This is a genomic window from Gracilibacillus caseinilyticus (genome assembly GCF_022919115.1).
GTDB classification, from domain to species: Bacteria; Bacillota; Bacilli; order Bacillales; family Amphibacillaceae; genus Gracilibacillus; species Gracilibacillus caseinilyticus.
The window spans coordinates 288,358-519,043 of the sequence record NZ_CP095072.1; the positions used below are offsets into that span (position 1 = coordinate 288,358).

At 39.2% G+C, this 230,686-nt stretch carries 227 protein-coding genes, 1 tRNA gene, 4 pseudogenes and 3 riboswitches (2 of these 235 running past the window's edge); of the genes and pseudogenes, 77 read left to right on the forward strand and 155 right to left on the reverse strand.

Features of this window, described 5'->3' with window-relative positions:
* The 3 genes from MUN88_RS01330 to MUN88_RS01340 form a co-directional block, all read right to left on the reverse strand.
* On the reverse strand, window positions 1-2 hold a 2-nt sliver of the coding sequence (locus MUN88_RS01330; RefSeq protein WP_244724266.1) for a cob(I)yrinic acid a,c-diamide adenosyltransferase. It extends 556 nt beyond the left edge of the window; just 2 of its 558 coding nucleotides fall inside the window; only part of the start codon is in view: it crosses the left edge, with 2 bases visible at window positions 1-2; the stop codon falls past the left edge of the window.
* Window positions 3-194: 192 nt separating this feature from the next.
* The gene (gene bcp, locus MUN88_RS01335; RefSeq protein WP_244719922.1) at window positions 195-662 is read right to left on the reverse strand and encodes a thioredoxin-dependent thiol peroxidase; all 468 of its coding nucleotides are present in this window, start codon (window positions 660-662) and stop codon (window positions 195-197) included.
* A gap of 60 nt (window positions 663-722) precedes the next feature.
* A complete protein-coding gene (locus tag MUN88_RS01340; RefSeq protein ID WP_244719924.1) occupies window positions 723-1,136 on the reverse strand; it encodes a potassium channel family protein in 414 nt (137 codons plus the stop codon).
* Window positions 1,137-1,203: 67 nt separating this feature from the next.
* Between MUN88_RS01340 and MUN88_RS01345 the strand changes: the two genes are divergently transcribed.
* The 5 genes and pseudogenes from MUN88_RS01345 (at window position 1,204) to MUN88_RS01365 (ending at window position 7,287) form a co-directional block, all read left to right on the forward strand.
* Entirely contained in the window at window positions 1,204-1,905 is a 702-nt protein-coding gene (locus MUN88_RS01345) for a response regulator transcription factor (RefSeq protein WP_244719926.1), read from the forward strand.
* Window positions 1,902-2,906: a sensor histidine kinase gene (locus MUN88_RS01350; protein WP_244719928.1), complete on the forward strand. Its 1,005-nt coding sequence runs from the start codon at window positions 1,902-1,904 to the stop codon at window positions 2,904-2,906. Before MUN88_RS01345 ends, MUN88_RS01350 begins: the two co-directional genes overlap by 4 nt.
* Before the next feature lie 362 nt (window positions 2,907-3,268).
* The gene (locus MUN88_RS01355) at window positions 3,269-4,045 is read left to right on the forward strand and encodes an ABC transporter ATP-binding protein (protein ID WP_244719930.1); all 777 of its coding nucleotides are present in this window, start codon (window positions 3,269-3,271) and stop codon (window positions 4,043-4,045) included.
* Complete coding sequence (locus MUN88_RS01360; protein ID WP_244719932.1) at window positions 4,020-5,927, forward strand: FtsX-like permease family protein; 1,908 nt, start codon at window positions 4,020-4,022, stop codon at window positions 5,925-5,927. Before MUN88_RS01355 ends, MUN88_RS01360 begins: the two co-directional genes overlap by 26 nt.
* A 68-nt stretch (window positions 5,928-5,995) precedes the next feature.
* A pseudogene (locus MUN88_RS01365) lies at window positions 5,996-7,287 on the forward strand (glutamate-1-semialdehyde 2,1-aminomutase).
* Window positions 7,288-7,469: 182 nt separating this feature from the next.
* Here the strand turns inward: MUN88_RS01365 and MUN88_RS01370 are convergent.
* Together MUN88_RS01370 and bcbE are read right to left on the reverse strand one after the other, a co-directional pair.
* Window positions 7,470-8,708, reverse strand: a complete 1,239-nt coding sequence (locus tag MUN88_RS01370) for an IS256 family transposase (RefSeq protein ID WP_369809927.1) — start codon at window positions 8,706-8,708, stop codon at window positions 7,470-7,472.
* Window positions 8,709-9,455: 747 nt separating this feature from the next.
* Complete coding sequence (bcbE, locus tag MUN88_RS01375) at window positions 9,456-10,661, reverse strand: bacillibactin exporter BcbE (RefSeq protein ID WP_305852487.1); 1,206 nt, start codon at window positions 10,659-10,661, stop codon at window positions 9,456-9,458.
* Between the two features lie 160 nt (window positions 10,662-10,821).
* On the opposite strand from bcbE, the gene MUN88_RS01380 reads away from it, so the two are divergent.
* Window positions 10,822-11,919, forward strand: coding sequence for an FUSC family protein (locus MUN88_RS01380; RefSeq protein WP_244719941.1), 1,098 nt, complete (start codon window positions 10,822-10,824; stop codon window positions 11,917-11,919).
* A 242-nt stretch (window positions 11,920-12,161) separates the two neighbouring features.
* Here MUN88_RS01380 and MUN88_RS01385 read toward each other — a convergent pair whose 3' ends face one another.
* The 4 genes from MUN88_RS01385 to mutY form a co-directional block, all read right to left on the reverse strand.
* Window positions 12,162-13,910, reverse strand: coding sequence for an ABC transporter ATP-binding protein (locus MUN88_RS01385; protein WP_305852488.1), 1,749 nt, complete (start codon window positions 13,908-13,910; stop codon window positions 12,162-12,164).
* Between the two features lie 28 nt (window positions 13,911-13,938).
* On the reverse strand, window positions 13,939-14,469 hold the full coding sequence (ntdP, locus tag MUN88_RS01390; RefSeq protein ID WP_244719944.1) for a nucleoside tri-diphosphate phosphatase: 531 nt from the start codon (window positions 14,467-14,469) through the stop codon (window positions 13,939-13,941).
* A 710-nt stretch (window positions 14,470-15,179) separates the two neighbouring features.
* Entirely contained in the window at window positions 15,180-15,353 is a 174-nt protein-coding gene (locus MUN88_RS01395) for a gamma-type small acid-soluble spore protein (protein WP_244719947.1), read from the reverse strand.
* A gap of 112 nt (window positions 15,354-15,465) precedes the next feature.
* A complete protein-coding gene (mutY, locus tag MUN88_RS01400; protein ID WP_244719950.1) occupies window positions 15,466-16,533 on the reverse strand; it encodes an A/G-specific adenine glycosylase in 1,068 nt (355 codons plus the stop codon).
* A 57-nt stretch (window positions 16,534-16,590) separates the two neighbouring features.
* Between mutY and MUN88_RS01405 the strand changes: the two genes are divergently transcribed.
* A complete protein-coding gene (locus tag MUN88_RS01405; RefSeq protein WP_244719953.1) occupies window positions 16,591-17,574 on the forward strand; it encodes a metal-dependent hydrolase in 984 nt (327 codons plus the stop codon).
* Between the two features lie 39 nt (window positions 17,575-17,613).
* Here the strand turns inward: MUN88_RS01405 and MUN88_RS01410 are convergent, their stop codons facing one another.
* Window positions 17,614-17,883, reverse strand: a complete 270-nt coding sequence (locus MUN88_RS01410) for a YfhJ family protein (RefSeq protein ID WP_244719955.1) — start codon at window positions 17,881-17,883, stop codon at window positions 17,614-17,616.
* A gap of 18 nt (window positions 17,884-17,901) precedes the next feature.
* Window positions 17,902-18,231, reverse strand: coding sequence for a YfhH family protein (locus MUN88_RS01415; RefSeq protein ID WP_244719958.1), 330 nt, complete (start codon window positions 18,229-18,231; stop codon window positions 17,902-17,904).
* Between the two features lie 145 nt (window positions 18,232-18,376).
* Between MUN88_RS01415 and MUN88_RS01420 the strand changes: the two genes are divergently transcribed.
* Window positions 18,377-19,171, forward strand: coding sequence for an HAD family hydrolase (locus MUN88_RS01420; protein ID WP_244719960.1), 795 nt, complete (start codon window positions 18,377-18,379; stop codon window positions 19,169-19,171).
* Here MUN88_RS01420 and recX read toward each other — a convergent pair whose 3' ends face one another.
* The gene (gene recX / locus MUN88_RS01425) at window positions 19,172-19,990 is read right to left on the reverse strand and encodes a recombination regulator RecX (protein WP_244719962.1); all 819 of its coding nucleotides are present in this window, start codon (window positions 19,988-19,990) and stop codon (window positions 19,172-19,174) included.
* 69 nt (window positions 19,991-20,059) lie between these two features.
* On the opposite strand from recX, the gene MUN88_RS01430 reads away from it, so the two are divergent.
* From MUN88_RS01430 to MUN88_RS01450, 5 genes are all read left to right on the forward strand, one after another.
* Window positions 20,060-20,959 carry a TIGR01777 family oxidoreductase gene (locus tag MUN88_RS01430; RefSeq protein WP_244719965.1) on the forward strand — a complete coding sequence of 300 codons (900 nt, stop codon included), beginning with the start codon at window positions 20,060-20,062 and terminating at the stop codon, window positions 20,957-20,959.
* A gap of 360 nt (window positions 20,960-21,319) precedes the next feature.
* Window positions 21,320-21,868 (forward strand): GNAT family N-acetyltransferase, encoded by a 549-nt coding sequence (locus tag MUN88_RS01435; protein ID WP_244719968.1) that lies wholly within the window; start codon window positions 21,320-21,322, stop codon window positions 21,866-21,868.
* Between the two features lie 226 nt (window positions 21,869-22,094).
* Complete coding sequence (locus MUN88_RS01440; protein ID WP_244719971.1) at window positions 22,095-22,463, forward strand: CidA/LrgA family protein; 369 nt, start codon at window positions 22,095-22,097, stop codon at window positions 22,461-22,463.
* Complete coding sequence (locus MUN88_RS01445; protein WP_244719974.1) at window positions 22,456-23,142, forward strand: LrgB family protein; 687 nt, start codon at window positions 22,456-22,458, stop codon at window positions 23,140-23,142. The genes MUN88_RS01440 and MUN88_RS01445 overlap by 8 nt, the downstream gene beginning before the upstream one ends.
* A 119-nt stretch (window positions 23,143-23,261) precedes the next feature.
* Window positions 23,262-23,507 (forward strand): YuzB family protein, encoded by a 246-nt coding sequence (locus MUN88_RS01450; RefSeq protein WP_244719977.1) that lies wholly within the window; start codon window positions 23,262-23,264, stop codon window positions 23,505-23,507.
* Between the two features lie 203 nt (window positions 23,508-23,710).
* On the opposite strand, the gene ald is transcribed toward MUN88_RS01450, so the two are convergent.
* Entirely contained in the window at window positions 23,711-24,820 is a 1,110-nt protein-coding gene (gene ald / locus MUN88_RS01455) for an alanine dehydrogenase (protein WP_244719980.1), read from the reverse strand.
* Between the two features lie 207 nt (window positions 24,821-25,027).
* On the opposite strand from ald, the gene MUN88_RS01460 reads away from it, so the two are divergent.
* The 3 genes from MUN88_RS01460 to MUN88_RS01470 all read left to right on the forward strand — a co-directional run bounded on the left by MUN88_RS01460 (window position 25,028) and on the right by MUN88_RS01470 (window position 26,549).
* The gene (locus MUN88_RS01460) at window positions 25,028-25,180 is read left to right on the forward strand and encodes a GapA-binding peptide SR1P (protein WP_244719983.1); all 153 of its coding nucleotides are present in this window, start codon (window positions 25,028-25,030) and stop codon (window positions 25,178-25,180) included.
* A 152-nt stretch (window positions 25,181-25,332) separates the two neighbouring features.
* A complete protein-coding gene (locus MUN88_RS01465) occupies window positions 25,333-25,680 on the forward strand; it encodes an ArsR/SmtB family transcription factor (RefSeq protein WP_244719985.1) in 348 nt (115 codons plus the stop codon).
* An 89-nt stretch (window positions 25,681-25,769) separates the two neighbouring features.
* The gene (locus MUN88_RS01470; RefSeq protein ID WP_244719988.1) at window positions 25,770-26,549 is read left to right on the forward strand and encodes an SDR family NAD(P)-dependent oxidoreductase; all 780 of its coding nucleotides are present in this window, start codon (window positions 25,770-25,772) and stop codon (window positions 26,547-26,549) included.
* 220 nt (window positions 26,550-26,769) lie between these two features.
* On the opposite strand, the gene MUN88_RS01475 is transcribed toward MUN88_RS01470, so the two are convergent.
* Together MUN88_RS01475 and MUN88_RS01480 are read right to left on the reverse strand one after the other, a co-directional pair.
* Window positions 26,770-29,358, reverse strand: coding sequence for a TrlF family AAA-like ATPase (locus tag MUN88_RS01475; RefSeq protein ID WP_244719991.1), 2,589 nt, complete (start codon window positions 29,356-29,358; stop codon window positions 26,770-26,772).
* A 225-nt stretch (window positions 29,359-29,583) separates the two neighbouring features.
* Window positions 29,584-30,261, reverse strand: coding sequence for a hypothetical protein (locus MUN88_RS01480; RefSeq protein WP_075037432.1), 678 nt, complete (start codon window positions 30,259-30,261; stop codon window positions 29,584-29,586).
* Between the two features lie 205 nt (window positions 30,262-30,466).
* Between MUN88_RS01480 and MUN88_RS01485 the strand changes: the two genes are divergently transcribed.
* The 7 genes from MUN88_RS01485 to MUN88_RS01515 all read left to right on the forward strand — a co-directional run bounded on the left by MUN88_RS01485 (window position 30,467) and on the right by MUN88_RS01515 (window position 35,472).
* Window positions 30,467-30,817, forward strand: a complete 351-nt coding sequence (locus MUN88_RS01485) for a hypothetical protein (RefSeq protein ID WP_244719994.1) — start codon at window positions 30,467-30,469, stop codon at window positions 30,815-30,817.
* A 113-nt stretch (window positions 30,818-30,930) separates the two neighbouring features.
* Complete coding sequence (locus tag MUN88_RS01490; protein WP_244719997.1) at window positions 30,931-32,235, forward strand: FtsK/SpoIIIE domain-containing protein; 1,305 nt, start codon at window positions 30,931-30,933, stop codon at window positions 32,233-32,235.
* Between the two features lie 227 nt (window positions 32,236-32,462).
* The gene (locus MUN88_RS01495; RefSeq protein WP_075037434.1) at window positions 32,463-32,954 is read left to right on the forward strand and encodes a hypothetical protein; all 492 of its coding nucleotides are present in this window, start codon (window positions 32,463-32,465) and stop codon (window positions 32,952-32,954) included.
* A complete protein-coding gene (locus MUN88_RS01500; RefSeq protein WP_075037435.1) occupies window positions 32,941-33,135 on the forward strand; it encodes a hypothetical protein in 195 nt (64 codons plus the stop codon). The genes MUN88_RS01495 and MUN88_RS01500 overlap by 14 nt, the downstream gene beginning before the upstream one ends.
* The gene (locus tag MUN88_RS01505) at window positions 33,132-33,638 is read left to right on the forward strand and encodes a hypothetical protein (RefSeq protein WP_075037436.1); all 507 of its coding nucleotides are present in this window, start codon (window positions 33,132-33,134) and stop codon (window positions 33,636-33,638) included. Before MUN88_RS01500 ends, MUN88_RS01505 begins: the two co-directional genes overlap by 4 nt.
* A gap of 354 nt (window positions 33,639-33,992) precedes the next feature.
* On the forward strand, window positions 33,993-34,232 hold the full coding sequence (locus tag MUN88_RS01510) for a helix-turn-helix domain-containing protein (protein WP_075037438.1): 240 nt from the start codon (window positions 33,993-33,995) through the stop codon (window positions 34,230-34,232).
* Window positions 34,233-34,329: 97 nt separating this feature from the next.
* Window positions 34,330-35,472, forward strand: a complete 1,143-nt coding sequence (locus MUN88_RS01515) for a site-specific integrase (protein ID WP_244720000.1) — start codon at window positions 34,330-34,332, stop codon at window positions 35,470-35,472.
* A 136-nt stretch (window positions 35,473-35,608) separates the two neighbouring features.
* Here the strand turns inward: MUN88_RS01515 and MUN88_RS01520 are convergent.
* The 6 genes from MUN88_RS01520 to MUN88_RS01545 all read right to left on the reverse strand — a co-directional run bounded on the left by MUN88_RS01520 (window position 35,609) and on the right by MUN88_RS01545 (window position 41,344).
* Window positions 35,609-35,681, reverse strand: a tRNA-Ala gene (locus MUN88_RS01520).
* A gap of 52 nt (window positions 35,682-35,733) precedes the next feature.
* Entirely contained in the window at window positions 35,734-36,510 is a 777-nt protein-coding gene (locus MUN88_RS01525) for an ABC transporter permease (protein WP_244724272.1), read from the reverse strand.
* A complete protein-coding gene (locus MUN88_RS01530; protein ID WP_244720002.1) occupies window positions 36,510-37,415 on the reverse strand; it encodes an ABC transporter ATP-binding protein in 906 nt (301 codons plus the stop codon). The genes MUN88_RS01525 and MUN88_RS01530 overlap by 1 nt, the downstream gene beginning before the upstream one ends.
* Entirely contained in the window at window positions 37,416-37,601 is a 186-nt protein-coding gene (locus MUN88_RS01535) for a PLDc N-terminal domain-containing protein (protein WP_244720005.1), read from the reverse strand.
* 160 nt (window positions 37,602-37,761) lie between these two features.
* The gene (locus MUN88_RS01540) at window positions 37,762-38,589 is read right to left on the reverse strand and encodes a dimethylarginine dimethylaminohydrolase family protein (RefSeq protein WP_244720008.1); all 828 of its coding nucleotides are present in this window, start codon (window positions 38,587-38,589) and stop codon (window positions 37,762-37,764) included.
* A gap of 628 nt (window positions 38,590-39,217) precedes the next feature.
* Window positions 39,218-41,344: an ATP-dependent Clp protease ATP-binding subunit gene (locus MUN88_RS01545; protein WP_244720011.1), complete on the reverse strand. Its 2,127-nt coding sequence runs from the start codon at window positions 41,342-41,344 to the stop codon at window positions 39,218-39,220.
* Window positions 41,345-42,215: 871 nt separating this feature from the next.
* Between MUN88_RS01545 and MUN88_RS01550 the strand changes: the two genes are divergently transcribed.
* The gene (locus MUN88_RS01550) at window positions 42,216-43,556 is read left to right on the forward strand and encodes a tetratricopeptide repeat protein (RefSeq protein ID WP_244720014.1); all 1,341 of its coding nucleotides are present in this window, start codon (window positions 42,216-42,218) and stop codon (window positions 43,554-43,556) included.
* Here MUN88_RS01550 and MUN88_RS01555 read toward each other — a convergent pair.
* The gene (locus tag MUN88_RS01555; RefSeq protein WP_244720017.1) at window positions 43,553-44,425 is read right to left on the reverse strand and encodes a DNA-3-methyladenine glycosylase family protein; all 873 of its coding nucleotides are present in this window, start codon (window positions 44,423-44,425) and stop codon (window positions 43,553-43,555) included. The two genes, MUN88_RS01550 and MUN88_RS01555, sit on opposite strands and share 4 nt — an antisense overlap.
* Window positions 44,426-44,514: 89 nt before the next feature.
* On the opposite strand from MUN88_RS01555, the gene MUN88_RS01560 reads away from it, so the two are divergent.
* Both MUN88_RS01560 and MUN88_RS01565 read left to right on the forward strand, forming a co-directional pair.
* Window positions 44,515-46,041 (forward strand): Ppx/GppA family phosphatase, encoded by a 1,527-nt coding sequence (locus MUN88_RS01560; protein ID WP_244720020.1) that lies wholly within the window; start codon window positions 44,515-44,517, stop codon window positions 46,039-46,041.
* Between the two features lie 95 nt (window positions 46,042-46,136).
* Window positions 46,137-48,233: an RNA degradosome polyphosphate kinase gene (locus MUN88_RS01565; RefSeq protein ID WP_244720023.1), complete on the forward strand. Its 2,097-nt coding sequence runs from the start codon at window positions 46,137-46,139 to the stop codon at window positions 48,231-48,233.
* A gap of 32 nt (window positions 48,234-48,265) precedes the next feature.
* On the opposite strand, the gene MUN88_RS01570 is transcribed toward MUN88_RS01565, so the two are convergent.
* The 7 genes and pseudogenes from MUN88_RS01570 to MUN88_RS01600 form a co-directional block, all read right to left on the reverse strand.
* Entirely contained in the window at window positions 48,266-48,589 is a 324-nt protein-coding gene (locus MUN88_RS01570; protein WP_244720026.1) for an ArsR/SmtB family transcription factor, read from the reverse strand.
* Window positions 48,590-49,009: an SRPBCC family protein gene (locus MUN88_RS01575; RefSeq protein ID WP_244720029.1), complete on the reverse strand. Its 420-nt coding sequence runs from the start codon at window positions 49,007-49,009 to the stop codon at window positions 48,590-48,592. It lies immediately after the preceding gene.
* Window positions 49,010-49,478: 469 nt separating this feature from the next.
* A complete protein-coding gene (locus MUN88_RS01580; RefSeq protein ID WP_244724276.1) occupies window positions 49,479-50,087 on the reverse strand; it encodes a pectate lyase in 609 nt (202 codons plus the stop codon).
* Between the two features lie 33 nt (window positions 50,088-50,120).
* Window positions 50,121-50,600: pseudogene (locus MUN88_RS01585) on the reverse strand (RICIN domain-containing protein); the annotation flags it as partial.
* A 506-nt stretch (window positions 50,601-51,106) separates the two neighbouring features.
* The gene (gene pdaA / locus MUN88_RS01590; protein WP_244720032.1) at window positions 51,107-51,898 is read right to left on the reverse strand and encodes a delta-lactam-biosynthetic de-N-acetylase; all 792 of its coding nucleotides are present in this window, start codon (window positions 51,896-51,898) and stop codon (window positions 51,107-51,109) included.
* A gap of 56 nt (window positions 51,899-51,954) precedes the next feature.
* Window positions 51,955-53,265: a Na+/H+ antiporter family protein gene (locus MUN88_RS01595; protein ID WP_244720035.1), complete on the reverse strand. Its 1,311-nt coding sequence runs from the start codon at window positions 53,263-53,265 to the stop codon at window positions 51,955-51,957.
* A gap of 21 nt (window positions 53,266-53,286) precedes the next feature.
* Complete coding sequence (locus MUN88_RS01600; protein WP_244720038.1) at window positions 53,287-53,436, reverse strand: SE1561 family protein; 150 nt, start codon at window positions 53,434-53,436, stop codon at window positions 53,287-53,289.
* A gap of 406 nt (window positions 53,437-53,842) precedes the next feature.
* On the opposite strand from MUN88_RS01600, the gene MUN88_RS01605 reads away from it, so the two are divergent.
* The gene (locus MUN88_RS01605) at window positions 53,843-55,303 is read left to right on the forward strand and encodes an NAD(P)/FAD-dependent oxidoreductase (RefSeq protein ID WP_244720040.1); all 1,461 of its coding nucleotides are present in this window, start codon (window positions 53,843-53,845) and stop codon (window positions 55,301-55,303) included.
* Between the two features lie 704 nt (window positions 55,304-56,007).
* On the opposite strand, the gene MUN88_RS01610 is transcribed toward MUN88_RS01605, so the two are convergent.
* The 7 genes from MUN88_RS01610 to MUN88_RS01640 all read right to left on the reverse strand — a co-directional run bounded on the left by MUN88_RS01610 (window position 56,008) and on the right by MUN88_RS01640 (window position 62,572).
* The gene (locus MUN88_RS01610) at window positions 56,008-56,775 is read right to left on the reverse strand and encodes a YfkD family protein (RefSeq protein WP_244720043.1); all 768 of its coding nucleotides are present in this window, start codon (window positions 56,773-56,775) and stop codon (window positions 56,008-56,010) included.
* A gap of 61 nt (window positions 56,776-56,836) precedes the next feature.
* Window positions 56,837-57,229 (reverse strand): OsmC family protein, encoded by a 393-nt coding sequence (locus MUN88_RS01615; protein ID WP_244720046.1) that lies wholly within the window; start codon window positions 57,227-57,229, stop codon window positions 56,837-56,839.
* A gap of 30 nt (window positions 57,230-57,259) precedes the next feature.
* On the reverse strand, window positions 57,260-57,700 hold the full coding sequence (locus tag MUN88_RS01620) for a GtrA family protein (RefSeq protein WP_244720048.1): 441 nt from the start codon (window positions 57,698-57,700) through the stop codon (window positions 57,260-57,262).
* Window positions 57,701-57,712: 12 nt separating this feature from the next.
* Entirely contained in the window at window positions 57,713-58,840 is a 1,128-nt protein-coding gene (locus MUN88_RS01625; RefSeq protein WP_244720050.1) for a glycosyltransferase family 4 protein, read from the reverse strand.
* A gap of 30 nt (window positions 58,841-58,870) precedes the next feature.
* Window positions 58,871-60,019, reverse strand: coding sequence for an NAD-dependent epimerase/dehydratase family protein (locus MUN88_RS01630; protein ID WP_244720052.1), 1,149 nt, complete (start codon window positions 60,017-60,019; stop codon window positions 58,871-58,873).
* A gap of 1,027 nt (window positions 60,020-61,046) precedes the next feature.
* Entirely contained in the window at window positions 61,047-61,712 is a 666-nt protein-coding gene (locus MUN88_RS01635; RefSeq protein WP_244720054.1) for an amino acid ABC transporter permease, read from the reverse strand.
* 2 nt (window positions 61,713-61,714) lie between these two features.
* Complete coding sequence (locus MUN88_RS01640) at window positions 61,715-62,572, reverse strand: transporter substrate-binding domain-containing protein (protein WP_244720056.1); 858 nt, start codon at window positions 62,570-62,572, stop codon at window positions 61,715-61,717.
* 246 nt (window positions 62,573-62,818) lie between these two features.
* Between MUN88_RS01640 and MUN88_RS01645 the strand changes: the two genes are divergently transcribed.
* Window positions 62,819-64,750: a heavy metal translocating P-type ATPase gene (locus MUN88_RS01645; RefSeq protein WP_244720058.1), complete on the forward strand. Its 1,932-nt coding sequence runs from the start codon at window positions 62,819-62,821 to the stop codon at window positions 64,748-64,750.
* A 259-nt stretch (window positions 64,751-65,009) separates the two neighbouring features.
* Here MUN88_RS01645 and MUN88_RS01650 read toward each other — a convergent pair whose 3' ends face one another.
* The 7 genes from MUN88_RS01650 to MUN88_RS01680 all read right to left on the reverse strand — a co-directional run bounded on the left by MUN88_RS01650 (window position 65,010) and on the right by MUN88_RS01680 (window position 68,435).
* Window positions 65,010-65,831 (reverse strand): YihY/virulence factor BrkB family protein, encoded by an 822-nt coding sequence (locus MUN88_RS01650; protein ID WP_244724279.1) that lies wholly within the window; start codon window positions 65,829-65,831, stop codon window positions 65,010-65,012.
* Window positions 65,832-65,848: 17 nt separating this feature from the next.
* Window positions 65,849-66,139 (reverse strand): hypothetical protein, encoded by a 291-nt coding sequence (locus tag MUN88_RS01655; protein WP_244720060.1) that lies wholly within the window; start codon window positions 66,137-66,139, stop codon window positions 65,849-65,851.
* Window positions 66,140-66,161: 22 nt separating this feature from the next.
* Window positions 66,162-66,638 carry a low molecular weight protein-tyrosine-phosphatase gene (locus MUN88_RS01660; protein ID WP_244720063.1) on the reverse strand — a complete coding sequence of 159 codons (477 nt, stop codon included), beginning with the start codon at window positions 66,636-66,638 and terminating at the stop codon, window positions 66,162-66,164.
* 48 nt (window positions 66,639-66,686) lie between these two features.
* Complete coding sequence (locus MUN88_RS01665; protein ID WP_244720065.1) at window positions 66,687-66,899, reverse strand: hypothetical protein; 213 nt, start codon at window positions 66,897-66,899, stop codon at window positions 66,687-66,689.
* Window positions 66,900-66,927: 28 nt separating this feature from the next.
* Window positions 66,928-67,329: a hypothetical protein gene (locus tag MUN88_RS01670; protein ID WP_244720068.1), complete on the reverse strand. Its 402-nt coding sequence runs from the start codon at window positions 67,327-67,329 to the stop codon at window positions 66,928-66,930.
* Window positions 67,330-67,409: 80 nt separating this feature from the next.
* Window positions 67,410-67,781 (reverse strand): DnaJ family domain-containing protein, encoded by a 372-nt coding sequence (locus MUN88_RS01675; protein ID WP_244720070.1) that lies wholly within the window; start codon window positions 67,779-67,781, stop codon window positions 67,410-67,412.
* Window positions 67,782-67,787: 6 nt separating this feature from the next.
* A complete protein-coding gene (locus MUN88_RS01680) occupies window positions 67,788-68,435 on the reverse strand; it encodes an MOSC domain-containing protein (protein WP_244720072.1) in 648 nt (215 codons plus the stop codon).
* A gap of 136 nt (window positions 68,436-68,571) precedes the next feature.
* Here MUN88_RS01680 and MUN88_RS01685 point away from each other — a divergent pair, with 136 nt between their 5' ends.
* The 3 genes from MUN88_RS01685 to MUN88_RS01695 all read left to right on the forward strand — a co-directional run bounded on the left by MUN88_RS01685 (window position 68,572) and on the right by MUN88_RS01695 (window position 70,266).
* Window positions 68,572-68,703: a YflJ family protein gene (locus tag MUN88_RS01685; RefSeq protein WP_244720074.1), complete on the forward strand. Its 132-nt coding sequence runs from the start codon at window positions 68,572-68,574 to the stop codon at window positions 68,701-68,703.
* 289 nt (window positions 68,704-68,992) lie between these two features.
* Window positions 68,993-70,000, forward strand: a complete 1,008-nt coding sequence (gene mreBH, locus MUN88_RS01690; RefSeq protein ID WP_244720076.1) for a rod-share determining protein MreBH — start codon at window positions 68,993-68,995, stop codon at window positions 69,998-70,000.
* 35 nt (window positions 70,001-70,035) lie between these two features.
* Window positions 70,036-70,266, forward strand: a complete 231-nt coding sequence (locus tag MUN88_RS01695) for a DUF2164 domain-containing protein (protein ID WP_244720078.1) — start codon at window positions 70,036-70,038, stop codon at window positions 70,264-70,266.
* 63 nt (window positions 70,267-70,329) lie between these two features.
* Here MUN88_RS01695 and MUN88_RS01700 read toward each other — a convergent pair whose 3' ends face one another.
* Window positions 70,330-71,100, reverse strand: coding sequence for a TIGR01457 family HAD-type hydrolase (locus MUN88_RS01700; protein WP_244720080.1), 771 nt, complete (start codon window positions 71,098-71,100; stop codon window positions 70,330-70,332).
* A 254-nt stretch (window positions 71,101-71,354) separates the two neighbouring features.
* Between MUN88_RS01700 and zwf the strand changes: the two genes are divergently transcribed.
* Window positions 71,355-72,836, forward strand: coding sequence for a glucose-6-phosphate dehydrogenase (gene zwf / locus MUN88_RS01705; protein WP_244720082.1), 1,482 nt, complete (start codon window positions 71,355-71,357; stop codon window positions 72,834-72,836).
* Window positions 72,837-73,169: 333 nt separating this feature from the next.
* Window positions 73,170-73,799: a cyclase family protein gene (locus MUN88_RS01710; RefSeq protein WP_369809928.1), complete on the forward strand. Its 630-nt coding sequence runs from the start codon at window positions 73,170-73,172 to the stop codon at window positions 73,797-73,799.
* 97 nt (window positions 73,800-73,896) lie between these two features.
* Here MUN88_RS01710 and gnd read toward each other — a convergent pair whose 3' ends face one another.
* Together gnd and MUN88_RS01720 are read right to left on the reverse strand one after the other, a co-directional pair.
* Window positions 73,897-75,318 (reverse strand): NADP-dependent phosphogluconate dehydrogenase, encoded by a 1,422-nt coding sequence (gnd, locus tag MUN88_RS01715; RefSeq protein WP_244720084.1) that lies wholly within the window; start codon window positions 75,316-75,318, stop codon window positions 73,897-73,899.
* 171 nt (window positions 75,319-75,489) lie between these two features.
* Window positions 75,490-76,221 (reverse strand): Cof-type HAD-IIB family hydrolase, encoded by a 732-nt coding sequence (locus MUN88_RS01720; RefSeq protein ID WP_244720087.1) that lies wholly within the window; start codon window positions 76,219-76,221, stop codon window positions 75,490-75,492.
* A gap of 115 nt (window positions 76,222-76,336) precedes the next feature.
* Between MUN88_RS01720 and MUN88_RS01725 the strand changes: the two genes are divergently transcribed.
* The 5 genes from MUN88_RS01725 (at window position 76,337) to MUN88_RS01745 (ending at window position 81,125) form a co-directional block, all read left to right on the forward strand.
* Entirely contained in the window at window positions 76,337-76,609 is a 273-nt protein-coding gene (locus MUN88_RS01725; RefSeq protein ID WP_244720090.1) for an ACT domain-containing protein, read from the forward strand.
* A 12-nt stretch (window positions 76,610-76,621) separates the two neighbouring features.
* The gene (locus tag MUN88_RS01730) at window positions 76,622-77,983 is read left to right on the forward strand and encodes a PFL family protein (protein WP_244720092.1); all 1,362 of its coding nucleotides are present in this window, start codon (window positions 76,622-76,624) and stop codon (window positions 77,981-77,983) included.
* A 386-nt stretch (window positions 77,984-78,369) separates the two neighbouring features.
* Window positions 78,370-78,476: riboswitch (SAM riboswitch) on the forward strand.
* A gap of 111 nt (window positions 78,477-78,587) precedes the next feature.
* Entirely contained in the window at window positions 78,588-79,613 is a 1,026-nt protein-coding gene (locus MUN88_RS01735; protein WP_244720095.1) for a methionine ABC transporter ATP-binding protein, read from the forward strand.
* A complete protein-coding gene (locus MUN88_RS01740) occupies window positions 79,606-80,274 on the forward strand; it encodes a methionine ABC transporter permease (protein ID WP_244720097.1) in 669 nt (222 codons plus the stop codon). The genes MUN88_RS01735 and MUN88_RS01740 overlap by 8 nt, the downstream gene beginning before the upstream one ends.
* Window positions 80,275-80,297: 23 nt before the next feature.
* Window positions 80,298-81,125 carry a MetQ/NlpA family ABC transporter substrate-binding protein gene (locus tag MUN88_RS01745; RefSeq protein ID WP_244720100.1) on the forward strand — a complete coding sequence of 276 codons (828 nt, stop codon included), beginning with the start codon at window positions 80,298-80,300 and terminating at the stop codon, window positions 81,123-81,125.
* Window positions 81,126-81,321: 196 nt separating this feature from the next.
* On the opposite strand, the gene MUN88_RS01750 is transcribed toward MUN88_RS01745, so the two are convergent.
* Window positions 81,322-83,037: a methyl-accepting chemotaxis protein gene (locus MUN88_RS01750; RefSeq protein ID WP_244720104.1), complete on the reverse strand. Its 1,716-nt coding sequence runs from the start codon at window positions 83,035-83,037 to the stop codon at window positions 81,322-81,324.
* Between the two features lie 90 nt (window positions 83,038-83,127).
* Here MUN88_RS01750 and MUN88_RS01755 point away from each other — a divergent pair, with 90 nt between their 5' ends.
* Window positions 83,128-83,526 carry an SLAP domain-containing protein gene (locus MUN88_RS01755; protein ID WP_244720106.1) on the forward strand — a complete coding sequence of 133 codons (399 nt, stop codon included), beginning with the start codon at window positions 83,128-83,130 and terminating at the stop codon, window positions 83,524-83,526.
* A gap of 395 nt (window positions 83,527-83,921) precedes the next feature.
* Here MUN88_RS01755 and MUN88_RS01760 read toward each other — a convergent pair whose 3' ends face one another.
* Window positions 83,922-85,511, reverse strand: a complete 1,590-nt coding sequence (locus MUN88_RS01760) for an ABC transporter permease (RefSeq protein WP_244720109.1) — start codon at window positions 85,509-85,511, stop codon at window positions 83,922-83,924.
* Between the two features lie 4 nt (window positions 85,512-85,515).
* Window positions 85,516-86,415, reverse strand: coding sequence for an ABC transporter ATP-binding protein (locus tag MUN88_RS01765; protein WP_244720112.1), 900 nt, complete (start codon window positions 86,413-86,415; stop codon window positions 85,516-85,518).
* Between the two features lie 144 nt (window positions 86,416-86,559).
* Here MUN88_RS01765 and MUN88_RS01770 point away from each other — a divergent pair, with 144 nt between their 5' ends.
* Window positions 86,560-87,129, forward strand: coding sequence for a TetR/AcrR family transcriptional regulator (locus MUN88_RS01770; RefSeq protein WP_244720115.1), 570 nt, complete (start codon window positions 86,560-86,562; stop codon window positions 87,127-87,129).
* Window positions 87,130-87,133: 4 nt separating this feature from the next.
* On the opposite strand, the gene MUN88_RS01775 is transcribed toward MUN88_RS01770, so the two are convergent.
* The 8 genes from MUN88_RS01775 to MUN88_RS01810 all read right to left on the reverse strand — a co-directional run bounded on the left by MUN88_RS01775 (window position 87,134) and on the right by MUN88_RS01810 (window position 94,797).
* On the reverse strand, window positions 87,134-87,982 hold the full coding sequence (locus MUN88_RS01775; RefSeq protein WP_244720117.1) for an aminoglycoside 6-adenylyltransferase: 849 nt from the start codon (window positions 87,980-87,982) through the stop codon (window positions 87,134-87,136).
* Window positions 87,983-88,905: 923 nt separating this feature from the next.
* On the reverse strand, window positions 88,906-89,571 hold the full coding sequence (locus MUN88_RS01780) for a P-II family nitrogen regulator (RefSeq protein WP_244720120.1): 666 nt from the start codon (window positions 89,569-89,571) through the stop codon (window positions 88,906-88,908).
* On the reverse strand, window positions 89,568-91,055 hold the full coding sequence (locus MUN88_RS01785) for a DUF1538 domain-containing protein (protein WP_244720122.1): 1,488 nt from the start codon (window positions 91,053-91,055) through the stop codon (window positions 89,568-89,570). Before MUN88_RS01785 ends, MUN88_RS01780 begins: the two co-directional genes overlap by 4 nt.
* 294 nt (window positions 91,056-91,349) lie before the next feature.
* The gene (locus tag MUN88_RS01790) at window positions 91,350-92,174 is read right to left on the reverse strand and encodes an ATP-grasp domain-containing protein (RefSeq protein ID WP_244720125.1); all 825 of its coding nucleotides are present in this window, start codon (window positions 92,172-92,174) and stop codon (window positions 91,350-91,352) included.
* On the reverse strand, window positions 92,171-93,052 hold the full coding sequence (locus MUN88_RS01795; RefSeq protein ID WP_244720128.1) for an ATP-grasp domain-containing protein: 882 nt from the start codon (window positions 93,050-93,052) through the stop codon (window positions 92,171-92,173). The genes MUN88_RS01790 and MUN88_RS01795 overlap by 4 nt, the downstream gene beginning before the upstream one ends.
* Before the next feature lie 14 nt (window positions 93,053-93,066).
* On the reverse strand, window positions 93,067-93,927 hold the full coding sequence (locus MUN88_RS01800) for a DUF4097 family beta strand repeat-containing protein (protein ID WP_244720130.1): 861 nt from the start codon (window positions 93,925-93,927) through the stop codon (window positions 93,067-93,069).
* Entirely contained in the window at window positions 93,927-94,481 is a 555-nt protein-coding gene (locus MUN88_RS01805) for an HAAS signaling domain-containing protein (protein ID WP_244720133.1), read from the reverse strand. Before MUN88_RS01805 ends, MUN88_RS01800 begins: the two co-directional genes overlap by 1 nt.
* Window positions 94,474-94,797, reverse strand: coding sequence for a PadR family transcriptional regulator (locus MUN88_RS01810; protein ID WP_244720136.1), 324 nt, complete (start codon window positions 94,795-94,797; stop codon window positions 94,474-94,476). Before MUN88_RS01810 ends, MUN88_RS01805 begins: the two co-directional genes overlap by 8 nt.
* 177 nt (window positions 94,798-94,974) lie before the next feature.
* On the opposite strand from MUN88_RS01810, the gene MUN88_RS01815 reads away from it, so the two are divergent.
* The gene (locus MUN88_RS01815) at window positions 94,975-95,307 is read left to right on the forward strand and encodes a hypothetical protein (protein ID WP_244720139.1); all 333 of its coding nucleotides are present in this window, start codon (window positions 94,975-94,977) and stop codon (window positions 95,305-95,307) included.
* Window positions 95,308-95,349: 42 nt separating this feature from the next.
* On the opposite strand, the gene MUN88_RS01820 is transcribed toward MUN88_RS01815, so the two are convergent.
* Together MUN88_RS01820 and fabI are read right to left on the reverse strand one after the other, a co-directional pair.
* Window positions 95,350-96,348, reverse strand: coding sequence for a D-alanyl-D-alanine carboxypeptidase family protein (locus tag MUN88_RS01820; protein ID WP_244720142.1), 999 nt, complete (start codon window positions 96,346-96,348; stop codon window positions 95,350-95,352).
* A 205-nt stretch (window positions 96,349-96,553) separates the two neighbouring features.
* On the reverse strand, window positions 96,554-97,333 hold the full coding sequence (fabI, locus tag MUN88_RS01825; RefSeq protein ID WP_244720144.1) for an enoyl-ACP reductase FabI: 780 nt from the start codon (window positions 97,331-97,333) through the stop codon (window positions 96,554-96,556).
* 145 nt (window positions 97,334-97,478) lie between these two features.
* Between fabI and MUN88_RS01830 the strand changes: the two genes are divergently transcribed.
* Together MUN88_RS01830 and MUN88_RS01835 are read left to right on the forward strand one after the other, a co-directional pair.
* Window positions 97,479-97,703 (forward strand): hypothetical protein, encoded by a 225-nt coding sequence (locus tag MUN88_RS01830; protein ID WP_244720146.1) that lies wholly within the window; start codon window positions 97,479-97,481, stop codon window positions 97,701-97,703.
* A gap of 111 nt (window positions 97,704-97,814) precedes the next feature.
* A complete protein-coding gene (locus MUN88_RS01835; protein WP_244720148.1) occupies window positions 97,815-99,188 on the forward strand; it encodes an alanine/glycine:cation symporter family protein in 1,374 nt (457 codons plus the stop codon).
* A 260-nt stretch (window positions 99,189-99,448) separates the two neighbouring features.
* Here MUN88_RS01835 and MUN88_RS01840 read toward each other — a convergent pair whose 3' ends face one another.
* From MUN88_RS01840 to MUN88_RS01895, 12 genes are all read right to left on the reverse strand, one after another.
* Window positions 99,449-100,969, reverse strand: coding sequence for a glycoside hydrolase family 43 protein (locus tag MUN88_RS01840; RefSeq protein WP_244720150.1), 1,521 nt, complete (start codon window positions 100,967-100,969; stop codon window positions 99,449-99,451).
* Window positions 100,970-101,443: 474 nt separating this feature from the next.
* Entirely contained in the window at window positions 101,444-102,904 is a 1,461-nt protein-coding gene (locus MUN88_RS01845) for a protein adenylyltransferase SelO (protein ID WP_244720152.1), read from the reverse strand.
* A 168-nt stretch (window positions 102,905-103,072) separates the two neighbouring features.
* Entirely contained in the window at window positions 103,073-103,738 is a 666-nt protein-coding gene (locus MUN88_RS01850) for a TetR/AcrR family transcriptional regulator (protein WP_244720154.1), read from the reverse strand.
* A 17-nt stretch (window positions 103,739-103,755) separates the two neighbouring features.
* On the reverse strand, window positions 103,756-104,781 hold the full coding sequence (locus MUN88_RS01855; protein WP_244720156.1) for an ABC transporter permease: 1,026 nt from the start codon (window positions 104,779-104,781) through the stop codon (window positions 103,756-103,758).
* Window positions 104,781-105,500, reverse strand: coding sequence for an ABC transporter ATP-binding protein (locus tag MUN88_RS01860; RefSeq protein ID WP_244720158.1), 720 nt, complete (start codon window positions 105,498-105,500; stop codon window positions 104,781-104,783). Before MUN88_RS01860 ends, MUN88_RS01855 begins: the two co-directional genes overlap by 1 nt.
* 1,020 nt (window positions 105,501-106,520) lie before the next feature.
* Window positions 106,521-107,021: an SRPBCC family protein gene (locus tag MUN88_RS01865; protein ID WP_244720161.1), complete on the reverse strand. Its 501-nt coding sequence runs from the start codon at window positions 107,019-107,021 to the stop codon at window positions 106,521-106,523.
* A 201-nt stretch (window positions 107,022-107,222) separates the two neighbouring features.
* On the reverse strand, window positions 107,223-108,719 hold the full coding sequence (locus MUN88_RS01870) for a sodium:solute symporter family protein (RefSeq protein WP_244720164.1): 1,497 nt from the start codon (window positions 108,717-108,719) through the stop codon (window positions 107,223-107,225).
* 245 nt (window positions 108,720-108,964) lie between these two features.
* Window positions 108,965-109,375, reverse strand: coding sequence for a Zn-ribbon domain-containing OB-fold protein (locus tag MUN88_RS01875; protein WP_244720167.1), 411 nt, complete (start codon window positions 109,373-109,375; stop codon window positions 108,965-108,967).
* Window positions 109,372-110,535 carry a thiolase family protein gene (locus tag MUN88_RS01880; protein WP_244720170.1) on the reverse strand — a complete coding sequence of 388 codons (1,164 nt, stop codon included), beginning with the start codon at window positions 110,533-110,535 and terminating at the stop codon, window positions 109,372-109,374. Before MUN88_RS01880 ends, MUN88_RS01875 begins: the two co-directional genes overlap by 4 nt.
* The gene (locus MUN88_RS01885) at window positions 110,535-112,463 is read right to left on the reverse strand and encodes an acetoacetate--CoA ligase (RefSeq protein WP_244720173.1); all 1,929 of its coding nucleotides are present in this window, start codon (window positions 112,461-112,463) and stop codon (window positions 110,535-110,537) included. Before MUN88_RS01885 ends, MUN88_RS01880 begins: the two co-directional genes overlap by 1 nt.
* Before the next feature lie 2 nt (window positions 112,464-112,465).
* Window positions 112,466-113,623 (reverse strand): thiolase family protein, encoded by a 1,158-nt coding sequence (locus tag MUN88_RS01890; RefSeq protein ID WP_244720175.1) that lies wholly within the window; start codon window positions 113,621-113,623, stop codon window positions 112,466-112,468.
* Between the two features lie 162 nt (window positions 113,624-113,785).
* Window positions 113,786-113,898, reverse strand: a riboswitch (SAM riboswitch).
* Between the two features lie 81 nt (window positions 113,899-113,979).
* A complete protein-coding gene (locus tag MUN88_RS01895; protein WP_244720178.1) occupies window positions 113,980-114,327 on the reverse strand; it encodes an ASCH domain-containing protein in 348 nt (115 codons plus the stop codon).
* Between the two features lie 560 nt (window positions 114,328-114,887).
* Here MUN88_RS01895 and MUN88_RS01900 point away from each other — a divergent pair.
* Window positions 114,888-116,360 carry a glycoside hydrolase family 5 protein gene (locus MUN88_RS01900; protein WP_244720181.1) on the forward strand — a complete coding sequence of 491 codons (1,473 nt, stop codon included), beginning with the start codon at window positions 114,888-114,890 and terminating at the stop codon, window positions 116,358-116,360.
* Window positions 116,361-116,468: 108 nt separating this feature from the next.
* On the opposite strand, the gene MUN88_RS01905 is transcribed toward MUN88_RS01900, so the two are convergent.
* The 6 genes from MUN88_RS01905 to MUN88_RS01925 all read right to left on the reverse strand — a co-directional run bounded on the left by MUN88_RS01905 (window position 116,469) and on the right by MUN88_RS01925 (window position 123,173).
* Window positions 116,469-116,933 (reverse strand): cupin domain-containing protein, encoded by a 465-nt coding sequence (locus tag MUN88_RS01905; RefSeq protein ID WP_244720184.1) that lies wholly within the window; start codon window positions 116,931-116,933, stop codon window positions 116,469-116,471.
* A gap of 91 nt (window positions 116,934-117,024) precedes the next feature.
* Window positions 117,025-117,123, reverse strand: coding sequence for a cytochrome bd oxidase small subunit CydS family protein (gene cydS, locus MUN88_RS21935; RefSeq protein WP_440136856.1), 99 nt, complete (start codon window positions 117,121-117,123; stop codon window positions 117,025-117,027).
* Window positions 117,124-117,134: 11 nt separating this feature from the next.
* Window positions 117,135-118,160, reverse strand: a complete 1,026-nt coding sequence (locus tag MUN88_RS01910; RefSeq protein WP_244720187.1) for a cytochrome d ubiquinol oxidase subunit II — start codon at window positions 118,158-118,160, stop codon at window positions 117,135-117,137.
* Window positions 118,157-119,503 carry a cytochrome ubiquinol oxidase subunit I gene (locus tag MUN88_RS01915; protein WP_244720190.1) on the reverse strand — a complete coding sequence of 449 codons (1,347 nt, stop codon included), beginning with the start codon at window positions 119,501-119,503 and terminating at the stop codon, window positions 118,157-118,159. The genes MUN88_RS01910 and MUN88_RS01915 overlap by 4 nt, the downstream gene beginning before the upstream one ends.
* A 489-nt stretch (window positions 119,504-119,992) precedes the next feature.
* The gene (locus MUN88_RS01920) at window positions 119,993-120,991 is read right to left on the reverse strand and encodes a pectate lyase family protein (RefSeq protein ID WP_369809929.1); all 999 of its coding nucleotides are present in this window, start codon (window positions 120,989-120,991) and stop codon (window positions 119,993-119,995) included.
* 583 nt (window positions 120,992-121,574) lie between these two features.
* Window positions 121,575-123,173, reverse strand: a complete 1,599-nt coding sequence (locus MUN88_RS01925) for a xylulokinase (RefSeq protein ID WP_244720193.1) — start codon at window positions 123,171-123,173, stop codon at window positions 121,575-121,577.
* Window positions 123,174-123,658: 485 nt separating this feature from the next.
* Here MUN88_RS01925 and MUN88_RS01930 point away from each other — a divergent pair, with 485 nt between their 5' ends.
* Complete coding sequence (locus tag MUN88_RS01930) at window positions 123,659-124,816, forward strand: AI-2E family transporter (RefSeq protein ID WP_244720196.1); 1,158 nt, start codon at window positions 123,659-123,661, stop codon at window positions 124,814-124,816.
* 78 nt (window positions 124,817-124,894) lie between these two features.
* Here the strand turns inward: MUN88_RS01930 and MUN88_RS01935 are convergent, their stop codons facing one another.
* The 10 genes from MUN88_RS01935 to MUN88_RS01980 all read right to left on the reverse strand — a co-directional run bounded on the left by MUN88_RS01935 (window position 124,895) and on the right by MUN88_RS01980 (window position 136,055).
* Window positions 124,895-126,181: a CapA family protein gene (locus MUN88_RS01935; RefSeq protein ID WP_305852489.1), complete on the reverse strand. Its 1,287-nt coding sequence runs from the start codon at window positions 126,179-126,181 to the stop codon at window positions 124,895-124,897.
* A gap of 68 nt (window positions 126,182-126,249) precedes the next feature.
* A complete protein-coding gene (nfsA, locus tag MUN88_RS01940) occupies window positions 126,250-126,996 on the reverse strand; it encodes an oxygen-insensitive NADPH nitroreductase (protein ID WP_244720199.1) in 747 nt (248 codons plus the stop codon).
* The gene (gene allB, locus MUN88_RS01945) at window positions 126,996-128,408 is read right to left on the reverse strand and encodes an allantoinase AllB (protein WP_244720202.1); all 1,413 of its coding nucleotides are present in this window, start codon (window positions 128,406-128,408) and stop codon (window positions 126,996-126,998) included. Before allB ends, nfsA begins: the two co-directional genes overlap by 1 nt.
* Window positions 128,409-128,423: 15 nt before the next feature.
* Window positions 128,424-129,338: a dihydroorotate dehydrogenase gene (locus MUN88_RS01950; RefSeq protein WP_244720205.1), complete on the reverse strand. Its 915-nt coding sequence runs from the start codon at window positions 129,336-129,338 to the stop codon at window positions 128,424-128,426.
* Window positions 129,335-130,117, reverse strand: coding sequence for a dihydroorotate dehydrogenase electron transfer subunit (locus tag MUN88_RS01955; protein WP_244720207.1), 783 nt, complete (start codon window positions 130,115-130,117; stop codon window positions 129,335-129,337). Before MUN88_RS01955 ends, MUN88_RS01950 begins: the two co-directional genes overlap by 4 nt.
* On the reverse strand, window positions 130,098-131,363 hold the full coding sequence (locus tag MUN88_RS01960) for a M20 family metallo-hydrolase (protein ID WP_244720209.1): 1,266 nt from the start codon (window positions 131,361-131,363) through the stop codon (window positions 130,098-130,100). The genes MUN88_RS01955 and MUN88_RS01960 overlap by 20 nt, the downstream gene beginning before the upstream one ends.
* A 100-nt stretch (window positions 131,364-131,463) precedes the next feature.
* Window positions 131,464-133,071 carry a PucR family transcriptional regulator gene (locus MUN88_RS01965; protein WP_244720211.1) on the reverse strand — a complete coding sequence of 536 codons (1,608 nt, stop codon included), beginning with the start codon at window positions 133,069-133,071 and terminating at the stop codon, window positions 131,464-131,466.
* A gap of 14 nt (window positions 133,072-133,085) precedes the next feature.
* A complete protein-coding gene (locus MUN88_RS01970; protein WP_244720213.1) occupies window positions 133,086-134,363 on the reverse strand; it encodes a TRAP transporter large permease in 1,278 nt (425 codons plus the stop codon).
* Window positions 134,364-134,372: 9 nt separating this feature from the next.
* Entirely contained in the window at window positions 134,373-134,879 is a 507-nt protein-coding gene (locus MUN88_RS01975) for a TRAP transporter small permease (RefSeq protein ID WP_244720215.1), read from the reverse strand.
* Window positions 134,880-134,996: 117 nt separating this feature from the next.
* Window positions 134,997-136,055 (reverse strand): TRAP transporter substrate-binding protein, encoded by a 1,059-nt coding sequence (locus MUN88_RS01980; protein ID WP_244720217.1) that lies wholly within the window; start codon window positions 136,053-136,055, stop codon window positions 134,997-134,999.
* Between the two features lie 401 nt (window positions 136,056-136,456).
* Between MUN88_RS01980 and MUN88_RS01985 the strand changes: the two genes are divergently transcribed.
* Complete coding sequence (locus MUN88_RS01985) at window positions 136,457-136,645, forward strand: hypothetical protein (protein WP_244720219.1); 189 nt, start codon at window positions 136,457-136,459, stop codon at window positions 136,643-136,645.
* A 412-nt stretch (window positions 136,646-137,057) separates the two neighbouring features.
* Here the strand turns inward: MUN88_RS01985 and MUN88_RS01990 are convergent, their stop codons facing one another.
* From MUN88_RS01990 to MUN88_RS02000, 3 genes are all read right to left on the reverse strand, one after another.
* On the reverse strand, window positions 137,058-138,527 hold the full coding sequence (locus MUN88_RS01990; RefSeq protein ID WP_244724287.1) for a glycoside hydrolase family 1 protein: 1,470 nt from the start codon (window positions 138,525-138,527) through the stop codon (window positions 137,058-137,060).
* Window positions 138,528-138,585: 58 nt separating this feature from the next.
* The gene (locus tag MUN88_RS01995; RefSeq protein WP_244720221.1) at window positions 138,586-140,523 is read right to left on the reverse strand and encodes a beta-glucoside-specific PTS transporter subunit IIABC; all 1,938 of its coding nucleotides are present in this window, start codon (window positions 140,521-140,523) and stop codon (window positions 138,586-138,588) included.
* Window positions 140,524-140,684: 161 nt separating this feature from the next.
* The gene (locus MUN88_RS02000) at window positions 140,685-141,539 is read right to left on the reverse strand and encodes a PRD domain-containing protein (RefSeq protein ID WP_244720224.1); all 855 of its coding nucleotides are present in this window, start codon (window positions 141,537-141,539) and stop codon (window positions 140,685-140,687) included.
* 271 nt (window positions 141,540-141,810) lie between these two features.
* Between MUN88_RS02000 and MUN88_RS02005 the strand changes: the two genes are divergently transcribed.
* Complete coding sequence (locus tag MUN88_RS02005) at window positions 141,811-142,128, forward strand: phospholipase (protein ID WP_369809930.1); 318 nt, start codon at window positions 141,811-141,813, stop codon at window positions 142,126-142,128.
* A gap of 68 nt (window positions 142,129-142,196) precedes the next feature.
* Here MUN88_RS02005 and MUN88_RS02010 read toward each other — a convergent pair whose 3' ends face one another.
* The 3 genes from MUN88_RS02010 to MUN88_RS02020 form a co-directional block, all read right to left on the reverse strand.
* Window positions 142,197-144,665 (reverse strand): heavy metal translocating P-type ATPase, encoded by a 2,469-nt coding sequence (locus tag MUN88_RS02010; protein WP_244720227.1) that lies wholly within the window; start codon window positions 144,663-144,665, stop codon window positions 142,197-142,199.
* Entirely contained in the window at window positions 144,665-144,997 is a 333-nt protein-coding gene (locus MUN88_RS02015; protein WP_244720230.1) for an ArsR/SmtB family transcription factor, read from the reverse strand. The genes MUN88_RS02010 and MUN88_RS02015 overlap by 1 nt, the downstream gene beginning before the upstream one ends.
* 655 nt (window positions 144,998-145,652) lie before the next feature.
* Complete coding sequence (locus tag MUN88_RS02020) at window positions 145,653-146,066, reverse strand: LCP family protein (protein ID WP_244720233.1); 414 nt, start codon at window positions 146,064-146,066, stop codon at window positions 145,653-145,655.
* Between the two features lie 219 nt (window positions 146,067-146,285).
* On the opposite strand from MUN88_RS02020, the gene MUN88_RS02025 reads away from it, so the two are divergent.
* From MUN88_RS02025 to MUN88_RS02060, 8 genes are all read left to right on the forward strand, one after another.
* Entirely contained in the window at window positions 146,286-146,756 is a 471-nt protein-coding gene (locus MUN88_RS02025; protein ID WP_244720235.1) for a GNAT family N-acetyltransferase, read from the forward strand.
* A 322-nt stretch (window positions 146,757-147,078) separates the two neighbouring features.
* Window positions 147,079-148,731, forward strand: a complete 1,653-nt coding sequence (locus tag MUN88_RS02030; protein ID WP_244720238.1) for a thiamine pyrophosphate-binding protein — start codon at window positions 147,079-147,081, stop codon at window positions 148,729-148,731.
* A gap of 22 nt (window positions 148,732-148,753) precedes the next feature.
* Window positions 148,754-149,131 (forward strand): carboxymuconolactone decarboxylase family protein, encoded by a 378-nt coding sequence (locus MUN88_RS02035; RefSeq protein ID WP_244720240.1) that lies wholly within the window; start codon window positions 148,754-148,756, stop codon window positions 149,129-149,131.
* A gap of 12 nt (window positions 149,132-149,143) precedes the next feature.
* On the forward strand, window positions 149,144-149,524 hold the full coding sequence (locus MUN88_RS02040; protein WP_244720242.1) for a hypothetical protein: 381 nt from the start codon (window positions 149,144-149,146) through the stop codon (window positions 149,522-149,524).
* A 33-nt stretch (window positions 149,525-149,557) separates the two neighbouring features.
* On the forward strand, window positions 149,558-150,709 hold the full coding sequence (locus tag MUN88_RS02045) for a methyl-accepting chemotaxis protein (protein ID WP_244720244.1): 1,152 nt from the start codon (window positions 149,558-149,560) through the stop codon (window positions 150,707-150,709).
* 230 nt (window positions 150,710-150,939) lie between these two features.
* Window positions 150,940-151,266, forward strand: a complete 327-nt coding sequence (locus MUN88_RS02050) for a PadR family transcriptional regulator (RefSeq protein ID WP_244720246.1) — start codon at window positions 150,940-150,942, stop codon at window positions 151,264-151,266.
* 8 nt (window positions 151,267-151,274) lie between these two features.
* Entirely contained in the window at window positions 151,275-152,018 is a 744-nt protein-coding gene (locus tag MUN88_RS02055; RefSeq protein WP_244720248.1) for an HAAS domain-containing protein, read from the forward strand.
* On the forward strand, window positions 152,015-152,224 hold the full coding sequence (locus MUN88_RS02060) for a hypothetical protein (protein ID WP_244720250.1): 210 nt from the start codon (window positions 152,015-152,017) through the stop codon (window positions 152,222-152,224). The genes MUN88_RS02055 and MUN88_RS02060 overlap by 4 nt, the downstream gene beginning before the upstream one ends.
* A gap of 218 nt (window positions 152,225-152,442) precedes the next feature.
* On the opposite strand, the gene MUN88_RS02065 is transcribed toward MUN88_RS02060, so the two are convergent.
* The 6 genes from MUN88_RS02065 to MUN88_RS02090 all read right to left on the reverse strand — a co-directional run bounded on the left by MUN88_RS02065 (window position 152,443) and on the right by MUN88_RS02090 (window position 157,510).
* Entirely contained in the window at window positions 152,443-153,480 is a 1,038-nt protein-coding gene (locus MUN88_RS02065) for a DUF2332 domain-containing protein (protein ID WP_244720252.1), read from the reverse strand.
* Window positions 153,481-153,539: 59 nt separating this feature from the next.
* Window positions 153,540-153,935, reverse strand: a complete 396-nt coding sequence (locus tag MUN88_RS02070) for a VOC family protein (protein WP_244720254.1) — start codon at window positions 153,933-153,935, stop codon at window positions 153,540-153,542.
* A gap of 315 nt (window positions 153,936-154,250) precedes the next feature.
* Window positions 154,251-155,693: a DEAD/DEAH box helicase gene (locus MUN88_RS02075; RefSeq protein ID WP_244720256.1), complete on the reverse strand. Its 1,443-nt coding sequence runs from the start codon at window positions 155,691-155,693 to the stop codon at window positions 154,251-154,253.
* Between the two features lie 507 nt (window positions 155,694-156,200).
* A complete protein-coding gene (locus MUN88_RS02080; RefSeq protein ID WP_244720258.1) occupies window positions 156,201-156,737 on the reverse strand; it encodes a dihydrofolate reductase family protein in 537 nt (178 codons plus the stop codon).
* A 79-nt stretch (window positions 156,738-156,816) separates the two neighbouring features.
* On the reverse strand, window positions 156,817-157,017 hold the full coding sequence (locus MUN88_RS02085) for a cold-shock protein (protein WP_244720260.1): 201 nt from the start codon (window positions 157,015-157,017) through the stop codon (window positions 156,817-156,819).
* Between the two features lie 403 nt (window positions 157,018-157,420).
* Window positions 157,421-157,510 (reverse strand): putative holin-like toxin, encoded by a 90-nt coding sequence (locus tag MUN88_RS02090; RefSeq protein ID WP_369809973.1) that lies wholly within the window; start codon window positions 157,508-157,510, stop codon window positions 157,421-157,423.
* A gap of 188 nt (window positions 157,511-157,698) precedes the next feature.
* On the opposite strand from MUN88_RS02090, the gene MUN88_RS02095 reads away from it, so the two are divergent.
* A complete protein-coding gene (locus MUN88_RS02095; RefSeq protein ID WP_244724290.1) occupies window positions 157,699-158,082 on the forward strand; it encodes an SET domain-containing protein in 384 nt (127 codons plus the stop codon).
* 260 nt (window positions 158,083-158,342) lie between these two features.
* On the opposite strand, the gene MUN88_RS02100 is transcribed toward MUN88_RS02095, so the two are convergent.
* The gene (locus MUN88_RS02100) at window positions 158,343-158,717 is read right to left on the reverse strand and encodes a CotD family spore coat protein (RefSeq protein ID WP_244720262.1); all 375 of its coding nucleotides are present in this window, start codon (window positions 158,715-158,717) and stop codon (window positions 158,343-158,345) included.
* A 562-nt stretch (window positions 158,718-159,279) separates the two neighbouring features.
* Between MUN88_RS02100 and MUN88_RS02110 the strand changes: the two genes are divergently transcribed.
* From MUN88_RS02110 to MUN88_RS02120, 3 genes are all read left to right on the forward strand, one after another.
* The gene (locus MUN88_RS02110) at window positions 159,280-159,441 is read left to right on the forward strand and encodes a hypothetical protein (RefSeq protein ID WP_244720264.1); all 162 of its coding nucleotides are present in this window, start codon (window positions 159,280-159,282) and stop codon (window positions 159,439-159,441) included.
* Between the two features lie 14 nt (window positions 159,442-159,455).
* A complete protein-coding gene (locus MUN88_RS02115; protein ID WP_244720266.1) occupies window positions 159,456-159,575 on the forward strand; it encodes a pyridoxine 5'-phosphate oxidase C-terminal domain-containing protein in 120 nt (39 codons plus the stop codon).
* A gap of 256 nt (window positions 159,576-159,831) precedes the next feature.
* The gene (locus tag MUN88_RS02120; RefSeq protein WP_244720268.1) at window positions 159,832-160,746 is read left to right on the forward strand and encodes a class I SAM-dependent methyltransferase; all 915 of its coding nucleotides are present in this window, start codon (window positions 159,832-159,834) and stop codon (window positions 160,744-160,746) included.
* A 605-nt stretch (window positions 160,747-161,351) separates the two neighbouring features.
* On the opposite strand, the gene MUN88_RS02125 is transcribed toward MUN88_RS02120, so the two are convergent.
* Entirely contained in the window at window positions 161,352-164,096 is a 2,745-nt protein-coding gene (locus MUN88_RS02125) for a GTPase domain-containing protein (RefSeq protein WP_244720271.1), read from the reverse strand.
* 297 nt (window positions 164,097-164,393) lie between these two features.
* On the opposite strand from MUN88_RS02125, the gene MUN88_RS02130 reads away from it, so the two are divergent.
* Window positions 164,394-165,917 carry a peptide MFS transporter gene (locus tag MUN88_RS02130; RefSeq protein WP_369809931.1) on the forward strand — a complete coding sequence of 508 codons (1,524 nt, stop codon included), beginning with the start codon at window positions 164,394-164,396 and terminating at the stop codon, window positions 165,915-165,917.
* A 330-nt stretch (window positions 165,918-166,247) separates the two neighbouring features.
* A complete protein-coding gene (locus MUN88_RS02135; RefSeq protein WP_244720276.1) occupies window positions 166,248-167,429 on the forward strand; it encodes a cytochrome P450 family protein in 1,182 nt (393 codons plus the stop codon).
* A 623-nt stretch (window positions 167,430-168,052) separates the two neighbouring features.
* Here MUN88_RS02135 and rlmD read toward each other — a convergent pair.
* From rlmD to pcrB, 10 genes are all read right to left on the reverse strand, one after another.
* On the reverse strand, window positions 168,053-169,438 hold the full coding sequence (gene rlmD, locus MUN88_RS02140) for a 23S rRNA (uracil(1939)-C(5))-methyltransferase RlmD (protein ID WP_244720279.1): 1,386 nt from the start codon (window positions 169,436-169,438) through the stop codon (window positions 168,053-168,055).
* Between the two features lie 185 nt (window positions 169,439-169,623).
* Window positions 169,624-170,544 carry a diacylglycerol kinase gene (locus MUN88_RS02145; protein ID WP_244720282.1) on the reverse strand — a complete coding sequence of 307 codons (921 nt, stop codon included), beginning with the start codon at window positions 170,542-170,544 and terminating at the stop codon, window positions 169,624-169,626.
* Between the two features lie 339 nt (window positions 170,545-170,883).
* Window positions 170,884-171,030 carry a hypothetical protein gene (locus tag MUN88_RS02150; protein WP_244720285.1) on the reverse strand — a complete coding sequence of 49 codons (147 nt, stop codon included), beginning with the start codon at window positions 171,028-171,030 and terminating at the stop codon, window positions 170,884-170,886.
* A 346-nt stretch (window positions 171,031-171,376) separates the two neighbouring features.
* The gene (gene gatB / locus MUN88_RS02155; RefSeq protein WP_244720288.1) at window positions 171,377-172,810 is read right to left on the reverse strand and encodes an Asp-tRNA(Asn)/Glu-tRNA(Gln) amidotransferase subunit GatB; all 1,434 of its coding nucleotides are present in this window, start codon (window positions 172,808-172,810) and stop codon (window positions 171,377-171,379) included.
* Window positions 172,810-174,279, reverse strand: coding sequence for an Asp-tRNA(Asn)/Glu-tRNA(Gln) amidotransferase subunit GatA (gene gatA, locus MUN88_RS02160; RefSeq protein ID WP_244720291.1), 1,470 nt, complete (start codon window positions 174,277-174,279; stop codon window positions 172,810-172,812). The genes gatB and gatA overlap by 1 nt, the downstream gene beginning before the upstream one ends.
* Before the next feature lie 12 nt (window positions 174,280-174,291).
* On the reverse strand, window positions 174,292-174,582 hold the full coding sequence (gene gatC / locus MUN88_RS02165) for an Asp-tRNA(Asn)/Glu-tRNA(Gln) amidotransferase subunit GatC (RefSeq protein WP_244720294.1): 291 nt from the start codon (window positions 174,580-174,582) through the stop codon (window positions 174,292-174,294).
* Window positions 174,583-174,789: 207 nt separating this feature from the next.
* Entirely contained in the window at window positions 174,790-175,962 is a 1,173-nt protein-coding gene (locus tag MUN88_RS02170; RefSeq protein WP_369809932.1) for a CamS family sex pheromone protein, read from the reverse strand.
* A complete protein-coding gene (gene ligA / locus MUN88_RS02175) occupies window positions 175,959-177,971 on the reverse strand; it encodes an NAD-dependent DNA ligase LigA (RefSeq protein ID WP_244720297.1) in 2,013 nt (670 codons plus the stop codon). Before ligA ends, MUN88_RS02170 begins: the two co-directional genes overlap by 4 nt.
* 21 nt (window positions 177,972-177,992) lie before the next feature.
* On the reverse strand, window positions 177,993-180,242 hold the full coding sequence (pcrA, locus tag MUN88_RS02180; protein ID WP_244720300.1) for a DNA helicase PcrA: 2,250 nt from the start codon (window positions 180,240-180,242) through the stop codon (window positions 177,993-177,995).
* Window positions 180,243-180,258: 16 nt separating this feature from the next.
* Complete coding sequence (gene pcrB / locus MUN88_RS02185) at window positions 180,259-180,939, reverse strand: heptaprenylglyceryl phosphate synthase (RefSeq protein ID WP_244720303.1); 681 nt, start codon at window positions 180,937-180,939, stop codon at window positions 180,259-180,261.
* A 722-nt stretch (window positions 180,940-181,661) separates the two neighbouring features.
* Here pcrB and ahpC point away from each other — a divergent pair.
* Both ahpC and ahpF read left to right on the forward strand, forming a co-directional pair.
* Window positions 181,662-182,225 (forward strand): alkyl hydroperoxide reductase subunit C, encoded by a 564-nt coding sequence (gene ahpC, locus MUN88_RS02190; protein WP_244720306.1) that lies wholly within the window; start codon window positions 181,662-181,664, stop codon window positions 182,223-182,225.
* Window positions 182,226-182,240: 15 nt separating this feature from the next.
* A pseudogene (ahpF, locus tag MUN88_RS02195) lies at window positions 182,241-183,714 on the forward strand (alkyl hydroperoxide reductase subunit F).
* Window positions 183,715-184,230: 516 nt separating this feature from the next.
* Here ahpF and MUN88_RS02200 read toward each other — a convergent pair.
* The 6 genes from MUN88_RS02200 to modA form a co-directional block, all read right to left on the reverse strand.
* Entirely contained in the window at window positions 184,231-185,217 is a 987-nt protein-coding gene (locus tag MUN88_RS02200; RefSeq protein ID WP_244720308.1) for a Gfo/Idh/MocA family protein, read from the reverse strand.
* A 146-nt stretch (window positions 185,218-185,363) separates the two neighbouring features.
* Window positions 185,364-185,660, reverse strand: a complete 297-nt coding sequence (locus MUN88_RS02205) for a YerC/YecD family TrpR-related protein (RefSeq protein ID WP_244720311.1) — start codon at window positions 185,658-185,660, stop codon at window positions 185,364-185,366.
* Window positions 185,661-185,764: 104 nt separating this feature from the next.
* Complete coding sequence (locus tag MUN88_RS02210; protein ID WP_244720314.1) at window positions 185,765-186,808, reverse strand: DUF3048 domain-containing protein; 1,044 nt, start codon at window positions 186,806-186,808, stop codon at window positions 185,765-185,767.
* A gap of 112 nt (window positions 186,809-186,920) precedes the next feature.
* Window positions 186,921-188,663 carry an adenine deaminase C-terminal domain-containing protein gene (locus MUN88_RS02215; RefSeq protein WP_244720316.1) on the reverse strand — a complete coding sequence of 581 codons (1,743 nt, stop codon included), beginning with the start codon at window positions 188,661-188,663 and terminating at the stop codon, window positions 186,921-186,923.
* 93 nt (window positions 188,664-188,756) lie between these two features.
* The gene (modB, locus tag MUN88_RS02220; RefSeq protein WP_244720318.1) at window positions 188,757-189,407 is read right to left on the reverse strand and encodes a molybdate ABC transporter permease subunit; all 651 of its coding nucleotides are present in this window, start codon (window positions 189,405-189,407) and stop codon (window positions 188,757-188,759) included.
* A complete protein-coding gene (gene modA / locus MUN88_RS02225) occupies window positions 189,382-190,149 on the reverse strand; it encodes a molybdate ABC transporter substrate-binding protein (RefSeq protein ID WP_244720320.1) in 768 nt (255 codons plus the stop codon). The genes modB and modA overlap by 26 nt, the downstream gene beginning before the upstream one ends.
* A gap of 332 nt (window positions 190,150-190,481) precedes the next feature.
* Between modA and moaC the strand changes: the two genes are divergently transcribed.
* Both moaC and MUN88_RS02235 read left to right on the forward strand, forming a co-directional pair.
* The gene (gene moaC, locus MUN88_RS02230) at window positions 190,482-190,967 is read left to right on the forward strand and encodes a cyclic pyranopterin monophosphate synthase MoaC (RefSeq protein WP_244720322.1); all 486 of its coding nucleotides are present in this window, start codon (window positions 190,482-190,484) and stop codon (window positions 190,965-190,967) included.
* 87 nt (window positions 190,968-191,054) lie between these two features.
* Window positions 191,055-191,264 (forward strand): hypothetical protein, encoded by a 210-nt coding sequence (locus MUN88_RS02235; RefSeq protein ID WP_244720324.1) that lies wholly within the window; start codon window positions 191,055-191,057, stop codon window positions 191,262-191,264.
* 302 nt (window positions 191,265-191,566) lie between these two features.
* Here MUN88_RS02235 and MUN88_RS02240 read toward each other — a convergent pair whose 3' ends face one another.
* The 5 genes from MUN88_RS02240 to MUN88_RS02260 form a co-directional block, all read right to left on the reverse strand.
* Entirely contained in the window at window positions 191,567-192,076 is a 510-nt protein-coding gene (locus MUN88_RS02240; RefSeq protein WP_244720326.1) for a MogA/MoaB family molybdenum cofactor biosynthesis protein, read from the reverse strand.
* Window positions 192,045-193,439: a DUF2252 domain-containing protein gene (locus MUN88_RS02245; RefSeq protein WP_244720328.1), complete on the reverse strand. Its 1,395-nt coding sequence runs from the start codon at window positions 193,437-193,439 to the stop codon at window positions 192,045-192,047. Before MUN88_RS02245 ends, MUN88_RS02240 begins: the two co-directional genes overlap by 32 nt.
* Window positions 193,440-193,485: 46 nt before the next feature.
* Window positions 193,486-194,346: a hypothetical protein gene (locus MUN88_RS02250; RefSeq protein ID WP_244720330.1), complete on the reverse strand. Its 861-nt coding sequence runs from the start codon at window positions 194,344-194,346 to the stop codon at window positions 193,486-193,488.
* Window positions 194,327-195,256 (reverse strand): WD40/YVTN/BNR-like repeat-containing protein, encoded by a 930-nt coding sequence (locus MUN88_RS02255; RefSeq protein ID WP_244720333.1) that lies wholly within the window; start codon window positions 195,254-195,256, stop codon window positions 194,327-194,329. The genes MUN88_RS02250 and MUN88_RS02255 overlap by 20 nt, the downstream gene beginning before the upstream one ends.
* Window positions 195,257-195,337: 81 nt before the next feature.
* A complete protein-coding gene (locus MUN88_RS02260; RefSeq protein ID WP_244720336.1) occupies window positions 195,338-196,183 on the reverse strand; it encodes a VOC family protein in 846 nt (281 codons plus the stop codon).
* A gap of 114 nt (window positions 196,184-196,297) precedes the next feature.
* Between MUN88_RS02260 and MUN88_RS02265 the strand changes: the two genes are divergently transcribed.
* The gene (locus tag MUN88_RS02265) at window positions 196,298-196,891 is read left to right on the forward strand and encodes a glycine betaine ABC transporter substrate-binding protein (protein WP_244720339.1); all 594 of its coding nucleotides are present in this window, start codon (window positions 196,298-196,300) and stop codon (window positions 196,889-196,891) included.
* A gap of 87 nt (window positions 196,892-196,978) precedes the next feature.
* On the opposite strand, the pseudogene MUN88_RS21690 reads toward MUN88_RS02265, so the two are convergent.
* The 4 genes and pseudogenes from MUN88_RS21690 to MUN88_RS02285 form a co-directional block, all read right to left on the reverse strand.
* Window positions 196,979-197,351 (reverse strand): annotated as a pseudogene (locus MUN88_RS21690) (DUF2441 domain-containing protein); the annotation flags it as partial.
* On the reverse strand, window positions 197,338-197,895 hold the full coding sequence (locus MUN88_RS02275; protein WP_244720345.1) for a GrpB family protein: 558 nt from the start codon (window positions 197,893-197,895) through the stop codon (window positions 197,338-197,340). The gene MUN88_RS02275 and the pseudogene MUN88_RS21690, both read right to left, overlap by 14 nt.
* Window positions 197,892-198,944 (reverse strand): serine hydrolase domain-containing protein, encoded by a 1,053-nt coding sequence (locus tag MUN88_RS02280; RefSeq protein ID WP_244720348.1) that lies wholly within the window; start codon window positions 198,942-198,944, stop codon window positions 197,892-197,894. The genes MUN88_RS02275 and MUN88_RS02280 overlap by 4 nt, the downstream gene beginning before the upstream one ends.
* A gap of 33 nt (window positions 198,945-198,977) precedes the next feature.
* Complete coding sequence (locus MUN88_RS02285) at window positions 198,978-199,544, reverse strand: nucleotidyltransferase family protein (RefSeq protein WP_244720351.1); 567 nt, start codon at window positions 199,542-199,544, stop codon at window positions 198,978-198,980.
* A gap of 239 nt (window positions 199,545-199,783) precedes the next feature.
* Between MUN88_RS02285 and MUN88_RS02290 the strand changes: the two genes are divergently transcribed.
* From MUN88_RS02290 to MUN88_RS02305, 4 genes are all read left to right on the forward strand, one after another.
* Complete coding sequence (locus MUN88_RS02290; protein WP_244720353.1) at window positions 199,784-200,002, forward strand: hypothetical protein; 219 nt, start codon at window positions 199,784-199,786, stop codon at window positions 200,000-200,002.
* Between the two features lie 2 nt (window positions 200,003-200,004).
* Window positions 200,005-200,229 (forward strand): hypothetical protein, encoded by a 225-nt coding sequence (locus tag MUN88_RS02295; RefSeq protein WP_244720356.1) that lies wholly within the window; start codon window positions 200,005-200,007, stop codon window positions 200,227-200,229.
* Window positions 200,230-200,346: 117 nt separating this feature from the next.
* Window positions 200,347-200,685 (forward strand): immunoglobulin-like domain-containing protein, encoded by a 339-nt coding sequence (locus MUN88_RS02300; protein ID WP_244720358.1) that lies wholly within the window; start codon window positions 200,347-200,349, stop codon window positions 200,683-200,685.
* Between the two features lie 99 nt (window positions 200,686-200,784).
* The gene (locus tag MUN88_RS02305) at window positions 200,785-201,675 is read left to right on the forward strand and encodes a VanW family protein (protein ID WP_244720361.1); all 891 of its coding nucleotides are present in this window, start codon (window positions 200,785-200,787) and stop codon (window positions 201,673-201,675) included.
* A gap of 14 nt (window positions 201,676-201,689) precedes the next feature.
* On the opposite strand, the gene MUN88_RS02310 is transcribed toward MUN88_RS02305, so the two are convergent.
* The gene (locus MUN88_RS02310) at window positions 201,690-202,256 is read right to left on the reverse strand and encodes a hypothetical protein (RefSeq protein WP_244720364.1); all 567 of its coding nucleotides are present in this window, start codon (window positions 202,254-202,256) and stop codon (window positions 201,690-201,692) included.
* Window positions 202,257-202,288: 32 nt separating this feature from the next.
* Entirely contained in the window at window positions 202,289-202,654 is a 366-nt protein-coding gene (locus MUN88_RS02315; protein WP_244720367.1) for a hypothetical protein, read from the reverse strand.
* Window positions 202,655-202,924: 270 nt separating this feature from the next.
* Between MUN88_RS02315 and MUN88_RS02320 the strand changes: the two genes are divergently transcribed.
* Window positions 202,925-203,116 carry a hypothetical protein gene (locus tag MUN88_RS02320; protein ID WP_244720370.1) on the forward strand — a complete coding sequence of 64 codons (192 nt, stop codon included), beginning with the start codon at window positions 202,925-202,927 and terminating at the stop codon, window positions 203,114-203,116.
* On the opposite strand, the gene MUN88_RS02325 is transcribed toward MUN88_RS02320, so the two are convergent.
* Together MUN88_RS02325 and MUN88_RS02330 are read right to left on the reverse strand one after the other, a co-directional pair.
* Entirely contained in the window at window positions 203,088-203,594 is a 507-nt protein-coding gene (locus MUN88_RS02325; RefSeq protein ID WP_244720372.1) for a GNAT family N-acetyltransferase, read from the reverse strand. The two genes, MUN88_RS02320 and MUN88_RS02325, sit on opposite strands and share 29 nt — an antisense overlap.
* A 79-nt stretch (window positions 203,595-203,673) precedes the next feature.
* A complete protein-coding gene (locus MUN88_RS02330) occupies window positions 203,674-204,201 on the reverse strand; it encodes a GNAT family N-acetyltransferase (RefSeq protein WP_244720374.1) in 528 nt (175 codons plus the stop codon).
* Between the two features lie 139 nt (window positions 204,202-204,340).
* Between MUN88_RS02330 and MUN88_RS02335 the strand changes: the two genes are divergently transcribed.
* Genes MUN88_RS02335 through MUN88_RS02345 form a run of 3 tightly spaced genes read left to right on the forward strand, consistent with a single transcriptional unit; the run spans window position 204,341 to window position 205,796 of the window.
* Entirely contained in the window at window positions 204,341-204,820 is a 480-nt protein-coding gene (locus MUN88_RS02335) for a GNAT family N-acetyltransferase (protein ID WP_244720376.1), read from the forward strand.
* Between the two features lie 14 nt (window positions 204,821-204,834).
* Window positions 204,835-205,539, forward strand: coding sequence for a DUF5694 domain-containing protein (locus tag MUN88_RS02340; RefSeq protein WP_244720378.1), 705 nt, complete (start codon window positions 204,835-204,837; stop codon window positions 205,537-205,539).
* A gap of 53 nt (window positions 205,540-205,592) precedes the next feature.
* Window positions 205,593-205,796 (forward strand): hypothetical protein, encoded by a 204-nt coding sequence (locus MUN88_RS02345; protein ID WP_244720380.1) that lies wholly within the window; start codon window positions 205,593-205,595, stop codon window positions 205,794-205,796.
* 62 nt (window positions 205,797-205,858) lie between these two features.
* Here the strand turns inward: MUN88_RS02345 and MUN88_RS02350 are convergent, their stop codons facing one another.
* Window positions 205,859-206,461, reverse strand: coding sequence for a TetR/AcrR family transcriptional regulator (locus MUN88_RS02350; protein ID WP_244720382.1), 603 nt, complete (start codon window positions 206,459-206,461; stop codon window positions 205,859-205,861).
* A gap of 169 nt (window positions 206,462-206,630) precedes the next feature.
* Between MUN88_RS02350 and MUN88_RS02355 the strand changes: the two genes are divergently transcribed.
* Window positions 206,631-207,809 carry a YhgE/Pip domain-containing protein gene (locus MUN88_RS02355; protein WP_244720384.1) on the forward strand — a complete coding sequence of 393 codons (1,179 nt, stop codon included), beginning with the start codon at window positions 206,631-206,633 and terminating at the stop codon, window positions 207,807-207,809.
* Window positions 207,810-208,040: 231 nt separating this feature from the next.
* Here the strand turns inward: MUN88_RS02355 and purD are convergent, their stop codons facing one another.
* The 14 genes from purD to MUN88_RS02425 all read right to left on the reverse strand — a co-directional run bounded on the left by purD (window position 208,041) and on the right by MUN88_RS02425 (window position 221,865).
* Window positions 208,041-209,297: a phosphoribosylamine--glycine ligase gene (purD, locus tag MUN88_RS02360; protein WP_244720386.1), complete on the reverse strand. Its 1,257-nt coding sequence runs from the start codon at window positions 209,295-209,297 to the stop codon at window positions 208,041-208,043.
* Window positions 209,298-209,358: 61 nt separating this feature from the next.
* Window positions 209,359-210,894 (reverse strand): bifunctional phosphoribosylaminoimidazolecarboxamide formyltransferase/IMP cyclohydrolase, encoded by a 1,536-nt coding sequence (gene purH, locus MUN88_RS02365; protein WP_244720388.1) that lies wholly within the window; start codon window positions 210,892-210,894, stop codon window positions 209,359-209,361.
* A gap of 2 nt (window positions 210,895-210,896) precedes the next feature.
* On the reverse strand, window positions 210,897-211,469 hold the full coding sequence (gene purN, locus MUN88_RS02370) for a phosphoribosylglycinamide formyltransferase (RefSeq protein ID WP_244720390.1): 573 nt from the start codon (window positions 211,467-211,469) through the stop codon (window positions 210,897-210,899).
* The gene (gene purM, locus MUN88_RS02375; RefSeq protein ID WP_244720392.1) at window positions 211,462-212,490 is read right to left on the reverse strand and encodes a phosphoribosylformylglycinamidine cyclo-ligase; all 1,029 of its coding nucleotides are present in this window, start codon (window positions 212,488-212,490) and stop codon (window positions 211,462-211,464) included. Before purM ends, purN begins: the two co-directional genes overlap by 8 nt.
* 125 nt (window positions 212,491-212,615) lie before the next feature.
* On the reverse strand, window positions 212,616-214,028 hold the full coding sequence (gene purF / locus MUN88_RS02380) for an amidophosphoribosyltransferase (protein ID WP_244720395.1): 1,413 nt from the start codon (window positions 214,026-214,028) through the stop codon (window positions 212,616-212,618).
* Window positions 214,004-216,232 (reverse strand): phosphoribosylformylglycinamidine synthase subunit PurL, encoded by a 2,229-nt coding sequence (gene purL, locus MUN88_RS02385; protein ID WP_244720398.1) that lies wholly within the window; start codon window positions 216,230-216,232, stop codon window positions 214,004-214,006. The genes purF and purL overlap by 25 nt, the downstream gene beginning before the upstream one ends.
* Window positions 216,216-216,899: a phosphoribosylformylglycinamidine synthase subunit PurQ gene (gene purQ / locus MUN88_RS02390; protein WP_244720401.1), complete on the reverse strand. Its 684-nt coding sequence runs from the start codon at window positions 216,897-216,899 to the stop codon at window positions 216,216-216,218. Before purQ ends, purL begins: the two co-directional genes overlap by 17 nt.
* Window positions 216,896-217,147, reverse strand: a complete 252-nt coding sequence (gene purS / locus MUN88_RS02395; RefSeq protein WP_244720404.1) for a phosphoribosylformylglycinamidine synthase subunit PurS — start codon at window positions 217,145-217,147, stop codon at window positions 216,896-216,898. The genes purQ and purS overlap by 4 nt, the downstream gene beginning before the upstream one ends.
* The gene (gene purC / locus MUN88_RS02400) at window positions 217,144-217,857 is read right to left on the reverse strand and encodes a phosphoribosylaminoimidazolesuccinocarboxamide synthase (RefSeq protein WP_244720407.1); all 714 of its coding nucleotides are present in this window, start codon (window positions 217,855-217,857) and stop codon (window positions 217,144-217,146) included. Before purC ends, purS begins: the two co-directional genes overlap by 4 nt.
* Before the next feature lie 12 nt (window positions 217,858-217,869).
* Window positions 217,870-219,165 carry an adenylosuccinate lyase gene (gene purB, locus MUN88_RS02405; protein WP_244720409.1) on the reverse strand — a complete coding sequence of 432 codons (1,296 nt, stop codon included), beginning with the start codon at window positions 219,163-219,165 and terminating at the stop codon, window positions 217,870-217,872.
* A gap of 12 nt (window positions 219,166-219,177) precedes the next feature.
* Window positions 219,178-220,308, reverse strand: a complete 1,131-nt coding sequence (gene purK, locus MUN88_RS02410; RefSeq protein WP_244720412.1) for a 5-(carboxyamino)imidazole ribonucleotide synthase — start codon at window positions 220,306-220,308, stop codon at window positions 219,178-219,180.
* The gene (gene purE, locus MUN88_RS02415; protein ID WP_244720415.1) at window positions 220,295-220,789 is read right to left on the reverse strand and encodes a 5-(carboxyamino)imidazole ribonucleotide mutase; all 495 of its coding nucleotides are present in this window, start codon (window positions 220,787-220,789) and stop codon (window positions 220,295-220,297) included. Before purE ends, purK begins: the two co-directional genes overlap by 14 nt.
* A gap of 140 nt (window positions 220,790-220,929) precedes the next feature.
* Window positions 220,930-221,028: riboswitch (purine riboswitch) on the reverse strand.
* 77 nt (window positions 221,029-221,105) lie between these two features.
* Window positions 221,106-221,285: an NETI motif-containing protein gene (locus MUN88_RS02420; RefSeq protein WP_244720418.1), complete on the reverse strand. Its 180-nt coding sequence runs from the start codon at window positions 221,283-221,285 to the stop codon at window positions 221,106-221,108.
* On the reverse strand, window positions 221,275-221,865 hold the full coding sequence (locus MUN88_RS02425; RefSeq protein ID WP_244720420.1) for a DUF2179 domain-containing protein: 591 nt from the start codon (window positions 221,863-221,865) through the stop codon (window positions 221,275-221,277). The genes MUN88_RS02420 and MUN88_RS02425 overlap by 11 nt, the downstream gene beginning before the upstream one ends.
* Window positions 221,866-221,969: 104 nt before the next feature.
* Between MUN88_RS02425 and MUN88_RS02430 the strand changes: the two genes are divergently transcribed.
* Together MUN88_RS02430 and MUN88_RS02435 are read left to right on the forward strand one after the other, a co-directional pair.
* Window positions 221,970-222,401, forward strand: a complete 432-nt coding sequence (locus MUN88_RS02430) for an Hsp20/alpha crystallin family protein (RefSeq protein ID WP_244720422.1) — start codon at window positions 221,970-221,972, stop codon at window positions 222,399-222,401.
* A 6-nt stretch (window positions 222,402-222,407) separates the two neighbouring features.
* Complete coding sequence (locus MUN88_RS02435; RefSeq protein WP_244720425.1) at window positions 222,408-223,130, forward strand: class I SAM-dependent methyltransferase; 723 nt, start codon at window positions 222,408-222,410, stop codon at window positions 223,128-223,130.
* Between the two features lie 149 nt (window positions 223,131-223,279).
* On the opposite strand, the gene MUN88_RS02440 is transcribed toward MUN88_RS02435, so the two are convergent.
* From MUN88_RS02440 to MUN88_RS02485, 10 genes are all read right to left on the reverse strand, one after another.
* Complete coding sequence (locus tag MUN88_RS02440) at window positions 223,280-224,140, reverse strand: AraC family transcriptional regulator (RefSeq protein WP_244720428.1); 861 nt, start codon at window positions 224,138-224,140, stop codon at window positions 223,280-223,282.
* A gap of 84 nt (window positions 224,141-224,224) precedes the next feature.
* The gene (locus MUN88_RS02445) at window positions 224,225-225,007 is read right to left on the reverse strand and encodes a class I SAM-dependent methyltransferase (RefSeq protein WP_244720431.1); all 783 of its coding nucleotides are present in this window, start codon (window positions 225,005-225,007) and stop codon (window positions 224,225-224,227) included.
* Window positions 225,008-225,042: 35 nt separating this feature from the next.
* Window positions 225,043-225,324 carry a hypothetical protein gene (locus MUN88_RS02450; protein ID WP_244720434.1) on the reverse strand — a complete coding sequence of 94 codons (282 nt, stop codon included), beginning with the start codon at window positions 225,322-225,324 and terminating at the stop codon, window positions 225,043-225,045.
* Between the two features lie 65 nt (window positions 225,325-225,389).
* On the reverse strand, window positions 225,390-225,518 hold the full coding sequence (locus tag MUN88_RS21615; RefSeq protein WP_256463974.1) for a hypothetical protein: 129 nt from the start codon (window positions 225,516-225,518) through the stop codon (window positions 225,390-225,392).
* Window positions 225,519-225,530: 12 nt separating this feature from the next.
* On the reverse strand, window positions 225,531-225,950 hold the full coding sequence (locus MUN88_RS02455; protein ID WP_244720436.1) for a GNAT family N-acetyltransferase: 420 nt from the start codon (window positions 225,948-225,950) through the stop codon (window positions 225,531-225,533).
* A 42-nt stretch (window positions 225,951-225,992) separates the two neighbouring features.
* Window positions 225,993-226,793 (reverse strand): alpha/beta hydrolase, encoded by an 801-nt coding sequence (locus MUN88_RS02460; RefSeq protein WP_244720439.1) that lies wholly within the window; start codon window positions 226,791-226,793, stop codon window positions 225,993-225,995.
* 161 nt (window positions 226,794-226,954) lie between these two features.
* Entirely contained in the window at window positions 226,955-227,239 is a 285-nt protein-coding gene (locus MUN88_RS02465; RefSeq protein WP_244720441.1) for a GNAT family N-acetyltransferase, read from the reverse strand.
* A 257-nt stretch (window positions 227,240-227,496) separates the two neighbouring features.
* On the reverse strand, window positions 227,497-228,339 hold the full coding sequence (locus MUN88_RS02475) for a nucleotidyltransferase (RefSeq protein WP_244720444.1): 843 nt from the start codon (window positions 228,337-228,339) through the stop codon (window positions 227,497-227,499).
* A 19-nt stretch (window positions 228,340-228,358) separates the two neighbouring features.
* Window positions 228,359-228,598, reverse strand: coding sequence for a hypothetical protein (locus MUN88_RS02480; protein WP_244720446.1), 240 nt, complete (start codon window positions 228,596-228,598; stop codon window positions 228,359-228,361).
* A gap of 843 nt (window positions 228,599-229,441) precedes the next feature.
* Window positions 229,442-230,686, reverse strand: partial view of an NCS2 family permease gene (locus MUN88_RS02485; protein WP_244720449.1) — the 3' portion only. It continues 57 nt past the right edge of the window; 1,245 of the gene's 1,302 nt are visible here — the last part of the coding sequence; the start codon falls outside the window, past its right edge; it ends in the stop codon at window positions 229,442-229,444.

Below are 230,686 nucleotides of genomic sequence, written 5' to 3' on the forward strand. Positions count from 1 at the left end.
ATCATTTCTCCACCTCTTACAGTGTTAGAAAAACTCTGCATTTGCCTCGCTTTATAGCGAGTGCCAAAGTTTTTCTTATACTTGGTACACTTTAAATTTTCACTACGTTGAACTGCTTCTTGGCTAAAATTTTATACTTATCTAACGTGTAAAAAAGTGTAAGCACTGAACATGCTTACACTTCCTTTTCTACCTTATAATTCTTCACGAATATAATTTAACGCTTTTTCCACATGTCCTTTTACCTGTACATTGCGGAATTCTTTTCGAAGGACACCTTCTTTATCAATGATGAAAGTCGAACGAACAATTCCCATATATTCATTGCCGAATTTCTTCTTCAATTGCCATACGCCAAATTGCTCGGCAACTTCCTTGTCCTCATCGACTAACAATTCAAACGGTAATTCATGTTTATCAATGAATTTCTTGTGACTTTCTTCAGAATCCGGACTAATACCAAGAATGACTGCGTCTAAGTCTTGGAAGCTTTCGTAATTATCGCGAAAATCGCAAGCTTCTGTCGTACATCCTGGTGTATCGTCTTTTGGATAGAAATAAAGTACAACATGTTTGCCCTTGTAATCAGACAGGTTTACTTTTTCACCTTTATTATTTGTTAGTGCAAAATTCTCTACTACTTGTCCTACTTCAACTGTCATGTAAACACCTCCACAATCATTTCTTACTGCTAGCGTATCTGAAAAAAGCGTAACACTCAACTAATACACATCTCTTTTATCATTTCCTTGCCAGATCTTCAGAAAAAATGCCGGAGGTAAGATATAACCGATGAGCGATTCAACCAGTGCTAATAACCTTCCCCATCCGATCGGCGTAATATCACCGTAACCGACTGTCATTAACGTCACCCCGCTAAAATAGAACGAATGTGCCAGTGTTTCAATTGGTGGTAATTGATGCAGCCTGCCATCATCGAGTAACAGTACCCCCTGAAATGATAGGACAAAATATAAACACGCGAACGAACTCAACACGGTAAAATAAACGGCAAGCAACGTATAAAACATTTCATAGGAAAAATAACTGCGCTGATGGGCTTTTCCAAATATAAACGCATATAAGCTGCCCATTAATAAAAACACGATCAGCAAAACCGACACTAAACCGATCATCGAACTCCCCCTCCTATTTATTTTTCCCTTTTTTTAGTATACGATGGAAAAATAGGAGTGATGACGAATGCGGCGAATTTATATAGTCGAGGATGATCCGAAGATTTGCGATATTCTCGCTGACTTTTTACATAAATACGATTATGATGTTACAACCGTTCAAGACTTTGATCGAATTGATCAGGAATTTAAAGATGATGATCCTCAGCTTGTCTTATTAGATATTAACCTGCCACGGTTTGATGGTTTTTACTGGTGCAGGAAACTTCGTGCGTTGAGTAACTGTCCGATCATCTTCATCTCGGCTCGAGACAGCGGCATGGATCAGGTAATGGCAATCGAAAATGGCGCCGATGATTACATTACGAAGCCCTTCCAGCTCGAAGTAGTATTGGCCAAAATCAAAAGTTTGATGCGCCGTGTGTATGGTGAATACCGCAACCAGAAAGAAAATCCAATTATGGACATCAGCGACCTCCAGCTTGATACGTCTTCCTTTGTACTTACCTTTCAATCCCGACACGTCCAATTAACAAAAAAGGAATTTCTACTGGCCCAAGCATTACTTTCCAATATCGAAAAAGTGCTGTCGCGCGAATATTTGTTAGAGCGCCTTTGGGATGATCAGGACTTTGTCGATGATAATACACTTAGTGTCAATATTACGAGGGTGCGGAAGAAGCTAGCGGATATCGGTATTGAAGGTGCCTTAATCACGATCCGCAGCGCTGGTTATAAATTAGTAAACGTATGGGAGACATTGCAATGATCGCCTATATAAAAGATCAAATCGGAGCTATTATCTTTTTTTATAGTCAAATTGGAATTATCATGGTGATCGCAGAACTCGGCAGCTCTTTATCTGGTGGAGAAATTGGGGCGAGCACATACGGTTATATGCTGTTGATTGTGACATTTTTTCAAATCGTCTATCATGTGTACCGCTACTTTAAGTTTCGCGACATTTATCGTTATGCAGTCATCAATGCTTCGGAAACCGCCTGGCTGCCGGATACACCAGATCAGCTGACCACTCAATTAAAAGAGCATTACGAGAAACAATATGATTATTACAAGCAAGAGCTTGAAAGACTCCATCATGAGAAAAAGCAGGAAACCTTTTTTATGCAACAATGGATTCATCAAATGAAGACGCCTTTATCGGTGATGCGGTTAACAATCGACAAGGAAGAGCCCCATTTGCCACCTGCCATGAAGCAGGATCTCGATGAAGAATTGGACCGGATCAAGCACGGTCTCCAGCTTGCCTTATACCAGTCACGGCTCCAACAGTTTGAACGCGATTTTCATGTTGAAAAAATCGTGTTAGCCGATCTGGTACGGAGCATCATACAGGAGTACAAGTCTAGTTTTATCCGTCATCGTGTCTATCCAAAGGTTGATATGGACACGTCACTTACTATCTATTCGGATCAGAAGTGGCTCGGCTTTGTCATCGAACAGATCACGAGTAATGCAATTAAATATTCGCAGCATACCAATGACACGGTTCTTTTTCGGGCGAGTATAGAGAATGACGGGATTGTGTTAGCGATTCAGGATCATGGCATCGGGATTGCCAGGCAGGATCTCACACGCGTTTTCGATCCTTTTTTTACAGGGAAAAACGGCAGACAAGTCCAGGAATCGACCGGGATGGGATTATATTTGGCGAAACAGATTTGTGACGCTTTAGATCATAAGCTTCTGGTTCAATCAGAGGTTCAGCAAGGGACTATTCTTTCGGTTGTGTTTGATGTGGAGCAGTAAAGGTGTTTTTAGCATTGGGCACGGATTTGGTCGGTTATTTGTGGGTTTTGGCTGGTTGTGAGGGCTATCGGACATTTGGTACTTTGATTCTGGGCTATTGTCTGATTAAACGCTTCTTTCGGACAATTCACGCTTCGTGACATGAGTTATTGTCCGAGTGAGCACCTCTTTCGGACAGTTCTCACTCCATAACACGCGAATTTGTCCGAGTGAAGCATTCTCTCATACTTCATCCTCTCCCACCCCTAAAAAATCTTACAAAATTGTAAGATTTCTTTTTTATTTTGAAAGAATAATCAATAGGTCTTTCACCCCAGAATCGATATAATGAAGCTACAGCAAAAAAAGAAAGGATGCGTACGATGAATGTATTAGAGGCTAGTAATATATCAAAAGTATACGGCAGTAAGCGTGGAGTTGAGCACAAAGCGATCGATAATCTATCACTTGCGATTGAAAAAGGAGAATTTGTCGGCGTGATGGGCCCATCCGGAAGCGGAAAGACGACATTGCTTAATATGCTGTCAACGATTGACCGGTTGTCGGCCGGAAAACTGACCATCAACGGTGAGGAAATCAACCGCTTAAATAAATCAAAGCTGGCAAAATTCAGACGAAGAGAAATGGGCTTTATTTTTCAAGATTTTAATTTACTAGATACATTAACAATAGAAGAAAATATCATGCTCCCTCTTACACTGGACGGCTGGAAAGTGAAGGAGATGGAGAAGAAGCTTGCGGAAGTGGCCAAACAATTGGGGATTGATTCGATTTTGCGTAATCGCAGTTTTGAAGTTTCCGGAGGGCAAATGCAGCGGGCAGCGATTGCGCGAGCGATTATTCATGAGCCTGCGATTATTTTTGCCGATGAGCCAACCGGGAATCTTGATTCGAAATCATCGAAGCAAGTGATGAACGCCTTATCCCAGTTGCATCAGCATAAAGAAGCAACCACTCTGATGGTGACGCACGATCCATATGCCGCAAGCTTCTGCCAGCGTATTCTGTTTATTAAGGATGGCCGCATCTATAATGAACTGGTTAAAGGAGATAGTCGGCAAGCCTTTTTCCAGGAAATCTTAAATGTGCAGTCGATGCTAGGGGGAGATACGGATGACCTTCAGACAATTCGCGTTTAATAATGTGAAGCGAAACTTCCGTCAGTATCTCAGCTACTTTTTCAGCTGTATGTTTTCGGTGGCTGTCTTCTTCATTTATGCAGTCATTATGTTTCACCCAGAAATGGAAGGACATACTTTCCGCCAAACGGTCCAGCGTGGCATAACTGCAGTGGAGATCATCATTTTCGTCTTTTCATTTTTGTTCATCCTCTATTCGACTGGGGCATTTGTTAAATCACGCAAGCATGAGTATGCGATCTTAATGACATTAGGCATCGGCAAAGGGCAACTGAACCGTTTATTAATTTTAGAAAATACGATTATCGGTCTGGTTTCAATCATCGCCGGTCTTCTTGTCGGGACACTGTTTGCCAATATTTTTATCATGGGTTTTTCGAATTTGCTTGATTTAGAGGAATCGCTTGGGTTCGTGATCGCCTGGAAGGCACTCGCTCTGACAGTTGCTGGTTATTTTGTCATGTTCGAGATCAATTCGATCCTCGTCGTTTGGACATTAAGATTAAATTCGATTGTCAGTCTTTTTAAAGGAGCTCGCGGTCCGAAAAAGACACCAAAATTCTCTTGGATTCTGTCTATCATCGGTTTGGCATTAGTGATCGCCGCTTATTATTTAGCCGCTACCGCCAACTTGATCACAATTTTCGAACGAATGTTTATCATTCTTGCACTGATCGTTCCGGGAACTTATCTGCTGTACACTCAGTTCTCGGTATTATTGATCCACCTTTTGAAGAAAAACAAAACACTGTATCTGAAGAAAACGAACCTGTTAACGATTTCTGATCTCGGCTATAAATTAAAGGATCATGCTCGTCTCTTATTTTTTGTCACGATATTAAGCGCAGTGGCATTTACAGCGAGTGGTGTGATCTATGGAATATACCAAAGTGCAGAAACAGAAGCATCGGCCTATATACCACAGGATGCTTCCTTCCTTAGTAAAGGGGAAGAAAATATTGCCCAGATGGATCAAGAAGTTAAAAAAATAACCGATGGGCTGAAGCAGGAGGATATTTCTTTTCAAACGCTAATCGTCGATCGGACCCAGGCGCAAACAATGATTGATGGAGAACAAGTCTGGATTGATTTACTTGCCTATTCCGATTACCGCGCATTAGCAGAACTGCAAGGAGAATCTGTCATACAGTTGGGAAACGATGAAGCCATGCTGCTACAGTATCATTACATGACGGCGGTCGCTCCATTTAATCAAGATCAGCTCACCATCGAATCGGAAGAGGCAAAGGTGACGTTACAGGCGAGAGCAGCAGCTAAATCAATCCTTAATCCAAACTTTCAAACGACCTATACGGTTGTCGTACCGGATCGTACGTTTAGTGAGTTTGCAGCTGTTGCACAGCCAAACGAACATTACCGTTACGTGGCGTTATTCATCGACAATTGGACAAGTAACGCCGAGATGATAACGGAAAAACTGGCGCTAGCGGACACCGATATTACGGTTACACATTCTACTGCAGATCAGTACTTGATGTTTAGAGACTCTTTCTCCTATGCCTTATTTTTCGGATTATTCGTCAGTGTCTTATTCTTCTTAGCGGCAGGCTCGATCCTTTACTTTAAGCTGTACCAGGATCTTGACAAGGATATCCAGCGGTATCAATCCTTATACCGGATCGGCTTAACCGTCAAAGAGATGAAACAATCAGCAACTCGCCAGATAGGCTATTTATTTTTCACGCCGTTCGTATTCGCTGTAGTCCATGCCGGCTTTGCCTTTTGGGCGCTGCAAAATATGCTCGAGTCATCGATTCTTTTGCCGAGTATCCTGTTAATCTCATGCTATTTGGCGATCTACGTGATTTACTTTTTCTTTGTCAGAGGCCTGTATATTAACAAAATAAAACAAGTGATGTAAGCTGTTTTCCCCTCCATGTGAGAAAATGCTATAATAGAGAGTGCATTTTCTTACTTGGAGGTTTTTTCATGCAAATTACTCAGTCAGAAGCTTTACATAAAGAAGCACAACAGCACATTGTCGGTGGAGTCAATTCACCATCACGCGCGTATAAAGGCGTAGGCGGCGGTACACCGGTATATATGGAACGAGGTGAAGGCGCGTATTTCTGGGATGTTGATGGCAATAAGTACATCGATTTTCTCGGCGCTTATGGACCGATCATCACTGGCCATGCTCATCCTCATATTACCGAAGCGATTAAAAAAGCCGCGGAAAAAGGCGTGCTCTACGGTACACCAACAAAGCTGGAAAATATTTTTGCCCAAAAACTAAAAGCAACCATTCCTTCTATGGAAAAAGTCCGTTTTGTTAATTCCGGTACAGAGGCGGTCATGACTACCGTTCGTGTCGCCCGTGCTTATACCAACCGCGAAAAAGTGATCAAATTCGCCGGTTGTTATCATGGCCATTTTGACACAGTATTGGTACAGGCAGGTTCTGGCCCATCCACTTTAGGAAATCCTGATTCTGCTGGAGTGACGAAAGCAACTGCGCAGGAAGTAATCACCGTTCCGTTCAATGATATCGAGGCATTTCAAGTAGCACTTGATCATTGGGGCGATCAGGTTGCCGCCATTCTTGTTGAGCCGATTGTCGGTAACTTCGGTATCGTCGAGCCTGCGGAAGGATTTTTGCAACAGGTCAATGATCTCGCGCATGACGCTGGCGCACTCGTCATCTATGATGAAGTGATTACCGCTTTCCGTTTTACGTACGGCTCCGCTCAAAAAATCGTCGGTGTCGAACCAGACATGACCGCCCTTGGCAAAATTATCGGAGGCGGCCTGCCAATCGGAGCATATGGCGGTAAACAGGAAATCATGGAAACCGTCGCCCCACTTGGGCCAGCCTATCAAGCCGGCACCATGGCAGGTAACCCTGCATCCATGTCCGCCGGGATTGCGTGTCTCGAGGTATTAGAAGAAGCTGGGCTCTATGATCGATTAGACCACCTTGGTGCAATGTTGGAAAAAGGAATGCTGGACGCTGCCGAAAAACACGGCATCAAGATTACTGTGAACCGTTTAAAGGGGCACTAACGCTCTATTTTGGTTCAGAAACAATCACAAATTATGCCCAGGCAGAAGCATCTGATGGCGAAAAATTTGGACAGTTCTTCAAATTAATGCTGCAACAAGGTATTAACTTGGCACCATCCAAATATGAAGCATGGTTCCTGACCATTGCTCATACCGAGGATGATATTAAAGAGACGATCGCTTGTATTGATAAAGTCTTTGCTGAGATGGCTTCTTAAAGATGAAAAGGTTCCGATTACGATAATCGGAACCTTTTTTGGGGTGGGAGTCTTTTGGGAATTAGGGGTTGAGTGGTGAAATTGGGGGAGCATTTTCAGGTGTAAGGCTTCTTGCAAATTGGCAAACGCCTGAAGTTTGTATATCTTCAGGCGGAAAGGGCTTGTCAAGAAAAGTGTGTAAGTCATTCCAAATACTTTAATACACGATCCTTGAGGTGGTCATGAATTAATAACTGGTTCATCACCATGGCCCATTGCTGAATATGGCCACCTTCCCATTTATTTTCAAGTTCTTTTGTTCGTAAATATAAGACTTTTAATAGGGCATTCTCGTGTGGGAATGCTCCTTTTTGGGTAACTTTACGATAGCTGGAGTGAACACTTTCTACGGCATTTGTTGTATACATGATTTTGCGAATCGCACTACCGTAATCAAAAAGCTGTTCCACATGAGAAAAATGACGTTTCCACACATCAATGGCTCCAGGATAAGAAGACCATTGTTGTTGAAAGGTTTCAAAGGCGCTGCGACAAGCTTTTAGACTAGATGCTCCATATACTTTTCGTAAAGCAGCTGTGAAAGGTTTATAGTCTTTACTTGGTACATATTTAAGTGAATTTCGAATAAGGTGAACGATACAACGTTGGACTGTTAATGCCGGGAATATGGCACGAGCACCTTCTTCTAAGCCACTCACGCCATCGATAGATAGAAAGAAAATATCTTCTACCCCTCTTGTTTTAATCTCATCAAAGATTTGCATCCATTTATGCTTACTTTCGGTTTCATTAAGCCATAAGCCAAGTATCTCCTTTTTGCCTTCCATGGTGTAGCCTAACATCGTATAAACCGCATATTTCTTCGTTTCATAGTCATTGCGAATAGTGGCATAAAGGCAGTCTACAAAAACAAAAGGATAACACGGTTGTAAGGGTCTGGTTTGCCATTCTTCTAATTCTGTTAACACGTGATCCGTAATGTTAGACACCATTTCATGAGACACAGAAAACCCGTAAATATCTTCAATAGTCGAAGAGATATCTCTTTGAGACATACCACGGGCGTACATGGAAATTACTTTGTTTTCAATAGCTGAGACATCTCGTTGGCGTTTGGGAATGACTTGTGGTTCGAAGGAGCCGTCACGATCTCTTGGCACTTCTAGTTCCACTTCTCCAGTTGATGTTTTGACCGTTTTCTTTCCGTATCCATTACGTCGGTTTTCCGTATTTTTTTGGCCCTTTTCATTGGAGGAGTATCCTAGGTGATGGTCCATTTCGCCTTTTAGCATCGTCTCAAACATTGGTCCGAAAATGTCTTTTAATGCATTTTGCATGTCTTCTACTGTTTCAGGTTGATACTGTTCGATAATCTTGTTCGCTAAATCTACGGAGTTAGGATCTCTTTTTGGTTTCCCCATTTCAAACACTCCTTTAGCTTTATACTTTTATTCTAACAAATAAAAAAACTGTGTGAGTAAGAAACCGTACGCATTTCTTACTTACACAGTTAATATTACACTCCCGGCGGAAACACCATCTCAAACTGAATTAACGCTTGAACTTTCCTCTCCTTAAGGCGAAAGCACCATTCCAAACTCAGCTAACGCTTGAACTTTCCTCTCCTTAAGGCGAAAGCACCACCCCAAACTCAGCTAACGCTTGAACTTTCCTCTCCTTCAGCTGAAAGCACCATTCCAAACTCAGCTAACGCTTGAACTTTCCTCTCCTTTAGGCGAAAGCACCATTCCAAACTCAGCTAACGCTTGAACTTTCCTCTCCTTCAGCCGAAAGCACCACCCCAAACTCAGTTAACGCTTGAACTTTCCTCTCCTTTAGCCGAAAGCACCATTCCAAACTCAGCTAACGCTTGAACTTTCCTCTCCTTAAGGCGAAAGCACCACCCCAAACTCAGCTAACGCTTGAACTTTCCTCTCCTTCAGCTGAAAGCACCATTCCAAACTCAGCTAACGCTTGAACTTTCCTCTCCTTTAGCCGAAAGCACCATTCCAAACTCAGCTAACGCTTGAACTTTCCTCTCCTTCAGCCGAAAGCACCACCCCAAACTCAGTTAACGCTTGAACTTTCCTCTCCTTTAGCCGAAAGCACCATTCCAAACTGAGCTATAGCCTGAAGCTTCACTTACCATCTCCTCCAGGCTCAAAAAGTTATTTCGCTTCTTCTTTTCCCGGTTTAATCGCAAAGAAACAAATCAATAAGGCGATGGCACTTAATCCCGCCAAGAAATAATACATCCAGTCGATTTTGTTTTCGATAAAAATAGCAATAATTGGTGGACCTGCTGCTACACCGAGAAATCGCATACTGCTGTAAAGTGAAGTTACGGTTCCTCGGATATCTTTTTCAATACCTTCCGTAATTAAAGCATCCAGTGTTGGCAATGAAATACCGATACCGATTCCTGCAACAGAAAGCAGAAAAGATAGAAAAAACAACGAGCCATCTGTTTGAATGAAGATCAGTGGAATTCCACCTACTGCGTTTCCGGTCAATATCGCCCACTTCATCACGACTTTATTCTCCCCTATTTTCTTACCTGCTGCATAGGAAGCAATACATAAAAATAATAGTGGAATCGCCAGGACCATGCCTTTGATTACGCCTTCCAAATTAAATTGCTTTTCCAACAAGGAAGAAAAATGAAATAAAAAGCCAAACAAAATAAACATATTAATACAACCAATTAAAAAAGTGCTCACAAGCCATTTTCCATTATCGCGAAACACTTGCTTAATAAGCTGCAGAAATTTTTTAAACGACTGCTTCTTCTCTTGCTTTTGATCTTTTGGTGCTTTGACGAAGAATAGCACTAACACTATGGCAATTCCCGAAAAAATCGGGATGAATAAAAACGGCAGAAACCAAATAAACATAGCTAGTAGTGCGCCGATAATAGGGCTTAGCACTTTTCCGAATGTGTTGGATGTTTCAATTAAGCCCAGGCCCGCACTAACGTCTGATTCGTCATCAAACATATCGCCGACTGTTGGGATAACCACCGGAAAGGCACCGGAAGCACCGATACCTTGCAGAAACCGACCTATTAAAATCATCATAAACGGGTTATCCAATTTCCAGGCTGCAAACGCAGAGATCAAGCCACCTATCCCTGTAATGATCAAACTTGGAACGATTACTTTTTTTCTCCCAATTTTATCGGACAAGTATCCGGCAAATGGGATGAGAAGGATAGCCACAATCGAATACACCGTAATAATTAAACTGGATTGAAATGCACTGATACCGATTTCCTTCTCAATAATGGGAAGAATCGGGATCAGCATAGAATTTCCTAATGTCATAACTAATGGTATGGACGCAAGAGCCATCAGATCTAATTTTTTATCTTTCACGTTTTTCCCTTCCATTCAGCGGATATATATTACTATATTTATTGTTCTCGGATACTTCTTTTTCATGCTTGGTTTTTTTTGTTAGTTCACTACTACCACATGTATTCGACAAAACTGCTATACTGAAATTATTGATATTATTTTGTAAGGATGATTTATTATGAAGTTAGGCGCAAGAATGTTAAAAACTGGATTTTCCATCACAGTTGCACTATACATTGCCCAAATGCTCGGACTGGCAGCAGCTACTTACGCGGGAATCGCGGCAGCTTTTGCTGTACAGCCAAATATTCATCGTTCTTTTCAGACCATGCTGGAACAAATATATGCCAATTTATTCGGGGTAACGTTCGGGGTACTCGTCGTGTACGGCTTCGGAAATGACCCTATTGTGATCGGTTTAACCATTATCATCGTTATCGGACTATGCATGTATTTTAAATTAACAGAAAACACGATTACACTGGCTATATTAGCTGTTTTGGCAGTAATGGAAACAACAGAAATGATGCTATTTACATTTGCTGGTTTTCGTTTTTCCGCACTATTGATAGGGATCTTGTCCGCATCTTTAATTAACATGTTATTTTTACCACCGAAATATGAGCTTAGATTATTTAAATCGATTGATCGTGTCACGTCGGATATTCTGCAGTGGCTCCGTATTTCTACCCGTCATTTATCCGATGACCCGGCACTAAGAACCGAAATCGACCGAATCCAGGCAGAGGTAAGAATTATCGACAACACGTACCTGCTGTTTAGCGAAGAACGTATTTACCGAAAAAAACTACGCTTGCCAAAAATGCGTAAACTGATTATCTTTCGCCAAATGATTAATACATCAAAACGTTCACTCGCCACTTTGGAAGCTTTCCATCAATATGATGATAAAGTGGAAAACATTCCAAAGGAGTTCCAGGATGTACTCGTAGATGAACTAGATAAAATCATTTATTCTCACGAACGTCTGCTGCTAAGTGCGATGGGAAAAATTAAAAAAGATCCGACACGTTCCATTGAGGATATCACCGATCCGGATATCTCTCACCTCGTACAGACATTAATTAATGTATATGAAAAAGACGACAAGGATCGCCTGGCATTATTGCCATTGGCAGCAAGACTGATGGAATACCATAAAGAAACGTTACATCTGCAACGTATTTTAAATAGTTATCAAAAGTTTCACGATGACCTTGATTTCAATTTCAAAAAGAAACGAAAAAATAGAAGGATTATTCCTACGTTGTTCTAGTTCCTAGGAAAAACCGGAACCTACCTATAAAGTACTATGTAAATATACCAGGTATGTCAATGTAGTAATTTTGATATGTTTTATATGCTAAACAAAACTCCGGAAATATGCCCCACAGGACGCGAAGTGGTTGGCCAGAGCGATATTCTGGCACATGAATCATTTCAACATTACACATAAGCTAGTTTATAATTTCTTATCATAATAAAAAACGCTGTTCATCTAAACAGCGTTTTTTTCATTTATACATCCAATTCTTGTACTTGATAAAGATTGTAATAATGGCCTTGTTGTTGTATTAATTGTTGATGGGTGCCTTGTTCGACGATTTCACCGTTTTCGATCAGTACGATTCGGTCTGCGTGTGTAATTGTCGACAGACGGTGCGCAACGATGAAGGTGGTTCGATCTGATGCGAGTTTTTCCAATGCTTCCTGAATCAAGTGCTCACTTTCTAAGTCAAGCGCTGAAGTCGCCTCATCCAAGATTAGTAAAGGAGGATTTTTCAAGAAAACGCGTGCGATCGCGATTCTCTGTTTTTGACCGCCTGATAACTTCACACCCCGTTCTCCTACAAGCGTATTGTAACCATCTGCTAATTCGGTAATAAATCCGTGAGCATTTGCTGCCTTGGCCGCTGCTACAACTTCTGCATCGGTTGCTTCCGGATTTCCCATGCGGATGTTCATTTCAATCGATTCACTAAATAAAATATTATCTTGCAGAACCATTCCGATATTATCACGTAAGGATCGAGCCTGGACATCTCGAATATCCTGACCATCTACTAAAATCCGACCGCTCGTTACATCATAAAAGCGCGGAATTAAACTAATAATGGTTGACTTTCCACCACCACTCATCCCGACCAAAGCGATTGTCTCGCCTTGATTAACTTGTAGCGAAATATCATTCAAGACTAGCTCTCCATCCTTCTCATACTGGAAGGAAACACGGTCGAATTCAACGGTACCATCGACTGTTTGCAATTTCGTTGCATTTGGCTTATCTTTAATATCGTATTTTTCATCCATTAGTTCAAAAACACGGTCCATCGAAGCAATCGATTGAACTAATACGGTCGATGAACTAATCAACCTGCGCAGCGGGCTGTACACACGATCCATGTATCCAACAAAGGCAGCGATCGTACCTACCGTTAGATTGGCTGTAATTGCAAAGTACCCAGCAAAACCAATAACAAGTAATGGAGCGACATCCGTTATCGTGTTCATAACGGCAAATGTTTTAGCATTCCATGACGTATGATCAATGGCTCGTTGCAGGAAGTTTTGATTTTTTTTCTCAAATTCCTTCTCTTCATAATCTTCCAATGCAAAGCTACGCGTCACCGGAATCCCTTGAACACGTTCATGTAAATGGCCTTGCACCTGGGCAAGTGCCTGTGATCTGTTTCTGGTCAAGTCACGTAATTTCCCATAAAAAATTTTCACAGATATGGCGTATAGTGGGAATAACGCAATTGATACGATGGTTAACCAGACATCCATAAATAACATAATGATGATAGCAATAACAATTGTAACTAAATCCAGCCATATATTCATAAGCCCTGTCATGACAAAATTCTTTGTCTGTTCGACATCATTTATTACCCTGGAAATAATTTCGCCAGTTTTCGAGCGTGAATAGAATTGCAAGCTAAGCCGCTGAATGTGATCAAACAATTTTTCGCGAATATCAAACAATATTTTATTTCCTGTCCATTGTGCCAAATACTGTCGATAGTACTCAATCGGTGGCCTTAAAGCAATAAACAACACACCGGCTATTCCCATCAGCCAAAATAATTGTGTAAGTTTTTCGTCCGATGTCATGTTCTCTGCCCCGACGATATCATCGATAACATATTTGACAATTAAAGGCATTAAAAGAGGGATTCCGAATTTCACAATCCCTATCAGTATCGTTATTAATATCTTCCATTTATACGGAAAGACATATTGCATATATCTTTTTATACTATCCAATGATGCAGCCCCCAATCCGATGAATCCACTACGAACGATATGTTAAGTAGAATTCATACCATTGATCGACAAATTCTGGTGAAAATGGTCCTTTGCGTTGTCGTATCCAGTTCAGTAAATTGTCGACGTTGTTCCATAATATTTTGTCCAAAACTTTCGGATAATTCATTTGTTGTTTATGAATTTCATACTCATCTTCATCTAATAGCGTATAAGTCATATCTGGAAAAACTTTGACATCTAAATCATAATCAATATATTTGATTGCTCCGTCTTCAAAAACAAATGGAGAACTAATATTGCAATAATAATGGATGCCGTCGTCACGTAACATACCGATGACATTAAACCAATACTTAGCATGAAAGAAACATATTGCTGGTTCCCGAGTTATCCATGTTCGACCATCACTTTCGGTCACGAGTGTTTTATCATTAGCTCCTATTACCCGATTACTCGTCCCTTTTAATACAGTAGTGGTATCCCAGACACGATGGAGCTGACCGTTATGCTTATAGCTTTGAATTTGTATAATCTTTCCTGGTTCAAGGCCATCCATTCGTATCTTCCTTTCTTTTATTTCGTGGTACTAATCATTATAACGATATTTATAGGCAATTGAAAATAATACAATCGGTATTCACAAGTGCCAATTCGTCTTTAATCAATTATGAACGTAGGCAGGCGATCTTAAACCTGCTGAAGAGGAATCAAGTAGCATCTGCAAAAGCTCTCCTGACAATCAACATTATATATGCAACTACCTATAATACGGATTATGTAAAGTGGAAATGTATGTCATTGTGGTATTTTTGAAATGTTTAGTGTGCTAAGTCAAGCTCCGGAAATAGAAGTTGTACAATGTTTGCAACAGCTGTAATCAGCAGTGCTAGGCATTACGAAACACTAAAATGAGTTTAGCCTTGTAGATAGTGCTCTATATCCTTTCTGTCACATTAGTTGTAGAGCTAAACATGAGCGTAGGCCAAACATGTAGACTCCCGCGGGACGTGCAGGTGGTGGAAGATCCACTTTGTGAAGCCCTTTCTTCACAAAGTTAGCTTCAGCCGTGCCCCGCAGGACGCGAAGTGGTTGGCCGGAGCGGTAACCTAGCACACTAAACATTTCAAAATGGATGCAACGTTAGTTTACATAATCCGTATATAAGAACTCATATCAAACTCCACCAAAACAGTCATTCTCTTCTTTACCCATATATAAAAAAACCTGATTCCCCCATTGGGAATCAGGTTTTTATTATTACCATTGTTATTTCTTTTTGTTTTGAGACTTTTGGTTTTGTTTGCGTACTTCTTGTGCATTTGTTTCGCTTGCAAACTCAGTACCATATTGTCCTTGACCTTGTGCTGCCTGTTGATTTTGACGCTGTACTTCTTGTGCATTTGTTTTGCTTGGGTTGTTTGGATTGTTTTGTTTAGCCATCAATATCACCTCCACGACTATTAATTTACCCAGCATCATTTTTTTTATCCAAAAAAATAATACTTTTCGATGGAGATTAATTTTATGAAGTTTACTTAACAAACAGCATAAATCACGGCAATTGTTTATAAATATTTTGATGGGAAACGGGTAGTGGATATGGCGTCATTTCTTCTTTTGTCACCAGTACCATATTTTTATCCGCTGCATGCAATGTACCTTTGACCCGAATGTAGCGCACTTCTAAAAACCATGTTAAATGGGAAAAAACATGCTTTACAGTCTCTAACTTCTGCATATCAGACACTTTGACATCAAATTTCTCTTCCACATAAGCGGCTATGTAATGTTCTCCTACTTCAACAGGTTTCACCATAGGAAATTGCCAAAGCTGTGCCAGCAAGCCTTGATTCGGTCGCTGCTCTAAAATGAATTTTCCGGTATCATCTTCCACTACTAGCGCAAAATAAGTATGGACAGATTGCTTTGTTTTTTTCTTCTTAATAGGTAAAGACTGTTCCACCCCATCGCGGAAAGCAGTACAATGCTCTTGAACCGGACACAGTAAACAACTCGGACTTTTTGGTGTACAGATCAGCGCTCCTAATTCCATGAGACCTTGATTAAAAGCAGATGGATTTTCACTCGAAATCAGATCACGAACCGCCGCTTCAAATGTTTTTCTTGTTTTTGGTTTGGCAATGTCTTCTTCTATTCGCAAAATTCTTGATAATACTCGCATGACATTGCCATCAACGGCAGGCTCTGGAATTCCGTATGCTATACTTAAGATAGCACCCTTAGTATACGGACCAACACCTTTCAGATCGCCTAACTGCCTGGGATCGTCCGGCACTTTCGCGTCATATTGTTCGACTACTTCTTTAACCGCCGTTTGCAAATTACGAGCACGTGAATAATAGCCTAATCCTTCCCAGGCTTTTAAGACTTCTTGCTCATTTGCGTTTGCTAACGCCGATAACGTTGGAAAATGGTCGATAAAATTTTTAAAATAGGGAATAACGGTATCAACTTTTGTTTGTTGTAACATGATTTCAGATACCCATACTCGATAAGGATCACGATTCTCTCTCCATGGTAACGACCGCTGTTCTTTCTCAAACCATGTGATTAGATCCTCACGGAATTGGGGTATATTGATAGTAGATGTATAATTCAATGATTCCTCATCCTTCGTAATACAGTATTGATTAAGACTAGAAAGGGGCAGCTACAGATGGATACTGGCACACATATTGCAATGGGAATTGCTTTAGGCGGTTTTGCAACATTAGATCCGGCCGTACAACAAGATCCAACATTATTTACCGCAATTATGGTGGGAACCATCGTCGGTTCACATGCACCAGATTTCGATACCGTGCTGAAATTACGGAACAATGCCGCGTATATCCGTAACCATCGGGGTATTACGCATTCTATTCCTGCAGTTTGCTTCTGGGGGATTGCCATTGCATCCATTATCTATTTATTCGTTCCTGACGTTAATTTTCTTCATTTATGGTTATGGACATTTTTAGCTGTTATTCTCCATGTCTTTGTAGATATATTTAATGCGTATGGGACACAAGCATATCGCCCATTTACAAAAAGGTGGGTTGCATATGGCTTTATCAGCACATTTGACCCTTATATATTCAGCCTGCATGTAATCGGAATTGTGGCATGGATATTAAGTGCAAACCCTGGATATTTGTGGCCAATGATTTATATCATTATAGTATTGTATTACATTAAAAGGTATATCGACAAGCGCGAAATCGTCAAAATGATACATGAACATTATGATCATGTTAGTCAAATCGCTACTTCTCCAACAACGAAACAAAATATTTGGCGGATATGTTTTACGACTGATCAGCATTATTTTGTGGGACACATAAGGGAAGGCCACATTGAAATCGATGATAAATTTTATCAGATTCCAATTCCAGATGATCCATTAATGAATCTTGCATTAGAGGATAAAAATGTTTCAGCGTTTCTATCCTTTTCTCCGATTTACCGGTGGGAAATAAATATGTATGATGACTTTAATGAAGTACGGTTTGTAGATCTACGCTATCGATCAGACGGCCACTATCCATTCGTTGCCGTTGTACAGATCGATGAAAACATGAAGGTGATGAATTCTTACACCGGCTGGGTTTTTTCAGAAGAAAAATTACAAGACAAATTAAACCTCGGTGATATGGTGTGAAACATGATGGCTCTGTCTCTCGATGACAGAGCCATTTTTTTAATGCTTCGTATTATTTTCACCATAAATCATTTCCTGATATTTAGGATAGCGTGTCATAAAATCATCTAAACGATCACCGTATTGCTGGATCCAGTGTCTGACGATTTTCTGCGTCACTTCTACTCCTTCGTATTCTCGACCTGCTTTAGCTCTGGTTGATTCGAAATCCTCCCATAATAACTCCACCCAGCTGCGGGCTTCTAAAATGGTTAGCGATGGATTCACATCATTTAATTCAGCTGCAAGTCTTTTTATTCCTTCCTGCATCGAATTCCTCCTAGTATTTTACTGCTTATCTCCTAAAATAGATAATGGGACCGCTTCTTCTGTTTCAAACTTCTGACCGAGAAGATTGATGCGATGTCCCCAGGCAAATACTCCATTTATATACGTAATTTCAAAAGTTTGTCCAGGATCGCCTGCTAATTCATAACGCTCTCCCTTTTTGAAATCAGCTGGATTCACCAAATAGGCAGCGGCCATTTGCATTTTTCGCTGAAGAATCTCATACTCACTGACATTCCCCCACTGCTCTGCCTTTTGTAATTGTTCCTTTAATTGTGCCACTTCTGCTCGCAACTCTTCTACTGTGTATGTGCTATATCTGCGTTCCATAATTACACCACCATCTGTAATGATGCTTTAATTTTATCATTATTTGGCAAAATGTAAAAAGATCGTAAACTGATTTTATATCATTGTTGTTCTTCTGCATTAACTAGTATAATAAAAAGGAATCTTAGAAAAAGGATGATTCTGTTTGATAAAATTATTTGCAACTGATTTGGATGGCACTTTATTAAAACACGGTAATCGTATCAAAACGGAAGACATATCAGCAATTGAGCTCTTGAAAGACAGTAACATTGACTTTGCCATCGCTACAGGACGGATGGATCGAGATATTCTTCAAGTTTGTGAGAAAATCAATACACCTGCGCATCGTATAAGTCAGAATGGTGCATTTGTCGATACGAAGAGTAACGAAAGAATACTTGCCAACACATTTGATATCGAAACAAGCAGTGCCCTGCACCATGCGATCAGTCAATTTCCTAATCCATTCTGTGTCACGACTGCAGATGAAGCATATATTTCCGTCAAAACGCCTGAAATCGAGGCAATGGAAAAAATTCTCTACTTTCCTCTTGTCGAAGGTGTTGATTTTGCTGATGAATACCAGGAAAATTTCTTACCGAGTAAATATATGCTTTTAGGTGAACAAAAAGATATCGTAGCATTTCAAGCAGATATCCATGAGAAATTCCATGCGGTCTGTGAAAGTTATTTATCTGATCCACGTTGTGTAGATATCGTACCGAAGGGTGTTAGTAAAGCAGTAGGATTAATCGCATTAGCAGAATACCTAGCGATTAAACCTGATGAAATAGCGGTTATTGGAGATTCGTTTAATGACATTCCGATGTTTGAGATGACACCGAACAGCTTTGCAATGAGTACCGCTCCTGAAGCAGTACGAAAAAAAGCTGCAAATGTTGTCGACAATGTGCATGAGGCAATTGCATATGTTCAACAAAGTGTGAGCACTAACTAATTAGTGCTCTTCTGCATATTCATCTAGAAAACGCTCAATTAAATCCGCTGGGAATCCTTTTCGGAACAGGGCTGCTTTCACCTTAAGCTTCCATCCTTGGCCGGCTTCTTTCTTTTGAAATTTTGTCACCAACTTCTCACCTTGAAATACAATAGCATTATATTCTTCTTCTTCATCACGGGTTGAATTGATCTGGCCGATCACCTCTGAAATAACATCGAAGCCGAATCCTTTTTGGATAGCTGTTTGTTTAGCGCTGTCCAGTTGTTGTTGATATGATTTTTTACTTGATGCGGATAATTTCTTATGAATTAATTTCTCTACTTTTTTAAATTGCTTATCAAATGAGAAAAGTAATAATGCTTGTGCTGTAAAGTCTGCATTTACACCTTTGTCTGCCAATTCTTTCTTCACAAGGAGAGGACCTTTCGTCGAAGTTTCCATTCTTGTCCTGACCAAGGCTTCGGCGAAAACTAGATCATCAATTAGCCCTTCCCGTTTCAAACGAGCCGTTACCTCGTCGATATACTGTTCATCAACTTCTTTTCGTATTAAATAATCAACAATTTCTTGCTCAGATCGCATCCTGTAACTTAAATACCTAACAGAAAGGGTATATGCCTTATAGGAAGAATCCTTTTCCTGGATTTGTGCAATCATATCAGGGGTTAACATCTGACCTTTATGTAAATGAAACGTAATCAGCAGATCTTCATTCACGCTAAATCCGTAATATTCATTCTCATGTTCTTTCAGAAAAATATTATAACGATCCTTCGCTTTCTTTTGCGTTGTGATTTTAGCTATTTCGGGCAACATGATCACCTCTTTACACCATTCTATCACACAAACATTTGTTCTACAAATTATAACAGGGGGTTAGCACTTATGAATATCGTTATTGCAGGTGGAACAGGTTATGTAGGCAAAAATCTGACAACAGCTTTGACTAACAATGGACATAATGTTTATATATTAACAAGAAATCCAGATCAGCATCACAATCAAGAAAAGGTAACCTATATTGGCTGGCTGAATGAGGAATATCAACCTGAACAGCAGCTGCCTGACATTGATGCCATCGTCAATCTTGCAGGCGATTCCTTATTCGGATACTGGACAAAAACAAAGAAAGATAAAATTTTTCAAAGCAGAATTAATGCAACTTATGCGTTGATCGATTTAATCAAGAAGATGAATACAAAGCCAGAAGTACTTATTAACGCATCAGCAGTCGGCTATTTTGGCACATCACAGGACCAGACCTTTACTGAATTCTCTGAAGAAAAAGGGAATGATTTCTTAGCTGAAGTTACCCAAGCATGGGAGCAAACTGCTGTTGAAGCACGCTCATACGGTGTACGAACAGTGATCGCAAGACTTGGAGTAATCCTGGGCAAAGAAGGTGCACTTCCATTGATGGCAATGCCCTTCCGCTTATTTGTCGGAGGGAAAATCGGCTCCGGTAAGCAATGGGTTTCTTGGATTCATATTGATGATGTCGTTGGATTGATTCTGTTTGCCATTCACAATAAGGAAGTGAATAAAGCCTTTCATTTAACAAGTCCTCAGCCTGTTCAGAACAAAGCCTTAGCCCGAACACTCGGTATAGTATTACATCGGCCGAATTGGTTTCCGACGCCAACATTTTTACTGAAAACTGTTTTAGGAGATATGAGCATTTTAGTGGTTGATGGTCAGAAGGTACTTCCAGAGAAAGCAATGGATTTAGGCTATGAGTTCAACTTCCCAACTATTGAGATGGCGTTGAATAAAATCTACGAATAACAGCTTTTTTTCGTCATTTTCATCCATTTATGACGTTTTCATCAATTAATAATGAAGTTTTCTTAATATTCCTTCATTTTACTCAATATTTTTTCGTATTTTTTTTGCATTTACCTATTTACAATTACTAGCTTTATTGTGTAATATAAGGAGAGAAATGAGCAAGTATTATTGTTGCGACGTTTATATAGGGAAGGCAAATGGTGCGCCACCAGTTATAGCTGGTTCTAGTGGGTTCGATTCCCACCCCGAATTTTTGTTTAAATTTTGATAAAAATTCGAGGGTGGTAAAGACACTATCATGCACTACAATTCTGTCTTCTTTGTCCACCCTCCAAAGTAATTAAGGAGGGATTTTTTATGCTTAAAAAACGAGATGTTCAGGACGCACCGGTTTTATTCGAATTAATGTCACATCCTGAAGTTTTTCCGTATGTTAGACACAAAGCATATTCCAGTGATGAATTTTACTTTTTAACGAAACAAACCATAGAGGCCGAAGAAAACGGTGAATTGATTTCACGTACGATTATGGATGAATATTATAATCCAATTGGAACGATTAATTTATTTGATATCGAAAATAATGGCGGATTTCTGGCTACATGGATCGGCCAGCCCTATTTCGGCAAAGGCTATAACAAATTAGCAAAGGATGCTTTCTTTAATGAGATGTTTTGCCATCATCCGATTGATACTATTTTCATTAAGATCCGCCGTACTAATACACGTTCTTTAAAGGCGATCTTAAAGATTCCATATGTCATGCATGGAAATGAAGTATATGATGGGGTTTTTGCTAAAATAAACTGTGACCAGGAAGAACCTGTTTATGACTTATATGTGATCAAAAAAGAAACGTACTTCTCCCATTTAGAATCGGCCAAAGAAAACGAAGAAGCAATTTGAACTGTTATCCACAAACCTGTGCACAATGTGTATAAGGCTTGTGGATCTTGTTTTGATAAGGGCAGTTATACAGATGGTTTCAGCTACTTAATTTGTGGATAATGTTCATAAGTGTGTTTGCATTGTTAATTATAAGCTTTTTTATGTGGATAATCCTGTGTATATTCTATAAAGGGGTTGCGCATTTCTTTCGGTTAGGCGTATGATAAATAGCGGAGGATGTAACATGAAATATATTCGAATTGTTTTACAAATAAGTGTGTTATTTATTTTTTCTTATATTGGTGAATGGATCCAGGAAGTGTTCTCACTCTTTATCCCAGGTAGCATCATCGGCATGCTGCTCTTTTTTGTGCTCCTTACAACTAAAATAATAAAAGTAAAATGGATCGAGGACGGCATCGACTTCATTATGAAAGACATGCCGATCTTTTTTGTTCCTGTAACGGTTGGGGTTGTGGAACATCTTCACTTCTTTGCTGGAAAAGGAAGTCTGTTAATCCCCCTCACGATGCTGAGTACCTTTTTGGTCGTTTCGATCAGCAGTCTCTTCACCTCGTTACTTCTAAAGAAAGAAGCTGATAGCCATGAATGATATCATCACTGGTGCTTGCTTTTTCCTGGTCACCATACTTGTCTTCGCGATTGCCAAACAAGTATATAAGAGAATTCCGACTCCTTTTACATTGCCAATCTTTTTGACGTCTGTATTTTTTGTCATTGTATTATTGACTACAGATTTTTCTTACCCCGATTATTGGAATGGTGGCAAATGGATCGATCAATTTCTTGGACCCGTCGTAGTCGCATTGGCTTTACCATTGTATCGACAGCTCGATTTAATTAAGCGATATGCCCGGACGATTCTTACCGGTGTGTTTGCCGGATCGGTGATTGGTGTTTTAACCGGGATCATCGGTGCCAAACTGCTCGGATTTAAAAATTTCATTATTCAAACAGTGGCAGCTAAATCTGTTACCACTCCTGTTGCACTGAGTATTACAGACACCGCCCATGGCAATTTAGCGTTGGCGGCAGTGTTCGTCATGATTGCCGGTATTAGTGGTGCGATGTTCGGTCCTCTGATCTTGAGACTTTGCCGAATTACCCACCCTGTAGCAAGAGGAATAGGTATTGGTACTGCTTCTCATGCGATTGGTACATCGAAAGCATTGGAGTTAGGAGAACTTGAAGGATCTGTCAGTGCGTTGTCAATGACGATTAGTGCTGTTATTGTTTCTTTTTTGGTGCCATTGTTTTTAGTTTTCGTATAGTGCAGTCTCTTTTTGCCTAAGCTTAACTATTGACAAAGCATGTTTCAAGCGTTAATTTATAACATGATTCTCTGCAAATCTGTACAAGCAAAAGACGGATTTAGATGGAAGGTGATAGGATGGGAATCGTTGTCGTAGAAATTTGTGATAGCAATTTAATGAATACATTTGATATAGAAACACTGATCGAATCCGAATATCCTGAGGTGGCCGTTCTGATTAGTGACTGCTTAAGCTTCTGCGGGTTGTGCCGGCTCAAACCGTATTCGCTGGTAAACAATCGCAGAATCCATGGCAAAACACCTAAGGAAACGTTGGACAAGATCCGCACAGCAATTGAAGAAGAGCTTGCTGTTTTTGAATAACATCAATGAGGGCTGGGATATTAATTGTCTCAGCCTTTGCTGTGTCCAATTTGATTATCGTTGGGCTATGTAGTTGTTATTTTGTTTGAATGTAACCCGCTTTCGTACTTTTCTCTGCTCCGATCATCCACTTTTGCTTGAACTACCTTGTCCCTGCTAACCAAATAGAAAGGCGCTTGGAGGAATTTCCAAGCGCCGCAATTTTATAAACTGGATATTTCAGCGTATGGATATCCAAGCGCATCTGCCACAGCTTGGTGAACAACCTTGCCCTTGTAGGTATTAACTCCAAGAGCAAAATTCGGATCGCTTTTCATCGTTTTTTCAAATCCTTGATTAGCGAGACGCATCACATAAGGGGCAGTCATATTCGTCAGTGAGTAGGTCGCCGTACGGGAAACTGCTCCTGGAATATTCGCGACCGCGTAATGAAGGACATCATGCTTAACATAAACAGGATCCTGATGAGTAGTAACACGATCAATGGTTTCGATTGATCCACCTTGATCGACTGCTACATCAACGATAACAGAGCCTGGTTCCATCGATTGAACCATCTCCTCGGTTACAAGCTTAGGAGCTTTAGCACCAGGTATTAACACAGCACCGACTACTAAATCAGCTTTTTTTACTTTTTCGGTTAGGTTGTATTTATTAGAGGCAAGCGTACGAATTTTGCCCTGAAATAAATCCTCTAATTCCCGTAATCGTTGAATATTGATATCTAAAATTGTCACATTAGCACCTAAACCGATCGCCATCTTTGCTGCATTTGTTCCGACAATGCCACCACCAACAATCACAACATTTGCAGGTGATACTCCTGGTACACCACTTGTTAAGACCCCTTTACCGCCATGTGTTTTTTCGAGAAAATGAACCCCTGATTGGATGGACATTCGCCCCGCAATTTCACTCATTGGTGTTAGCAATGGCAAGTCGCCATATCTTCCCTGCACTGTTTCATATGCAATCCCGGTAGTTTCTGCTTTTATTAATGCATCTGCTACTTCTTTCTCGGCAGCTAAGTGCATATACGTAAATAGGAGCAGATCTTTACGAAAGAAAGAGAACTCAGATGGCTGCGGTTCTTTCACTTTGACTACTAACTCCTGCGCCCAGGCTTGATCAGGAGATGGAACAATGATTGCCCCAACATCTTGATAGGCTTGATCACTTATACCACTACCATTCCCTGCCCCACTCTCCACTTTCACTTCATGACCTGCCTGCGTCAGCATCATCACGCCTGCAGGAGTCATTGCGACACGATTTTCGTTACTTTTAATTTCCTTCGGTACACCTATTTTCATTCATCCACCTACTTTCTCTTTGCTAGTATGTTATGTTTCTATCTTGTTATTCGTTTTCCCATTTTTTCACTATTTTAATACAAAATCGTATTATTTCAGCTATTTAATTATTTAGTGCACATTATTTAATTTATATGTTGTGTTATATAAATAAATAATGTATATTATATATAAGAAATGATTGATCACCAAAAGGAGGACATTAAGATGAACTCTACAAAAAAAGGATTGGCAATGGGGATTGTGATTTGTTCAAATTGCGGAAGTTCGATTGATGCATTACCAACGCAGAAGGTGACGACTTATTATTCTTACTGTAATCATCCAGATTGTCAAAAGAAAAAAAGACAAAATAGATAAACTCTTAAAACGGTTTATTAAGGCTAAGCATACTTTCACTCAATGCTTAGCCTTAATAATTACTATAAACACTTGACATTTAGATTGATTTCCATTACTTTAAAATAAACAACTAAATAATTAGTTATTTAATCAAATAGGAGACGATTAAATTGAAACCTTCACATACTACTCAACTGGAACTAAAAGTACATCAACAATTAAGAAATTGCAGCGAAATCTTTCTTGCCTTGGCTGACCCAATTAGACAGGACATTATTATGATCCTTACGAAACACGAGAAACTAAACGTCAGTCAAATTCTAGAACATTCATCAATGTCACGCTCAGCCATCTCTCATCATTTAAAAATATTGCGTCAAGCTAATTTAGTGAACGCAAATAAAAAAGGCACAGAAATTTTCTATTCTCTTCATATCGAAGATGCCGTACCACAACTTAAAGCCTTTTTAAATACCACTGAAAAAATAATGGCAAGCAAAACTTCTAAAAATGAGTAAACTTTTCCAAACACTTTATAACTATATAATTAAATATTTAGTTGTTTGATTATAGTAGTTTTTTAAATTAAAATATGGAGGAGATAGGAATGAATACCGTTCTCATAACAGGTGGTTCAAGCGGGATTGGTTACGAATTTGCCAAGTTATTTGCACAGAAGCAGTATCGAATAATTCTAGCATCACGAAATGAGGAAAAGTTGCAAGAATCAGTCAATTATTTGCAGCAGACTTATGTGGTTGATACCTATTTTATAACCGTTGACTTAGCCACAAGTAATGGCCCTGATATGTTATACAATCATCTAAAAGAACGATCAATTGAAATTGATGTTTTAATCAATAATGCCGGACGAGGCTCATATGGGATGCTTCATGAACAATCTATCAAAAGTGAGCTTGACATGGTACAATTGAATGTTCATGCTGTTTCTCATCTCATGATGCTATTCCTCAAAGATATGGTTGACAAAGATAGCGGCCGCATTCTTAATATTGGCTCGACAACTTCCTTTTACCCCTGCCCACTAAGCGCAAATTACTCTGCATCTAAAGCATTCGTGCTATACTTAACAGAAGCAGTTGCCACTGAATTAGAAGGTACCAATGTTAGTGTAACAGCCTTATGCCCAGGTGCTACGACTACTGATTTCTTTAAAAATGCTAAAATGGATAAACAAAAAGTGTCTACAACAGAGGAAACGATGGACCCGCAAAAGGTAGCCGCAATTGGCTTCAAAGCTATGATGAAGCGAAAAAAATATGTTATTCCTGGCTTTCAAAATTGGTTATTATCACACTCCCCTAGACTATTCCCCAGAAGCACAGTTACAAGTATTACTCGACGTGTTCTGGAAAAGAAGAAATAATTTTATTCTGTTACCACAAAAAAAAGAGGCTAATCAACAACTTTAGCCTCTTCCTTTATTTTATGGAGCATAGCGGGCTCGAACTAAATCATCCGAAAACACTATACTATCAATATCTGCGGGGGCATTTGATATTTTTGACTACGCGTTTGACTACGTTTATGAAAAAATTAAGTAAATATTATGGATATGCTCTTATTTGAACCATTTTGATAAGGGACTATTCATTTTTCCACAAGTTATATATTTGGGTTCTTTTATTGAATGCTTCTTGCCCACCTTCCATAATATCGACAATTTTAGTTTGAATGTCTTTATTGTCAACACTCCCAGTTTCTGTACTTATTTGCTTTTCATCATAAGAAACAGCGATCACTTGCTCCGAGTCACCTAAAACCGGAATATTTGCATTATGTGTGGCAAAAATGAACTGAACCTCGGGTTTTCTTTCCTTTACCTTTCTAATTATTTCGTTATAAATCACTTGATTATCCAAATCATCCTCAGGTTGATCTATCATTATCAGATTATTATCTTTTTGAGATAAAATGAAAAGAACTAATGCTGAAGCTCTTTGTCCAATAGAGTGTTTGGCTATAGGTTTTCCATGATACTTTATTTCAATTTTGTTAGGAGTTCTAAGCTTTAATAGTTCATTATAGTTTTCTTTGATTATCTCTTTTACTTTTGATAATTGTGCTTCAGTAACTAAGTTAGAAGTTACTTTAGATTCTTCTAATAAGACATCGACTATAAGCGCTGCAAAATCAGAATGAGCTTCGCTTATAGATTGGTAAGTATTCTGATTTATTTTAGAACCTTTAAATGACTGTTTTAAATCATCCTGAAAAGATTTTTTATTACCTTTAAATTCGATACTCAACTCCAACGAGTTCTGATTTGTATTAATCTTTTCTATTTCATCTTTGTAAACTTGGAATTCTCTCAATAACAGTTGATTTCTATCGTCTAAAGTTGCTCGGATTTGAGATTCGATTACTCCTTTGTTTTCTTCTTGTTTAGTGACTTGATCAATTTCCTTTTTTAACTTATCCTCATTGACTTTCAGCTTCGCAAAGTCATCAGGATTTAGATTTGGTATATCAATTTCCCTTTTAATCTCAGCGAATTCTTCTTCAAGTGAACTTATAATTCCTCTGATCTCTTCTAAATACTCCTTAACTTGCTTGGAACTTGAATCAATTTTTCCTATAATATCTTGAAGTTCTTTTTTTACAGCAACTACCGAAGATACTTCTTTTGATAACTTAACAAATAGCTCTGGTACTTCTGAAGATTCTTGATCACTTAGTTCATTGAGGTCTCTAAGATTATTAGAGGTCAGTAAATTTTCCAACTCCACCTTAAATTTATCAACGAGTTCATAAACATTTTTTATGTTTCTTTCATCCTTCTGGAAATTAACTTGTTTAGAAAGCTTTTCAGATAATCCCTTTTCCTCAAATATTTTTATCTTATGCTTTACATCCCTTAAGTTTCCTCTAAGATCAGGAAGAGTTTCAACTTTATCTTTTAATTGAAACAATTCACTAATTTGTTTGCCCAATTGATCGTTTTTATTAATTAAATCCCCTTGAAAAGATTTTGTTTTCCTTCCAACTAATTTACTTAATAAATCTAGTTCAAAACCATTTTTCATATAAGATAAATCTTTCTGTCCAAAATATAATGGAGTTTGAAGAATAGAGTTAATTGTAACTCCAATCTCCTCACCGTCTTCATTAAGAATATGCGGGACTTCTCCTAAAATCCTTTTAATTTTATAGTTTTTTCCGTGATTATCCTGGAGTTCAATGATTACCTGCCCACCTGATTCAAGAAGATTCTTTACTACATCTGTTTTATACTCTTCATCAGCTGTTGACGGTAGCATATTTAAATTGTACCTAATAGCTTCAATTATGCTTGACTTACCACTACCTCGTATTCCGATTAAGCTATTTAACTCTGGTGATAAGTTGATTTTTTGGCTATGCATTTTCCCTCCAATCAACTCGACAGACTTTATGTATCCATGGTTATATTCTTTTTGAGATAGTGAAGTCCGATTTTGATGATCCTTTAATGCAAGTATGACTGAATCAAAGCTTCCATCCCCAATCTTTATATACGACTCTTTTCCTTTACCTATTTGCTCAATGGTTTTGCAATCTGAACCTTCAATGAAAGGTAGCTTGTACCCCATCCACTCTTCAAGCTGGTTCATCTTATCTCTAGTACGCCCTTTTTGAAATCCAAGTACTTTATCCTTAAACCAAGTTTGTTTACTGAGTGACTCTATTAGACCTCCATTACATTCTTTTAAAAAACCACTTTTTTGTTCAACGTGAGCCATTAAGATAAAGTAGTCCTTGTTATAAGAATCTAAAGTTTCAATTGTTCCTGCTAAATCTTTATTACAACGTGTATTTTCATTTTCTCTATTTTCAATACCCTTGAAGACTTCATCAAGAAATTGATTTATAGTTTCGCTTTTCCCATTAATCCAATCTTCGTCTTTAAAGACTATTAAGCAATGGATACCATTAGCACCTTCCTTAACCGATAGTTCCACTCCAGGTAATATGGTAATGTTTTCTTTCCTTGCTTTTCTCTTCAAACCTCTGTATTCGCTTAAATCAAACTTATTATGATTTGTAATGACCCCTAATTTAATGTTTTCTCTTTTTAGTTTTTCTACGTAATCACTTACGAAACGATCCTCTTCTCCAGAATAAGAAAACTCCTTATCTGCTTTTGTGTGAAGATGAAAATCCGCTCTTATCCACTCGGTACCAGATTGAAACATAGTAATTCCCCCATTAGTTTATTTACATCAATGTAACTTAAAAGTAACTTTCTAACAATATACCGTTTCTATTGTACTATATCTATTGTACCTTTATAAAAACAAATTATCTCCGAACACATTCTTTGAAATGCAATAAATTAGGGTGCGTGAAAAAGCAATTTAAGCTTTTTCACGCACCCATTTTATGCTTATATCAAATTAAATTGGCGTATATTATAACCTTCAGGTTAAATAATAGTCTGTTTTAGGCCTTTCCATAAAAGAATGTATGTTAACTAGTACACCTTGTTCGTCATATTCTGGTGTTCCATAATAATTATCTACTATTTTAAACGCTTCGTTTTCTATTTTTTCTGTATCAATAAAATCCTCAAGAATTTTTGCTCTATCTAAATAGAATGTCTGATTTATTTGAGTATCTCCGAAAGTTACTGTGAAGTATTTTTCAATTACTTCATCTATTAACTGATTCATTGTCATCTCAATTAATTCACCTAGAGATTCACTGTTACTTTTATTTCGGAGATCCTCTTGTACATTTTTATACTTCTTTGAAACTCTCTTACTTGATAAAGATGAAATACTTTCCCAATGTTCAAATAATGGAACAGTATTTCTTATATACGCCTTATGAAGGTTTTTTTGTACTCTATTATTCTTAATCAATTTTTGAATATCACTTTTGAACCACTCGTTTTGATATTGATTAACCTTCTTACTTTTAATTTGTCCAGAATGTGTTTCATTATATTCTCTAAGCCAATTATTAAATGTTTGTCGACTAATTACATCATCTCGTTCATCGGTGGTTTTATCTGTATTATCTAATCCCTTAAAACCCACTTCTTCATTAAACATCGTAAGTATATCAAATATATCTACTTTATCCTGATTGCTCATCCAAATCATTCCCTTCCATTAGATCCCATATTTATTATAACACTTTATTTGTACAGAACGTTGTGAATGTGAAATACAACCAAATCAAGCAATAAATCTATTGAATATCATTATTTATCATTGTCGCTGTGGTAAAGTTCAATCAAGGAAGAAAAGAAAAAAGCAGTTCTTCCATAAAATTTGTACAGAGGAGATGAGTTTGCGTATGAAGAAGCTGAGAGAGTTTAACAAGTTTGATTGTGAAGCGTTTTTCAAGGATAAGGATGTAAGGGTGATGGCGCACGAGCCTTGGTTTGGTTATGAAAATGGAGAAAGAACGGAACAGTTAGGAACAAAGTACAAGTGTGTGGTTGCAACAGACAGAACTGAATACAAAGGTAAAGACGTATCACCAGATTTAAATGCTGGAGAACAAATTGATGTAAAAGTATCACAACAGCCTAAGAAGTATAAGAAGTTTAGCAAGATCACTTTTGTAAATCCAACCGCTTCCGTTTATGGCACGTTCCAATCCGAATTAAGCGTACAAGCTGATGACGTTGACATTCAACCATAATTAATAGCTTAGGGGGCAATGAGCCCCCTTCATCTTATCAATTTACTCTTTAATAGCTGTGACCGCCGAAGCAGAGCGAAGGCGGAATAAAAGTATGCGGGGAGTGAAATTACATGAAAAAGAAAACATATAGGATGCAACGCGGCATTTTCTCGTTTTCAATCATAATCATTTCCCTAATCTTTTGGCTGTTTTTTAATAAATACTATCCATTATTGATTGAGCGAATTACAGTCATCCAATTGCCGAACATTGAATCGAAAATTTTCTTAGTACTTGCTGGATCAGTAACGTGCTGCTTATTTATTTGCTGGGGAATTCGTAATAAATGCTGGAAAGGTCTGTCTTTTGCCATCAGCTATTACTCAATAACTAAAAGGTTAAGAAGGCAAATAAAAGATGCACGTTTTGAGGATGAACGGGAATTTGACAACCGTTTAGTGAGATTACCAAAGATAAAGATTGTATTCGATGATAATCGAATTAGGACAACTGGAAAAGTGCTAATACAGAATTCTATTAACTTTGATAAAAAGCTTGAGGATATGCGAATTGATGCAGCATTAAAAGGATTCGTTAGTGAACGTCAATATTTATCACAAGATCGTGATTGGTATGTGTACGAGTTCTATTCTATTGGAGCGCAGAAACAACTTGAGATTAAGTCAGCAGAGAAATTGATTGAATGGTCAAACAAGACATCAGACGATTATGCCTTACGCTTAGATGAACGTGCAACTGTACCGTTTCATCATATGGGGTTAGTCGGGCAAACAGGTAGTGGTAAATCGTTTTTTATCCAAATGCTAGTTGAACAAGTACTTTCAAAAAAGGTAGATCATGAGTTATTCATTATTGATCCGAAGCGCACAGACGTTTACCAAATGGCTAAATTCACAATAGGTATTGATCGTACTGCCGATAAAACCAACTCTATTAATTTGATCAAACAATTTCATGACCGAATGAAAAAACGACAAAATGAGTTACAGGAGTATTTCAAATCAAACCGTAACAAAACTTACAAGGATGCTGGCTTACCCGCCTTATTCATGCTTATTGATGAGTTCGGTGCCTTAAGAGAGTCATGGAAGACTCTAGCAAAAAAGGAACGTGATGAAGTCGATAGCATACTGTCTGACGTTGCTTTCATGGGCCGTCAACTAGGGTGTATTCTATGGGTCGCTACGCAACAAATGAATGCACAGACGATGCCCACAGCGATTAGAGAACAGCTCGTTTTAAAGATTGCTTTAGGTGATAGTGATGAGCAAACATATAGAACTCTGTTTTCTTCTGGTGTAGAGATACCGCCAGTTCTGTTTACTGCTGGTCAAGGAATTTATAGCTATCCAGGATTAGCGGGCACGGAAAAACCACGGTTGTTGACAGTGCCATACTGTAGCTTTTTGAATTAGGGAACCTAGTTTTTCCTTAAGGAATGCCGGCACAGAGAGTGGAAGGGGACCCGCCGTTTAGGCGGGGAAGGTTCCGCTCCGTGCTTTACAACCTTTAGGAGAGCTGGGGTGCAGGTAATCACCCCAGCTCCAGTTAGGAGCAAAAACCATAACCAAGCCTGTCCTAATAGGCTATGAACCTTATAAAACTATTCCGAAAGTTTTATATATTAAGGAGTGAAAAGTACATGATAAAACCAGACATTGATCAATTTACACTCGTGCTACAAACAACGGATGTATTCGACTTTGATGAATGGCGTGAATGGGTTGCAAAAAACATAGTTAGTACATTCTTAATAAACTCTAAAATGCATATGCTATTCGACGAATTAGGTGAATCCGACACTAAACTGCCAGAAGGCTACACTGTAGGCTATTCACTAATTAATGCACCTTTTTACTTTTGCATCGCATACCATGAAGCATTTTCTAAAATGGGCGTGATTGTTAAATTCAGTGCATACGCATGGCACGAGTATCGAAAGCGATATGCGGAGAATTTTAATGAGCCAATTCATTTACACAACTTCTTCCAATTGATTGAATCAGATGACTATGAGTTTAGACTTTCACGAATCGACATGTACTGTGACTTTTTAAATGAGAACATTGACATTGCTAAATTAAAACGTTCCATAGAGGATGGAAGGACTGAATTGCGTTATGGGAAATATTAATAAAAGCTATCTCCAAAAAGTTATTGAAGATAACAAAGAAAAACCTTATAAGAAGAACAACTCAAAATTGTCCGATGTATCCAAAGACTTTCAAGCACAAACTTTGTATATAGGTGCAAAAGGGCGAAACACTAAAGTCCATTTACGTATTTATGATAAAAAAGAGGAACAACTATCATGAAGCATATGCGCCATATTGCCAAACAAGTAGATGACTGGACACGTGTCGAAGCAGAATTTTCTGGTGAATACGCACATCAATTAACAAATGTAATTAAAGAATGTAACTGCGATGAAGAATTGAAAAATATCATTATTAGTTCTCTAATTGATCGCTATATGTTCTTTTATACTAATTCTAATCGACCTCATAAGATAACTAGATTGATGCTTGATTTGCTAGATAAAAAGGATTTCCATTTTGAGTCACCATCTCCACGTAACAATCTGTTAGAACAATCAATAGACCATTTAATTAAAGGTTCTGGCCTTCTCCCCACATTGTGGAAAGTTCAACAAATATGGGGCAATAATACAGCGCAAGAATTAATAGAGTTTTTGTACACCCAATATTATGAGGGGTTTGAGCCTAACGATGATCATATCTCGTGGATAAATAAATATAAACCATATTATTTAACTCAAGGAATGCCTTGGGGAAAGGATGATACACATGCGAATTAACCATATTTCACACCATTTAAAAGAGCTTAAAGCAAACATGGACACTATTGAGGCATACATTTATGCGAATCTAGGACGAGTTGATAATTTCACACTGTCCGACGATGAGTTATTTAATAAGGTAAATTACCAGTTCAGGCTGTTCAAAGCCCGTTACACAAATCTACAGCTTGAATTAGATAACGAAAGGAAAAGGGGATCCAAATAAAGGAAACCTCTCTAATTTGACAGAGGTTCAAGAGCTTCCCCACCTTAAAAATAATGCATTATACATTCTGGAGTACCCAAAATTGATACCGCAATATATTCATCAATGAAAATATGGATGTATAAAACCAAGGAGTGAAATAGGCAATGCAACCAGGTGAGCATGATATTTTAAAAACGATCAAAGAACAATTCGAAAAATACTTCAATTATATAAACGAGCAACAGGAATGGCTTGACCTGAAATCTGCCGCAAAATACGCAAACGTATCCTATAACACATTTATTAAATTCCGCACATTGGGTTTGAAAGTTGCTGAAATTGACGGTATTAAAAGAGTGAAAAAATCGGAGATCGACCGTTTCTTACAAGAGCAAAGCTATTAGAAAATTGTGGGTTTACCTTACAACTTAGGTATAATAATTGTGAGGTAAACCCTCTTTTTATCATTTGCCCCCGCAATTGATTTTAGGAGGTTACTCAATGATCAAAAAATATACCTTAAAAAACGGGAAGGTAAGGTATCAATTTCAAATTTATATTGGTACAGATGATTCAACTCAAAAACAAATGCGGACGACAAGAAGGGGCTTTAAAACCAAAAAAGAAGCAGAGCTTGCATTGGCAAGACTTAAGTTGCAGGTTAACAATGGGGAATATCGTAAAGAGCGTGCTGACACATTTAAGGAAGTTTATGAGTTGTGGTTACCTCAATATGAGAATACCGTTGAACAAAGCACATTTGTAAAAACAGTTAGCTTATTTGAACACCATATACTTCCAAGTATTGGGGATTATAAAATCAAAAAAATTACCATTGATAGGTGTCAAAAAGCTGTCAACGATTGGGCGGAAAAAATCAAAAACATCAGCAAAGTTAAGGCATATACATCGCGAGTATTTAACTTCGCTATAAAACGTGATTATATTCAAAAAAACCCATTTGATATAGTTGAAGTCCCAAGAAAAAAGAATAAACAACCGGATGAAACAGACGAGAAGAACTTCTACACACGGGAACAGCTTATTGAATTTCTTTCATGCCTTGAAAACGAAACAAACGTCAAAGCACACGTATTTTTCCGTTTACTCGCATTTAGTGGAATGAGAAAAGGGGAGGCCTTTGCGCTTACCTGGAATGACATAAGATTTAATACTAATGAAATAAGGATAAATAAAGCCATTTCTCGGGGACAAGCCAATAAACTTTACGTTAAGACAACAAAAACGAATGAAGCGAGATCGATTAAGATGGATGAAAAAACAATGGACGTATTAAAGAAGTGGAAAAAGAAACAGAAAGATGAATATTTTAAACTAGGTTTCGATACCTCTGAGCCAACTCAACTTGTTTTCAGCAATAAAGAGAATGAACTACTACAACCTAACAAAACTCGTGATTGGATTATATACGTGCAAGAGAAGTACCATTTAATGAGAGTAACGACACATGGTTTACGGCATACGCATTGCTCACTGTTATTTGAAGCTGGTGCTACTTTAAAAGAAGTACAAGATCGACTTGGGCATAGTGACATAAAAACCACTATGAATATATACACACACGTTACTGACAAAGCCCAAGAACAGGCAATACAAAAATTTTCAAGCTATATAGATTTATAAAAAATGACATCAAATTGACTACGTTTTTGACTACGCTTAAATGAAATTTGATGAAATCCACTGAAATAAAAAAAGTGTCAAAAACTTGTTATACCAAGCTTTTTGACACTTCATGAAAATGATTGAACTTGCAAAGTGGAGCATAGCGGGCTCGAACCGCTGACCCTCGCGCTGCCAGCACGATGCTCTCCCAACTGAGCTAATGCCCCAAGATTCATTACTTCTATTATTAGAAAAATTTGTCCATTCGTCAACCCTTTTTTATTCGCCAATTTCTTTCCTTTGCAGCATAATGTTTGATACTAATATTAGCAGAACAGTGAGTAATAATGTAACGCTTGCTCCTCCCCACAATGCATCTGGTACTTTTCCTTCAGACAAAAACGTAGTAATGTGCTGACTGATACTATTTGGAAACCATGGTAATTGATGCGAGAAAATTTGATTAAACCCTGACATTAACATAATCGTACCTACTGTTAATGTTAATACCAAGCCAGGATTGATAACGACTGTATTGTAAAAAATCGTTAACGACACGACAAAAATCAGCCAAATAAAATAAAAGAAAAAGAGTCCGATAAATTCACTAACAGCAAGATCACCAAATAATAAATAGACATAATACCAGCTTGTAAGCATTCCTAATAAAAATGAGGTGAACACTAATAATAGCTTAGCGGCCCACTTCGCCGTTATATACGTTAGATAACGAACCGGTTTTACTAAGACCAGTTGTGCTACACCACTTTTTCGTTCACCTGCGATCACTGCCATCGAAATAGCCACCACAACCAATACACCCAGACTACTAAGTTCTGCTAAACTTAGCATAATCGCTTCTCCCGGTTGCAAGTCTGGTGCAGGAATAACCGTTCCTTCTGGCAAACCGCCTACAGAATCGAGGATAACCGGCATGTAATAAGTAGTCAGCGGATCCATTACACATAAAACGATAAAAACGAGAGGCACCCAAACCCATTTATAATTGCGCCAGTCTTCGATTAATTCTTTTTGAAAAATCATAATCCATTGCATCAATGCATCACCACTTTCACAAATAAATCTTCCAGCGTGGTTTTACTAAACGCGAGCTTCTCTATTGGCCAATCTTCTGCGACTACATAAGATAATATTTCTTTTCGTGCCAGTTCGACGTCGTTGGCAGTTAGATGAATCTCACCCTTCTGTTCCTGAATCAGCTCCACAACTGCTAATTGCTTGAGCTTCTCTATATATGCTGCATGATTGCCTTTAAACGCCAACTCTAATTTAGTGGTTTGATGTTCTGTTCGTAAGGAAGCAATTGAACCCGCCAAGACGATACCACCATCGTGCATCATCAACACATCATCACAGATTTCTTCCGCATCACCAAGAATATGCGTAGAGAACAGGATCGTTGTCTGCTCTTTTAACTCTTCCATCAACGTCAAAATTTCCCGACGTCCAAGTGGGTCTAAAGATGATACCGGCTCATCCAGCATCAGTATTTGTGGCTTGTGAATCATCGCTTGTGCAATGCCAAGCCGCTGCTTCATCCCACCAGAGTATTTGCCAATGCGATAATTGGCGGCTGCTTCAATCCCAACTTTGTCAAGCAGTTGCAGTGCTCTTTGTTCTGTTTCTTTTTTCGTTAAGTTGGCTAATCGTCCAACATATACTAAAAACTCCTTACCTGACATCCATGGATGAAAGACCGGATACTGTGGGAGATAGCCGATATAACTGCGAATATCATGCTGGTCCGAACCAGGGAATCGAATCGATCCTGCAGTTGGTTTCAACAAGCCTGACAGCATCTTCAATGTCGTCGTTTTTCCTGCACCATTTGGGCCGAGTAATGCAACACATTTGCCTGTATCAAGTTGGAAATCAATTCCTTTTACAACTTTCTTGCCTTTAAAGGATTTCGTGAGTTGCTGTACTTCCATCACAGCCATTTAATATTGTCTCCTTCCAATAATGAGATAAAGTACTGGTCCGATGATTCCTAACAAAATAATAATGACCGCCCACATTGCTTTCGGGCCATTGGTATGATCTGCTTTTACTAACGAAATAATAGCAATAATCATTAACAAAAATTGAATCAAGGCTATTGGTGCGATAACAGGTATAAAATCCATGCTACTCACCTCCTTCAATAGATACGTTTTAACATACAATTGGTTTCATAAGAAAAACTTGGTACTCTCTAAATTTTTACTACGTCGAGCTTCTTCATTGCTAAAATTTAATACTGAATACTTTCCTATCGTATAAAAAAGCACACCTGTTAAGGTATGCTTACGCTCGTTCTATCGGAAACGTGCAACAACGAAAAGAACCACCAGATTTAATTATTTCAGAAAAATCAACCTCGATTACATCAAAACCTTTATCTGTCAGGTTTTGATTGACCTGCTTGTTGACAGGTAGTGAGATTACCTTATAATCACCAATCGAGAATACATTCGTCCCTAACGAAAATTGTTCTTCCTCTGTTACTTCAATTAAATCGTAATGCTGACGAAGCTTCGCCAGATCCTCCTCGCTGAACGCTTGCGGATAGATAAGGCCAGTCGTTTCGCTGACAAGATTGAAGCAACAATCGAGATGAAGAATATCTTCACGAATTTGCAAAGGGTTCACTTTTCGGTCTGGTAAACTTTTTTGCAGTTCTACAATCGCACTCTCATCCGTCCGTTTACTTACACCTACCCAAACATGATCTCCCGCTACGACCACATCGCCACCTTCAATTGATCCACCCAGTGCCGGGCTGTACGGGATCTGGTGCTCGTCTAGCAATTGTTGGAGCGTGTTAACCTCCGCCTTGCGAATATCACGGCTCATTTCTGCGGTATACAAAGTATTTCCGATTGTAAATCCAATATCCCTTGTAAAAACCTGTTCGTTAAGATTCGGATCAGCGGGCAATTCCAACACGTTTACCTGATGCTTTCTTAACGTTTCGATAAAATGCTGATGCTGCTTCATCGCAATTGGAATGTCAATGTTCTCGTCCTCATAAAACTTCTGTGTCTCATTAATAACTTTTTTAATTTCCATGTATTGAGGCGGGCAGACAATGACCTGCTTTAATCGATCATATTCATTGTGCTGTTTAATCATGGATAAAGCCCCCCTAACGATATTTTTTTCTACGGACAACCGTTTTTGTTTTTGTTTAGTATACCATACCACATAAGAAATCATGTGAGCAGAAAGTCTGTTACTATATCTGACAATTCTATTTGATGCATTTGAAATACATGTTATTCTCTTATTAACTTAAATCAAACAAGAGGAGGGTATTCCATTGAATCGTAAACGGATGCAGAATCCGAATATCTTTACTTGTGTTGTCTTGACTTTTAAATTGATGTTCAGATAATTATTCGATTTGCTAAAACGCAAATGAAGGAGGATCATTCAATGAAAAACCCGAAAAGAAAAAACCCAAACCTGTTTACTTGCATCATTTTAACATTTCGTCTCATGTTTTAGTAATGAAATGGACAAATCTTTCATATGATAAAACAATATTCCAAGCAAGTACGAATGGTTCGTTAAAAAACTGCCATTCGTGCTTATTTATTTGCCCGGCAAATTTTTATGGCCACTTTTTGATGTTATATGGCCGCTTTTTATCATTTAATGGCCACTTTCGTTAGTTTTATGGTCACTTTTCATCTTTTTATGGCCACTTTCACTATTTTTATGGCCACTTCATCATTATATGTAAAAAAGCACTAGCTAATCAGCTAGTGCTTTTGCGAACAACGATATCTTCGTTTTCATATACAACCTCTACTTTTGTAACATCCTCTTCTTCTAAAACAACATCAGTAATGCCGTTTTCGACCTTGTCCTGGATCACCCGACGCAGTGGACGAGCACCGAATCGTGGATCATATCCTTTATCAGCTAGGAATTTCTTAGCATCTTCACTGACGGTAATTTCAAGCTCTGCTTCTTCTAATTGTTCCGTTAGTTCATTGATCATTAAGTCAACAATTTTCAGTAAGTTGTCCTGTGTCAATTCGTTGAATGGAATGATCGCATCAAAACGGTTCAAGAATTCTGGTTTGAAGTATGCCCCTAAGTTTTCCAACGTAGAAACTGCTTCATTATTGTCACTGTTAAAGCCAACAGTAATATTCTTTGTTCCCGTTCCAGCATTACTTGTCATGATAATGACTGCATCTTTAAAGCTGACGGTTCTGCCATGACTGTCAGTTAAATGACCATCTTCCATGATTTGCAGGAACATGTGCTGTACATCCGGATGAGCTTTTTCGATTTCATCTAATAAAATCAAGCTGTACGGATTGCGGCGAACTTTTTCCGTTAATTGTCCTGCTTCTTCATGACCGACATAACCTGGTGGTGAACCAATGATTTTAGAAACCGTGTGTTTCTCCATGTACTCACTCATATCAAGACGAATCATCGCCTCTTTCGTACCAAACAATTCTTCAGCAAGTGCTTTGGTCAATTCGGTTTTACCAACACCTGTAGGTCCTACAAAAAGGAAAGAACCAATCGGACGATGTTTGGATTTCAAGCCGGCACGACTACGACGAACAGCTTTGGCTACTTTTTCTACGGCTACTTCTTGTCCAATTACTTTTTCGCCTAAGTTAGTTGCTAAATGCTTCATTTTAGACTGTTCGTCTGATTGAATTTTTCGAACGGGGATACCCGTTTTTTCTTCAATGATTAATTGAATTTCTTCTACTGTTACTTCCGCTTTTGGAGCTTCTTTTGTTTCTGCTAACTTTTTCTCAAGCTTAATTTCCTGATGGCGCAGATTGGCTGCACGCTCATAGTCTTCTCTTTCGGCTGCTTCTGTTTTTTCCTTGGCAATTTCGTCTAAACGTTTTTGAATCGCCTCATCATCTGATTCACTGACATCAAGATTTAGTCTGGCACCAGCTTCATCAATTAAATCAATTGCCTTATCTGGAAGGAAACGATCTTGAATATATCGTTTCGATAAGTTAACTGCTGCCCGAAGCACGTCATCCGAATAGCTTACTTTATGAAACTTCTCATAACGATCTCTTAAGCCTTGCAAAATTTGTTCCGCTTCGGCTAAGGTTGGCTCCTTCACCATGATTGGCTGGAAACGTCGCTCTAATGCCGCGTCTTTTTCAATCTGACGATACTCTTTCAATGTGGTGGCACCGATTAATTGCAATTCACCTCGTGCTAGTGCGGGCTTCAGAATGTTTCCGGCATCCATCTGAGAGCCTTCAGCTGTTCCAGCACCAACGAGTAGATGAACTTCATCGACGAAAAGAATTACATTTTGGCGCTCTTGCAATTCTGAGACTAATTGTTTCATACGTTCCTCAAATTGACCACGAACTCCGGTATTTGCAACCAGTGATGCTACATCTAATATATAAATTTCTTTATCTAGCAATTTAGAAGGAACATTTCCTTCGGTTGCTTTCAACGCTAGTCCTTCTGCTATAGCCGTTTTACCAACACCAGGTTCCCCAATCAACACTGGATTGTTTTTATTACGGCGGTTTAGTGTTTCAATGACACGTTTCACTTCCTGATCACGACCGATAACGGGATCAATCAAGCCAGCTCTAGCTGCATCTGTTAAGTTTTTCCCTAACTGATCTAGTAAGCCGTTGCCTTTTCCACCTTGTTTCTTGTGGGTGTGTGTCTGTGCTTGGCCAGAACCATTTGCTGATCCGTTAAAGAAGTCACTTAAGTCCTGCCCACCGAACATTCCTGAAGGTTGTTTCATTTGATTTTTTATATCGTTAAAGCAAGTTTCGCATACATGTAGAGATTCTGTTTGATTATTAAATCGAAGGTTCACATTAATCGTTGCTTCGCGAGTTCCACAATGTTGACATTTCATTTGTCATTCCTCCTTCAATTAGTGAAAAGATCAAATTTGACTTTGACTATATTTGACCTTTCTTATTTTCTATTATAATCTGACCTTTTTTGACTTTCAAGATCTTTGCTCAAAATTTTTTTGAAGTATGCAAACTAGCTTAGTGGTAATTTTGAAATGATTCATGCGCTGGGAGATTGCTCGGGCCAATCATTTCGCGTACTGTGGGGCGCGGATGAAGCTATTGTTTAAGCTCTACAACTGATGTAACAGGGAGCATTTTGGCTGAACCATAAGTGCCCATACGTTATCCTAATTATGAATAATGCATAGAACCACTGCTATTAGCTGTATCTATCGTTGTAGAACTTCCATAAAGGGTAGAAAATATACGAAGACTCCCCTCATGACGCAGGTCGCATCCCGCAGGAAAGCGGGTTTTTCTTTCTGAGGAAGCAGATCGACGTCCCCCAGGAAGCCGGAGCTTTGCTACGAATATTAAACATTTCAAAATTTCCACTTCCACTTTATATAAACCGTAAACCATACTTTCAAATAACTGTGTTTATTTACTTCCCTTACTAACAACAAAAACCCTGGATACGCTTTACCAACAAGCATATCCAGGGTTTCAATCATCTATTCAGTTCTCTGTTACATCGCGACACTAAAAGGAATAAAAATCAACAACAATGCTAAAGCCAGTGACCACATTAATTCTTTTAGCACAGATATCCCCCTAGTAAACTTTTAATCTAGCATACCATACAACCTGCATTCTGCCCGTGATTCGCGAGAAACATTACAAAAACTTTACAAAATGATCAACTTTCCGTCTGGATGTATTTGTGCTACACTAAAGGTAATCAGGAAAAAAGGAGTTGTTTCGAATATGACAACTATCCAGCTTATGCATCACAAAAAAACAACACCCGCTACTGTATCGAATATGTGGGTCTATCGCCAAGCAAAACTCATAGAAGTCCAGGTGACGAATAACCAAACGTACTTCTTATTTTTCTATAAAGACCGCTATATTAACGCAAAAAAAACAACTGCTATACGTCTGACATCCTTTCTAAAATATGCACTCAGAAATGGCCACTCATTTGAAGATGATCATCCTCTTACCAAAGCATTGCTTTCCAAAGATGAAGTATACCGACTTACTTCCAACAATCATATGTTTCAAAAGCTTAATGACAAATATAGTGAAACAGAAATGCTCTATGTTCTTGCGATGTTTGATAATTATATCGATGAGAAAAAAATCCAGGCACAATGCAAAAAAGCCTTTTATCACCATCGACGCAACGGCTCACTCTTGAAAGCTTACCGTTTACTTGTCAATTATGTTCAGGTCCGCCCGAATGACACGTTCGCCAAGGATATGCTCCATCACTTTGACTTTCAGAAGTACAGCGAAATGTATAAAAACATTGACAGACTAACAGAACAGTGGTCTGATCCCCTCTACTTGGAATCCATGTTCTTTGACCAAAATTACCCTAAATCAGTCATAAATTCACTATTACGACAATACGATATAGATAATCGTCAATTTGATCAGTTGTACTTGTATTTTGTCACTCGTTCCGCCTTAACATCTATGACGTCGGTTGCGCCGCTGACTGAGAAATTGCTTAACAAGCCTGATCAGATTGTATTTTGGGAGAAAATGCTTGATCATTATCAGAAACCGGATGACATCATCGCAAAACTGGTGGAGCTGGGCGGATATCTCTCCATTTTACGATTTCACTTGAAAGAAGATAGCGAACCCGATCTGACACTTTTCGAAACAGCCATCGAGAAAATGTCATCACAGGAGCTTACCAGTCATTATCAACAAGTACTTGCTAAAATTTTGACAATGTACCGGGATGATACCGTTCAATTAGAAAAGGTATTACAGCATACCATCAAAAAGTTACTACCCGTTCTCTCACTTAATGAGATATTACATTACCTGGATACTACAGAGCTACCGATTATTAAGAAGCTGAAGAAAATGAGGCAATTATCGGATAACCCTGATCAGCAATTTGCCTTAGGTGAAATCTATTATGACTTGGAGCAATATGATAAAGCTATTGCCTGTTTTGAATGGGAAATGGAGTTATCTCCGAATGATCCAGCGCCTATCCAATATCTCTACAAGAGTTACGTGGCAAAAGGCGACAAAGAACAAGCTAACACGTATAAACAGCTGATGGTCAACATTCCATCTTAAGGCTCTTCAATACTCCGCCATAAAGTCATGGCAGCATAAGAGCGATATGGTTTCCATAACTGGTTCCATTCCTCTAATTGCTGTGCTGTCGGTTTCTTATCAAGTCCAAAGTATTGTTTGAGCGCATTCTGAACCCCGATGTCGCTTGACGGAAAGTGGTCCTGCCTTCCGAGTGAGAACATCAGCCAGTTTTGAGCAGTCCATGCACCAATGCCACGAATTTTCACTAATTCCTTCATAACTTCCTGATCTGTTTTGTCATAGAAGGAATATAGATCTAATTCGTCATCAACGATTTTCTTTGCCGTATCTATCACATATTCTGCCTTACGACGGCTAAATTGCATGTCCTGCAGCTCTTGATATGGAATCTTTGCCACTAGCTCTGGTGTAGGATAAAACCACACATCATCGACTTTTTCACCGTAAGTGGTGACAAATCGCAATGTCAAAACTTGCGCAAATGACATATTTAATTGCTGATGGATAATTGTTTTCACTAAGTTGCTAAAAGGATCAAACTCCCGAATCAATGGTGTAGCGGGATATTGATCGAACAAAACGGCCAAATCTGTTTCTTTAAAAAATTGACCAATTTTGTTTAAATCCTGATCCCAAGCAAAAATCGCAGCAATCCTTGCAATCAGATCATCTTTTCTCTGTACAAGCTGTCCTTCTATTAGAAAGCACGGGGCTTCTGTCGTACCAGTTGCCGTCACTGTGACCACATGTTTTTCATCTGAGATTCGGATCGGTACAAACACACGGCGTTTTTCCATATCAACATAATTGAGATTATCCATGTCCATCCGGAACAGCAGATAATCAAAATCATAAGGCATAGTCAATGCTATTTCTTCTTGCCACATAATAATATCCTCTCAATTTTTAATATTCAGATTTATTATTCTATTATGGTATAATGTAGCAAAATCTACAACCAATACAGGGTGATAAAATGAAGAAGCAGTACTATGCCATTATTGACATCGGATCCAATACGATGCGACTTGTCATATATTTAAGGGAAAAAGGCGGAAAGTTAAAAGAAGTGGAGAATGTAAAGGCTGTTGCCAGACTTCGAACTTTCTTAAATGATGATAATACACTGACACAATCCGGAATTGACCGTTTAGTATCGACATTACAAAGCTTTCAAGATGTATTAGCAACCTATCAGCTGCAGGAAGTTGTCTGTTTAGCAACCGCTACAATCAGACAAGCTGACAACAAAGAAGAAATCGTCCTGCAGGCGGAAGCCAACACGGGAATCACGATCCGAATTTTAACTGAAAAGGAAGAAGCCTATTATGGCTATTTAGCAGTGGTGAATTCAACATCCGTCACAACCGGTATTACAGTTGATATCGGTGGCGGAAGTACAGAGGTAACGTATTTTAAAGATCGCGAATTAATAGAAGCGCACAGTTTTTCTTTCGGTGCCTTGACATTAAAAGAGTTCTTCTCAAAACCGATACCATCAGAAGCAGAATTAAAAGAATTACGCCATTATTTGTCCGAGCAATTCTCAACACTTCCTTGGCTCTGCAATAAGGAAGTACCGTTAATTGCCATCGGCGGGAGTGCACGGAACTTAGTACAGATTGATCAAAACTTGAAAGAATATCCGTTAGCTGGCCAACACCAGTATAAGATGTACGATACAGATATTAAGCAAGTGAGTAATTACTTAACAACATTAAAGCCAGATAAACTCTCCAAGGTCGAGGGGCTGTCAAAAGACCGTGCCGACATTATTATACCTGCAATCGAAGTATTCCACAGCTTGTATCAGATTATTCAGGCGGACTGCTTTATATTAAGCAGAAAAGGGTTAAGAGACGGCGTGTTTTTTGAGCAGCTGTCAAAGGAAATCGGTTCTGTTCTTTTTCCTAATGTGTTAGAGGACAGTATTCAGGAATTGATTACCGATTATAGTCTGGACACAAAGCAAATTGTCCACGTGCAATATTTAACTCGCAAATTGTTTCAATATTTGAAGGAAAATAGTCTGATTCATTTGGACAAACAGGATTGGAAGCTGCTGAAAAGAGCCAGCTACTTGTGTAACTTAGGTGAATATATTGATGCTGAAGCCAGTGCGCAACACACCTTCTATTTACTCGCAAACCGAACGATTGACGGATTGATGCACAAGGATCGGTTACGAATCGCCTTAATTGCATCTTACAAAAACAAAACCATTTTCAAACAATTTATTCGGCCCTATAAAACTTGGTTTTTAAAGGAAGAACGCAAAAAACTCAGACATTTGGGGGCCATTCTTAAGTTCAGTTACTGCCTGGATGCTACAAGACGTCAAGTGGTGAGAGATATAACATTTGACCACCAGAAAGATACCTTAGTGATTGAACTTCACTGCAATGGTGATGCCGCACCAGAAGAGTATCAATCCGAAAAACAAAAAAAGCACTTGGAAAAAGCGATCAAAAAAGAAGTTATTTTACGTTTCATAACTTCGTAAATCTAATTTAACAAAAAATATACATTATCTTAACAAAACTCAAACCACTTTGCGTTATGATGAATAAGAAGATTGTCGAAAAAGGATGATGTCTGATGTCAACTGTCAAACAAGAAAAAAATCTAGAATTACCTGCTTACTATAATAACCGGGAGATCAGTTGGCTTTCCTTTAATAAACGAGTATTAGAGGAAGCAGATGATGAAACCAATCCGCTATTGGAACGTTTGCGTTTTTTATCTATATTCTCTTCAAATTTAGACGAGTTTTTTATGGTGAGAGTTGCTGGGTTGAAGGACCAGGTGAAAGCCGGTTTCAATCGTCCTGATAACAAATCAGGTTTGACACCCAAACAGCAATTATCGAAAATATCCAGTTTCAATCATGAACTGGTAGAGCAGCAATATGATTTATACAAGGATTTATTACCTCTCTTAATTAGGGAAGACATTAAAATATTGAACATGAGTGATTTAACATCTAAGGAAATCAATGAACTTGAGGAGTATTTTGATGAACAGATTTTCCCTGTTCTCACACCTATGGCAATCGATGCTTATCGTGCATTCCCCATGTTACTCAATAAATCATTGAATTTAGCGGTGCAGCTGGAAGATACCTATGAACTAAATCATGAGCATACAAAGACTGCTATTGTACAAGTTCCAGCCTTATTGGATCGATTCATTCAAATTGGTAGTCCACATCATTATATTTTGCTGGAAGATTTAATCCGCTACTTTATTAATAAATTCTTCAAAGGATATCATGTAATATCTTCCACAACATTCCGTATTACACGAAATGCCGATATGACGATCCATGAAGAAGGTGCACGTGACCTTCTAAAAGAGATTGAGAAGGAACTGAAGAAACGCAAATGGGGTGCAGCCGTCCGACTCGAAGTGGACGCTAGAGAAAACAACCCTGATATGGTCGAGTTTTTGCTACATGTTCTTGAAATTCACAAGAAAGACCTTTATATCATTAACGGTCCACTGGATCTTACATTTTTGAATGATTTCTATGGCCATGTTCGCAAAGAATATGAGCATCTAATTTATGAAACATTAATCCCTCAGCCTGCCCAGGATATACATGAAGATGAGAATGTCTTCGAGGCCGTTCGCAAGCGGGATTTATTTCTTCATCACCCATATGAATCATTTGAACCAGTTGTTGATTTAGTACGTGATGCCGCCGATGACCCAGAAGTATTAGCGATAAAACAAACACTCTATCGCGTTAGTGGTGGTTCGCCAATTATTGAAGGTTTAAAACGAGCTGCTGAAAATGGAAAACAAGTTACCGTACTAGTTGAATTAAAAGCAAGATTTGATGAGGAGAATAACGTACAGTGGGCGAAAGAATTAGAAAAAGCAGGCTGTCATGTTATTTATGGCATGATCTCATTAAAAACTCACAGCAAAATTACCTTAGTCGTTCGCAAGACGCATGGAAGAATAGAACGGATTGTCCACTTGGGAACAGGTAATTACAATGATCAAACAGCGAAATTCTATACTGATATGTCTTATTTAACGTCCAAGCGTAAATTTGGTATCGATGGGACCAACTTCTTTAATTATCTGAGTGGTTATACGGAAAAGCCTGGTTATCATCATTTATCGATGGCACCTTTTGATATCAGAAATGATATTATCGGCTACATCGACAGAGAAATCGATTTCCATAAACGTTATGGCAATGGCCGTATTATTGCGAAGATGAACTCGCTAACCGATAAACCGCTCATCCAGAAAATGTACGAAGCCTCTCAAGCAGGTGTGAAAATTGATTTAATCGTACGTGGCATTTGCTGTCTTCGCCCTGGCATTACAGGAGTCAGTGATAATATTAATGTCAAAAGCATTGTCGGACGCTTTCTCGAGCATAGCCGGATTTATTATTTTCATTATAATGGCGAAGAGAAATTATTGCTTTCGTCAGCTGATTTGATGACACGTAATATGGTCAAGCGGGTAGAATTAATGTTCCCTATTTTTGAAGGGCGTATTAAAGAGAGAATTAACACGATTTTAGAGTTGATGTTAAAGGATTCAGCCAAAGCAAGAATTCAGGAGCAAGATGGAAGCTACTATCATATCAGACACCTAACCACTGAATCATTATTTAACAGCCAACTGAATTTATTTGATATGGCCTATAATGTCCTTGAAGACGAGGAATAAAAAAAGAAGCTGAGGATGATCTCAGCTTCTTTTTATTCTTTGTTTTCATTCTCAACGATATGTTGTAACACACTTAATTTATTTTGCCAGAACTGATCAAAATAGGATAACCATTGACTAACTTCTTCCAGAGGTTCTGCATGTAGACGATATACTTTCTCTCGTCCTCTTTTTTCTCCACTTACGAGTTGTGCTTCTGTCAGGACATGCAGGTGTTTCACTACTGCTGTACGACTTACCGGAAAATGTGTCGTTATTTCGGAAATAGTCCGTTCTTTCTCCGCTAACAGTCGAAGCACCATTCTTCTGGTTGGATCAGCAATCGCCTGAAATACTTCTTGAGTAGCTGCAGCCATTTATTGCTCCACTACTTCTTTCAGTTTGTGTTGAACAATATTAACCCAGCCATTATTCATGCGTTCACGAATGACACTGCTTTTCTCATCAGGTTTAGTGTGGAGTTCGTCCGCTTGTTTCCATCCACCATGTATCAAGGTGAATTCTGTTATTCCTTCAATTCCTTTCAAGAAAAAGGTTATGATCCAGCCATCCACATCCCATGAAAAAGAAAGTTTATGAGGTTCGTCCACTTCTAATACTTTACATGGGGATGGCCCAAATGGAGACTGAATATGAAATTCATGTCCTTCTACTGGTTCAAAATCGTTTGGCATGAACCATTGTTCCAACCCTTCTGCAGAGGCAATTTTCTTCCACACTTTATCAATATCGGCATCAAGCAAAACTGTTTGTTGAATATCTTCTACTTTTTTCACAAATAACGCTCCTTTGTATTTAAACATAACCAAAAGGTGTTACTTTATAATATAACACCTTTTGGTTATAAGTCAATCGATTTTCTTTTTTTATGTGCTGTCCTATAAAAATTTCTATTTATGCAGCACTTGCTGATTGAAACTGCTTGCTACCCTTCTATATAAATCCTTAGAATACGGATTATGTCTAGCTTTGGGACTACTTTGATTTATTGTATGTGCTGGAAGAACGCTCCAGCCAACCACTTCGCGTCCTGCGGGCATATTTCCGGAGATTTTCAAAGCACGTAATACATTTCAAAATGGCCAAACTGTTATACAGTTCCACTTTACATAATCCGTATTCTAAGAACTTAACTTCATCTTACGCTTGATTTCTTATGTAATTTGCTTAATTACGGTAACTATATTCTTTCTTTGCGCGCAAAAAAGGCTCGAAGCTGCCTTCGAACCTTTTTTGTTATTTTATTTAATATTCGTAATTATCACTTTCTGAAACGTTATCGACGTTGTACCATTTTTCGCCGACATCAGAATATCTTGTGTTGGTCATGGTTACTTCGCTGGAGCTGGAGTCTGTACGGAAAATGGCTTCATCCATATTTGTGATGACACTGCCATCAATGATGATGCTTGTTTTGAACGTTGTACCACCATTTTGACGAATCATTTTACCAGCATTATCAGCGGTGAAGTTCAGAATTTCAAAAGTAGATGGTGCATTGACTTGGAACATCTTATCGTCACCATTTTGAGCCGAACCACCTCGAATTGTTACGTGGCCATCATCCTTAATCGTTAACGCATCTTCACCAATATCTTCCCAAACAACATTTTGTACTAATGCATCACCATAAGTATGAACGCCATCAGCTGCAGGATCACCGATCACAACATTTTTCAGTGTAGCGCCATCTTCTAGTCGGAATACTGGGTCCTGGCTTTCTGATTGACTGCCATCACCTAATGTATCAGGATTTGCTACGTATCGTTTTCCACCGCCATCAAATGTGTCTCCAGCTTCCACGACAATCGTTTGATCGACTGTAATCGTGTCACTAGGTGCTACTTCTACAATTCTCCATTGTTGGCTAGTTCCGCCCCAGTCATCCCACTGTATAATATTTCCACCATTTGCTGTGGACCAATCATACACTTCTAACGCTTTACCACTGTTACGGTTGATAATCTTCACATAGCCGTTACCTATATCTTGAATACTCCATTGCTGACTTGCAGCATTCCAATCATACCATTGCGCTACATTTGCACCATCTTCTGTCGACCATTCATACACTTCCATTGCTTTGATGCTGTTGGCGTTTAACAATTTATTGAATCCTTCTCCAACATCTACAATGCGCCATTGCTGATTTAGGCCGCCAAGGTCATCATATTGCACAATGTTGCCTCCATCGGCAGTCGACCATTCATATACTTCTAATGCTTTACCACTATACCTGTTAATAATTTTATAACTTTTACTCGCATCAAATGAAGCTGCTTGAGCTGAATCAACATAGAATACGCTCACTAGTAAAATTGAAAACGCTAACATTAATAGCAATCTTAATTTATTCACTAATACCATCCTTTAATTAAGTTTATTATAAAGCATTTTTATTAATTAAACACTAGTAATTATCGGCCGATTAATCACACTATCATTATAAACATTAACATTAATTTATTTCAATCATTATTACCAAACTAAACAATACATGCAGATTTTTTTAAACTATTTAACGAACAAAAAACGTTTATGTCATTGATATATAGTCATTCTTAGCTTTTTTGTTTTTTTACAATAATCACCAATAATATTCCTGTCCTCATAATATGTAAGATTGATTGTTTTGCGAAATCATTCTTATAGGTATATGCTTAGCAACGCTCCGGAAAAATGCTTCATCACGCATCCGTTGTAGAATCCATACATTACCGCAGGCCACCCATGTAGATGCCCTCGGGATTAAGCAATTACCAGTTAGCTATTTCTTTACATAATCCGTATTATAAGCATTAAAAATAAACGACACCTTTTCCAATTTTTTAACATAAACAAAAGGCTCTCGTATCATTACGAGAACCTTTTGTTTAGGATTGTTTAGTAAAGCCCATAATTTCTCTTGGCAGCAGTTGCTTGAGCATGAGATCATCTAAGCTTTTGAATTGATAGCCTTGCTTGCGGAGATCATCGATAAGATGCTCTAGTGCATCGGCATTATCCTTGGAGACGGTATGCATTAACACAATCGCACCAGGATGAATCTGATCCATTACTTGATCATATGCATGCTGCCAGCCTTTCTCGGATCCTTGATTCCAGTCAACAAAGGCTACAGACCAGAAAATATGTGTGTATCCGAGTTCATTTGCCCACGTTAATGACGTTTCATTAAACGTTCCTTTCGGTGGACGAATGTATTGAACTACGGCCTTTTTATCGACATTCTTGATCTTGTCGGTTAATTCGGTCACATCTTTTGTAAAAGCTTCTTTAGATATCGAAGTGAAATCACGGTGACCATCAGAATGATTACCGATGATATGTCCATCGTCTAACATTCGTTGGACAAGCTGTGGCTTATCTTCGACATAATGACCAGTTAAAAAGAACGTTGCGGGTACCTTCTTTTTCTTCAATACATCTAATATTTGCTCGGTGTAACCTGCTTCATAGCCATTATCAAATGTCAGGTATACATGCTTATCTCCTGAAGGGTCTAAGTAAAAGCCATTATGTTTCTCCAATATTCCTTTGTACTTCCCTACTTCAGGAGGCTGGTTATCGGTACCTTTTTTGTATCCCCAACCGTAACTTGTCGCACTAACCTCCATTGGGATGACACAAATCAATAACAAACATATAATAAAAAGTTTTTTCATTTCATCACCTTTTTTATTTTTAGTGTGTATGAAAAAAGGTGAGTTATCCTGTTATTTTATAAAATAATACTGGCAATCCAGCCAAATAAAAACAACGGAATATTAAAATGCAAAAAGGTCGGGACACATGTATCCCAAATATGATGGTGCTTGCCATCCGCACTTAAGCCCGATGTCGGTCCTAATGTACTGTCACTCGCTGGACTTCCCGCATCACCTAGTGCACCTGCTGTACCAATTAATACCGCAATGGCCATTGGCGAGAATCCAGCTGCTACACAAATCGGCACATAAAGAGCCGCAATAATGGGAATGGTACCGAAAGAAGAACCAATTCCTAATGTGATAAGAAGACCAACTAATAATAAAATAAAAGCAATAAGTGCCTGATTATTATCTAACATCTCAGATGAGGCTGAAACTAACGCATCCACTGCCCCTGTTTGTTTTAAAATATCTCCAAAGCCTGAAGCTACCAGCATTACAAACGCAATTGTCCCCATCATACCAACACCTTGTTGGACGAAGGTGTCCCCTTTACGTAATGGAACAGCAAAGAATACTACCATCAATACAATACCAGTTAATGCACCAATAACAAGACTTTCAGTAAGAATTTGCACAATTAGTGCTCCCACAATAGCCAGTATCGTTAAACCATGCTTCACTTCAAAGCGAGTATCTTTTGCGATTTCTTCATCATTATAGCCACTATCTACCTTTACTGATTGTTCTGGCTCTCTATCTTTTCGATACGTTATAAAAACGGCTACCAGCAAACCAAATAGCATACCTAATCCGGGAAATGCTAAGGATTTGGCAATTTCACCAATCGTTATGTCCACGCCATTGTTTTGCATACCACTTTTAATCGTTTTGTGAAAAATTAATCCAAAACCGGCTGAAATCATAATGTAAGGTGCTTTCAAGCCAAACGTCAAAGCTGTAGCCACCGCTCTACGATCCAATTTCATTTGATCAAACAGCTTTAGCAACGGAGGAATCAAAATCGGTATGAAGGCAATATGCACCGGAATAACATTTTGTGACAAACAGGCAATCCCTGCCAAACACAGTACAAGCAACGTTTTCTTTCCTGTCAAAATTTTAATTAATCCTCTAACAAGTAACGAAGTAATCCCCGTATAACTGATCATCGCAGCAAATACACCTAATAAAATATAGCTTAATGCAGTGTCTGCCTGACCACCCATACCTTCTATCAATATGTCGATCGTATCTTGTATACTCATGCCAGCCATAAGACCTGCTACAATTCCTGCTATGATAATGGCAAAAATTACATGCACTCGTAATAAACTCAAGGCAAGCATGACAATAACGGATACGACTACTATCCATTCCATAGTAAATCCCACTTTCCCTTATTATCCTAGTTCTTTTTCAATCTTCTCAATCATTTGGATTAATTGATCAACGTCTTCTACTGACGTTTTTTCAGGATCTAAATGATCTAGTCGTTCAAGAAATAGCTCTAATTGTGAGCGAAGTTCGTTAATTTTCTCATGGCTTGTCATTCTAATGCTCCTTTCCATAGTCCAATATCAATCCTAATGGAATTAGCTTCTCCTGTCTAGCAATTTTCTACGCAAATAAAGAAGGATGTTCAAAAAGTCCAGGAAAAATCACTGTGAACTTCTGCGTTGGCTTGCTTCTCCGTTCCTCATGTAGTTGATAAGCATCCATTCCGGTACTCGAAGCTACTCTGCCTTGAATTTTTTTGCACTTTTTGTTCTTCTTTTTAAACACGCTCCTAAAGACAAATACAAGATCAAACAGAAAACATACAAATTAGGTGATCCTGGAGTGTGTTGTTTGCAATATTATCCAATCAAATTTACAATTAATTACACCACACATTGTTTATTTTCTTTAAAGGGAGTGTGTAGAGATGCATAATCAAAAAAAGAAGAAAAAGCACTAGTGATTGGCGCTGGAATTGCAGGTTTGCTAACTGCGCGCGTTCTTTCCGATTATTATGAAGAAGTAATGATTATCGAAAAAGATGAATTACCGCAAAAAGCATCTAACCGTAAAGGGACTCCTCAAGATTTTCACCCCCATCGTGTGTTACCGCGAGGTGACATTATTATGAACCGATTTTTTCCTGATTATATGGAAGATTTATTTGATTTAGGAGCGCATAATGCTCAAAATGATAAAGTCGTTAACTTTTCACCATTTGGTACGCTCGAATTAGTGATCAATCAACGTAGTGTAGCCAGCAGCCGTCCATTACTGGAGTTTGCAATTCATCAGCGTGTGCAACAGCTTCCTAATGTAAGATTTCTGTCTCGACAATCAGTGAGAGGACTTGTCACATCTGATGATAACAAGCAAGTGACAGGGGTTCACGTGAAAGAACGAGATGGAGAAAAAGAAGAAAGATCTATACCTGCTAACCTGGTAATAGACACGAGTGGTCGTTATTCCAAACTCAACAAACGGCTGAAAGATATGGGGTATAACGTACCAGATCAAGAACGATTGCAAGTTAAATTCGGATACAGTACAAGATATTATCTCGTACCTCCACATATCAACGAGAAATTGAGCGGTATTTCACGAGGAGTACCTGAGCAGAATATTGGTTCCGTAGGTCTTTTTTATATCGAGAATGATATGGCTCAAACCATATTATTCAATGCTGGTGGTTCCAATTTACCCGCAACGAACACAAAGGATTTCGAAAAGCAGCTAAATGAATGGGCTAGTCCCATGCTCAATAATCTAGTTAAAGAGCTAGAGCCAATTGAGGATCCAAGGGGTTATAGAGCAGCTGAATCCGTCCGTCAGCATTATGAACAAATGGAAAGCTGGCCATCTGGGTTATTAGTATTAGGGGATGCTTTCTGTAACTTTGACCCAATTTATGGACAAGGCATGACAGTTGCAGCTATTGAAGCTGAAATATTAGCCAATTGTCTGAAAGAAAACACTCCACCTCAGATTTGCTTCGAACGTCAAGTACTTCAACGTATGCAACAGGCGATTGAACCGGCATGGTGGTTAAGCTCAATCGAGGATTTACGTTGGAACGGGGTCGAACATGTCGGAAGTGTTCCATTAAAAGGCGTATCCTTTGCACAAAAATATTTTAATTTATATATTAAGCATGCCATGAAGCAAGCGAAGGAAGATAACAACCTTTCCATGTTCCATCAATATATGAAAATGAATGGATTAATTGATTCACCTAGTGAAATTATCAATCCGGATATGCTTAACATGATAATTACCGGCGACGAGTCTGCTGAGGAAGAAGCGGTATTAGCAGAGCTGGGAGAAATGGATATGAACAAGATGCAGGAGCGTCTGAATGAACTAGTGCCATCCTTTTCTTTAGCATTTGACGAAAAAGTCACGGACTTATTCTCTACTTGAACCAGAAGGGAAGTCAAGTCAGTGTAGTAGCAGTTAATGGTGATTTGCCATTCACCCCCTAAAATATCCCTGTCGGTCCGAACTAAAAGGAGTGAAGTATAGCTGCCTATAATACGGAATATGTCTAGCTAAGTGTTAATTTTGAAATTCTTCATATGCAAGGATGCCGCTCCGGCCAACCACTTCGCGTCCTGCGGGAGTCTACGTGGTTGGCCTACGCTAATGTATGGGTTCTACAACTTATTAAAGATCTAGCATATCGAGCTGATTATAATTGCCATGATAGTATTCGAATAACAATATGCCTAGTACCACTGCTTTTAGCTGTTCCATACATTGTAGCACTTCACTTAAGTGTAGAAAATATTCGGAGACTCCTCATGCGTCAGCACGAGCTGAAGATCCACTTAGCCTGTGTCTACAAGTATTGCTTCGAAGCGGGCTTCCTCGGCACAAGGCAGCAAAGAAGCAGTGCAAGTAGTGTAGCCTGAAGCCGTGCCCCACAGGACGCGGAGCATATTTCCGGAGCTTTGCAAAGCAGATGAAATCTATCAAAATTACCACAATGTCAGACAGTTCTTATTTACATAATCCGTATTATAAGAACCCACCTTCATGTTCAGCATACTTCTATGGCTGTACTTATATACTTTCTTTGCTTAGAATAAAAAAGCATGCATTTTCACAGTATGCATGCTTTTTCATTATTTTGTCGTATACATAAATGTCAGATGGTTTGCGACCGGGATATAGGCGCCTACTTCTTGTTTGGTTACATTTTTAACTACCAGCTGCTTCTTTGAGCCTTTTAACTCTAAGTAAACCTCGCCTACCGTAATATGTCCCGTATCTTTCACTGCTGGAATATTGGCCTTTAAGACACCGGTTTTGCCAGCGGCTACTTGATATGTCTTACTTAGCTTGGTTTCTTTGCCAATCACCGCTTCAAACGTAAGCGGTAATTCATGCTGATCTCTTGCCTCGTGCAGAATCATTTGTTTGATCTGCTCCGCATTATCTACTTTGGCAGTTAGCGCACCTTTAATATGCTTATCTTCGATTTGGTAATAGTAGACATCCTCGGTCTTCTCGCCACCGGCATTGTTTAGTTCATTGGTATTCACAGTTTGAAAATCCCAATTGACTTGTGACGACTCAGACTGATAGGATAATGGCCAATGTCCGAGGTAAATATTCGCTCGGTACCCAATCGAGAACGGCGTTGGATCAATGGTCGATTCATTAAGTAATTTAATCAGCATCGGGTTATCCAACTCGATATTGGCTTCTTTCATTAATTCCTTCACTAATCCACTTGGTTCAATCGTCGCCTCTTCTTCTGTCATTTGCTGATTGGTATTTTCCTTTTCAATCGAAGTCAGATCATCGGGTGCCTTTTCCTCAGAATCCGCTATGATCGGTATGGTTAACATCATTAAGCATAAAACAATAGAAAGTCCGAGTTTCTCCATTATTTTCGCTCCTTTTTTTCCTTAGTGTTCGATCAGGAGCGAAAAATATACGTGCGTTCTGCTAAATGCTTAAATTAACCACTTCGAGCGTTTCTTTAACATCTACACTGTCTTCAATTGTTCTCACCATTGAACAATTTTTGCGTGAAATTTGTAAGCTTTTGTCTAATAGATCATGCTTGAGATTTCTTCCCTTTACAACAAAATGCAGATGAATAGATGTGATCTTGTTAGCTTCTTCCGAAGAACGTTCAACATCTGCTGTAATATGCAAATCTTCAATTTCGATTCGTTTCTTCTGTAAAACTTTACGAAATACAGAAGCACTGCAGCCCGCTATTGAAGCAATCATCAATTGAAAAGGGCGAAATCCTAATTCTTCATTTCCAGAAACATCTAATTCACCAAACGGTAATTGCGTCCGTACGCCACCTTCCGTTAAATAAAATTCCATACGTGTTTCCTCCTTCGGTAATATACTGTTTTACCTTTTATAATCTTTAAAAACAAAGAATTTAATCATAAAAAAGCTAGCAAAGGATGATAATCCCATCGCCATTGCTTTAGACAAGTTATATCGCCACCAGTTCGGTATATCTGCCAGCCCTAACAAGTCATTGGCACCAATGAACACAAGATTGCTTATTCCCAAGCTAATCAGCGCCTGAATAATGAAAGCGATTCTTTGATAATTATTCCCTTCGGAGGATTGTTTAAACGTTATACTCGCGTTCCAAATATAACTATTTAATATCGCCAATGTATACGAAATACTATTATAGGCGATGAGCCACGTAGAATCTTCGGTTGGAAAAAGAATCAACAACAAATTAAGCGTACCAATATCCACCAGCGCATTGGTCACGCCTATAACACTGAATTGAGCAAATTGTAATCGACCGCTTTTTCGTTTTCTGTTTGGCATAAACATTCCTTCTTACTTTTCATGGTTAACTTGCATGGAAATTGCCTGCTGATAAATGTCCAACGCTTGTTTTGATTGTTCATCCCAGCCCATTTCATGAATATCCTGCCATGCTGATGCTGCAAGTCGTTGGCGCAGGCTCTCATCTTCGAGCCGGAGAACTGTTTCTGTGAAACTTTCCACACTATGCTGGTCATACAAAAGTCCATGCGTTTCATGCTGGATTTGTTCACGTGTCGGCCCACTGTCTGCCGCAACAATTGGTAAACCTGATGCCATTGCTTCTGACAATACTAAGCCTAACGTTTCTGTGGTTGACGGGAACACAAAGACATCTGCTGACGCATAGGCAGTTGCTAAGTCATTACCATGCATAAACCCGGTGAAAATCGTGTTCGTTCCTTCGAAATACTTTACCAATGGTGCGCGGTGCGGACCATCACCGACAATCGCAAGTACAAATTGATCCGAGCTTTCGAGGACGTTACGAATTTTTTCTATTTCCTTCTCAGGCGCGAGTCTGCCAACATACAACAATATCGTTTTCGACTTTTGGTTATTTGTCAAACGATTGCGCATGGCTTCATCTTCATGGTCCGGATGAAAAAGTTTCGTATCTACTCCACGCTTCCACACGTGTACATTTAGAAAGTTTTGCTGATCGAGTTCTTCTTTTACCACATTGGATGTACATAAATTAATTGTTGCTTGGTTATGTAATTTGCGGAAATACCACCAGAGCAGCCCTTTAAATATTGACAAATGATAATAGTCAGCATATCTCGGTACTTGAGTATGATAGGATGCGACTAACGGATATTGAAGTTTTTTCGCATAATAAACACCAGAGGCTCCAACCAATGCCGGATTGACGACATGAACGACATCCGGGTCAATATCAGCTATCAGTTGCTTGATTCGACGGTTAGGTAAAGCAAAAGCTTTCGAGCGGTAAAAAGGTAATTTACTCGCTCTTATGCCGATCACTTCCGCTCCTTCGAATTCTGACACCCCTAAATCAGGTGCAATGATGGTCACCTTATGGCCTACATTCATAAAATAACGAATACTATTGGTCAATCTGGTCACAACACCATCAGTTGAAGGTAGAAATGTTTCTGTGATGATAAGTATGTGCATTGCTAGATCATCCTTATTCATGTGCGTTCTTTATTTCCATTTTACAGTTGGCAAAATATTTTCGTGAATAACACGGTCTTTGTATGCAATAACCGTATTGAGTATTTCTCTAATTACATTATCATCAAGAAGGTGTGGTTCTAACCCTAAATCAATTAATTTTGTATTGACTGCTTCTAAAAAGTGCTCTTCCAATTCTACTCGCGGATTTTCCAAATGAGCAATTTGCGCTTCAATACCTTCTTCTTTCGCGACTTTTTGTACCATTTCTGCTAAATCACCGACAGAGAATTGCTCTGTATACTGGTTAAAGACGCGGAATTCACCTTTATCTGCAGGATTTTCTGCTGCAAGTTCAATACAACGAACAGTATCTTTAATGTTAAGGAAACCTCTCGTTTGACCACCTTTTCCGTATACAGTTAAATCTTGTCCTACTGTTGCCTGGATGATAAAACGATTTAACGCTGTCCCAAATACACCATCATAATCAAGACGGTTATTCAATACTGGATCAAGCTTTGTTTCCTCTGTATCTAATCCATAAACAATCCCTTGGTTTAGGTCTGTCGCGCGAATGCCCCAAATCTTACATGCAAACATAATGTTATGGCTGTCATGTACTTTGGATAAGTGATAGAAAGAACCTGGCTGCTTCGGAAATGGCAGGGTATCTTTTCTCCCTTTATGTTCAATTTCTATGTATCCTTCTTCAATTGCAATATTTGGCGTACCGTACTCACCCATTGTCCCTAATTTAATTAAGTGACAATCTGGCACGATTTCTCTAATGCCAAATAGAACATTTAAATTTCCAGTAACGTTATTTTCTTGGGTGTAAACCGCATGTTCACGGTCAATCATAGAGTATGGAGCGGAGCGTTGTTCAGCAAAATGCACGAATGCATCTGGTTGTTCTCTCTTGAGGACTTCCTTAAGAAAATCATAGTGTACAAGATCTCCTTCATAGACCTTGATCTTGTTACCTGTCAGTTCCTCCCACTTTGCAACGCGTTCTTCTAGAGATGCAATAGGTGTAAGTGAATTGGAGTGTAATTCATTGTCAATTTTTCTTCTTGCATAGTTATCGATAATCGATACATCATGTCCTTGTTTAGATAAATATAGAGCAGTCGGCCATCCGCAGAAGCCATCTCCCCCTGCTACAATAATATTCATTCTACTCCCACCTTTTTCTATTTTATTTGAGTATTTGACTCAATTATAACTATATTATCATGCTTCTAATTTAAACAATAGAATTTTTGTGTTATTTACAAGATTTTTATAAAAACATAACACTTCTCCATCATTCTTTGTCATTATACTATAAGCGGCATTTATTTTAAAACCGAGACAAACCATGTTGGCCTTAACTGGTTCAAATAATAATAAACTATTCTTTCAATATTGAGCACGATCAACTTCTGCCATTCGCGTTAATTACTACTATGCTTTCTTCCATTATTAGAAAAGAGCTAAAATCCGCCTGACCTTGACAATCATACCAATATAGGAAACTACCTATAATATGGATTATGTCAACTAACACAGTGGTAACTTTGAAATGTTTCATATGCTGGAAGACCGCTCCGGCCAACCACTCCGCGTCCTGCGGGGCACGGCTGAAGCTAACTTTGTGAAGAAGATCGCTTCACAAAGTGGATCTTCAGCACCTGCATGTCCCGCGGGAGTCTCCGTGGTTGGCCTACGCTCTAGTATTGGTTCTACACCGGACGCAAGAGGTAGCATTTTGGGCAGTCTCCATCGTATTTCATCATTCACTGTAACAATGCTTAAAATCCTTACTTTTAGCTGTTACAAACGCTGTAACACTTCCCTAAAGCGTAGGAAATATGCGGAGACTCCTCATGCGTCAGCGCGAGCTAAAGATCCACTTTGTCTGTGCCTGTTTCTGCTAGAATCACTTCGAAGTAAGCTTCCTCGGCACAAGGCAGCAAAGAAGTTGTTCAAGTAGTAGCCTAGCTGAAGTCGTTCCCACAGGACGCGGAGCATATTTCCGGAGCTTTGCTAAGCAAATGAAATCTATCAAAATTAACACAATGTCAGACAGTTCTACTTTACATAATCCATATTATAAGAATCCATCAATCATGTTTAGCATGTTTACTTCTATGACTTTATTTTTATACTTTCTTACCTGGGAACAAAAGCCTCGAGGTCAGTGCTGTCCTCGAGGCTTTTGTTATTTCATATAACGGCTGAATCTGTTTTCTAACTGCTCTTGCATAAAGGAAATTAAGATACATAATGGCCAATAAATTAACGCTACTACCGTATACATGGTAAAAGAGTCAAAGGATCGTCCTGTGGCAATTTGTGCTTTTTGGAACAATTCCGGAACTGTAATTACCGCAGCGAGCGAGGTCGCTTTTACTAAGTCTAAAAACACGTTAGTGAGCGGTGGCATGGCAATTCTCGCTGCTTGGGGCAAGATAATTTTGATCAGCGTCTGACGATAGCCGAAGCCTAATGCCTTGGCCGCTTCCCATTGACCTTTTGGCACACTATTCAATGAAGCGCGGATCACTTCTGCAATATATGCTGCACTATTCAGGCCAAATCCTAATACAGCTGCCACAAAAGCAGATAAGGTTAGACCTAAGACCGGCAATCCAAAATATAGTAAGAACAGAAAGACAAGTAATGGCGTTCCCCGCATAAAGGAAATATAAATACGCGCTGGATACCGTAACATGATGGAATCCGAATTTCTTGCCAATGAAATAAAAAGTCCTAGCACAAGACCCATTACCATACTGACCAGTGATACAGCAATGGTCATTGGTAGCCCGCTTAAGATAAGCGGCAGATTTTCGATTGCTAACTCCGCATCAAAGAATTGGTCCATTTTTACAAGTCAAGCCCCTCTATTTCCTGGATATCTCCATCAGGTTTTTTCGAAGCATCCTCTTGATAGAATTCAATCGCTAGCTCTGATAATGTCCCGTCTTCTCTCATTTCGGTTAACGTCTCATTAACTTTTTGCTGTAATGTTTCTGCTTCTTTATCCATCGCAACTGCTTGTTCGGTTGGATGGAATTTCAGATCTGGATGCAGATGAATATCGAACTCAGGAAATGCTGCCACGCCGAATTTAGATAAGTAGTAGTCATTCACAATAACGTCGGTGTTGCCATTATCTACGTCTCGTAAATAAGCTTCATTTGGTGCATTTCCATATGTTACAACTTTCGCTCCAAAGTGCTCGGCAATTTGGCTGAATACTGTGGTAGCACCACCACCTGCTTCTTTCCCTTCTAAATCTTCCAAGCTCTCAATCCCTGAATTATCTCCTTTGCGCACTACCATTGTTGTGTATGAATATTTATAAGGATCAGAGAAGGCAAACTTTTCTTTACGATTGTCTGTCACCTCAATATCATTGACGGCAACATCTACTCTGCCACTTTCAATAGCAGCTAACATACTGTCAATACCCATTATCTCAAACTGAACATCTACTCCTAATCGCTTGCCGACCTCTTTCATCACTTCTACATCATAACCAGTCAATTCATCATTTTCGTCATACGTAGAAGAAGCGATCAACGTCCCGGAAGTAGCTGCAACGATAACACCTTCATCCTGAATATTTTCCCATTTCTCCGATTTCAACTCGCCTGTTGAGTTTTCTTCTGACTCATTTCCACATGCTGTTACAACAAACAAAATGAATACGAAACTTACAAGTAACAAAATTTTTTTCACAAAAATCGGCACCCCTTAATTGTTATATTATTTTATTCTATTAAAAGATAACAGTTTAATGCTTTTATTTCAATGATTTTTATATCTGTTTCAAATTTTATATTGATTCTGTTATATAATTTGCGTTTATTGACTTTATTTAAAATAATGATACTATTATATTAGTTATTTATTTATAATTATTATAATTTGATAAGAGTGATAGTCATTATCAAATATTCAATCATGAGAGGGGAGTAATTACAAATGAATGACGTAATCAAAACAATTAGAAATAAATCCTTGCTGCATTTCTCAGCATTTGCTGACCTTCACAATCATCATTTAAATATATGGAAACATCGTGAATTAATTGCCGCGTTATTTAGCGGCGCACTTATTTTAACTGCTTGGCTATGGGATTCGACCTTTAGTGAAGGAACAACGATTGTCTTCCTCATCACGGCATTCTTAATTGGTGGATACGCAAAAGCCAAGGAAGGATTAACTGAAACGATTCAGGAAAAATCATTGAACGTGGAATTACTGATGATTATTGCTGCGATCGGGGCAGCATCCATCGGATATTGGACAGAGGGCGCCGTACTAATCTTTATTTTTGCCCTGTCAGGTGCTTTAGAAACATATACAGAAAATAAAAACACGAAAGAATTGGAATCTCTCATCCATTTACAGCCTGAAACTGCCTTTCTGTTATCTGGTCAGGAGATTGCTGTTGCAGATTTACAAATTGATGATCAAATCATGATTCGGGCCGGGGAACGTATTCCAGCAGACGGAAAGATTTACCGGGGCGAAACCGAAATTGATGAAAGTGCGATTACCGGCGAATCGGTTCCAGTCACGAAATCGGTTAATGATAGCGTGTATGCTGGTACCGTTAATGTCAATGGTACGCTCTATGTAGAAATTGATACATTGCCAAATGAAACACTTTTTCAGCGAATTATTAAACTTGTACAGAACGCACAAAGTGAGAAATCACCTTCTCAACTTTTTATTGAACGATTTGAAAGTACGTATGTAAAAGTAGTATTGCTGGTCGTGGCAATCATGATGGTGTTGCCGCACTTTGTTTTCGGATGGTCTTGGACAGATACCGTTTATCGCGCTATGATTCTACTCGTCGTCGCTTCACCATGTGCACTAGTGGCTTCGATTATGCCTGCAACACTTGCAGCTATCTCAACTAGCGCAAGGAATGGCGTCTTATTTAAAGGTGGTGTCTATGCAGAAGGATTGGCATCGATCGATACAGTCGCTTTTGACAAAACAGGTACGCTAACAGAAGGAAAACCATTTGTTACCGATTGGTACATGGCAGACCACTTTAACGAACAGGACGTAGCGACCTTTGTTTATGCGATTGAAAAGGAATCAACCCACCCTTTAGCGAATGCCATGACAAGTTGGGGTCGTTCTCTTAAAAATGATGGTTATGTTCCTGAGATTGATCGTGTCCAACATCAGAACGGAAAAGGCCTTATTGCCAACATCGGCCAGGATCAGTGGACAATCGGAAATACTAAATTAGTGAAAGAAGCGAATGCTAACACGTTCATGAACATGCATCACATTAACAACCAAAATGGTCACACAACCATCTATGTACAGAAAAACGATGAAATAATCGCAGTCTTTTTCTTAAAAGATACGTTACGTAAAGAATCCGTTGAAGCGATCGCTACATTAAATGAATTAGGAATACAAACCGTGATGTTAACTGGTGATAATGAACAAACGGCGAAAATAATTGCGCAAGAGGCGAATATTCAGTCCTTCCATGCCAACTGTCTTCCTGAGGATAAGGTAGCTCAGCTAAAAGCTTTATCGGCACGTAACCGAAACGTAGCGATGATTGGTGATGGCATTAATGACGCCCCTGCCCTAGCTGCAGCGAATCTCGGTATTGCCATGGGAGCTGGCAGTGATATTGCCTTAGAAACCTCTGATATCGTGCTCGTCAAAAATAACTTAAGTAAAATAGTGGATGCGATCCAGTTATCGAAAAAAATGAACCAGATAATCAAACAAAATATAGTATTTTCGATCGGTATCATTCTGGCATTAATCGCCTCCAACTTCCTGCAAATAATCGACATGCCCTTGGGCGTCATCGGCCACGAAGGCAGCACAATACTTGTTATACTGAACGGATTGCGGTTGTTGGGTAAGTAAATACGTATGACTACCATAATACGGATTATGCCAACTAGCGGAGAGGTCATTTTGAAATATTTTTAGTGGTATGATACCGCTCCAGCCAACCACTTCGCGTCCTGCGGAACATATTTACGGAGCTTTGCTACGCACAGTATAAATGTCAAAATAACCACACCAATATAGTTCAGCTCACATAATCCGCATTATAAAACCAATACAATTTCGATTTTGGGCAATTCATTTCACAGTTACTCCTACAGGAAAAGGACGAGCTTTACGCTCGTCCTTTTACCATTTTTTCCACTTGTGCATTGATTTCCCCACCGGTAATAATGATAATTCCCGACAGGTAAAACCAGATCATTAAACTGATGACGCCTCCCAAGCTGCCGTATGTAGCTGAGTAGTTCCCCATTGATGATACATAATAGGAAAAAGCTAATGAGGCGAGTTGCCAGAAGACCGTTGCAAATAGCGTTCCCGGAATAATATCCTTAAAATAAACCCGCTTACTCGGTGCCAAGCGATACAGCATCATCAGCACAATAAAAAAGATTGCTGAGGAGATTACCCATCTCAGAGTATTCCAAGTCGAAAGAAAACCTTCCGACAGCCCAAAAAAGGAGAATAAATATACGCCAATCATTTTTCCGAAAATCGGAAGCAAAAAGGCGACAATAATAATCAGTAGCATCGCAATTGTTAATACGATCGAAATCATCCTCGTCACAATAAAGGAACGCTCTTCGTCAATGTTATAAGCTCTATTAAAAGATCGAATCAGTGCATTAATACCATTTGATGCAGACCAAAGCGTCCCAATAATACCAATTGACAATAAGCTGCCGTTACGATTATTCATAATTTGTGAAATATTCTCGTTTAACATGGTCATGATTTCTTCAGGTGCATATGTTGCTATAAAATTCATCACATCGATGTCTTGCCAAGGTAGATATCCAATCAGTGTCACTAAGAAAATCATAAACGGAAACAAAGACAGCAAGAAAAAATAGGACAATTGCGCCGCTAAGCCTGGAACATCATCCCCCGTTATCCGCTCGATCAACTGTTTTACAAACACGACCGGCCTCATCCGATAAAGACTGTTATTCATTCTTTATCCCGTTGTTCAAGATCGACTTTATCAGCAATTTCCCTAATTTGATCCAGCATATGTAACGCAGAGGTTAGATTAGCAGAAAATTGCTGTGAATAGCGGGTATATTGCGTATTCAACTGATGCATGGCATCTGCTGGATTTTTTACATAAAAAGATGTTTTATCGCCGCAGCTTTTTATTTTCTGTCCAACATATCCTCTTGTATCACGATCAAATAACGTTATCAATCCGCCAATGATCGCACCTGCTGCGATTCCTCTCACTAATGTGTTTTTTCCCATAACCTCTCAACCCTTCTTTCGCTTATTTTACTTGAACATCATGTTGTGCAATGATGTAGTCTAACAATTGATAACATCCCTCTTTGACTAATTCATATGTATAGTCAAAATTCTTCGTGAAATATGGATCAGGAACGTTTTGTTCTTTTGGCTGTTGAACAAAGTCCATTAATTTCTTAACTACTACATCAGCACCTGTCGTGATACTGGCAAGGTCGTCCATGTTCTGCTGATCCATGGCAATGACGTAATCAAATTCATTAAAATCATTTGCATTAATTTGCCGTGCAAGTTGACCTTCATACGAGATCTTCATCTCATCTAATTTTGCTCTCGTGCCTTTATGGGGAGCTTCACCAATGTGCCAATCTCCGACACCTGCTGAGTCAATCATGAATCGATCTTTCAGCCCTTTTTCCTCTACAATATGACGAAATACAGCCTCAGCCATCGGAGAACGGCAAATATTTCCTAAACAAATAAATAACACTTTAATCATATGATACCACCTCTTCTATCTTTATAATCCTGTTTTTTTTCAAACACTTTATGATATTGCCAGTAATTTCGCTTCGATCACTTCCGCCTCAAGCGGTTTACTGTATAAATAGCCTTGATAATAATCGCATTTTTCATATTTAATAAAGGAAAGAACCTGCTCCCCTTCTACCACGACTTTAAGGCCAAAGGTATCATTCACATTCTTCAGCCGATCCAAATCACATCGAGTGATAGCTTTTGGCGTTGCTTGATGATTCATGAAGGCAGCATCCAGATCTTCAAACAGTTTATACCGGTTCGGAAGCTTTGTTTGTCAGCTTGTCATGTGTAGCCATATACTCAATGGTTTGCTCCGCTTTCTCATATGGTGTAATATCCATTGCTGTGCCAACCAATTTAATGACCTTCTGATTGTGAAATATCGGTGAGGGATAGATGCATAAACAACGTTGCTTGAAATGATAGCGAAACTTCACTTCCTTACCTTTCATCGCATCCTGGATTTCAACAGGAAATGCAGTAATCATGTCTTGTTGCGTGAACCCTAGCTGCACACTTAATTTACCCACAACCATAGAACAATAAGGCTGGACTTCGTCGTTATGGATGACAAAAAACATATTCGCATGATGATCAAGGGTTTGTCTCAAGTCCATTTCATCCGTTTGCTTATAATGATCAATAGTCATATTCTTCACCTGTATGTAATTGTATTTTTATAATTATACGTGAAAATGAGAAAATATAAAGAGACTTTCCGGTATTTTCCTTAAAAAAGACGGTTATGAATTTTACTTTTATATCGATTATACGCTGGTGACTGGTTCAATTTTCTTTTATCAAGTAATAGCTGAAACTGAATTTCTTTTTCAGAGATACGTTTTTCCAAACGTATTTTTTCTTCGTCTTCTGTACAGAGCTTGAGCATATCACGTAAGGATGCGATTTCTTTATTAAGCTGCACTTCCTCCGGTAGATAACCGCTGTTTTTCATAATACGGTAACTCATGCGCAAGTCTTCTGGCACATCGGCAAGTGAGTCCTTTTTTATTGGTTTTCCCTTCCCTGCTAGATGATTAAAATCACCATCACTGATCGCTTTCTTAATCTTGTCTTCCGCCATCCGGCTAAACATATCCATAATGGATCACCCAAACTTTTCTATTCGTTTTCTGAAGCTGTTCTTCACATTAGGGGCAAGCTTTTCTAAAGATAAATATCGCTCCATTCTTTCTGCATTCTTTCGATCATGAAACAGACAGTCAAAGATCTCAAAAGGCGTGACTTTATCCTCATCTTCTTCCCGTTTTATTAATGTATCTTCCGGACTAACATAGCCTTCTTTTATTACACGAAAATAATAGCCGCTAAATCCTGTGTCAGTTACCAGCTTTGGCATATCAGGAATCCCATGTGTTTTGGCGATTTTGAAGCATGGCTGACGAGGTTGCGAACATTGGATTTCTGCTTGTCCGAGCTGAAAAATATCGCCAATAAACAAATCCTTCTCCGTTAATCCGTCAATTGTAATATTCTCACCGAAGGACGGGTAGTCGAAAGTTCGCTTGTATGTCTCATCCCAATAAGCATAATGATCTTTCGGGTACATGAGCAGGGCCTTTTCTGGTCCACCATGATTTTTTAAATCAGCCTGTCCATCTTGTTCGAATCCAGTCATTGTTAAATAATCACGGTCATGAATTGGTGTTTTGATAAAGCCTGTTACTAACGCTTTACCATCAAAAACTTGAGTTTGCGGCTTTCCTACATTCAAAGAAATAATTGGATATCCCATCAGAAAAATCCTCCTCTTTCTAGCTTATTTCCATTATACAGAATTTGATTAAAAGAATTAACAATTATCCCTTTTCAATCGATTAGTGAGGTGTTAGAATAGCGAGTGCAAAATGATTGGTAAGGAGTGTGTAGCAATGCATGTAGGTAGCAAAGGCTGGTATGTAGAACAGTTGAAACAAAAAGGCGTACGCCATATTGAAGGAAGAAAAATCGAAAAATATAAAGCACATGTTCTGGCAAATCTTTTAGAAGAAAAAGAACAATAGATCGTTAGAAGCAGGTCGATAACCTCGGCCTGCTTTTTTTGTGTGCGTTAGGAAAGTATAAAATTTTAGCAATGAAGTAGCTCGACGTAGTAAAAATTTAATTTGTACCAAGTATAAGAAAAACTACGGCACTTGCTAAGACGAGGCGAATGCCGAGAGTTTTTCTAATATTCTTCCCATATAGCCCTTTTTAATCAAAATAAAATCTTCCAGACATATACCGTCATAATTCTACACATTAAACAGAATAACTATAAATAAGATGATTTAACTTATTGGAGGTAGCATCATGTTTTCAAATACAGAAATTGGAATTGATTTAGGTACTGCGAATATTCTTATATATACAAAAAATAAAGGAATTATTTTGAACGAGCCATCCGTTGTTGCGGTTGATACGACAACGAATCAAGTAGTCGCTGTCGGTAATGAAGCGAAGAATATGATAGGTAAAACGCCACGAAATATCGTACCGATCCGTCCGTTGAAAGATGGTGTCATTGCAGACTTTGATATGACGACTCAAATGTTAAAGGCATTCCTGAAAAAAGTAAGCAAAAGGGCTGGTGTATCCATGCGTAAGCCAAGTGTTGTCGTTTGTACCCCTTCAGGCAGTACAGCTGTCGAACGAAGAGCAATTGATAATGCGGTCAAAAGCTTCGGTGCTAAAGAAGTACATTTAATCGAGGAGCCGGTTGCTGCAGCGATTGGCGCTGATCTACCTGTTTCCGAACCACAGGCAAGTATGATCGTCGATATCGGCGGTGGTACAAGTGAAGTAGGTATTATATCCTTTGGCGGTGTCGTTGCCAGTCGTTCTGTACGTGTTGGCGGTGATCATATGGATGAAGAAATCATTCAATATGTTAAACGTCAATACAACGTCCTGATCGGGGAAAGTTCGGCAGAAAAAATCAAGATTGAAATCGGTAATGCTATTCCATCTCATACCGAAGAGCAAATGGAAGTCAGAGGTCGTGATCTCGTGACAGGTTTACCGAAAGTGATTATGATTTCCTCAAAAGAAGTACACATGGCGATTAATGAAGTACTGGAATCCTTATTACATGCGATAACAGAGACACTTGAAAGCTGTCCGCCAGAACTAAGTGGTGACATTGTCGATCAAGGGATTACGATTACAGGTGGCGGAGCATTGCTCAAAGGCATGCAAGGCTGGTTATCTAATGAAGTACACGTACCCGTCCACCTTGCACCAAATCCACTGGAATCTGTTGCTGTTGGGACAGGCCGGTCATTAAAAATGATTCAAAAACTACAAAAAGCGGCAAAATAAGTGATATACTTTGGAAAAACGAGAGGAGTTTTTCCATGCATGCATTTACATTAACAAAAGAACAAAGAGATCAAATGGTAATCGCAATTCAAGAATATTATATACGCGAAAAACAGGAAGAAATCGGTAATATTGAGGCTGGTTTTCTTCTTGACTTTTTCATGGAAAAAATCGCACCTACCTTTTACAATCAAGGCATCCGTGATGCGCATCAATTTGTTAGTGAGAAGGTAGAAGATTTGTTCGAATTAGAGAAGATGGGCTAATACGTATATCACTTCCAAATAAAAGAGCCAGCTCTCATTAGATGTGAGGAACTGGCTCTTTTTTTATTCTGCAAAAATCCATTCGGACAGGCTGGAAATTGTATAGGTTGGCTGTTTTTCAATTGTCTTCAAATCTTCAGGTGTCGTCACTCCTGTGTGCACCAATAATGAATCTATCCCAGCATTAATACCGGCTAGTATATCTGTTGCATAATTATCGCCAATCATCAAGGTATCTTCTTTTGAAGTGCCTAATACTTCAAGAGCTTGCTCGACCATTATCGATTGCGGCTTTCCGATAAATTTCGGCTCCACTCCTGTTGTAACAGAAAGAACAGAAATTAATGAACCAGCTCCCGGAAGAAAACCACGCTCAGTTGGTAATGCAACATCACCATTTGTCGCTACGAATTTAGCACCAGCACGAATATTCAATGCACCTTTTGCCAATTTATCATAGGTAATCTCACGGTCAAGGCCCATGACGACATAATCTGCCCGCTCGTCCACTTGCTCTAATCCGCAGTCATTCAATGCCATATGCAAGCCTTCTTCACCAATTGCACAGACCTTGGCATCTGCCTGTTGCTCTTTAATATAGCTTGCTGTTGCCATACTGGTAGTAAAAACATGCTCCGTCTCACACGGCACACCCATGTCTGTTAATTTTTTTGCCACATCACTCGGATGCTTGGTCGAATTATTAGTAAGAAATAAGTATGGGAGACCTTTGCGATGCAGTTCTTTTACAAAATCAATTGCTTCTGTAATCTTTTCCGTTCCTTTATAAACCGTTCCATCTAAATCAATTAAAAATCCCTTGTAATTCTTCATGATTTCCCCCTAAATTTTTTGAAAATTCCATGTATTTCATTTGTTATTTTCACAATAAATGATAGTATATATTTATGACTGTACAAATTTTGTACATATTTGTATGTTATCATGTCAAATAATTTTAAAGAAGTATTCCACATGATAAAATAGAAAAGTATTATCTTAAACGGAATTTATTACATGATTATAGCATATCGAAAAACATGTGCGTATATTTCGGAAATAAACAAGTAGAAAGGTAGTTTAGGTTCATGACAACGAATAACCCCAAAGCAGTAATTGTGATTTTTGGCGCAACAGGGGATTTAGCAAACAGAAAGCTTTATCCTTCCATTTACAGACTTTATCGTAACGGAAAGTTATCTGATAACTTCGCAGTAATAGGTGTTGCAAGAAGACCTCTTACTAATGAAGACTTTCGTAATAATGTAAAAGAATCAATCAGTGGTTTCGACGATGCACATATTGATCCAGACGAATTTGCAAGTCATTTCCATTACAATCCATTTGATATTCAAGACTTAGAACATTATGAGAAATTAGAACAACTTATTAAAGAGCTCGATGGGAAATATAAAACAGATGGGAATCGATTATTTTACTTCTCCATGGCTCCTAACTTCTTCGGGACATTGGCAGCTAACCTGAAATCAGAAGGTTTAACCACCACTGAAGGATGGACTCGCCTCGTTATTGAGAAGCCTTTCGGACATGATTATGAGTCTGCGAAAGAATTGAATGATCAGATTCGCGAAGCATTTACAGAAGATCAAATTTATCGTATTGATCATTATCTTGGTAAGGAAATGGTTCAGAATATCGAAGTAATCCGTTTTGCGAATGCATTATTTGAACCACTGTGGAACAATCAGTACATTTCCAATATCCAAATTACATCTAGTGAAATTTTAGGTGTGGAAGAACGTGGGCGTTATTATGATGGTGCCGGAGCATTGAAAGACATGGTGCAGAACCATATGCTGCAAATGCTTGCCCTTATTGCAATGGATCCGCCAATTAAGTTAACACCGGAAGAAATTCGCAGTGAGAAAGTAAAGGCATTGCGTGCATTACGTGTGATCAACGAAGATGAAGTCGATAAATATTTCGTCCGCGGACAATATGATAAAGGGATCGTGAATGGCGAAGAGCTGCCTGCTTATCGCGAAGGTAATGGGGTCGATCCTGAATCCAATACAGATACATTTGTCGCAGCGAAATTAATGATTGATAACTTCCGCTGGGCAGGTGTACCGTTCTACATTCGAACTGGTAAACGAATGAAACAAAAATCAACTGAGATTGTAGTAGAGTTTAAAGATTTACCAATGAATCTTTATTACGGAAAAGAACATGAAACAAAATCTAATTTATTAGTCATTCACGTACAACCACATGAAGGGATTACTTTACACGTTAACGCGAAAAAAGGTGACTATAACGCATCTTCTACTCCGATCACATTGAGCTATGATAATAACTCAGATGACAAAATGAACACACCGGAAGCATATGAAATTCTGTTACATGACTGTATGCGCGGTGATTCAACGAACTTTACGCATTGGGATGAAGTAGCATTAACTTGGAAGTTTGTTGATAACATTGCAAATGCATGGTCTAAATCGAAGGCCGACTTCCCTAACTATGAATCAGGAAGCAACGGCCCGAAAGAAGCAGATCAATTACTACTCCAAGATGGGTTGGAATGGTGGGACGTTACACCAGAATAAAGCAAGAAAGCAATCAGTCAACTTCGGTCGATTGATTGCTTTTTATTTTAATGATTGAATTGTGGCGGTTTGATCGAAGAATCGTACCCTTTCGTTCATTTTTCTCTCTATGGAATGCGCTTTGGTCGAGTGTGACCTCTTTCGATCCTTAGCCTCGCTCTGGGATGCGCTTTTGGTCGAAGTGAGGAACCTCGATAAAACAAAATCTTAATAGACATCCCAGTTTAAAAAAGTTCATGTTAGCGATCACAATAATATAATGGTAGAATTTTTGTTAGCAGCAAAACTTTAAATGGCACATCCAAAAATAATAGCCAAATAAGGAGATGAAAGATGATGAAATGTTACGATATATCAATGGAAATCCAACCGACGATGCAGGTTTGGGAGGATATTAAAAGTAAAAAGCCGAAATTCGATACGAAAACATTCGGACATGTCACGGATACAACACTTACATTAAATGCTCATACCGGTACACATATCGATGCTCCCTTACACATGATCAATGACGCAGAAACCTTTGAATCAATTGCTATAGAACGTCTGGTACGTGATGTGAAGGTACTTCATCTAGGTGCAGCAAAAGATGGTATAACACGTCAGGATTTGGAAGCGCATACGATTAAGAAGAACGATTTCCTTTTATTAAAAACTAATAACTCTGACCATTCATCTGATCATTTTGACTATGAGTTTATTTATTTAACGGAAGAGGCGGCAAATTATTTAATTGAGAAAGAGATTGAAGGCGTCGGAATCGACACGCTAGGCATCGAACGCAGCCAGGAAGGTAACCCCACTCATCGCAATCTTTTTGGAAATAACATTATTATTATCGAAGGGTTACGGTTAAAAGAAATAGCACCAGGCAATTACTTCATGGTCGCTGCTCCGTTAAAACTAATCGGAACCGAAGCCGCACCCGCACGTGTACTATTATTTGATCAAAAGCAGTTATAAAAAACAACACAAAATGTTTCTTCCAGCCAACTTAAATATATACCCGATTCCTAAAAAAACCTCCTGCGCATCAAGCGCAGGAGGTTTTTCTCTCATATTAATCCTCTAACCACTCTGTATGGAACACGCCTTCTTTATCAATTCGTTGATAAGTGTGCGCTCCGAAGTAGTCACGTTGTGCTTGCAGGAGGTTCGCTGGAAGTGTTTCCGTACGATAGCTGTCATAGTAAGCTAATGCACTTGCGAAGCCTGGTACTGGAATTCCACGTTCCATTGCAATAGAGAGTACTTTACGTAGTGACGTTTGGTAGCTTTCTACGATTTCTTTGAAATATGGATCTAATAACAAGTTTGCCAATGCTGGATCGCGGTCATACGCTTCTTTGATTTTTTGTAAGAACTGTGCACGGATGATACAACCACCACGGAAGATCATGGAGATGTCACCATAACGTAAGTTCCAGTCATTTTCTTCAGAAGCGGCACGCATTTGTGCAAAGCCTTGTGCATAAGAAACAATTTTACTCATGTAAAGAGCTTTACGGATCGCTTCGATTAGCTCATCCTTATCGCCTTCATATGGCTTGTCTTGAGCAGATGGTCCTTGTAATACTTTGCTTGCTGCTACACGCTCTTCTTTCATCGCTGAGATGAAACGTGCAAAAACAGATTCTGTGATAACTGGTAATGGTACACCTAAGTCTAATGAGCTTTGGCTCGTCCATTTACCTGTACCTTTTTGACCAGCAGTATCAAGGATCACATCTACCATTGGCTTACCAGTTTCTTTGTCTTTCTTCTTGAAGATGTCTGTTGTAATTTCGATTAGGTAACTATCCAGTTCACCTTTGTTCCATTCGCCAAACACTTCATGTAATTCCTCTGCACTTAATCCAAGTACATTCTTCATAATGAAGTATGCTTCACAGATTAACTGCATATCGCCATACTCGATACCGTTGTGTACCATTTTCACATAGTGACCTGCACCATTTGGTCCGATATATGTCACACATGGTTCATTGTCTACTTTTGCAGAAATAGCTTCAAAAATTGGCGCTACTTTATCATACGCTTCTTTTTGACCACCAGGCATGATAGAAGGTCCTTTAAGTGCTCCTTCTTCCCCGCCGGATACACCTGTTCCGATAAAGTGGATACCTGATTCATCCAGCTCTGCATTACGGCGCATTGTATCTTTGAAGAATGTGTTACCACCATCGATAAGGATATCGCCTTCGTCAAGCAATGGTTTTAAAGATGCGATCGTTGCATCTGTTGCAGGGCCAGCTTGTACCATAAGCATGATCTTACGAGGCTTTTCTAATGAATTAACAAATTCTTCGATTGTTTCTGCACCAACAAAGTTTTTGCCAGCCGCTTCGTTATCTAAAAAATCTTTTGTCTTCTGATAAGTTCTGTTAAATACCGCTACAGAATAACCTCTGCTTTCTACGTTCAAAGCAAGGTTTTTACCCATTACGGCAAGACCTATCACACCAAATTGTTGTTTTGACATTAGTTTTTTCGCTCCTTTACTATCACTATGTATGATTCCAACTTATATTCTATCATGAAATCGAATATTACTGTAGTGATCCAAATTAAATACCCATATATAAACTTATTACATACTTACCTGGTCTGCAAGTATTAGCAGTAAATTTTCTGAAAATTTATATAATGTTTTTTATAAAACCCATTTTTCAATCGCTTTTGCTACACCGTCCTGATGATTAGCCTCCGTGACCCAGTCTGCCGCTTGCTTTACTTCGTCCTGGGCATTGCCCATCGCAACACCAGTGCCAGCTTCCATGATCATTTTGATATCATTTAAGCTGTCTCCCATCGCCATTACTTGGGACATAGTGATTCCTATTTTCTTACAGACAACTTCAATAGCTGCTGCCTTGTTAACTCCGACAGCATTTACCTCAATATTGGTTGGACTGGAATTACTTACCTCAATGTCGTTCCAGCTGCTAATCGTTTTGATGATCTTTTCTTTCGTTTCCGGATTATCGGTATCAAAGCCAAACTTAAGCCACTGATGCACTAATAAATCCTCCGGTACTTCACCTCTCCAGATGTTTTCCGTTGAAGATAGCCAGGCCCATGTCTGATGTTCTTCTTTGATATCTACTAACTTCTTAATAATCTCAGCATCAACTGTCTGGCGAGCAATTAACTCTCCTGTCATTGTCCATATCTCACTGCCATTTACTGTGATCAAATAGTGCACACCTAATTCTTTTGCAATATCTCCACTCGTCTGGTAATGTCGTCCTGTAGAAATAATCACTTCTACACCTTTTGCCTTAGCTTGTTTAATTGCTTGCTTGTTCTGTTCGGACACTTGATGGTTATTATCAAGAAGTGTGCCATCCATATCCAAAGCAATTAGCTGTATATCTTTTTTCATATGCTTGCTCCTCTCCACCTGAACGTACTCTTTTATTTTAAGCAAATCCATTTGATTTATCAAAAACTTCTCCTTACTATATAATAGAAAAGATATTAATGAATGAGGTGACAAAATGCAAAATCGTGCAGTTGTTAGTGTAGTAGGTAAAGACCAGGTAGGTATTATTTCGAAAGTAACCACTATTTTATCAGAAAATAATGTGAATATACATGATATTAGCCAGACCATTTTACAGGATTTCTTTACGATGATTATGTTGATCGATATCAACGACCCAAGTAACCTTGCAACATTGCAGGATAAATTCAAGCCGGTTGAGTCAGAATTAGGGTTGAATATTAATATTCAACTTGAAGATGTCTTTCAGGCAATGCACCGCGTATAGAGGAGGATAACAATGCCGATAGCTTTTACAGAAATTCAAGAGACGATTCGAATGGTCGAGATGGAACACCTCGATATTAGAACTGTTACGATGGGAATCAGCCTTCGTGATTGCGCAGACCATGATTTTGAAATAGTAAAGCAAAAAGTGTATGACAAGATCACGTCCTATGCAAAAAACCTGCAATCAACTGCCAATCAGGTAGCTAAAGAATATGGTGTTCCAATCATTAATAAACGAATCGCCATTTCCCCTGCCGCTGAAATTCTTGGCAATGCCAGCAAGGAACAGGCGATTGAGCTTGCAGAAACTTTAGATAAAGCAGCACAAACTTTAGGTGTTGATTTTATTGGTGGATTCTCTGCATTAGTCCACAAAGGTATTTCCAATGGAGATCAAGTGCTATTGGATGCACTACCAGAAGCATTAAGCAATACAGAACGAGTATGTGCTTCCATTTCCGTTGCAACGACTCGGACTGGCATCAATATGGATGCTGTCGCAAAAATGGGGCAAGTCATTCATGAAACAGCTACCTTAACCAAGGATAACAATAGTATCGGCTGTGCCAAACTTGTTGTTTTCTGTAACCCGGTGGAAGACAATCCATTTATGGCTGGTGCTTTCCACGGAGCTGGCGAAGGTGAAGCGGTCTTAAGTGTCGGAGTTAGTGGGCCAGGTGTTGTACTTCATGCCTTGAAACGCTATCCAGATGCCGACTTAGGTGAAGTATCAGAAGTCATTAAAAAAACAGCATTCAAAATCACCCGTGCAGGAGAACTAATTGGTAGAGTCGTCGCCGATCAATTAAATGTGCCTTTTGGTATCATGGATTTATCACTCGCTCCAACGAATGCATTAAATGATAGTGTAGCTGAGATCTTGGAAGAAATCGGGCTGGAACGTGTCGGAACCCATGGTACAATCGCTGCTCTAGCATTAATGAATGATGCTGTTAAAAAAGGTGGTGCAATGGCGAGTTCATATGTCGGTGGTCTCAGTGGTGCTTTCATTCCTGTCAGTGAAGATAACGGTATGATTCGCGGAATTGAAGACGGTGCACTAAGCCTCTCCAAATTAGAGGCGATGACGTGTGTTTGTTCTGTCGGTCTGGATATGATCGCACTAGAAGGAAAAGCATCACCGGAAACACTGGCAGCCATCATTGCCGATGAAGCAGCAATTGGTATGATTAATAAGAAAACCACTGCTGTCCGTGTCATCCCTGTTATTGGCAAGGAAGAAGGCGAAACAGTAGAATTTGGTGGTCTGCTAGGACGCGCTCCAATTATTGGAGTGAATCAGTTCGCACCTGACAAATTTATTCAACGCGGCGGCAGAATCCCAGCTCCGTTACAATCATTGATCAATTAATGGTTAGTTGAAAAGTCTTGGCGTTTAGCCGAGGCTTTTTTTGTAAGCATACAACAACTGTTATAAAGGCGAGGCAGCACAAGGCAATAAGGAAGCAGTGCAAGTTGTAGCCTAGCTGAAGTCGTGCCTCACAGGACGCGGAGCATATTTCCGGAGCTTTTCTAAGCAGATAAAACATCTCAAAATTACCACATAGGTATAGCAGTTCCACTTGACCTAATCCGTAGGTAGATAATAAGGAAGAGGCTGATTTTATATCCCCTTCCCCAATCTATTATAACATGTATATTAACTGAATAATCTGAATTATTTTACTTTTACAAAACCAATTGACGAATTAAATTCGACATGATACGATATTGTTTAAATTAATTGAATACGGAAATCTCTTATCAAGAGTGGTGGAGGGACTGGCCCTGTGAAACCCGGCAACCGTCAGAAAGCTGATAGGTGCTAAATCCTACAAAGTGCAGTGTGCTTTGATAGATGAGAGGACAAAGAATGAACTTCCTTTCTGTCCTCTTGTGTCAGAAGGGATTTTTTTATTTGGTTGACTCACAATATATAGTAGGTTGACAGCATGAACGCAAAGGAGTGTGAAAGTATGATTAAGATAAAAAATTTGTCGAAATTATATCAGACAAAAACGCAATCCGTTCAAGCGGTTGATGATGTCTCGTTAACAATAGATAAAGGCGAAATATTTGGTGTAATTGGATATAGTGGTGCCGGTAAAAGTACATTTGTCCGTTTGATCAATCGCCTCGAAGAACCGACTGACGGCTCAGTGGTTATTCATGATAAAGATATTACCAAAATGCAACACAATGAGTTGCGGAATAATCGACAAAAAATCGGGATGATTTTTCAGCATTTTAACCTGTTATGGTCGCGAACTGTTTATGACAACATCGCGTTTCCACTTGAAATAGCTGGTGTTCCCAAAGCAAAAAGAAAAGAAAAAGTGCTTGAATTAATCAATCTTGTTGGACTTTCAGGCAAAGAAGAAAATTATCCATCGCAATTAAGTGGTGGTCAAAAGCAAAGAGTCGGGATTGCCAGAGCTCTCGCAAATGACCCTGAAGTGTTGTTATGTGATGAAGCAACTTCCGCTTTAGATCCTGAAACAACAGATGACATTTTGGACCTGTTAGTTTCCATCAATAAAAAATTAGGATTAACGATTATCCTGATTACCCATGAGATGCACGTTATCCAGCAAATATGTCATCGTGTTGCTGTTATGGAAAACGGGAAAGTTGTAGAGTCTGGTGAGGTATTAGATGTGTTTGTCAGACCGCAATCAAAAACAACACAACGATTCGTTCAGCAGCTGAATCCGTTAGAACATGACAAAAATAATCTGTCGGCTTTCATTAATGACCTTGACGACAGTGAAGTGGTCAAAGTGCACTTTATCGGCAACAGTGCGAAACGTGCACTAATCAGTGAAGTATCCAAGAAATTCGATGTCGAAATAAATATTTTGCAAGGCTCAATTTCTCCCACACAGGAAGGTGCCTACGGGACATTGTATATTGAAGTAAACGGCAATAATGATGTAATCAGAGAGTCCCTAGACTTTATGCAAAATGAAGGTGTAGAAGTTGAGGTGTTAAAGCATGTTTAAAGAATGGTTTCCGAATGTCGTTCCTGCAGATTTATGGGAAGCAACAGCAGAAACATTTTATATGACGATCGTATCCGTTATCGGTACGTTAATCTTTGGAATCTTACTCGGTTTACTTTTATTCCTAACGGAGAGAGGTAACCTCTGGCAAAATCGGCCAATCAATTTTGTTACGGCTGCGGTCGTTAACATATTCCGGGCGATTCCGTTCATTATATTAATATTGCTACTATTTCCATTCACAGACTTTTTAGTTGGCACGATCAGAGGATGGAAAGCAGCATTACCTGCCCTCATCATTGGTGCAGCTCCGTTCTATGCTCGTTTAGTTGAAATTGGGTTGAAAGAAGTTGACAAAGGTGTAATTGAAGCAGCAAAAGCAATGGGAGCAAAAACATCTACGATAATTTTCAAAGTATTGTTACCTGAATCATTGCCAGCTCTTATTTCAGGCTTAACAGTAACAGCTATTGCCTTAATCGGCTATACCGCAATGGCGGGGGCTATTGGTGCAGGGGGACTTGGTAGCTTAGCTTACTTACAAGGTTTCCAACGCCGCGATTTTGATGTGATTCTGGCATGTACGATTCTCATCATTATCATTGTATTTATATTCCAATTTATTGGGGATTTCCTATCCAAGAAGATAGACAAACGATAAAAAATAAGAAGGGATGATCTATCATGAAAAAATTTGTTACATTATTATTTGCGCTATTGCTTTTTGTTTTAGCAGCTTGCGGTACAAGTGAAGAAGATAGTCAAAATGCAGAAGGTCCTACAGAATTAACCGTCGGAGCTACAAGTGTTCCACACGCAGAAATCTTAGAGGAAGCAAAACCGTTATTAGAAGAAAAAGGTATTGAACTTACCATTGAAGAATACCAAGACTATGTTTTTCCAAACGATGATTTAGATAGCGGTACATTAGATGCGAACTATTTCCAACACATTCCGTACCTTGAATCACAAATGGAGGAAAAAGGGTTCGATTTTGTGAATATGGGTGGTATCCATATTGAACCGATGGGAATTTATTCAAAAAATATTAAAAGTATCGATGATATCAAAGAAGGTACTGTTGTTATCATGAGTAACTCTGTTGCCGATCACGGTCGTGTATTATCACTTTTACAAAATAAAGACTTAATCAAACTTGATGAGAGCGTAGATCCCGTTGACGCAACGGTAAAAGATGTTGTCGAAAATCCATTGAATCTAGAATTTGAAACAGAAGTAGACGCAGGCTTCTTACCAGAGTTTTATAATCGCGAAGCAGACGCTCTAGTTGCAATCAACACCAATTATGCCATTGAAGCTGACTTAGTACCTACAGAAGATGCTTTAATTCTTGAAGGTTCTGAATCTCCTTACGTGAATGTTATTGCTGCACGTAAAGAAGATGAAAATAATGAAGCAATTAAAACATTAGTAGAAGTATTACGTTCAGAAGAAATTCAAACATTCATTGAAGAAAAATATGAAGGTGCAGTGGTACCTGTAGATAAATAAATCAAAAGTCTTTAATTAAAAGATCCCGTTCATCGATAGTTGATGATCGGGATCTCTTTGTATGAGTGTAAGTACTGGGGAATGTGCACCTCCGTTCTTTTGCCTTTAGGCGGAAACGGATGGCACTACTTTCCCCCTTCTTCCACCTGAAGTATGATCATATTCATGCAAATAATGCTATTCCCATTGCTAACACTTATATGCTAAACTTCCTCGTCAACTCATTCAAATCATCTGACAGTTTTGCCAAATGTTCTGCATTGCTGGCGATTTCCTGCATGGAGGAAGATTGTTGCTCTGCAGTGGCAGAGCTTTCTTGAATTCCTGCTGCCAGTTCCTCCGATGTTGAAGCAATATCTGTACTAGCTTCACTTACTTTTTCGCTGGATTGCTGGATTTCAAACATATTCGTACTAATTACACCGATTCGATCTATCATGCCTGACATTTGCGACTGAATCTGTTGAAAACTTTCCTGGCTTTGCAAAATCGTCTTATTTCCATATTCCACAGTAGAATAACCGCCTTCTAATACATTAGCAACATCTTTCGTTTCTGATTGTAAGCCACCAATAATCCCCGTAATTTCTGTAACAGATTGACTGACTTGTTCGGCTAGTTTTCTCACCTCATCTGCTACCACTGCAAAACCTTTTCCTGAATCACCAGCACGCGCTGCTTCAATTGCTGCATTCAACGCTAGCAAGTTTGTCTGCTCTGCAATATTTTGTATAACATCAATCAATGTAGAGATTTTACTGGATTGCTTTTCTAGACTTTGCACCTTAGTAACTGTCGTTTGCATCATCGAGGTAATCTCTTGCATCTGTTCAACAGAATCATTTAATTGCGAACCACTCGTAACAGACAGCTCCAACACTTCTTCAGATGCATGTTGTAATGCTTCTCCTTCTGCAGAAGAAGCAGCGATCTTTCGATGGAGTGATTCAATAGATCCAGAAATATCACTGGATGCACCTGCTTGCTGTTCCGCTCCGTAAGACATTTCTTCCATCGTTGTCGCAATCTGGTGAGAACCTTGACTGACTTGATCGGAACTTTGGGACATTTCTCTACTTTGTCCATTCACTTCAGCAGATATTTCTTGAATCTGTCGCACCATTTTTTTCAATTCATCGACCATCAGGTTCGTACTTTTTGCTAAACTGCCAATTTCATCTTTTCGGTTATCCTCCATCCATTCAATATTCAAATTACCCTCAGAAATCTGATCGTTTGCAATGACAAGCTGGTTAATTGGTTTGGTAATCTGACGAATAAGGAAAAAGCTTAGCATAAACAAAACAGCACTAATGAGCAGGATCACTACCACTGCAATAATCCAAAAATACCTAATAATCTGATCAATGGCTGTAATTGATTTCTCCGCTGTTTCATCTAATTCCTGCTGCAGTAAATCCAATTTATTTCTGGCAGTATCAAATTCTACTCGCAAATTGGTCAGCAGTTCATTCGTTACCTCTCCTGAATTCATGATCGTAGTTGCTTCTTCTTTCCAAGCTTCAAAGTTATCAGAAAAGGTAGCAAAATGGTTTTGAGCCAGCTCTTTGTCCACATTGGGATCAACCATTAATTTTTCTTCTGTTAACGCAAGGCGTTCTTCCACCTGACTTACATTTTCTGCAAAAATGCTTTTATACTCTTCACTGTTTTCCGTATCAACAAAAGATGTGATAAACGCCTGGTCTGCTTGATACATGTCACGATCCGCATTAAGCAAGGCAGATGACGTCTGGTATAATCTATCGTATAATTGTTGTTCCAGTCCATTTGTTACTGATACAATAAGTCCAATAAAGATAGCTCCACTAATAATATAAATGGCAATAGCTAATGAAACAATAGCATACAGCTTTGTAGATATTTTTCTGTTTTGGATAAATTTTTTCAAATTGATTCCCCTCCTCTCTTCTTATATCGACAATATATGAGCTGTTTGTATATATCCAATAACAATTTTTTTAAAATAAATGGAGGTATAATGATGCAACAATTAATTTTTGAAAATGCTTGGGATCACACCATTAGTGACAACGACCGTAAGCGGATAGAACAGCTATTTGAAGAAACGAAAACCTCAGCTAGTGATGGTGTTTTGTTTACCACCATCCAGGTGGCCAGCAATCACCGGAATGATCTCTTAGTAACAAGTCTAATTCATAACTTTGGTGAGTCGTCTGCTGATTTAACTAATGCATCCGTTCAATTAGTGGACAAGAATAACGAAGATATAGCCACACTGCAGCTTCAAGATGACAGACTACACATGCCGGCCGCAACATCCATGCCTTGGACCTTTATTTTCCCGGAACTCGGCAATAAAGAGCAACCGGATACAAATCGCACAGTCCTTTTATCTATCAAAAAGTCAACTCATTAGGCACTGTTCAGTATTACTTGAATGCACTAAATAAGAAAAAATATCCTGATGCTAGTTTACTTAAGAATATATCGCTACCTATAACACGGATTATGTTAAGTGAAACTGCTTTTCCTATGAGGTAATTTTGATATTTTTAAAGTGCTTAGCAAAGCTCCGGAAATATGCTCTACGTCCTGTGGGGGTTGACCCACAGGACGCGAATGGGGTGGGAGCGATAGCCTAGCACATTAAATATTTCAAAATAAACACAGTCCTGGTTAACATTATAAGAACCCCTTTCAACAATCTTAAGCGTGATTCTGTTCTGAAATCGCCTCTTTTACAATTTAATCACTTATAATAAAAAAACGGCTAACCACCACTCATTAAAAGTGGCTGATTAGCCTGTTCCTCTAAGCATCACGATTCCGATAGGCGACTTGCCCACAGATAATTCCTGCAATGCTTATAATAGTTATGATAATTAAAGGTGTTGCTGCAAAATCCTCTACTGGTATTTGCGGGATATGTGCAAAGCTGGACAGGTTCGACAGCCACTCTGGTATATCCATCAAACCACCTAAGTAGACAGTGAAAAAAGAGAAGACAACATAAGCCCAGACAAGTGATGTCCACTTTGGCAGCAGACCGTACAGAACGGTTGCCAGCATAATTATGCTCAACATCGCTGGAATATAAGAAAATCCTGCTTTGATTAAATTGGTCAACGGAATCGGCTCTTCCATCACTGTGACAGAACTAGCCCACAGTCCATATATCGCAATAAACAGACCGGCAATTCCGATCACAATCGCAATACCAAGATAATAATAAAACAATTTATGACGGGAAATGCCTGTCGTTAACAGATGATCATTCCGTTCTTTCTTTTCTTCTCCTCTTATTTTCAAAAACGAGATAACAGCAGGAATCGTTGCGAATATTGACATAATTACCATTAGCAATGTGGTAAATTGTTCGGTCATCGTATATTCCGTGCTATCTCCGAGCAATTGCTGCAACATATCATTACCTTCAAAAAATGATTCAATGTCACCAAATATAGATCCGTAGGAAATACCGAGCAGCAATAATGCAACTAACCAGGAAATAATGGTTGTACGCTGCAATCGTAAGATTAGTCCTAATGGAGACCGCAGCAACTTAGAGGCTTCTTTCCTGCCTGGTTTGGATGGAAGCAATCCTGCACCCACATCACGATAACTGTGTAAATAAAATGCGAGTAATGTCAGTATTATATAAATCAAAACAGTAAACATTACAGGCCACCAATAATTATTAACGTACACCTCTGTTCGTAAAATTAACCCTAATGGTGAAATACGACTGAGTGTTTCATTGCTTACATCTCCTATTGCACGGACAAGATAGGCAATGAGCATAATACCGATCGATAATCCTAACGTACTCCGAGAGGTTTCGGTTAATTGCGCCACCACTGCCGCCACTCCGGTAAACACTAATCCAGCCGCAGCGAGTGTAAAGCCGTAAAGCACTGATCCTTCAACACTAAAGCCGTCTAAATTACCCACGCTTAAGCTGACTGCTATCACCGCTCCAATGAATATATTTAAAGCGGAAACCAATATAACCGCACTACTCAAGCTTGAAAGCCGGCCAACAGGTAACGAACGAATTAATTCAAATTTACCTTCCTCTTCTTCTTTCCGTGTTAGTTTGGTGATTAAAAGAATACTCATTATTGCAAAAACAATCGCCGTAAACAGCAACATCTCATGCGCCATCATCGCACCATTCGTATAATCATCCAGTCCATAACCTGGTCCGACCATTGCCGTCATTGCCGGATTTTCCATTGTTTGTGACAATGCATTTCGTTCCTGGTCTGATTTAAACAATTCAGTGAAAGCGGAGGCAACGACCACAGTTACGGCTACTAAGGATACCGTCCATATGAAACTTGCTAACCAGCTTTGACGCCATTTCAAATACAGTAAAGATGATAAACGATGAAAAAGCATGTTCTCACCCCTTTCCTTCTATCTTCTCCTCTTGGTAATGACGCATAAATAAATCTTCTAGCGTTGGCGGTGTGCTTTCCATCCTCTTGACGCCATATTGAACAATGGTTTTCATGATATCTGATAACTGTTCGGTATCCACTTGAAAGCTGTAGACATGATCCTTTTCCTGAAAATGATGAATGCCTTCCACCTTATCTAGTGCTGAAGCATCTTCGACCGTCTCAATCAACATACTTGTTCTCGTGAGATGACGCAATTCATCCAGCGAACCGCTCTCGATCATTTTCCCTTCCCGGATAATACCGACCCGATCACATAATTTCTCCACCTCTGATAGAATATGACTGGATAACAGAACACTCTTACCTTCTTGTTTCACTTCCTGAACGCATTCCTGAAAGACATTCTCCATCAGTGGATCCAGTCCTGCAGTCGGTTCATCAAGTATGAATAAATCAGCATCCGAAGCAAAAGCCGCGATTAAGGCCACCTTCTGGCGATTCCCTTTGGAATAGGTGCCTGCTTTTTTACGGGGATCAAGTTGATAGCGTTTAATAAGCTGATCACGCTTGGTCTTGTTTATGCCACCCCGAAGCATCAGAAACGTATCAATAGTCTCTCCACCGGTTAAATTTTCCCACAAATGAACATCGCCTGGCACATAAGCCACTTTACGATGAATGTCCACCGCATCCTTCCACGCATCTTTTCCGAAAACAGTTATTTGTCCGGATGTTGCCTTAATAATGCCTAAAAGCACTCGGATTGTCGTTGATTTCCCTGCTCCATTCGGTCCAATAAAGCCGTATACTTCTCCTTGTTTAACCTTCAAGTCTATATTATTTAATGCTGTAAAAGAGCCAAACTTCTTCGTGACACTGTTAACCTCAATCATATTCATATCAAAACCTCCTTAGTTTTGAAATATTACTATATATATATTTCATAATATAGCAACCCAACATATGAATCAACCATTTTTTGAAATATTTCATTTGTTATATTTCAAAAAATATTTTAAAATACAACTATAGAGGTGATCTGAATGGACGGTTTTAAAAAACGAACACAGCAAAAACAAGAGCAAATTCTCAAAACAGCACTGCAGCTTTTTTCTGCTAACGGCATCAAAAAAGTTTCGATCGCACAAATTGCCAAAGCAGCTGAAGTGTCACAAGTTTCGATTTACAATTACTTTGACAGTAAGCATAATCTCGTACATGAAACGATGATCTATTATATTGACGAATTATTCCAACAATATTTGAACATTTTGGACAGCAATCTTTCCTTCCGTGAAAAAATTGAACAAATCATCTTCAACAAAACAGCACTGGCACATTCCATCCACGATGAAGTCTATCACTTCTTGATCGAGCAATCCTATGTCGAGAAAATTTTTCAAGAGAAATCTGTTCCTCTTTTTCATCAGTTGATTGAAGAAGGGAAACAATCAGGCTATATCGATCAAAATCTGTCAAACGAGGCCATCATGCTTTACCTGCATATGTTCAAGGACTACATGCAAAAGGATGATGTGAGTGACTACATCCTGCCTATCACAGAAGATATAAATCACTTGTTTTTTTACGGAATGATAGGCAGAAAAAATTAACCTATTATTCTGCCCGATATAACTCTCGTATATAGCTGATAACCCTTTCGTAATGGTCTGGATAAGGAAAATGTAATCGATCAGCAAGCAATCTAGCTTCTTCTTGAAACATTTGCTGCATCAAAAATAACGACTCCCAACAATGCGATGATGTATGTAATAGATAGGTAGCTTGTAACGATTGAAAACGTTCTGGCTCCAGATAGTCAGGCAAAAGCTTGTAGGCTGCGCCGAGATTGACCTTAAAATCAAAGGTTACTCCGATATTCCAAGCCATCATTCTCAATAACTCCTCGCGAAGTACTTTGTCCAGATGGTGAGTGGCATAAAGAAATTGGTCACGGCATAAGCCTTTTGCTACGTAAGGGTTAACCCACCAGAATTCGTTACAGCAGTCTACAAATTCAGAATGAGTTGGCCGTTTTACATAATGGCTCGATTCATTCGGAAGAGGATTTTCTTCAATAAGCCCATCCTTATCTAATAGTATGCGTGTAAGTGTATCATTAACTAAATATTTATTGATTTCTTCGATGGGGATCAACATTAAATCAAGTCGATTGCCGTCTGTGAATTGAATGAGAAAAGTAAACCAGCCTCCAAGTGTTGCGGGAAAAAGTGTAGATTCCTCGGGTGTTTGCATAATCATTCGCTCGCCAAAATAATCGATCCAGTCTCGTTCTTCCAATAGAGATGCCATGTCTTCTACCAAATAAACGATATCATAATCTTGAAAGGAATCTTTCACCACGTTCGCATTGGTTCGAGAGCCGTTCATACCAACCACCCGCACCCGTTCATCCTCACGCGCAAACCGCAAAATTAACTCCATCATTTCCTTTTCTCTACGCATCCTATCTCCACCCTTCCTTAATCCGTAATCGAATTATTTGGATCCTAATGTTACGTTAGTGACTTATCTATGCAAAGGAAAACGGCATAACCTCACACGTTTCTAACTAACGTAAGTATGTATACTACTTACTTTAATACGGGTTATGTCTAGCCTTGGAACACTTTTGATATATTAGTGTGTGCTGGGATATCGCTCCGGCCAACCACTTCGCGTCCTGCGGGGCACGGCTGAAGCTAACTTTGTAAAGAAGACTGCTTTACAAAGTGGATCTTCAGCACCTGCTCAATCCCGCGGGAGTCTAAGTGGTTGGCTTGCGCTAAGGTCAGATTCTACAAATTATGTAAGCGATAATTTACAAAGTGGTAACCAACCGTATTTTTTAAATTAAACATTATATAATTCCTATAAAACATCATGCTTAGCACTACTGCTGTTAGCTGTTTCAAACGTTGTAGTAGTTCTTTAGGCGTAGGAAATATGCGGAGACTCCGCATCCGTCAGTGCGAGCTGAAGATCCACTTTGTTTGTGCCTGTGTCTACAATTATTGCTTCGAAGCGGGCTTCCTCGACACAAGGCAACAAAGAAGCAGTGCAAGTAGTAGCCTAGCTGACTCCGTGCCCTACAGGACGCGGAGCATATTTCCAAAGCTTTGCTAAGTATATAAAACATCTCAAAATTACCACATTTTAAAACAGTTCCACTTAACATAATCCGTATTATAAGAATCTACACTTTTATTTTCTCATCTTAAGCGGAGATTTTGTAATTTGGCATAAATGAGATAATTTTATATTTCTGTGCTTAATAGACAAACTCGGCATTGGTCTCATTTTCTTAGCGAGTGCCGAAATATTTCTTATGCTTTGTTCCGTACAAAAAAGGATAAACACGCTTTGTAACGATGTGTTTATCCTTTTTGCTACTCGTAAATTCCATAAGTGCGGTTGACGTCCTGAACGAAGATGATGCCGTTTCCAGGTTCATCAATTTTTAATTCTTCTCGTATTTTATTACAGATCGGTTCTGTGTAGTCCTCGTCTGATAAAATCATGACAATCTCCTTCTCCGGCTCAATATCCATGGAAAACAGCTTACCTGTCTCATGAATACCGGATCCTCTTGCATTGATGATGGTACCACCTTTTGAGCCAGCCTTTTGTGCAGCCTTGATGACATCCTCTGCATTTCCTTTATCGACAATCACAATAATATTCTGATACATAATCTCTCCATCACCTCTTTCCTCATCATCTTCAATCTGACAGCTTCTCGTACCCATTAAACTGGTTAACGATGTCGTAAATACAATCCCATGATTCGGTTTATCGAAACGAAATACTTTATTTAAATGCTCCATTGCTTTTTTCGTCGTTTTTTGATTAGATATCATCATCACAATTTCTTTGCGCATATCTGTAATCGATAACAAATTTAAAATCCGATTACTGATGGTACCTTTTCCGATAAAAAGTGTACCGCCTGAGACTCCACATTTTTTCGCCTCTTTTAGAATTTTACTACCTAAACCAAACTTCACAATCACATAAATAATTTCAAAGTGACGTGTTTTTTCATTAGGCATCATGTCTTCATGCCCCCTTTTTTTGACTTCAGCTTGAAGATTAATCCGAGTATTTGCAAGGTAATCAACGGGGTTAAGGCTACCATCGCTATCATACCAAAACCGTCCACGATCACATCAGCACCTTCAATTGCTTCTGCTGCTCCGTGGGTAAAGGCGAGGATAAATGTCGCTGTCATCGGACCCGAAGCAACACCGCCTGAGTCAAAAGCAATACCTACAAATAACTTTGGTGTAATATACATAAGCGCAATCGCGATCAGATAGCCAGGCAAAATATAATGCCATAACTGTAAACCGGGAATGAGTATCCGCAGCATCGATAACGCAACAGCGATCCCGACACCGATTGCTAACGTAAACAAGACCACTTTCCGTTTCACATAGCCACTGGTTACATCCTCGATTTGATTTGTCAGCACATATACTGCTGGTTCTGCAAGTATAGTTACAATCCCTAAGATTAATCCGACAATAACAATATACGCCTTATGTTCCAAGCTGGCAATACTATATCCTAATTCTGTCCCTAACTCCATAAAACCCGCATTTACCCCTACTAAAAATAGAACAAGCCCAATGAATGTAAACACAAGTCCAGTCACAATTTTGCGTACGGATTCTCTTGATAATTTAAACGACAACTTCTGAAAGATAAAAAATAAAATAACAATTGGTGATAACGCAAGGATGACCTCTTCTGCAATATGCCCAAATTCTTGCAAGAAAGGCATAAATAAAGCTTCTGTTCCATGATGTTCTTCTTCCATCGTACCGCTTGCCAGTTCACTCTGTCTGCTGAAAATACTCATTAACATCACCGTAATGATCGCCCCAACGGAAGCAATCGCTACCAGACCGAAGCTATCCTTCTCCGATGCTTTACTATCCTTTTTCATCACAGATATACCAATCGATAAAGCAAGAATAAACGGCACTGTCATTGCCCCAGTTGTGGCACCAGACGCATCAAAGGCAATCGCCAAAAATTGTGGGGAAGTAAACAACGCTAACAGAAATACAGCACCGTATATGATAGTAAGTATTTTGAATAAGGGAATATTGTGCACAATCCGGATTAAACCGATCGAGAGCATTACCGCTATACCTACAGAGACAACAATGACGAGTGTCAATTTTGCGATGGCGCTAGATGTGACCATCTCGACTTGTCCCGCTAAAATATGTAAATCAGGCTCTGCTATCGAAATAATAAAACCTAAACATAAACCAGCCAATATAACGATCCATAAACGATTTGATTTCGCAATTGTCTTTCCCAGCTGCGTCCCAATCGGCGTAATCCCGATATCTACACCTAACAGAAATATGGACAGACCAATAATAATAAGTACAGCACCAATTAAAAAGCGAATAATTAAGGTAATATCAAGCGATGTTAAAGTAAATTGAAGGATGATAACAATAATCGTAATGGGGAGAACCGCGTAGACAACTTCTAGCAATTTTGACCATAATATATTCAAATCAACACATTCCTCTCTTCATTGGATGTTTCTTTTCTCTTTGGTATGTATCGTAAGAACGGATTAACGGAGGAAAAAACAGTAGTTATAGTGAGTGTTCAAAAAGTTGCCAAATTAGAATAAGAAGGTCAAGGCAGCGAAGGTTCAAGTAGCGGAGCGTATGCTTTAGTGAGTAAAGGAGAAACAAGCTAACGAAGAGATTCGCCGCTTATCATTTGGTGACTTTTTGAACATCCTCTTATCGTAAATTATAGCAAAAAAACAACTCCCATACAAAAGAGAGCGCACGTATGTTTAATCTTTTGCCAAGAGTTGTTTTTTAATATAAGTCATATACAATTGTGCTATATTAATATCGGTCAGACTTGTTAGCGTACGACTTCCGACAATATCTTCTATTTCATTTAAATAGAGTGTGCCATCTCTGCCAAACACGAAATCAATGCCAATAAAATCAGCTTGTATCACGTCAATTATTTGATGAACCAGCGCATGTTCGGCAGTACTGAGTTCATATAATGTCGCTGTTCCACCTAAGGAATAGTTTGCACGAAAATCGGATTCAGAAGTTCTTAAGACACTGCCAATAATCATATTACCCAAAACAAATACGCGTACATCCTTTCCTGGCATGGCCATTTGCTGAAGAATGTAATTGCCATCTGTTAAATCAGGCATATCTTGTTTCGATCTAATCTTACTTACCTGCTCCCCACCACGACCTGTTACATCTTTTATTATCAATGGATAGCTGATGTCGTGTGGACGAGCTGCAAAGTGTGTATCCATCATCGGAATGCCATGTCGAGCAAATAGCTGATGGGTTTTCGCTTTATCATTAGCAATAGCAGCCACCTGAGCACTATTAAAGACCGGAATGTTGATCCATTCCAATTGTTGTGATAAAAGCGGATCGATCGCGCGCATGATCACAAAGTCAGGATCGTCCCCTTCTTTCCAGTAAACAAATAATTTCCCTGCTTCCACTCCGTATGTCAGCTCTTCATATATTACAAGTGTCAGTTCGATATTGATAGTCACCGCTTCTGACTGCAGCCACTGGATAAACAGGTGATTTTTATCTGCATCTTGTTGGCGATAAATCAGCCAGCCTCTCATCCGATCTGCTCCTTTATATACGACATCATATCCATTGTAATATCTATCCCAGTACAATCAAAAATATTCTTGAAATGTGCGTTCGAGTTAATTTCACAGATTACCGGTTCGTCGTGCTCACCAAATAAAATATCAACGCCAGCAAAATCGGCTCCTATCAGCTGACTGCACGTCACAGCAAGTTCCTTTTCTAAAGAAGTGGGCTCATATGGATACATCTTTCCTCCGGCGGTGACATTAGCGCGAAAGTCATTCTCTGCTTTTCGGAGCATCGACGCTACCACCTTATCTCCGACAACATGTAGACGGATATCCCGCCCATAGCTCGACTGCAGATATTCCTGAAACAGAAACGGCTTATTCGCCAATTCCCTTGCTTTTTGGCGCAATGATTGTTCATCCTCTACAAAATAGACCTGCTCACCAAAGGATCCGAAACACTCTTTCAGAATCATTGGAAACCCTAAGCTATTGATCACCTGTTGCAAATGCCGATCATCTTCTAGTTGCAAAAAAACTTTAGGTGCCATAATCGTCTTCGGCATCGCAATTCCATGATCGGCTAACGCGGTAGTGGTCAGTGCTTTATCATCACTTATTTCAATCGTCCGAGCTGAGTTAAACAGACGAACGCCTAATTGTTCCAGCTGACGTGCCAGAACGAGGTCTTTATCCCAGAAGAAAACAAAATCAGGTAACGTTTTTTCGGTGAGCAGCTTGGACTGCCCGTTCTCCACGGTCACCAGTAATTGATTGTTTGGGATTGCTTCCATATCGAAATTATATGCTGTCGCTGTTCGTTTCAGCCATTCTACCTGTTCTGAAAATTTTGTTGTATATAAATTACCATTGTAAATAATCCAGCCCTTTTTTCGCATTGCATAACCCTCATTTATTTCGTTACTGTAATACTTCCATTGTTCGTCTGTAACTTAATTTCATTTTCACCTTCGCCTACCATCATATCATAATCATCGTCTCCAAAGATCGATACACGACCATTATCTGTACTCGTATCAAAGATAGCATTCGTTGGTTCTTTCTCTGTCTCTATGTTTATACTGCCATTATCTGTTTCTAAATCAATCGCTCTGTCGATGTGGCTAATTTTTAGCGAAATAGCACCATTGCTCGTTTTTCCTTGCAATGCTCCTTCCACATCAATCAATTCGATTTTTCCGTTATCAGTTGCAACTGCCATCTTGTCTGCTGTCACATTTTCTATATAAATTTTGCCATTATCAGATTCCGCCTGAATGGTATTAGCCGTCATCTCCTGTATGGCAACCTTGCCGTTATTGGTCTCTACCTCTATTTCAGCTACCTCAAGTTCTGCTGCATTAATACTTCCATTATCAACATCTGCCGTTAAGCGGTTATATTTTTTTTCTGGCAAATGAATAGTCAATGATCGTTCCCAGTTAAAAAAATCAAAGGAAAGAAAACGAAAACGCTCTGACTTAACCGTAATAGAAAGTGTTTGGTTGTTTTCTTCTACAAAGAGCCGCTTCTCATTATTTTTGCTAGTCTTGCCAGTCAGTTCTACGGTAATTGCCGTATCAGTTGTTGGTATAATTTCGACCATTTCATTATCAGCATCTATCTCAATATTGGAGACATCGTTACGCTTTACTTGCTCCGTTTGTGTAACAGTTGAACCAGTCGCAGCAAATTTGTAGGTAGCTACACTGCCAATCACACCTATAATGAATAATATTAGTGCAATGATAACAATCCGTTTGATCCTCACCATTATTTCATCCCGCCTTTAACTAAATTAACATTGTAATGTAAATACCGTACAAACAGTTTAGTAATAAATCTTGTCGCATAGAACATGCCGACTAATAACAATATACCTAGACCTGCTAGCCCAATCGTAAAGAACAGTGAAAAAAAGGTGAATGATCCTGGATTGATTAAAATCGTCAATAAGTACAAGATTGGAGAAATGGCGAATGCCCCTCCGGAAGCCCAGCCTGATACCATCACTGCTACTAAACCGATAAATGGCCCTAACACAATGACGATATTAAAAAAACCTAATCCAATGACCGCCCAGACTGCCCTAAATATATTAGAAGTAGATGATGTATTCTTCACTTTCTCCAAAAAATAAGTCGCCATCAATTCCTTTGCAATTTGACCTGGTGCACCAAGAGACAGAGCTATTTCCTCTTCTGTTTTCCCCTCTGACTTACCAACGTCAAAATGCTCTTCAAAATCATGTAAAATATCGTTTCTTTCCTCCTCTGACAACTTATTTAATGATTTCTGTAACGCGGACATAAATTTTTCTTTATTCATCTTGACCACCCTCCTTTAATATAGATTGGACACCGGCTGCAAAATGATGCCATTCTTTGATTAAACTGTGCATATGAATACTGCCCATTTCTGTTAACTGATAATATTTACGTGAAGGTCCTTCGGTTGATTCCTGTAAATACGTGGTGAGATAGCCTTCTTTTTTCAAGCGTCTTAGTAATGGATACACAGAACCTTCTGATATTGCAATCTGATCAGAGATTCTTTGAACAAGCTCATATCCATAATGATCTTGCTTATTCAACAATACGAGCACACATAGCTCCAGCGCCCCTTTTTTAAATTGGATATTCATACTTGCATCAACCCCATTTTCTTTATACTACTATATATTATTCAGTACTGTAATATACTTATTATATCGTTCACTACTGTTTATTGCAAGGTACTATAATGTTTTTGTTAGTAAAGATTTACAGTCACATCCTGAATCTAGGTGAATATCATGAATCGTAAAGGAGAGTGAAATAAAATGTATCAATCCAACCAGTCGATGGATTCTCAACAGCAAATGAAATCAATGTGCCAACAATATATGAACTTTTATGTAACGGGGCATTTGCAGGACGGTTCTTCATTTGAGGGAATCATCGATCAAATCGATGACGTCGCAGTTACGATGTTAATTCCGGAAGAAGTCGAGCTTGAGGAAACAGATAGACAATTTGGCGGTTATTATGGTGGACCAGGTAGAAGAAGATACCGCCGTTATCGCAGACAACGTTTTCCTTTCGGTTTGCTTTCTAGTTTATTGCTGTATCCATTTATTTACCCACCATATCCATATTATTATCCTTACTACTAGGCAAAAAAACGCTCATCTTGAGCGTTTTTTTCTTATCTTATTTTACGGTAAATACTGAGGAAATGCCTGATTATATAATTTCTCGGTTTCAATAAAGCGGGACTCTATCGATGAAGTCCCCATTACGACTGAGATCAAGCGAACCCCTTGCTGTTCGACGGTACCGGTAAAACAATAACCTGCTTCCTCTGTATAACCTGTTTTTAATCCGTCTACCCCTTGGTAATCTGTCACCGAATCGGTTGTATCCGGTAGCAGCCAATTCGTATTCGTGAAGACTTGATTTTCAAACAGCAGTTCTGATTGATTGACTACCTGTAAAATATCAGGATAAGTCGTAATTAAATATTGTGCCAGCACTGCTACGTCTGTTGCAGACATTCTGTTCGTATCACTGGCTGTACCAACTGAATAATAAGTATCTAAATCTTTATTGGATAAACCTGTACTATTAACGAAAGAAGTATCTTTTAGTCCCAACTGCTCTGCACGGGCGTTCATTTCTTCTACAAAAGTCAGTTCACTTCCGGATACTGCTTCTGCTAATGCAATGGCTGCTCCATTTGCGGAATGAATCGCCATAGCATCAAATAGCTGCTCTACTGTGTATTCTTTTCCTTCTTGCAAATGAACAGATGCAAAACCGGGTTGACTGGAAATATAAGAGGAATACTCACTTATCGTAATTTCCGTATCCCAATTTATCTGCTTCTCATCAATTGCTTCAAGTACAAGAAGCTCTGTCATCATTTTTGACATACTGGCAGTTGGTAATGACGTGTGACTGTTTTTTTCAAATATAATATGGCCTGTTTCTGCATTAAGGAGGATCACCGAGCTCGCATCTATGGAGAGTTGATCCAGATAAATAAATCGTTCCAGTACCTTTTCTGGCAGCACTACTTCTTCTTTTGTTGTAGGCTCAGCGTATAGGGCCTTATTGACCAATAATGGCTCTTCTTCCGCAAACAATGATGTGCCTGCTAGATAAACTGCTGATGCAAAAATTATTAAAATAATTAAAATTCGAATTTTTTTCATATTACCTCACCAAATTATGTTATTCAGTATAAAGTATAGCATATTCTCGATCAGACACCTATGCTTATATTAAAAAGTACAAAGGCTATCTCTTGCGCCTAATAAACCATTAACACAAGCCACTGGCCAACCAAGTAGACTTCCGTGCCCCGCAAAGTCACTTTACAACGCAAAAAAAAGATTAGAGACCTATCGTCTCTAATCTTTAGCCTAAAATATTAAATCCTGAATCGACATATACAATCTCGCCGGTTACACCTCTGGATAGGTGGCTTAGCATGGCTAATGACATGTCGCCTACTTCTGCTTGAGTTACATTTCGTTTTAGCGGTGATTCTTCTTCGATCTTATGAAGGATTTCATTGAAGGAAGGAATCCCTTTAGCTGCTAATGTGCGAACAGCACCTGCAGATACGGCATTGACTCGAATATTATCTTCGCCTAAGTCAAGTGCCAAGTATTTCACTGCGGATTCTAATGCTGCTTTTGCTACACCCATTACATTGTAGCCAGGAACAGCGCGTTCTGCCCCTAAATAACTCATCGCAATGATTGATCCGCCTTCTGTCATGAATGGCTTTGCTTCACGAGCAACTGCGATTAACGAATATGCACTTGTGTCCTGTGCGAATGCATAACCGTCACGAGATGTTTCCATAAAACGACCTTTCAAATCCTCACCATGTGCAAAAGCAATCGAATGCACGATACCGTGAACAACACCGACTTCACTGCCGATTTTTTCGAAAGCTTCTTTAATGCTGACATCGTCATTGACATCGCATGGCATTACTAATTTTGATTCTACTTCCGTCTTCTCTAACATTCTCGTTAGCTTGGTTAAAGAACGTTCTTTTCGATAGGTAAAAATTAAGTTTGCACCTGCCTGATAAAGAGATTTTGCCACTCCCCACGCAAGGCTTCTTTCATTTGCTACACCCATGACAACAATGTTTTTGCCTTTTAACTTTAATAAATCTTCCATAACAGCCTCCTGCAAATGTTAACATATGGTATTAGTACCTACTACTAAAGATAACTATAACACAGATTTTCTAAAAACAAAAATAGCAAATGCATAATTATAAGCGAATTTCCTCAAAATAAGAAAAAAAGGCGGTTGATTGCTCTTGGTAGTAACATTAGTCATTATTGGCATTATACTTGCCATTATAGCACTTCTATACACAATCAAAGTTGGAAAAGTCGTCAACACTCGCAAAAGTGAATATGATACAGATACGAAGGCAACAGCCAAACACCCTGTATTATTTAATCCAATCTTTTTGGCATATATACTTGGGTTCGGCGGTTTGCTCGTATTAATTTTTTACTTAGCATCGAAGTACTATTAATTCAATTTTTCTTGTTGTTTTTACAAATTTTCTTATTCCTATTGACATTCTCTCACAATAATTGGAATAATTTTAATATTAAGCTTTTTAAATTATTGGGAGGGATGTCATTTGGATTGGTTATCAAATTTTAACGAAAAAGGCGCAGACTTCTTAGGTATTGTCGGTGGTTGGATTTGGGGACCACCTTTACTGATTCTATTAGTCGGTACAGGTTTATACTTAACGATACGATTAGTATTTTTACAGTTCAAAATGTTACCTTACGCCTTAAAATTATCTTTTAGTAAACATCAGGACAGTTCTTCCAAAGGGGACATCAGTCATTATGAGGCCTTAACGACAGCAATGGCCGCAACAATCGGTACCGGGAACATTGCAGGTGTCGCGACAGCGGTTGTAGCAGGTGGTCCAGGGGCCGTTCTCTGGATGTGGATTACCGCATTAGTTGGGATGGCGACGAAATATGCTGAAGCATTATTAGCGGTTCGTTTTCGTATTGAGAATGAAAATGGCGAAATGTCTGGTGGACCGATGTATTACCTGGAACGAGGGTTAAAAAATAAGAAATTAGGAAAATTCCTTGGGGTACTTTTTGCAATCTTCGCTTCACTTGCAGCATTCGGTATCGGGAATATGGTTCAATCCAATACAGCTGCTGCTTCGCTGGAAGAAACCTTTTCCATATCGCCATTTCTCACAGGACTTATTTTCACTGTGCTTGCTGGTCTGGTCATTATCGGCGGGATTAAAAGTATTGGACGAGTTACCGCGTTCTTTGTGCCAGTAATGGGAGCATTTTATATTCTTGGTGGTCTTATTCTAATTATTATGAACATAGATCTGGTTCCGGATGCCATCGGTACGATTATTAATGATGCATTCACCGGTAATGCGATTGCTGGTGGGTTACTTGGTACAGCGATCCGCTACGGGGTTGCTCGAGGGGTATTCTCCAATGAGGCTGGTTTAGGTTCTGCACCAATCGCTGCTGCAGCGGCCCGGACAGATTACCCTGCGAGACAGGCTCTCGTTTCAATGACACAAGTATTCTTTGATACTATCATCGTTTGTTCGATCACCGGAATTACAATTGTCATGGCGGGACAATGGGATGGCGGACTTGATGGTTCAGCCTTAACCAGTGCAGCATTCTCACAATTTCTCGGAGATGCCGGATCTTATATTGTTACTTTCGGTATTTTATTCTTCACCTTTTCTACGATTCTCGGCTGGTCCTATTATGGAGAGAAATCAGTCGATTACTTATTAGGGGAAAAAGGTGTCAAAATATACCGTTATATTTTTATCGTATTTGTATTTGTTGGCGCTGTCGTTTCCTTAGATGTTGTGTTTAATTTCTCTGATGTCATGAATGGTCTGATGGCCTTCCCGAACTTAATCGGATTACTGGCGCTCTCTGGTATCGTTGTTGCCGAAACAAACAAATTCCTCAAAATAAAGAAACAAGAGCAACATTCATAAGTATTAGAAAAACCGGGCGTAAGCTCGCCCGTTCCTGACTAACATGAGTATATACAACTACCTATAATATGGATTATATCAACTAATTTTGACATGTTGTTAGTGGTTGGCCGGAGCTTTGCTAGCATATTGCATATGTAAAAATTAACCATATCGATGTAAATTACTTTAGTTTACATAATCCGTATAAGAAGCTATATTTTTTCTCCTCTTAAGCCAAAAAAACGAAAGCTTATCAAAGCTTTCGTTTTTTTATATCTCTAATGCACATGGATGCCTTTTTCATATTGAAAGAAATCAACATCTACGGAACCGCCTGCTTCTTCTGTAGCATAATAGAAAATACCAACCCGGTAACCCATAAAGTGATCTAACGTATATTTCATTGGAAGCTTCTCTCCGACAGTGCGCCAATCAACACCGTTAGCCGAATAATAAAAACTTGCCAAGTCTCGGCTATCTTCGTAATCAAACACGATTTTTAAATAAACTTCACTAACTGGACAACATAACGACATTGTTTCTTTTTCTTGCCCATTCCCGTCATTAACCGTCGTCTTCATATAAAAATGATCATTTGTTTCCCGGTATATACCCACCGTTCCAAAGTTGTTCTGCAGCGCTACAAGTCCGGCATGGTCCCCTACTTTCATGTTGGATGTATGGATACGTATAGATCCACTGCATTTAGGTCCTTCCGTTCGCTGGGTTAACGTATTCGAAGCAGTTAGCACACTCTTCGTCAACTGATCGGTCTTCAATCGCAAGACTCCTTGTTTCTCAGTGACCGACCAAAACGAATTATTAGGATTGTGATTCCATTGCCAGTTTAATGCTAGTTTGTTTTCCTGATAGTCAAAATCATCGCTAATCACTAATGGCTTTACTTGATCATCTGGCAGCGGAATCTCAACTTTTTCAGGCGCCTTGCCATCCTCTCCAATCATCGGCCAACCTTCCTGCCAATGCACAGGTAATACGCAAGGGATTCTGCCGACTGCGTCATGGTCTTGAAACAACATGGCATACCAATCCCCATGTGGTGTATCAAAAATCGCTCCTTGCGCAATTCCTTTATTATGATAACCCATGTCATCATCCAAAATTATTTTATGCTGATACTCTCCTAGTAATTTCTTCGATCGATAGCAAACCTGTCTTCTTCGCTGATTGCCGTCTGTTGGCCATTCGATGAATAGCAAATAGTATTCTCCATTAATTTTATACGCATGACAGCCTTCACATCTCAAGCCGATATTTTCTGTCGGAGTTTTTAATAATAGTTGATCAATACCATCGGACTTGACGTCAGACAAATCGGCATTTAATTCCGTGATCCGGATATCTCCACACCCATAGATTACGTATACGCTATCATTATCAAACAAAAGAGCTGGATCATGATAGATGCCGTCTATAACAGAACGAGTCCATGGCCCATTTTCGATATCTTTGGATTGATAGACATAGAACTGCTGCATATCATTGCTGGAAAAACAAAGATAAAACGTGTCATTATGAAAACGGAGGCTCGTTGCCCATTGACCTTGTCCGTAAATGCCTTTTTGATCTTGCAGTCGATGTGCTGGATTATCCTCCAACGTATCATAAACATACGAAATAATCTCCCAATCTCGTAAGTTAACTGATTTCATTATTGGACAGCCCGGCATCGAATGCATACTGGTGCTGACCATATAGAAAGCGTCACCAACTCTGATTACGTCAACATCGGGGACATCTGACCAAAAAATAGGGTTATGTAAAGTTATAGATTGCAATCTAATCTCCCTCTTTCACTGAATACTTTTATTTCACAATCAGTTAGTTATCATTATTTCAGAAACAAATAAATTAATCAATAGGAATATCAGGCACACTGTAATTCTATTTGCAACTTATATAATAGATCTAAACGAAGAGACTGTGAAATACTAAGGATAGGAAATGTTCGGAGACTCCACATGATACGATCAAGTCCGAAAATTCCGCAGGAAAGTGAGCTTTTTTCCGAAGAAGCAGATCGACGATCCACAGAACACAGAGCAAATTTCGGAGCTTTGCTTAGCGCTATATACACTTCAAAATAGCCAAATTGATATACAATTTTAATTCATATCAGTTGAAACAGAGTATTTAGGGAGTTACTTCCAGAATACCTTTACAACATAAAAAGAAGGCCGGACACAACTGGAATTTTTCTGTCAAATACGTAGTGTGTCCGGCCTTTATTTTGAGTGAAATGTTTTATTCTATCATGTTCCACAGAAGGTTTGAAACGGTTGATCTGGTTCTGGTGGTAACACTGCGTATGGCTCTTGTTCTTTTGAATAAGCAAATGGATCAGCTAATACCTGCAGTAACGCATCGAAAAGTTCAAATTCCCCTTTTGCCGCACTATCTAATGCTTCCTCTACGAGATAATTACGAGGAATAATAGATGGATTATTTGCTTTCATCAATTGTTGAACATCAGACTTGGGTGCTTGCTCTGTCGCTAATCTTTCCTTCCATTGCTGATACCATTGCTTGAATGCATTCGACTGAAACAGTTTTTGCTTTTCATCAAAAACACCTAGAGTCAATGAACGAAAAGTATTCGTATAATCAGCCTGATGCTGTTCCATCAGATCAAGCAGTCTTGCGATCAAGTCTTTATCTGCAGTCTGTGATTCCGTTAATCCTAGCTTTTGTCGCATACCATTAAGCCAGTGTTCCTCATATACGTCAATATAGCTATGCATGACATCCTTCACAGTTTCTAAGGCAGCTTCTTCGTTTTCATCAATAAGAAGTAATAACGATTCAGCAAAACGAGCCAAGTTCCATCCCGTGATATCAGGTTGATTACCATAAGCATAGCGGCCTTGCACATCAATCGAACTGAAAACCGTACTTCTATCAAACTGATCCATAAAGGCACATGGACCGTAATCAATTGTTTGCCCGCTGATCGTTACGTTATCCGTATTCATGACGCCATGAATAAAGCCGATTAGCTGCCATTTTGCAACTAATGCTGCTTGTTTTTTAACTACTTCTTTTAATAGCGCTAAGTAACGATTGTCTGCTTCCTTCAGGTCTGGATAGTGGCGGTCAATTGCATAGTCTGCTAATACTTGCAAGTCTTCTTTTGTGCCCCAGTGTCTTGCGTATTGGAATGTACCAACGCGCAAATGACTGTCTGCTACTCTTGTTAAAACAGCTCCTGGGAACTCTATTTCTCGTTGGACGTTTTCCCCTGTTGTCACCACAGCTAAGCTTCGGTTTGTTGGTATCTGGAGTCCGTGCATTGCTTCACTTATCAAATACTCACGCAGCATTGGTGCTAACACTGCACGTCCGTCTCCTCCTCGAGAAAAAGGGGTTTTGCCAGAACCTTTTAATTGAATGTCTACTCGTTTCCCAACTGGCGTGATCTGTTCACCAAGCAATACAGCCCGACCGTCGCCAAGCATGGTAAAATTAGCAAACTGATGCCCGGCATAGGCTTGAGCAATCGGCATACCACCAGCAGGAACTCTGTTTCCTCCAAATAGATCTGCAGCACCCTTAAGCTGTTCTGGATCCAAACCGATCTCTTTCGCTAAAGTCTTATTCAGTTTTACTATATCAGGTGCCTTTACAGGAGTTGGCTGCACTCTGGCATAGAAGATTCCGGGTAAGCGTTGATAACTGTTATCGAGCTTCCAGCCTTCATTTTGTTGAGCTGTCATAGGATCTCCTTTCAGCAAGCAATTTGTCTTACTCTTTAGTCTGAGCATAACATAGATATCGCTTTATATAATCTTTGTTGCTCGCATTCATTCTATGCACCATATGATAGCATAGAAAAATCAAACAACACTCGCTCGGTCCTCCGTTATAAAGCTACCTATCTTTCATCAGGATAATCCCCTCAACCCGTTCCTAATAAATTGAATCGTATATTCGATTTCCTGATCATCATCCCAGTCAAAATCAGGTGCAATCATAAAACGGGTAATTAGAAAACCAACGACCGAACTAATCGATAGTCGGAGTATTGTTTCAACGGGAACTTTTTCTTGTTGCTCTTCGGTTAGAAAACGTTGGATTGCTTGCGAAAATGCCGGCAGAAGTTTATCAGTCAGTATTTCACTAAGATTTTCTTTTATCTCCGAATGATAAAACATCTCCTGCAGAACAATTTTCATTAATGGCAAATTCTTTTTTACAAAGTGATAGCGATTATAAATCAATTCTCGAAGGAACTGATCGACGTCCTCGTATTCTTCTTCTTCCAAAACTTCCTTTACAAATTGATCTGCTAAAAAAGGTAACGCCAGCTTAGATATCACAGGCAGAACAATTGAAATTAATAAATCCTTTTTCGTTTTGTAATGACGAAAAATCGTCCCTTCCGCAACTCCGGCACGCTTTGCTATTTCACTCGTTGAAGCACCAGCAAAACCTTTTTCTGAAAAAACTTCGATAGCTGCTTGCACAATTTTTGCCTGTTTAGGAGTTAATTTCTCTTCGTTCATTTCTAATACATCAACTAAGAGATCACGATCCCGCGGTTTCAACATTGATCACCTCTCTAAATTTATAACTTACGATGCTTACGCAATGCCACAATATTCAAAATCACAAACACGATCGCAAAACTTATGATAACAGCAATATCGAACCAGATATCCCAAATATCCCAGCCTTTGATCATAATGGCTTTCATCGCATCTGCACCATACGTTAATGGCATGACTTTACTAACGACCTGCAGCCAATCAGGTAATGTTTCCATTTGAAAAATACCGGAAAAGAAAATCTGTGGAACGATAACAACCGGAATAAATTGCATAATTTGAAACTCATTGTTGGCAAAAGCAGACAATAAAGTTGCCAAACTTAATGCCGTAATCGCAAGCAGAATCGTGACAATAATTAACTGCCAGAAATCACCCGCCATCCAAATATCCAAAAGATAAACTGCGTAACTGACGATAATAAACGACTGAATAATGGTAAACAGACCGAAACCTAGCAAATAACCAATAACGATCTCCCATCTTTTGACTGGTGTTGATAATAACTTTTCCAGTGTCCCCTGTGTCCGCTCTCTTAAGAAGGAGATTCCTCCTATAATAAAGACAAAGAAAAAGATAAAAAAGCCGATTAATACGGAACCAACCTGATCGAATAGATTCAGCTCATCAGACCCGTAGAAATAATCGACACTCATATGTCTATTATTATCCGTCTGCAGGCTTTGTAATACCTCCTGAATCGTTTGTAATGTCGTAGAATTGGCGGTAGGATCACTGCCTTCTAATAAAATGGCAAGCTGATTATCTTCCACCGTAATAAATGCATCGTATTCGCCATCTTGAAATGCTTCTTCTGTTTCTTCTTTGGAAAGATGATCGATCTCTTTATCAAACGCATCATTTAACGCTTGTTCTATTTGCTCTGGTAAGTCTTGTGTGGCAATATTCGGTTGATAGTCGTCGCTATCGAGTACAAGCCAGATCAGTGTCAGCACTAATATCGGTGCTAAAAGAAGTAATGCTAAAGAACGTTTATCACGAATAAACTGCTGAAAAATTCGTTTCGCAACCGCCATCACATTCATTATGCTTCACCTCCATATGCTAAAAAGGCTTCTTCAATCGTGGAAACTTTTTTTGCTACTTTTATTTCTTCTGGTGTATCACATGCAATAACAGAACCGTTCCGCAACAGGGCTAAGCGATCACATTTTTCTGCTTCATCCATGACATGTGTAGTGACAATAATCGTAACGCCTTGTTCTTTGAGCTTATAGAACTCTTCCCATATGGACTGTCGCAATAGGGGATCAATGCCTACCGTCGGTTCATCTAAAATTAACATTTTCGGTGTATGCATTATTGCTGCTGCCAGGGAAAGTCTCCGCTTCATACCACCGGAGAAATGACGCACTTCTTTATCTAAGTGATTCGTTAAGTTGACTACTTCTGCCACATGTTTAATCGCTTTTTTTCGTTTTTTCTTCCTCATACCGTACAGCGTAGCAAAGAATTCAAGATTTTCTTTGGCAGATAATTCATGATATAAAGCATCGGATTGTGCCATATAGCCAATTGAACGTAATAACTGTAAGGAAGGAACTTGTTTATTTTGGACAAACACGTCGCCTTTATTAGCCTCCAAGATGCCTGCAATTATTTTTACCAATGTTGTTTTACCTGCACCGGAAGGACCTAATAATCCGAATATTTCCCCCTCCTGTACCGACATATCAATGTTTTGCAGAACTCGCTCCTTACCAAAGGAAAGCGAAACATCTTTCATCGTTACAATCTGTTGCATGAATACGACCTCCTTCATTATCAAAATGAGTGATTACTCACTCATATTAAAGCATATAATCTGCTTATTGTAAATCCCAGTCCTTACCACATATTCTATTCAAGCGGTTTGGGCAAAAATTACACGATTGACTAGGTATAGTTGACTCTTTCGCTCCTTTATTTCTTACATACATTACTAAAAAGGAGGCGTTTTTTTGAAGAAAAAAAAGAGCAAGCCAATGTCACTAGATCTAGCAAAAAAAATACAGAATACTAATAATGTCTATTTGACTGAAAAAGGAAAACAAATCTTAAAGAACTTCACACGTTAATGATATATGTTAAAAAACACCGGGCAAAATCCATCCGGTACTATTTATAGCTAAATATAATACGGATTATGTAAAGTGGAACCGTTTGTCTAAATGGTAATTTTGACAGGTTATATATACTAAACAATGCTCCGCGTCCTGTGGGGCACGGCTTCAGTAGGCTACTACTTGAAAACTTCTTTGCTGCCTTGTGCCGAGGAAGCTCGCTAGTAGACGCAGGCACAGATAAAATGGAACTCACGCTGACGCATGCGGAGTCTACGCATATTTCCTACGCTTAGGTGAAGTGCCACAACTTATGGAACAGCTAAAAGCAGTAGTGCTAAGCATTATGCATCATCAGAATAGTATATACATGTACGGATTGCCTTAATATATTATCTGTCGCATTAGTTGTAGAGCTAAATTCATAGTGCAGGCCAATCGCGTAGACTCCCGCGGTACAGTACGAGCTGAAGATCCACTTTGTGAAGTGCTTTTTCTTCACAAAGTTAGCTGAAGTCGTACCCGCAGGACGCGAAGTGGTTGGCCGGAACGGTATCCTAGCACATTAAAGTTTTCAAAATTACCACTAAGCTAGGTAACATAATCCTTATTATAAGAACTCTTACTACTTCACTAACCTTAATGACCTCATCTATTCACGATCTGTACTCATGAGAAAGACTTCAAACCATAGATTTGAAGTCTTCTTGTGAAAAAATGATTTAAAATTCAGGATATTGAATGTTCCCTGTTTCTACTAATTGTTTCAAGCCAGCAAACATCATTTCCCATCCTGCTTTAGTACTGTCATGGTATTCTCTGCATGTCTTGTCGATGTCTTCCTCTGTCCAATTCTCCTCATGAGGGACGATAATTTTTTGAATAAAAGTCATATTACTGCCGCTGTTTGTCGATTCAATGGTAATGGTGATAACATCTTCCGTGTCACTGAACTGTGGCATCCGGAAGGTTTTTACGATCTTGTTCGGGGCATCCAGGACACGATACTCTCCAATCGCACGGTAATCTTTCCCTTCACGATGGTCGACAATTTCCCATTCGCCACCGATTTTCGCCTCACTCTTCGCTACTTTATTAGTCATCTCCATTGTAAAGAGCCATTTTTTCATCAATGATGGAGTGATCCATGCCTCAAACACTTTCTCTGCTTGTACGTTGAATGCTTTTGCCATCGTTAATGTAACGGTTGATTGGCTCGACATCGCTTACACACACCTTTATAAATTATTTGGACTTACTGCTACTTTACTACAAAAAGATTCTATATTTAAAGACTTTTCATGTAAGCCCGCATAATAGTAAAAAGTTGTAGACTAGAACCACACTTACTCATTACTCTGATAAATGTTTTCTCATTAAATAAAAAAACTTAGAGATTGACATCTCTAAGTTTCTCAAAATTGTTATACTGTTTTCTTCAACACAAGCTCTTCATGTTTTTCCTCGGCGGTCAAGAACCCAATGACACCCATGACAACGAATGATGCTAACGAGGCAAAGAACATTGCTAAATAAATATTTTCAATCACATTTAGCTGTGTAAAAATGACATAAAGTCCTGCACCTGTGATTACAGCACCAATTGCACCATAGTTCGTCGCCTTCTTCCAAAAATATCCGAGGGAGATTGGTGCTAGTATACCGGATAGAATAGCAGAAAAGCTGAACTGTATTAAAATTGATAACGAGTCTGGTCTGTCGAGTGATATATATAAAGACAATAGACCAACAACTATCAATGATCCTTTCGCTACTTTCACGGATTGTGATTCCAGCTGAGCATGTCCGATATCCTTCTTAAAAATAGGAGCAAGTACTCGGTAGAAGTCATTACCAAAACTGGTTGTTACCCCTAAATAAAGACTGTCTGTACTAGATAGAATTGCTGAAATAATCCCGACAATCATGATCGCTGCAAGGATCGTTGGAAACGAATCGATCACATACATCGGAATCGCCGCATCAGGGCTCGATAGTGACGGGAACAGGACACGCGCGGCTAATCCACCGAGTACCATCAAGGTTGAGATCACAAACAATACAAGACCTGTTGATAATGTAAATGGCGCCAACTCCTCTTCTGTTTCAATCGATAATATTTTGTTCAGTAAGTGTGGCATCAGAATAAAGCTGAATAAAAGAAACTGCACAGCCATAATTGCTAACACACTGTTATATGGACCTTCAACGCCAACAAAGGTTATCAGGTTAGGGTCGACTGCTTCAAGCTTGGAAGTCAGCTCCCCAAATACGTTAACACCTCCGCCAATGGTCCAAAAGAAGGAAATAAAGATAAGAATCGAAGCAATTGCCATCAGCAAGCCTTGAATACCATCTGTAATCATTTGGGCATAAGCGCCACCAAGCCCAATATACAGAATAGTAATCGTTACCCCGATAATAATTCCCCAGAAATAAGGGATGCCGATTACGGTTTCAAATATCGTCGCCAGCCCTACATTTTGCCCTACAATATAATACACATTAAACAAAATAAGTACGGAAACAATCACTTGTAAGGCTTTGGAGTTATAACGACGTCCTAACCATTCAGGTACTGTAGATACCCGACCGAATTTCTTACCGTAGCGCCAGAATGTTTTGGCGAAAATTAACAAACCGACCCAGGAAACCCCGAAGCATCCTAATGTATACCAAAGAACGGATGTACCATATTGATAAGCAAGACCCGGCACACCGATAAATAAATTCGCACTGGAATAGGAGGCCGCAAAGCTTGCCCCTACCAACCATGGGCTTACCTTACCTCGTGCTGTTGCAAAACCATTCATTGATTTACTAAAGGCGCTACCTTTTTTACCAATCCAGGTCACCACAACGAAGTATGCTACTAATAAAATAATGACTGTCCAAAGAAGTAAACTTGAATCTGCTAACATCTTTTCTACCACCTTTAGTTATTTTTATAAAGTGAGACTTCAATCAGCGGAGGTTTTTGACCCCCACTGATTGCTAGCGAAACTTATCAGGAAGTTATCGTCCGTTTATCCACCACTTAGCTTCTTATTTATCTCTCGAATCTTGAAGTGGGAGTATTACGGACGGTTAGCGCCGTGATAAAACTTGAACCAAATCGAGAGTCCGATAATCCAGAAGACAGCGATTAATGCAAGATACGTATAAATCATGATTCACCCTCCTCTCTTTTGAAAAAAGGTAATTGTCGCTCATTCAGGACATGATAGCTGATTTCAACCGGTAATTGATAGCGAAGCTCCTTTTCTCTAATCAGTAAATGCGTCAATAAGGACGGACCTTCTTCTAACTCAACAATACCTACCGCATATGGAGTAAGAGATTGCCATGCAGGGTGACCGGCACGATGCACGACACTCCATGTTTTTAATCGACCTTTTCCTGTCGCTTCCCGCCAAGTAAGGCGATTGCCAAAGCAGTGCGGACAATGTGCTCGTGGATAAAAGATCCATTGTTCACAATTCTCACATTGCTGTAAGGTAAACTTCTTTTGCTCAATGCTATTCCAAAATGGTTTCGTGATAGGCGTAATCGTCGGTTCAGGAAATGAAATATTCACGACGGCTCTCCTCCTAACACTAATGAGGTCGTTTCACTTAACGTCGCACCATTGCCTGTCACAAGTGCATGCTTAGCATTAGGAATTTGCCGATCTCCGCCTTCGCCTCGCAACTGTACAACAGCCTCAATCACATGCGACATCCCACCTGCTAAATCTGCTTGACCAAAGCCTAGTTGGCCACCATGTGTATTTAACGGATAATCACCATCATGGCTGAAGCTATTGCCGCGGACAAATTCACCAAACTTGCCTTGTTCACATATGCCGATGCTCTCCAGTTGTACTGCAACAACACTTGTATAACAATCATACAGGGACAACAAATCAAGCTCTTCCGCTGTTATATTTGCCTGTCGCAAACTTTGAGGAATCGAATATTGAAAAGGCAACCGATCCAATGCTGGCGCTTGACTGACAGCACGATGGGTGATTTTTTCGCCTGCACCTTTCAAAAAAACTGGTCGTTTAGCCGCTTTTTTTGCCTTTTCTTCCGAGGTCACAATCACTGACGCTCCTCCGGCACATGGCATCACAATCTCTAACAGATGCAATGGATCAGAGATAAGCGGAGATTGCGATATATCCTCCAACTCTACTGGTTTGTTATAAAAAATTGCTTTCGGATTCTTCAAAGCATTTTTTCTCGACCAATAGGCAATGCGGGCAAAGTCTTCCTGCTGTGAACCATATTCCTCCATATGCTGTCTTTTCAGCAGTGCATATGACGTGTTGGCCCCGGAAGCACCAAAAGGTACATCAAATTCACGAATAGGATTTCGATTAGGCGAACGAGGGGCACTATCCCTTTCATTTTTATTCGCTAAAACACAGACAACTGTTTCACACATGCCGGCTTCAATTGCAGCTGCCGCACGCCATATCATGCCAGCACCGGTCGCTCCACCGAGATCTACTGTATTAGACATAGCTGGTGAAATGCCTAAATATTCTGACACTGTAGCAGGTACGTGTTGTGGTGTTTCCCCGACCTGTGGGCCAACCAGTAAACCATCTATGTCGTCTTTTGTAATAGCGGCGTCTTGTATTGCCAGCTGCACCGATTCTGCTATTAAGCTTAATGTTGTTTTTCCTTCTGAATAGCGCTCTGGTTTAAGCTCACCAATACCGATTATAGCTCCTCTTGGACGTTTTACCATCAGTAGCACTCCTTTTTTTTGATTTCGCTGAATTCAGATAAACACGCTGGATTGCGAATCGATGCTTTGTTTTTTACCTCCGCACCAATTGCTGTCGTCTTCACTGCCCCTTCTACTTTTTTGCCGTTGATTGTATGCGGAATGTCTGTAACCTGATAAATTCGCCTTGGTACATGACGCGGTGATGCCTTCTGACGAATCTGCTGACGGATTGTTTGGGCCAGTTCTTTCGTTAACCGCTCCGTCACCACACATAAGACAATTTCCTCATCATTGTCAAAAGGCAAGCCAAAAACGACGGAATCTTGTATCACTTCCATATGATCCACGACACTGTATATCTCAGCAGTACCAATTCGGATGCCACCTGGATTCAGAATCGTATCCGCCCTGCCATAGATAACGAGAGACTGATCGATCGTTTGTTCAGCAAAATCCCCATGTGTCCATACACCGGGACGATCTGAAAAATAATTATTGCGGTACCGCTCATCGCCTCCTTCTCCGTAGAAAGTGAGAGGCATGCTCGGGAATGGCTCTGTACAAACAAGATCTCCCTTTTTTCCGAAAACCGAAATGCCGCGTTCATCCAATACATCAACTGCCATGCCTAATGCTTTGCAGCTAATTTCCCCGCGAATCACTGGATGAATTGGGGAGCCCATCACAAAGCAGCCAATAATCTCCGTACCACCTGAAATCGATTGAAGCAACAGATCTTCTTTGATCGTGTCATATACCCAGTCATATTGCTCACTGACCAGAGGTGCTCCACAAGAAAGTATCGATCTTAATGAGGATAAAGTATAATCGTCTTTTAATCTTACGCCGGCTTTGGCTAAGGACTCTAAATATTTCGGACTTGTGCCAAAATGCGTTAATTGAATCTCTTCTGCAATATCCCATAAATGTGCTGGGCGTTCCGGTAACATCGGCGCTCCATCATATAACAAAATCGATGCACCACTTGCTAATCCCGTTACGAGCCAGGGATACATCATCCAAGCGGTATTGGTATACCAGAACAGTGTATCTGTTTCTTTTACATCGCCATGCAGCTGATGTTCCTTGACATGCTGTAATAACGTACCACCAACTGAATGAACAATCGCTTTCGGCAGACCAGTTGTGCCCGACGTGTACAAAATATAAAGCGGGTCACCAAAATTCACCTGTTCGAACTCTGGTTTAACAGCTTGATTATCTAGTAGTGATTCCCAACTGACCGCACCATCCACAATGCCTGTTGTTGTCACTACATGCTGAATACTATCCATCTGTTCTGCTATTTCCTCTACCTTATCGGAAATATCAAATGGTTTTCCCTTATATTGATAATGAAGATGAGCAATCAATACTTTAGGCTGTACTTGGCCAATACGATCGATAATACCCTTCGCTCCGAAATCCGGTGAACAAGACGTCCAAATCGCACCAAGCGAAGCAGTAGCTAATAATGCTACAAGGCCGTCAATATTATTTGTCGTAACTCCTGCAACACAATCGCCTCGTTTCACGCCTAGCTGCTTAAATCCTTGTTGAGCTTTAGCCACTTGCTCGCTGAGATCTCTAAATGTGATCGCTTGTGTCACGCCTGTTTCGTCCGCTTGAAAAACGGCTATGTTGTCAGGATTGGCTTGCAGGACATTTTCTGCAAAATTAAGTGATGCATCAGGAAAGAAAACCGCATCCACCATTGAATCTGCTGGATTGTAATAGCGAGTGCCCTTTTCACCAATAATACCGGCATAATCCCAAACAGCTGACCAAAATTCCGCAATATGGGTAATCGACCATCGGTGCAGTCTGTCGTATGGAAATAATGACTGATCAACAAACACAGCAAAGGCTTTTAGATGGGACTGATCGATATCACGTTGTGCAGGTTCCCATAATACTCGGTTACGGGTTACAATTTGACTACTCATGATCATTCTCCTTTCGTTGGTACTTCAATTAAAATAGCAATTCCTTGACCACCGCCTCCACATAATGCAGCTATTCCTTTGCCACCGCCACGTCGTTGTAACTCTTTCGCTAAGGTCAATATTAATCGAAAGCCTGTACCACCAAGTGGATGACCAATTGCGATCGCTCCACCGTTGACATTCACTTTATCCAAATCGAGGTCAAGTGCACGACAGCTTGCAATTACCACACTTGCAAAAGCTTCGTTAATTTCAAATAAATCAATATCGTCGACCGACAGCTTCTGTGCTGTTAACAGCTTCTGAATCGCATCAGCTGGTTTTGTTTGTAAACTGGCATCTGGTCCTGCCGTTTCTGTCCAACCGGTAATCGTTGCAAGTGGAGAAAGATCCAATGCTTCTGCCTTTTCACTGGATGTGACGATACCGATACTTGCTCCATCTGTCATCTGCGAAGCATTCCCCGCCGTTATCGTGCCACCCTCTGCAAATACAGGTTTCAAGTTTGCTAGTCTTTCCGCTGTTGTCTGCTCACGTATGCCTTCATCTTCCTCTAAAATGTCTGAAAAAGGTATAATCTCTTCTCGCAAAAACCCTTTCGACCGAGCGAAGGCTGCGCGCTGTTGCGAGAGTGCTGCGAGGTGATCCTGTTCCGTTCGTCCAATACCATATTTCTGATTTGCCTGTTCCGTCAACGCTCCCATTGATTGCTCACTCAATGAACACCATAACCCATCATGTAATAACGTATCTGTCATGGTCTGGTGCCCAAACTTTTTACTATGTTTCGTTACTGTAAAAGGTGCATTCGACATTGAATCAAATCCACCAACGATATAAGTTGTGCCTTCCTGCAACAAAATTCTTCGGGCTGCATCAATTACAGAAGCTACTCCACCTAAACAAACATTGTTCAACGTAATAGCAGGGGTATGACTGCTAATCCCAGCTGCATGTGCTACTTGTCTTGCAGGATTTTGGCCTTGTCCAGCCTGAATGACTTCCGCTAACAACACACCATCAAACGGCGCTAATTCAGGATATTTTTCATGTAAGTACTTCATTGGCGCACTTGCCAATTCAGTGGCCGAATATGATGATAATGCTCCGTTCCATTTTCCAAAAGGCGTCCTTATACCGTCTACAAGTACAATCGACATTAGATATTCACCCTCTTATTTATTTACTAGCTTAATAGTTTTTTGAATATATTTAATATTCAGACTTTTTTGGTTAATAAAAGCTGGTAAAACAGATCCCTTTTGTGTAAAACAAAAAATCTCCCTATCTAGAGATAGAGAGATTCAACTTGCTAATAAAACTCCTTATCTCTACTAAGTATAGTGACTTAGTTGGATTTGGCACCTATATTAAGCAATGCTTAATGGTTGCCGAGGCTTCAAAGGGCCATTCCCTCCACCTCTCTTGATAAGACAAGATCCTATTAAGTTAACGTTTTGATTATTGATAACTTTAGCATGTTTTGTCGTTATATGTCAATGGCAGAAAAACACCATTAATCAACAGCACTGAATTCGTGTACCCACACTTTCATCTTCGGTCCCCAAGGCATACCAGGGTGAAGAGATAAAATAGACTGTTTGTATGCTTCTAAATTATCGTATCCTTCTCGCTTAGCGTCCTCATCCGTAATCATTCCAAGTGACTGTTGATACACATTATCGACACGGAAATGGTGATCTTTCAGTGTCATCACCTCTCCAATATCCGCATATCGGCCATTTCGTCTTGTTGCTGTTTTTTCTCCTTTAATGACTTTTTCTACGTCTGCTTCTATTGTAACAAGGCGGTCAATTGTACACGTTTTTGGCGGCAACTGCTGTGAGTTATGTTGATTACTCATCTTGCATCTTTCCTTTCTATCCAATAAAGATAATCATTTTATATAAAATAAATCAGCATATTTTGCGGGACACTTCTTTTTTATTTTATCACAGCACCGGCAACTATTCATGGGGGTGAACCTAATAAAAACTGAACATTTCGTGTCAAAATCGTATTTTGTCAGGAATAGATGATTATTTGTCCAACATAGAAAACAATCGAGATACGGTTTGATATAAGAAATCAGACTAATACAATAGACCTATCACCTTCCAAATAATAAAAATAGTTAATCGATAACCTTGATAAATCAAAGTGAATAAGCACCTGTTCCAGAAAAAAAACAAATGATTTTGTCCAAAAAACAGAGATAACCGGGTAAATTCTATTAATTATAAAATTTATAATAAATTAGATTGTTTTATAATTACTTTGTGTTAGAATGTATTCTATAAAGTCATCGATTAGCTAAAAAACACTCTATTATTCATTGTTTTTTTACCTCTTTCTAAGATTCACGAAAGGAGGAAAATTATTCAAAAGAAAGAGATAAAATAAAAATTTTAACGAGGTGATTTTATGAAAACAATTAAAAAAAGATCTTTTTTGTGTTTAAGTTTTATCTTGTTAATTTCCACTTTCTTTTTTATTTTCACTCCAAAAATGCAAGCAGAAACCGGTTTTTATGTAAGCGATAACAAACTTTATGATGCAACCGGTGAACCTTTTGTAATGCGAGGTGTTAATCATGCACACTCATGGTATAAGGGTGATTCCGCTTCCGCTATTCCTGCCATTGCAGAGACAGGAGCAAATACAGTAAGAATTGTTCTGTCAGATGGCAGCCAGTACACAAGAGATGATATTGAAACAGTTAAAAATCTCTTATCAATAGCCGAAGAGAATAACTTGATCGCTGTGTTAGAAGTACACGATGCTACTGGATCAGATAACATTAACACATTGAATAGCGCTGTGAATTACTGGATCGATTTAAAAGATGCAATAATTGGGAAAGAAGATAAAGTTATCATCAATATCGCAAATGAATGGTACGGTACGTGGGATGGTTCGGAATGGGCAAATGGCTATAAGCAAGCAATTCCTAAGCTGAGAGAAGCTGGCTTAGATCACACATTAATCGTAGACTCAGCTGGATGGGGACAATATCCCGAATCCATTCATAACTATGGACAAGAAGTACTGAATGCAGATCCACTAAAAAACACTATGTTCTCCATTCATATGTATGAGTATGCAGGTGGAGATTCAGCCACAATCAAAGCGAATATAGACAATGTAATTAATCAGAATCTTGCTTTAATAATAGGAGAATTTGGTCATAAGCACACTGATGGAGATGTAGATGAAGATACAATTTTGAGTTACGCCAACCAAAAAAATGTTGGGTGGCTTGCATGGTCATGGAAAGGAAATGGATCAGAATGGGACTATTTGGATTTGTCCAATGATTGGAATGGTAATAATTTAACTACTTGGGGAAATAGAATCGTTAATGGATCCAACGGGATAAAGGCTACTTCGACAATTAGTCCTGTATTCGAAAGTGGAAATGGCGGCGATGTAGGGGAATCCGAGGAAATACTTTATGATTTTGAGACGAGCACCCAAAACTGGAGTGGTGTAAATCTGTCTGCCGGGCCTTGGCATGTAAATGGATGGGCCAAAAGTGGAAATCATTCATTGAAAGCAGATATTTCACTATCCAGTAATTCAGAACATTACCTATCCCTTACCAAGAATAATGATTTTAGCGGAAAATCCCAATTGAAAGCAACTGTAAAACATGCAAATTGGGGAAATATCGGCGACGGGCTAAGAGCCAAATTATACGTTAAATCAGGACCTGACTGGAAATGGTCTGATAATGGAAGTGTGTTAATTAATTCATCAAACAGTAAAACTTTATCATTAGATTTATCAAATGTGCCGAATTTAAATAACATTAAAGAAATAGGCGTTCAATTTATCAGCTCTGGTAACAGTAGTGTTCAAACGGCTGTATACGTAGATAAAGTTACGATTGAATAGCTTTATAATCAATTAATAAGCTAACCCGTATTTACTTAGGGTTAGCTTATATTAATTCCTGGAACAACTAAACTTATTAGATTTTATTAAACATAATTAACAGCTGCGTTATTCCGCTTGCATGGCGCTTTGTTTGGTTGGGTGTACGGTGCCATATGGATGCTCGGGCGGGGCGTAGATGGAATACAGCTTTAACGGTTCATATCCGGTGTTGACCATATTATGCCATTTACCAGCTGGAATCATTATTGCAAAATCATCGCCTACATATTGCTTATAATTTAAATAATTCTTTTCGTCACCCATCATGACCATTCCTTGCCCTTGTTCAACCCGAAGAAACTGATCCGTATCAGGATGTACTTCTAAACCTACATCTTCCCCAACACCAATACTCATTAATGTCACCTGAAGATGGTCTCCAGTCCATATCGCTTTTCGAAATGTGTCGTTCTGTTTCGTTGCTTCATCTATATTTACAACATATGGCTGACCGCCGTAATCAACTGATTGCGGGACTGGCCGATAATAGCCAGGGGGGAAGTTATAATAATAATATGGTTGATAATACATGCCAATTCTCCTCTCCTTATACCTTCTTCTCTCCATCCTATGCAATTAACCGAATAGGCGTAAGTAAGGAATAAAAAGAAAAGTTCTTTATTCAAGAAGCATCTTTATCTCGAACTGCCCACCAAAAGACGAAGATAAGAGATACGATAATAATGAGGAACGGCGCAACAAAAATTAGAAACTCATTCATCTTGATTCCTCCTATACATGATGATTTTTCTTACCTGTTACATACTCCTTGTTAAACAAGAATAATCGCAGCAGTAAGTAAAGGGAAGGTAAAAGCAGCAGAAACCCTAGGATAAACGCAATAATTAAAGCAGTCGCCATTGCTTCATTTGTAAAACCATCGTATAACGTTAAATGAGGATACAGCAGATACGGTCGATGTGACCAGCCGTAACCTAGAAATGCAATAAAAAATTGTGCTACCAGCATACAAAAGGCAAGTGCGTATTGACGCTTTGACCAGATCAGCCAGAATGTTCCAATAAATAGTAACCCTGATAATAAAAAGGCCCACCATATGTCAACGATATTCTCATAATGTTCCGGATTGTGTGCACGCAGTTCTACAATAATCCCAAAAGCCGTTATCATTGTTGGAAACGCCCAGATAAGGGCGTATTTACGCATCAGGATTGTTGCCTCCTCATCCCCTGCATGCTTGGCATACCAGGTGAGAAATACTGCAGAAATATATAAAACAGATGTAATCGCGAGAAATACGATACTCCAAGTCAATGGACTATAAAACAATTCTCGATAGTGTAATACTGGAGCCCCATCCACAAGCGATACAAAACCGCCCTCTGAAATCGCAAGTGAAACAGACAACGCTGCCGGGATTAACAAACCAGACATCCCGTAGGCAAAGGCATACCCTTTGTGACCTCGTGACCCATAAGTTTCAAATGCATAATAGGAACCACGAACCGCTAATAAAATAAGAGCCAGACTGGCAGGAATGAGTAATGTTGTTCCGTAATAAAAAGCCGTCTTGGGAAAGAAACCGATCATCCCTACAAAGAAGAAGACAAGAAATACATTCGTTACTTCCCATACTGGCGACAGATAGCGCTGTATAATCTTGATGAGAATGTGATTTTTATTAGTCAGCAGGCTGTATGCATTGAAGAAACCTGCACCAAAATCGATAGAGGCAATGATGACATACCCGAATAGAAATAACCATAGCACGGTGATACCTATTATTTCTAATGTCATTGAATGTCACCCCCTTTTTCTCTGCTACGGTCTTGTAATTCTTGTTCCACCGGATTTCGTCTAAACATACGTGATAATATAACTACTGAACCGATACCCAGCACAATATATAATAAGGCAAAAGCAATCAGCATCATATCGACATGAGCACTAGTTGTTGCAGCATCTTCTACTTTTAGTATACCTCGTAAAATCCACGGCTGCCTTCCTACTTCAGCCAACCACCAGCCCGTTTCTATAGCAATAATCGAGAGCGGCCCACCGGCAACAATCAACCAGTGATACCACTTTTTATTAACAAAACGCCAACCGCAACGTTTAGCGTATAGATACAATCCAGATACGAACAGCATTAACATACCGATCGCAACCATAATATTAAATAAATAATGGATATACAATGGTGGTATTTCATCTTCAGGAAATTCATTGAGCCCTGTCACCTCAGCAGTTGGATTACTATGAGCAAGGATACTCAATGCATATGGAATTTCAATTTGATACTTTACTTCTCCATCCTGCAATACCCCGAACAAAATCAGCGAAGCATTTTCCTCCGTTTCGAAGTGCCATTCAGCAGCTGCCAGTTTTTCCGGCTGATATTCTGCTAAATATTTACCGGATAAGTCCCCAATAAGTGCTGTCGCGATCGAAAAAACAAAACCCACTTTCATCATTAAATAAATTGCTTTTTTGTGATAGATATGATTAGAACCCTTCAAAAGACGAAATGAACCAATGGCAGCCAATACAAAAGCTGATGTCATATAGGCTGTCACTACTACATGTGCTACTTTCGTTGGCATCGCCGGGTTAAACATCGCCAAAATCGGACTAATATTAATCAATTCGCCGTCTACGATGTCAAAACCTTGAGGAGCATTCATGAAAGCATTGACCATCGTAATAAATACCGCTGAAAATGAGGCACCGATCGCGACCGGAACAAGCAGAAGTAGATGTTTTTTTTGATTCTCAAACCGATCCCACGTATATAAATAAATCCCTAAAAAGATCGCTTCAAAGAAAAAGGCAAACGTCTCCATAAAGAGTGGTAATGAAATAATATGGCCTGCCAACTCCATAAAGTTCGGCCATAACAAAGACAATTGCATTCCGATTACAGTCCCCGTCACAACACCAACTGCTACTGTAATCACAAACCCTCTTGTCCACCTTCTGGCCAGCAGTATGTAATGTTCATCATTCTTCTTAATCCCGACCCATTGTGCAATCATAATCATCAGTGGGACACCGACACCGATTGTCGCATATATAATATGAAAAGTTAGTGTCAATTCTGTTAATACACGACTAAAAAACACCGCTTCTTCATTTGCCATTCGTCATAACTTCCTTCCTGCTAAAATAATTTTCCTATAAAAGAAAGCAACATGATTCCCGCCACAATAAAGGCTAACCACATCAGATACCTCTCTTGTTTTTTATACATAACTCTCACCTCTTGCAGTTATTTTACCCGACATATATTTTAATAATCTAACTTCCTTAATTTTTCCTTGGAATTATTTTATGAAAGAATCACTAACTAATAACTGCTACGATTATTTTTAAACAATTTTATCAAAACGATAACATATTTATAGTTTGACGTTTATTACCTCTTACATTACGACTTATAATGGAATCGTCTGATAAAGTACTTTATTTAGAAGGGTACGGAAGATTGAAAGCAGCTGTTTGTCATAAGGCAAAAGGTATAAGAGTAGAAGATGTTGCGTTCCCATATATCATTGATTCACCAAAATAATGAAACAAAGTGTAATAAAAAATTAAAGAGAGCTACATGATTGCAGCTCTCCCTCTCTCATTTAAGGCTGGACAACACCAACACCAGCATATTGTGTTACGACTGATTTCACATCATCAACAGGGGTTAGTGAATAACTGTACGGCACCGTATAATTTGTCGTAGAAGTAGTCGGTTGGCTGCCCGTACTATTAATATACAAGTTATTAGATACATTCCAATAGCCTGTACTATCGCTATACCAATAGCCTAGTGGATCTTTAGAATCCTCAAATACATTATTTTCCACTAGCAACTCTGCACCCATCCGAGAATTAATACCTGTGTCAATGATGCCTTCAAAGTAGTTATTATACAAGTGTCCTTCCCCGTGACGGTACGCAGGTACTCTTGAGTTTAGATCCTGAAAATGATTATGATGGAAGGTAATATTTCGATCATCATCATCACTATCAGATGAGCCCATCAACATTGCTTTCCAACCGTCATGCACATAGTTCCATGAGAATGTAATATTAAATGCATCACGTTTCACATCGAAAAGTCCATCATAATGATCTTTATCCACGTTTAAATCCGCATAGAGCTCGTTATGATCCACCCAAATATTATTTGATGGGCCTTCCACACTAATAGCATCTTTATCACCACTGTCTACTTCGTGGATCGTGAGGTTTCGAATAATAACATTATCTGCGCGCCAAACTTTTATGCCTATTCCGTCAAATTCACCATTTGTACCAACACCAATGATGGATACATCCGAAACATCTTTAATGTTGATTTTGCTATCTGACGTGTTACTAGTTGTGATAGTACCATCTACGTATATCTTAAGCGGTGTGTCTCCATCCTTTTCATCTAAGGCCTGTATTAGCTCATCACCTGTCTGCACAGTAACTTCATCTCCACCGTTACCACCGGTTGTCCCACCATCAGACGTAGCAAAACCAGTCATGGAAAAATCAGGTGTAGCTGCAAACGCGGGAACAGACGAAAATCCTACAATCGACAACATCATGACAAAAAAGATCAGCGATTTCATTGATATTTTCTTCATTTTCTCACGTCCTTTTCTGAATTTTTTTTTGGTGACAATTGAATTGATTCTCGAAACATCGATCCTCCTTTCTTGATCTGACATTCCAAACATATCATGTAATCGCTTTCTTTGAAATAATCATTTTTACAGTTTTGGTACAATTATGTAAATTTTAACTAATTAAATACCATAATTTACTAAACAAAAAGCAAAATTCACACTATTTCGAGATTATTTGATATACTTTTCTACTAACCTCGTCAACATTCGAAATCCCCATTTCTGAGCTAATGATTATTTATAGGACACATCAATAGCTGTAATTTGATTTGATATCTATAAAGATAGAATTTCTATCAGGGTTGATTAAACTGTGGCAATTGTCGTTTCAGCTGTCATTTCAGCAGATAGTTATGAATTGACTGAATTTAGAAGTGTTAATAATGTATACATCATCCGTACACAAGCATGCTTTTTCTAAACAATCTATCGTCAGTAAAACCGCCTACTGATGAGGTCCGTATTATAAACATTCATCGCCTTTTCCTTTTTTTACACAATAAAAAGGTTCCGTCCAGATTAGAACGGAACCTTTCTCATCTTATTGAAGATTTTCCACTGCTGCTCTTTCGATTGAAAGTCCTTTTTTGTAGCGTTCCATAAATCGCTCGAAGCCTTCTACGTCTTTAGCTTCAGGTGAAATGGTTTTAATCGCCTGGCTGGCAAATACTTTGTTAGTTAAGTAATCATCCAGTGACTCATTTTCATCTTTATTAATCATATACGCCCCCAGTAACGCAATTCCCCATGCACCACCTTCGCCTGCTGTTTCCATGACGGATACCGGAACGTTCAATGCACCTGCTAAGATGCTTTGGCCCACACCTTCCGTCTTAAACACGCCACCGTGGCCTAAGATTTCATCCAGCTTTACATTTTCTTCTTTTAGTAAGATGTCCATTCCGATTTTCATTGCACCAAATGCAGTAAACAAATGGGAACGCATGAAATTGGCTAACGTGAAATTACTGTCAGATGAACGAACAAACAATGGTCGCCCTTCTTCGAAATGAGTCATATGCTCTCCTGATAGATAGCCGTATGAAAGAAGTCCTCCAGCATCCGCATCACCTTCTAACGCTTTATGATACAGCGTTCCAAACAATTTATCTTTATCTACATCGATGCCCATCGCATTCGAGAATTCCTCAAAGATACCAACCCATGCATTTAAATCAGACGTACAGTTGTTAGAGTGCGCCATTGCAACAAGGTTTCCTGTTGGCGTTGTTACAAGATCAATCTCCGGATAAACTTGTGATAAATCTTTTTCCAGAACGATCATCGCAAATGCAGAAGTACCTGCTGACACATTACCAGTACGCTTGGCAACACTATTAGTCGCAACCATTCCTGTACCAGCATCCCCTTCTGGCGGACAAAGTGGAATACCTGCTTGCAGTTCACCACTTACATCTAGCCATTTCGCTCCCTCTGCCGTAAGTTCTCCAGCATTCTCACCGGCAACTAACACCTCTGGTAAGATGTCCTCCAGTGACCATGGTAGCTGGTTAGAGGCAATTCCCTCATTAAATTGAGTAATCATTCTCTGGTTAAATTGCTGCTCGTTAATATCAATCGGGAAAACACCACTTGCTTCGCCGACACCGAGCACCTTCTTACCGGTTAACTTCCAGTGGATGTAACCCGCAATTGTCGTTAGAAAGTTAATAGATGACACATGCTCTTCCTTATTAAGAATCGCTTGATATAAGTGTGCAATACTCCATCTTTGCGGGATATTATATTGAAAAAGCTCCGTTAATTCTGTTGAAGCTTGTTCGGTTATATTGTTTCTCCACGTACGGAATGGCACAAGAAGCTCATCTTGTTTATCAAATGCCATATAACCATGCATCATACCACTAAAGCCAATTGCACCAATTTTTTGAATAGAGACGCCATACTGTTCTTTTACTTCGGCAGCCATTTTTTGATAGCTATCCTGCAGCCCCTTCCAGATATCATCAACACTATATGTCCAAATGTTATCTACATAACTATTCTCCCAGTCGTGACCTCCTGAAGCTATTGGTGCATTGTTTTCATCAATTAATACAGATTTAATTCGTGTTGAACCAAATTCAATCCCAAGTACGGTATTTCCATTCTGAATTGCATCTTTTACTTCGAAAACCATTTGCATTTCCCCCATTTTAAAAGTTTATCCGTTCCACATCCTTGTAAAACGTTTCCAATATTGCATTTTCATAAAATTGTTGATTACTATCTGCTAGAATTGGGTATCCTGTAAACAACAACTAACTTGTTGGTACAACTGTAAAATCCTTATTATTGCACATATTATCGTTAAAATATCGCGTGAAACTATTATACTTTTATCTTATCATTTTACATGTATGAGCGTCAACGTAAATATGTCCGTACATGTAGAAGCTGTTACATATTTTTAGCAAAAAAGCGTGTGCTATGGTACATTAAAAAAAACCGGTTTAAACCCGACCGGTCCTATCTAACGTAAGTATTTATACAACTATCTATAATTATGACTGTAATTATAATTTCAAAATACAGCAAATACCGCGTCTTAATGCGACAGCTGAGCGGTAATTTATCATTCTACTACTAATATAATTTTTGATATAACCCAAAAAGGAGATATGTATGATGAATAATACTTCCAACCGCTTTTTACAATTTATCGGTGGTAAAAATATATTTTACTTACTTGCATTATTTATCTTGATCGGTATTTTCATTTTTATCTATACAAAAATTTCATTCGTGTTTCATCCATTTGTCGTTATATTCAGTACGCTTGCTCCACCAGTTATTTTAGCCTTTGTAGCCTATTATCTGTTAAATCCTATTGTCAATCTGCTGGAGCGTTTTCGCATTCGCCGTATTTGGGGGATATTAATTTTAATTCTTGGTATTAGTGGTGCACTGACAGGTATCATTCTGTTGACTGCTCCAGCCATTGAAGCACAGGTGAAAGATCTTATCCAAACCTTCCCAAGCTATTTACGTCAGCTCGGAAATGAACTCTCTGACTGGATCCAAACTTCCTTTTTAGGTGCCTATTATGATGAAGGCTACCAATGGCTGATGGATCAATTAAGTGAGATTCCGCAATTAATCGGCAACTATATATCGAGCGGTTATCAAGGAATACAAAATATCGCTAGTACCATTACAACGACAGTAGTATCGATTATTACATTCCCTTTTATTCTATTTTTCCTGTTAAAGGATGGAAAAAAGTTTCAAGGATTCTTTATCAAATTGTTGCCACCTAAATTTCGCAACGATGCGAGTCAGATTCTATCTAATATGGACACACAGGTTGGCTCCTACATACAAGGGCAAATTATCGTCGCAACCGTGATTGGTATGCTGCTGTTTATTGGCTATCTGATTATTGGCCTTGACTATGCTTTTACATTAGCCATTGTTGCTGCGGTGACAAGTGTTGTTCCATACTTAGGGCCAACCATTGCCATCATCCCAGCCATTATCATTGCAATTGTCAATTCGCCCTTTATGTTACTTAAACTTGCAATTGTATGGGTTGCTGTTCAATTTCTGGAAGGGAACTTTGTCTCACCCAATATCATGGGGAAAACGATGCATATCCATCCGTTAACGATTATTTTTGTATTATTAATAGCAGGAAATCTATTTGGGGTTGTTGGAGTAATCCTCGGGATACCGGGATATGCTATCCTTAAAGTGGTCGTGGAATATCTCTTCTATAAATTCAAGAAACGCTACAATAAATATTACGGAGATGATGAGGGAAAATATGGACTGAAGGAATAGCTTATTTTTCAAGAGAGTGCTCATCAATAGATATACCCGGATAAATCTTCCCAAAGGTCTATCCGGGTATATAAGTATTTATTTACAAACTACCATCGCTTTTTTACCTTCCACCACAATCTCAGTCCCAAACGAACGAGAAAGTTCCTTTATGCGTTGCAAAACTTCTACATTATCAGACAATTCCGGCCAGCCTCTTTGATACCTTGCCTGTTCAAAACCTAGTTTAATAGGCTGCAGTTCGATTGATTCCAAATCATCCCCATCCCAAGCTAATTTGGCAATGATGGATTCCCAGACATACGGATTGACGCCCAGGCCTTTTTTGCCGAAATCACTTCTCACATCATAGCCATCCGCAACATTGGCATCTGTACGAAGACCATATTTCTGATAAAAATCAGACGGCAGATAAGACACTGAATCATTTTGGAAAATAAAATTACCCAGACTGTAAAAAATCGGTCTGCCCTGATATAATTCAATTCCTCTGACAACGTGAGGACCATGACCAAATATCGTATGAGCACCCGCATCAATACAGACTCTGGCAGCATCTCGCAAAAAGTCAGCTGGCGTATTTTTGTCCATCCCCTCCATTTCATGACTGTGTATACTGACAATCACATAATCTGCCTGTCTTCTGGCCGCTTGAATGGATGCAGTCAGTCTCTCGATATCCTTTTTTAACGGACGTCGCACACGATGTGATCGATCGGCGATTTTAAACAATTTACCACTGAACAGCAATTCGTCCTGCCCACCTTCTACCGAAAATCCTTCTAAGCGATTAAGCATCTCGTTCGCATCAATATGAGTATTGCTCGATATCTGCTTCAATGTAGCCATTTCCGATTTGGTGACATAATATACCTCTTCATATCTTAATGGGTTTATCCCAGGTCTCCCCTTAATATGTGGTGTTGGATCACCCGCCAGTGAAGCCTCATAAAATGTAGATGTAGCACCTATTAATGCCACACGCCCTTGGACAGTATCTACATATCTTGGTTCAGCAGCTGCTGCCAACGTACGACCAGCACCAGCATGAATCAATCCACGTGCATCCAGCTCACGTTCTGTCGCCAATAATCCGCCTTGTAAATAATCCATCGTATGATTGGTTGCCCAATTATATAAATTAAATCCATAGTATTTCAGGTCATCTAACACAGAAGGTTCAGCCATTGCCCAAGTCCCTCCGCTAAAAGGTGATGGGTATCCTTCTTTTTGATGTGTCGTAATTTCTAAGTTTGTAAAACGTACATCCGCTCCACTGATCCAGTCTTTAATAGATTTTGCCCGTTGATCATTCTCTGGGATCCTTCTGGCAATAAAGCTGTCCCCTGTTGCAATCATTTTCATTTCACCACACCCTTTTCGTATCAAAAATAATAGCCAGACCCTGTCAAGGACCTGACTATCTGTTCTCATTATTTCAATGAAAATCCCTGACTTTTTATAAAATCAGTCAAATTTGCTCTACGTATCTCCCCAAAATACGATGTCATACCAGCGCTCCAACCGTTTGTCCGAAGTCCGTTGGTTCGCTTTGTATAGTAATCAGCAGAAACAGACTCATATTCCTGTAACTGTTGCGGCAATTGCTCTGTTTGGTAAGTGTCTTCATGAAAAATGGCAGCTCTTGTTATTCTTGGTTTTTGCCATGGTTCTTGTGCCGGGTATCCGAGACACATCCCCATGATTGGAACCGTCCATTTAGGAAGCTTTAATAATTTCGCAACCTGTGCTGCATCATTTCGAATGCCTCCGATCATGACTCCACCAAGTCCATACGAGCGTGCTGCCAATAAAACATTTTCTGCAAATAAAGCAGTATCTACCGCTCCAACAAGAAGATTCTCTGTTTCTTCAATCTCAAACGGTGTCCCATTCGCTTCGCATAATTGTGCATGCCGGAAGAAATCCGCTACAAATACGAAAAACACAGGACACTCCTCAATATAACGCTGATGACCACATAATTTACTTAACGTTTGTTTCTTTTTCTGATCACGGACACAGATCACACTATATGCTTGTACATTGTGTGAAGTGGGCGCCCATTGCCCACATTCCACAATATCATCAATGATTTCTTGTGAAATGGATTCATCTGTAAAGCGACGGATGGATCGATGACTTTTTATTAATGTTCTAACACTTTCCGCTCCTGACATTAATCCGCCCCACCGGATTCAGCAGGAGTAATCAGCTTCCCGTGACCTTTTTCACCAATGATTTCTCCGTCTTTCATTATCGTATTTCCTCGTACAATCGTTTGAACCGGCATTCCTTGTACCTGGAAACCGTCATAGGCAGTTACTTTGCTTTTACTGTGCAGTTTATCTCTTTCAATGACTGCCTGTTTTTCCATGTCAACGATGGTAATATCCGCATCAGCACCAATATGAAGCGAGCCTTTCTTCGGATAAATACCAAAAAGTTTAGCTGGCTCTTCTGACAGCAAACCTACCATATCTGATAATGTGATTTTCTTCTCATTTACCGCATTTAACATCAATGGCACCATTGATTCTACTCCACACATCCCTGCAGGAATCGACCAAAGATCTCCGTCTTTTTCTTCTTCCGTATGCGGGGCATGATCGGAACAAACATGTGAAATCGTCCCGTCGGCAATACCACGCCAAATGGCATCCTGGTCTTTTTTATACTTTACTGGCGGGTATACCTTCATCTGTGGTCCAACATCTTGATAATCTTCATTCGACAGGAACAAGTAATGCGGGCAAGTTTCCACAGTTACCGGTAATCCTTTGATCTGCGCGTCACGAACCAGATCCAATCCTTCTTCTGAGCTAACGTGAAGGACATGGAATCTGACACCGGCTGCTTTTGCCATTTGAATCCCTTTGCTGACGGTTAAGGCTTCCGCAACATTTGGCCGGCCTTTAATCATATCCTCATACGTACGGCCACCGCTCTCTTCCACACGGTTCGTCAACGTTTGAATTAATTCATTGCTTTCGGCGTGGACAGCAAATAATTGACCCGTCTTCGCGACTTCTTCCATCATTTCATACACTTGCCCGTCGTCAAACGGAGGTATAACATCTTCCATGCCAGGCTTGTAGTTATACATCAATTGATACGTGTCTTTATGAACGGCATATCCCCAGAAAAATTTGAAGCCGATCACACCTTTTTGGTGCAAATCCTGAATGTCGCCATTATTCAAATGACCAATACAAATCCCCCATAATCCATAATCCACATATGCCTTCGAACCAAGATTTTCATTTTGCGAATCAAAGTTCACTGCATTGCTGACCGGAGGTGTCGTGTTCGGCATTTCAAATACCGTCGTAATTCCTCCTGCGGCCGCTGCCCTAGTAGAGTGCGCAAAATCTTCTTTATACGTCGGACCAGGATCTCGGGAATGGACATGTGTATCGATTAATCCAGGTAAGACATGTTTTTCTTTCGCATCGATTACTTCTTTCGCTTCACCAGGAAGATCTTCGCTTGTAATCGCAGCGATTTTGCCATCTTTCACAAATATATTCGCCTGGTAAGATTCCAACGCATTAACGATCGTTCCATTAATAATTTTTAAATCCCATACCATACATGCAATCTCCTTCTAAATAATGATAGATCCAATCAGTTCTTCTATTTCAGTTATCTCATTCTGTTCCATATATTCTTCTATTTCCGCTAAAATATCCGTTAATGCCGTAGGGTTAATAAAACTGGCTGTACCGACCTGTACGGCACTTGCACCAGCTATCATCATTTCAATCGCATCACGGCCACTCATGACGCCGCCACAGCCTATGATAGGTAAAGAACTTACCTGAGCGACCTGATAAATCATACGAACGATAATCGGCTTGACCGCTGGTCCTGAGAAACCGCCCATTACATTGCCAATCAATGGCCTTCTTGTGTCAACATCAATTGCCATCGCAAGCATCGTATTGGCGACATTCAATCCATCTGCACCACCTTTTTCCGCTGCGACGGCAATTTCCTGAATGCTCGTTACATTCGGCGTTAACTTCGCAATGATGGGTTTCGTTGTCACGGTTCGAACTTGAGAAATCAGTTCACGTGTAATAGCTGCATCCATACCAAATGCTTTGCCATCCCCTTTTAAATTCGGACAGGAAATATTTAATTCCAAACCACGGATACTTTTATGATTGGCAAGCGTCGCAGATACATCCACAAATTCTTCAAGCGATTCCGCCGACACACTCGCAATAATGGGTGCCTGAAACTTATCAAATGCTGGAATTGTATGAGCTAAGAAGTACTCGATCCCTTTACTCTGAATACCAATCGAGTTGATCATACCCCCGTTCGTTTCACAGACTCTCGGCTTCGCATTCCCCGGTTGCGGGAATTTGGTAATGCTCTTAGGAACAATTGCCCCAAGTCGATTGAAATCGAGTGCTTGCTCCATTTCAGGACCAAATGCACCCGATGCAGGCATGATCGGATTATTCAGTGTCAAACCGCCAATGATAACTTGCATATTTTTACGACTCGTCATTCCATTACCACCTTATGCAAAGGAAATACCGGCCCTTCGGTACATACACGAACAGACTTGGTTGTATCTCCTTCACGAATATCGCACACACAGGAGAAGCAAGCTCCCATGCCACACCCCATATGTTCTTCCAGTGCTATTTCGCCAGGTATATGCAATTCATTAGCAATAGACTGAGAAAGCTTTGAAAGTCGTCTTGATCCACAGGTGTATATCGCATCTATTACTGTCGTCGCACAGATGTCCTCTTTTATTATACGCTTCACATTTTCGACATCACTGGTGCCTTCCTCTTCTGTCACAATAAATACTTCCGCTCCATAATCCTCTAAGAATTCAATCGCTAGCAGATCATCACGACTTCTGGCAGACATAATCGCATAGCACTTTACTTGTTGACGACAGGCAGCTTGTGCAACAGCCGCCAGCGTCGCAACACCAACACCTCTGGCGACTAATAAAATATTCCCCGCGGATGGATCAAGACTGAATCCCTCGCCAACTGGCCCCATCATATCAAGCGATTGACCTGCTTGAATCTTCGTCATTGCACTTGTACCCTGCCCTTTGACCAAATATAAAAATTCAATCGTATCCTCATTAATCCGATAGACACTTAACGGCCTTCTTAAGAAAGGAAAATACGTGTCAGCACAACGCACCTGAAAAAACTGGCCCGGATCTACATCGATGTTTAATTCACTAATATCGACGACCATATGCCAATACCTGTTACTTACTTGTTTGTTCGACAATACATTAGCCTGATGTCTTTGCATTGCTGATCTCCCTTTCTATCGAAAGTTCCAAGACGCATTTTTCTAACAGATCACATCCTAATGCAATATCTTCGATTGCTGTGTATTCTTTAGGATTATGACTGATTCCTTTATGTGAAGGAACAAAGATCAAACCTGTTGGACAAATAGACTGCATATTCATTGCATCATGGCCCGCTCCACTAGGAAACACCATTGGCTCAATGCCTAAATCCTTACAAGAATCGAGCAGTACTTGCCGGATATCTTCATCTAATAAAACAGGTTGCTCATCACCTATCATATCTACGTCAATGTCAACACCACGAGAGGCTTCAAGTATTTTCGCTTCATTATTAATACATTCGACAATACGATGCTTGGATGCACTATTTAAACCTCTGATATCCACGTTGAATTCAACGTTGCCTGGTATAACGTTCATAGCTCCAGGAAATACATCAAATACACCAACTGTGGCAACGGTTTTATGCAGGCTCTCTTCTTGAGCGAATTTCTCCACCATGATGACTAGTTGAGATGCCGCTATGAGTGCATCTTTACGATTATCCATTGAAGTAGTTCCGGAGTGAGCTGCCATTCCCTTGACACCAACACGCAAACGGGTAGGTGCGGCTATTCCTGTAGCGATTGCGATTTTTTTATTTTGCTTTTCCAATTCCGGTCCTTGTTCAATATGAAGTTCGAGAAAAGAATGAAGTTCAGCTTTCGAACGGACTGCCTCTTTGACATTGTCAATTTCGAAATTATAATTTTTCATCGCTTCTGCTAATGACACACCATCTTTGTCCCTCTGTTTGACCGCCTGTTCGATGGATAGTTTACCTGTCATTGCTTTACTTCCGATCGTTGACATCCCGAAACGTGACGATTCTTCTGAGGTAAAGGCAATAATCTCTACAGGGTAGTCCGTACGAATATTTTTTTCGTTCAGGCGACGCACTACTTCCAGTCCGGCAACTACTCCCGCAATACCGTCAAATCTCCCACCAGTATACACCGTATCGACATGCGAACCAATGGCAACTGCAGGTGCATTTCGGAAACGCCCCTGCCTTCTGGCAATGACATTGCCAACTGCATCGACCTTTATGTCCATGCCTTCCTTCTTACAAAGATATGCAAATAAAACTTGTGCCTCTTTCTCGTTGTGCGTATAAGCAATTCGTTGTATACCTTCGTCAGTTTCACCGATTACATTGAAAGCATCAAGCGAAGATTGGATTCGTTTTTCTGTACGTTTCATATCCCTCACACCATATCAATAATAATTTTTGTATATGAATATTGTCTCAAAAATGGGAGGTTAATACTTTGTCTGAATAGCTATAAAATTCTGATATTTTTTATCTGAATCGATAATCATTTCGGATGAAATTGTGAATTTTCAGTCCGATTTGTAAAATTAATTTATCTTCTGATTTTTTCACATCTAAATTTGTCAAAACTTTAATGCGCTGCAAACGATATTTCATCGTATTAATGTGAATAAACAGTTTCTCTGCTGTTTTGGAAATCGATTCATTGTTTTGAAAGTAAGTGGTTAAAGAATGGACCAGTTCCAGATCATGATGCTTGTCATACTCAATCAGATTACCAATCGATTCCTCATAAAATTTATTTATCTCCGTAACATTTTTTATTTCAGCGAGCAAACGATAGAAGCCTAACTCTTCATAATAGATAATATGTTTCGCATCATAGAGTGTACGGCCGAGAATGACCGCTTGTTTGGCCTGTTCATAGCCATCTCTAATACTGCTAATATCAGAAGCAGCACGCCCAACTCCTATATATAAATCATGCATCTGTTTGTTTAATTCGCGATAAATTGTTTCCAAATCAAGATAGATTCGGTCTTTTGTTTTGTTCGCCGATGGGTATAGTAAGTGAACCCCATTCTCCATCGCTCCTACGATAATATCGTGGTCAAGCCGAGAGCTGATTAATTCCAGCTGGTTAAGAATATCCGCGATAAAATGAATACCTTTGCCGCTTTGACTGTACTGCAACGAAATAAAGATATAATTCCTTTCCAGATCGAAGCCATACGTTTTTCCTTTTTCCAGCAATGTCTCTTCATGCTGGATTTGTGTAAAAAGCAACTCCCGAAAAAAATCACTTTTATACTGCTGTTCCAATTCGTACGCTACTTTCTTGCGCATAATTTCTAACGAAAAAGTCGTCGTTGCCCGGTCCAAGATAGCGAGATCGACTTCAACAAACCCTTTTTCGATCCCAATACTTGTAATGGAACCTAGTAATTTTCCATCCATGATGACCGGCGCGATCATACAGGCTTGTTCCTTACCGAGTGTATGGTTATAGCGATGCATCCGGATCGGGCGCTGGATCATCTCTAATTCTCTAATTTGTTCGGTTGAGATCGGCGCTAATTCCATCGCTGTATCCGGCACTTCTAAATATGGAACAAAGCTATCAATTTTAATTTCATATTTTAATAAATGATGTAACGCCTCAGCGAACTTATCAATGCCCCACTTATTTAAGCGAATTTCATCCAATAAATTATAAGCATGTTCTAGATCTTCCTGAATAATTGCTTTGTCATCAAAAATCACATTCATTACAGGAGAGAGGATATCCAAATAACTAACCTCTTCAGGAATTTCAATAATAGGAAATGCATAATGATCCGCTTCATCCAAGATGACTGGCGGAATCTCATCGATAAAACGATGCGGCTTAATCCCTAATGCAGATGTCCCTTTCTCATGCAGTTCCTTCACCAACTGTTTCATGGCATTCGCATCATCTTTAATAGGATAAAGACTCGTCAGCATTAATTCTTCTCCTTTTAACCAACGAACGATATCAGGAACCTCCATGATCGTGACATACTTGAGCATCTTATCCATGCCATCTGCTCCTGCCACGATCCTACATTTCTTTAAACCACCAATTTTCATTGCTTGTTTTAATGTAATTGCCATTTACACCCCACCAATTATTCATTAAGTAAATCCACTAAGAACAAAGAGCTTTCCGGTATATACGTGATAATCAGTAATGCGATAACGTTCGCGATAAAAAAGCGCGTTAACCCTGGCAGCATTTCCATCATGTTCAGCTTCGTTATCGTTTGTGTCACAAAAATATTAATACCAAATGGCGGGGTATACATACCAATTGCCAGGTTCGAAATCATAATAATTCCTAAATGAACAGGGTCAATGCCTAACGCCACAGCTGCCGGATAAATTAACGGTGCAATGATCGTAATCGCAGCTACCCCTTCCATGAACATTCCCAATAGTAATAACACAATATTAATTAAAAGCAGAAACACAATAGTGGAACTGATATTCTCTGAAATAAAGGAAGCGATCTGCTGTGGTACGCCACCTCTTGTCAGAATCCAGCCTAACACTTGTGCTGCAGCCACTAATACAAGTACCTGTCCGGTAGTAATCGCAGATTCCACTAATGTTTTGTAGAACGTTTTCCAGTTCATTTCTCTGTAAATAACGGTACTGACAAACAAAGCGTAAATCGCTGATACACCGGCTGCTTCTGTCGGCGTAAAAATTCCAGAGTAAATACCTCCAAGAATAATGACAGGAATTAATAATGCCCAAAAAGCTTTCACGGTGGCGTCCCACATTTCTTTTCCTGACGCACGCTTATCCTTTGGCAAGTTATTCTTTCTAGCGTAGATATAGATATATACAATCGAAGAGAGTCCGATAATAATACCTGCACCAATACCTGCAATAAAAAGATCACCGACTGAAACACCTGTAACAGAACCAAAAATGATTAACGTAATACTTGGCGGAATAATCAGTGAGACAGCTCCCGCAGATGCTAATAATCCGGATGAAAATTTCTTGTCATATTTTTTATTTAACAGCTCTGGATACATAATTTTTCCCATCGCGACAACCGTTGCAGGACTGGAGCCAGATAATGCACCAAAGAACATACTCGAAACCTGGGTTGTCATCGCCACCCCGCCTGTAATATGTCCGACAAGAGCACGTGCCCATCTTAAAATACGCTTCGATAATCCGCCAACATCCATAATATTTGCCGCTAAAATAAAAAACGGCAATGCCATTAATGCAAACTGATCGAGGCCGCCGAATAAACGTTGAATGAGGATCATCGGATTGGTGTCACTCATAAATATAACAGCCAAAAACGATGATAATCCGAGAGCTACATAAATCGGGACACTGGCAAAAAGTAATATAATGATAAGTATTAAAAGTAAAGAAACCATTGTTACCCTCTATTCTTTTATAGTTTCTAATGCAGAACGATCTTGCACGTTTACATCTTCTTTGTTTCTAATTATATTAATAGTCTGAATAACCAAGTGAATAAGCGATAACGTTGAACCAATTGGTATTGCAAGGTAAATGTAATGAAGCGGAATCTGCAATGAAGGTGTGATTTGTCCTGTTTTTTGAGTGAACAGCACTAAATCTGTACTATACTTAATTAAGAAAATCATAAAGGTGATAGATGCTAAGTGCACCACGATTTTCACTGCCTTGTTGGCGATACCTTTCGTTACATCCATTAATAAATCCACACCTACGTGCAATCCTCTTCTGAAACAAACACTTGCACCGATAAACGTAATCCAAATCATCCCGTAACGAATAAATTCTTCTGCCCAGGTTGTATTGTTGGCAAAAGCATAACGCAAAATGATATTTACAAATAATAAAACGGTAACGATTAATAATGTAAATGCGATAACAAACTCTTCAATTTTAGCTATTAATTTCATAGTATCCTCCCGATCATATGCTGAGAAAGATATGCGTCACAAATTCCACAAGTGAAATTCGCTTCAGTTGTAAATAGGATAACAGGGACTACCATATTGGAAGTCCCTATCCTCAACTTATTCCGCTGTTACTTCATCAATTTTGTCATAGATTTTTTGCAGTAATTCCTGTTGGTCACCTTCGCTATAGTACTCTTCATGAATTGGCAGTGATGCTTCACGGAATACCTCGATTTCTTCAGGTGTGAGCTCATAGTAATTTACGCCTGAGTCTTTAATTTTTTGACGATACTCTTCTTCTGTATCCGCCAATGCCTGACGTGCTGTGTTTCTAGCTTCTTCTTCCGCTTCAGTAATGACATCCTGCACTTCTGCTGGTAATCCATCAAACCAAGCCTGATTTGCCATTAATACATAGTTCATACCACCGTGATAACTTTCAATCACTGTATCTTGCACTTCATAGAAATTGTTCAGGTAAATCGTCTGCAACGGGTTTTCTTGCCCATCTACTACACCCTGTTGCAACGAATTATACAATTCTGCATATGGAACCGGGATCGGGTTTCCTCCCCATTCTTCATATTGCGCAAGAAGGATCGGTGATTCCATTGTTCGCATCGTAACCCCTTCAAAGTCAGATGGCTTATGAATTTCTATACCATTTGTTGTGAACAACTTATAACCACCTGGCCAGAAGCCAAGTCCCTTGAATCCACCTTGTTCTAATGTACCAAGAAGCTCGTCTCCTACTTCACTATCTAATACTTCATACATTTGTTCTGCATCAGTTGGCCACAAATAAGGAAGGTCTACCGCCTTAATATCATCAACAAAAGGAGAAACTACTGCTGATGGCTGCATCGTAATATCAATTTCACCAATTTGGGTTCCTTCTACTTGTTCCCGCAAACTCCCTAATTGCGAAGCAGGGAATACTTCCACTGTTACGTTCCCATCCGTTTTTTCTTCGACTAACTCTTTAAATTTCTGCGCGCCGATATCTTCTGGACTATCAACAGGCTGATTGTGACTGAAAGTAATGGTGATCGGGTCATAAGAGCCTTCTGCATCCCCGCTTGCCCCTTCACTTTCCGCATCGTTTCCACCACATGCTGCAAGGACGAATAAGAAACAAATAGAAATCAATAGCAAATACTTCTTACTTTTCAACAAAATAAATCTCCCCTTTTATTATTTTTTTAACATTAAAATAAGTTTACAAAAATTCCGACAAATTTTCTTTGTCCAAACACACTAAAGATTGTGCCCATATTTCATTAAAAAAACCAATGTAATTTGTCATTTTCCTTCATTATTTATGTCATATTTTCTAACATCCAACGTTATTTTTATCGGAAACACTTGTCAACAAAGGATTTATCACATTTTATGAAATCGTTTCATATTTTTCATTCCATTTGGAGACGGATCTTCGTTACCCTTCATAAGCATTTTCATCTTTGTCTAAATAAACAAATCGATATTTCATTTTGCCTAACGACCCCATCATCAGTTATACTTAGTTAATCAGGTACCATTTATAACTAAAAAACCGCTAAAAAAGGATGGTAATCATGGAAAAAATAACTAATGTACAAGCATTTCAAGAATTATATGATCTTATTACCTTCTACGCTGAGAATAGAGACAGACCAGTAGATGAAAATTTCGATTTCTTTGAGCAGGTAGAAAAGTATTGTAAACAATTAGATTTAGATGTAGATGAGTTTAAGGAAACGTTTAATTTGAAGCCTCTGTTTTAAATAAATACAAAGAGGTTGATACAAAAGAATTTTACTCTAATTAAAAGCCGAACATACACGAGATCTTATCCAAGATTCGTGCTATGTTCGGCTTATTTTATGCCGGAAATATACTGTGAAGTAAATTAATAAGATACCCTACTTTCATCTTAATGAAAAATAGAGCTGTATTTCATTTAGCTATTTTGAAATGATTTAAATGCGCAGCAAGCTCCGGAAATATGCTCCGCGTCCTGAGGGCACGGAGCGGTCAGTATAAGGTATCCTAGCACACTAAATCTGTCTAAATCAACTCACATAAAGTTTTCATTTCTTCGCAGTTTGTTTCAACTCTACATTTAACAACACACTTACCCATGCCTTGAGCGTTAATTTATTCTAACTCTTCTTAAGTCACAGTTTCATTATATAATTATAAAGATTCTCCATTTGTTGCGATCACTTGTTTATACCATTCGAATGAATCTTTTTTCGAACGACTCAATGTACCGTTACCTTCATCATCCTGATCGACGTAGATGAATCCATAACGCTTCGACATTTCAGAAGTGGACATACTGATTAAATCGATTGGTCCCCATGCAGTATAACCCATTAGATTCACGCCATCCTGCACCGCTTCTTTCATCTGCTCAATGTGCTTCTGTAAGTAATCAATACGGTACGGGTCATGGATGGAACCATCATCTTCTACTGTATCGAAGGCACCTAGCCCATTTTCTACGATAAATAATGGCTTCCCATAACGATTATGAAAATCACGTAATGCAACTCGTAATCCTTTCGGGTCAATTTGCCAGCCCCAATCTGATGTTTCAAGGTATTCGTTCTTCACGCCACCTTTGATCATATTTCCGGCTACTTCGTCATGTTCCCCTTGAGTGGAGACAGTTACAGACATGTAATAACTGAAAGAAATGAAATCTACTGGATATTGCTTCAAGATTTCATCATCGCCAATTTCTTTTTCAATCGTGATATCATTTTCAGCAAAATAACGGTTCATGTAGCTTGGATATTCTCCTTTGGCATGAACATCTGTGAAAAATAAATTCAAATCATTCTGGTGCTGTGCTTCCAACACATCATCCGGATTGTTTGTATGTGGATATGTTTGCATTCTAGCGAGCATGCAGCCTACCTGTACATCAGGTATAATCTCATGCGCCAACTTTGTAGCAAGTGCACTCGCGACGAATTGGTGATGTGCAGCTTGGTATGCAATTTGATCCTTAGTCTTACCTGGGATTTTATCTACTAAAACTCCACCACCAGTATAAGGGCTATGCGTAATAACATTAATCTCGTTAAAAGTAAGCCAATATTTCACTTTATCTTTGTAACGTGTGAACACAGTCTCTGCATATTTGGTGAAAAAACCAATCAATTTACGGTTATACCAGCCATTATAATTACGTGACAGCTCTAAAGGTGTTTCATAATGTGAAAGCGTAACTAATGGTTCAATATCGTATTTCTTTAATTCATCAAATACATTATCATAGAACTGCAAACCAGCTTCATTCGGTTCTGCATCATCTCCATTTGGAAAAATACGAACCCAGTTAATCGAAAGACGAAATACTTTAAAGCCAAGCTCAGCAAATAACGCAATATCCTCTTTATAATGGTGATAGAAATCAATACCGTCACGTTTTGGGTAACGGTCATTCACTTTGCCTGCTAACACATCTTCAATATAGTCTGCCGTTACATCCATCGAGAAATTGTAAATGCCGCGTTCTTCTTTCGGAACATATTTAACCATATCTGCAGTTGATAGACCTTTGCCATCTAAGTCAAACGCTCCTTCGACTTGATTGGCTGCAGTTGCTCCTCCCCATAAAAAATCTGGTTGGAATCCTTTTATTTCTTTTGTCATCATGATCCTCTCCTTCTATTTAATTGAAGAGCAACGTGTTGTCACTCTCCATAATCCCTTATTTTATAAGTGTTAATAAATGTTCGCCCTCAAAGATAGGTCCATCTTCATTGATCGGCAGTACATCCAGGTATTCTGCTGTATTTGTAACCACAATCATCGTTACGGTAGGAATGTCTTTGTCACGGATTGCTTCGCGATCAAATTCTACTAGCGCTTGACCCACTTCTACACGATCACCTTCTTTAATGAAACCTTCAAAGTGTTCACCTTTTAACGAGACGGTGTCTATGCCAATATGAATCAAAATCTCCTCACCATTATCACCTTTGATACCAATCGCATGCTTTGAATCTGGAAATACCATGATAGATCCTGAGATTGGCGCGATGACACGATTTTCTTCTGGCTCAATCGCAATTCCTTTCCCCATGATTTCTTGAGAGAAGGTTGGATCGGAAACTTCTGTTAAAGGTACAATGGTTCCTTTTAATGGAGATTGCACCATTACTTCTTTTCCGGTTAGTTTTGATGCAGCTGCCGTTCCCTCTGCTTTTCCAACTTCTTTTTCTTCTTTCTCTTCTTCTGGTTTTGATACAGCTGGTAGATTGCTATCTTCTACATCCTTAAATCGGAAAATTAGCACCAAAATAAATGGGATTACTAAAGCAAGGAAGAATAAAATAATCGATACAATCAGACTCGCAGATTCACCTGTCGGATCTGCGAAAAGTGGAATTGCAAAAACTCCAATAATACCAGCCATCGCATATGCCTTTAATCCATACCAGCCAGCAAACGCACCAAGAATTCCAGCTGAGATCATCGCCAGGATAAATGGTTTTTTCAACTTCATATTAACCCCATACATCGCAGGTTCCGTAATACCAATTGCAGCAGAAATACTACTTGACACACCTAATTGTTTCATTTGTTTATTTCTTGTTACAACCGCGACACCTAATGCTGCCCCAGCCTGTGCCACGTTACTAATGAACATCATCGGGATAACCATCGTGTCATAGCCTACACTAGCCATACTGGTAATCGCAATTGGAGCAAATGCGTAGTGCATTCCCGTCATAATAATCAGCGGCATAAATCCTGCAAGTAAAAGTCCCGCAAATAAACCTGAATAGTCGAATAACCAATTGAATATATCTGATACAAAGTTACCAACATTCGTACCTAGTGGTCCCACCACCCATAACGAAACGGGAATAACGATAAGAAAAGTTATCATCGGCGCAAACATTAGTTGAATAGCAGATGGTATTACTTTTTTAACTAAATCAAATACATACTTCAATAAAATGACACTTAAAATGACTGGTATAACGCTTGTATCATAATTTAATAACGGTATATTAATTACGCCCCAACCTAAAAAGTCAATTGTTTCTTTACCTGTTTCCTGAATAGCATTATAGGCATCAATAAAAGTTGGGTACATCAACGTACCAGCTACAATAAGCGCTAAATATTCATTCGTACGCATCTTTCTTGCTGTAGATACTGCAAGGAAGAATGGTAAAAAGTAGAAGACACTGTCTCCAATTGCATTCAGAACCATGTACGTATCGCTTTGATCAGAGAGCCAGCCTGCTGTCACAAATAACGCATTAAAACCTTTTAATAACCCCGCTCCCGCAAGCGCCGGAAGAATAGGTGTGAAAATCCCGGAAATAAAGTCCATGATTAAAGATACGATGCTTTGTTTCTCCCCAGACTTTTCCCCCTCACCACTTTCACCAACTAATGATTCTACCTCAGCAAATACGTCTGACACATGATTACCGATGATGACTTGGAACTGGTCACCAGAAAATTGTGCCCCCATCACACCATCAATATTTTTAATTTCCTCCATTTTCACTTTATCTTTGTTATTGAGATTGAAGCGAAGTCTTGTAACACAATGCCATGCTTGATCGACATTTTCCGCTCCGCCAATTTTGTCTACAACTTGTTTTGCAACTTCTTTATGTGAAGCCATTCTATTTCCTCCTCTTTCTCGTTCTACCGGTCTCTGAGCTAAGCAGCTGTTATATTCATTTGTTTTTCGCCAAAAAAAATACCCAAACAGAGACCAGTGCTTTGAGCACTCAGTCTGTTTGGGTAATGCCTAATCTATATTAGTAACAATCCACAAGGATACTATTCATTTTTTTGACGATTCGTTACGCGCCATACATGCAGCGTTAAATACAGCATTTCATTCGATGAAAGTGTCCATCCGTATTTCTGCTTCAATAGCGCCGCAATTTTTTCGACTGCCTGATAAGCTTTTTCATACTTGGTTTTGACCACTTCTAAAAGGGTCTTGTCCATTTCTTCTCCATCTACCGGATCTTGCTTATACTGGCGAATGAAGAAATATCGCAAATGGGTAATAAATCGAGTGTAATTCAGTGATTCTTCATCAAGCTTAAGTTGAAAATGGTACTGCACTACTTCAATAATGCGGTTGATCACTTCTGTCATTTTTAGTGTTTCTTCGATTTTCGTCTTTTTCGTCTGTTGACCGTTTACAAAATGATAGGTTAAAAATGTTTCTTCACTTTTAGGTAACAGTAAATCAAGACGGTCGAACACCAAACGAATGGCATCTTTAGCCACATGGAATTCTTTCGGGTATAGATTCTTTACTTCCCAACGGTTCGTATCCGCATAATCAATATTTTCGTGCGCCCGCTTGACAGCAAAATTCAAATGATCAGCAAGGGTCAAATAAATATTATTATTAAAAGTAACATCAAGCTGCGATTCCGCATTTTTAATGATTTCAACCGAAACATCCAACACTTCCGAATCCATTTCTTTCAACACTTGCAGCAATGGTCTTCGTGTATTCGACTGTTCCGCCACAAACTTACGGCGAATACTGGAATCCTCAACTGGATCCCCTTTCTTTTTTTGGAAACCGACACCCGTACCCATTACAATCCACTCAAGCCCAGAGGAATCTTCGACTAAAGCCACATTGTTATTAAAGGCTTTAATAAACTTCAAAGGGCATTCCTCCATCTTCCAGAACGCATTCTAAAACATACGGAAGTGTATTATAAAACATGGTAATGCCTGATCGCGTCAGTAACAATCCATTCTTCATGAAAACGTTAATGGATAAAATGTATCACGTTCTATTAACCTTGTCAAATAGTATTTAGGTATATGGTTGGTTATATTTTGACTATATTTATGGTATTGTTCCGTCATTTTTTATCGATTGCGAGGCCGTTTAACCAATCATACAGACACCTCCATTCATATACTGGTACTAATGAAATATTCATACACACTGGAGGTGAGAACTTTGTACAATCAAAACCATATAAGAAAACCTAAATTGTGTATATTTCCTGGTTATCGCTGGTGCGGACCTGGATGCAGTGGTCCGGGTGCACCAATTAACGAAGCAGATGCCGCCTGCAAAGCACATGATGAATGTTACCTTTATTCTGGTGATCGCTGTGCATGTGACGAAGCATTCATTCAGCGGCTTAGCTACTTAGCAAGCAAACCTACCGAAGAAGGTCATCATGCCCGGGTTATGCTGCGGTATATGAAAGTGCAACGGGTATTTACTTGCGGATTTTAACAATAGGCTCAAAGTCCATCTTTTAAAAACACTCATAGAACATAATCCAGTTCTATGAGTGTTTAATATTACTCTTTAAATTTCACTAATCGCAGTGCATTTAAGATAACAATCAACGCTGCTCCGGTATCACTCAACACCGCCATCCACAGTGTGAGCCATCCTGGAAAAATAAGCACGAAAGCAATCAGCTTCACGATTAAGGAAAACCAAATATTTTGTTTAATAATGGTTAGGGCTTTTTTGCTTAATTTCATTGTATGCGGCAGCTTCTCTAAGTTATCAGCCATGAGTACAATATCTGCTGTTTCCATTGCCGTATCAGTTCCGGCACCACCCATGGCGATGCCTAAGTCAGCAGTTGCTAATGCAGGAGCATCGTTAATGCCATCACCGACCATCGCAACATCATAGCCTTCTGACCGTAATTGTTTAATAACGCTCACTTTGTCCTCTGGCATTAATTCAGCAAAGTAGCGTGTCACATTTGCCTCGCCCGCTATTCTTTTTGCTGTACCTTGATTATCTCCTGTTAACATAACCACTTCGTCTACACCAGCACCTTGCAATCCTTTCAAGGCACTTACCGTTGTATGGCGAAGGTTATCGGATACAGCGATGATACCAGTGATTTCCATTGCTGTTCCGATAATCACAACTGTTTTTCCTTGATTTTGCAAATGCTGTAACTCTTTTTTCACAGTATCTAACGGAACGTTCATTTCTTCAAACAGCTTCAGGTTCCCTGCAAAATAAAGCTCTCCATCAATTGTGGCCTGCACACCTTTACCGGTAATCGTCTTGAATAATTCACCTTGTTTAACCTGAACTTCCTTTTCCTTGGCATACGCTACGATTGTTTTTGCAATAGGATGCGTCGAGTAATTTTCTAAGGTGAAAGCAATCGATAGCAGCTCTTGTTCGGTTGTGGCGATCCTTTTCACATCAGAGACAACTGGTTTTCCTTCCGTCAATGTACCCGTTTTGTCGAAGGCGATTGCTTTAATTGCTCCAGCTTTTTCTAAAAACGTTCCACCTTTTATCAATACGCCGTTTTTGGCTGCATTACCGATCGCAGAAACAATGGCAACCGGCGTAGAAATAACTAATGCACATGGACATGCTACAACTAGTAACGCAAGGCCTTTATATCCCCATTCGCCCCAGCTGCCAAGCCCAAATAATGGCGGTAACACAATCACTGCTAAGGCTAAAGCAAAAACAATCGGCGTATAAATGTTGGCAAACTTATCGATAAATGCTTGAGTAGGTGCCTTTTGTTCTTGAGCTTCTTCCACCAGGTGAATGATCTTGGCGATCGCCGTATCTTCCACAAGCTTCGTGACTCTTACTTCAATTGAACCACTTTCATTTATCGTACCAGCATAAACACTATCTCCACTGTTTTTGTCTACCGGAATCGATTCACCGGTAATCGGGGCCTGATTCACACTTGTTTCGCCATCTGTAATGTCACCATCTAATGGGATACGATCACCTGGTTTGACAACCACAACCTCTCCCACACGAATATCTTCTACAGGCTTCTGCTTTAATTCAGAACCGACTTTGATCCAGGCTTCTGCTGGCGCGAGTTCCATTAAGCTTTGAATTGATTTTCTCGTTTTTTCGATCGATTGATTTTGAAGGGCTGTACCTAATGCAAACAACCAGACAACGGTTGCTCCCTCAAACCATTCACCTATCAACGCTGCACCGATTACCGCAGATGACATCAGAACATTCATATCCAACGAGCGACTTTTCACAGCAAAAAAAGCACTTTTGACAGGCTTATAGCCACTGATTACCATCGCAATCGCATATAAAAAGTTTGAGATAATTGGCGACAAGGTCGTAAAAGAACCGATAAAACCTAGCGCGATTACGATTCCAGAAAAAATGATTGGCCTATATTCATTTTGTGATTTAACTTCCGTCGCCTTAGCACCAGTCTCTAACGGAATAGCTTTGTAACCAATTTTATTTACTTCGGTAACAATGTCTTCTATGCTTGTTTGATGGTTAACCTTTATTTTTCCTGTTGAAAAACTGACACTCGCACTTGCCACCCCAGAAACACCATTTAAGTGTTTTTCTATACTTTGAGCGCAGCCGCCGCAATCCATTCCTTCGACACGATATATTTTTATGTTTTTGTTGTTATTTATCGGTTCAGCACTAAAGCCTAGCTTCTGCACAACCTCTTCAACCTCATCAAACAAAAAGGAATCCTGGCCAACAACTTTTAGCTTTCCAGTATTATAATGAACAGTTGCCTTCTCAATACCATCTACATCATACAACCCTTTTTCTATTGATAGAGCGCAAGAAGGACAGTCCATTCCAGAAATACGGTATTCCTGTAGCTCGCCTTGGACATTTTGCTCAGCTGGCACAGACTGCTCGGAATCGTTGCCACAACTAGTTGATTTTTCAATAGTTTCCGAACTGCTGCAGCACGAATCTGTTTGTTTCGAATCTTGGACTGAATTACTGCAGCATGCTGTTTTCTCGATACTGGCTTTATCTGTCATTAACACTCACTACCTGCAATGTGATTTTCACAGGTTTCCACGTCTTGTTGAATGTCCATCAATACATCATCAAACATGGATAATAAATCCCGCACCTGCTGATTTCCCAAACTGTAATACATATATTTACCTTGTTGTCTGCCAACAATAATTCCACAGCCTTTCAAGCAGGCAAGGTGTTGTGAAATATTCGACTGGTTCCCATCAATATCCTCCACAATTTGCGAGACCGTTTTTTCTGTGTTTTTTATACATTCCAGAATTTGAATGCGTGTTTTATGAGAAAATCCGTGTAAAAATTTTATTTTTGTATCGACATCAATCGTTAGCATTAGTGTTTCCCCCTAATATATTCGATTATACTAATATGTTTGTTGTTATCATATTAGCAAGGACTAATATGTGTGTCAATGCATTAGTTTGTCAGAATGGGACATAAAAATAAATTAGCTTGTAAAACCGAGCAATATTAAGACTTAATATATTTTTTAGCATGCCGCGAAGTGCTCACAATTCGCTGAGACTTATGGAATTAGATGTTGGCAAGGGCAAATAGAGGGGGGTTGTTCCGGGTGGAGCGTTCTTTCGGACAATATGTGCCTGAAATGAAGGCGTTTTGTCCGAGTGCAGTGCTCTTTCGGACAATATGTGCTCGAATTAAAGCTGAATTGTCCGATTGAATCGTTCGTCGCCCAAAAGCTTTTATGAAACAGAAACAAAAGGTCTTGGCAATCTGTCATGATCAAAAACTTTTTTTGTAGCGAAAGGCGTTCGTATTAAAAGCTTGCCGAATTGAAATATAGTAAATAAAAAAACGAACGGAGATGAATGTTATGTAAATACATCGAATTTCTCGTTCGTTTTTTCATGAGCTTATACTTTTTGTCCCAGCATCATTCTTATCACTGATTTTGCAAATGCTGGTTCAATATTTCACTTGTATTTTTTATCGTATGTTGATCAACAATTTTAAAAACTAAACCGTCTTTAAATTGTGTCTGTATCCCATCTATTATATCCAACCTCAACAGTACCGACATCATCTTTCACTGCCTGTAGTTCTTCCAATGTAACGCTTGGTATATTTGTCTCCCTTTCATTCAGAAGTGTCTGAATATCAGAAAAGCTTGGTTCCTTGTTGATCATTTGATTTCTATCAATCTCTAATCGTGAATGTAGTTTCTCTTCAGGAACAACGGCATAATAATCAATGGGTACCTGAAAGAAATGAGATACTGTTTGCATAACTGGTCCAATAGTTGAATTGTATACAGAGGCGTGCAGCAGCTTAGCCTTGACAATTACTTCTCCTTGAGAATTGAAGATCTCTACATATATATCTCTCGGCATCATATCTTTAGCTGTTTCTTGATCCATCACATAATGAAAAGCTAATCGCACTAAATCATCACCATGTTGCTTCCAATAGCACCTCTTTTTCTCTCCGCTCCATAGCTACTCTCTTTTCTATACCTTATAAGAAACTGCGAAATCGCCCTTTTGACGATGCTAAAGCAATTAAAGTTTCAATTTAATTTTTAAAATTTTTCTCTATTATCATCTGACTAATCCACTATTTGGTAAAATGAGATATACTAAATATAGAAAGGAATGAAAAGCATGCAGTTAACTACCAGAAAAATAAATAAAGATACCGCCAACCTAATTTTGGATTGGCAATACCAAGCACCATATGATTTTTATAATAATGAGAATAATGAAGAAACTAGAAGTGAATTCCTAGATGGTTCCTATCAAGCTGTTTTTACCGATTCTGGTGAGTTATTCGGATTTTTCTGCACAGGACCGAATGCTCAGATACCTGTTGCTGGAAAATTAGGGTTATACCGCGAATCAATGATTGATGTTGGGCTTGGAATGAACCCATTCTATGCAGGTAGTGGACACGGCTATGCATTTTGCTCTTTTATTCTTCAATGCATACGAAAGCAAAATAAAAAATTGCCATTACGCTTATCTGTTGCAACTTTTAATAAAAGAGCGATTCATTTGTACGAGCAACTCGGATTCGCGGAACAGCATTCTTTTAATACGGATGCTGCAACATTTATTACGATGGTGAAAGTGTAACCTTTCACCTCTCTCTACAATATTATTTCCCCTCTACAAAACCATTTTAGTAATAATCAGGTAACACTTTTATTTAACCAACCTAAAAACCCCAAAAATACATACTAAATACCTAAATCTATAATACTAGAAAACAGGAGAATAAGCTTATAAAAATAGCAAACGTTATCATCTATTGCTTTTTATGTAAAAACATTCCATCAAAACAATACAAAAAGACTAAATGAACATCATCAAATATGATGATAGACCTATTACCTGCTAATTATTATAAATTTCTTGTCGATATAAGGCATGTGTAATTTTGGGAGGTGAAACTATATTGGTTAGCTTAGCTACTAATTTAGTAAAAGTTATAAAACAATTAGGCTGTGAACAGGCATTCGGAATTCCGGGAAAACCCATTACGCCGTTAATTATGGAAATGGAAAACCAAGGTATTAACTTTGTGCTTTCTCGGCATGAATGTGGAGCAGGTTACATGGCAACAGGATATGCATTGCAGAATCAATCTCTTGGCGTTGCTCTTGGTACATCTGGCCCCGGGGGAACGAACTTGCTTACTGCAGCTGGACAAGCCAAAGCATTTAATGCGCCGGTATTATTCATCACAGGCCATCCGCCTTTAGGAGAAAGTGGAAAAGCACTTGGACAGGATTCTAGTATGTTTGGAACTGACCTTGTTGAACTATTTAAACCACTGACGCTTTTTAGTGCCAAAGTAGAAGATGCTACACTACTATCCAGTTACTTACAACATGCACTTCAAAAGGCACTCACTGGAAAAATGGGGCCTGTCCACCTATCTATTCCACTTGATATATTGACACAGGAAGTACCTGACTTAGACATGCCAAATTGGCAAATAGCGGATAATCCTATCTCCGCTAACTTAAGCCAAGTAAAGCAATTATTATCAACAGCTCAGAAGCCCGTCATTTTAGTAGGTAAAGGAGCACATCGCTCTAAAGCCTATCAGGAGCTCCAAACTTTTGCAGAAGACTGGCAGATACCTGTCATGACTACACCTGGTGGCAAAGGCGCCTTTCCAACGCATCACCCGTTATCCCTTGGCAGCTTCGGCCTGGGAGGAACAGCTGCAGCGGAAACTTATATCGAAGACGGCATTGACATCATGATTGTAATCGGAACCCGTTTATCGGACATGTCAACTGCAGGTCTAAGTCCGAATCTTTATCCTAAACACATCATTCAATTTGATCAAGAGGAAGTCTTTGTAGGTAAAACAATCTTAGTTGACACGCTGCTTGTCAAAGGAGATGCGAAGCAAAATTTATCTAAACTCATCTCGCAATATGCTCCTGATCAACCTGTACACAAACGTAACCTTACGGCTTATTGGGTAGAGGAAAACAAAGCAAGAGAATTAATCGCAAAGAATGAACCGAATAACAATCGGCTCTCCACAGCAACTGTCATGTTACATCTAAGAGATTTCTTACCACCTGACACAGTTGTTTTTGGTGATGATGGCAGTCACACATTCTATGGCATTAAGTATTTCGACACCTTAAAACCTGGTACCTTTTATTTTGACGATGTCTTTGGTGCTATGGGGCACGGACTTGGATTAGCTATTGGTGCTTCTTTAGTCAAACAGGATCAACCTATTGTCTCTTTTGTTGGAGATGGTTGTTTCATGATGCACGGAATGGAGCTTTCGGCCGCTGTCGATCAACAAGCAAATATTACGTTCGTCGTGTTTAATAATGGCATGCTCGATATGGTAGACAAAGGAATGAAAGTTGGCCTCGGCAAAGCGGCAGGTACAACTTACCAATATGGTATCGACGCTACTCAATTTGGTGTCTCAATAGGTATGGAAAGCATCCGATGTCACAGTATTCATGAATTAGAAGCAGCTATTAAACAAGCGATAGAAACAGATGGACCGTCTATTGTCGAAGTTTTTACACGTCAGGATGAGGTACCGCCTACGTTGAAGAGAGGTTAATTATCCAAAAGGAGTGATCAATGTGAATAAGCAAGAATTAGGTTGGAAAAAAGTTGATGAATTGGGTGGGACAAGAGGTATTAAAGCCATCAAGGCGATGGAAGATGCTTCTCCTCGTCTAGCAAGACTTGCCTTAGAGTTTGGCTATGCGGATGTGTATGAAAATGACAATTTAGATGTAAAGCAGAGGGCACTTGTGACACTATCATCACTAATTTCGCAAGGTGATGCTGGCAGAGGACTTCACTATCATTTTTATGCTGCTTTAAACGTTGGGTTAAAGCAAGAGGAAGTATTAGAAGTGATCAATCATTGCAGTGCATATGTTGGTTTCCCTAAAGCAATTCATGCATTGCATATATTCCAGGAAGTAGCCGAAGAATTCGAAAATAATAACTAGGAGGAAAAAAAAATGAGCACGTATGAATCGAAAGAATATAAAGATGTGTTTTATTTCAAATACAAGGTAATGGCAAGTACGGTGGAGCAAGCTAAACAAGAGGCTAATTATGTACGTACACAACTGCAAAAGCCGCATATTAAGAAATTCTTAAATGACAACAGTTTAATTCAAACCGTTGCCAAACCTGAAGTAAATGAAGTATGGGGCCAATTAATGCAAGACGTTGCAAACCATGTTGAAAAGAACGCAACGATCGCACCCAACGTTACATTAAAAATGCAATTAAATCGCCTATCACGTTCAGCTGGAACAAAAGACAGTGTCAAAGCATTTACTACATTGGAGGAAGCTTCAAAATTCCTTGGTGTAGAAGAAATGGAAGCTTTATAAGGTAGTGTAATGATGAAAATAAGAGATAATATAATGAAAGGCAACCAGATTTTAATCTTTTATACCTTACTCATTGCTATTCTTTCGATGGCCATGATGGTCCTTGTCCTGGACTTTTTCTCTTTTGCTATAACCAGTATGTATTTTGTAATTAGCGTCATTTCCGTGCTTGTATTAGCTACAGGACTGGCCATGCTGTTGTTAAAATGGAAGCCACTTGCTTCTAAGGAAGATCATTTAGCAGAAGAAACTGTAACAAATGGGTCTGAGATGGATGACGATACAAAAGAGCTTTCTTCAAAAACAGCAGCAGCAGCGATGCAATTACAGTCTACAACTAAAGAGACAAGTGATGCTATCTCAGAAATCTCAACTACCATGCAGGACATGGCTTCAGGGGTCGATACACAAGCCAATGAAATACAGGAAGCAAATCAAACGTCTGGACAAATTTTCTTTAGCCTCAAAGAGATTGAGGAGAGTTTTAATTTTGTTTCGGAAATATCTGCACAGGCGATAGAACAATCCAGAAATGGCGATGAAGCTGTAGTGAAGATCATGAACCAAATGGAGCTTATTGGTGATCAAGTCAATCAATCTATTGAAGTGGTTCATCAATTAGATCAAAAAACAAATCAGGTTGGCGATATTTTGTCGTTGATTACGGACATTTCTAATCAGACAAATCTATTAGCACTTAACGCAGCAATTGAAGCAGCTCGCGCAGGAGAACACGGACAAGGATTCTCTGTTGTTGCTGATGAGGTAAGAAAATTAGCTGAACAAACGAACAATGCAACCAATCAAACTCAAGGATTGATCCAAGAAATTCAAGCAGGTACAGCGGAAGTGACGAACGTTATTTCTAAAGGGGGACAATCGATAAAAGATGGTGCAGCCCTTAATGAAAATGTAAAGGAAGTCTTCCACGAAATTGCTGAAAATATTGATGAAGTGGACGAATTCATCCAAGACCTAAAATCAGCCATATTTGATGTAACCAACAACATGCACCAAATGTCTACTTCGATGACAAAAGTGTCCGAAGAAGTAACTGGATCTAATGCCAATATCGAAAACGTGGTGGCTGTTATAGAAGAATTAAATGCCTCTATGCAGGAAGTCTCAAGTTCGGCACACATTCTTTCAGATATAGCAAACACGTTAGATGAGAAAGTTAACTAAATATAAATATGAAAAAGTTTTGTGTGATTGGTCTTGCTTTAAAGTGAGGATCAGTTATGCAAGACTTTTTATTTTTTCACACCACTACTAGCATATATTTTATGTTAGTGAGAAATTTTGTCAATCACTATATTGTAATATTTGTAATTTTCATGCTATACTAAACTATATTGTATTACAACCTAGTTTGACATCTAAACACAGACATCTAAACACAAGGAGGAAATGGATTGTCTTCAACTCAAATTCTAAAAGGTATTCTTGAAGGTTGCCTCCTCTCCATTATCGCAAAGGGAGAAATTTACGGATATGAAATGACGGAAAAACTTAATAGTTATGGTTTTACTATGGTGAGTGAAGGCAGCATTTATCCCTTATTACTACGAATGAAAAAAGAAGAACTGGTAGCTACTCATCATAAGAAGATTCCATCAGGTGGACCAAAGCGGAAATACTACACGTTAACTCCAAAGGGCGAAGATGAATTGAAAGAATTTAAGCAAAAATGGAGCGCGATCTCTGAAAGTGTCCATGAATTATTAGGGAAGGAAGGATGAATTTTAATATGAAACTTTCTGCTAAAAGTACAGATTTTTTAGAAAACCTGAGATTGTATTTGTTTTCAAGCGGAAAAAACACGAATGAAAGCGATGAAATTATTGAAGAATTAGAAAGTCACTTATACGAGGCAGAAAAAGCGGGAAAAAATGTAGATGACATCATTAGCATGTCACCAAAAGCATTTATGGAGCAAATCGCAGATGAAGTCCCCTTTGATTTACTAAATCTGTTGAAGTATGTTCCGATTATTTTTCTTGGAGGATTCTCTTATATACTCTTAGGTCAAGTGATCATAGGCGACGTCTCCTACTCTATCATTCAACTTATTGGCTATCCTTTGATTTTGTTAAGTTTTTTATTAATCACTTCCGTCCTATTTAGAATGATCGCAAGTAGAAATCTGACACAAGTAACAGAATGGCTATTGATCTCACTTCCTGGTATTTTGGTGATTTCCTTTTTTATCGGATTACATTATTTAAATGACTATGTTCATTCACCCGTTATACTCTTTGGAGATAGCGCTGCTATTGTCACCGCTATTCTGGCAATTTGTATATTGATTGCAATTGCTTTATGGAGTAAGACATGGTTTTCCATTATCATTCCGATTATATTATTTTTACCAGAAGCGGCTGTACGAATGACAGCTTTTCCTGAGAATACGAAATTAATTATAACTAGTGTCCTTACTTTCGTATTGTTATATATTATAACGGTAACTACTACCCGAAAAAAGAAAGGTTGATTAATCTGCTACAGCAACAATGGGGATATAAAGACTTTGTCATTAACACTACCAAAGAAGAGTTAGATATCGATACAGTCCACCAATTTCTAAGTAAAGAATCGTATATTGGGCGCAAGGCATCGCAATTGAAGATGTCAAAAAAACCGATTGATCATACAACATTATGCTTTGGCATGTATCATATAAATAAAGATATGAGCTAGAAAAGAAGATTGATTGGTTTTACCAGGGTGATTTCGGATTACATGCTGTTACAAAAGCAAATATTCATGGCTTTAACAAACTGTATCTCACCACAGACCAGGAAGACTACTATGAGAAAATCGGCTGGACCTTTCTTGAGAATGCTTATATGATTTATGGATCTTCATCCAAAGTGTATAAGAAACAAACAGATATCACGAATACTATAATCCACAAATCACAAAATCCTTTTTGGTAATTCCCAAGTAAACCATCTGCCATGCCCATCCGTCTGCCCAATTCTTTTAACATACTCTGTTCCATCTACATAATACTGAAGGTGTAAATCTCTATCTTCTATGTTGTTATAAATGTGGAATATTTCTCTGTTTTCGCCAATCATTTTCACATGATGAAGCAGCTTATTTACTGCATCTTCAGGCATTTGGTTGGCCACATGGGTATGGAAAACACAAATACAATAATCGTTTGAAATATTTTCAGTTAGGTTCGGAAGCAGCTCTACTCCATCACCATCAATTAATGTCAAATGGTTCTCTTTTACACACCGTGATGCTTTTTGAAATAATACTCGTCTTTCGTGATGCTCTGGCCAAATCAAGGCATTCAGCCAAAGATATTCTGTCTCTTTCTTTAAATCAACCGTATGTAAATCCACTCCGATCCTATTGGCTACAGGAGGTATATTGTCTTTAAGAAACGGCATTTTTCCTTTTTTTATAATAGAGTACAGATGCACGTCAGCATTTCTATTTCCATAGATTTCATTTGAACCATAAGAATAGCTGTATTTATCCCAAAGCAATTGCAAGCCAGCGCTTGTCCCTATTTCTATTTGAGCTAACGGTTTATGAACAGTATCAAAAATATACTGAAATACAGGAAACAGATAGGCACAGCGTCTTACTTCATTGGTTTGTACTAATTTGTTCTGTATCATGTCTTTAATTTCGGAAGAATGATTCAAGCAGAAATCTTTAAAATATGGGAAAGAATCTCTTACACTACTTGGATTATCAACAATACTCGGATAAAATTCTTTAAGTTTATGATCCTTTCCTGTTAATAACAAAAAATGTACAGCGCCAAATAATAAATTCGGAATGGGTTGACCTTGTTTCGCATGAGATGCTAAAGCTATCAACTCCGAATCATCAGCAATTTTCAAGGATAAATATTCATATAAAGGGCTTGAACCTGTACATTCCCTTTCGGCAAAGGTTCTAAATACTTTTGATAGCTGCGATACTGACATCCTTCCCACTCCTTATCTATTTGATAATTTCATTTACTCTATCTCTGAATTGCACATGGTCAAGGTGCTACCAATTCGACCTTTATTCTGTCTGGATCCTCGAAATAAACGGCGTAATGATCATTTCCACCTGCAAAGGGATGCTTATCTGTGTAAAGGATTTTCAAACCTTTTTGTTCCAGCTGTCTTGTCATGTCATCTACATGTTGACGGGAACTTGCGTGGAATGCTAAATGGTTTAGACCTACTCGGCATCTATGATAGGAAATGTCCATAAACCTTTCTTCTGCTTGCACAAAAACAATATAGGTCCCTCCCATTTTCCAACTGTGTCCACTATCCCACGATTGGAATGATTCATATCCTAATTCCTCTAAAAACCAGCCCCAAAAGGTAAGGGAACTTTTTAAATCGGATACATATAGTTCATTATGGTGAATTAGTCCTCTTGACATTACGTTACATCCTCTCAAATCTGTAAATCACCTTATGAGTCAGGGTACATTTATTTAAACACTCCCAAGAAAGAACGCCACCCTCAGTGCTTACCTTCGTTTATATTTCTATTTCGCGCAACTCCCCAAACTACTATCCCTAATAGCAATAATGCAACGAAAACAAATAGGGAAACCTTTACTATTTTTTCACCAAGCTCCTTACACAATTAATCACAATAATTTTAACATAAATTACCATCCGCGGGATACAAAAAAAGATGAACCACAAAAATAGTTCATCTCTTAACAATTATGACATGCATTTTCGTAACATTATTTCACCGCTTTACTCACTTTCAATTTCTTCCCTTTCACCGTCGTATGCTCCATAGCTTCCAGCACTAATGAACCTTTACCATTCAAAATATCCACATAAGACCAATTGTCTTTGATTGTAATAATGCCGATATCATCAGCCGTTACATTTGGGATGTTGGATATCGTACCTACAAGGTCCATGGCACGTATTTTTTTCTTTTTACCACCATTAAAGTGCAGTTTCATAATATCCTGGTTGATTCTTGCTGTTTTATTATTTTTCACAATACGTGGTGCAGCCATTTTTTCCATAAATGCCGGCTTTAATTCGCTCACTTCTTTTGTTGACGGGGCTTCTTTTCTTTCAATCACAAAACCGATATAACGTTCAATGCTTGCGACATATTTTTCCTCATATCTATCCGCAAAAGTTATTGCTTGTCCTTGTTTACCTGCACGGCCGGTTCTGCCTGTCCGATGTACGTAGCTGTCTTTTTTGATTGGCACATCAAAATTAATAACAAGTGATACGTTATCGACATCAATTCCTCTTGCTGCTACATCTGTTGCCACAAGATAGCGAAACTGACCCGTTTTAAAGCCCTCCATCACAGAGAAACGCCGATCTTGCTCCAAGCCTCCATGAATCTGTTCACACGTGTATCCAGATTCTTGCAGTTCTGTACTCACTTCATCTACATGCTCCTGCGTGTTACAAAAAATGATACAACTATCAGGATTCTCAACAGTTGTAACGTCTTTTAGCAGTGACAGTTTCTCTGATTGTTTCACTTCATACAGATCATGCTGAATCATTTTCGTTGTCATTTCTGTTTTAATTTTTATTTTCGACGGATTATCCATATATTGCTCACAGAGTTGCTCGATTGCTTGTGGTATTGTAGCCGAGTATAACATCGTGACGCGCTCAGAAGGTACTTGTTGGATAATTGCCTCTACTTCATCAATAAATCCCATCTTTAACATTTCATCTGCTTCATCGATGACTAGATATTTTACCTGATCGAGCTGCAACGTACCTTGACGAATATGGTCCATTATACGTCCTGGCGTTCCTACTACCACATGTGTTTTTTGCTTCAATTCTTCCTTTTGAAAAGTAAAAGGCTCCCTGCCATACAACGCCAATGCTTTAATCCGTTTGAATCTGCCAATATTGGTAATGTCTTCACGAACTTGAGCAGCCAGTTCTCTCGTAGGAGCTAACACTAATGCTTGCGGACTATTATCTTCCCAAGCAACTTTTTCACAGATCGGAATAGCAAAAGCAGCTGTTTTTCCACTGCCTGTTTGGGAATGGACGATTAGATCCTGATTTTCCAGTGCACGTGGAATTACTTCATTTTGAACGTCAGTAGGCTCTGTATATTTTAATACGTCCAACGCTTTTTCTATTTCATTACTTAAGGAGAATTGTTGAAAAGTACTATTTTCCATTTGCTAACCTCATTTATCTTTAATTTACTTTATTAACGTAAGCATATCATTTATTCGGTGCTTAATCGATACAAATCAAAGCTATTCATGTCCTGGATTTGTATCGTTTAGGCTGGATGGATACAAAACATGGTTCTTCTTATGCATGATAGTATCGTTTATTAGGTAATGAATACAAATCTCACCTGTTGCAAACCAGATTTGTATCGTTTATCAATAATGAATACAAATCTCTATCCTTTCATTATGAATTTGTTTCCATTATTTAAACGAATAAAAAGGAAGCCTATCACTGGCTTCCTCCTAAACGTCACCGTACGTAACTAGTTATCCGTGTTTCGAGCAGACGATTTCGCTTTGCCTCTTCGTTGTTCAGCTGGCTTTTTGCCTTCACCGCGAATTTTTTTCTTTGGTGCGTAAGAGTCTTTAACCATGTAAGAAACCTCCGTTTTAGCATATTTTTCGCTTTTATGTTTACCTGGTTGATGAAAAAATATGCTCGATCAACTAAATGTTTCTCGAATAAACAAGCATCGCTATTCCTTCTGTTACAGTACTTTCTTCCATTTTTAATGAAAGCATTGGATTATCATCGGCAAATAATCTCGTTCCTTTACCAACAATCATCGGTATAATCCCAATAACATATTCTTCAATAACATCTGCTTTCATTAATATGTTACAGACACTCGCGCCACCAAAAACCCATATATTAGCCCCGTCTTCTTCTTTCAAAAAGCTGACAAGAGCAGTCAGGTCACCTGTATAGAACTCTACATTTTCTTCTTTAGGTTGTGCTGTGGAATGTGATAGTACGAATATTTTTTTGTCTGCAAATTCCTTCATCGCTTCAGGCGGAAGGTCATCATATGCTGTCTTACCCAAAATCATTGTATCGCATGAAGCTAAAAATGCTGAGAAGTCAAACTGCTTATCTGTATCATTGGAATGATCGCCATCTCCATGAATCCAGTCGAACTTATTGTTTTCATCTACAATTCTTCCATCAAGACTGATAGCTAAATTTAAGATAACTTTCCTCATTTTTATCCTCCTTCATCCGTTACTATGGATTTTTTAATCTAAAAAGAAAAAGGACTCCGCTTAAAGAGTCCTTTAATCATTAACCTTTTTGAACGTTAGTTGCTTGTGGTCCGCGTTGACCATCTTCTACATCAAAAGAAACTGCTTGACCTTCTTCTAATGTTTTAAATCCTTCACCCTGGATAGCTGAGAAGTGTACGAATAGATCGTCTCCACCTTCTACTTCGATAAAACCGAAACCTTTATCCGCATTGAACCATTTAACTGTACCTTGTTGCATATTTGTTTCCTCCTGCGTGGATCATCATTCCACTGTTTAATACTATTAATGCTCAATAAAGATAAAAGGTTAACTTCCTCTGTACCGAACCGAACAAAAATAATTCTCCTTTATAATAACAGATATTTATTTGAATAGCAAGTAAAATTTGTAAAATTAATTAACACCCAGGAAAGAAAAATAGATGAAATCACCCAATAAATGGTATAAAATATAGATGAAAGGCTTATTTATGATATCAATGTACAATTCCAATTGTTATTGTTATAATACATTAAGGAAATGCATATAATAAAAAACTCGCAGCGGCTACTGCGAGTTCCGGATAAGCGGTTCCATAAGTGGAGATCTGCTATCGACTGAATAGACCTCACCTGCTCACTTATCGGTTTAATAGGGAGGTCTATTTCCGCTTGATTATAGATACAATCAAAGCAAGTAATGCAATCAAGAAGGTACCAAAAGAAAATAGTACCATAAAACTTTCATACATATTCAAAAGCGTCACCCCCTCTTTTGTCAGGAGATTAGCCGACCTTCCCTAAAAGAACATTATCCTTTTTCCATTATATCACAATTCAATCGAACGCATATTCATTTTTTATAGATAGGAACTTTTGTATGAATTATGTTATAGTAGATGAATTACACAATAAACTTAACAGACAGGCGGGAAAAATTATGATCGAAATCAAATCCTCTCCTCTAAGTGATGGAGACTACACTAGAGGTGTCTTTGCTACACAAAACATAAAAAAGGGACAGTTGTTGCACGAAGCTCCTGTTCTTGCCTATAGAAATGAAGAACATCAACATATTGAAAAAACGTTGTTAGCTGATTATGCTTTTGAATATGGACTTCATCATTCGGCAATTTTACTGGGCTATGGCATGCTATTTAACCATTCCTATGAACCAAACGCTACGTACGAAATCAGCTTTGAAAATCACACCTTTAATTTCTTTGCCTACCGCGACATAAAGGCAGGAGAAGAAATCCTGATTAATTATAATGGCGACGTTGATGATAAAGAGCTTTTGTGGTTTGATCGTGATGATTCATAAAGACAGTTCTTGTATCGCCCACCCTCTTTTATCATTCATCAGACAAAAGCCCCGCATTTAATGCGAGGGCATTTTATTGTACCCTTATTCACCCTATTGTTAATAGTGAATCACATTTGCGGACGATTATGTAATCCTTACAATCCATAAGATACATTCACTGGCTGCTTTGGGCTGCTTGAATTATCTTTCGACCTTTATTCATATAATTGCTCAACGTATATAATGAAAAAGCACCTGCGAGAGGTGCTTTTTTCATGTTAAATCCAGCTCCATCCATCATTACGATGACATTTCTTTCTACTGCGACCGCGACTGCCATTGTTATTACTATTGCCATTATTTGTACTTGCAGGGCTAACACGTTGACAGTTTGGTGAATTCATATCACTACCACAATCATATTGCTCCACAACTGTCTCATTCACATCAGAATTCGAAACTGGATAATAATTTTCGCTTCTGACTACATTTCTATTTACATTTACTACTTCAGTTGGATAAACATTTCTGACAACACTGCGATTCGTTGTAACATTCCTTACTCGCTGAGTAGGATGTACAATCATTTTCTCTTGAATCGGAGAAACATTATTGTTTCTTCCGTTATTTCGAGAATTATTACAGCATCCCATAAGTTTTCCCCCCTTTTTAACCAACTACTATACAGTATGTTGTTAACAAGAGTTTGTCCTAGTCAAATATATTAAACCTAGCGAAAATGTGTTTTCATACTAAGGCAAGTAGCATGTTAATCGTTAAAAAATCAAATATATGAATTTATTAAATACTGTCCGTTATCTTTGAATAAGAAAAGACTATTTAAAGGTGGTAATGATTCATGAAACAAACAAAGAAGATATATGAGATTTAAAATCATTAACTGGTCCTTTTCCGGATTTTCATACAAAAAATATACCAGAATCGCCTTCAGATTTGTTCACAGATTGGTTGATCACTGCGATTGAAAAAGGAGTTCATGAACCTCATGCGATGACATTGTCTACCGTTGACGAAAAAGGGGCACCTGACGCCAGAATATTGATACTAAGAGATGTGGCCAATAATAAATGATATTTTGCAACGTCATCCACAAGCAAAAAAGGGGAACAACTGAGAATAAACCCAAAAGTCGCCTTAACATTTTATTAGTCGGAAATCGGCAGACAAATTCGGATACGTGGTGTAGCATCAGAAATGTCTGCAGAGGCAGGTTCAGAAGATTTCCTGGAAAGGTTGAGTGAGGCAAGTGCTCTAGCTTTGATTGGACATCAGAGTAAGGAAATGCTGCAACGTCAGATGTTAAATGATGCTTTATTGAAAACGAATGAATTAATAAAAGAAGTACCGATACCGTAAGCGCTAATTGGTAGTTGTACAAAGTCGCTGCGTACGAAGTTGAATTCTGGCAAGGGGATCCAGAACGAAAACACATCAGGGTTCAATATCAGCGTAACGGTAAGCATAGGGGACATCGTTTATTGTGGCCGTGAAATAACAGCTCCCTACTTTGCATTTGAAAATTATACAATCATATCCTGACTTACAAAAGATCACCTCCTGCTTTGCAAGCTGTACCATCCCAGTCCGAAAGTCTGCATTACCACATAACGATCAGTTAAAACGAGATCAACAATTTGACAAAAAAAGTTATTTATGCTATAATTTACAATTAAATGATTGTATCGTATAATAAGATTCTCCTGGCCAGGGGAATCTTATTTTTTTGTCATATAGGAGGAGCAAAGTATGAAGAAAAATGAATCAAGTTTAACTTCTTTAATATCGGCTTTTGGTCGAGCCTACCACAGTAAATATGATGACAACCCTAAGATTTTCGATGATTTTATTGCCAAAGATTTAATAACGGAAGAAGAATTTACAGATATACGCGAAAACATGACAAACGGCATTTCATTTTTCAATCAAGAAATCGCAAAGAAATATCAGGATCACCCGGATGAAATATTAAAATGGATTACACAAGTGCAGCTTTCTCCAACTCCGTTAGCGCGTAGTGCCTATTGTGAATATGTACTATTAAAAGAAATAACACTTGGCGTTAAACAGTACGTTATTCTGGGCGCTGGATTAGATTCATTCTGTTTCCGACACCCCGAATTAGGTGACAGCTTAGATATTATTGAAGTTGACTATCCAGCCACCCAAGACTTTAAAAAGAAAAGATTAGCAAATGCTAATTATCAAATTCCGGATAACCTTCATTTCGTATCAATGGATTTCACCAAAGAGGTTAGTAAGCTTATTGAAGAAAATTTGATGCCAAACAAAAAAACTTTCTTCAGCCTTTTAGGTGTTACGTACTATTTGTCAAAAGAAGAAATTGCTAACCTTATTAATAAATTGTTTGCCGAAGTTCCTTCAAGAAGTTCTATCGTATTTGATTATGCTGACGACAATCTATTTGAAGAAAAAGGTTTATCTAATCGAGTTGAGAATATGATTCAAATGGCTTCAGCTAGCGGCGAACCCATGAAATCTTGTTTTACTTTTAGTGAAATGGAAAAAATGTTAGAAAGTGCTAGCTTACTGATTTATGAACATTCATCTCCTGCTACGATTCATGATCAATTCTTTCAAAATCGTACAGATTATTTGTCTGCATTCGAAACCATTCACTACATTCATGCTGTAAAAAAATAAAATTTTCTAATCAATCTAACTTCCTTTAATATGGATTATGTAAAGTGGGACTGTATGTCAAAGTGGTAATTTTGACATGTTTTATCTGCTCAGCAAAGATCCGGAAATATCCTCCGCGCCCTGTGAAGCTCGCTCTGATCCCACTCCGCATATTTCCTGCGCTTAAGGAAGTGCTACAACGTATGGAATAGCTAAAAGCATTGGTGCTAAGCATTATGTTATTCATTCAAATGTTGTTATATATGCATACAGTCAATATGCTAACTCGTACAAAAGTTGTAGAATTCTTATCTTAGCGTAGACCAACCACGTAGACTCCCGCGGGACGTGCAGGTGCTGAAGATCCACTTTGTGACGTGCCTTCCTTCACAAAGTTAGCTTCAGCCGTGCCCCGCAGGACGCGAAGTGGTTGGTCGGAGCGGTATCATACAACTATAAACATTTCAAAATAACCTCTGCTAGACATAATCCATATTATAAATACCTATCTCAATCATAAGTAAAACTTTATGTGATTCGCCTTTGCTCAAAGAAAAAACGACTCTGAATTCGTAAATTGAATTCAGAGTCGTTTCAACCTAGCTACATTTCCTCATAACGATCAATCATTGATTCTCATAAATCCGTTGATCTGCAGCAGTTATCCATTCATATTGACGAAGCTTCATTTCGAACAAGGTGATTGGATTCAGGTATAGCTCAGGTCTCTCTCGCATTTCGCTTAGGGAACTTTTGTTTTCTTCTATCTCATCATAGGTTTCTGATAAGGTTTCATTTAATTCTTTATACGAATCCGTAAAGAACATGTTAATGTCGCGTTCGAGTGATTTTCCAAATATTTCGAATTGCTGCAGAAATTCATCCATAATGCCTTCGACAGTTTTGCTGTAATCTTTCCCTTCGACATACTGTTTATATTTGTGATGGATTGCTTCTTTATTTTTTGCTAATGCACCGACAAGCTTTCCAGCACTCTTCCATAAAAACGGTGAAATGTTAAGGTTGGTGATGAAAGTTGCATTCGTCAACTGGATGTTTTTCCTTGTCATCCGATCTATGTCGCGATGCCAATCATCGAGTACCCTCCTGTCGCATTCGAAATATATCTTATCTTCACCAAATAGCTCATTAAAACTCTCACTCATTTCACTCAAATACGTCCGGCTTTCATCGAGTTCTCTCTCGCTATCTGTGATCCATTCTTGAAGTTCCCTATATAAATCTGGTAAAACCTCGTCTTCTATATATTGATTAATTCGCTTATTGATTGTGTCGTTAAGCTCCGTATGAATGCTTCCAAGGTCACTGTCATCCTTAATGACTTCAGCACTTTGTTGTATCAATACCGGAAGCTCCTTCATCAAATTCTGTCTCCATTTCTGAATAATAGTACTATATGAAGATTTAATGCTTTGTACTGAATTATCTTCTATATCAGCTAACTGATTTTTGGTGCCTTTCAATTTAGTGACCTTCTCTTCATTCCATGTGATATTATCCATTAATAAATTTTCTACTTCTTCCCGTTTAACAAGTAAGAATTCAATGGATCTTTTAATATAATAGAGAATCTTAGCTGTACGCTCCTCTTCCAATCTATGGCCACTCTTTATCGAACTTACAAAAGCGGAAAATTCGTCCACTTGTGTTTTCTTATTATCATTTGCGGAAAAAATAAACGTTCTCGCATTTGGAAAATAAGCTTGAATTCTGGCAATGATTTTTTCAGTCCGTTCTACCGCTTCTTTACTATTGGTATTTCGGTCCATTTCACATAATAGAAAATGAATAGGTATATCAGGTGCCTGATCTTTCATTTTTACTGCCTTATCAAGCTCTTGACTGGTAAGATTCGAATCCCCATTCAACACAAACAGCAGACTGTCTGCTAAATGTAAATAATGATTGCCCTTACTTCTGAATATATCTGAATCAGTAAGCCCTGGCGCATCAATCAGAGTAAGCCTGTTTTCACTTAAAAATGATACAGGTATTTCGCATGAAATAAAGGCTTCCTGACTATTTGTCGCTTCTTTAAATTCGTGATGTTCCGCTATACTTCTTTCCTCGTCATGCGTAATAGCATGGATCTTCGCATTGTCCGCATCTTTGTAGAGAACAGTAGCATTAGTAGCATCGTCTGAGAGGTCATCGTTTAGCAATGTATTCACAAAAGATGACTGACCACTCGCCTCTGTCCCTGTAAGCATTATATGGTATTGATTCACATTCGTTAGTTCGTCCACCATCCATTTAAAACGTTTATCCAATGTCATCCCTTCATTCACTGACCATTTGATAATGGAATCAAAAAGCTTCACACTATCACTAATAGCATTTGGATAACGTGCAGACTGATTTAACAGGTTCTCTGCATGATCAACTGCAGCAGCTTCAAAATCAGATGGATTAATTTCACCCCAGGCTAATACAGCAGAAGCAACTAGCGCAGCATCTGAAGCTGTAGATACTTTCATCCAATTTATTAAATGACTAGGAACTAAATAAGAAAATTCTTTAATCAAGTAGTTTCCGTTCGTTAATTCAGAATATGTTTCCTTAAACTGATTTGAAAGCTTGTTCCATACATAGGAATATCCCGGTTCAGTGCTTAACAGAAGATTATTAATCTCTTCCATCCAGGCAAAATAAAAATCATTTTGTTTGTAACTATTCCAGAGTGCCAGTGATAGACTTTCAAAATGATTCTGATCAATATTAAATAAAACCATTAACACTTCACTAAAATCGCTTGGATTCATATTTGCAGTATGGCCCTGTTCTACATACTCTTCTAAAACAGCAAACCATGATAATGATTCTGTTCGCTTTGCCTCATTAACAGCAAGCGCAACAGCATTATTCCAATCTTGTTGTTCTCCGAAGAATACTCGTGCCATTTCAGTTACATCAGGATAGTCTGGATTTATATCTACCGCTTTCTTAATAGCAGCAACTGCCTTGGTGCGGTTGTCGAGCTGTATGTAGACTGAAAATAATTGCAGCAGTACTTCTGTCTGTAGCACCTCAGAATCTGTTTCCACCGCATTATAGATGTCCTCAGCAATCGCAAGTAAATTCATTTTTGCATGGGCATCCGCTATATTCTTCTGAGCCCATGGCTTTAATTCGTTCGATACATTTTCCCATTTGAAAACGGCCGCCTCAAAATCTTGATAGTGATAATAGACCTCTCCCTGAGCAAAACGTATATACGATACATCAGGCATTTCGTTTTGTTGCTCTGCTATATATAGTTCACTCAAAGCCTTGATTGGCTCCACATTTTGAATACCTTCAGTAAATGTATGATAATAGGATTTACTAATTAGTTGTTCTTCCATTGTCATCCTGTTCCTCCCTATTACCTAATTTTTAGTATAAATTATAGCAAAATAAAAACTATTTCTCTTACATTCTAACAAACATAAACTTACACAATGTTTCATTTTTCTATCAATTAGAATACAATTCTGTATCACTCCTAGAATGATAAATGATATACCCATATAATGAAAGAATCTCGCTTTTATACTTTGCAATTAGTCAAAAATATTTACACTTCCTGCTCTCTTTATTACGTTGATAAAAAAATGACTAAATTTTCTAAAAATTCAGTTTTTTGACAACTCTAAACAATTGATTATATGATATTAAAGAACAGAGGAGGTTGTAAGGTGTCAGACTTAAATAAACAGAAAATTGTGGAAAGTGTACCCCAAAAAGGCTTCTTTGGGCATCCAAAAGGCTTATTCACTCTTTTCTTCACGGAATTTTGGGAAAGATTTTCTTATTATGGAATGCGAGCAATTCTCGTATACTATATGTACTATGAAGTATCAAAAGGCGGATTAGGGATAGATGAAAATACTGCCTTAGCTATTATGTCTATTTATGGATCACTCGTATATATGTCGGGAATTATCGGCGGCTGGCTTGCAGACCGGATATTTGGTACATCCAGGGCTGTTTTTTATGGTGGAATACTAATTATGTTCGGTCATATTGCATTAGCTATACCTGGAAGTATATCGATGTTCTTTGTTTCCATGGTCTTAATCGTCATCGGTACAGGTTTACTCAAGCCTAACGTTTCAAGTGTTGTTGGAGACATATACCCTGAAGGTGATAATCGCCGTGATGCTGGTTTCAGTATCTTCTATATGGGGATTAACTTCGGAGGACTTATCGCGCCACTAATTGTTGGGGAAGTCGGTATGAAGCATGACTTTCACCTCGGCTTTAGTATAGCTGCAGTTGGGATGTTCTTTGGGTTATTAGTATTTGTGTTTACGAAAAAGAAAAACCTTGGATTAGCAGGAACAATCCCTCCAAATCCATTATCAGAGACGGAAAAGAAAAAAGTATTTTCAAGAATAGGCTTAAGTGCCGTTATTTTAGCTATCATTATTGCTATCACTATTTCAATGGGCATTCTAACTATTGAGACATTTGTTGGCCTTGTTGGTATTTTAGGTATTCTGATCCCAACGATTTATTTCGTTGTGATGTACCGCAGTCCAAAAACAACGGTAACAGAGCGTTCGAGAATCATTGCTTATATTCCATTATTTATTGCATCTGTCATGTTCTGGGCTATCCAGGAACAAGGAGCAACCATCTTGGCTCACTACGCAGATAATCGTACTAATCTGGAATTCTTAGGTTTCTCGATTTCTCCAGCTTGGTTTCAATCATTAAACCCATTATTTATTATCCTATTAGCACCAATATTTGCTGGACTTTGGGTAAAACTTGGGGATCGTCAGCCAAGTATTCCAAAGAAATTCTCACTTGGTTTGCTGTTTGCCGGTTTATCCTTTATGGTTATTCTTATACCGGGAACATTAACTGGCGAAGATGCATTAGTTAGTCCAATATGGCTTGTTCTAAGTTATTTCGTTGTCGTGCTTGGTGAGCTTTGCTTATCGCCAGTAGGGCTATCAGCTACAACAAAATTAGCACCTACGGCATTTTCAGCACAGACGATGAGTTTATGGTTCCTATCCAACGCAGCTGCGCAAGCTATTAACGCACAAATTGTAAGATTCTACACACCTGAAACAGAGACACTGTATTTCGGTGCAATTGGAGGGATCGCAATTCTTCTTGCGATCGTCCTATTCCTTATGTCGCCGAAAATTCAGGGCTACATGAAAGGTGTACGCTAAGACTTGGAATAATATATTTAATAAAAATCCATCTAGATTAGTCTAGATGGATTTTTCATTATTTTTTCAGAGCAAGAAAATTAATGTAATAAACCATACATAGACTTATTGGTTTATTTAATATTCTGTTCTATAATGAAAGTAATTTATGGAAATTGAAATATTTATCCATCAGAATCTTTTATATTAGAAAAACTCCATTCGCCTCGCCTTATAGCGAGTGCCAAAGTTTTTCTTATACTTGGTACCCTTTAAATTTTCACTACGTCGAACTACTTCTACGCTAAAATTTTATACTTACCTAACGTGTAAAAAAGGAGACTGCATTAAATGGAATCAATTAAACTTTTTTCAAAAGAATTTCATCAAAATCCGTACGATTACTACAAGAACATCCGCCCACATCAACCTTTCGCAAAAGTTAATATAGCGAATGAAAACTTTCATTCATGGATGGCTTTTTCTTACGAAGCTGCCACAGCAGTTCTAAAAGATGAGAGGTTTATTAAAGATATCCGAAACGTTTTTCCAGATGAGTTTACAGATGAAAATATGCCTCCTATCGGACAAAGCATGCTTTTTGTCGATCCTCCTGACCATCGTCGGCTGCGACAGTTAGTTCAGCGTGGCTTTACACCAAAGCATATTGCTAGATTAAGAGGAAGAATTGAAGAAATAGCCCGTGAAGAATCCTCCAAAATGGGAAATAAGCAGCAAGTAGATTTCATTCAAGCATATGCCTTCCCTATCCCGATTCGTGTGATCTGTGAATTATTAGGAGTCCCTACAGAAGATCAGCGTGACTTCCAACGTTGGTCAAATGTAATGGTAGACGTGAATGAGAATGACAAATATGAGCAATCCAATGCTGAATTCATGAATTATTTAGGTCGTTTGTTTGAACTTAAGCGACAATCTCCTCAAGAGGATTTATTATCTGAGTTAATTCATGTCGAAGAAGAGGAAGGCAAATTGACGACAAACGAATTATTTGGAGTCGTCATGCTGCTGATTGTGGCCGGTCATGAAACAACGGTCAATCTTATTTCAAATGGCCTGCTGGCACTGCTTACACATCCAGAACAGCTTGCCTTATTAAAAGAGGATCATTCACTAATTCCTCAGGCCATTGAAGAATTACTACGATTCAATGGCCCAGTAGAGTTCAGTACCGATCGCTGGGCACGAGAGTCCTTTCAATTCATGGGACAGCAAGTGAACAAAGGGGATCATGTTATTGTATCACTCGCTTCTGCTGATCACGATCAAAACATGGTGGATGCACCCGATATGTTAGATATCACCAGAGAAAAAAGCCCCCATTTAGCATTTGGTAAAGGTATCCACTACTGTTTAGGAGCTCCTTTAGCACGACTGGAAGCTGACATTGCCTTTCGTGTATTACTAGAGGAGTATCCGAATATCTCAATCGATGCAGACTTATCAGATTTAGAGTGGCGTCAGAGTTATATTATTCGTGGGTTGAAAGAATTGCCTGTTAGGTTGGTGTGAGAAGATTTTTTTAAAAGAATATAAAAAATGATGCTGGGACAAAAATATAAGCTTATGAAAAAACGAACGGAACGGGAAATCTGCTGTATTTACATAGCATTCATCTCCATTAGTTTTTTCACTATATTTCAATACAGCAAGATTTTAGTACAAACGCCTTTCGCTGCAAAAAAAGCTTTGATCATGGCAGATTGCCAGGAACTTTTGTTTCTGTTTCATAAAAACTTTTGGGCAACGAACGATCCAATCGGACAATTCAACTTCATTTCGAGCACATATTGTCCGAAAGAGTGCCCCACGCGGAACAACCAACACTATATATGCCCTGACCAACACCAGAATTTCATAAAGTCTCATCAAATGTCAGCACTTCTCGGCATACTGAAAAGGAGATTGAATCTTAATATTACCCGTGTAAAACAATAATAAACTTTCCCTAAATCAGCCCCCCCAAGCCCCATTCCACAGTTAAAATAAAGTTTTCTCATTTTGTTGCATAATGGAAAGAAGAGAAAGACGAGACAAGGAATGGACATGAAAAAAACCCCGAAATCGCAAATGTTTAGTTTTACGAAACCAGGGTCGGACTAGCAAGTGTTTATTTTAACTAGCAAGTTTATTTTTTAATTAGACACTTTCAAATCAATCTGCGCCACAGACTCCACATGTGTCGTCTGCGGAAACATATCCACCGGCTGCACTTCCTTCGTCTCATATCCGCCATCCTCTAAAACGCGTAAATCACGTGCTAATGTGGATGGGTTACAGGATACATAGACGATCCGTTTCGGCTTCATTGCAAGCATCGCTTCTAACAATGCCTGATCACAGCCTTTCCGAGGGGGGTCTACTACAATAACGTCTGGCTTCAAGCCTTGTGCCTGCCACCATGGCATTACTTTTTCGGCTTGGCCTACGAAGAATTCTGCATTATCGATATGATTTAATTTTGCATTATCTTTGGCATCACTGATCGCTTCTGAAACGACTTCGACACCGTATACTTTCTTCGCCTGTTTCGCCAGGAATAATGAAATCGTACCGATACCACAATACGCATCAATGACGATTTCATGGCCTTTCAAATCAGCATATTCCAAGGTTTTGTCATAGAGCTTTTTTGTTTGCGTTGGGTTAACTTGATAAAATGATTTGGCCGAAATCGCAAAACGGATGTCTCCGATCTCATCATAAATATACTCCTCTCCCCAAAGCACTTTTGTTTTCTTGCCTAGAATAACATTAGTGCGATCCGGATTTATGTTCTGTATAATTGATTTAATGTGTGGGTAATTTTTCGTTAATTCATCAATTAACGTGTCCAGGCCCATCACTTTCTCCGTACGTGTCACTAAGACCACCATTGTTTGCTCCGTCTCTTGACCGGAACGAACCATGATATGGCGAAGCACACCTCTATTTTTCTCTTCGTCATATGCAGGAATGCCGAGACGATCTGCAATCGAACGGACTGCTTCTACCATCCTGTCATTGACTTCATCCGTAATGATACAGCGATCCATATCATCGATAATGTCGTGGCTTCTTTTACGGTAAAAACCAGTAATTAATTCCCCGTTATTGGTTCCAACGGGAATCTGGACCTTATTACGATAGCGCCATGGGTCTTCCATACCAACCGTATCATGTATTGGTATTCCCTCAATATGCCCAATCTTTCTCAACGCGCTTTCTACTTGTTTGCGTTTCATGTCAAGCTGCATCTGATAGCTCATGTGCTGTAATTGACAGCCTCCGCACTTGTAATACACATTACAAGGAGGATCGACACGATCTTCACTCTCGGACGTCACATTTACTAAACGTCCGAATCCAAAATTCTTCTTCACCTTGATAACCTTCACTTCTGCCGTTTCTCCTGGCAGACCGTATGGAACAAACAATGGATAGCCGTTTATTTTTCCTACACCATCACCTTCATGGGTAATATCTTCAAAATGTAATTCAATTGTTTGATTTTTCTTTACTGGTGGGGCAAGCTTGGCCATTATATCTACGTCCTTCTTTCGATAAATATCTAGTTTGAATAAATCGATTTACTTGTTATGCTGTCCAAATTTTATCACAGCAGACGACATTTAGGAAATCCATTGTCTAATTTCATCATTTCCTGGGAAATATCGTATATTTATGATGGAAAAAGGTACACTCTGCGACAGAATGTACCTTAATTCTACGATTCGATTTTATCTTGTTTTTCGATAAATTCTTTTGAAACAAAAAATTCAATGTGCTGGTACAGGTTTTCGAATTCACCAGGTAACAGACCACCATACTCGCCATCAATATTTAACTGCATCTTTTCTTCTGTGTGCACCTTGATGCGATTCGCTTTCGTATAAAAGATATGCTTGTCATCTAAATGTGCACCTCTTGTTGCAAGACTTGCTATTCGAACAAACTCAGCCAGGTTGGTTTTTCGAAGGATCACTAAATCAAAATAACCGTCATCCATCTTTGCATCTGGCGCCAATTTTTCAAAGCCACCGACTGAATTACTGTTGGACACAAGAAAAAGCATGATTTCATCATCAAACCATTTACCGTCATATTCAATTTGTACTTTGGTTGGTTTTAAAGCAGGCAATAAGAGTTCAATGCCTTTCAAGTAATAGGCGAGCTGTCCAAGCATTGTTTTTAATTTACTAGGGACATCGTACGTTAATTCTGTTAACTTTCCAGCGCCAGCGATATTCATAAAATAGTGATCGTTCACTTTTCCGATATCCAGCTTGCGGGTCTGATTTTCCAGTATTACATTTACAGCTTTTAGAATTTCACGTGGAATACTTAATGCACGGGCAAAATCATTGGTTGTCCCAACTGGAATAATAGCTAATTTGGGTCTATTATCCTGTTCAGCCATACCTTGAATTACTTCATTAATGGTTCCGTCACCACCTGCAGCAATAATCAAGTCAAATTGGCGTTCCACTGCTTTTCTAGCAGCACTTATCGCATCACCTTCACATGTTGTCGAATGGGCTGATGTCTCATATCCTGCTTCTTCAAACCTCCGCAAAACCTCTGGTAGTTCTTTTTTGAACGCTTCGCGGCCAGAAGTTGGATTATAGATAATGCGTGCTCGTTTCATAGTCATTCTCCTCATCACGTAAACCTTCTATCCTACATCATAATTGTTTTGGCTAAATTTGCAAATAAAAACACCTAAAGAAGTGTCTTTTTACTTTTTGTATATAAATCAAAATGTTCACTCATACGTGTTTTTAGCTGGTTAATATACCCAATAATTGATAAACTGATATTACATCTTTTTTCCTACAGAAACGATCAGAGTAGTTTTTCAAACGTTCTCAAGTTTGCGTTTGTATGTAATTAAATATTCATAAATGCGATAAATGAAATAAGGATTAATATAATAGGCATCATAATACCTATACTATTACAAATGATTCCTGTAATAGCTAATTTTCTACCCTCTTGTTTCAACTGTTTTATTTCCTTTAATCCCAAGTATTAGACCGATTGTACCAAGAATAATTCCAATCGCTGAGAATATTATCGTTACGATTGATAATATCCCTAAGATTAAAGCAGCAACCGCTTTTCCGTTATTCATCTTTTTCCTCCTTGTGAAATGATTTAGTTAACATGATAAAGCTGGTTGTTATATCTTCCATGATACTCATTTATTTTAACATAAAATTACAGTTATCTTCTTAATCTATGAAAATTCTTCCTTAATTAGCATAAATTTTGGATGGGCTTCTAAATTAAAATGTAATGCTACAGCTTATTTTAATGTACTTTTTGGCACCATTTCAACTATCTTTCTAAATGACTTTAGTGACTATACGTATATACTTACACTTTCACAGAAAAAACAGACCAAATCTGCTACGATCTGGTCTGTTTTGCTATATTATCAATTGGCAGAACTGCTGGTGTCCTTCGCAGTCCTTATATTATCTCTTATCCATTTCTTCCATGATAATTTTGTTTACCATTGGCGGGTTTGCTTGTCCTTTGGTTGCTTTCATTGTTTGACCGACAAGGAAGCCAAGTGCTTTGTCTTTACCATTTTTGAAATCGATGATGGATTGTTCGTTTTGATCAAGAATGCCAACAATGATTTCGCGTAATTGACCTTCATCAGAGATTTGGACAAGTCCTTTTTCTTTGACAATTTTTTCTGGATCGCCACCATTTTCTACTAGCTCAGCAAAAACTTTTTTCGCCATCTTAGAAGAAATCGTGCCATCCTCGATAAGCTGAATCATTTTCGCTAGAGCTGCTGGCGTCATTTTCAAGTCATGGATTTCGACTTGTTGTTTGTTCATATAGGCAGACACTTCACCCATTAACCAGTTCGATGCTTGCTTCGTATCTGCTCCTGCTTCAATTGCCGCTTCAAAGAAATCCGACATTTCTTTTGTACTTGTTAAAACAGCTGCATCATATGCAGGAAGATCAAGATCTTCTACATAACGGATGCGGCGAGCGTCTGGAAGCTCTGGGATTTCAGCACGAATGCGTTCCTTCCAGGCATCATCAATGTACAGTGGTACTAAATCTGGCTCTGGGAAGTAACGGTAATCGTCAGAACCTTCCTTGACACGCATAAGAATCGTTTCTTTCTTTTGTTCGTCATAACGGCGTGTTTCCTGAAGAATTTCGCCGCCATTTAGCAATACTTCACGTTGACGTTTCTCTTCAAATTCTAACCCTTTTTGTACAAAAGAGAAGGAGTTTAAGTTCTTTAATTCCGTCTTTGTACCGAATTCTTCCTGACCAACTGGACGAATGGAGATATTAGCATCACAACGTAGAGAGCCTTCCTCCATCTTACAGTCCGAAACCCCTGTGTACTGAATGATATTTTTTAACTTTTCCAAATATGCATAGGCTTCTTCAGGTGTACGAATGTCTGGCTCTGACACAATTTCTACAAGTGGTGTACCTTGACGGTTATAATCGACAGTGGAGTACCCATCTTCACCATGTGTCAGTTTACCCGCATCTTCTTCGAGGTGCAGACGCGTAATGCCGATTCGTTTCTTCTCACCGTTCACTTCAATATCAATCCAGCCATTCTCACCAATTGGCTGATCAAATTGCGAAATTTGGTAAGCTTTCGGATTATCTGGATAGAAATAGTTTTTACGATCAAATTTCGTATTTGTTGCAATATCACAGTTAATTGCCATGGAGGCTTTCATTGCATAATTTACTGCTTCTTCATTTAATACAGGCAGTACCCCTGGATACCCTAAGTCGATCGGGTTCACGTTAGCGTTCGGCTCTGAACCAAACGCATTAGGAGCGGGACTAAAAATTTTAGATGCCGTTTTTAATTCAACGTGTACTTCTAAACCAATAACTGTTTCAAAATTTGTCATTACTGGTCACCTCCTAAATTAGGACGTTTCTTATGGTGATCTGTCGCTTGCTCGTAAGCATAGCCGACACGATAGATCATGGATTCGTCAAAGTGTCGTCCAATAATTTGCAGTCCGATTGGCAGACCATCACTTGAGAATCCACAAGGGATCGACATACCTGGTAATCCCGCAAGATTGACTGGTGTCGTTAATACGTCATCGGTATACATTGTTAATGGGTCATCAATTTTTTCTCCGACTTTGTACGCTGGTGTTGGAGTTGTTGGCCCAATTACTACATCATACTCTGCAAAAATTTTCTCGAAGTCATTTTTGATTAACGTACGAACTTTTTGCGATTTTTTATAATAAGCGTCATAGTAACCAGAGCTTAACGCAAAAGTTCCAAGCATAATACGGCGTTTTACTTCATCACCGAAGCCTTCTGCACGAGAATGCTTAAACATATCGACCATGTCGACATTTTTCTCAGTACGCACACCGTAACGGACACCATCAAACCGTGCTAAGTTTGCACTCGCTTCTGAAGATGCTAATAAGTAATATGCTGCTACCGCATATTTAGAGTGTGGCAAGGATACTTCTTCCCATGTTGCACCAAGCTCTTCGTATTTCTTTAATGCTGCTAGAACAGCTTCTTTGACTTCGGGGTTAACCCCTTCATCTAAATATTCTTTCGGTACCGCAATTCGTAAGCCTTTGACGTCTTCTTTAAAGGCATCGCTGTATTGTGGCACCTCAATGTTGGCTGACGTTGAATCCATTTTGTCGTGACCCACGATTGCTTGTAATAGATGTGCGTTGTCTTGCACATTTCTTGTAATTGGTCCGATTTGATCTAAAGAAGAGGCGAAGGCAACAAGTCCGAAACGCGATACAAGGCCATATGTAGGTTTCATTCCAACAACACCACAGAACGCTGCCGGCTGACGAATCGATCCACCTGTATCAGAACCTAATGAGAAAAGAACTTCCCCTGCTGCTACTGCCGCTGCTGAACCACCACTGGAACCACCCGGTACATAATCTGTGTTCCATGGGTTTCTCGTTTTAGCATAGCTTGAATTCTCAGTAGAAGAACCCATCGCGAACTCATCCATGTTTAATTTTCCGATGTTTACGGTGTTTTCTTCTTTTAATTTCGTGACAACCGTTGCATCATATAGTGGATCATTGAGGTTATCAAGAATTTGGCTGGCACAAGTTGTACGCAAGCCTTTCGTTACGATATTATCTTTGATACCAATTGGCATACCATAAAGAATCGATGCATCTGCACCTAATGCTTCATCAAGTGCTTTCGCTTGTTTTTGTGCTTCTTCTTCGTTCAATGTTAGAAACGCTTGAACTTGATCATCTACTTCCTTGATTCTGTCATATGACGCAGAAACAAGATCACTTACGGTAATTTCTTTATTATGTAATTTTTCTTGTAATTCTTTTAATGTATAATCAAATAGTGACAAAAGAAACCCTCCTTATTCTAGAATTGATGGTACGCGGAATTGACCATCTTTTTGATCTGGTGCATTCTTCAATGCTTCTTCTTTCGTAATCCATTCTTTAGGCTCGTCCTTACGCATAACATTCTTCAAATCAAGTACGTGTGTCGTTGGCTCTACGTTATCCGTATCCAATTCATTAATTAATTCAGCGTAATTGATTATGTCTCCAAGCTGCTTTGTGAATGTTTCTACTTCTTCATCTGTCAAAGCTAGACGTGCTAGATTTGCCACATGCTTTACTTGTTCTTTTGAAATCTCTCCCATGTGATTCACCTCCGTTTAATTTTAAAAAAACTAACTATATCCAGGAGAAAGTCGACATTCTGCGCCTGTTTAACAAGGAACGCCCGACTTCTTCCATTTCCAACTAAAGCTAGACGATGTTTTTCGCTTATATTATATACATCCTTGCCATATAAGTAAAATTCATAACGTCTATTTTACCACTAATCTCAGGCTTTTTGAATAGATTTAGTCGTAGATATGGACAAAACCTTCTTCTTCTCCAGCATCTCTGACAATTAACGCTTCCTGGTTATCACCAGAAGTGATGTTGATTTCGACATTATAATCATCAGGGAAACCGTTCAATACTAATCCATAAACATATTGCGTAAATCCTATTAATTCTGCTTTACCATAAAACGATACTGGTATTTCCACTGTCAATTTACGAAGCTCACCATTCTGGAAGAATCCTTTACCAATAACACTTACATAATTCGGGAAATAGTTCGCGACATCCGCTTCAAAGTCCACCAGTGTTGCCGAAACATCTGGATAGGTGTTCTCTCCATAATTCGATGGGAATAGGACATGCTCTTCTTGTACATCCTCCCAGTCACCAACTGAGGAGCTGTCACCCGCTACATTCGCAGTCGCGACAAAATTACCCGGTACGAGTGAGTTTTGGTCCGCTTCGCGATAAACCGCCAGACGAATAGGAACATTGCCGAGTCCTTCCATTTGACGCAGTCTTTGCACGACTTCTCCTGCAATGGATTTCGCTTCTTTCATCATCTCTGTTTCTGATATTTCTTTCTCGTAGTACGGGGAATAGGTTCCATCATCTTGCTGTATACGAAAGCGATAAACGGACTTCATCGCTATTCCGATCGAGATACCAGCAAGCTCAACCACATCATCTTCCGACTTCTTCATATAATTTTGCTCTAAAATATGCGAAAGGTATTTCGGGCTGTCCTTTTCTGCTTCCTCTGCCGATTGATCTTCTTCTTGGGTAAGTTCAGGATTTAAGCCATTTGGCTGATCATTCTCATCATAGCGGGTTAACCAATTATACAAAATATCATCCGTTAAGTATTGACCTTCTTGAAAATAATAAGTTTCTGGATCGTAGACTTCCTTAGAGTGACGTCGCAGTCCTTCCTCCAATTCATCAATATCCAGCCGGTTCGAAATTTGATTGGTGATAACGCCACGTGCTTTACTTAGATTAGAGTCAATTAAAACACGATAGGTTTCATCAGACAGATTATGCTTTGGAATAATAGCAGATTCCTCTGTTGATTCATCCTTACTATCATCTACAACTGTTTCCTCCTGCTCCCCCTCGAAATTCGGTGCACAACCCGCCAGGATCAAGACAACAATTAAGAGGCTAACGACTGTCTGCTTCATCATGCTTCCTCCCCTAGTACTTCTTGCAATTTCGCTTCATCCCAAATCTCTATTTCCAACTTCTTAGCCTTATCCATCTTGGAACCGGCATCTTCTCCTGCGATGAGCAGATCTGTTTTTTTACTTACACTTCCTGTTACATTTCCACCTAATGCTTCAATGCGCTGTTTTGCTTCTTGTCTGGAGAAGATTTCTAATTTACCGGTAAGCACAACGGTCTTACCAAAAAAAATACTGTCAGACGGTGCATCGCTTGCTTTCGCACCTTTATAAGACATATTTAAACCGAGTTGCTTCAATTCACTGATAAGCTGCTTTACTTTTTCATCCGCAAAATACGTCACAGTCGAATCTGCCATCTTGTCCCCAATTTCATCGACAGCAACCAAATCTTCAAAAGTTGCATTCGCGAGATTATCCATCGTTTCAAAATGCTCTGCCAATGTTCTGGCTGCTTTCGATCCAACATAACGAATCCCAAGTCCAAATAACAAGCGTTCAAGCGAATTCTCTTTTGATTGTTCAATGGCTGTGAGCAGGTTCTGTACGGATTTCTCACCCATCCTCTCCAGCTTTAACAATTCGTCGTGCTCTAGACGATATAAATCGGCTATTGTGTGGATGTAGGATGCCTGGAACAATTGCTCGATCACTTTTTCTCCTAGTCCTTCTATATTCATCGCAAGTCTCGATACAAAGTGTATCAAGCCTTCCTGCAGCTGTGCCGGGCAGTTAGGATTAATACAGCGCAATGCGACTTCTTCTTCCAATCGGACGACTTCATCTCCACATGAAGGACAGGTATCCGGCATGGTAAAAGGTTTTTGTTCATCCGTACGCATATCTTCGACAACTCGTACTACTTCCGGGATGATGTCGCCAGCTTTTTTAATCACTACTGTATCGCCAATACGAATGTCTTTTTCTTGGATTAAATCTTCATTATGGAGCGATGCCCGCTGCACCGTTGTTCCCGCTACTTTCACAGGTTCAAGGATGGCGGTTGGCGTTACCACTCCGGTTCTGCCGACACTAAGTTCAATATCGATCAGCTTCGTCACAGCTTCTTCCGCCGGGAATTTATAAGCGATCGCCCAACGTGGACTTTTCGCTGTGAAACCAAGTTGTTCCTGTGCTTCGAGGTTATCGGCTTTGATAACAATGCCGTCAATGTCATACGAAAGATTAGCACGTTTTTCGACCCATGCTTCCACATATTGGATGACTTCATCGATTCCTTCGCATTTTCGCCATTCCGGATTGGTCTTGAACCCTAATTGCTGTAAGTATTCCAAACGATCACTATGTGTTTCTAACGAACCGGATTCCCATTCACCTACCGCATACAAAAAGATATCGAGGTTACGCTTGGCTGCTATCTTCGGATCGAGTTGACGCAAGGACCCTGCCGCAGCGTTTCGCGGATTAGCAAATGGTTCTTCATCATTTGCTTCACGTGCTTCGTTCATTGATAAAAAAGATTGCTGTGGCATATAGGCTTCACCACGCACTTCAATCGGAGAAGCATCTTTGATTCGAAGGGGAATACTTCTAATCGTCTTTAAGTTACTGGTAATATCCTCACCGGTCGTTCCGTCGCCTCGTGTCGCTCCCTGAACAAATAGTCCATCCTGATAACGTAAAGAAATAGCTAGACCGTCAATTTTCAATTCACAAACGTATGTGACTGTCTCGGTTGCTAAGCCCTCTCGGACACGACGGTCAAAATCTCGTAAGTCTTCTTCGTTAAATGCATTGCCTAAGCTTAACATCGGAACACGATGCGTAACTTTTTCAAAGGCATCAAGCGGCTCTCCTCCAACACGTTGCGAAGGGGAATCCGCTGTGACCAACGCTGGATATTCCGCTTCAATACTTTTTAACTGTTTCATTTTTTGATCATATTCCGCATCTGACACTGTTGGGTTATCCAGCACATGATATTGGTAGTTATATTCGTTCAATTCATCTCGCAATGCTTCTAGTTGTTGACGTGCTTCTTGCTTTGTCATGAATGGAGCACCTCCTTTTCGTTACGCCTTTGTAATGGGCGCGAATTTAGCGAGCAGTCGCTTGATACCTACTGGAGCAGGAAAAGCGATATCTAATTCTAATGCATCATCAGAGCCGTCTACTTTGACTACGGTTCCTCGTCCCCATTTTTTGTGATCAGCCTTGTCGCCAACATTCCAGCCAGCTTTCTCACCACCGGTTGTTTGGTTCACATTGCGAATCGCTTGTCGCTTCGGCTGCGGCTTTGGCTTATCAAAAGGTAAATCCTGATCCTGAATGGAGATTCTATTTTTCTTAGGAGGAGCAAAGAAAGCTTCCTCGATAGATTCTTTTCCTTCTAACAATTCTTCAGGAATTTCATTGATAAATCGACTGATCGGATTCATATTGGTGCGACCGAATAATGTACGCATCTTCGCATGAGATACATGGAGCATTTCTTCCGCTCTCGTGATCCCAACATATGCCAATCGTCTCTCTTCCTGCATCTGTTCTTCATCCATCATGGAACGACTGTGCGGGAATACACTCTCCTCCATGCCAATTAAGAAGACAACCGGGAATTCCAGCCCTTTTGCAGCGTGTAAGGTCATCATCGTCACACTATCTTCTGAGGTTGGGTCATCATCCATTCGGTCAATATCCGATACCAATGCGAGATCAGTCAAGAAACTGACAAGTGTTTTATCCTCGTTCGTTTCTTCAAAGTGCTTGGTTACAGTTTTGAACTCTTCAATGTTTTCTAAACGTGTTTGTGCCTCAATACTACGTTCATTGTGAAGCATTTCTTCGTATCCCGTTTTGTCGATGACTTCAGCAACCATATCTGTTGCTGTCAAGAATTCCTGCTGTTGTGTCCAGTTTTTGATCATTTGACCGAATCCCATTAATGATTTCGCAGCCTTCGCACTGACTCCGACAAAATCAACTTCCTGTACGGCAGTGTATAACGAAATATCATTGGCTGCCGCATAGGCTTGCAGCTTATCCATCGACGTTTTTCCAACACCTCGTTTTGGCACATTAACAACACGAACGAAGCTGATGTCATCATCCGGGTTCACGATTAATCGTAAGTAAGCAAGTAAATCTTTGATCTCTTTACGTTCATAGAACTTCGTGCCTCCGACCATCTGATAAGGAATATTGGCTTTCATAAACGTTTCCTCTATCGCACGTGACTGTGCATTAGTACGGTACAAAATCGCAACATCTTTATGGGTATATTTCTGTTCCTGCAGCAATGATTCAATTCGTTGCGCGACAATTAAGCCTTCTTCCCGTTCCGTTGACGCTTCGAAATAATGAATCTTGTTGCCGTTCTGGTTTTCCGTCCATAGTTTCTTCGGCTTTCGTCCGGTATTGTTGTCGATAACCTGATTGGCTGCATCCAGTATCGACTTCGTGGAGCGGTAATTCTGCTCTAACAATACAACCTTTGCTGACGGATAGTCTTTTTCAAATGATAAAATGTTGGTAATATCTGCACCACGCCATGCGTAGATCGACTGATCGGAATCCCCTACAACACAAAGGTTCTGGAATCTTGCCGCCAGTTGCTTCACTAATGAATATTGGGCATGGTTCGTATCCTGATACTCATCGACATGAATGTATTGAAAACGGCGCTGGTAATACTCCAGCACTTCCGGCACCCGTTGAAACAGATGGATCGTCTGCATAATTAAGTCATCAAAATCGAGGGCCTGATTTTTGCGCAAGCGTTTCTGGTATTCGGTAAATACCTCTGACACCTGACGATCATAGAAGTTGTTCACATTCTCGGCGAGCTTCTCCGGGGTAATCAGCTCATTCTTAGCGCTGCTGATCGTTCCTAAAAGAGCGCGCGGTTCAAACTTCTTCGCATCGATATTTTTGTCTTTGACGATATTCTTAATAACCGTTAACTGGTCACCACTGTCTAATATCGAAAAGTTGCGGCTATAACCAATCCGGTCAATATCTCTTCGCAAAATCCGGACACACATCGAGTGGAAGGTCGATACCCACATATCCTGTCCACCCGGTCCGACTAATCCGGAGATTCTATCCTTCATTTCCCTTGCTGCCTTGTTGGTAAAGGTTATCGCTAAAATGTTGCGTGGCGACACTTCTTTCTCATCTAATAAATAAGCAATCCGATGCGTTAACACTCGGGTTTTTCCACTTCCTGCACCGGCCATAATTAATAATGGTCCTTCTGTATGCTGAACAGCCTGACGCTGTCGTTCGTTCAATCCTTTTAATAATTCGTTCATCATCCGGCTCATTGTAACACCGTCCTTTTTACTTTGTTGCTTTTACTGTTTTTAAAGCTTCTTTCGGGTTGTCATAAATCACATTGCCGACAACAATTATATCTGCAAATTCAGTCATCTCGGCTGCTTGTTCCTTTGTTTCAATGCCTCCGCCGTAAATCAGCTTCGTATCCTGAAGTTCATTTTGAATCGCTTTTACAAGTGCGGGATCTCCATATGTACCGCTGTATTCTAAATAAAAAAATGGTAACTTTAGCAAATGCTCCGACATTCTCGCATAACCAATTGCTTCGTCATCAGTTGGCAACTTACAATCGGCATGCTGGTAGACTTTAGATTCGGGGTTCATAATACAGTAGCCTTCCGCAAACATCTCATCCCAGCTGATCACATCACCATACTCGACAACCGCTTCATGTTGTACATCAATCATCCATTTCTTCTGCTGACTGTTCAATACCATCGGAACAAAATAATAATCATAGCCTGGTGTGACCGATTCAATATTGGAGATTTCCAAAATCACTGGTACCGTATGACGGCGTATTCGGCTTAACAGCTGCAAGACACCATCCAATGTAACGTCGTCTGTTCCACCAACGATGATGGCATCCGTCCCTGATTCACACAGTTTATCTATCATATCTCCTGAAATTTCTTTCGCTGGATCGAGCTTGAAAATATGCTTCCATTCGTCCATATTATACACAATTAAATCCTCCATGTTCTATCTCTATAATAGTTAAGGAAACAGGCCAAGGTGTCGTCTGATGCAAGGCACCCTGATTCTTGTTAATTGACGATTCTATATCCATTATTTCATTATAGCAAAAATCTACACAGTTTTAGAATGATAACATAGTGAAAATCTCGTGAATTTTGTTTTCGTTTGTATTTATTGGAATTTTATGGTTTGGATTTAGCGTGTGGCTGTGGTTTGGTGGAGCTGATTACTTTTATGGCTGCTAGAATAGAGGCGTGATGTTTTTATTTGATAACAGTTAAGATCATCTGGAATATTTCAGATGACAACGAATGGCAATTTAACAAATGCGTGACAGATACAAGTTCTTTCTTTTGCAAAATTTCACCGTAAGATTTACCAATTGCTTGATAATCATAAGTCCTGAGATGGTAAGCGCATCTTTCGGAGGAGTAGAGATGAGTCATCATCAGGGTGAGCATACTCATGAAATACTGTTGCAACAACGGAAACTCTTTCTATTTATTTCCCCTTTATCTTACATGATCCTATCATTATTGTCGATAACCTGCGAGTATAAAACAAGCTATTATTGTTCAAAATGATAGTAAGGACACAAAAACTTGACACTACTACTATTCATTACCTTATAATGAAACTGATCTATCATTTGTGCTTTTTTTCACGAAGTACATAAAAAAGATAAAATTCAAGGAGGACAATCTATCATGTCATTAATCGGAAAAGAGATTCTACCATTCAAAGCATCTGCATTCCGCCAAGGAGAATTCGTAGATGTAACAGAAGAAAATTTCAAAGGAAACTGGAGCATTGTTTGCTTCTATCCTGCAGACTTTACATTTGTTTGCCCAACAGAATTAGAAGATTTACAAGATCAGTATGCTGAGCTTCAAAAACTAGGCGTAGAAGTATTCTCTGTTTCTACCGATACACACTTTACACATAAAGCATGGCACGAAAGCTCTGATGCTATTGGCAAAATCGAATACACCATGATTGGTGATCCTTCACAACAATTATCCCGCAACTTCGATGTATTAAGAGAAGAAGAAGGTCTTGCGGATCGTGGAACTTTTATCATCGATCCAGATGGTATTATCCAAGCAGTAGAAATCAATGCAGAGGGTATTGGCCGTGACGCTAGTACATTACTTGGCAAAATCAAAGCTGCACAGTATGTACGTAACAATCCAGATGAAGTTTGCCCAGCAAAATGGAAAGAAGGCGGAGAAACGTTAAAACCAAGCCTTGATTTAGTAGGGAAGATATAAGGAAAGAGGTCCAATATGCTTGATCAGGAAATTAAATCGCAGCTTAATGAATACTTAAAACTATTAGAAAACAATATTGTCATAAAGGCGAGCGTTGGATCAGATAATGTATCGAAAGAAGTAGAAGAACTAGTAAATGAGATTGCTGGTATGTCTGACAAAATCACGGTTGAAAATGGTGATTTCCCAAGAACACCTAGCTTCAGCATTAACCGTGAAGGCGAGGATACCGGCGTTGTATTTGCTGGTGTTCCGCTCGGACATGAATTTACTTCTCTCGTCTTAGCATTATTACAAGTCAGTGGACGCCCGCCAAAAGTAGATGAAAAGGTCATTGCGCAAATTAAACAATTGGATCGTCCGCTACATTTTGAAACGTTTGTCAGTCTATCCTGCCAGAACTGCCCTGATGTCGTACAGGCATTAAATGTGATGAGTGTTGTTCACCCTGACATTACACACACAATGATTGAAGGTTCTGCCTTTAAAGAAGAAGCAGATGGCAGAGATGTGATGGCTGTTCCAGCTGTTTTCTTAAATGGAGAATCGTTCGTCAATGGGCGTCAGACATTAGAGAGCATCTTAGAAAAGCTTGGCAGCAGGGTCGACACCACTGAATTGAATGAAAAAGATCCATTCGATGTCCTCGTTGTTGGTGGCGGACCGGCTGGCTCAAGTGCAGCTATTTATGCCGCTCGTAAAGGGATTCGTACTGGAATTGTTGCTGAACGTTTCGGTGGACAGGTTCAAGATACGCTTGGTATCGAAAACTTTATTACCACCACGTACACGGAAGGTCCAAGGCTTGTCGCGAACATGGAAGAGCATGTCCGTGATTATGATGTGGACATCATGAATTCCATGCGCGCGAAGTCTTTAACAAAAAGTGACTTGTTTGAATTGGAATTAGAAAATGGCGCAACGTTAAAAAGTAAAACGGTTGTCATTTCTACCGGTGCTCGCTGGCGAAATATCGGCGTGCCTGGAGAAGCCGAATTCAAAAACAAAGGTGTTGCCTATTGCCCTCACTGTGATGGACCGATTTTTGCCGGAAAAGATGTAGCAGTCATCGGTGGCGGTAACTCTGGTGTTGAAGCTGCCATTGACTTAGCTGGTATCGTCAACCAGGTCACAGTTATCGAGTATGCAGCGGAATTAAAAGCAGATTCTGTTTTACAAGACCGTTTGAAAAGCTTGCCTAACGTAACGGTTTTTACCAATGCCAAAACAGAAGAAATCTATGGATCTGATAAAGTTGAAGGACTTCGTTATTTAGATCTTGAAAGTTGGAGATGCAAAAGAAATTACGCTGGCAGGTGTCTTTGTACAGATCGGTCTTGTACCAAATACGGAGTGGCTGCAGGGAACAGTGGAAATGAATAAATTTGGAGAAATCATTGTTGATCAGCAAGGTACATCAAGTATTCCTGGTGTATTTGCAGCAGGGGATTGTACAAACAGTGTTTCTTTGGGCGTTCTAATTTTATAATTTCGTAACATACAAAAAAGGTCCCGATCTTAATGATCGGGACCTTTTTATTGTTGTGGTGGTGGTATTACAATCTTTTTGCGGAAGGCACGGCTTTTTTACTTAAAACATTTGAAGTCTGCTTATCTTCAGACGAATGGCTCTTCAACACTGTTTCAAACGCCTGAAGTTCACTCTTTTTCAGACGGAAGACTACTTTTTTCGACTTTTTATGTTTGAAGTTTGCTCTGCTTTAGGTGGAAAGCTTCTCATTTTGGCTTCTTACGCCTGAACTTGGCTCTGTTTCAGGCGTAAGGCTTCTCTTTTCAGCTTCTTACCCTTGAAATTTGACCTTCTTCAGGCGTAAGGCTCCTCTTTTCAGCTTCTTACCCTTGAACTTTACTCTTCTTCAAGCGAAAGACTTCTCTTTTCAGCTCCTTCCGCCTGAACTTCACTCTGCGGCGAAATGCTCTTCAACTCTGCTCCAAACACCTGAAGTTCGCTCTTCTTCATGCCTGCCAGTCCACACTTCACCTCTTACTTACGATCTGCAGGGAATTCCAGTCCAATTTCGTTTCTCGCTTGATCAAGAATACGGATGGTTGCTAAGGAATTTTCCCAAGAATTGACTCGGTTTTCCATTTCCCCTTGTTCGATTGTTTCCATGAAAGATTTTGCTTCATAGTACATGGTGTTGTCGTTTTGTTCAGCATGTAATACTTCTTCTGCTCCATCCTTATACACGATTTTAACATCGTCCATATCGGAGAACTTACCAATAACGATGGAACCTTTCTCCCCTTGAATCTCTGATGGCAGTTCCGAATTCGTAATTTTTGAGAACATAGCCACACCGTTTAAAGATGGATAATCGGCGGTTACCGTTCCTTCGCCGTCTACTCCGGACTCTAACATGTAGGCTGTTGCTTTCACACGTTCCGGTGCACCAAATAGAGCTACCATTGGGTAAATACAATACACACCGATATCCATTAACGAACCATTCGACAACTCCGGTTTGAAAGCATTCAATACCTCACCTTGTTTATACTTGTCATAGCGAGATGAATACTGACAAAAGTTAGCCACATAACGGCGGACAGGTCCAATTTTTTTAAGACTGGCTTTGATTAAATGGAAATTCGGTATATGTGTGGTTTTCATCGCTTCCATTAAAGTAACATTATTTTGTTTGGCTGTATCGATCATCGCTTGTACTTCTTTTTCATTAGAAGCGAAGGGTTTCTCGACGATAACATGTTTACCACCATTCATGCAGATAATTGCTTGTTCACTATGCAACGCGGTGGGAGATGCAATATACACCGCATCAAACTGATCACTCTCTGCAAATTCCTGCAAATCTGTATATGTATGCTGCACCTCATATTTGTCCGCAAAATCGCTCGCTTTCTCCTCTGTTCGTGAGTAAACGGCATTCAACCGAAAATTCTCTAACTGGCTGGCACCGTTTAAAAAACGTTCGGTGATCCAGTTCGTTCCGATAACTCCAAATCTTATCATGATTATATACCTCCCTTTCTTATTTAAAGAAAAATCTGACTTATCGCTAAGACTGGCGGAATCCTTGCCCCTCTTAGATAAAATTTTATACTTTCCTAACACGTAAAAAAAGAGTACCTCTTCACGTTAAGAGGCACTCTTCTATTTTACCCTTTTTTCTGTAATCGATCCAATACAATGCGATAACCATCATTTCCATAGGCCAGGCAACGCTTTACGCGAGAAATGGTTGTGGTTGACGCTCTCGATTCCTGGGTAATAGCTGTATAGGTCTGACCTTCATCCAGCATCTTCGCTACTTGCAGCCTTTGTGTTAATGCCTGGATTTCGGTCATTGTCGCGATATCGTCAAAAAAACGATAACATTCTTCTCTATTTTCTAGTGTTAAAATCGCATCGAACAGTTGATCCAGTTGTTCGCCACGCAATTTATCTATTTGCATGGTAGACATCTCTCCTTTTTATCAAGATGTTTAGCTTATTGCAAAGAGTGACCAGTTGAACTAACACCATGATAAGTTTCGCTATTCAACAACTCAAGTCTTATTTACTCCGTTCCATTTGACAGTTCGACACCATCAATTCCAGGACTTGTCGGGATTACGTTTATCCATGTTTGACCTGGAATAAAGGGAACAGGCTCTCCATCTTTCGTTGGGATAATTCTACCATCAATTCGCTCCCATTGCACGCGTTGTACTTTATCCTGCTGTAGCAATAAAGCGTTACCGCCAGACTCCAGATCAATCTCACGACGCCCAGCATCATCAATTACTTGGTGAGCAGTCTCCATAATCAGCACATTATCCAATTCAATTGGCGTACTATCAGCGTACTCCACTGTCTGTTCGCCATCACTGTACCGCAGATATTTTCCAGAGGTATCATCATATTGATAACTAACCGAATTATTACCATAGTTAAAAGAAATCCCAGACGCAGCTTCCTCTGCACTTACTTCTTCTGCAAAAGGAAGTGGCTCATACTCTGCTTCGACCGGATAGCCTTGTTCCTCTGCACGTGAGAAAATACCATCAAAAATGGCATAGGAATTATGCGGAGCCACTCTGTCATTAGAACGCTCGAATAACACCTTGTCGTTATCATAATACATACCATTCAGGCCTTGTACTGCACCGCTCTTAATCATATCTTCAATGTAATCCGCTGCACCATGGTAGACATACATCGCATTATAATCATCTGCTAAATTAAAGTAATAAGGACGAGCGCTTCTCACCGGCCCTACTCGTTCTGGCAAATCACTGTGAAAAAGTGCCATGAAACGGGTAATATTTCCTTCTGCTAAAATTTCAAAGACGACATCTGCATGCGACAATCCCGTTTGTGGTCTTGCCTTTGGGTGATTATTGACCATCACGGCTACTGCACGATTATTAGCTTCTGCTTCTGCTTCCAGTCCAGTAAAAGGATAAACATAAGCAGGTTCTTCAGGTTTCACCGGCTCGACTGGCTCTTCTTGCTCCACATCATTTTCCGTTGTTTCCTGATCGCTTGCCTGCTCTCCTTCACCTGAACACGCTACCAAAGAGAACAGCACACATAATAAAACAAAACATAATTTCTTCATTAGAAAAGGCCACCTTTTTTTGCTGAAATGAATGAAGGCATGCATTCAGTTTGCATGCCGATTATACTACTATTATTATAGTAAACTATTGACGTTTCGCCAACCTCTTTTGTTACCGCATGATTGCCGGGAACAAGATTTCTTTCTTTTTGACATCGACAATACCCATCGGTGTAATGCGGACAAAAGGCAAATTCATCGACGATAAAAATAGCAAATTATATGGTGGATCTACATATTGATAACCATGGTCGATCAGGATTTTCTTTAACATTTTATCCTCTTCAATCAATGAAGACATCTCGCCATCATACATCATACCGGCTATATTTAATGGTAATTCAAAGATAACCTTTCCATCATTGACGAGGACAATCCCACCGCCAATTTCTTTCATTCTATTAAATGCTTGCAGTAAATCTGATTTACATTTTCCTATCAATACAATATCACCGGTCAAGGAATACGAGCTTGCTAATCCACCTAATGTCTTGGTAAAGCCTTTAATAATCGTGTTTACCCGCCATTTCCCTTCACGATCTGCCAACATAAGAAAAGATTCATCCACTGAGTTCGTGATCTCTTCCGTATTTGCATCGATACGGATAGGATAAGGTTTCATGACAACATCGTTCACCATTTTTAAGCCTACTGGCATCGAGAATTGCAAGTCACGTTCTGTTAATTGCCAATCCAGCTCCAATTTTCCTAAACCGTACTTTTCCCAATCTACCTCTAACTCTTGCTTTATCAACTTGCCATTTTTTTTCAACCATTTCCCTTTAGCAATCACTGATTCCGGTGTCGGATTATCAGAGGATGATAAGATGTTCAAATGTGCCACGCGACCTGGGGCAATTCCACCGAGACGCTCCTCCAGATGAAATTGTTCTGCCGCATTGTATGTCGCCATCATGTATGTTTCAATCTCTGGCACACCATTATCAATCGCGATTTGGATACATTCATTAATTAAGCCATTTTCATAAAATGCAGGTGTCGCTCCATCTGTTGTCATCGTTAAAAAATCATACTTGGTGATACCGAGTTCCTGTAATTCCTTTAATAGTTTCGGTAAATCTGGTCGTACCGAGGAATGTCTGAGACCAACACGATATCCCATTGACAAGCGGTTAAAAACTTCTTCCCCCGATAATGCTTCATGATCAGAGCTGGCACCTAACAATTTCAATTTCACTAATGTCTTCTCCGATGCTCCAGGAAAATGTCCCTCCACAGGCTTACGCATCCGCTTCGCTTCCTGCATCCAATACAGAATCCGGTCATCATTACGCATAACCTGAGGCCAGGCTGTCAGTTCCCCACCTTGGACGACTGCCTCATGCTGTAACCAGGCATGGACTTCTTCATCTTTAAAGATTTCCTGTTCTTCATTAATTTCCGATTGTGAATCAAAACGCGCCCACCAATACATCGATACAGGAAGTTGCATAAAATCATCAATCAACGAAAACGCTTTCTCTCTGTTAGTTAAATAAAGCCAAGGTAAGTTGTCATTCATCAAAGTTGTTGTTCCTGTCTGCCCGGCATGGATTGCTAAATTATAGGGATTATATAATTGGAATGGATGTACATGTGGTTCGATATAACCAGGTACAATAAACTTGCCTGTGCAATCAACCACTTCGATTTGATCTAATTGTTCCGGAAGGTTTGCGCCGACATATACAATTCGATCATGGTATATCCATATGTTGGCCACTAGCCATTTTCGTAAAAATACGTTTAAGTAGTATGCGTTTTTTAAAATTAATGTTGGTAGCTCTTTGCCATCAATGACGGCTACTTGTTTGCGAATTTCTTTATTTCGCCATCTATATAAATGATCGTTCATAAGTATCTCCTCTTTTAAATTAGGATTTACTCTATTTTATCATGCATTGATAGCGTTTGCATTGTGATTTTTTTACAAATTTATGACTATTTTTTAGGCAGAATTACGTAAAAATAGTAGCATAACAAAAGAAATGACAATAATCGATAATACCCATCCCCAAGCTAGCGCCATTTTGTTCGATTCAAAAGCCACATAGATCGCCATCGGGACGGTTTGTGTGCGTCCCGGGATGTTACCGGCAAACATTAAGGTAGCACCGAACTCTCCTAATGCTCTTGCAAAGCTGAGCACGACACCGGACACTAGAGATTTTTTGATAAGTGGCAAGGTAATAAAGGAAAATACCTTCCATTCATTGGCTCCATCAACTCTCGCAGCATCTTCTACATGCTGATCCACAAACGATATTCCCGTTTTGACCGATTGATACATCAGTGGAAACGCGACGATTACCGCCGCTATTACTGCTGCCCAAATCGAAAAAATGAGTGATTGACCGAAGAAAAGCTGACTTACTTTTCCAAAGAAACCGTTCTGGCCAAATAACATAATGAGCAGAAAACCGATGACCGTTGGCGGCAATACGATTGGCAATAATAAGAATGTCTCGATCCATACTTTTCCTCTGAAGTTTTTCTTCGCCATCAGCCAGGCAATCGCCATGCCTAGTACGATGACGATGATTAAGGCAATAAGCGAAACGATCAGAGATAATTTAATTGGTTGAAAAAATGCTGTCATCGACGTCACCATCTACTTCTTCAAATCCGTACTTATTAAAGATATCCATTACTTCTTCTGATTGAAGGAATTGATAAAAAGGGTTTGCTTCTTTGTTTGCATTATGTAACATCCCTACTGGATAAATAATCGGATCGTGCTTACCTAATGGTAATTGACTATTGATTTGCACTTTATCCGAAACAAGCGCTTCTGTTCGATAAACAACACCCAGCTCTGCATTCTCACTCTCCACATACTGCATGACCTGGCGAACATCTTTGGTAAATACCAGCTGCTCTTTTAATCCTTGATAGATGCCGAGATCATCCAGCGCTTGCTTGGCATACATGCCAGCTGGTACTGTTTCAGGTGTTCCGATAGCAATGTGATTTACAGCTTTTACATCGGTTATCGTAGCGGTATCCTTCGGCTGTACCCAAACCAGTTTATTTTGCAATAATGCTTGGATGCTTTCATCGTCCATCAGCCCTGCTTCTTTTACCTCCAGCAAATGATCCACAGACGCTGAGAAAAAAACATCGACTGGTGCACCTTGAATAATTTGCTTACTGAGTGAGCCGGAACCACCAAGATTCACCGCCACATCGTATTCCGGATTTTCCTCTTCGAATAGAGCAACTGCTTCATTAATCGCATCTGTCAAAGACGCTGCCGCAGAGATCGTAATCTCCTTTTTCTCTTGCTGACATGCAGTTAATAAAATCGTTGCCAGTAAAATAAATGGTACCATACGTTTCATGCTGATTCAGAACCCTTCTTGCTTTTTTCCTTATTATAGCATAGGGAGTATAGTATAATAGAATGATAGACTATTGTTAAAGTGACAATTTGGACGTGTTTCCCTTCAGGTAATTGATATACTTCTTCGCTATGGGGGCAATGTAATCAGGATTTTATTTTATTGTATTTGTTTGAATGAAGCTCGGTTTCGTTCAAAACTTGTTTCTGATTCTTACTTATGAGGCTCACCTTCGTTACTCGTTCCTGATTCACTTCATGTATTCGAAAACGATTGGTTATTAGTCAAGGAATACTCTTGCGTATAAAAAAACAAACAAGGTTGGTGTTACAATGTCAGACTTCTCTCATATCAATGAACAAGGCAGAGCGAAAATGGTAGACATTACAGATAAAAAAGTAACGAGCAGAACCGCTATTGCCCGCTCAAGTATTTTAGTAAACGAAGAAATATATACGAAAATTACCGACAAACAAATTGGCAAAGGTGATGTATTGTCCGTTGCGCAAGTAGCAGGTGTTATGGCCGCGAAGCAAACGTCAAACATTATTCCAATGTGTCATCCCTTGCCATTAAGCGGAGTCAACATCCAATTTGATTGGGAAAATGACGGCGATCAGTTTGAATTAGTTATTACTGTAGAAGCAAAAACAAAAGGAAGTACAGGTGTGGAAATGGAAGCAATGACTGCTGCAACTTCGACTGCTTTAACCGTTTATGATATGTGTAAAGCAGTAGATAAAGGGATGATTATTGGTCAAACCTATCTAATTGAAAAAACTGGTGGGAAAAGCGGAATATATCGAAGAGATAATTAATCACTCCATTTGGGGTGATTTTTTGTTTAGAAAAACGAGCACTCATCCTACGGTAAGCAATATACATATACCAAAGGAGTGATAGTCATGCATTGGCATCAAAAAATACAATATTTAATTGGTCAACCTGTAGGAGTATCATTTACAAATGGTCAGGGAACATCCGGGGTTTTATGTGGCATTTCCGGTTCAAAAATTCTTATTATTGAATATTTATACCAAGCACAGTTTGCACTAAAACAATACGAGGCATCGATGATTCAGGATATTAACGGTTTTCCGGCTTGTCAGAATTAATTGATGAGCTCTTACAAAAAGCACTATTTTGGTTCCTAACTAACTCAAGTCTATAATAGCTCCCTATATTACGGCTTATGTCTAGCGTAGAGCTCATTTTGAAATGTTGTTAGCGGTATGATACCGCTCCGGCCACTTCCTGCGGGGCACGGCTGACTTTGTGAAGAAGACCGCTTCACAAAGTTAGCTTCAGCACCTGCACGTCTGCGGGAGTGCAAAACAAAACTGACTCTGTTATGTTTGGGCTTTTCTCTAATGTGATTTATATATCACTTAAAAAAAGCCCATAAAAAGTACTTACTTCACAAATCCTTCCTAATCTCCCTAACCACATGCCCTAACTCCGGGATAATCAACCGCTCCATCGCCAGTTTCACTGCACCGGAAGAACCAGGCGTAGCAAAAACAGCTTTATTTTCAACAACTCCTGCCGTCGCACGCGAAAGAATGGCTGCTGAACCGATGTCATCCTGATAACTTAACATCCGAAAAATTTCACCGAATCCCGGAATAGCTTTATCCATCATGTGTTCCACCACTTCGATCGTGACATCCCTTTTTGCAATTCCGGTACCACCATTTAACAAAATGGCATCCACCTCAGCGTTCTTCAATCCACTGTCGATAGCTTGCCAAATCACATGCTGCTCATCCTTCACTATTTCATAGACTGTCACTTGATGCTGAGCATTTTCCAAATAATTGCGCATAAGCTGTCCACTTTTATCTGTCTCAGCTGTTCGGGTATCGCTCACCGTTATGACTTTGCACCTGACAGACTTAGGAGCTTCTTTTTTGTGTGCTTCGGACATTTTCGTTCCCCTTTGAACTTTGATTAAAATCGTTTTTTAACCATTCTAAAAACAGTTGATAATCTTGCTCAACCTGACGCTTATAGAAACGGGACCACAAGACTAATTCGTGGATAAAGGCATCCTTATTCTGCTCAATTGTTTGATAGATTTCATCTTCGCTATGATAATCTAACAAATGCTCATCAATATCCTGATCCGCTCTGGAGTGAATTTTTGCAGCAATTTGTCCCATTGTTTTGACTGATTGCTTGATCGGTTTAAAGCTGTCGAGATGCTTTGGTGAAATATCCTTATCATAGGCACAACGTTCTCGTACATAGAATTCAAAGTTTCTAATCGTTAAATAACCAAGATACGCATCCGCTTTATGATGCATCGCTTTTTGCGTCTCCACAACACGCTTGCCCTGATGATTGTACTGTTTCCAGAAAGTTTCTTGATAAGGAACAAAATAAGACGGAATTGGCGGGCGTGCCTCTTTCAATTCCAGAATAATATCATCTTCATTCTCATCATCAGTGGTTCCTTCGATTAAAATGAAATAACGTTTGAGACCAGTGGAAGCCACACCCGCACCTGTTTTCTTGACGATATCTTTAATCTGATAATGTTCCTCACCTTTAAATAGTTCCGAGTCGATCGATTCCATATATTGTGACCAGTTTTCTACAATATCGTTATATTCCCGTTGTGATACTTCTTGTAATTTCTCTTTTTCACGATCAAAAACTCGTTTACCTTCGTTATTGAGCGTCGTCTGTTTATGCAATTCATGTGTCTCTTGACGTTCCTCTAATTTCTTCAATACTTTTTTGATTGGTCCTTTGGTATGGTCGGTGGTAAAGTAAAGGTCCTTTGGATCTTCTTCACGCTTAGCGAACTTTTTAATCTTTTTTCGGTAAGCTTTTAAAAAGGTAACAACTAACTCATCCCGTTCTTCTACATCGGTAATGCCTTGCTGTTCTGCCAAGAGACGGATACTTACTACCATACGAAGTAAATCATATAAATACGAGCCGATATAACCTTCGTCAAAATCATCGACATCAAACACAAGATTGCCTTCTTCATCCTGAAAGCTGCTGAAATTATCGAAGTGCATGTCACCCATAATCCACGTCAGCTTGTCTTCATCTGTATGGAAACTGAATGGTATCTTTGTCACATCATAATAAAAAAGATAGGCAGCTCCTCGGTAAAAACTGTATGGATCTTGTTTCATTTTTCTATATTTTTTTCTGCGATTTGTCTTTGATAGTTGCATTACATAACCGTCAAGCTGTTCTAGAATCGTGTGAAGCGATTGTTTACGCAACAATTGATTTGTTTCCTGGACTTTTGCTTTGATGTTATGTACCATCCAAATCCCTCCTGAAAAGATTTTAATAATAGTTTAACATAGATTGCTAGGATAATGGTGTTTGACCGCTGTACATTAATTTCACAGGGAGCACACCTTCCATACTTGCTTCATACAAAATAATGCTGCCGATAGGGGGATCTGGTGTGTTTTCGTCGTAATGAAAATCCTCTCCTAAACCAATCGTCCATTTTGCTTGATTATTCTCAGAAAATACTATAGCTAACGTGCCATATTGTTTTGCTTGCTCCCATTTAAAAAATTGACTGGTACCATTGTGGACAATCGTAACACCTTCTGAGGTTGCAGACAGTGTGGTTTGTTCTCCTTCCCATTCCCCGCGTATTTGTGCTTCAACATAAGAATAGGACCTGCCATCCTGTCGATCTCCATACGTTCCCACAAACTGCCTAATGTTATGATCTATGTCTGTATACGTGAAAACAGCAATATCATCTGCTATCCACTCTATATTTCCTGTTTCTGAAATAGAGCTCTCTAAATCCTCTTTCGGTCTTCCTAAAATGCCATAATAACTTCGATAATAAGTAGCAGTTCCGGTATCAAGATTCTTTTTAACAGAAAAGACTTCCTGCAAATCCGGAGATACGTTGGTAATTTGTTGGATATGCTGATTACTTTGAAACAGCAAATAGCTTTGAACTGAAAGTAAAATAACTACTGCACAGCTAACAATAACAAGTGCTACCTTTTTCTTAAAGGTTAATAATAGATTGACAGATACTCCAATCACAATAATGATATTAAAAACATAGAACAAGCGGTCATCAATATATTCTGCCTCATAGTAAGAATGGACCACTAGACTGCCTATTTGCAGACAAAGAAATCCGACAGCAATCAACAAAGAAACGATTTGAATTACTTTAACCCATTTGTTCTTCATGCTCAGGTTCAACCTCCTCTACAAACTCCCAGGTATGGCCATTATCATTGGATATAAATTTGGCACGAATCAACCCATCTCTGTAATAATCACCGTTTGGTCCTTGTTCCATGATTAAGGCTAAATGATCCTCTTCTTTATATGGTGCATTCGGCATCACAAAAACACGATCATATTTGGACGGCATCTCAAAGGTTGTTTCTTGCCATGATTCTCCTCCATCATTTGTTACATACATATCGGGTTCTTCAGGATTGATTGTTCCATAAGCAATAAAACCGGTATCAGCATCGACAAATCCACCATCTGCAACCAGCCTGGTCGTATCTGGCATGTTTGTCGGTTGCCAAGTGTTCCCTTGGTCAGCAGATATATATACAGCAGCACCTTCTTGTGACATTGTTCTGTCAAAACTCAGAATGGCATACCAAAACGTATCACTCTGAAATTCAACCTTACGATATCGAATAGCAGGTTTACTCTCCGTAATGACACTCTCTTGCCATGTAGCACCTTGATCTGTTGAATAAATTAGTCTAGTAGTTTCCGCATCAAATAAGAAGGTTGCATATTGCTCCGTTAACAAAAAACTGTCTTCGATAAGTTCGTCCTGATTCCCATTATACTCGCCAGCAAACAGGTATTCCTTTTCAACAGGTACTTCCTCCCATTCATTCCCGCCGTCATAAGTAATCTGCAGTTTATCATTTTGCAAGCTGTAACCTATTTGGTCATTTACGTAAATCCCACGTAATGGCTCGGCTTCAGGAATTTCAGTTACTGATTGTTGCTGTTGGTACTCCCACTCTGCCTCAGGAGACAGTAATGGTTCCCGATTTTGATAATAAATTGTAGCAATTATTAGGATAGAAACTATAAGAACACTTGAAATGAGACTTATGTATTTCATGCACTCCCCCCTCGCATTATTATTATACACTATTTTCCAGTTTATAAAAAACTACTTCCCAAAAATGAGAAGTAGTTTTTTTTAATAGCTAAGAATGATGATATTCCCGGAAGGATCTACTGTACTAGCCTTTCCATCCTTTTGCTCAACAATTGCACCAATGGCTCGAAGTTGTTTCACTACATCCTCAACGGCATGATCCGCATAGGTTAAGGTGAAATGCTTCAAACCTGCACTATTTTCTGCTGGCGGCAGGGCACCAACACCATTCCATGTATTTAATCCTATATGGTGATGATACTTCCCTTTTGATATAAACAGCGCTTGATTGCCAAATTGACTAACCGTTTCAAATCCTAATCCTTTTTCATAAAAATGCTTGGTTGTTGGAATATCAGCAACATGCAGATGGATATGTCCCATTACCGTCTGCTTTGGCAACCCTTGCCATGCACCTCTTTCTCCTTCTTGCAGGAGGTCCTCAAAATCTAATGGATCTACCGCCATATTTACGTGATCTCCGTTCCATGTCCATGTCGAGGGATCACGGTCCTGATACACTTCAATTCCATTTCCATCCGGGTCAGAGAAGTACAATGCTTCACTTACTAAATGGTCAGATGCGCCCAACTCCAGGCCCACATCAACCGTATGATAAACAAAGTTGGCAAGATCTTTTCGACTAGGTAAAAGGATCGCGAAATGATAAAGACCAGTAGTTCGTCCTTGCTTTGGCAGTACGGCTTCTGGTTGTTCTACTGTCAAAATGCCTGTTATACCATCTGCCGTCAATTCTGCTGATGTTTCAGTCCTTTTTAGTACATTGAAGCCGACAATATTTTTATAAAAGGCAATCGATCTATCTATATTTTCTACTTTAATGGTTATATTACTGACAAAGGTAATTGGTTTTTGGTGAAAGTTCATTTTTGTCCTCCTTAAACTTACTTTATGTAAGTTATTATACTTTAGTAAGTAGTTTGTGTCAAATAGATCACATTGTGTAACAAAGTGCCGAATTTTTAAACAAGAATGGTTTAAATGAGCTCCCTTGATCATATTTACTGTTTGGAGATTAACTTTAAAGGTGTTTACGGAGAAGCAGAAAATATTAATACCATTGTTAGAAAAGGTTTAAAAGAAGATATGCCAGAAGCTTATACGATTCTTGACCAATTCAAATGGGAACTGGAAGACTCCGAATCGTTCTTATTAGAATCACTAGATGCAGACGTTGAAAAAGTAGCACAACAATGGGTCGACGAGCACCAAGAAGCCGTTGCTGAATGGACAAAAGGTGTTGATAAGGTAGATGGTATTTCCGTTGAAATTCCCTTAACTCCGTGGGATTCAGGGCGTGCTACCGCTAACATTTTGAAAATTGTCTTAGAGCAACAAGGCTTCGAAGTGACACTGACAACCGTTGATCCTGCTGTTATGTTTGAGGCAATCGCTTCAGGTGATGCAGATGCCTCTACAGCTGCATGGTTACCAATCACACATGGTGCGTTCTACGAAGATTATAAAGAAGATATCGTAGATCTTGGACCTAACTTGGAAGGTGCCAGTTCAGGATTAGTCGTACCATCTTATATGGAGATTGATTCGATTGAAGATCTTAAGGCTGCTGAGTGAGAGTAGTCATTAGAGTAAATGCTCTTCATCCGTATTTAATTACGGATGAAGAGCATTTTTAAGTGGTATTACATACGCCACTCAAGTTGCCTTCCACCGACCACATGGTTTGAAGGTGATAAATGTTTTGGATGCGTATAAACAAGACAGTCTTGAAGGATATTGAGGCTATTCTTGCAGTCTAACCATCTCTGCTATTACTTCTCTAATTGCCATTACAGTTTGACTGGCATATTTAATGGCAACCTCTGATCCTTCTCTATCAATCATTAATTCGCCATCTTTATAAGAACTGTACAAAATCTTGTAAAAATCTTCTCCCTTGGCATTCTTTTGTTCTTTTTCGAAAAAGAAGCTGTATCATTTATTTTTTTGATTCCTATCAAAATTAATCATCTGTCCTTTTTCCATTTTTTTGGCGAGTAACAATATGATAAGCATAAAATTCACTCTCGCTCATAGGATTCTCTCCCATCATTTTTGAATAGAGTTATTTCCCTTTTCGCTTTCTCTATTACACCTTTAATAAACGGTTCTTTCCTCTTCGTATAAATTTGCCGGTCAAACTTATACTTTTCCGCCAGTTCTTCCTTAATTAAAGCGTAATCACCAGCTGCCTCAGGATGTTGCATGAGATAATCACGAAACAATAATTTCTCTTCCCATTCCTTGCTGTTGAACTCACAAATATGCAGGTGACAAGTCCCCTGTCCCCATAACCCCTTCCGAAAAAAACTTCTATCCTTCCATTCAGGCTTAGGAACATACTCAAACTCTATTTCGTTCAATGGACTGACAAAACCATGAATCTCGCGAAGATCCTGAACGCCTGCCAGAATGTCTATGATTGGTTTTGCTTTAAGTCCTTTGATTGAAGTACTTCCGATATGTTCAATGCCAATAATTTTATCACCCAGTGCAGCAGTAATTCTTTTTTTCTCATATTGAAATTCATTGGCCCATTCTGGATTATAGTGATGAAGTTCAACGATAGATTTCTTCATTTTCTTATCACCTTTATTCTCGAATCATTATTTTTCAAACAGCTCATTATTGTATCTCCAAAAGACCTGACATCTGATAAATAATCATACCCTTCTGGTGAACCGAAACTATTAAACATACGAACTGCAACTAGATCCTCACTTGGAATCACTAACAATGTCACACCGGTATAACCAAGGATTTGGAAGGAGCCTTGAGGTACTTTCTCCCCTATTTCAGATTTTTCAGCAGGTAAATCTTTCACAAACCAGAGAAATCCATTCTGAGGCATATTACCATCTCTCATTATTGGACTTTGGACAGATGTCGCGATTTGGATCATTTTCTCAGGTACAAATTGTTTACCATTTACATTTCCATTCATTAAGTGCAAATAACCCCAATAGGCTAACTCCCTGGCCGAAACATACATATTTGGTTTGCCACCTGCTGTATCCCTACTGATTTTCCAATGCTCTTCCTGGCCACGTGGAACTATCACCTCTACCAGTTTATCGTGCTTATCAGCATACCAATCGGATTCCGTAAAACCTAAAGGATGAAACACTTGTTTATGTAAAATATCCGAAATTGTCAGCTTGGTTGTTCGTTTTACTATTTCGGTTAAAGCATTTATTCCAACCTGTCTGTATGTCCAACTGTCACCTGCTGGATGTTCCCGAAATACTTTATCTTCCTTTTGATGCAGACCGTGAGTATGTGTTAGCAGATGTCTAATTGTGGTGTTCCCCCATGTATGCACTTCTAACTCGGGTAAATATTTCAATACTGGATCATCAATACTTTGAATGTAACCAGAATGAACAGCATACGCCACCGCAAAACCAATATAGCTTTTCCTTACTGATGCTACATGAAATTGCGTATCATGCTGGACTAGCCTTGCATTCGTTAGTTTTGATTGTTTCCCTATATATTCTTCTAACACAACGGAATCATGCTGTATAATATAGGTTGCTGCTCCAGAACAATCAACTTGGTTAAATGTATGATAAACATGGTTTAACAACGGTGAAAAATTATGGTTACTTTTACCATTAAGAAACAATCCCGCTCCTCCTCCAATTTCCAATAACTACATTCAATCAGTACAAAAAATATTCAATTGGTTCCACGTTTCATCCCATTTCTTGTTGAATATGCGTTCGCGATAAGCATCCATTCGTTCAGTTGATCCCTTGAAAAAAGGTGTCGGTTTTACTTCTAAATGGAGGACATCATCAATTCCACAAGGAGCTGTTAGTATGACTTTGTCTTGATGATTTAATGTAAGGCCTAATGCTGTTGCTGTTTCGGGAAATTTAGAAATGGCATCTATCGAAGAGGAGTAAGGAGACGTGTTGTTTTTCAGATGCATTCTTGCCTGATTCTTTACAGACCATGGCAAATCGGGAATGATGGAATGAAGCTTTTCTTCTAGTTTCTTTTCCTCCAATACTTCTGTGTTTGTCGGATCAAAATAGATGACATCAATATCAGAGAAAAGCGTCCGCTCATTGTAACAGTGTAATGTATCCCATATTTTTGAACGCACAAATCCTGCACATATCCACCAATCTGGTAAATGTAAGGACTTTGCGGCTTTTAATACTTCCATCATCCATTTATCTTCATAAATGAATTTAATAATTTTTTCTTCAGTCCACATTGTACGTTACCTTTCTGTTGAATCTGGTTTGCTATTTGCAGTAGTTGCAACCAGAATAAATAGTACTTCCATCATAGCATATTATTCCAACAATCTTACCCCAAAAATTTAAAAATCCTTTGCAACTAAGTTTCTATACTGTGTTGAATTATTGGTAAAATAAGTTAAAATTAACTTATCGTAAAAATTATTGTAATGATGGAGGGTAGAAGAGCTTTTATATTAAAGGAGAGAATACAATGCATTATAATTTCATTGCCAAAAAGAAATGGAAAAAGGAAGGTATATCTACATTAGTTTTTGTTTGTATCGTTGTTATCGGATTTATCTTTATGTTTTTGGATGTAAATATACAAGGCACTGCATTATGGCTTTCGACGATTTTTATTAGTTTGATTATATTATTCGGCGTATACAAGTCGATTTATTATCTTACCTTACCCAAAAAAATTATCTGATCATGAATGACGATCGTTTATCGATTTATCGCGGGCCGGTTCTTTCCAGGAAATTAATTAATTTTGATCACGTCGATCGTGTCGTACAAATTAACACAGTGATTTTATTCAAAATGGAAAATGGAAAGGAAGAGCAAATATTTACTGACTTTCTATCTAATGAAGATACGGCGGAAATAAAAGATCAACTTAAGAAGAAATTCGGATCAAAAGCAATTGCGTTCTAAAAAAGGGTGTGAAAAATAATAGTAAAACGTTCACTAACTACACTCTGTTTATTATTCCTACTTGCAGGATGCAATCTTGAATTAACAAAAAATCTATCCAAATCTGGGTATGGTGAATTGAAAAAAAATAATGATGTGGAAATGACAGTTACCCAAAACAAGTACACCTCGAATCTAAAGGATATCTCGTTAGAAATTATAAATAAAAGTGACTCCTCCATAACTTTTGATTTTCCTTATCAATTGGAGACATATGTAAATGGATCGTGGTATAAAATCCCTTTTAAAAACAATAAGGGCTGGATAATGATAGGAATTGTACTAAAACCAAATGAATCGTACACACAAAATATTTCTGTTAAGCAACTTGATTTTGAACTGTCTCCTGGTGAATATCGAATTGTAAAATCGTTTAGTGAAGAATTAATCGTATCTGCGGAATTTTTGGTGGAATAATTAATCAAGACTGCTAGCTGCAGAAAAATGATTTCATTTGCAAATCATTACATGAAATCTCGCCTCCTAGTCATACTAAAAGCAGGAGGCGTGTTTGTAATGAAAATGACATTTTTAACGATCTTATTTTTAATTTTAAATCCAGTTATGGTTTCTAATGACATCGTGATCACTTATAAAGAGAAACCTGTAGCAAATGTCAGTAGAGCTGATCTGATGGTACCTTTTCTTGATGATCCTGTACTTGATCCCGATAAATTTATGGAAATGATGGAACAGATGGAACAAAAAATATATCAACGTCCTGTCGATGCAACTATTAACGATAATGGAGCCATCGTTTCCGGCAAAGTGGGCTATAAATTAGACCGTACTACATTCAAAGAAATGTTTCTGAGGCATTTCTTTAAAAATACCTCAGAAAATTTAGAAGTTCCGGTTGTCGAAGTGCAACCGACTGTAGATGAGCAGTTACTATCAAAAATTCGCAAACAGAAAATCGGGCAATACGTTACTTATTTCAACTCTAATAAAAAAGAGCGAGCGCATAATATTATGTTAGCAGCGGAGGCCATTAACAATCACGTTGTCTTTCCCGGAGGGACTTTTTCGTTTAACAAGGTGGTCGGAAAAAGAACGAAAGAAAGAGGTTATTTACCTGCACCTGAGATTGTCAAAGGAGAATTAACAGAAGGGATTGGCGGAGGGATTTGTCAAGTATCTTCCACTTTGTATAACGCAATTGACCGTGCGGGTGTACAAGTACTGGAACGTTATTCACACAGCAAAAAAGTTCCATATGTGCCTCCTGGACGTGATGCTACCGTGAGCTGGTATGGTCCTGATTTTACTTTCATGAACAATTATAATCAGCCACTTCTCATTCGGTCGAAGAAAACCGGCGGCAGCATCTATGTAGAAGTTTATACTTCTGACACTGTTGAGATTTCACCGCGTGATGTTCCTAGTGTGAGGAATGGAATGGAGTGAAACAGACTGAGACTTTAACTAATCGTTTGCTCTACCTGCGTGACGAGTTCTTCAAATTTGGTGTGAAAGTGCTCTATTGGAATGACAGCGAAATATGCAGAATACTGATTTTTCACTAAAATGCATTCGTCATACAATAAGCTAACCCTTAATCTTTTTTGCGATGTGATCCTTTTTTCTACTAAAGAATTTGCTAAAGCAGTATACAATGACTGTCCGGTTTCATCAGTTGCTCTCTCTATTGCAAATCTGCCAGCAAAGCTATTCCACCAAACCTTAAATGAACTGTATATATCCAAGAATACAGAATAATCCATTATCAAATGTTGATAGAACAAATCCTTCTCTGCCCTAAATATTTTTAAATCAATTAAAGGATCCTTTGAGATTCTTTGTAATACCTTATCCCATATCAACTGAAATCGTTCTTCAAAGTCTGCTTTAAACTCCACTTCCAAGGTAAGATAGGGAAACCTCTGATCTTCCATACTACGATGGCGATTAAGATAAATGTTTTGTATATAAAGCAAAAAATTTAATGAATAGGATGCCTCTGTCTCCATTATCATTGTATTCTTCATCTAACTCCTCCTAACATTAGAAGCTACTGCTCCTAGCCTTCAGGCACTTTCACAAATAAATAATCTCCGGCCCAAATTTGCGTCGTTACAATAATTGTCTCAGCATCTTTCTCAAAAAAGTAGCCACTTCCTTCTTGTTTCTGAAAGCTCCAGCCATTGTTTCTTAACATGTTTTTAAAAGCTGCTACGCTATTCCCTTCACCGGCCTGTGTAATGAACCAATCTGCACTTTCTTCTTCTGTTACTTTAACTATACCTCCCGTTGGCTGGTCAGCTATTTCTAATACTTCTTTTTTACTGATGGACTCAATCGGTAATGAGGGATAATATAATTGATCATACGCGACAAAGACTAAGATTAACAGCAGCAAAGCAATAACCCAAAGCCATTTTCTCATATTTTATCATCACTATCTTTTTTACAATTCTTATACTCATCAGTTGCTTGAAGAAAGATGATCATCATTCCTATTACTAAATACACACATTCCATTGATGATGAATGAGGTTAAGCAATATAACAACAAGACCATACAGCTCCCAAAAGGCAGAAAAATAAATGCCAATGAGCCAAAAACGTTGATATTTCATATTTATTTCCTCACTTTTCCCAATTTTTAGTTGAATTCAACATTCGAATCTAATAAACGATGGGAGTGATTTCTTGCATGAATTTCAAATTTATTCTGTTTGCTTTTCTATTTGTGTTGTTTGGTTATAGTGCATCTGCTACTTCCTGGACTGCATCCTATTTAGCTTTTGAAGATAATTGGAGAGATTTTCTGGTGGTGACGCCTCAATATAAGAAAGCAGAGAATGGCTTAATAGCTGTCATGGATGTTGAACAGCTACTTGTATAATTTGCTTTTGACCATTTTTCTCAAAACTTTTTAGCTTTTGCATCCCTATTTTTTCTGCAACCCTTTGTGAAGGTATATTATCAGTCGTCGTATACGAATAGACTGCAGGAAATTTCAAGATATCAAAGGCGTATTTTTTGCAGGCTAGCGCAGCCTCTGTCGCATATCCTTGATTGCCGTATTCCTTTATTATATGGAATCCTATTTCGGGGACGATGTCACCATCAATCTTTTGCATCGTAATGCCACAGTCCCCTATACATTGACCAATCTCTTTTAATACAACTGCCCACAATCCATGATGGTATTTCTGATAATTTTCTATGTTCCAATTGATCCAGTTTTTCACTTTCTCTGGGGTGAATGGCTCTGAATAATATTGCATCGAGTCTGGATCGGAAAGTACTTTCGATAACTGATGTGCATCTTCCAGCTTCAATTCTCTTAAATCTAATCGTTCTGTTTCGATGATGATCATTGGTTCACCTTACTTTATTTTGTATTAGCACGGATTTTATTTTAACATAAAATTCCATTACCAGCTAACTGATTTAACATTAATGATTAATATACTTTTCCATTCTTATGTCGCGCCACATTTCACCTTTCCAGAAAGTGAAGTTTTCGATAAATCCTATTTCCTTATAACCGAGTTTTTTGTACAGTTTCATAGCTTGCTTATTAAAAGCAAACACCCCTAACTCCACGCGCGTTAAGCCGTGACGCTTGATTTCATTTTCTAAACGGCTAATAGCATGGTAGCCAATGCCCTTTCCTCGAGCCTCTGATTCGCCAATGGTAATACCGAGCCATGCAGTTCCTTGTTCTTTCTTATATAGATGTTTCGGATCGACGGAATAATTTATCTCGCCTACTAACTTATCATTAAGATAAATTAAGTAAATGTTTTGATGTTGTAATCGTTTCTCTAATTCCGTAATGGTAACTCGTTCACGCTTGTTTAATTCCGTCTCATTTCGATTTCTGCGTACAAGAGGAATTAATCGGGCATCATTTTCCCAACGATTAAATGCCTCTACTATGCTTGGTGCGGCATTTTCTAATTTTTTTATTTTCATTTTCATGTTGTACTCCTATCTATTCCGAATCTTTCATCCTGGCTATTCTATTATAACGTATTCTTTTGTTCTAATAACAAGGAATTGATGGAAAAATGTAGAATATAATATAGTAGGCAAAAGTTTAGAAAGGTTGCGAAGTCACATGTGTATAAAAATCAGAAAAGCAGTACCGGATGATATTACAGCGATACAAAAGGTCGCTTCATTTAGCTGGCACGAAACTTACAGTGGACTTATCCCTGAAGCTATTCAGGATAAATTCTTAGCGAATGCCTATTCCGATGAGTTCATGCGCAAACGTGTGGAACAGACCATTCTTATGGTTGCCGAGATTAATGAAGAAATTGTAGGATTTGCAAATGCCTTTACTAAAGGGAACATCGCAGAACTCAGTGCGATTTATTTATATAAAGAAATGCAAGGGAAAGGAATTGGTACGAAACTTTTAACTGCCCTTTTACATGAATTGAAGACTTTTTCAGAAATCTATGTGGAGGTAGAAAAAGGAAACCTAGTTGGCGAATTATTTTATGCAGCCAAGGGATTTACAGTTGTAAAAGAATACGAGGATGTCATATATGGGCATCCACTACAAACAAAACGATTGGTCTTACCATTATAAAAAGGGGTTCCACTATGGATAAAAATCGACCTGAAGTATGTATACTTGGAACGTTTCATATGAGAAATAATGAAGCATTATTGTCAGCACGCAGACAAAATGAAATGTTAGAAGTTATCTCCAAGATAAGTTCATTTAAACCGACTAAAATAGCTGTAGAAATGGAAGTCGATCAGCATAAATTATTAAATCAGAAATATAAACAATTTTTATCTGGTAATTTCAGATTGGAGCTGAGTGAAGTCTATCAAATTGGCTTTCGTGCTGCATTTGAATCCGAACTCAAGGAAATACATCCTATTGATTGGATGGGAACACCGTCCGCTAGTTTTGGTGATATACAGAAATGGTTACAGGAGCAACAACCAGCATTATACAGTGAATTATTTGATAACTTTTCCGTTCCTCCATTAACAAATGAAAAGTCTGTGCTAGATTATTATAAGGAATTAAATGAATCTTCATGGCTTGACTATTTACATTCATTCTACGTGAACACTGCCAGGATCGGGGATTTCAATCATTATGTCGGTATTGAATGGTTAAGCTGGTGGTACAAACGTAATTTAATTATCTTCTCGAATTTGACTCGTTTAATAGAATCGCAAAATGAGCGGATTTTACTGATTATTGGTTGTTCTCATAATGCGATTATTAATAAGTTTCTTAAAGAAAGTGGGACTTGTGAGGTGGTTGATCCGTTGATCCTGCTGGCATAATAGTCCTTATATTAGGAAATTTTGGCACGTAAGCTATTCTATGGAGGGATACAATGATTAAGTCTATAAAAGGACAGTTTATCTTGTCACTATTAGTTGCTCTATGTTTCGTTTATCATTCATTTTCTTACATTGAGTTTACCGGTGAAGAAAGATTTCTGTTTAATCGAATACTATTCTTTTTTATCATGATTTCATCCATTTTTAATGCAGGATTATTCACGCAAAAATATATACAAGCAAGGAATAAAAAATGACTGCTGCTACTTGTGCGAATTTCTATTTATGGAATAAAGTATTTTTTTCTTTTTTATTTAATCTATTCCCTGTAACCAGCAGCAAACAAAGGTCCATTGATTGTAATGGTAGCTAGAATCCGCCCCATTTCTTGTGGAGATTCTTTCTTTCCACTACTCAACCATTGTTCTATCAGACCGACATGTGCTGATGAAATATAGGAAATGAGGTAAGAAGCCGGTACTTGTAAATCTTTCTCTTTTATAAATGTACGATCATTATATAATGAATCAGATATAAACTGTTTCAGCCTGAATTGAAAGGATAAGTCGCCTTTTGGTCCTAAAATCGCCCTCACAAAATTACTGTTTTCATTAATATATTCAAATACTTGTATCGCATTTTTAAAAGGAACCTCTGTACCATCAGGATGATCTATCGAATGCGGCATATTCTGTTGTACAATTCGGTACATCTCTTGAATTAATGCGTCCTGACATTTTGTCATCAAATCATATTTATCTTGATAATGTGCGTAAAAAGTTCCCCTGTTTATTTTAGCTTTCGTTGATATATCTTTCACCGTAATCGCTTCGAACCCTTTTTCTTCAATAAATTTTACGAATGCCTCTCTAATTGATTCTTTCGTTCGAATGACACGCAAATCCAAATTTCCATCGCGCATACGTTTTTTCCTCCCTTTTTAACCAACACAGCTTCTAAATGTGTTCCATAAACCACACAATACACCCTTTTGATTATTGAGTAAGGTATCATTCCGGCTTATAATACTATTGTAATAATCAACACGTTGTTCACTATTATAACCAAAAATCTAGGAGGTATGAAGTCATATGTTTAGAAATAAGTTGGCATTACTAACTCCCATTATCGCAATTGCAGTTATTTTTATTTTTTCACTCACATTATTCCCTTCTGTTATAACTCAGACTAAAAATTTACCAATAGCTATTGTAAATCAGGACCAAGGCGTAAAAATACAGGATCAAGGTACAATAAATATGGGGAAAACAATACTTGAAAAGGTCCAAAACAATACACAAGCATCTTATGAGGAAGAACCAAAAGTAAAATGGATAGCAGTAAACAGTGTGGACGAAGCAACAGAAGGGATGAATAATCAGGAATACTATGCATCATTGGTGATCCCTAAAGATTTTAGCGCAAAACAGGCATCTTTGAAAACGGAAAATCCATCTTCTCCAGAAGTACAGATTTATATCAACCAAGGTATGAATGCATCAGTTGCAACAATGACAAATCAATTATTATCCGGAGTAGTAGATAACCTCAACAATTCGGTCCGGACACAAGTTCTAACTGGATTCGAAGAACAAGGTGCGACAATAACTACACAACAAGCTTCGAGTCTCGTGACACCAATCACAAAAAATCTTATCAATGTAAATGAAACAGGCGAAAACAGCTTGAATGGAAATGCACCTGTCTCATTATTCCAACCATTATGGATGGGGAGTATTGCTAGTGCAGCAATCATCTTTATGACTGTCAACAAAATGACAATAAATTCACGAAAAGAAAAAGTTATGCGAAGACTAGAGCAAGTATTAATAGGAGCGATCATCGCATTGGTCATAGGATTTGGCTATACTTGGATAGCCAATGGAATGATCGGGTTAGATATACCGTATTTCACTGCCACAGCTTTATTTATGAGTATCGCATCCTTTACTTTTTATCTCATGATTTCTGCTGTTCTTTCGTTAATAGGATTTGGCGGCATTGGTATTTTTGCATTCATGTTATTTTTCGGGGCTCCGTTATTAGCAATGGCGCCAGAAATGATGTCTCCATTCTATCAAGATTGGATCTATTCCTGGTTACCAATGCGATTTTTAGTAGATGGACTTCGCGAACTGTTCTACTTTGGCAGTGGCTTAACATGGGATATCCTCTCCGTTTTAACATGGATAGCAGTTATTAGTACGATCGTATTAGTAGCAACAGGATTTAAACCAGAGGAGAAACAAGAGGAGACTGTTGAAAGTTAATCTCATTTCATTATTGTAATATTCTTTCATAAGTAAGCTTCTATTCGAGTACTATTACTCTAATGAAGCTTACTTTTTTATATGAATAGAGCTGAGCTACATAGGGGATTTTGGATTTGCGTAGTTTCGCTTTATTCGCGACCTCTCCCTTTTATTCGCGAAAGTAGTCCGCATAAGAAAACCGAACGACTTCGGAATTCGAATCATCGTTCGGCTTACTGTGGACATATTTTATTTTTCAGCAAATCCTATATCCTTACGATAGAAAAAGTCATCAGTCTGATCGAATCGTTGCAAGTACTGATAAATCTTTTCTTGTGCCTTTTCTGGACTGTCTTGAATCGAACCGACAAGCAAGACACGACCTCCTGTGGAGTGGAATGATCCGTCCTCTCCTTGACCTGTTCCGGCGTGAATGACGTAGACATCGTCTTCTGTCTCCAGATCCGGAAGCTTCACGTTTTTATCGTAAGCACCGGGATATCCTTTGGAGGCAACTACTGTTCCGATCGCGTAGCCGTTTTTCCATTTTAGCTGCGGATCTTTTCTAGCACTTACGTCTTCGATCACTTGAATCAAATCATTCTCCAAGAGTGGCAGTACTACCTGTGTTTCCGGATCACCGAAGCGAGCATTAAACTCAATTACTTTCGGTCCTTCTTTCGTTTCGATTAAGCCTCCGTATAACACACCTGTGTAAGTACGGCCTTCTTGTTTCATCCCTTTTGCCACAGGTTTTAAGACTTTTTCCACTGTGTATGTTACATGCTCCGATACAAGATCTGAAACTGGTGAAAAGGCCCCCATTCCGCCAGTGTTTGGTCCTTCGTCGTTATCATAGGCACGTTTATGATCGCGAGCCGGGACCATCGGATAAACATTTTCTCCATCCACGAAAGCGAAAAGCGAGAATTCTTTTCCTTCCAGATATTCTTCGATGACAACGCGGCTGCCGGCGTCTCCGAATTTATTATCGATGAGCATATTATCTACTGCCGCTAATGCTTCTTCCTCTGTCATCGCAACAACTACGCCTTTACCAGCTGCAAGTCCGTCTGCTTTGATGACGATCGGTGCGCCCTCTTCTCGTATGTATGTTTTTGCTTTCTCAACATCGGTAAAAGTTTGATATTTTGCAGTCGGTATGTCATATTGTTTCATAAATGCTTTGGCAAAATCTTTACTTCCTTCAATAATTGCTGCTGCTTTTGATGGACCGAACACTTTTAAGTTCTTGGCATGGAAGGCATCGACAACTCCTTTGGTAAGCGGAACCTCAGGGCCAACTATTGTCCAGTCGATCGCTTCTTTATCAGCAAATGCAACTAATTCTTCGATCGCATCATCTTTAATCGCGACACAAGTTGCATCCTGCGCAATACCGCCATTTCCAGGTGCAACAAAAATATCGGTTACCCGCTTGCTCTCTTTTATTTTCTTCACAATAATATGCTCACGGCCACCACCGCCGATTACTAATACTTTCATGGAGAACCTCCTCTAATTATACGAAAGGATTCCCAATTGCTTGAGAATCCTCCACCTTTTTTTAGTGCTTAAAGTGACGCATTTTAGTTAATACCATTGCGATGCCATGCTTGTTACATTCGTCAATTGAATCCTGATCACGCTTCGATCCGCCTGGCTGAATAATTGCTTTGATGCCTGCTTTGGCCGCATTTTCTACTGTATCAGGCATTGGGAAAAAGGCATCGGATGCCATCACAGCACCTTTTGCTTTCTCACCTGCTTGTTCAAAAGCGATACTTGCTGCTCCGACACGATTCATCTGACCAGCACCTACTCCAAGCGTCTGGTCACCTTTTGAAACAACAATTGCATTGGACTTCACGTGCTTGACGACTTTCCAAGCAAAAATTAATTCATCTATTTCACTAGCATCTGGCTTGCGATCAGTAACGACGTCTAAGTCTTCTGCTAAGATTCGGCCATTGTCACGATCTTGTACAAGTAATCCGCCAATGACACTTACTACTTTTTTGTTGTCTTGCTCATTAATTTCCATTGGTGTTTCCAATAGACGGATATTTTTCTTCACTGTTAAAATATCGATTGCTTCCTGAGAAAAACTAGGTGCAATGACAATTTCCAAGAAGATTTCTTTTAATTGATTGGCAGTTGCTTCATCAACTTCACGATTTAAGGCAACAATACCGCCAAAGATGGAAATGGAATCAGCTTCATACGCTTTTTGGAAAGCATCTGATAATGTTTCACCAATTCCGACACCACATGGATTCATATGTTTAACCGCTACTGCTGCTGACTGCTCTGGGAATTCGAGAACAATTTCAAGCGCTGCATTCGCGTCCTGAATATTGTTATAGGATAATTCTTTACCATGCAGCTGCTTCGCGTTAGCAATCGAAGCCCCTTTGACATTTCCTTCTTTATAAAATGCTGCTTTTTGGTGTGGGTTTTCACCGTAGCGTAATGATTGTACTTTTTCGAATGTTTGGGTGAATGTTTCTGGGTCTTGTTCTTCTGTGATGTCGACGAAATAGTTCGCGATCATCGCATCATAGTTTGCCGTATGACGGAATACTTTCGCTGCTAAGCCTTTACGGAATTCATGAGAATCGCCATTGTCAGCTAGCTGCTCCAGTACTGCATCATAATCTGCTGGGTCCACTACAACCGTTACGTCGCGGAAGTTCTTTGATGCAGAGCGCAGCATCGTTGGACCACCGATATCGATATTTTCAATCGCATCTGCTTCGGTTACTTCAGGCTTTGCGATCGTTTCTTTAAATGGATACAAGTTCACAACGACCACGTCAATTGGGGCGATGTCGCGTTCTTCCAGCTGCTTCACGTGTGAATCTTCATCACGCCTTGCCAGTAAGCCGGCATGGATAAAGGGATGTAACGTTTTGACACGTCCATCGAGAATTTCATCGAAGCCAGTTACTTCTGATACACCTAAAGCAGGCAGACCTGCTTCTTTTAATGCTTTCAATGTACCACCTGTTGAAATTAATTCATACCCTAATTTGTCTAAACCTTCTGCAAAAGGTACTAGATTACTTTTGTCAGAAACACTCAGTAATGCACGTTTCTTCACCGTTATTCTCCTCTCGAGATCAGTTTTTGGATCGTTTCCGGATAGAGGCTGTGTTCAACTGTTTGGACCGCACGTTGCAGATCCTCTCTCGTCATACCTTCTTCTATCTTGACTGCTTCCTGGGAAATGATCGTACCGGTATCCATACCTTCATCGACATAATGAACGGTAACACCAGCTACTTTCACCCCTGCATCAAATGCTTGTCCAATCGCATCCAAACCAGGAAATGCTGGTAGAAGCGATGGGTGAATGTTAATGATTTTGCCTTCAAACGGGCGAAGTAATGTTTCGCCGATCAAACGCATGTAGCCTGCCAGAATGATATAATCGATCTTCTCTTCCTGTAACACTTCTACAATTTTCGCTTCGAACATTGCTTTATTAAGATATTGCTTCGGATCAAAGACGAAAGCAGGCGTTCCATTTTGCTTCGCCTTTTCTACTACCTTGGCTTGCGGCTTATCACAAACGAGTAGCGCTACCTCTGCTTCCAGTGAACCATTTTGACTTGCTTCTATAATGGCATCATAATTACTGCCGGTTCCAGATGCAAAAACTGCTAGTCTAGTCATTAGAGAAAGTCACCCCAGCTTCATCTGTCACTTCTCCTATAATGTATGCATGCTCGTCGATATCTTCTAATAATTGAAGCGCCATATCTGATTCATGTGCTTCTACGATAACGGCCATGCCAACTCCCATATTAAAAACGCCATACATATCTTCTTCTTTAAATCCTGCTTGTTTTTGCAAGTAATCGAAAATGGCAGGCTTTTGCCATGAACCGGACTGAATCTTGACGCCAAGACCTTCAGGTAACGCACGTGGCAGATTTTCGTGGAAACCGCCTCCTGTAATATGACTGATTCCTTTGATCGTCAAATCAGACTTCAGCTGTTGAACCGCTTTTGTATAAATACGGGTTGGTGCTAATAATGCTTCTCCTAGCGTAGTACCCAGTTCTGCTACTTCATCTTGATAGTTTAACCTTTTATCATCTATGATTTTACGCACAAGTGAAAAGCCGTTCGAATGCACACCGGATGAAGCAAGACCAATGATCTTATCGCCAGCTTGAATATTTTCACCGGTGATAATTTGTTTTTTGTCTGCAATGCCTACAACGAATCCGGCAAGATCGTATTCACCGTCACCATACATGCCAGGCATTTCGGCTGTTTCGCCACCAATTAGTGCAGCATTACTTTGGACACATCCGTCGGTAATCCCTTTGACAATCTGTTCAATTTTTGTTGGTTCGTTTTTTCCACAAGCGATATAATCAAGGAAAAATATTGGATCTGCCCCTTGTGCTACTATATCATTGACACACATCGCGACTAAATCAATACCTACTGTATCATGCTTATCCATTGCAAAAGCTAATTTCAACTTAGTTCCGACGCCATCTGTACCAGAGAGAAGCACAGGCTCTTCATAAGAAAATTTACTAAGATCGAAGAGACCTGCAAAAGCTCCCACTCCACCAATCACTTCCGGACGATTGGTTTTGGCAATATGTTTTTTCATTAAATCGACAGCTTGATAACCAGCGTGTACGTCGACTCCAGCATCTTTATAGATATCACTCATTCGTTTAACTCCTTTTTGGTGAGTTCATTTTCATGGCCACTTTCGGTGTTTTTTTGGCCACTTTTTGCACTTTTATGGCCACTTTTGCTCACTTTATGGCCACTTCCATACGTTTTATGGCCACTTCACTCTTTATAGGCAGGAATGATCGTATCCGGATAGATTTCCGTTGGATAATTTCCTGTAAAACACGCCTGGCAGACACCGTGCTCTTGCACATCGCGATCTTCTACAATTGAATGCTCCAAGCCTTCTGTTGATAAAAAGGCAAGACTGTCTGCACCAATAATCTCGCGCATCTCTTCAATCGAATAATTAGAAGCGATTAATTCTCCTTTTGTCGAGGTATCAATACCGTAATAGCAAGGATTCTGAATCGGAGGTGAAGCAATTCTTACATGCACTTCCGTTGCTCCTGCTTCTTTCAATAATCGCACAATGCGACGGCTCGTTGTTCCACGAACTATCGAATCATCGACCATCACTACACGTTTGCCTTCAACAATACCACGAACGGGAGACAGTTTCATTTTGACACCTTGCTCACGCAATTCTTGAGAAGGCTGAATAAACGTACGGCCAACATAGCGGTTTTTGATAAGACCTAGCTCATATGGAATTCCTGTTGCTTCGGAAAAACCGATAGCTGCAGAAATACTGGAATCAGGTACACCTGTTACAACATCTGCCTCAATAGGCGCTTCCAATGCTAGTTGTTTTCCCATCGTTTTACGGCTCGCATGTACATTCTTCTCGTTCAAATCACTATCCGGACGAGAGAAATAGACATATTCCATCGAACAAAGTGTACGTTGCATCGGTGATGTGAATTGCTTGGTTCGCAGACCATCATGGTCGATCACTATTAATTCACCTGGGCGAACTTCACGCTCATAGGTCGCTCCGATTAAATCAAATGCACATGTTTCCGACGCCACTACGTATGCATCTCCCAGTCTACCAATCGATAACGGACGTAAACCTCGTGGATCCAAGCCAATAAATAATTGGTCCTCTGTTAAAATCGAAAAAGCATACGCGCCTTTGATCATACCTAACGCTGATGTGATCGCATCCTCCATTGGCACATTACCGCTGCGCTTCACTAGGTGCGCAATTACTTCTGTGTCAGAGGTTGTTTGCAAAATACTTCCTTGTGCTTCTAGCTGACTTTTTAGCTGATGAGCATTTACCAAATTTCCATTGTGCGCCAACGCCATACTGTTTGTCTGTGAGCGGAAAACGAGCGGCTGCACGTTCTCAAAGCCGCCACCGCCTTGTGTTGCATAGCGGACATGACCAATTGCTGCATGCCCTTGTAAGCGGGAAAATTCGTTTTCTGAAAAAACATCATTGATTAAACCTACACCTTTGTGAACGTGTAAGCTTTCACCATCTGTAGTTACGATTCCTGCACCTTCCTGTCCGCGATGCTGGAGAGCATGCAGACCGTAATATGTCATTTCGGCTGCTTTCTCATGTCCCCAAATCGCGAATACACCACATTCTTCGTTTAAGCCTTTGATTTCAGCAAGCACGGGATAGCTCCTTTCCACAGCTGTTGTAATATGTCTACATCTTCTGTGATTGCTTCAGTTTCACCACTTCGCACAACCAATTTCTTCGTATTTGTTACCGTTCCAATACGCTTGTAATCTTGCACTTCTGCTTCAAACGCTGCACGGTTTGCTTCACTTACTGTCACGACAAACCGTGATTGTGTTTCACTAAATAATGCACTCGTTACGTCTTCGGTTACCTGTACATCTGCGCCTAATTCTTTTTCATCAAAAAGACTTTCTGCTAATGCTACACCTAATCCACCTTCAGCAATATCATGAGCAGATGAAACAAGGCCCGCACGGATTGCTTGCAATAATTCCTCCTGACGTTTCGCTTCGATATCAAGATCGATCGCCGGTGCTTTACCAAAATACTTTCCTTCTAACAGGTTCTGCAGCTCACTGCCACCAAACTCTGCTTCTGTTTCACCGATCACGTAGATAAGATCCCCTTCATTCTGGAAATGAGAAGGTGTAATATGATCCAAAGATTCATGTAAACCAACCATTCCTACTACTGGAGTTGGGAAAATGGCTTGACCGTGTGATTCATTGTAAAGTGACACGTTACCGCTGATGACTGGTGTGTTAAGCTTCAAGCTTGCGGCACTCATACCGTCAACGCTTTTTTCCATTTGCCAGAAATTTTCTGGTTTATCTGGATTACCGAAGTTCAAACCATCTGTTAACGCTAAAGGCTTCGCACCTGATGCGACAATATTACGAGCAGCTTCCGCTACAGCGATTTTGCCGCCAGCCTCTGGATCGAGATAAATATAGCGAGAGTTACAGTCTGTTGTCATCGCTAATGCCTTGTCATAGCCGCGAACACGAAGTACTGCTGCATCTGAACCTGGTGAGAACACGGTATTCGCCTGTACCATCGAATCATACTGGTCATACACATATTCTTTGCTAGCGATGGTTGGCTGTTGTAATAACTGCTTTAATGTTTCCGCATGATCACTTACTTCCGGACGGTAAGCAGGCATTTTTTGATATTCTTCATAATAAGCAGGCACCTTTGAGTCCTTATAGAAAATAGGTGCATCCTCTGCTAAGTTATCAACTGGAATATCTGCCACCACTTCACCTTTGTGCAATAAACGGAACATTTTATCGCTCGTTACCTCGCCGACAGCTACTGCTTCTAGATTATATTTTCTAAAAATATCAATGATCTCTTGTTCTTCGCCTTTTTTTACACATAACAGCATACGCTCTTGCGACTCAGAAAGCATCATTTCATATGCGGTCATATTCGCTTCACGTTGCGGGATCAGGTCTAAATTCATTTCCATCCCCATCCCTGCCTTACTTGCCATTTCACTTGCAGAAGAAGTAAGACCTGCCGCACCCATGTCCTGAATACCAACTAATGCATCAGAGTGAATCACTTCTAAACATGCTTCAATTAATAATTTTTCCATAAAAGGGTCGCCAACCTGGACGTTGGAACGCTTGCTTTCAGAGTCTTCAGACAAATCTTCGGAAGCGAAGGTTGCACCGTGAATACCGTCACGCCCTGTTTTCGAACCGACATACATAATCGTGTTGCCCTCTCCTGCTGCAATCCCTTTTTGAATATCTTTTGTATCAATAAGACCGACACACATCGCATTTACCAGCGGGTTACCTTCATAACAGTCATCAAACTGCACTTCGCCACCAACTGTCGGTACCCCAACACAGTTACCGTAACCTGCAATACCATGGACAACCTCATCAAACAGGTATTTGACGCGGCCAGTATTCAAGTTACCGAAACGCAAAGAATTTAACGATGCAATTGGACGCGCGCCCATGGAGAAAACGTCACGGATAATCCCGCCGACACCAGTTGCTGCACCTTGATATGGCTCCACTGCTGAAGGGTGGTTATGACTTTCGACTTTAAATACAACACCTTGACCATTACCAATATCGACGATCCCCGCACCTTCACCTGGACCTTGGACAACCTGTGGTCCTTCTGTCGGGAATTTCTTCAATAATGGTTTCGAAGTTTTGTAACTGCAATGCTCCGACCACATAACAGAAAAAATACCAATCTCAGTGAAATTCGGACGACGACCCATAATGTCCTTAATCATGTCATATTCTTTATCAGTTAAACCCATTTCTTGATAGACTTTGTCTTGCTCCACTTGCTCCGGGCTAAGTTCAGGCGCCTGCAACATAACGTTCCCTCCAGTTCGCTAACATTGATTGGAATAATTTCAATCCATCATCACTATTCAAAATGGCTTCCACCGCACGTTCAGGGTGTGGCATCATTCCTAGTACATTTCCTTTTTTATTCGTGATTCCGGCAATATCTGCCGCAGAACCGTTTGGATTATTTTGATACGTAAAAACGATTTGGTTGTTTGCTCTTAAACTAGCAAGCGTTTCTTCATCACAATAATAGTTTCCTTCATTATGTGCGATCGGAATCGACACCACTTCACCTTCTTCATACTCTGAAGTGAAAAGCGTTTGATTGTTTTCGACTACTAGATTCTCGAAGTGACACATGAATTTTAAGTTTTTATTGCGTAATAAAGCACCAGGGAGCAAGCCGGATTCTAATAAAATCTGAAATCCGTTACAGACACCTAAGATCGGTACTCCTGCTTCTGCTTTTGCACGTAATTGATTGACAACATTTGATGTGGATGCGATCGCACCACAGCGAAGGTAATCACCGTAAGAGAAACCTCCTGGTATAAGGATGGCATCATAGCCATCAAGGTTGGCATCCTTATACCAAAGCATATCCGCTTCTTCTCCCAGCACTTCCTTTGCTGCATAATACATATCGCGATCACAGTTAGAACCTGGGAAGACTACAACAGCAAATTTCACTGTGCAACCCCCTCTTCCACTGTATATGAATAATTCTCAATGACTGGATTCGCAAGCAGTTTGCTGCACATGTCTTCAATTTCCTGTTCAATATTGGCATCATCGTTTACTGTTAATTCAAGGTATTTCCCAACACGAACTTCCTGTACATTGTCATAGCCTAATGTATTTAAAGATCCCTGCACAGCTTTACCTTGTGGGTCTAGTACGCCTTCTTTTAATGTAATGTGTACTTTTACTAGTTTCATTGTTTTGCCTCCAGTCGAGATAATATATTGTCATATACCGTTACTAAATCACCTAAGTCTTCACGAAATACGTCTTTATCCATTTTTTCGCCGGTTGCAATATCCCACAGGCGGCATGTATCAGGGCTGACCTCGTCCGATAAGACAATTTCGCCTGCTGCATTGCGACCGAACTCTAATTTAAAATCGACAAGCTGTAGGTTAATTTCTTTAAAGAATGCTTGCAATTGTTCGTTGACTTGTAATGCCATTGCTTTGATTTTCTTTAAATCCTCTGGTGTAGAATCAGACAGCAATAACGCATGCTGATCATTAATAAGTGGATCCCCCAGGTCATCATCTTTATAGAACAATTCAATAACTGGTGGATTAAAAATTCGTTTTTCCTCCACTCCGATGCGGCGGACAATACTTCCTGCCGCCACATTGCGAATGACAACTTCAAGTGGAATGATCGTGGTTTTTTCCACTAATTGTTCTGTCTCATTCAACGCCTCTTTAAAATGGCTGTTAATACCATGCTGGTGTAAGTATTCAAACACTTTTGCAGAAATTAAATTATTGTAGCGACCTTTTCCTTGGAATTGAGCTTTTTTCACTCCATTAAAGGCTGTTGCATCATTTTTATAAGAAAGAACTAATAATTCCGGATTGTCCGCTACGGTGAAAACTTGCTTTGCTTTCCCCTCATATAACAGCTTGTCTTTCATGTTTATCTCTCCTTATGCCAGGCCAATTTTTTTGAAGATCTGATCAACATTTTTCAAGTGATACGTATAATCAAAGCAATCATCTAATTGCTCTTTTGATAATGTACTGGTAATGCGGTCTTCCTGCTCAATTAACTCACGGAATGGTGTTGCTGTTTCCCATGCTTTCATCGCATTCGGCTGTACCATGTCATATGCTTCCTCACGGCTCATTCCTTGATCAATCAAGGAAAGCAATACACGTTGTGAGAAAATAACACCATACGTACGATCAATATTGCGTTTCATGTTCTCCGGGAATACCGTTAAGTTCTTGACGATATTACCAAAACGATTAAGCATATAATTAAGTGCAATCGTCGCATCCGGTAAAATCACGCGTTCTGCAGAGGAGTGAGAAATATCACGCTCATGCCATAACGATACGTTTTCGTAAGCAGTCATCATGTATCCACGGATCACACGCGCCATTCCTGTCATATTCTCGGAACCGATTGGATTACGCTTGTGCGGCATGGCAGAAGAACCTTTTTGACCTTTCGCAAAAAATTCTTCGACTTCACGAGTTTCTGTTTTCTGCAGACCACGAATCTCTGTTGCGAATTTCTCAATCGAGCTAGCGACTAATGCCAATGCTGACATGTATTGCGCATGACGATCACGCTGCAATGTCTGGGTCGAAACAGGCGCTGCCTGCAAGCCTAATTTCCCGCAAACAAATTCTTCTACAAAAGGGTCGATGTTCGCATAAGTACCAACTGCACCAGATAGTTTACCTGTTTCGATCACTTTCGCTGCAGCGTCAAAGCGCTCGAGGTTACGTTTCATTTCTTCATACCATAACGCCATTTTCAAACCAAATGTCGTTGGCTCTGCATGGACACCGTGTGTACGTCCCATCATAACGGTATTTTTATGCTCGATTGCTTTTTCTTTTAAAATGTCGATAAAGTTGACAATATCACGACGAATGATTTCATTTGCTTGTTTTAATAAGTAAGACAATGCTGTATCAACGACGTCCGTAGAAGTTAAACCATAGTGAACCCACTTTTTCTCTTCACCTAACGTTTCCGATACGGCACGAGTGAATGCAACCACATCATGACGGGTATCTTGTTCAATTTCAAAGATGCGATCAATATCGAATGAAGCATTTTCTCTTATTTTCTGTACGTCTTCTTTTGGAATGATCCCCATTTCACTCCATGCTTCACATGCAAGAATTTCTACCTCAAGCCATGCTTTAAAACGATTCTCATCTGTCCAGATCTTTCCCATTTCTTCTCTTGTATAACGTTCAATCATGAATGCTTCCTCCTAGTTATCTTCAATTATCTTTTTTTCTACTAGTCCATTATATATCGTTAACGGATTGTCTCCAATAAATGTAACATGGCCCATTTTTCTGAGTGGTTTGTTCTCTGATTTTCCGTACATGTGAATGTGTGCGTCCGGATTTTTGTCAAGCTGAGCGAAGAATGGTTCCACATCTTTGCCTAACAAATTCACCATAACCGCTCCATCGTGTGCGTGAACCGTGATTAATGGTAAGCCGCAAATTGCACGGATATGCTGTTCAAATTGCGACACATCGCACGCTTCAATCGTATAATGACCTGAGTTGTGAGGTCTTGGCGCTAATTCATTGATAAGGATATCATCCCCACACACGAACATTTCAATTGCAAACGTTCCAACGACACCGATTGTTTCAGCTATCGCTTTGGCTGCTTGGCGCGCTTTTTCCGCAATGGCGTCTGATACGTTTCCTGGTACGATCGTTGCATGAAGAATGTGATCGCGGTGAATATTCTCTGCTACCGGAAAGTAAGCAATATCGCCATTTTGTGCCCTTGTAAATACAATCGAGATTTCTTTATCAAAAGGTACCCACTTCTCTACGATTAGCCGGTCAGCCTGTTCGAGCATTTCTGCAGCACTATCAATATCCGCTTCACTTGCTAGCTTCACTTGGCCTTTGCCGTCGTACCCGCCTCGGCACGTTTTGGCAACAGATGGATAACCTATTCTTTCTGCTGCTGCTTGTAGTTCTTGTTTCGTTGTCACGATCGCAAAATCGGCAACGGGCTGATGACTGTCTACCATCGCTTTCTTCTCCAGCTCCCGATCCTGGGTGACTTTTAATGAGTTGGCACCTTGAGGTAGAATCCCTGCCTCTTCAAGGATTTGTGCTGCTGTTAAATCGACATTTTCAAATTCATAAGTAACAACATCACTTTTTTCCGCAAGCTGTTTGACTGCCTCTAAATCGTCATATGCTGCAACAATTTGGTCGTCCGCTACTTGTGCTGTCGGGCAATCTGGCGTTGGATCGAGTACAATGACACGATAGCCCATATGCTTAGCTGCTGTTGTCATCATGCGACCTAACTGTCCTCCACCGATGATACCGATTGAAGATCCGAATAATAGCTTATTGGTTGGCAAGCTCATCCCTCATTTCTGACACTTTTTGTTTCATGTTGTCCTGATGATTAGCTAAACGTTTGGCAACTTCTTCATCACTTGTTCCGATAATCTGTGCCGCTAGAATGCCAGCGTTTTTTGCTCCTGCTTTTCCAATGGCAACCGTTGCAACAGGTACACCACCTGGCATCTGTACAATCGAATAAAGTGAGTCCAGACCACTTAATGTGCTAGTTTTAACAGGTATGCCAATTACCGGTAAAGTCGTTTTAGATGCAACCATTCCTGGTAAATGTGCTGCTCCACCTGCACCTGCGATAATGACCTTCAAGCCTTTTTCCCGAGCTGTCTCTGCATACTCGAACATATCTTCAGGTGTGCGATGTGCAGAAATTACTTCTTTTTCATAGCTGATACCTAGTTCATCCAATGCCTCACATGTATGTTTCATTGTCTCCCAATCTGAGATACTCCCCATGATCACACCAACTTGTGCTGCCATGTTTCTCCCCTCTTTCTATCCCGATTCTTTTTCATTAAAAATATATTTATATAAATCAAAAGCCTATTCATTTTCTCTATCAGGAGAGAAGATGAATAGGCTTGTTTCCATGACTATCCTGATGATTTTCTATCTTGAAATCATCGTCCATCTTCCCTCATAGTCCGTCATTTACGGTGACAGGTAGAAACTTTTGAGCCTTATTCTCAAATTATACGAGGTCTTGTTGTGTTAGATTTTTTGACTACATTCATATGATAACAAGAGCGATTGAAGTCTGTCAACAAAAAATCGAACATTAAAATAGCCTGCTATTTTAATGTTCGGATTTAGCTGATTTTGCATCAAATACGATTGTTCTTCCGCTTGGTACAGGTTCTCCATTTTCTTCTGTAAAAACAGGCTGCTCCACTCTTCGTGTCGGTACATAACCAGCTTGCCGAATTCGTTCCAGACATGCTTCAATCGACTCGCCTTCTTCTACACTAAACTTCATCTTGTTTGGCTTCTTGCTGTGCTTCTGTTTCTTCGACACTTTTGATTATCCTCCCTTTCTTTACTTGCTTTACCCAGAACCCACCATGAATTTGTTTCGGTTCATAGGCAATAATAAAAGCTTTCGGGTCAATCGATTTAATCGTTTCATATAAATGTATCTCATATTTACGTGGAGATAATATTTGCATCGACAAGCGGTCGCCATCCATCCCATAAGCGTACCAGCTTGTTACACCATAACCTTTATCCCTTAGTTGCTTTGTAAAGGAAATATCAGGATTGGACGATATCACATTTACTGTCGTATATCCCAGCGCCAGTTTTTCCTCAATCATTGATCCGATAATGACACCCAGACCATAACCAAGTCCATAGGCGATTAAGTTTTGCATTTCTCCCAAATTATCAAGAACTAATCCCAGACCTACTGTATATATCATGATTTCGAATATACCAATCGCTCCGGCAATGTAACGTCTCCCCTTCAGAGTCAAGATCACCCTCAGCGTGGAAAGCGATACATAGATTATATTTATCACCATGATAATAACTACCATTACAATTGCATTTTCTAACAAGCAGTACACCTCCGAGATGTTGCACCTAAATTTACATAGGCACATAACCTAATATATAGCGACACCATTTTACCACAGCTTAACGAGAAAAGGGAGAGAGAAAATTGGATCCATTTCAGCATATGCACGATTGGAAAAATAACTTAGATCATTTTTTTGGTGGAAACTTTTGGGATGACTTCGAACACATGATAAAACCACCTATTCCTGCGATTAACATGTATGAATTAGATAGTGAATTAATCATTTATGTTAATTTGCCCGGAATTAAGGATCGTAAACAAGTGAACGTCTTTGTCGATCACAATGTGTTGGAATTAAAAGGTTCCATGTTTCCGGTAGAACAGTCTGGAAAGCTGATCAAACAGGAGATATTGCAAGGGGATTTTTCAAGACAAATTGACTTGCCTTTTGCAGTAAGAGAGGATCGGGTTACTGCTCATTTAAAGCAAGGGCTGATGACCATTCATTTATACCGTTTGGTTAATGATCGGAAGAAGAAGCGTGAGATTGATATCGAAGAGTTCGAGGATTAGCTTGTAGTGAGTGCCAATCGATTACACGCCGGCACTCCTCCTAATTTCCATCATATATTAAAGGTTTTTTCGAAAACAACGTCGAATTATTTAAGTATAGAAGCGATTGGAAAAGGAAGATGGTATGTAATGGATCAACAATCATTGATTAATAAATTTAATAAGCAAGCTCATAAATACAGCAAACGTCGTCTCCATGACCAACTCTACCAATTCCGCAACAAAATCTTCCCAGAAGCTTATGGAAAAGTAATAGAAGTTGGCATCGGCACCGGACTTAATTTTCCCTTTTATGCGAATGACATTGAACTGACCGGTGTGGATTTCAGTCCGGAGATGCTGAAGATTGCTAATGACACGGCGCACGAATATCCTTTCTCTACAAAACTTATCGAAGGAGATATCGAGTCTGTCCATTTTGATGAAAATACGTTTGATACGGTTGTATCTTCCTTGACCTTATGTGCTTACCGAGATCCTGTATTTGTACTCGACAAATTTAAAAAATGGTGTAAACCCGACGGAAAAATCCTCATGATGGAACACGGTATTAGTTCAAAAAAATCCGTCGCATTGCTGCAGCATACGATAGATCCGTTGGCATTAAAAATCCTGGGCTGTCATCAAAATCGTAATATCATCAAATTAATGAAGCAAGCCGAATTGAAGGTAATAAAGAAAGAACAGTATTTTGCAGGTTATTTATCTTTGATATGGGCTGCACCATAAACACTATCTTTATTTCCAGGCTATAACTTCCCAAACATGTCCATTCGAACCTTTAATTCGTGCAGCTCCATTAATCCGTAAGTTTCCCTGATGTTTGGCTTCATATGGGTACCCTCATATTTTTGAAATGAAGAATACCCATTGGTTTCTTATTTTTTGATAGGAATCCAGATTTCACTGTAGTAATCCTCGGAGGCTGGATCTTGTTTACTTGGGTAGACTTCCATTTCTGATCCACCTGCATGCTGATAGCCTGTTGCAGGGAACCACTCTGAGAATATCCGCTCCCATACTTTCGGCATTGCATCTGGCATAGCACCGTGTACCGGAAAAACAGCCCATGTTGCGGCCGGAACCATTCTTTCTTCCCAATCATCCGGAAGCTGGTCGATATTTTTTTCGGCGCCGATTAAATAAGTGAGATGCTCCTGTTGTGGATCAAAATCAAGGCAAATACCCAATAATCCTAGATTGCCACCATTCTCAGCAAGCTTCTCTGTGAATCCATTGTGATTCGATTCTACCCAGAAATTTGCTATGTTTCTGTGATTCTCACCTCCGACACAAGAGGTTCGGATACTCTTTCCCACAACTTGAAACGATTCTTTTTCAACAATTTTGTAATCCATTTCCACATCACCCTTTAATTGAATTTGAAAAGAGAGTTTTGGGTAAGCCTTCAACGAGTTCGGATTCCTCTTTGCTGCTGCTGGGCTGATTCCGTGCAATTTACGAAATACTTTAGTGAAAGACTCAGGGGTTTCATAGCCATAGTTCAAAGCAACATCCATTACTTTTGCTTTGGAGTGAACAAGCTCTTGTGCAGCTTTCGTGAGACGTCGATTTCGAATATATTCACTAACTGTATAACCTGTTAGCATATGAAACATTCGTTGAAAATGAAATTTAGACATCCAGGCTGCAGCAGCAATATCCTCAATTAATAATTCCTCGTCCAGATGGCATTCGATATAATCGATGCTGTCTAGCATTTTTTCAAGCCCTTGCATTAGCCAACCTCTCCTTTCCTATTCAGTTTAGCATTGCTGGTATTGTGATACCTGTTTTGTCGTGCTTTGTTTGGGCAGACACCTTTATTTTTCAGCCACCCAAATCGTCCATCTGTCTTTTTCAACGAATGATGTGTTAGAACTTCCTGGCAAGGCATTATCGATATGGCTGACGAGTAACTGTAATTCTTCATCATCTAATTCATGTAAAATGCTACGTCCGGTTCTTTCACTAATATCACGTAATAATTGCTTTTTGTGTTGATAAACCTTCCTTGTTTCCCATAACTTCATTACCTCGATATTTTTAAAGCCTGCCTCTTTTAGCGTATCCAATACAACGTGACTCTTGTGGCGTCGGCTTACTTCGGTTTCAATTAATCGTGGGAAACATTCAAAAAAATAGCCTCTGATATGGCTGTTATCCCCTTTTAGCAAACAACCTTCCAGGGTTCGATCTTGCACAATAAAAAGGCTATTGTCCTGCAATAATCTGAACGCTTCATGAAAACAGACATCTAAGTCTTTAATATGATGAATAAGTGCTCTCTCAAGTAATAGCTCAAAGCTGTTACTTTCTAAACCAGTTTCATAAGCACTACCATACTTAAAAGAAATATTATGGTAATACTTACAATTTTCTCTAGCCCCTTCCAACATTGTTCTCGAAAAATCAAGCGCCGTAACCGACTGTGCTCCTAAATCAGCTAATGCCTTTGAATAAATTCCACCGCCACACCCAATTTCCAGCGCTTGTGATACGTTTTCAAAAGGAACTATCTTCTTTATTAGCTCCAGCCATGAATGATCAGCGGTACGAGTAGTATAAGTTGTGCGGTTTCCTTGATTGTGAAAATTAATGCCCATCAGGAACGACCTCAATTCTTGTTATTTTTAGTTGCTTATGTAGAAAAAATAACGTCTGGTAATTCATCACGTGTTTCATTTGAAATGACAATTCGTAAAACAGGGCCTGCTTTTATACAAATATACACTTCTTCTAATTCTAGTACGAGAGTGGTTAGGAATGTATCGTCTCGATCCTTAAAGCCATAGCCACTAATGTTTTGAATTGTTTTTTGGTGCACCTCAAAACCTGATCCTCCCAGAATATGTCTATACTGCGAATTTTCTATCGTTTCGTAAGTAACTGGATCAGGAGTACTTTGTTCATTAAGTAGCAAATAATCATCCGCTCCTATGGTTTCATCCCAGTCCACTTTCCAATACGTAATGGAACCATTATTTTTTATATACAGAACAGGACCGTATTAATAATAAAGTCTGTTTTATTTTGTTGAGCATGAAGTTGATTAGCATAAATCCCTTTAAGTTCGCCGCCTTTTATATTTTTCAAGCTCTCCCAATTTGATTTCACACCGGTTCCTCCCTAGGACAATCTTTTCTCTAAGAAGTACTGATTGAACCCTTTTGGATGGTCTTCCATCACACCGAACACTTTATAACCATTCTTCTTATAAAATTCCGGCGCTTGAAAGCTAAAGGTATCAAGAAAAATCAACCGGCATTCATTTTCGGTTGCAACCTCTTCGATTTGTTTTAACAACTCACTTCCATAACCTTTACCGCGAAACTCATTTTCGATCCATAAAAAATCTAAATGTAAGTGGTGCCAGTACATCGTACCTGTGACTCCGCCAATAACCTCTCCAGCCTCATCTTCTATAACAAAACACACTTCCTCTTTTGGCGTTTTCAATTCGTCCGGCAAATTTAACATATTAAATTCAATTACTTTTTCTCTTATATAATCTCTATCTTTTTGGTTCGTTTTTTGATTAATTTTCATTTTTTTCTCCTTTACAAGTACATTCCAGATCCTGCATCTAAATTAGATAAACTCTAACGATTCAAGAAAGTCTTTCATTTCTGTATTAGTCATGTGAAAATACTTATTGTTATGTCTGCCATAGCGAAAAAATCCGTGCTCCATACCTTCATAACTTACCAACTTAATCTCGTTCCCTTTAGTTATCATTTGCTTTATAAATCTTTTATTTTGTTCAAAGAGACCACCGGCTTTATGCGCATCCTCTTCTTGCGATCCACACATCCATAAAGTAGGTGGTAAGCAGTTCCTGATATGATGGATAGGTGATAATTCAGTGGCCCTATCTAGTAACTGAGGATATCTTCTTCTCATAATATCCACTTCATCCATACCAGCACCAAAAATAACTAAAGCATTGGGGATATGGTCATTCTCTTCATCATCTTCATCTAAATCTTGGAGCATAATGGAAGACACACAGACATAACCGCCTGCTGATGAACCGCACATGACAATCTTATTCGGATCAATCCCTAAATCATCACTATGTCTTCGAACCCATCTGACAGCAGATTTAGCATCAACAATTGCTTGAACAGGTGTGAACCCCTCGTCTTCACCATTCCGGTAGTCGACACAAATTGCTACCATACCTTGAGAAGAAAAGTATTTTGCCTGATATTGAAAATGCGCAGGTGAATTAGGATTCTTTTTAAACGTTCCGCCAATGAAGAATAGAATGGCTGCTCTATTTCCCTTCGGTGTTTCTGGCTCTTTTACGTACAGTTTTAACTTCCGTTCACCTTTGACTTTATATGTTTTCTCTGTAACGGGAAAATCAAAATGAATATGACTCATCATCAGCACTCCTTTAGACAGAATAGACTAAATAAGCTTGTTTTCTATTAACCATTCATTTGAAATAAAAACAGATTAACCTTCCAATTCCATTTTCAAGAATTCATAGGTATCTCCATTGGTATTCTCATAAAAACATTCATTTCCCTGATTCCAATCTTTTTTTATACTTTGATCGCTCTTTGATTAAAGGTCGCTACGGATAGGTTTATTTTTCCTGGATTGATCTCACTTTTCAGAAACGCTATACTTGTTTTCAGGAATTCTTCGCCATTTCCTTGACCCGTCAGCTCCGGTCTCATTCCCATTCCAATTTCTACAGTTTGATCATCCGTTTGTTTTGCACTTAAGAAACCGATAAATTCGTTATTATTCATAACAGCATAAGTAGTAATACCACGTTTTTGAGGATCCAGGAATTCTTCCAGATCCTCTTTATCAGCTTCCATATCATAAAGTGAGACTTCAATAAGTGGGGGTTTTGAACCCCACTTATTGTTAGCGAAACTTATCAGGAAGTTATCGTCCGTTTATCCCGCATCTCTCGAATCTTGAAGGTGGGGGATTACGGACGGTTAGCGCCGTGATAAAATGCATACTCTCCATCATAATGCCAATTGAATGCAATTTCCTCTGCTTGTTCCTGGGTCATTACTTTAAAATCATAATTCATCAATGTAACCCACTATCCTTTATCCGAATTTGTTTATATTGTCATATTCCTTAGCTTTTTTTGATTATGTACTTGTAACCATTTTTCTGCTTCTTCGATCATCCATGGTCCCATTTTATTTAAGTAATCTACAATTTCTTTTGGATCTTCCACAGGCTCAATAGCGTATTTCACAGCTTGTTTCATGGCGGGTTCTTTTTCTGGATAATATGTTGAAAATAGTGTATAGGCAGGAAATAAATCTCTAGTATATTTATGTTCTTTTTCTATGACTAGTGCAAGACCCGCTCTGACTATGATTTTCATAATCCAACGGCAACAATCTAATATATCTTCTTTATCTTCATTTCCTTTAAGGTCTTCTTTTGCTAATTCAATTTGCTCCCTTAAGTTAACAAGATGTTCATTTCCCAGTGTCTTATCCGCTTGATAATCAGGTAACAACCCACTTATGTCATCTCCAAATACACATACACTATGAGTCTTAATCATGAATGGGATAATGGAAAAATGATTGGTTTCTAATACATCTTCCATACAATAAAAGCTAAACTCAATCCCACTTACACAAGTATATTTTTCATTTAACTCTTGTTCCGCTTTGTCTACCCATTTCACATCAATTTCAGAAGATTGTTTAGTTGTGACAGCTATTGTATCGATGTCTGAGATACTATATATTCCTAATCCTCGAGGAATTGATCCCCGAATATATATGCTATGCAGATCGTTTTTTAGATGTTTGTTATACACTTTAATTACTTCTTCGATCACCTTGTAATATTCATGATTAATCTTCTTTAAATTGGCGTCATTTATTATATATCCGTTAGTATCAGTCAGACAAAAGCGCCCAATGTTTTTTATTTCAGCCAATATACCTCTCCTTTTACTATTACCAATTAAAAATAGTCATCAAAATAATAGAGACAATGAAAACAGCAGAAAACACTAAAAGATAATGAGATCTTACTCGTGTGTTTTCAGTATTTCTTTCAAATAGTTTCCATCCTGTAAACAAACCGATAAACGCACCGATAACACCGAAACGCTCTGACCACTCCTTATCCCCACTTTTTAGTTGGATTAACGTTTGTTTCAGGTCATTTTCTGCTTCTGATTCGTGTAAAAACATAAGTACTATCCTCTTCTCTAGCATAAATAGTTCAACAATATTTCATTAATAGACTTAACTCAGGAGGCAGCATTACAATGTCGACCCTTGTTTTAACATAAAATACCAGAAACTATATCACTCTTTACTAAGAAATAACCAGACTTAGATCTGCCTAGATTATATGAACTTGAAGCTACCTATAATGCGAATGATGTAAAGTAGAACAGTATGTCAATGATAATTTTGATATATCTTATATTTTTAGCCAAGCTTCCTGCCAGGTACGGCTTCAGCTAGGCTACTTGAATTGCTTCATTGCTGCCATATGCCGAGGAAGCTCACTTCGAAGCAATCTCATACCACTAACAATAACTCAAAATGGTCACAACTAATCCGTATTATTGAAATCCCTTTTCTCAATATTAAATCATTCTTCATAATGATTATTTAAACACTCCATTAACTAAAAAAGCAGAATGAGACATAAAGATAAATTAACTTATAAAACCGGGCAATATTAAGATTCAATCTCCTTTTCATCATGCCGCGAAGTGCTGACAATTTGCTGAGACTTTATGAAAATTCCGGTGTAGGTAAGGCATATAGAGAGTGGGTTGTTCCGCGTGGAAAGTTCTTTCGGACAATAGGTGCTTGAATTGAAGTTGAATTGTCCGAGTGGGTCTTCACCCAAAAGCTTTTATGAAACAGAAAAAAATGTCTTGGCAATCTGTCATAATCAAAAAACTTTTTTGCGTTGCAGCGAATATTGAAATAAAAAAACCAACAAAGAAGAATGTTGTGTAAGCACAACAGAATTCCCGTTCGTTTTTTTCATAAGCTTATATTTTTTGTCCCATCCTATTAATGGATAAACCCTAAATAACCAATAAATACAACGAATAATCCCCACATAATCGGATGAATTTCTTTTGCACGTCCTTTTGCAACCATTGTAATCGGATAGAAGATGAAGCCTACTGCGATACCTGTTGCGATACTGTATGCGAGTGGCATCATGACTACAGTTAAAAACGCCGGTACTGCAATTTCGAATTGATCCCAAGCGATGTCTTTTAACGATGAAGCCATCATGACCCCTACAACGATTAATGCCGGAGCTGTTACTGCGCTTGTTACAACGTCCAATAACGGCGAGAAGAAGATCGCTAATAAGAAAAGTCCAGCTGTTACAAGTGAAGTAAAACCAGAACGTCCACCGGCACCAACACCTGTTGCAGACTCTACATATGATGTAGTAGTTGATGTACCAAGTGTCGCACCTACTACTGTCGCAGCAGAATCAGCGAACAATGCTTTTCCCGCTCTTGGAAGCTTGTTCTCTTTCATTAATCCAGCTTTAGTTGCAACCGCAACTAACGTACCAGCTGTATCGAAAAAGTCTACGAATAAGAACGTTAAGATTACGACTAACATTTGCATCGTGAATACATCACCAAAATTTGCAAATGCTGCACCGAACGTTGGCGCTAAACTTGGTACTTCACCAACAATAGCGTGAGGTACTGGAACTACACCGAAAATCATTCCTACAATTGCTGTGATGACCATTCCGTAGAATACGCCACCTTTTAATCCCATTGTAATTAAAATGACTGTTACGAAAATACCGAAAACCGCAAGTAATGTTGATGGTTCTGTTAAATCACCTAATGCAACAACTGTACTATCATTTGGTACAATCAAATTCACATTCTGAAATCCGACAAATGCGATAAACAATCCGATCCCTGCACCTACTGCCATTTTTAATGGAGCTGGTATAGCATTGATTACTTTCTCACGAAGACCTGTTAACGTTAAAACAATAAAGATAAGTCCTGAAACAAGTACACCTGCTAAAGCTGTTTCCCATGGAATACCATACGTGAACACTACTGTGTACGTAAAGAATGCATTTAATCCCATACCTGGAGCAAGAGCGATTGGATATTTAGCTACCAGAGCCATAATCGCTGTACCGACAGCAGCCGCTAATGCTGTTGCCACGAATACCGCACCTGCATCCATTCCTGTACCTTCCGCAGCCAAGATGGACGGATTTACAAATAAAATATATGCCATTGCCAGGAACGTTGTTAACCCCGC

Bases quoted from the DNA above. Each gene is read 5' to 3' on its own strand.
- MUN88_RS01570 (WP_244720026.1), bottom strand. From the start codon at position 48,589: ATGGCTGCAGCTACTCAAGAAGTATTTCAGGCGATTGCTGATCCAACC.
- allB (WP_244720202.1), bottom strand. From the start codon at position 128,408: ATGGTATGGGATTTAAAAATTATTAATGGAACGATCGTTAATGCGTTG.
- MUN88_RS02070 (WP_244720254.1), bottom strand. From the start codon at position 153,935: ATGTCAAGAGGACTAATTCACCATAATGAACTATATGTATCCGATTTA.
- MUN88_RS01560 (WP_244720020.1), top strand. From the start codon at position 44,515: ATGAAGAAGCAGTACTATGCCATTATTGACATCGGATCCAATACGATG.
- mreBH (WP_244720076.1), top strand. From the start codon at position 68,993: ATGTTTTCAAATACAGAAATTGGAATTGATTTAGGTACTGCGAATATT.
- MUN88_RS01620 (WP_244720048.1), bottom strand. From the start codon at position 57,700: ATGCCAAACAGAAAACGAAAAAGCGGTCGATTACAATTTGCTCAATTC.
- MUN88_RS02480 (WP_244720446.1), bottom strand. From the start codon at position 228,598: ATGTTTTTACACGAATCAGAAGCAGAAAATGACCTGAAACAAACGTTA.
- recX (WP_244719962.1), bottom strand. From the start codon at position 19,990: ATGTTGCCCGAAATAGCTAAAATCACAACGCAAAAGAAAGCGAAGGAT.
- MUN88_RS01935 (WP_305852489.1), bottom strand. From the start codon at position 126,181: ATGAAAATGATTGCAACAGGGGACAGCTTTATTGCCAGAAGGATCCCA.
- MUN88_RS01655 (WP_244720060.1), bottom strand. From the start codon at position 66,139: ATGGGAAAAAACACATTAGTGAGAGGAATCGCAGCAGGTGCGATCATT.
- MUN88_RS01430 (WP_244719965.1), top strand. From the start codon at position 20,060: ATGAATATCGTTATTGCAGGTGGAACAGGTTATGTAGGCAAAAATCTG.
- MUN88_RS02080 (WP_244720258.1), bottom strand. From the start codon at position 156,737: ATGAGGAAAGTTATCTTAAATTTAGCTATCAGTCTTGATGGAAGAATT.
- MUN88_RS01495 (WP_075037434.1), top strand. From the start codon at position 32,463: ATGATAAAACCAGACATTGATCAATTTACACTCGTGCTACAAACAACG.
- MUN88_RS01360 (WP_244719932.1), top strand. From the start codon at position 4,020: ATGACCTTCAGACAATTCGCGTTTAATAATGTGAAGCGAAACTTCCGT.
- purC (WP_244720407.1), bottom strand. From the start codon at position 217,857: ATGAAAGACAAGCTGTTATATGAGGGGAAAGCAAAGCAAGTTTTCACC.
- MUN88_RS01540 (WP_244720008.1), bottom strand. From the start codon at position 38,589: ATGATTAAACAGCACAATGAATATGATCGATTAAAGCAGGTCATTGTC.
- MUN88_RS02240 (WP_244720326.1), bottom strand. From the start codon at position 192,076: ATGTCCGAAGCACACAAAAAAGAAGCTCCTAAGTCTGTCAGGTGCAAA.
- MUN88_RS01845 (WP_244720152.1), bottom strand. From the start codon at position 102,904: ATGACAGCTCAACAAAATGAAGGCTGGAAGCTCGATAACAGTTATCAA.
- MUN88_RS01545 (WP_244720011.1), bottom strand. From the start codon at position 41,344: ATGAAATGTCAACATTGTGGAACTCGCGAAGCAACGATTAATGTGAAC.
- gatB (WP_244720288.1), bottom strand. From the start codon at position 172,810: ATGACAAATTTTGAAACAGTTATTGGTTTAGAAGTACACGTTGAATTA.
- MUN88_RS02065 (WP_244720252.1), bottom strand. From the start codon at position 153,480: ATGTCAGTATCGCAGCTATCAAAAGTATTTAGAACCTTTGCCGAAAGG.
- MUN88_RS02205 (WP_244720311.1), bottom strand. From the start codon at position 185,660: ATGCAAATAGATAAATTGCGTGGCGAACAACTGGATCAACTGTTCGAT.
- MUN88_RS01820 (WP_244720142.1), bottom strand. From the start codon at position 96,348: ATGAAAAAAATTCGAATTTTAATTATTTTAATAATTTTTGCATCAGCA.
- MUN88_RS02110 (WP_244720264.1), top strand. From the start codon at position 159,280: ATGTCTGCAGAGGCAGGTTCAGAAGATTTCCTGGAAAGGTTGAGTGAG.
- purS (WP_244720404.1), bottom strand. From the start codon at position 217,147: ATGAAACTAGTAAAAGTACACATTACATTAAAAGAAGGCGTACTAGAC.
- MUN88_RS02200 (WP_244720308.1), bottom strand. From the start codon at position 185,217: ATGATAAGATTTGGAGTTATCGGAACGAACTGGATCACCGAACGTTTT.
- MUN88_RS01745 (WP_244720100.1), top strand. From the start codon at position 80,298: ATGAAAAAATTTGTTACATTATTATTTGCGCTATTGCTTTTTGTTTTA.
- MUN88_RS01730 (WP_244720092.1), top strand. From the start codon at position 76,622: ATGCCGATAGCTTTTACAGAAATTCAAGAGACGATTCGAATGGTCGAG.
- MUN88_RS01815 (WP_244720139.1), top strand. From the start codon at position 94,975: ATGTATCAATCCAACCAGTCGATGGATTCTCAACAGCAAATGAAATCA.
- MUN88_RS01555 (WP_244720017.1), bottom strand. From the start codon at position 44,425: ATGTGGCAAGAAGAAATAGCATTGACTATGCCTTATGATTTTGATTAT.
- MUN88_RS02005 (WP_369809930.1), top strand. From the start codon at position 141,811: ATGAAATATTCATACACACTGGAGGTGAGAACTTTGTACAATCAAAAC.
- cydS (WP_440136856.1), bottom strand. From the start codon at position 117,123: ATGAATGAGTTTCTAATTTTTGTTGCGCCGTTCCTCATTATTATCGTA.
- MUN88_RS01860 (WP_244720158.1), bottom strand. From the start codon at position 105,500: ATGCAACAGATTGTAACGATGAAAGATGTTTCGCTTTCCTTTGGTAAG.
- bcp (WP_244719922.1), bottom strand. From the start codon at position 662: ATGACAGTTGAAGTAGGACAAGTAGTAGAGAATTTTGCACTAACAAAT.
- MUN88_RS01535 (WP_244720005.1), bottom strand. From the start codon at position 37,601: ATGGATTTTATACCTGTTATCGCACCAATAGCCTTGATTCAATTTTTG.
- MUN88_RS01720 (WP_244720087.1), bottom strand. From the start codon at position 76,221: ATGAAAAAAGATATACAGCTAATTGCTTTGGATATGGATGGCACACTT.
- MUN88_RS01925 (WP_244720193.1), bottom strand. From the start codon at position 123,173: ATGGTTTTCGAAGTAAAAGATGCAATTCAGAATGGAAATACCGTACTT.
- purB (WP_244720409.1), bottom strand. From the start codon at position 219,165: ATGATTGAACGTTATACAAGAGAAGAAATGGGAAAGATCTGGACAGAT.
- MUN88_RS01915 (WP_244720190.1), bottom strand. From the start codon at position 119,503: ATGGCAAATGAAGAAGCGGTGTTTTTTAGTCGTGTATTAACAGAATTG.
- MUN88_RS02265 (WP_244720339.1), top strand. From the start codon at position 196,298: ATGAGCTCCCTTGATCATATTTACTGTTTGGAGATTAACTTTAAAGGT.
- pdaA (WP_244720032.1), bottom strand. From the start codon at position 51,898: ATGAAAAAACTTTTTATTATATGTTTGTTATTGATTTGTGTCATCCCA.
- MUN88_RS01565 (WP_244720023.1), top strand. From the start codon at position 46,137: ATGTCAACTGTCAAACAAGAAAAAAATCTAGAATTACCTGCTTACTAT.
- MUN88_RS01685 (WP_244720074.1), top strand. From the start codon at position 68,572: ATGCATGTAGGTAGCAAAGGCTGGTATGTAGAACAGTTGAAACAAAAA.
- MUN88_RS02460 (WP_244720439.1), bottom strand. From the start codon at position 226,793: ATGATGAGTCATATTCATTTTGATTTTCCCGTTACAGAGAAAACATAT.
- MUN88_RS01460 (WP_244719983.1), top strand. From the start codon at position 25,028: ATGAACTCTACAAAAAAAGGATTGGCAATGGGGATTGTGATTTGTTCA.
- MUN88_RS01500 (WP_075037435.1), top strand. From the start codon at position 32,941: ATGGGAAATATTAATAAAAGCTATCTCCAAAAAGTTATTGAAGATAAC.
- MUN88_RS01760 (WP_244720109.1), bottom strand. From the start codon at position 85,511: ATGCTTTTTCATCGTTTATCATCTTTACTGTATTTGAAATGGCGTCAA.
- MUN88_RS02245 (WP_244720328.1), bottom strand. From the start codon at position 193,439: ATGGTACATAACATCAAAGCAAAAGTCCAGGAAACAAATCAATTGTTG.
- MUN88_RS01635 (WP_244720054.1), bottom strand. From the start codon at position 61,712: ATGGACCAATTCTTTGATGCGGAGTTAGCAATCGAAAATCTGCCGCTT.
- MUN88_RS02295 (WP_244720356.1), top strand. From the start codon at position 200,005: ATGAATGACGATCGTTTATCGATTTATCGCGGGCCGGTTCTTTCCAGG.
- nfsA (WP_244720199.1), bottom strand. From the start codon at position 126,996: ATGTCAGGAGCGGAAAGTGTTAGAACATTAATAAAAAGTCATCGATCC.
- MUN88_RS01885 (WP_244720173.1), bottom strand. From the start codon at position 112,463: ATGAGTAGTCAAATTGTAACCCGTAACCGAGTATTATGGGAACCTGCA.
- MUN88_RS02120 (WP_244720268.1), top strand. From the start codon at position 159,832: ATGAAGAAAAATGAATCAAGTTTAACTTCTTTAATATCGGCTTTTGGT.
- MUN88_RS01895 (WP_244720178.1), bottom strand. From the start codon at position 114,327: ATGAGTAATCAACATAACTCACAGCAGTTGCCGCCAAAAACGTGTACA.
- MUN88_RS01810 (WP_244720136.1), bottom strand. From the start codon at position 94,797: ATGAATATCCAATTTAAAAAAGGGGCGCTGGAGCTATGTGTGCTCGTA.
- MUN88_RS01470 (WP_244719988.1), top strand. From the start codon at position 25,770: ATGAATACCGTTCTCATAACAGGTGGTTCAAGCGGGATTGGTTACGAA.
- MUN88_RS02285 (WP_244720351.1), bottom strand. From the start codon at position 199,544: ATGTGGACTGAAGAAAAAATTATTAAATTCATTTATGAAGATAAATGG.
- MUN88_RS01340 (WP_244719924.1), bottom strand. From the start codon at position 1,136: ATGATCGGTTTAGTGTCGGTTTTGCTGATCGTGTTTTTATTAATGGGC.
- MUN88_RS02150 (WP_244720285.1), bottom strand. From the start codon at position 171,030: ATGAATAACGGAAAAGCGGTTGCTGCTTTAATCTTAGGGATATTATCA.
- MUN88_RS02275 (WP_244720345.1), bottom strand. From the start codon at position 197,895: ATGAAGAAATCTATCGTTGAACTTCATCACTATAATCCAGAATGGGCC.
- MUN88_RS01765 (WP_244720112.1), bottom strand. From the start codon at position 86,415: ATGAATATGATTGAGGTTAACAGTGTCACGAAGAAGTTTGGCTCTTTT.
- MUN88_RS01865 (WP_244720161.1), bottom strand. From the start codon at position 107,021: ATGTCGAGCCAATCAACCGTTACATTAACGATGGCAAAAGCATTCAAC.
- MUN88_RS01505 (WP_075037436.1), top strand. From the start codon at position 33,132: ATGAAGCATATGCGCCATATTGCCAAACAAGTAGATGACTGGACACGT.
- MUN88_RS02445 (WP_244720431.1), bottom strand. From the start codon at position 225,007: ATGGGCATTAATTTTCACAATCAAGGAAACCGCACAACTTATACTACT.
- MUN88_RS02075 (WP_244720256.1), bottom strand. From the start codon at position 155,693: ATGGAAAATAGTACTTTTCAACAATTCTCCTTAAGTAATGAAATAGAA.
- MUN88_RS01610 (WP_244720043.1), bottom strand. From the start codon at position 56,775: ATGGAGAAACTCGGACTTTCTATTGTTTTATGCTTAATGATGTTAACC.
- MUN88_RS01990 (WP_244724287.1), bottom strand. From the start codon at position 138,527: ATGACAAAAGAAATAAAAGGATTCCAACCAGATTTTTTATGGGGAGGA.
- MUN88_RS02170 (WP_369809932.1), bottom strand. From the start codon at position 175,962: ATGATGAAGCAGACAGTCGTTAGCCTCTTAATTGTTGTCTTGATCCTG.
- MUN88_RS02015 (WP_244720230.1), bottom strand. From the start codon at position 144,997: ATGCTAACGATTGATGTCGATACAAAAATAAAATTTTTACACGGATTT.
- MUN88_RS01905 (WP_244720184.1), bottom strand. From the start codon at position 116,933: ATGTATTATCAACCATATTATTATTATAACTTCCCCCCTGGCTATTAT.
- MUN88_RS02335 (WP_244720376.1), top strand. From the start codon at position 204,341: ATGTGTATAAAAATCAGAAAAGCAGTACCGGATGATATTACAGCGATA.
- MUN88_RS02235 (WP_244720324.1), top strand. From the start codon at position 191,055: ATGCATTGGCATCAAAAAATACAATATTTAATTGGTCAACCTGTAGGA.
- moaC (WP_244720322.1), top strand. From the start codon at position 190,482: ATGTCAGACTTCTCTCATATCAATGAACAAGGCAGAGCGAAAATGGTA.
- MUN88_RS01630 (WP_244720052.1), bottom strand. From the start codon at position 60,019: ATGAATATTATTGTAGCAGGGGGAGATGGCTTCTGCGGATGGCCGACT.
- MUN88_RS02125 (WP_244720271.1), bottom strand. From the start codon at position 164,096: ATGACAATGGAAGAACAACTAATTAGTAAATCCTATTATCATACATTT.
- MUN88_RS01395 (WP_244719947.1), bottom strand. From the start codon at position 15,353: ATGGCTAAACAAAACAATCCAAACAACCCAAGCAAAACAAATGCACAA.
- MUN88_RS01985 (WP_244720219.1), top strand. From the start codon at position 136,457: ATGGAAAAAATAACTAATGTACAAGCATTTCAAGAATTATATGATCTT.
- MUN88_RS02455 (WP_244720436.1), bottom strand. From the start codon at position 225,950: ATGAAAATTAATCAAAAAACGAACCAAAAAGATAGAGATTATATAAGA.
- MUN88_RS01795 (WP_244720128.1), bottom strand. From the start codon at position 93,052: ATGCGAAAAAAGGGCTGGATTATTTACAATGGTAATTTATATACAACA.
- MUN88_RS02340 (WP_244720378.1), top strand. From the start codon at position 204,835: ATGGATAAAAATCGACCTGAAGTATGTATACTTGGAACGTTTCATATG.
- MUN88_RS01480 (WP_075037432.1), bottom strand. From the start codon at position 30,261: ATGAGCAATCAGGATAAAGTAGATATATTTGATATACTTACGATGTTT.
- MUN88_RS01415 (WP_244719958.1), bottom strand. From the start codon at position 18,231: ATGGAACGCAGATATAGCACATACACAGTAGAAGAGTTGCGAGCAGAA.
- fabI (WP_244720144.1), bottom strand. From the start codon at position 97,333: ATGGAAGATTTATTAAAGTTAAAAGGCAAAAACATTGTTGTCATGGGT.
- MUN88_RS01955 (WP_244720207.1), bottom strand. From the start codon at position 130,117: ATGCAAAGACATCAGGCTAATGTATTGTCGAACAAACAAGTAAGTAAC.
- MUN88_RS02465 (WP_244720441.1), bottom strand. From the start codon at position 227,239: ATGGAAGCTGATAAAGAGGATCTGGAAGAATTCCTGGATCCTCAAAAA.
- MUN88_RS01735 (WP_244720095.1), top strand. From the start codon at position 78,588: ATGATTAAGATAAAAAATTTGTCGAAATTATATCAGACAAAAACGCAA.
- MUN88_RS01445 (WP_244719974.1), top strand. From the start codon at position 22,456: ATGAATGATATCATCACTGGTGCTTGCTTTTTCCTGGTCACCATACTT.
- MUN88_RS01345 (WP_244719926.1), top strand. From the start codon at position 1,204: ATGCGGCGAATTTATATAGTCGAGGATGATCCGAAGATTTGCGATATT.
- MUN88_RS01770 (WP_244720115.1), top strand. From the start codon at position 86,560: ATGGACGGTTTTAAAAAACGAACACAGCAAAAACAAGAGCAAATTCTC.
- MUN88_RS02420 (WP_244720418.1), bottom strand. From the start codon at position 221,285: ATGAAGTTTAGTGTAGAAGAAGGCGAGTCGATTGAAGCATGTCTGGAA.
- MUN88_RS01515 (WP_244720000.1), top strand. From the start codon at position 34,330: ATGATCAAAAAATATACCTTAAAAAACGGGAAGGTAAGGTATCAATTT.
- ligA (WP_244720297.1), bottom strand. From the start codon at position 177,971: ATGACAAAGCAAGAAGCACGTCAACAACTAGAAGCATTGCGAGATGAA.
- MUN88_RS01440 (WP_244719971.1), top strand. From the start codon at position 22,095: ATGAAATATATTCGAATTGTTTTACAAATAAGTGTGTTATTTATTTTT.
- MUN88_RS02250 (WP_244720330.1), bottom strand. From the start codon at position 194,346: ATGAAGAACAAATGGGTTAAAGTAATTCAAATCGTTTCTTTGTTGATT.
- MUN88_RS02010 (WP_244720227.1), bottom strand. From the start codon at position 144,665: ATGACAGATAAAGCCAGTATCGAGAAAACAGCATGCTGCAGTAATTCA.
- MUN88_RS01965 (WP_244720211.1), bottom strand. From the start codon at position 133,071: ATGGCAATTACATTAAAACAAGCAATGAAAATTGGTGGTTTAAAGAAA.
- MUN88_RS02055 (WP_244720248.1), top strand. From the start codon at position 151,275: ATGAAACTTTCTGCTAAAAGTACAGATTTTTTAGAAAACCTGAGATTG.
- MUN88_RS01970 (WP_244720213.1), bottom strand. From the start codon at position 134,363: ATGGTTTCTTTACTTTTAATACTTATCATTATATTACTTTTTGCCAGT.
- MUN88_RS01900 (WP_244720181.1), top strand. From the start codon at position 114,888: ATGAAAACAATTAAAAAAAGATCTTTTTTGTGTTTAAGTTTTATCTTG.
- MUN88_RS01525 (WP_244724272.1), bottom strand. From the start codon at position 36,510: ATGCAATGGATTATGATTTTTCAAAAAGAATTAATCGAAGACTGGCGC.
- MUN88_RS01490 (WP_244719997.1), top strand. From the start codon at position 30,931: ATGAAAAAGAAAACATATAGGATGCAACGCGGCATTTTCTCGTTTTCA.
- ntdP (WP_244719944.1), bottom strand. From the start codon at position 14,469: ATGGATGGCCTTGAACCAGGAAAGATTATACAAATTCAAAGCTATAAG.
- MUN88_RS02330 (WP_244720374.1), bottom strand. From the start codon at position 204,201: ATGAAAATGAAAATAAAAAAATTAGAAAATGCCGCACCAAGCATAGTA.
- MUN88_RS02310 (WP_244720364.1), bottom strand. From the start codon at position 202,256: ATGAAGAATACAATGATAATGGAGACAGAGGCATCCTATTCATTAAAT.
- MUN88_RS01725 (WP_244720090.1), top strand. From the start codon at position 76,337: ATGCAAAATCGTGCAGTTGTTAGTGTAGTAGGTAAAGACCAGGTAGGT.
- MUN88_RS02085 (WP_244720260.1), bottom strand. From the start codon at position 157,017: ATGCAACAAGGTACAGTTAAATGGTTCAATGCGGATAAAGGTTTCGGT.
- MUN88_RS01975 (WP_244720215.1), bottom strand. From the start codon at position 134,879: ATGAAATTAATAGCTAAAATTGAAGAGTTTGTTATCGCATTTACATTA.
- MUN88_RS01850 (WP_244720154.1), bottom strand. From the start codon at position 103,738: ATGTTGAAACCGCGGGATCGTGATCTCTTAGTTGATGTATTAGAAATG.
- purL (WP_244720398.1), bottom strand. From the start codon at position 216,232: ATGTTGCAGGCGCCTGAACTTAGCCCGGAGCAAGTGGAGCAAGACAAA.
- MUN88_RS02045 (WP_244720244.1), top strand. From the start codon at position 149,558: ATGAAAGGCAACCAGATTTTAATCTTTTATACCTTACTCATTGCTATT.
- MUN88_RS02040 (WP_244720242.1), top strand. From the start codon at position 149,144: ATGAGCACGTATGAATCGAAAGAATATAAAGATGTGTTTTATTTCAAA.
- MUN88_RS01380 (WP_244719941.1), top strand. From the start codon at position 10,822: ATGAAGTTAGGCGCAAGAATGTTAAAAACTGGATTTTCCATCACAGTT.
- MUN88_RS01450 (WP_244719977.1), top strand. From the start codon at position 23,262: ATGGGAATCGTTGTCGTAGAAATTTGTGATAGCAATTTAATGAATACA.
- MUN88_RS01645 (WP_244720058.1), top strand. From the start codon at position 62,819: ATGAATGACGTAATCAAAACAATTAGAAATAAATCCTTGCTGCATTTC.
- MUN88_RS01625 (WP_244720050.1), bottom strand. From the start codon at position 58,840: ATGCACATACTTATCATCACAGAAACATTTCTACCTTCAACTGATGGT.
- MUN88_RS02325 (WP_244720372.1), bottom strand. From the start codon at position 203,594: ATGATCATCATCGAAACAGAACGATTAGATTTAAGAGAATTGAAGCTG.
- MUN88_RS01710 (WP_369809928.1), top strand. From the start codon at position 73,170: ATGATGAAATGTTACGATATATCAATGGAAATCCAACCGACGATGCAG.
- MUN88_RS01700 (WP_244720080.1), bottom strand. From the start codon at position 71,100: ATGAAGAATTACAAGGGATTTTTAATTGATTTAGATGGAACGGTTTAT.
- MUN88_RS01530 (WP_244720002.1), bottom strand. From the start codon at position 37,415: ATGGCTGTGATGGAAGTACAGCAACTCACGAAATCCTTTAAAGGCAAG.
- MUN88_RS01755 (WP_244720106.1), top strand. From the start codon at position 83,128: ATGATGCAACAATTAATTTTTGAAAATGCTTGGGATCACACCATTAGT.
- MUN88_RS02260 (WP_244720336.1), bottom strand. From the start codon at position 196,183: ATGAACTTTCACCAAAAACCAATTACCTTTGTCAGTAATATAACCATT.
- MUN88_RS01510 (WP_075037438.1), top strand. From the start codon at position 33,993: ATGCAACCAGGTGAGCATGATATTTTAAAAACGATCAAAGAACAATTC.
- MUN88_RS01950 (WP_244720205.1), bottom strand. From the start codon at position 129,338: ATGACGAGTCGTAAAAATATGCAAGTTATCATTGGCGGTTTGACACTG.
- MUN88_RS01435 (WP_244719968.1), top strand. From the start codon at position 21,320: ATGCTTAAAAAACGAGATGTTCAGGACGCACCGGTTTTATTCGAATTA.
- modB (WP_244720318.1), bottom strand. From the start codon at position 189,407: ATGACAGCATTTTTTCAACCAATTAAATTATCTCTGATCGTTTCGCTT.
- MUN88_RS01775 (WP_244720117.1), bottom strand. From the start codon at position 87,982: ATGCGTAGAGAAAAGGAAATGATGGAGTTAATTTTGCGGTTTGCGCGT.
- MUN88_RS01960 (WP_244720209.1), bottom strand. From the start codon at position 131,363: ATGAAACGTACAGAAAAACGAATCCAATCTTCGCTTGATGCTTTCAAT.
- MUN88_RS02355 (WP_244720384.1), top strand. From the start codon at position 206,631: ATGTTTAGAAATAAGTTGGCATTACTAACTCCCATTATCGCAATTGCA.
- MUN88_RS01550 (WP_244720014.1), top strand. From the start codon at position 42,216: ATGACAACTATCCAGCTTATGCATCACAAAAAAACAACACCCGCTACT.
- MUN88_RS01920 (WP_369809929.1), bottom strand. From the start codon at position 120,991: ATGAAGAAAATATCAATGAAATCGCTGATCTTTTTTGTCATGATGTTG.
- purM (WP_244720392.1), bottom strand. From the start codon at position 212,490: ATGAGTGATATCTATAAAGATGCTGGAGTCGACGTACACGCTGGTTAT.
- MUN88_RS02210 (WP_244720314.1), bottom strand. From the start codon at position 186,808: ATGAAGAAATTATGTTTTGTTTTATTATGTGTGCTGTTCTCTTTGGTA.
- rlmD (WP_244720279.1), bottom strand. From the start codon at position 169,438: ATGGCCAAGCTTGCCCCACCAGTAAAGAAAAATCAAACAATTGAATTA.
- MUN88_RS02320 (WP_244720370.1), top strand. From the start codon at position 202,925: ATGAATTTCAAATTTATTCTGTTTGCTTTTCTATTTGTGTTGTTTGGT.
- MUN88_RS02135 (WP_244720276.1), top strand. From the start codon at position 166,248: ATGGAATCAATTAAACTTTTTTCAAAAGAATTTCATCAAAATCCGTAC.
- MUN88_RS01355 (WP_244719930.1), top strand. From the start codon at position 3,269: ATGAATGTATTAGAGGCTAGTAATATATCAAAAGTATACGGCAGTAAG.
- MUN88_RS01890 (WP_244720175.1), bottom strand. From the start codon at position 113,623: ATGTCGATTGTACTTGTAGACGGTATAAGGACGCCTTTTGGAAAATGG.
- MUN88_RS01805 (WP_244720133.1), bottom strand. From the start codon at position 94,481: ATGAATAAAGAAAAATTTATGTCCGCGTTACAGAAATCATTAAATAAG.
- modA (WP_244720320.1), bottom strand. From the start codon at position 190,149: ATGAAACGTATGGTACCATTTATTTTACTGGCAACGATTTTATTAACT.
- MUN88_RS01680 (WP_244720072.1), bottom strand. From the start codon at position 68,435: ATGGGATATCCAATTATTTCTTTGAATGTAGGAAAGCCGCAAACTCAA.
- MUN88_RS01665 (WP_244720065.1), bottom strand. From the start codon at position 66,899: ATGAATCATCAAGCAACGCCAAAAGCTATCACTCGATGTGATTTGGAT.
- MUN88_RS01910 (WP_244720187.1), bottom strand. From the start codon at position 118,160: ATGACATTAGAAATAATAGGTATCACCGTGCTATGGTTATTTCTATTC.
- MUN88_RS02130 (WP_369809931.1), top strand. From the start codon at position 164,394: ATGATATTAAAGAACAGAGGAGGTTGTAAGGTGTCAGACTTAAATAAA.
- MUN88_RS01350 (WP_244719928.1), top strand. From the start codon at position 1,902: ATGATCGCCTATATAAAAGATCAAATCGGAGCTATTATCTTTTTTTAT.
- MUN88_RS02440 (WP_244720428.1), bottom strand. From the start codon at position 224,140: ATGCAAGGGCTTGAAAAAATGCTAGACAGCATCGATTATATCGAATGC.
- MUN88_RS01615 (WP_244720046.1), bottom strand. From the start codon at position 57,229: ATGGAATTTTATTTAACGGAAGGTGGCGTACGGACGCAATTACCGTTT.
- MUN88_RS01695 (WP_244720078.1), top strand. From the start codon at position 70,036: ATGCATGCATTTACATTAACAAAAGAACAAAGAGATCAAATGGTAATC.
- MUN88_RS01475 (WP_244719991.1), bottom strand. From the start codon at position 29,358: ATGTTTCAATCTGGTACCGAGTGGATAAGAGCGGATTTTCATCTTCAC.
- MUN88_RS01600 (WP_244720038.1), bottom strand. From the start codon at position 53,436: ATGACAAGCCATGAGAAAATTAACGAACTTCGCTCACAATTAGAGCTA.
- MUN88_RS02305 (WP_244720361.1), top strand. From the start codon at position 200,785: ATGAAAATGACATTTTTAACGATCTTATTTTTAATTTTAAATCCAGTT.
- MUN88_RS01780 (WP_244720120.1), bottom strand. From the start codon at position 89,571: ATGATGCCTAATGAAAAAACACGTCACTTTGAAATTATTTATGTGATT.
- MUN88_RS02255 (WP_244720333.1), bottom strand. From the start codon at position 195,256: ATGAAATACATAAGTCTCATTTCAAGTGTTCTTATAGTTTCTATCCTA.
- pcrA (WP_244720300.1), bottom strand. From the start codon at position 180,242: ATGAGCCGGATGATGAACGAATTATTAAAAGGATTGAACGAACGACAG.
- MUN88_RS01930 (WP_244720196.1), top strand. From the start codon at position 123,659: ATGATGAATAATACTTCCAACCGCTTTTTACAATTTATCGGTGGTAAA.
- MUN88_RS01485 (WP_244719994.1), top strand. From the start codon at position 30,467: ATGAAGAAGCTGAGAGAGTTTAACAAGTTTGATTGTGAAGCGTTTTTC.
- gatC (WP_244720294.1), bottom strand. From the start codon at position 174,582: ATGGGAGAGATTTCAAAAGAACAAGTAAAGCATGTGGCAAATCTAGCA.
- MUN88_RS02215 (WP_244720316.1), bottom strand. From the start codon at position 188,663: ATGAACGATCATTTATATAGATGGCGAAATAAAGAAATTCGCAAACAA.
- MUN88_RS02345 (WP_244720380.1), top strand. From the start codon at position 205,593: ATGATTAAGTCTATAAAAGGACAGTTTATCTTGTCACTATTAGTTGCT.
- MUN88_RS01410 (WP_244719955.1), bottom strand. From the start codon at position 17,883: ATGCAGGAAGGAATAAAAAGACTTGCAGCTGAATTAAATGATGTGAAT.
- MUN88_RS02100 (WP_244720262.1), bottom strand. From the start codon at position 158,717: ATGGGATGCTGTAATAATTCTCGAAATAACGGAAGAAACAATAATGTT.
- MUN88_RS02095 (WP_244724290.1), top strand. From the start codon at position 157,699: ATGATCGAAATCAAATCCTCTCCTCTAAGTGATGGAGACTACACTAGA.
- MUN88_RS01370 (WP_369809927.1), bottom strand. From the start codon at position 8,708: ATGGGGAAACCAAAAAGAGATCCTAACTCCGTAGATTTAGCGAACAAG.
- MUN88_RS01650 (WP_244724279.1), bottom strand. From the start codon at position 65,831: ATGAGGCCGGTCGTGTTTGTAAAACAGTTGATCGAGCGGATAACGGGG.
- MUN88_RS02090 (WP_369809973.1), bottom strand. From the start codon at position 157,510: ATGTATGAAAGTTTTATGGTACTATTTTCTTTTGGTACCTTCTTGATT.
- MUN88_RS01995 (WP_244720221.1), bottom strand. From the start codon at position 140,523: ATGGCTTCACATAAAGAAGTTGCAAAACAAGTTGTAGACAAAATTGGC.
- MUN88_RS01595 (WP_244720035.1), bottom strand. From the start codon at position 53,265: ATGGAATGGATAGTAGTCGTATCCGTTATTGTCATGCTTGCCTTGAGT.
- ald (WP_244719980.1), bottom strand. From the start codon at position 24,820: ATGAAAATAGGTGTACCGAAGGAAATTAAAAGTAACGAAAATCGTGTC.
- MUN88_RS01740 (WP_244720097.1), top strand. From the start codon at position 79,606: ATGTTTAAAGAATGGTTTCCGAATGTCGTTCCTGCAGATTTATGGGAA.
- purE (WP_244720415.1), bottom strand. From the start codon at position 220,789: ATGGCAGCACAAGTTGGTGTGATCATGGGGAGTATCTCAGATTGGGAG.
- MUN88_RS01675 (WP_244720070.1), bottom strand. From the start codon at position 67,781: ATGGATATGTTTAGCCGGATGGCGGAAGACAAGATTAAGAAAGCGATC.
- MUN88_RS01880 (WP_244720170.1), bottom strand. From the start codon at position 110,535: ATGGTAAAACGTCCAAGAGGAGCTATAATCGGTATTGGTGAGCTTAAA.
- MUN88_RS02315 (WP_244720367.1), bottom strand. From the start codon at position 202,654: ATGAGAAAATGGCTTTGGGTTATTGCTTTGCTGCTGTTAATCTTAGTC.
- MUN88_RS01405 (WP_244719953.1), top strand. From the start codon at position 16,591: ATGGATACTGGCACACATATTGCAATGGGAATTGCTTTAGGCGGTTTT.
- zwf (WP_244720082.1), top strand. From the start codon at position 71,355: ATGACAACGAATAACCCCAAAGCAGTAATTGTGATTTTTGGCGCAACA.
- purN (WP_244720390.1), bottom strand. From the start codon at position 211,469: ATGACTAGACTAGCAGTTTTTGCATCTGGAACCGGCAGTAATTATGAT.
- MUN88_RS01670 (WP_244720068.1), bottom strand. From the start codon at position 67,329: ATGACTATTGATCATTATAAGCAAACGGATGAAATGGACTTGAGACAA.
- purD (WP_244720386.1), bottom strand. From the start codon at position 209,297: ATGAAAGTATTAGTAATCGGCGGTGGTGGCCGTGAGCATATTATTGTG.
- MUN88_RS02025 (WP_244720235.1), top strand. From the start codon at position 146,286: ATGCAGTTAACTACCAGAAAAATAAATAAAGATACCGCCAACCTAATT.
- MUN88_RS01870 (WP_244720164.1), bottom strand. From the start codon at position 108,719: ATGTTAGCAGATTCAAGTTTACTTCTTTGGACAGTCATTATTTTATTA.
- MUN88_RS01800 (WP_244720130.1), bottom strand. From the start codon at position 93,927: ATGGTGAGGATCAAACGGATTGTTATCATTGCACTAATATTATTCATT.
- ahpC (WP_244720306.1), top strand. From the start codon at position 181,662: ATGTCATTAATCGGAAAAGAGATTCTACCATTCAAAGCATCTGCATTC.
- MUN88_RS02290 (WP_244720353.1), top strand. From the start codon at position 199,784: ATGCATTATAATTTCATTGCCAAAAAGAAATGGAAAAAGGAAGGTATA.
- MUN88_RS02145 (WP_244720282.1), bottom strand. From the start codon at position 170,544: ATGAAACGAGCACGCATTATCTATAATCCAACTTCTGGCCGCGAAGCG.
- MUN88_RS01855 (WP_244720156.1), bottom strand. From the start codon at position 104,781: ATGAATGTGATGGCGGTTGCGAAACGAATTTTTCAGCAGTTTATTCGT.
- MUN88_RS01790 (WP_244720125.1), bottom strand. From the start codon at position 92,174: ATGAGAGGCTGGCTGATTTATCGCCAACAAGATGCAGATAAAAATCAC.
- gnd (WP_244720084.1), bottom strand. From the start codon at position 75,318: ATGTCAAAACAACAATTTGGTGTGATAGGTCTTGCCGTAATGGGTAAA.
- MUN88_RS02350 (WP_244720382.1), bottom strand. From the start codon at position 206,461: ATGCGCGATGGAAATTTGGATTTGCGTGTCATTCGAACGAAAGAATCA.
- MUN88_RS01660 (WP_244720063.1), bottom strand. From the start codon at position 66,638: ATGATTAAAGTGTTATTTATTTGTTTAGGAAATATTTGCCGTTCTCCG.